This window comes from Pseudomonas sp. PL-6 (assembly GCF_054110165.1).
In genome coordinates, this window is record NZ_CM134189.1 from 689,305 (window position 1) to 913,119 (window position 223,815).

At 67.1% G+C, this 223,815-nt stretch carries 200 protein-coding genes, 3 tRNA genes, 2 pseudogenes and 1 riboswitch (2 of these 206 cut by a window edge); of the genes and pseudogenes, 105 read left to right on the forward strand and 100 right to left on the reverse strand.

Annotated elements, in window-relative coordinates; translation table 11 throughout:
• From ACW9UL_RS03020 to ACW9UL_RS03045, 6 genes are all read left to right on the forward strand, one after another.
• Window positions 1–110, forward strand: the final stretch of a protein-coding gene (locus ACW9UL_RS03020) for a hypothetical protein (RefSeq protein ID WP_457788805.1). It extends 928 nt beyond the left edge of the window; the window shows 110 of its 1,038 coding nt (coding positions 929–1,038); its start codon lies beyond the left edge, outside the window; the stop codon is at window positions 108–110.
• Window positions 111–201: 91 nt separating this feature from the next.
• On the forward strand, window positions 202–708 hold the full coding sequence (locus ACW9UL_RS03025; protein ID WP_457788806.1) for a hypothetical protein: 507 nt from the start codon (window positions 202–204) through the stop codon (window positions 706–708).
• A 50-nt stretch (window positions 709–758) separates the two neighbouring features.
• Entirely contained in the window at window positions 759–1,298 is a 540-nt protein-coding gene (locus ACW9UL_RS03030) for a L,D-transpeptidase family protein (protein ID WP_457788807.1), read from the forward strand.
• A 304-nt stretch (window positions 1,299–1,602) separates the two neighbouring features.
• Window positions 1,603–2,976, forward strand: coding sequence for a glutamine synthetase family protein (locus tag ACW9UL_RS03035; RefSeq protein WP_457788809.1), 1,374 nt, complete (start codon window positions 1,603–1,605; stop codon window positions 2,974–2,976).
• Window positions 2,977–3,072: 96 nt separating this feature from the next.
• Complete coding sequence (locus tag ACW9UL_RS03040) at window positions 3,073–4,461, forward strand: aldehyde dehydrogenase family protein (protein WP_457788810.1); 1,389 nt, start codon at window positions 3,073–3,075, stop codon at window positions 4,459–4,461.
• A gap of 8 nt (window positions 4,462–4,469) precedes the next feature.
• Window positions 4,470–5,639 carry an iron-containing alcohol dehydrogenase gene (locus ACW9UL_RS03045; RefSeq protein WP_457788812.1) on the forward strand — a complete coding sequence of 390 codons (1,170 nt, stop codon included), beginning with the start codon at window positions 4,470–4,472 and terminating at the stop codon, window positions 5,637–5,639.
• A 107-nt stretch (window positions 5,640–5,746) separates the two neighbouring features.
• On the opposite strand, the gene ACW9UL_RS03050 is transcribed toward ACW9UL_RS03045, so the two are convergent.
• From ACW9UL_RS03050 to ACW9UL_RS03065, 4 genes are all read right to left on the reverse strand, one after another.
• Window positions 5,747–6,280: a hypothetical protein gene (locus tag ACW9UL_RS03050; RefSeq protein WP_457788813.1), complete on the reverse strand. Its 534-nt coding sequence runs from the start codon at window positions 6,278–6,280 to the stop codon at window positions 5,747–5,749.
• Window positions 6,281–6,335: 55 nt separating this feature from the next.
• Window positions 6,336–6,818, reverse strand: a complete 483-nt coding sequence (locus ACW9UL_RS03055) for a hypothetical protein (protein ID WP_397486552.1) — start codon at window positions 6,816–6,818, stop codon at window positions 6,336–6,338.
• Window positions 6,819–7,205, reverse strand: coding sequence for a DUF6152 family protein (locus tag ACW9UL_RS03060; RefSeq protein WP_457788814.1), 387 nt, complete (start codon window positions 7,203–7,205; stop codon window positions 6,819–6,821).
• A gap of 192 nt (window positions 7,206–7,397) precedes the next feature.
• Window positions 7,398–8,663 (reverse strand): Hsp70 family protein, encoded by a 1,266-nt coding sequence (locus ACW9UL_RS03065; protein ID WP_457788815.1) that lies wholly within the window; start codon window positions 8,661–8,663, stop codon window positions 7,398–7,400.
• Between the two features lie 145 nt (window positions 8,664–8,808).
• On the opposite strand from ACW9UL_RS03065, the gene ACW9UL_RS03070 reads away from it, so the two are divergent.
• From ACW9UL_RS03070 to pcaC, 18 genes are all read left to right on the forward strand, one after another.
• The gene (locus tag ACW9UL_RS03070) at window positions 8,809–9,654 is read left to right on the forward strand and encodes an IclR family transcriptional regulator (RefSeq protein WP_397495926.1); all 846 of its coding nucleotides are present in this window, start codon (window positions 8,809–8,811) and stop codon (window positions 9,652–9,654) included.
• Between the two features lie 296 nt (window positions 9,655–9,950).
• Window positions 9,951–10,907: an AraC family transcriptional regulator gene (locus ACW9UL_RS03075; RefSeq protein WP_021441894.1), complete on the forward strand. Its 957-nt coding sequence runs from the start codon at window positions 9,951–9,953 to the stop codon at window positions 10,905–10,907.
• Between the two features lie 280 nt (window positions 10,908–11,187).
• Window positions 11,188–12,558: a benzoate 1,2-dioxygenase large subunit gene (gene benA / locus ACW9UL_RS03080; protein WP_457788816.1), complete on the forward strand. Its 1,371-nt coding sequence runs from the start codon at window positions 11,188–11,190 to the stop codon at window positions 12,556–12,558.
• Entirely contained in the window at window positions 12,559–13,047 is a 489-nt protein-coding gene (gene benB / locus ACW9UL_RS03085) for a benzoate 1,2-dioxygenase small subunit (RefSeq protein ID WP_457788817.1), read from the forward strand.
• Window positions 13,048–13,129: 82 nt separating this feature from the next.
• Window positions 13,130–14,140 (forward strand): benzoate 1,2-dioxygenase electron transfer component BenC, encoded by a 1,011-nt coding sequence (benC, locus tag ACW9UL_RS03090; RefSeq protein WP_457788818.1) that lies wholly within the window; start codon window positions 13,130–13,132, stop codon window positions 14,138–14,140.
• 88 nt (window positions 14,141–14,228) lie between these two features.
• Complete coding sequence (locus tag ACW9UL_RS03095; RefSeq protein ID WP_457788819.1) at window positions 14,229–14,993, forward strand: 1,6-dihydroxycyclohexa-2,4-diene-1-carboxylate dehydrogenase; 765 nt, start codon at window positions 14,229–14,231, stop codon at window positions 14,991–14,993.
• A gap of 119 nt (window positions 14,994–15,112) precedes the next feature.
• Window positions 15,113–16,453 (forward strand): MFS transporter, encoded by a 1,341-nt coding sequence (locus tag ACW9UL_RS03100; protein ID WP_457788820.1) that lies wholly within the window; start codon window positions 15,113–15,115, stop codon window positions 16,451–16,453.
• A gap of 57 nt (window positions 16,454–16,510) precedes the next feature.
• Complete coding sequence (locus tag ACW9UL_RS03105; RefSeq protein WP_457788821.1) at window positions 16,511–17,632, forward strand: muconate cycloisomerase family protein; 1,122 nt, start codon at window positions 16,511–16,513, stop codon at window positions 17,630–17,632.
• Between the two features lie 16 nt (window positions 17,633–17,648).
• Entirely contained in the window at window positions 17,649–17,939 is a 291-nt protein-coding gene (catC, locus tag ACW9UL_RS03110) for a muconolactone Delta-isomerase (RefSeq protein ID WP_021489556.1), read from the forward strand.
• A 30-nt stretch (window positions 17,940–17,969) separates the two neighbouring features.
• Window positions 17,970–18,911, forward strand: coding sequence for a catechol 1,2-dioxygenase (gene catA / locus ACW9UL_RS03115; RefSeq protein WP_457788822.1), 942 nt, complete (start codon window positions 17,970–17,972; stop codon window positions 18,909–18,911).
• A 120-nt stretch (window positions 18,912–19,031) separates the two neighbouring features.
• Window positions 19,032–20,240, forward strand: a complete 1,209-nt coding sequence (locus tag ACW9UL_RS03120) for a benzoate/H(+) symporter BenE family transporter (RefSeq protein ID WP_457788823.1) — start codon at window positions 19,032–19,034, stop codon at window positions 20,238–20,240.
• Window positions 20,241–20,325: 85 nt separating this feature from the next.
• Window positions 20,326–21,606: an OprD family porin gene (locus tag ACW9UL_RS03125; RefSeq protein WP_457788824.1), complete on the forward strand. Its 1,281-nt coding sequence runs from the start codon at window positions 20,326–20,328 to the stop codon at window positions 21,604–21,606.
• Window positions 21,607–21,750: 144 nt separating this feature from the next.
• Window positions 21,751–22,599 (forward strand): CoA transferase subunit A, encoded by an 849-nt coding sequence (locus tag ACW9UL_RS03130; protein WP_457788825.1) that lies wholly within the window; start codon window positions 21,751–21,753, stop codon window positions 22,597–22,599.
• The gene (locus tag ACW9UL_RS03135) at window positions 22,599–23,381 is read left to right on the forward strand and encodes a CoA-transferase subunit beta (protein WP_045736180.1); all 783 of its coding nucleotides are present in this window, start codon (window positions 22,599–22,601) and stop codon (window positions 23,379–23,381) included. The genes ACW9UL_RS03130 and ACW9UL_RS03135 overlap by 1 nt, the downstream gene beginning before the upstream one ends.
• Window positions 23,378–24,583, forward strand: coding sequence for a 3-oxoadipyl-CoA thiolase (pcaF, locus tag ACW9UL_RS03140; protein WP_457788826.1), 1,206 nt, complete (start codon window positions 23,378–23,380; stop codon window positions 24,581–24,583). The genes ACW9UL_RS03135 and pcaF overlap by 4 nt, the downstream gene beginning before the upstream one ends.
• Before the next feature lie 326 nt (window positions 24,584–24,909).
• Entirely contained in the window at window positions 24,910–26,262 is a 1,353-nt protein-coding gene (locus ACW9UL_RS03145) for a 3-carboxy-cis,cis-muconate cycloisomerase (RefSeq protein WP_457788827.1), read from the forward strand.
• Between the two features lie 9 nt (window positions 26,263–26,271).
• Window positions 26,272–27,060 carry a 3-oxoadipate enol-lactonase gene (gene pcaD, locus ACW9UL_RS03150; protein WP_457788828.1) on the forward strand — a complete coding sequence of 263 codons (789 nt, stop codon included), beginning with the start codon at window positions 26,272–26,274 and terminating at the stop codon, window positions 27,058–27,060.
• A gap of 49 nt (window positions 27,061–27,109) precedes the next feature.
• On the forward strand, window positions 27,110–27,505 hold the full coding sequence (gene pcaC / locus ACW9UL_RS03155) for a 4-carboxymuconolactone decarboxylase (protein ID WP_457788829.1): 396 nt from the start codon (window positions 27,110–27,112) through the stop codon (window positions 27,503–27,505).
• Between the two features lie 107 nt (window positions 27,506–27,612).
• Here pcaC and ACW9UL_RS03160 read toward each other — a convergent pair whose 3' ends face one another.
• From ACW9UL_RS03160 to ACW9UL_RS03180, 5 genes are all read right to left on the reverse strand, one after another.
• Window positions 27,613–29,334, reverse strand: a complete 1,722-nt coding sequence (locus ACW9UL_RS03160; protein ID WP_457788830.1) for an FAD-dependent oxidoreductase — start codon at window positions 29,332–29,334, stop codon at window positions 27,613–27,615.
• A gap of 316 nt (window positions 29,335–29,650) precedes the next feature.
• Window positions 29,651–30,910 (reverse strand): OprD family porin, encoded by a 1,260-nt coding sequence (locus tag ACW9UL_RS03165; protein ID WP_457788831.1) that lies wholly within the window; start codon window positions 30,908–30,910, stop codon window positions 29,651–29,653.
• 126 nt (window positions 30,911–31,036) lie between these two features.
• Window positions 31,037–32,038, reverse strand: coding sequence for a tripartite tricarboxylate transporter substrate binding protein (locus tag ACW9UL_RS03170; RefSeq protein ID WP_021444420.1), 1,002 nt, complete (start codon window positions 32,036–32,038; stop codon window positions 31,037–31,039).
• Window positions 32,039–32,105: 67 nt separating this feature from the next.
• Window positions 32,106–33,620, reverse strand: coding sequence for a tripartite tricarboxylate transporter permease (locus ACW9UL_RS03175; protein WP_457788832.1), 1,515 nt, complete (start codon window positions 33,618–33,620; stop codon window positions 32,106–32,108).
• A gap of 13 nt (window positions 33,621–33,633) precedes the next feature.
• Complete coding sequence (locus ACW9UL_RS03180; protein ID WP_457788833.1) at window positions 33,634–34,104, reverse strand: tripartite tricarboxylate transporter TctB family protein; 471 nt, start codon at window positions 34,102–34,104, stop codon at window positions 33,634–33,636.
• Between the two features lie 529 nt (window positions 34,105–34,633).
• Between ACW9UL_RS03180 and ACW9UL_RS03185 the strand changes: the two genes are divergently transcribed.
• From ACW9UL_RS03185 to ACW9UL_RS03200, 4 genes are all read left to right on the forward strand, one after another.
• Window positions 34,634–35,410, forward strand: a complete 777-nt coding sequence (locus ACW9UL_RS03185; protein WP_397495946.1) for an IclR family transcriptional regulator — start codon at window positions 34,634–34,636, stop codon at window positions 35,408–35,410.
• Window positions 35,411–35,799: 389 nt separating this feature from the next.
• Window positions 35,800–36,849, forward strand: a complete 1,050-nt coding sequence (locus ACW9UL_RS03190; protein WP_457788834.1) for a Gfo/Idh/MocA family protein — start codon at window positions 35,800–35,802, stop codon at window positions 36,847–36,849.
• Between the two features lie 13 nt (window positions 36,850–36,862).
• Window positions 36,863–37,678, forward strand: a complete 816-nt coding sequence (locus ACW9UL_RS03195; protein WP_457788835.1) for a sugar phosphate isomerase/epimerase family protein — start codon at window positions 36,863–36,865, stop codon at window positions 37,676–37,678.
• 2 nt (window positions 37,679–37,680) lie between these two features.
• Window positions 37,681–38,556 (forward strand): DMT family transporter, encoded by an 876-nt coding sequence (locus ACW9UL_RS03200; RefSeq protein ID WP_457788836.1) that lies wholly within the window; start codon window positions 37,681–37,683, stop codon window positions 38,554–38,556.
• 16 nt (window positions 38,557–38,572) lie between these two features.
• Here the strand turns inward: ACW9UL_RS03200 and ACW9UL_RS03205 are convergent, their stop codons facing one another.
• Window positions 38,573–39,910 (reverse strand): MFS transporter, encoded by a 1,338-nt coding sequence (locus ACW9UL_RS03205; protein ID WP_457788837.1) that lies wholly within the window; start codon window positions 39,908–39,910, stop codon window positions 38,573–38,575.
• 610 nt (window positions 39,911–40,520) lie between these two features.
• Between ACW9UL_RS03205 and quiC the strand changes: the two genes are divergently transcribed.
• Together quiC and ACW9UL_RS03215 are read left to right on the forward strand one after the other, a co-directional pair.
• Window positions 40,521–42,428, forward strand: coding sequence for a 3-dehydroshikimate dehydratase QuiC (quiC, locus tag ACW9UL_RS03210; RefSeq protein ID WP_457788838.1), 1,908 nt, complete (start codon window positions 40,521–40,523; stop codon window positions 42,426–42,428).
• A gap of 76 nt (window positions 42,429–42,504) precedes the next feature.
• Window positions 42,505–43,176, forward strand: coding sequence for a TetR/AcrR family transcriptional regulator (locus ACW9UL_RS03215; RefSeq protein ID WP_021445556.1), 672 nt, complete (start codon window positions 42,505–42,507; stop codon window positions 43,174–43,176).
• Between the two features lie 122 nt (window positions 43,177–43,298).
• On the opposite strand, the gene ACW9UL_RS03220 is transcribed toward ACW9UL_RS03215, so the two are convergent.
• From ACW9UL_RS03220 to ACW9UL_RS03230, 3 genes and pseudogenes are all read right to left on the reverse strand, one after another.
• Complete coding sequence (locus ACW9UL_RS03220) at window positions 43,299–44,150, reverse strand: shikimate dehydrogenase (RefSeq protein WP_457788839.1); 852 nt, start codon at window positions 44,148–44,150, stop codon at window positions 43,299–43,301.
• 4 nt (window positions 44,151–44,154) lie between these two features.
• Window positions 44,155–44,595, reverse strand: coding sequence for a type II 3-dehydroquinate dehydratase (gene aroQ / locus ACW9UL_RS03225; RefSeq protein ID WP_021444772.1), 441 nt, complete (start codon window positions 44,593–44,595; stop codon window positions 44,155–44,157).
• Between the two features lie 211 nt (window positions 44,596–44,806).
• Window positions 44,807–44,987, reverse strand: a pseudogene (locus tag ACW9UL_RS03230) (hypothetical protein).
• 461 nt (window positions 44,988–45,448) lie between these two features.
• Between ACW9UL_RS03230 and ACW9UL_RS03235 the strand changes: the two are divergent.
• From ACW9UL_RS03235 to ACW9UL_RS03260, 6 genes are all read left to right on the forward strand, one after another.
• Entirely contained in the window at window positions 45,449–46,471 is a 1,023-nt protein-coding gene (locus ACW9UL_RS03235) for a WD40/YVTN/BNR-like repeat-containing protein (protein WP_457788840.1), read from the forward strand.
• Window positions 46,472–46,482: 11 nt separating this feature from the next.
• A complete protein-coding gene (locus ACW9UL_RS03240) occupies window positions 46,483–48,951 on the forward strand; it encodes an efflux RND transporter permease subunit (protein ID WP_457788841.1) in 2,469 nt (822 codons plus the stop codon).
• A gap of 131 nt (window positions 48,952–49,082) precedes the next feature.
• A complete protein-coding gene (locus ACW9UL_RS03245; protein ID WP_397495954.1) occupies window positions 49,083–50,891 on the forward strand; it encodes a DUF1302 family protein in 1,809 nt (602 codons plus the stop codon).
• A gap of 19 nt (window positions 50,892–50,910) precedes the next feature.
• Window positions 50,911–52,239 carry a DUF1329 domain-containing protein gene (locus ACW9UL_RS03250; RefSeq protein WP_397495955.1) on the forward strand — a complete coding sequence of 443 codons (1,329 nt, stop codon included), beginning with the start codon at window positions 50,911–50,913 and terminating at the stop codon, window positions 52,237–52,239.
• 155 nt (window positions 52,240–52,394) lie between these two features.
• Window positions 52,395–53,711: a DUF1329 domain-containing protein gene (locus ACW9UL_RS03255; protein ID WP_457788842.1), complete on the forward strand. Its 1,317-nt coding sequence runs from the start codon at window positions 52,395–52,397 to the stop codon at window positions 53,709–53,711.
• Between the two features lie 70 nt (window positions 53,712–53,781).
• The gene (locus ACW9UL_RS03260) at window positions 53,782–55,326 is read left to right on the forward strand and encodes a methyl-accepting chemotaxis protein (protein WP_457788843.1); all 1,545 of its coding nucleotides are present in this window, start codon (window positions 53,782–53,784) and stop codon (window positions 55,324–55,326) included.
• 387 nt (window positions 55,327–55,713) lie between these two features.
• Here the strand turns inward: ACW9UL_RS03260 and ACW9UL_RS03265 are convergent, their stop codons facing one another.
• Window positions 55,714–57,405 (reverse strand): sigma 54-interacting transcriptional regulator, encoded by a 1,692-nt coding sequence (locus tag ACW9UL_RS03265; protein ID WP_457788844.1) that lies wholly within the window; start codon window positions 57,403–57,405, stop codon window positions 55,714–55,716.
• Window positions 57,406–57,822: 417 nt separating this feature from the next.
• Between ACW9UL_RS03265 and ACW9UL_RS03270 the strand changes: the two genes are divergently transcribed.
• The 15 genes from ACW9UL_RS03270 to thmT all read left to right on the forward strand — a co-directional run bounded on the left by ACW9UL_RS03270 (window position 57,823) and on the right by thmT (window position 69,934).
• On the forward strand, window positions 57,823–58,092 hold the full coding sequence (locus ACW9UL_RS03270) for a phenol hydroxylase subunit (RefSeq protein ID WP_169970791.1): 270 nt from the start codon (window positions 57,823–57,825) through the stop codon (window positions 58,090–58,092).
• A 48-nt stretch (window positions 58,093–58,140) separates the two neighbouring features.
• Window positions 58,141–59,142 carry an aromatic/alkene monooxygenase hydroxylase subunit beta gene (locus ACW9UL_RS03275; RefSeq protein WP_457788845.1) on the forward strand — a complete coding sequence of 334 codons (1,002 nt, stop codon included), beginning with the start codon at window positions 58,141–58,143 and terminating at the stop codon, window positions 59,140–59,142.
• Window positions 59,139–59,411, forward strand: coding sequence for an MmoB/DmpM family protein (locus tag ACW9UL_RS03280; protein WP_045736208.1), 273 nt, complete (start codon window positions 59,139–59,141; stop codon window positions 59,409–59,411). Before ACW9UL_RS03275 ends, ACW9UL_RS03280 begins: the two co-directional genes overlap by 4 nt.
• A 10-nt stretch (window positions 59,412–59,421) precedes the next feature.
• The gene (locus ACW9UL_RS03285; protein WP_045736209.1) at window positions 59,422–60,975 is read left to right on the forward strand and encodes an aromatic/alkene/methane monooxygenase hydroxylase/oxygenase subunit alpha; all 1,554 of its coding nucleotides are present in this window, start codon (window positions 59,422–59,424) and stop codon (window positions 60,973–60,975) included.
• Window positions 60,976–61,046: 71 nt separating this feature from the next.
• Window positions 61,047–61,406: a phenol hydroxylase subunit P4 gene (locus tag ACW9UL_RS03290; protein ID WP_045736210.1), complete on the forward strand. Its 360-nt coding sequence runs from the start codon at window positions 61,047–61,049 to the stop codon at window positions 61,404–61,406.
• Between the two features lie 10 nt (window positions 61,407–61,416).
• Entirely contained in the window at window positions 61,417–62,478 is a 1,062-nt protein-coding gene (gene dmpP / locus ACW9UL_RS03295; RefSeq protein ID WP_457788846.1) for a phenol 2-monooxygenase reductase component DmpP, read from the forward strand.
• A gap of 8 nt (window positions 62,479–62,486) precedes the next feature.
• Window positions 62,487–62,825, forward strand: a complete 339-nt coding sequence (locus tag ACW9UL_RS03300) for a 2Fe-2S iron-sulfur cluster binding domain-containing protein (RefSeq protein WP_397495963.1) — start codon at window positions 62,487–62,489, stop codon at window positions 62,823–62,825.
• A complete protein-coding gene (locus tag ACW9UL_RS03305; protein WP_090439188.1) occupies window positions 62,822–63,745 on the forward strand; it encodes a catechol 2,3-dioxygenase in 924 nt (307 codons plus the stop codon). Before ACW9UL_RS03300 ends, ACW9UL_RS03305 begins: the two co-directional genes overlap by 4 nt.
• A gap of 34 nt (window positions 63,746–63,779) precedes the next feature.
• Window positions 63,780–65,240, forward strand: coding sequence for a 2-hydroxymuconic semialdehyde dehydrogenase (locus tag ACW9UL_RS03310; RefSeq protein WP_280075339.1), 1,461 nt, complete (start codon window positions 63,780–63,782; stop codon window positions 65,238–65,240).
• Between the two features lie 7 nt (window positions 65,241–65,247).
• Window positions 65,248–66,096, forward strand: coding sequence for an alpha/beta fold hydrolase (locus tag ACW9UL_RS03315; protein ID WP_457788847.1), 849 nt, complete (start codon window positions 65,248–65,250; stop codon window positions 66,094–66,096).
• Window positions 66,097–66,107: 11 nt separating this feature from the next.
• Window positions 66,108–66,893, forward strand: coding sequence for a 2-oxopent-4-enoate hydratase (gene dmpE / locus ACW9UL_RS03320; RefSeq protein ID WP_280064664.1), 786 nt, complete (start codon window positions 66,108–66,110; stop codon window positions 66,891–66,893).
• A gap of 16 nt (window positions 66,894–66,909) precedes the next feature.
• Window positions 66,910–67,848, forward strand: coding sequence for an acetaldehyde dehydrogenase (acetylating) (locus tag ACW9UL_RS03325; RefSeq protein ID WP_457788848.1), 939 nt, complete (start codon window positions 66,910–66,912; stop codon window positions 67,846–67,848).
• Between the two features lie 11 nt (window positions 67,849–67,859).
• Window positions 67,860–68,894, forward strand: a complete 1,035-nt coding sequence (dmpG, locus tag ACW9UL_RS03330; protein ID WP_090337463.1) for a 4-hydroxy-2-oxovalerate aldolase — start codon at window positions 67,860–67,862, stop codon at window positions 68,892–68,894.
• Window positions 68,894–69,688 carry a 2-oxo-3-hexenedioate decarboxylase gene (dmpH, locus tag ACW9UL_RS03335; RefSeq protein ID WP_045736216.1) on the forward strand — a complete coding sequence of 265 codons (795 nt, stop codon included), beginning with the start codon at window positions 68,894–68,896 and terminating at the stop codon, window positions 69,686–69,688. The genes dmpG and dmpH overlap by 1 nt, the downstream gene beginning before the upstream one ends.
• 54 nt (window positions 69,689–69,742) lie before the next feature.
• Window positions 69,743–69,934 carry a 2-hydroxymuconate tautomerase gene (gene thmT, locus ACW9UL_RS03340; protein WP_045736217.1) on the forward strand — a complete coding sequence of 64 codons (192 nt, stop codon included), beginning with the start codon at window positions 69,743–69,745 and terminating at the stop codon, window positions 69,932–69,934.
• Window positions 69,935–70,358: 424 nt separating this feature from the next.
• Here the strand turns inward: thmT and ppa are convergent, their stop codons facing one another.
• The gene (ppa, locus tag ACW9UL_RS03345) at window positions 70,359–70,886 is read right to left on the reverse strand and encodes an inorganic diphosphatase (protein WP_013717208.1); all 528 of its coding nucleotides are present in this window, start codon (window positions 70,884–70,886) and stop codon (window positions 70,359–70,361) included.
• 78 nt (window positions 70,887–70,964) lie between these two features.
• Window positions 70,965–71,792, reverse strand: coding sequence for a M90 family metallopeptidase (locus ACW9UL_RS03350; RefSeq protein ID WP_457788849.1), 828 nt, complete (start codon window positions 71,790–71,792; stop codon window positions 70,965–70,967).
• 115 nt (window positions 71,793–71,907) lie between these two features.
• Here ACW9UL_RS03350 and ACW9UL_RS03355 point away from each other — a divergent pair, with 115 nt between their 5' ends.
• Window positions 71,908–73,500, forward strand: coding sequence for a protein kinase (locus ACW9UL_RS03355; RefSeq protein ID WP_457788852.1), 1,593 nt, complete (start codon window positions 71,908–71,910; stop codon window positions 73,498–73,500).
• 6 nt (window positions 73,501–73,506) lie between these two features.
• Here ACW9UL_RS03355 and ACW9UL_RS03360 read toward each other — a convergent pair whose 3' ends face one another.
• Window positions 73,507–73,962, reverse strand: coding sequence for a GNAT family N-acetyltransferase (locus ACW9UL_RS03360; RefSeq protein WP_021445133.1), 456 nt, complete (start codon window positions 73,960–73,962; stop codon window positions 73,507–73,509).
• Window positions 73,963–74,204: 242 nt separating this feature from the next.
• Here ACW9UL_RS03360 and mpl point away from each other — a divergent pair, with 242 nt between their 5' ends.
• The 3 genes from mpl to ACW9UL_RS03375 are packed head-to-tail and all read left to right on the forward strand — an operon-like array spanning window position 74,205 to window position 76,479.
• Window positions 74,205–75,560 carry a UDP-N-acetylmuramate:L-alanyl-gamma-D-glutamyl-meso-diaminopimelate ligase gene (mpl, locus tag ACW9UL_RS03365; RefSeq protein WP_457788854.1) on the forward strand — a complete coding sequence of 452 codons (1,356 nt, stop codon included), beginning with the start codon at window positions 74,205–74,207 and terminating at the stop codon, window positions 75,558–75,560.
• Window positions 75,561–76,190, forward strand: a complete 630-nt coding sequence (gene ubiX / locus ACW9UL_RS03370; RefSeq protein ID WP_397495969.1) for a flavin prenyltransferase UbiX — start codon at window positions 75,561–75,563, stop codon at window positions 76,188–76,190.
• Entirely contained in the window at window positions 76,183–76,479 is a 297-nt protein-coding gene (locus ACW9UL_RS03375; RefSeq protein WP_457788857.1) for a YceK/YidQ family lipoprotein, read from the forward strand. The genes ubiX and ACW9UL_RS03375 overlap by 8 nt, the downstream gene beginning before the upstream one ends.
• Before the next feature lie 127 nt (window positions 76,480–76,606).
• Here the strand turns inward: ACW9UL_RS03375 and ACW9UL_RS03380 are convergent, their stop codons facing one another.
• Window positions 76,607–80,833 carry a sensor domain-containing protein gene (locus tag ACW9UL_RS03380; RefSeq protein ID WP_522731731.1) on the reverse strand — a complete coding sequence of 1,409 codons (4,227 nt, stop codon included), beginning with the start codon at window positions 80,831–80,833 and terminating at the stop codon, window positions 76,607–76,609.
• Window positions 80,834–81,247: 414 nt separating this feature from the next.
• Between ACW9UL_RS03380 and ettA the strand changes: the two genes are divergently transcribed.
• Window positions 81,248–82,915 carry an energy-dependent translational throttle protein EttA gene (gene ettA, locus ACW9UL_RS03385; RefSeq protein ID WP_021445295.1) on the forward strand — a complete coding sequence of 556 codons (1,668 nt, stop codon included), beginning with the start codon at window positions 81,248–81,250 and terminating at the stop codon, window positions 82,913–82,915.
• Between the two features lie 94 nt (window positions 82,916–83,009).
• Here ettA and ACW9UL_RS03390 read toward each other — a convergent pair whose 3' ends face one another.
• Both ACW9UL_RS03390 and ACW9UL_RS03395 read right to left on the reverse strand, forming a co-directional pair.
• The gene (locus ACW9UL_RS03390; protein ID WP_021445294.1) at window positions 83,010–83,342 is read right to left on the reverse strand and encodes a PilZ domain-containing protein; all 333 of its coding nucleotides are present in this window, start codon (window positions 83,340–83,342) and stop codon (window positions 83,010–83,012) included.
• Between the two features lie 9 nt (window positions 83,343–83,351).
• Window positions 83,352–85,673: a DUF1631 domain-containing protein gene (locus ACW9UL_RS03395; RefSeq protein WP_457788859.1), complete on the reverse strand. Its 2,322-nt coding sequence runs from the start codon at window positions 85,671–85,673 to the stop codon at window positions 83,352–83,354.
• A gap of 207 nt (window positions 85,674–85,880) precedes the next feature.
• On the opposite strand from ACW9UL_RS03395, the gene ACW9UL_RS03400 reads away from it, so the two are divergent.
• From ACW9UL_RS03400 to ACW9UL_RS03410, 3 genes are all read left to right on the forward strand, one after another.
• A tRNA-Asn gene (locus ACW9UL_RS03400) sits at window positions 85,881–85,956 on the forward strand.
• 9 nt (window positions 85,957–85,965) lie between these two features.
• Window positions 85,966–86,042 (forward strand) — tRNA-Pro (locus ACW9UL_RS03405).
• A 5-nt stretch (window positions 86,043–86,047) separates the two neighbouring features.
• Window positions 86,048–86,123, forward strand: a tRNA-Lys gene (locus ACW9UL_RS03410).
• Between the two features lie 170 nt (window positions 86,124–86,293).
• Here the strand turns inward: ACW9UL_RS03410 and ACW9UL_RS03415 are convergent.
• The 4 genes from ACW9UL_RS03415 to ACW9UL_RS03430 form a co-directional block, all read right to left on the reverse strand.
• On the reverse strand, window positions 86,294–87,595 hold the full coding sequence (locus ACW9UL_RS03415; RefSeq protein WP_122108961.1) for an NAD(P)/FAD-dependent oxidoreductase: 1,302 nt from the start codon (window positions 87,593–87,595) through the stop codon (window positions 86,294–86,296).
• Window positions 87,596–87,658: 63 nt separating this feature from the next.
• On the reverse strand, window positions 87,659–87,832 hold the full coding sequence (locus ACW9UL_RS03420) for a DUF3094 domain-containing protein (RefSeq protein ID WP_021445286.1): 174 nt from the start codon (window positions 87,830–87,832) through the stop codon (window positions 87,659–87,661).
• A gap of 24 nt (window positions 87,833–87,856) precedes the next feature.
• Complete coding sequence (locus tag ACW9UL_RS03425) at window positions 87,857–88,387, reverse strand: MOSC domain-containing protein (RefSeq protein ID WP_457788862.1); 531 nt, start codon at window positions 88,385–88,387, stop codon at window positions 87,857–87,859.
• On the reverse strand, window positions 88,384–89,013 hold the full coding sequence (locus ACW9UL_RS03430; RefSeq protein WP_021443101.1) for a DUF1780 domain-containing protein: 630 nt from the start codon (window positions 89,011–89,013) through the stop codon (window positions 88,384–88,386). The genes ACW9UL_RS03425 and ACW9UL_RS03430 overlap by 4 nt, the downstream gene beginning before the upstream one ends.
• 128 nt (window positions 89,014–89,141) lie before the next feature.
• Here ACW9UL_RS03430 and ACW9UL_RS03435 point away from each other — a divergent pair, with 128 nt between their 5' ends.
• On the forward strand, window positions 89,142–89,831 hold the full coding sequence (locus tag ACW9UL_RS03435) for an energy-coupling factor ABC transporter permease (RefSeq protein ID WP_021443100.1): 690 nt from the start codon (window positions 89,142–89,144) through the stop codon (window positions 89,829–89,831).
• Between the two features lie 81 nt (window positions 89,832–89,912).
• A complete protein-coding gene (locus ACW9UL_RS03440; RefSeq protein WP_031302892.1) occupies window positions 89,913–90,128 on the forward strand; it encodes a hypothetical protein in 216 nt (71 codons plus the stop codon).
• Between the two features lie 26 nt (window positions 90,129–90,154).
• Here the strand turns inward: ACW9UL_RS03440 and yacG are convergent, their stop codons facing one another.
• The 6 genes and pseudogenes from yacG to miaB form a co-directional block, all read right to left on the reverse strand.
• A complete protein-coding gene (gene yacG, locus ACW9UL_RS03445; RefSeq protein WP_457788864.1) occupies window positions 90,155–90,349 on the reverse strand; it encodes a DNA gyrase inhibitor YacG in 195 nt (64 codons plus the stop codon).
• Entirely contained in the window at window positions 90,346–90,954 is a 609-nt protein-coding gene (gene coaE, locus ACW9UL_RS03450; protein WP_021443097.1) for a dephospho-CoA kinase, read from the reverse strand. Before coaE ends, yacG begins: the two co-directional genes overlap by 4 nt.
• A gap of 181 nt (window positions 90,955–91,135) precedes the next feature.
• Entirely contained in the window at window positions 91,136–91,975 is an 840-nt protein-coding gene (locus tag ACW9UL_RS03455; RefSeq protein ID WP_021443096.1) for a CorC family transporter, read from the reverse strand.
• 15 nt (window positions 91,976–91,990) lie between these two features.
• Window positions 91,991–92,462 (reverse strand): annotated as a pseudogene (gene ybeY / locus ACW9UL_RS03460) (rRNA maturation RNase YbeY); the annotation flags it as partial.
• Window positions 92,455–93,447, reverse strand: a complete 993-nt coding sequence (locus ACW9UL_RS03465; RefSeq protein ID WP_457788866.1) for a PhoH family protein — start codon at window positions 93,445–93,447, stop codon at window positions 92,455–92,457. The pseudogene ybeY and the gene ACW9UL_RS03465, both read right to left, overlap by 8 nt.
• 88 nt (window positions 93,448–93,535) lie before the next feature.
• Window positions 93,536–94,879: a tRNA (N6-isopentenyl adenosine(37)-C2)-methylthiotransferase MiaB gene (gene miaB, locus ACW9UL_RS03470; RefSeq protein ID WP_457788868.1), complete on the reverse strand. Its 1,344-nt coding sequence runs from the start codon at window positions 94,877–94,879 to the stop codon at window positions 93,536–93,538.
• Window positions 94,880–95,050: 171 nt separating this feature from the next.
• On the opposite strand from miaB, the gene ACW9UL_RS03475 reads away from it, so the two are divergent.
• A complete protein-coding gene (locus tag ACW9UL_RS03475) occupies window positions 95,051–95,374 on the forward strand; it encodes a DUF1820 family protein (RefSeq protein WP_021443092.1) in 324 nt (107 codons plus the stop codon).
• Window positions 95,375–95,407: 33 nt separating this feature from the next.
• Here the strand turns inward: ACW9UL_RS03475 and ACW9UL_RS03480 are convergent, their stop codons facing one another.
• The 5 genes from ACW9UL_RS03480 to ACW9UL_RS03500 form a co-directional block, all read right to left on the reverse strand.
• A complete protein-coding gene (locus tag ACW9UL_RS03480) occupies window positions 95,408–95,956 on the reverse strand; it encodes a tetratricopeptide repeat protein (RefSeq protein ID WP_021443091.1) in 549 nt (182 codons plus the stop codon).
• 106 nt (window positions 95,957–96,062) lie between these two features.
• The gene (locus ACW9UL_RS03485) at window positions 96,063–96,695 is read right to left on the reverse strand and encodes a DUF6962 family protein (RefSeq protein WP_457788870.1); all 633 of its coding nucleotides are present in this window, start codon (window positions 96,693–96,695) and stop codon (window positions 96,063–96,065) included.
• Window positions 96,695–97,984, reverse strand: coding sequence for a glutamate-1-semialdehyde 2,1-aminomutase (hemL, locus tag ACW9UL_RS03490; RefSeq protein ID WP_457788872.1), 1,290 nt, complete (start codon window positions 97,982–97,984; stop codon window positions 96,695–96,697). Before hemL ends, ACW9UL_RS03485 begins: the two co-directional genes overlap by 1 nt.
• Before the next feature lie 22 nt (window positions 97,985–98,006).
• Window positions 98,007–98,636, reverse strand: coding sequence for a thiamine phosphate synthase (gene thiE, locus ACW9UL_RS03495; RefSeq protein WP_457788874.1), 630 nt, complete (start codon window positions 98,634–98,636; stop codon window positions 98,007–98,009).
• On the reverse strand, window positions 98,633–99,430 hold the full coding sequence (locus ACW9UL_RS03500) for a bifunctional hydroxymethylpyrimidine kinase/phosphomethylpyrimidine kinase (RefSeq protein WP_457788876.1): 798 nt from the start codon (window positions 99,428–99,430) through the stop codon (window positions 98,633–98,635). The genes thiE and ACW9UL_RS03500 overlap by 4 nt, the downstream gene beginning before the upstream one ends.
• 221 nt (window positions 99,431–99,651) lie before the next feature.
• On the opposite strand from ACW9UL_RS03500, the gene ACW9UL_RS03505 reads away from it, so the two are divergent.
• The 3 genes from ACW9UL_RS03505 (at window position 99,652) to ACW9UL_RS03515 (ending at window position 104,463) form a co-directional block, all read left to right on the forward strand.
• Window positions 99,652–102,060, forward strand: a complete 2,409-nt coding sequence (locus tag ACW9UL_RS03505; protein WP_457788878.1) for a 7TM diverse intracellular signaling domain-containing protein — start codon at window positions 99,652–99,654, stop codon at window positions 102,058–102,060.
• 115 nt (window positions 102,061–102,175) lie between these two features.
• Window positions 102,176–102,817 (forward strand): TetR/AcrR family transcriptional regulator, encoded by a 642-nt coding sequence (locus tag ACW9UL_RS03510; protein WP_457788879.1) that lies wholly within the window; start codon window positions 102,176–102,178, stop codon window positions 102,815–102,817.
• On the forward strand, window positions 102,814–104,463 hold the full coding sequence (locus tag ACW9UL_RS03515) for an acyl-CoA dehydrogenase family protein (RefSeq protein WP_457788881.1): 1,650 nt from the start codon (window positions 102,814–102,816) through the stop codon (window positions 104,461–104,463). The genes ACW9UL_RS03510 and ACW9UL_RS03515 overlap by 4 nt, the downstream gene beginning before the upstream one ends.
• Before the next feature lie 55 nt (window positions 104,464–104,518).
• On the opposite strand, the gene ACW9UL_RS03520 is transcribed toward ACW9UL_RS03515, so the two are convergent.
• Window positions 104,519–105,262, reverse strand: a complete 744-nt coding sequence (locus ACW9UL_RS03520) for a carbonic anhydrase (protein ID WP_457788883.1) — start codon at window positions 105,260–105,262, stop codon at window positions 104,519–104,521.
• Window positions 105,263–105,585: 323 nt separating this feature from the next.
• Window positions 105,586–105,784: riboswitch (cobalamin riboswitch) on the forward strand.
• 55 nt (window positions 105,785–105,839) lie between these two features.
• On the opposite strand from ACW9UL_RS03520, the gene ACW9UL_RS03525 reads away from it, so the two are divergent.
• On the forward strand, window positions 105,840–106,520 hold the full coding sequence (locus ACW9UL_RS03525) for an energy-coupling factor ABC transporter permease (RefSeq protein ID WP_457788885.1): 681 nt from the start codon (window positions 105,840–105,842) through the stop codon (window positions 106,518–106,520).
• A gap of 9 nt (window positions 106,521–106,529) precedes the next feature.
• Here ACW9UL_RS03525 and ACW9UL_RS03530 read toward each other — a convergent pair whose 3' ends face one another.
• Window positions 106,530–107,252, reverse strand: coding sequence for a hypothetical protein (locus ACW9UL_RS03530; RefSeq protein ID WP_457788887.1), 723 nt, complete (start codon window positions 107,250–107,252; stop codon window positions 106,530–106,532).
• Between the two features lie 104 nt (window positions 107,253–107,356).
• Between ACW9UL_RS03530 and ACW9UL_RS03535 the strand changes: the two genes are divergently transcribed.
• Complete coding sequence (locus ACW9UL_RS03535; RefSeq protein WP_457788889.1) at window positions 107,357–107,686, forward strand: DUF3703 domain-containing protein; 330 nt, start codon at window positions 107,357–107,359, stop codon at window positions 107,684–107,686.
• A gap of 65 nt (window positions 107,687–107,751) precedes the next feature.
• Window positions 107,752–109,224 (forward strand): AMP nucleosidase, encoded by a 1,473-nt coding sequence (amn, locus tag ACW9UL_RS03540; RefSeq protein ID WP_457788891.1) that lies wholly within the window; start codon window positions 107,752–107,754, stop codon window positions 109,222–109,224.
• On the opposite strand, the gene ACW9UL_RS03545 is transcribed toward amn, so the two are convergent.
• Window positions 109,225–110,193 carry a threonine dehydratase gene (locus tag ACW9UL_RS03545; protein ID WP_457788893.1) on the reverse strand — a complete coding sequence of 323 codons (969 nt, stop codon included), beginning with the start codon at window positions 110,191–110,193 and terminating at the stop codon, window positions 109,225–109,227.
• A gap of 80 nt (window positions 110,194–110,273) precedes the next feature.
• Here ACW9UL_RS03545 and ACW9UL_RS03550 point away from each other — a divergent pair, with 80 nt between their 5' ends.
• Window positions 110,274–111,617: an aminotransferase-like domain-containing protein gene (locus ACW9UL_RS03550; protein ID WP_457788895.1), complete on the forward strand. Its 1,344-nt coding sequence runs from the start codon at window positions 110,274–110,276 to the stop codon at window positions 111,615–111,617.
• A 3-nt stretch (window positions 111,618–111,620) separates the two neighbouring features.
• On the opposite strand, the gene ahr is transcribed toward ACW9UL_RS03550, so the two are convergent.
• Window positions 111,621–112,652: an NADPH-dependent aldehyde reductase Ahr gene (gene ahr / locus ACW9UL_RS03555; RefSeq protein ID WP_457788897.1), complete on the reverse strand. Its 1,032-nt coding sequence runs from the start codon at window positions 112,650–112,652 to the stop codon at window positions 111,621–111,623.
• Window positions 112,653–112,827: 175 nt separating this feature from the next.
• Between ahr and ACW9UL_RS03560 the strand changes: the two genes are divergently transcribed.
• Window positions 112,828–113,397, forward strand: a complete 570-nt coding sequence (locus ACW9UL_RS03560; RefSeq protein WP_457790903.1) for a pseudouridine synthase — start codon at window positions 112,828–112,830, stop codon at window positions 113,395–113,397.
• 23 nt (window positions 113,398–113,420) lie between these two features.
• On the opposite strand, the gene ACW9UL_RS03565 is transcribed toward ACW9UL_RS03560, so the two are convergent.
• A complete protein-coding gene (locus tag ACW9UL_RS03565; protein WP_457788899.1) occupies window positions 113,421–114,218 on the reverse strand; it encodes a TatD family hydrolase in 798 nt (265 codons plus the stop codon).
• Window positions 114,219–114,487: 269 nt separating this feature from the next.
• Window positions 114,488–115,474: a catabolite repressor/activator gene (gene cra / locus ACW9UL_RS03570; protein ID WP_457788901.1), complete on the reverse strand. Its 987-nt coding sequence runs from the start codon at window positions 115,472–115,474 to the stop codon at window positions 114,488–114,490.
• 174 nt (window positions 115,475–115,648) lie between these two features.
• Here cra and ptsP point away from each other — a divergent pair, with 174 nt between their 5' ends.
• From ptsP to ACW9UL_RS03585, 3 genes are read left to right on the forward strand one after another with little or no spacing between them, the layout of a single operon-like run.
• Entirely contained in the window at window positions 115,649–118,513 is a 2,865-nt protein-coding gene (gene ptsP, locus ACW9UL_RS03575; RefSeq protein ID WP_457790905.1) for a phosphoenolpyruvate--protein phosphotransferase, read from the forward strand.
• Entirely contained in the window at window positions 118,513–119,433 is a 921-nt protein-coding gene (gene pfkB / locus ACW9UL_RS03580; RefSeq protein WP_457788903.1) for a 1-phosphofructokinase, read from the forward strand. The genes ptsP and pfkB overlap by 1 nt, the downstream gene beginning before the upstream one ends.
• A 13-nt stretch (window positions 119,434–119,446) precedes the next feature.
• Window positions 119,447–121,174, forward strand: coding sequence for a fructose-specific PTS transporter subunit EIIC (locus ACW9UL_RS03585; protein WP_457788905.1), 1,728 nt, complete (start codon window positions 119,447–119,449; stop codon window positions 121,172–121,174).
• 9 nt (window positions 121,175–121,183) lie between these two features.
• On the opposite strand, the gene ACW9UL_RS03590 is transcribed toward ACW9UL_RS03585, so the two are convergent.
• Entirely contained in the window at window positions 121,184–121,858 is a 675-nt protein-coding gene (locus tag ACW9UL_RS03590) for a response regulator (protein WP_457788907.1), read from the reverse strand.
• Window positions 121,833–125,228, reverse strand: coding sequence for an ATP-binding protein (locus ACW9UL_RS03595; RefSeq protein WP_457788908.1), 3,396 nt, complete (start codon window positions 125,226–125,228; stop codon window positions 121,833–121,835). The genes ACW9UL_RS03590 and ACW9UL_RS03595 overlap by 26 nt, the downstream gene beginning before the upstream one ends.
• 279 nt (window positions 125,229–125,507) lie before the next feature.
• On the opposite strand from ACW9UL_RS03595, the gene urtA (ACW9UL_RS03600) reads away from it, so the two are divergent.
• The 9 genes from urtA (ACW9UL_RS03600) (at window position 125,508) to ACW9UL_RS03640 (ending at window position 134,515) form a co-directional block, all read left to right on the forward strand.
• The gene (urtA, locus tag ACW9UL_RS03600) at window positions 125,508–126,740 is read left to right on the forward strand and encodes an urea ABC transporter substrate-binding protein (protein ID WP_457788910.1); all 1,233 of its coding nucleotides are present in this window, start codon (window positions 125,508–125,510) and stop codon (window positions 126,738–126,740) included.
• A gap of 71 nt (window positions 126,741–126,811) precedes the next feature.
• A complete protein-coding gene (gene urtB / locus ACW9UL_RS03605; RefSeq protein WP_457788912.1) occupies window positions 126,812–127,729 on the forward strand; it encodes an urea ABC transporter permease subunit UrtB in 918 nt (305 codons plus the stop codon).
• A 9-nt stretch (window positions 127,730–127,738) separates the two neighbouring features.
• Window positions 127,739–128,911 carry an urea ABC transporter permease subunit UrtC gene (gene urtC, locus ACW9UL_RS03610; RefSeq protein ID WP_457788914.1) on the forward strand — a complete coding sequence of 391 codons (1,173 nt, stop codon included), beginning with the start codon at window positions 127,739–127,741 and terminating at the stop codon, window positions 128,909–128,911.
• The gene (gene urtD / locus ACW9UL_RS03615) at window positions 128,908–129,672 is read left to right on the forward strand and encodes an urea ABC transporter ATP-binding protein UrtD (protein ID WP_457788916.1); all 765 of its coding nucleotides are present in this window, start codon (window positions 128,908–128,910) and stop codon (window positions 129,670–129,672) included. The genes urtC (ACW9UL_RS03610) and urtD (ACW9UL_RS03615) overlap by 4 nt, the downstream gene beginning before the upstream one ends.
• Before the next feature lie 22 nt (window positions 129,673–129,694).
• On the forward strand, window positions 129,695–130,384 hold the full coding sequence (gene urtE / locus ACW9UL_RS03620; protein ID WP_457788918.1) for an urea ABC transporter ATP-binding subunit UrtE: 690 nt from the start codon (window positions 129,695–129,697) through the stop codon (window positions 130,382–130,384).
• 285 nt (window positions 130,385–130,669) lie between these two features.
• A complete protein-coding gene (fmdA, locus tag ACW9UL_RS03625) occupies window positions 130,670–131,899 on the forward strand; it encodes a formamidase (RefSeq protein WP_457788920.1) in 1,230 nt (409 codons plus the stop codon).
• 61 nt (window positions 131,900–131,960) lie between these two features.
• Complete coding sequence (locus ACW9UL_RS03630; protein ID WP_457788922.1) at window positions 131,961–132,308, forward strand: FmdB family zinc ribbon protein; 348 nt, start codon at window positions 131,961–131,963, stop codon at window positions 132,306–132,308.
• 122 nt (window positions 132,309–132,430) lie between these two features.
• Window positions 132,431–133,474 (forward strand): aliphatic amidase, encoded by a 1,044-nt coding sequence (locus ACW9UL_RS03635; protein WP_457788924.1) that lies wholly within the window; start codon window positions 132,431–132,433, stop codon window positions 133,472–133,474.
• A gap of 3 nt (window positions 133,475–133,477) precedes the next feature.
• On the forward strand, window positions 133,478–134,515 hold the full coding sequence (locus ACW9UL_RS03640) for an AAA family ATPase (protein WP_457788926.1): 1,038 nt from the start codon (window positions 133,478–133,480) through the stop codon (window positions 134,513–134,515).
• A gap of 48 nt (window positions 134,516–134,563) precedes the next feature.
• Here the strand turns inward: ACW9UL_RS03640 and ACW9UL_RS03645 are convergent, their stop codons facing one another.
• Complete coding sequence (locus ACW9UL_RS03645; RefSeq protein WP_122108149.1) at window positions 134,564–136,147, reverse strand: peptide chain release factor 3; 1,584 nt, start codon at window positions 136,145–136,147, stop codon at window positions 134,564–134,566.
• A 570-nt stretch (window positions 136,148–136,717) separates the two neighbouring features.
• Between ACW9UL_RS03645 and ACW9UL_RS03650 the strand changes: the two genes are divergently transcribed.
• The 4 genes from ACW9UL_RS03650 to ACW9UL_RS03665 all read left to right on the forward strand — a co-directional run bounded on the left by ACW9UL_RS03650 (window position 136,718) and on the right by ACW9UL_RS03665 (window position 142,427).
• Window positions 136,718–137,881 carry a type III PLP-dependent enzyme gene (locus ACW9UL_RS03650; protein WP_457788928.1) on the forward strand — a complete coding sequence of 388 codons (1,164 nt, stop codon included), beginning with the start codon at window positions 136,718–136,720 and terminating at the stop codon, window positions 137,879–137,881.
• Between the two features lie 234 nt (window positions 137,882–138,115).
• Window positions 138,116–140,410, forward strand: coding sequence for a TonB-dependent receptor (locus tag ACW9UL_RS03655; protein WP_457788930.1), 2,295 nt, complete (start codon window positions 138,116–138,118; stop codon window positions 140,408–140,410).
• 147 nt (window positions 140,411–140,557) lie between these two features.
• Window positions 140,558–141,226 carry a Fe2+-dependent dioxygenase gene (locus ACW9UL_RS03660; RefSeq protein ID WP_457788932.1) on the forward strand — a complete coding sequence of 223 codons (669 nt, stop codon included), beginning with the start codon at window positions 140,558–140,560 and terminating at the stop codon, window positions 141,224–141,226.
• 94 nt (window positions 141,227–141,320) lie between these two features.
• Window positions 141,321–142,427 (forward strand): alpha-hydroxy acid oxidase, encoded by a 1,107-nt coding sequence (locus ACW9UL_RS03665; RefSeq protein WP_457788934.1) that lies wholly within the window; start codon window positions 141,321–141,323, stop codon window positions 142,425–142,427.
• 7 nt (window positions 142,428–142,434) lie between these two features.
• On the opposite strand, the gene ACW9UL_RS03670 is transcribed toward ACW9UL_RS03665, so the two are convergent.
• Both ACW9UL_RS03670 and ACW9UL_RS03675 read right to left on the reverse strand, forming a co-directional pair.
• Window positions 142,435–142,872, reverse strand: a complete 438-nt coding sequence (locus ACW9UL_RS03670; protein ID WP_457788936.1) for a YqaA family protein — start codon at window positions 142,870–142,872, stop codon at window positions 142,435–142,437.
• Between the two features lie 40 nt (window positions 142,873–142,912).
• On the reverse strand, window positions 142,913–143,641 hold the full coding sequence (locus ACW9UL_RS03675; protein ID WP_021442672.1) for a VC0807 family protein: 729 nt from the start codon (window positions 143,639–143,641) through the stop codon (window positions 142,913–142,915).
• 77 nt (window positions 143,642–143,718) lie between these two features.
• Between ACW9UL_RS03675 and ACW9UL_RS03680 the strand changes: the two genes are divergently transcribed.
• From ACW9UL_RS03680 to ACW9UL_RS03695, 4 genes are all read left to right on the forward strand, one after another.
• Window positions 143,719–143,859: a hypothetical protein gene (locus tag ACW9UL_RS03680; RefSeq protein ID WP_457788938.1), complete on the forward strand. Its 141-nt coding sequence runs from the start codon at window positions 143,719–143,721 to the stop codon at window positions 143,857–143,859.
• Between the two features lie 80 nt (window positions 143,860–143,939).
• The gene (locus tag ACW9UL_RS03685; protein ID WP_457788940.1) at window positions 143,940–144,713 is read left to right on the forward strand and encodes a substrate-binding periplasmic protein; all 774 of its coding nucleotides are present in this window, start codon (window positions 143,940–143,942) and stop codon (window positions 144,711–144,713) included.
• 155 nt (window positions 144,714–144,868) lie between these two features.
• The gene (locus ACW9UL_RS03690) at window positions 144,869–145,732 is read left to right on the forward strand and encodes an oxaloacetate decarboxylase (protein ID WP_397496615.1); all 864 of its coding nucleotides are present in this window, start codon (window positions 144,869–144,871) and stop codon (window positions 145,730–145,732) included.
• A 69-nt stretch (window positions 145,733–145,801) separates the two neighbouring features.
• Complete coding sequence (locus ACW9UL_RS03695; protein WP_457788942.1) at window positions 145,802–146,068, forward strand: DksA/TraR family C4-type zinc finger protein; 267 nt, start codon at window positions 145,802–145,804, stop codon at window positions 146,066–146,068.
• Here the strand turns inward: ACW9UL_RS03695 and ACW9UL_RS03700 are convergent, their stop codons facing one another.
• Entirely contained in the window at window positions 146,069–146,539 is a 471-nt protein-coding gene (locus ACW9UL_RS03700; protein ID WP_021442667.1) for a YMGG-like glycine zipper-containing protein, read from the reverse strand.
• A gap of 186 nt (window positions 146,540–146,725) precedes the next feature.
• Here ACW9UL_RS03700 and ACW9UL_RS03705 point away from each other — a divergent pair, with 186 nt between their 5' ends.
• A complete protein-coding gene (locus ACW9UL_RS03705; protein ID WP_457788944.1) occupies window positions 146,726–147,589 on the forward strand; it encodes a DMT family transporter in 864 nt (287 codons plus the stop codon).
• A 247-nt stretch (window positions 147,590–147,836) separates the two neighbouring features.
• Here ACW9UL_RS03705 and ACW9UL_RS03710 read toward each other — a convergent pair whose 3' ends face one another.
• From ACW9UL_RS03710 to ACW9UL_RS03835, 26 genes are all read right to left on the reverse strand, one after another.
• Window positions 147,837–148,340 (reverse strand): REP-associated tyrosine transposase, encoded by a 504-nt coding sequence (locus tag ACW9UL_RS03710; RefSeq protein WP_397496016.1) that lies wholly within the window; start codon window positions 148,338–148,340, stop codon window positions 147,837–147,839.
• Between the two features lie 255 nt (window positions 148,341–148,595).
• The gene (gene ureC / locus ACW9UL_RS03715; RefSeq protein WP_457788946.1) at window positions 148,596–150,296 is read right to left on the reverse strand and encodes an urease subunit alpha; all 1,701 of its coding nucleotides are present in this window, start codon (window positions 150,294–150,296) and stop codon (window positions 148,596–148,598) included.
• Between the two features lie 92 nt (window positions 150,297–150,388).
• Window positions 150,389–150,694, reverse strand: a complete 306-nt coding sequence (locus ACW9UL_RS03720; protein ID WP_021442664.1) for an urease subunit beta — start codon at window positions 150,692–150,694, stop codon at window positions 150,389–150,391.
• A 7-nt stretch (window positions 150,695–150,701) separates the two neighbouring features.
• Window positions 150,702–151,202, reverse strand: coding sequence for a GNAT family N-acetyltransferase (locus tag ACW9UL_RS03725; RefSeq protein WP_457788948.1), 501 nt, complete (start codon window positions 151,200–151,202; stop codon window positions 150,702–150,704).
• Between the two features lie 3 nt (window positions 151,203–151,205).
• Window positions 151,206–151,508, reverse strand: coding sequence for an urease subunit gamma (ureA, locus tag ACW9UL_RS03730; RefSeq protein WP_003246897.1), 303 nt, complete (start codon window positions 151,506–151,508; stop codon window positions 151,206–151,208).
• 182 nt (window positions 151,509–151,690) lie between these two features.
• Window positions 151,691–152,527, reverse strand: a complete 837-nt coding sequence (locus ACW9UL_RS03735) for an urease accessory protein UreD (protein ID WP_457788950.1) — start codon at window positions 152,525–152,527, stop codon at window positions 151,691–151,693.
• A 195-nt stretch (window positions 152,528–152,722) separates the two neighbouring features.
• Entirely contained in the window at window positions 152,723–153,421 is a 699-nt protein-coding gene (gene urtE, locus ACW9UL_RS03740) for an urea ABC transporter ATP-binding subunit UrtE (protein ID WP_457788952.1), read from the reverse strand.
• A gap of 132 nt (window positions 153,422–153,553) precedes the next feature.
• Window positions 153,554–154,396, reverse strand: coding sequence for an urea ABC transporter ATP-binding protein UrtD (urtD, locus tag ACW9UL_RS03745; protein ID WP_457788954.1), 843 nt, complete (start codon window positions 154,394–154,396; stop codon window positions 153,554–153,556).
• Window positions 154,393–155,484, reverse strand: a complete 1,092-nt coding sequence (gene urtC / locus ACW9UL_RS03750) for an urea ABC transporter permease subunit UrtC (RefSeq protein WP_457788956.1) — start codon at window positions 155,482–155,484, stop codon at window positions 154,393–154,395. The genes urtD (ACW9UL_RS03745) and urtC (ACW9UL_RS03750) overlap by 4 nt, the downstream gene beginning before the upstream one ends.
• Window positions 155,484–157,052, reverse strand: a complete 1,569-nt coding sequence (gene urtB, locus ACW9UL_RS03755) for an urea ABC transporter permease subunit UrtB (RefSeq protein WP_457788958.1) — start codon at window positions 157,050–157,052, stop codon at window positions 155,484–155,486. The genes urtC (ACW9UL_RS03750) and urtB (ACW9UL_RS03755) overlap by 1 nt, the downstream gene beginning before the upstream one ends.
• 189 nt (window positions 157,053–157,241) lie before the next feature.
• Window positions 157,242–158,507, reverse strand: a complete 1,266-nt coding sequence (gene urtA / locus ACW9UL_RS03760; RefSeq protein ID WP_457788960.1) for an urea ABC transporter substrate-binding protein — start codon at window positions 158,505–158,507, stop codon at window positions 157,242–157,244.
• Window positions 158,508–158,582: 75 nt separating this feature from the next.
• Window positions 158,583–159,287 carry a GntR family transcriptional regulator gene (locus ACW9UL_RS03765; RefSeq protein ID WP_457788962.1) on the reverse strand — a complete coding sequence of 235 codons (705 nt, stop codon included), beginning with the start codon at window positions 159,285–159,287 and terminating at the stop codon, window positions 158,583–158,585.
• Between the two features lie 8 nt (window positions 159,288–159,295).
• Window positions 159,296–161,095, reverse strand: coding sequence for an allophanate hydrolase (gene atzF, locus ACW9UL_RS03770; protein ID WP_457788965.1), 1,800 nt, complete (start codon window positions 161,093–161,095; stop codon window positions 159,296–159,298).
• A 270-nt stretch (window positions 161,096–161,365) separates the two neighbouring features.
• Window positions 161,366–161,962, reverse strand: a complete 597-nt coding sequence (tspR, locus tag ACW9UL_RS03775; RefSeq protein ID WP_457788967.1) for a type III secretion system genes modulator TspR — start codon at window positions 161,960–161,962, stop codon at window positions 161,366–161,368.
• A 39-nt stretch (window positions 161,963–162,001) separates the two neighbouring features.
• A complete protein-coding gene (locus tag ACW9UL_RS03780; RefSeq protein WP_457788970.1) occupies window positions 162,002–164,791 on the reverse strand; it encodes a hybrid sensor histidine kinase/response regulator in 2,790 nt (929 codons plus the stop codon).
• 272 nt (window positions 164,792–165,063) lie between these two features.
• Window positions 165,064–166,353 carry a phosphoribosylamine--glycine ligase gene (gene purD / locus ACW9UL_RS03785; protein ID WP_457788973.1) on the reverse strand — a complete coding sequence of 430 codons (1,290 nt, stop codon included), beginning with the start codon at window positions 166,351–166,353 and terminating at the stop codon, window positions 165,064–165,066.
• A 199-nt stretch (window positions 166,354–166,552) separates the two neighbouring features.
• Window positions 166,553–168,160 carry a bifunctional phosphoribosylaminoimidazolecarboxamide formyltransferase/IMP cyclohydrolase gene (gene purH, locus ACW9UL_RS03790; RefSeq protein WP_457788975.1) on the reverse strand — a complete coding sequence of 536 codons (1,608 nt, stop codon included), beginning with the start codon at window positions 168,158–168,160 and terminating at the stop codon, window positions 166,553–166,555.
• A 70-nt stretch (window positions 168,161–168,230) separates the two neighbouring features.
• The gene (gene fis / locus ACW9UL_RS03795) at window positions 168,231–168,551 is read right to left on the reverse strand and encodes a DNA-binding transcriptional regulator Fis (RefSeq protein ID WP_031302786.1); all 321 of its coding nucleotides are present in this window, start codon (window positions 168,549–168,551) and stop codon (window positions 168,231–168,233) included.
• Complete coding sequence (gene dusB, locus ACW9UL_RS03800) at window positions 168,548–169,546, reverse strand: tRNA dihydrouridine synthase DusB (RefSeq protein WP_457788977.1); 999 nt, start codon at window positions 169,544–169,546, stop codon at window positions 168,548–168,550. The genes fis and dusB overlap by 4 nt, the downstream gene beginning before the upstream one ends.
• A 230-nt stretch (window positions 169,547–169,776) precedes the next feature.
• Complete coding sequence (locus tag ACW9UL_RS03805) at window positions 169,777–171,030, reverse strand: DUF3426 domain-containing protein (RefSeq protein WP_457788979.1); 1,254 nt, start codon at window positions 171,028–171,030, stop codon at window positions 169,777–169,779.
• A gap of 50 nt (window positions 171,031–171,080) precedes the next feature.
• The gene (prmA, locus tag ACW9UL_RS03810; RefSeq protein WP_457788981.1) at window positions 171,081–171,959 is read right to left on the reverse strand and encodes a 50S ribosomal protein L11 methyltransferase; all 879 of its coding nucleotides are present in this window, start codon (window positions 171,957–171,959) and stop codon (window positions 171,081–171,083) included.
• A 139-nt stretch (window positions 171,960–172,098) separates the two neighbouring features.
• The gene (gene accC / locus ACW9UL_RS03815; RefSeq protein ID WP_011920892.1) at window positions 172,099–173,454 is read right to left on the reverse strand and encodes an acetyl-CoA carboxylase biotin carboxylase subunit; all 1,356 of its coding nucleotides are present in this window, start codon (window positions 173,452–173,454) and stop codon (window positions 172,099–172,101) included.
• A 17-nt stretch (window positions 173,455–173,471) separates the two neighbouring features.
• Window positions 173,472–173,939 (reverse strand): acetyl-CoA carboxylase biotin carboxyl carrier protein, encoded by a 468-nt coding sequence (gene accB, locus ACW9UL_RS03820; protein WP_457788983.1) that lies wholly within the window; start codon window positions 173,937–173,939, stop codon window positions 173,472–173,474.
• Window positions 173,940–173,961: 22 nt separating this feature from the next.
• Window positions 173,962–174,411: a type II 3-dehydroquinate dehydratase gene (gene aroQ / locus ACW9UL_RS03825; RefSeq protein ID WP_021445594.1), complete on the reverse strand. Its 450-nt coding sequence runs from the start codon at window positions 174,409–174,411 to the stop codon at window positions 173,962–173,964.
• Window positions 174,412–174,576: 165 nt separating this feature from the next.
• On the reverse strand, window positions 174,577–176,349 hold the full coding sequence (locus ACW9UL_RS03830) for a protein-disulfide reductase DsbD (protein WP_457788985.1): 1,773 nt from the start codon (window positions 176,347–176,349) through the stop codon (window positions 174,577–174,579).
• A 122-nt stretch (window positions 176,350–176,471) separates the two neighbouring features.
• Window positions 176,472–177,392 carry a histone deacetylase family protein gene (locus ACW9UL_RS03835; protein WP_457788987.1) on the reverse strand — a complete coding sequence of 307 codons (921 nt, stop codon included), beginning with the start codon at window positions 177,390–177,392 and terminating at the stop codon, window positions 176,472–176,474.
• A 69-nt stretch (window positions 177,393–177,461) separates the two neighbouring features.
• On the opposite strand from ACW9UL_RS03835, the gene ACW9UL_RS03840 reads away from it, so the two are divergent.
• Genes ACW9UL_RS03840 through ACW9UL_RS03855 form a run of 4 tightly spaced genes read left to right on the forward strand, consistent with a single transcriptional unit; the run spans window position 177,462 to window position 181,079 of the window.
• On the forward strand, window positions 177,462–178,022 hold the full coding sequence (locus ACW9UL_RS03840) for a GNAT family N-acetyltransferase (protein ID WP_457788989.1): 561 nt from the start codon (window positions 177,462–177,464) through the stop codon (window positions 178,020–178,022).
• Complete coding sequence (locus ACW9UL_RS03845) at window positions 178,019–179,623, forward strand: SagB/ThcOx family dehydrogenase (protein ID WP_457788991.1); 1,605 nt, start codon at window positions 178,019–178,021, stop codon at window positions 179,621–179,623. The genes ACW9UL_RS03840 and ACW9UL_RS03845 overlap by 4 nt, the downstream gene beginning before the upstream one ends.
• Complete coding sequence (tesB, locus tag ACW9UL_RS03850) at window positions 179,620–180,489, forward strand: acyl-CoA thioesterase II (RefSeq protein ID WP_457788993.1); 870 nt, start codon at window positions 179,620–179,622, stop codon at window positions 180,487–180,489. Before ACW9UL_RS03845 ends, tesB begins: the two co-directional genes overlap by 4 nt.
• Complete coding sequence (locus ACW9UL_RS03855; RefSeq protein ID WP_457788995.1) at window positions 180,486–181,079, forward strand: HAD family hydrolase; 594 nt, start codon at window positions 180,486–180,488, stop codon at window positions 181,077–181,079. The genes tesB and ACW9UL_RS03855 overlap by 4 nt, the downstream gene beginning before the upstream one ends.
• Before the next feature lie 84 nt (window positions 181,080–181,163).
• On the opposite strand, the gene ypfJ is transcribed toward ACW9UL_RS03855, so the two are convergent.
• Window positions 181,164–182,036 (reverse strand): KPN_02809 family neutral zinc metallopeptidase, encoded by an 873-nt coding sequence (ypfJ, locus tag ACW9UL_RS03860; protein WP_457788996.1) that lies wholly within the window; start codon window positions 182,034–182,036, stop codon window positions 181,164–181,166.
• A gap of 67 nt (window positions 182,037–182,103) precedes the next feature.
• The gene (locus tag ACW9UL_RS03865) at window positions 182,104–182,538 is read right to left on the reverse strand and encodes a DUF411 domain-containing protein (protein WP_457788998.1); all 435 of its coding nucleotides are present in this window, start codon (window positions 182,536–182,538) and stop codon (window positions 182,104–182,106) included.
• Between the two features lie 128 nt (window positions 182,539–182,666).
• Here ACW9UL_RS03865 and ACW9UL_RS03870 point away from each other — a divergent pair, with 128 nt between their 5' ends.
• The gene (locus ACW9UL_RS03870; protein WP_457789000.1) at window positions 182,667–183,059 is read left to right on the forward strand and encodes a DUF4345 domain-containing protein; all 393 of its coding nucleotides are present in this window, start codon (window positions 182,667–182,669) and stop codon (window positions 183,057–183,059) included.
• Between the two features lie 95 nt (window positions 183,060–183,154).
• Here ACW9UL_RS03870 and trmA read toward each other — a convergent pair whose 3' ends face one another.
• Both trmA and ACW9UL_RS03880 read right to left on the reverse strand, forming a co-directional pair.
• Window positions 183,155–184,243 (reverse strand): tRNA (uridine(54)-C5)-methyltransferase TrmA, encoded by a 1,089-nt coding sequence (gene trmA / locus ACW9UL_RS03875; protein ID WP_457789002.1) that lies wholly within the window; start codon window positions 184,241–184,243, stop codon window positions 183,155–183,157.
• 59 nt (window positions 184,244–184,302) lie between these two features.
• Window positions 184,303–185,595: an NCS2 family permease gene (locus ACW9UL_RS03880; protein WP_457789004.1), complete on the reverse strand. Its 1,293-nt coding sequence runs from the start codon at window positions 185,593–185,595 to the stop codon at window positions 184,303–184,305.
• A 193-nt stretch (window positions 185,596–185,788) separates the two neighbouring features.
• On the opposite strand from ACW9UL_RS03880, the gene ACW9UL_RS03885 reads away from it, so the two are divergent.
• Window positions 185,789–186,340: a DJ-1 family glyoxalase III gene (locus ACW9UL_RS03885; protein WP_021443695.1), complete on the forward strand. Its 552-nt coding sequence runs from the start codon at window positions 185,789–185,791 to the stop codon at window positions 186,338–186,340.
• Between the two features lie 48 nt (window positions 186,341–186,388).
• On the opposite strand, the gene ada is transcribed toward ACW9UL_RS03885, so the two are convergent.
• Window positions 186,389–187,411: a bifunctional DNA-binding transcriptional regulator/O6-methylguanine-DNA methyltransferase Ada gene (gene ada, locus ACW9UL_RS03890; RefSeq protein WP_457789006.1), complete on the reverse strand. Its 1,023-nt coding sequence runs from the start codon at window positions 187,409–187,411 to the stop codon at window positions 186,389–186,391.
• A gap of 120 nt (window positions 187,412–187,531) precedes the next feature.
• Between ada and ACW9UL_RS03895 the strand changes: the two genes are divergently transcribed.
• Together ACW9UL_RS03895 and ACW9UL_RS03900 are read left to right on the forward strand one after the other, a co-directional pair.
• Window positions 187,532–191,041: a response regulator gene (locus ACW9UL_RS03895; protein ID WP_457789008.1), complete on the forward strand. Its 3,510-nt coding sequence runs from the start codon at window positions 187,532–187,534 to the stop codon at window positions 191,039–191,041.
• 14 nt (window positions 191,042–191,055) lie between these two features.
• Entirely contained in the window at window positions 191,056–192,243 is a 1,188-nt protein-coding gene (locus ACW9UL_RS03900; RefSeq protein WP_457789010.1) for a response regulator, read from the forward strand.
• A 139-nt stretch (window positions 192,244–192,382) separates the two neighbouring features.
• On the opposite strand, the gene ACW9UL_RS03905 is transcribed toward ACW9UL_RS03900, so the two are convergent.
• The 11 genes from ACW9UL_RS03905 to ACW9UL_RS03955 all read right to left on the reverse strand — a co-directional run bounded on the left by ACW9UL_RS03905 (window position 192,383) and on the right by ACW9UL_RS03955 (window position 205,273).
• Window positions 192,383–193,354 carry a peptide ABC transporter ATP-binding protein gene (locus tag ACW9UL_RS03905; protein ID WP_457789012.1) on the reverse strand — a complete coding sequence of 324 codons (972 nt, stop codon included), beginning with the start codon at window positions 193,352–193,354 and terminating at the stop codon, window positions 192,383–192,385.
• Window positions 193,351–194,331 (reverse strand): ABC transporter ATP-binding protein, encoded by a 981-nt coding sequence (locus ACW9UL_RS03910; protein WP_457789014.1) that lies wholly within the window; start codon window positions 194,329–194,331, stop codon window positions 193,351–193,353. The genes ACW9UL_RS03905 and ACW9UL_RS03910 overlap by 4 nt, the downstream gene beginning before the upstream one ends.
• 141 nt (window positions 194,332–194,472) lie before the next feature.
• Window positions 194,473–195,375, reverse strand: coding sequence for an ABC transporter permease subunit (locus ACW9UL_RS03915; protein ID WP_457789016.1), 903 nt, complete (start codon window positions 195,373–195,375; stop codon window positions 194,473–194,475).
• Window positions 195,376–195,492: 117 nt separating this feature from the next.
• Window positions 195,493–196,503 carry an ABC transporter permease subunit gene (locus ACW9UL_RS03920; RefSeq protein WP_021442279.1) on the reverse strand — a complete coding sequence of 337 codons (1,011 nt, stop codon included), beginning with the start codon at window positions 196,501–196,503 and terminating at the stop codon, window positions 195,493–195,495.
• A gap of 136 nt (window positions 196,504–196,639) precedes the next feature.
• Window positions 196,640–198,238 carry an ABC transporter substrate-binding protein gene (locus ACW9UL_RS03925; RefSeq protein ID WP_457789023.1) on the reverse strand — a complete coding sequence of 533 codons (1,599 nt, stop codon included), beginning with the start codon at window positions 198,236–198,238 and terminating at the stop codon, window positions 196,640–196,642.
• 53 nt (window positions 198,239–198,291) lie between these two features.
• Window positions 198,292–199,890 carry an ABC transporter substrate-binding protein gene (locus ACW9UL_RS03930; RefSeq protein WP_457790906.1) on the reverse strand — a complete coding sequence of 533 codons (1,599 nt, stop codon included), beginning with the start codon at window positions 199,888–199,890 and terminating at the stop codon, window positions 198,292–198,294.
• Window positions 199,891–200,115: 225 nt separating this feature from the next.
• The gene (locus ACW9UL_RS03935) at window positions 200,116–200,826 is read right to left on the reverse strand and encodes an SIMPL domain-containing protein (protein WP_457789025.1); all 711 of its coding nucleotides are present in this window, start codon (window positions 200,824–200,826) and stop codon (window positions 200,116–200,118) included.
• 121 nt (window positions 200,827–200,947) lie between these two features.
• Window positions 200,948–201,502 carry a DUF922 domain-containing protein gene (locus tag ACW9UL_RS03940; protein ID WP_457789027.1) on the reverse strand — a complete coding sequence of 185 codons (555 nt, stop codon included), beginning with the start codon at window positions 201,500–201,502 and terminating at the stop codon, window positions 200,948–200,950.
• The gene (locus ACW9UL_RS03945; protein ID WP_122108192.1) at window positions 201,499–202,083 is read right to left on the reverse strand and encodes an IMPACT family protein; all 585 of its coding nucleotides are present in this window, start codon (window positions 202,081–202,083) and stop codon (window positions 201,499–201,501) included. The genes ACW9UL_RS03940 and ACW9UL_RS03945 overlap by 4 nt, the downstream gene beginning before the upstream one ends.
• Window positions 202,083–202,745: a TetR/AcrR family transcriptional regulator gene (locus tag ACW9UL_RS03950; protein WP_021446338.1), complete on the reverse strand. Its 663-nt coding sequence runs from the start codon at window positions 202,743–202,745 to the stop codon at window positions 202,083–202,085. Before ACW9UL_RS03950 ends, ACW9UL_RS03945 begins: the two co-directional genes overlap by 1 nt.
• A gap of 299 nt (window positions 202,746–203,044) precedes the next feature.
• Window positions 203,045–205,273, reverse strand: a complete 2,229-nt coding sequence (locus ACW9UL_RS03955) for a TonB-dependent receptor domain-containing protein (protein WP_457789029.1) — start codon at window positions 205,271–205,273, stop codon at window positions 203,045–203,047.
• Between the two features lie 220 nt (window positions 205,274–205,493).
• On the opposite strand from ACW9UL_RS03955, the gene ACW9UL_RS03960 reads away from it, so the two are divergent.
• Both ACW9UL_RS03960 and ACW9UL_RS03965 read left to right on the forward strand, forming a co-directional pair.
• Window positions 205,494–206,237 (forward strand): 5-oxoprolinase subunit PxpA, encoded by a 744-nt coding sequence (locus tag ACW9UL_RS03960; protein WP_457789031.1) that lies wholly within the window; start codon window positions 205,494–205,496, stop codon window positions 206,235–206,237.
• Window positions 206,238–206,382: 145 nt separating this feature from the next.
• Complete coding sequence (locus ACW9UL_RS03965; RefSeq protein WP_457789033.1) at window positions 206,383–207,270, forward strand: PA4780 family RIO1-like protein kinase; 888 nt, start codon at window positions 206,383–206,385, stop codon at window positions 207,268–207,270.
• 144 nt (window positions 207,271–207,414) lie between these two features.
• On the opposite strand, the gene cueR is transcribed toward ACW9UL_RS03965, so the two are convergent.
• The 10 genes from cueR to ACW9UL_RS04015 form a co-directional block, all read right to left on the reverse strand.
• Window positions 207,415–207,846, reverse strand: a complete 432-nt coding sequence (gene cueR / locus ACW9UL_RS03970; protein WP_457789035.1) for a Cu(I)-responsive transcriptional regulator — start codon at window positions 207,844–207,846, stop codon at window positions 207,415–207,417.
• Window positions 207,847–207,895: 49 nt separating this feature from the next.
• Window positions 207,896–208,849, reverse strand: coding sequence for a hypothetical protein (locus tag ACW9UL_RS03975; RefSeq protein WP_457789037.1), 954 nt, complete (start codon window positions 208,847–208,849; stop codon window positions 207,896–207,898).
• Window positions 208,850–208,852: 3 nt separating this feature from the next.
• Entirely contained in the window at window positions 208,853–209,212 is a 360-nt protein-coding gene (locus ACW9UL_RS03980) for a hypothetical protein (RefSeq protein WP_457789039.1), read from the reverse strand.
• Between the two features lie 54 nt (window positions 209,213–209,266).
• Complete coding sequence (locus ACW9UL_RS03985; protein WP_457789041.1) at window positions 209,267–211,063, reverse strand: hypothetical protein; 1,797 nt, start codon at window positions 211,061–211,063, stop codon at window positions 209,267–209,269.
• Window positions 211,056–211,544, reverse strand: coding sequence for a DUF3304 domain-containing protein (locus ACW9UL_RS03990; RefSeq protein WP_457789043.1), 489 nt, complete (start codon window positions 211,542–211,544; stop codon window positions 211,056–211,058). Before ACW9UL_RS03990 ends, ACW9UL_RS03985 begins: the two co-directional genes overlap by 8 nt.
• Window positions 211,541–212,032, reverse strand: coding sequence for a DUF3304 domain-containing protein (locus ACW9UL_RS03995; protein WP_457789045.1), 492 nt, complete (start codon window positions 212,030–212,032; stop codon window positions 211,541–211,543). The genes ACW9UL_RS03990 and ACW9UL_RS03995 overlap by 4 nt, the downstream gene beginning before the upstream one ends.
• Complete coding sequence (locus ACW9UL_RS04000) at window positions 212,029–212,868, reverse strand: DUF4123 domain-containing protein (RefSeq protein ID WP_457789047.1); 840 nt, start codon at window positions 212,866–212,868, stop codon at window positions 212,029–212,031. Before ACW9UL_RS04000 ends, ACW9UL_RS03995 begins: the two co-directional genes overlap by 4 nt.
• Window positions 212,865–214,922: a type VI secretion system Vgr family protein gene (locus ACW9UL_RS04005; protein ID WP_457789049.1), complete on the reverse strand. Its 2,058-nt coding sequence runs from the start codon at window positions 214,920–214,922 to the stop codon at window positions 212,865–212,867. The genes ACW9UL_RS04000 and ACW9UL_RS04005 overlap by 4 nt, the downstream gene beginning before the upstream one ends.
• Window positions 214,923–215,069: 147 nt before the next feature.
• Complete coding sequence (locus ACW9UL_RS04010) at window positions 215,070–217,454, reverse strand: heavy metal translocating P-type ATPase (RefSeq protein WP_457789051.1); 2,385 nt, start codon at window positions 217,452–217,454, stop codon at window positions 215,070–215,072.
• 63 nt (window positions 217,455–217,517) lie between these two features.
• A complete protein-coding gene (locus ACW9UL_RS04015) occupies window positions 217,518–217,910 on the reverse strand; it encodes a hypothetical protein (protein WP_397496056.1) in 393 nt (130 codons plus the stop codon).
• 138 nt (window positions 217,911–218,048) lie between these two features.
• Here ACW9UL_RS04015 and ACW9UL_RS04020 point away from each other — a divergent pair, with 138 nt between their 5' ends.
• Window positions 218,049–218,246 carry a heavy-metal-associated domain-containing protein gene (locus ACW9UL_RS04020; protein WP_397496057.1) on the forward strand — a complete coding sequence of 66 codons (198 nt, stop codon included), beginning with the start codon at window positions 218,049–218,051 and terminating at the stop codon, window positions 218,244–218,246.
• Between the two features lie 16 nt (window positions 218,247–218,262).
• Here ACW9UL_RS04020 and ACW9UL_RS04025 read toward each other — a convergent pair whose 3' ends face one another.
• The gene (locus tag ACW9UL_RS04025) at window positions 218,263–218,883 is read right to left on the reverse strand and encodes a TetR family transcriptional regulator (protein WP_021442527.1); all 621 of its coding nucleotides are present in this window, start codon (window positions 218,881–218,883) and stop codon (window positions 218,263–218,265) included.
• 137 nt (window positions 218,884–219,020) lie between these two features.
• On the opposite strand from ACW9UL_RS04025, the gene ACW9UL_RS04030 reads away from it, so the two are divergent.
• The 3 genes from ACW9UL_RS04030 to ACW9UL_RS04040 all read left to right on the forward strand — a co-directional run.
• A complete protein-coding gene (locus ACW9UL_RS04030; protein WP_457789054.1) occupies window positions 219,021–220,172 on the forward strand; it encodes an efflux RND transporter periplasmic adaptor subunit in 1,152 nt (383 codons plus the stop codon).
• Between the two features lie 4 nt (window positions 220,173–220,176).
• Window positions 220,177–223,320 carry an efflux RND transporter permease subunit gene (locus ACW9UL_RS04035; protein ID WP_457789056.1) on the forward strand — a complete coding sequence of 1,048 codons (3,144 nt, stop codon included), beginning with the start codon at window positions 220,177–220,179 and terminating at the stop codon, window positions 223,318–223,320.
• A 91-nt stretch (window positions 223,321–223,411) separates the two neighbouring features.
• Window positions 223,412–223,815, forward strand: the beginning of a protein-coding gene (locus tag ACW9UL_RS04040) for a multidrug effflux MFS transporter (RefSeq protein ID WP_397496061.1). Its footprint extends 766 nt past the window's final position; the window shows 404 of its 1,170 coding nt (coding positions 1–404); its start codon is at window positions 223,412–223,414; its stop codon lies off the right edge, out of view.

The window sequence follows — 223,815 nt, forward strand, 5'->3', positions numbered from 1 at the left end:
AGCGGACCATTGGCTATCCGCTGGATGAGGAGGGGGCGGTGCGTGGCGTTCGCGCCGGGGATACGCCCGAAGGAGTACCGGCCTCACTTCTCGAATACAAGCCCAAATAAAATGTTCGCCCATCGAACCTTATGGATTACCGCCGTCCTGTTGTTGGGCCTAGGCCTGACAGGGCTGCACCTGAACGCAGAGGATCGCGCCATGCCCGCGAAAGTGATGATGTATTACGGCCCTTCGGACAACGAAGACATGTTCGATGCCACACGCTGGTTTGCTGGCGGCCAGTACCGATCGCGACCGGGCTTCGAGGACTATCCGCTCACCATGTTGCGTACCCGGCCGGCCCCTTTCACTCTGGATCAGATCGAGGATTTCCCTGTCATTGCTGCGATGGCGCTGCATGAACATTATCCGGACGCCGATTATCACAAGCTGCTCGATTCCGAGCCGGATCTCAGCGGCCGCGTGCGTTACGCCTACAGCGCTTTTGCCGAACCGGATCAGCCGCTGGACTACTACTACCTCTATGTAGAGCTGGATAACACCCGCTATGTGGTGACCTTCGACCGCGACGGTCAGAGCGGCGCGTTGCGCAAAACCACCTATCGAGCCGAGGCCATCATCGGCGAGTACGCCTCACAGGCCGAGCACCGTAAGGTCTTCGAGGAGATCGAAGCGCAGGAGAGGCGCGTGGGGCAGCGTGGCTGAGAAGAGGCTCTTTTTCCGCTAGGGAGTCATTGCGAGAAAGGATGTATGCAATGAAGCGTTCCGTAATGCTGGGCCTAATCCTGGTAGCGCTACTGCTGGGCTACACCAAGGTGATGGCGGGTATTGGTTCGGGAACCGCTCCCGATCTCGCGCTGCCGGACCAGCAGGCCGACCTGATCACCGTCGACAAACGGCAACGACGCATGGCGCTTTGGCGCCAGGGTGAGTTGCTGGCCGAGTACCGCATCGCGCTGGGCGGTGCAGGTGACGAGGGGCACAAGCAGCGCGAAGGCGACCAGCGCACGCCCGAGGGGCGCTACCTGATCGACTGGCGCAACCCCAAGTCGATGGCCCATCTCAGTCTGCATATCTCCTATCCCAACCCGCAGGACGAAGCCCGTGCCCGCGCCGGTGACTATGCCCCCGGTGGCAATATCATGATTCACGGTCTGCCCAATGGCTGGGGCTGGCTCGGACCGCTGCACCACTTGTGGGACTGGACCGACGGCTGCATCGCGGTGACCGATGCCGAGATGCGGCAGGTCTGGGCATTGGTGCCCAATGGCACGCCTATCGAAATCCGCCGCTGAAGCGCGGGCGGCGGTGTCGGCGGCGGATTTCGATAGGCGGGGGGGGAACCGCTATACACCGCTGGCAACCGAAGAGTGGTGCGCGCGGGCCCCCCTCGAACCGCAACCTTTGCGCCGGGCCCACGGATTTTTCCGCCGCATACCTGCCAGCCCGGCAATCCTGTACCACACTCAATGGGCCTGAAACGGACGCTGTGATAGGCGTCGCGCTGTGCCCATGCGCCGTCGGCCCTGCCAGGCCGGTCATGGCTGCCCAGCCGTGCGCCCAGCCCGCCCGCCATAACAACAAGACACGGGGGTTAGCATGTTCAAACCACGGGATGTAAAGACCCTGGGCGATGCCCGGCGCATCGTCGAGGAGCGTGGCCTGAGCCACGTGAAAGTCGGCCTTTTCGACAACGATGGGGTGATGCGCGGCAAGTACATGAGCCGCAGCAAGTTCTTCTCTGCCCTGGAGCACGGCTTCGCCTTCTGCGACGTGGTGCTCGGCTGGGACGTCAAGGACCAGCTCTACGACAACGCCCAGTACACCGGCTGGCACACCGGCTACCCCGACGCGCCGGTGCGCATCCTGCCGCACACCTGCCGTGAGATTCCCTTCGAGAACGGCATGCTGCTGTTTCTCGCCGAATTCGACCAGCAGGCCGAGGCGGTGTGCCCGCGCGGCACCCTGCGGCGGGTGGTCGAGCGCTGCCAGGGCATGGGCTTCGAGCCCTATGCGGCGCTGGAGTACGAGTTCTTCATGTTCGACGAGACGCCGGAGTCGGCGCGGGCCAAGGGCTTTCGCGACCTCAAACCCTTCACCCCGGACTGGTTCGGCTACTCGATGATCCGTAACTCGGTGCATGCCGAGCTCTACCACCAGATCCTCGAGATGGGCGAGAGCATGGATTTTCCCATCGAGGGCCTGCACACCGAGACCGGGCCCGGCGTGCTGGAGGCGGCCATCGCCTATGACCGCGCCGAGGCGGCGGCGGACAAGGGCGCGCTGTTCAAGACCTTCATGAAGGTGCTGGCCCAGCGCAACGGCCTGATGGCCACCTTCATGGCCAAGTGGTCGGGCAAGTACCCGGGGCAGAGCGGGCATATCCACGTCTCGCTGCGCGACCGTGCGAGCGACAAGTCGGCCTTCTACGACCCCGATCAGGCGCACAACATGAGCAAGCTGCAGCGGCATTTCCTCGCCGGGCAGCAGCGCCTGATGCCGGAATTCCTGTGCATGGTGGCGCCGACGCTGAACAGCTACCGGCGTCTGATTCCCGGGTTCTGGGCGCCCACCGACGCCACCTGGGGCGTGGAGAACCGCACCGCGGCGCTGCGGGTGATCCCCGGCAGCGACAAGTCGCAGCGCCAGGAGTACCGCCTCGGCGCCGCCGACGGCAATCCCTTTCTGGCCTTGTCGGTGGCCATCGGCTCGGGGCTGTACGGGATCATGCAGGAGTGGGAACCGACCGCGCCGGTCAGCGGCAACGCCTACGCGGTCAAGCATCCCGAGGAGCTGGCGCTGCCGCGCACCCTGTGGGACGCCGCGCAGCGCCTGAAGGCCTCGCAGGCCGCGCGCGAGCTGTTCGGCGACGCCTTCGTCGAGCACTTCGCCGCCAGCCGCGAATGGGAGGAGCGCGAGTACCGCCGCCATGTCAGCGACTGGGAGCTGGATCGCTACTTCGAAATCATCTGATTCCCCATTCCCCCAGCCTGGATGCAATCCGGGGCGCTGTTGCCGAGTGTCCCCGGCATGCATCCAGGCCATGCGGGCAGGTTTCTGGAGCACCTTATGAGCAAGCTGCAATGCATTTCTCCCATCGACGGCTCGGTCTACGTCGAGCGTCGTCTGGCCTCCAACCCCGAGATACAGGCCGCGCTGGCCAGGGCCGAGCTGGCGCAGCAGACCTGGAAACGCACGCCGCTGAGTGAGCGCATCGCCATCGGCCGGCGCGCCATCGCCGCCTTCGCCGCACGCGAGAGCCAGCTGGCCGAGGAACTGTGCTGGATGATGGGGCGGCCGATCCGTTACGCCGCCGGCGAGATCCGCGGTTTCGTCGAGCGCGCCAGCCATATGGCCGATATCGCCGAGGGTTCGCTGGCCGACATTCGCCTGCCGGATAAGCCCGGCTTCACCCGCTTTATCCGCCGCGAGCCGCTGGGCGTGGCGCTGGTCATCGCACCCTGGAACTACCCCTACCTGACCGCGGTGAATGCGGTGCTGCCGGCGCTGCTGGCGGGCAACGCGGTGCTGCTCAAGCATTCGGCGCAGACCCCGCTGTGCGCCGAGCGCATGGTCGAGGCCTTCGCCGAGGCCGGACTGCCCGAGGGCGTGTTCCAGTACCTGCACCTGAGCCACGGCGACACCGAGGCGCTGATCCAGGCGCCGAGCATCGCCCACGTCGCCTTCACCGGCTCAGTGCCGGGCGGGGTCATGGTCGAGCGGGCGGCGGCCGGGCGCTTTATCAGCGTCGGCCTGGAGCTGGGCGGCAAGGATCCGGCCTATGTGCGCGCCGATGCCGACCTGCAGCACGCGGTGGAAACCGCCATCGACGGCGCCTTCTTCAACTCCGGCCAGTCGTGCTGCGGCATCGAGCGCATCTATGTGCACGAGTCGCTCTACGACGCCTTCGTCGAACGCGCCGTGGCGCTGGTGCGTCAGTACCACCTGGGCCGCTCGGACGACCCGCAGACCACCCTCGGTCCGCTGGTGCGCAGCGACGCCGCCGACTTCGTCCGCGGCCAGATCGCCGAGGCGGTCGCCCAGGGCGCCAAGGCGCATATCGACCCGGCCGAGTTCCCCCTGGATGCCCCGGGCACGCCCTATCTGGCGCCGCAGGTACTGACCGGGGTGCACCACGGCATGCGGGTGATGACCGAGGAATCCTTCGGCCCGGTGGTGGGCATCCAGAAGGTCGCCAGCGACGAGGAGGCGCTGGCGCTGATGAACGACAGCGAGTTCGGCCTGACCGCGGCGATCTTCAGCCGCGACGTCGACGCCGCCATGGCCCTGGCCGACCGGGTGGAGGCCGGCACGGTATTTCTCAACCGCTGCGACTACCTCGACCCCGGCCTGGCCTGGACCGGGGTGAAGCACTCCGGGCGCGGCTGCACCCTGTCGCGGGTCGGCTACGAGCAGCTGACCCGGCCGAAATCCTTCCACTTCAAGACTCAGCTGTGAGGCGCGCCATGGACCTGAATCGATACCGCATGAACTGGAACTACCCGACCTCGATGCGCGTCGGCGTCGGCCGCATCAGCGAGCTGGCCGAGTCCTGCCGCCAGCTCGGCATGCGCGCGCCGCTGCTGTGCACCGACCCCGGCCTAGCCGCACTGCCGATGATCGACGCGGCGCTGCGCCAGTGCCGCGATGCCGGGCTGAAGGCAGGGCTGTTCTCGGCGATCAAGGGCAACCCCACCGGCGCCAACGTGATGGACGGTGTGGCCGCGTTCAATGCCGGCGGGCACGACGGGGTGATCGCCTTCGGCGGCGGCTCGGCGCTGGATGCCGGCAAGGCCATCGCCCTGATGGTCGGCCAGGATCGGCCGCTGTGGGATTTCGAGGACGTCGGCGACAACGCCAGCCGGGTCAAGGTCGCCGGCATGGCGCCGGTGGTGGCGGTGCCGACCACCGCCGGCACCGGCTCGGAAGTCGGCCGCGCCTCGGTGATCACCGACGACGCGGCACAGATCAAACGCATCATCTTCCACGCGCGGATGCTGCCGGCGCTGGTGATTCTCGACCCCGAGCTGACGGTCGGACTGCCGGCCAAGATCACCGCCGCCACCGGCATGGACGCGCTGTCGCACAGCCTGGAGGCCTTCTGCTCACCGCTGTTCCATCCTATGGCCGAGGGCATCGCCCTGGAAGGCATGCGCCTGGTGCAGCAGTACCTGCCACGTGCGGTCAGTCAGGGCTCCGACGTCGAGGCGCGGCTGCAGATGTTGGTGGCCTCGAGCATGGGCGCCACCGCCTTCCAGCGTGGCCTCGGCGCCATGCACGCGCTGGCCCATCCACTGGGGGCGCTGTACGACGCCCACCATGGCTTGCTCAACGCAGTGCTGATGCCTTACGTGCTGGTGGCCAATCGCGGTGCCATCGAGCCACAGATGGAGAAGATGGCGCGCTACCTGGCGCTGCCGGGCAGCGGCTTCGAGGCGGTGCTGGACTGGGTGCTGGCGCTGCGCAGCGAGGTGGGCATTGCCCACAGCCTGGGCGAGATCGGCATCGACGATCGGCGCATCGAGCAGGTGGGACGGATGGCCGAGGTCGATCCCTCGGCCGGCACCAACCCCATCGCCTTCAGCGCCGCGCAGTACAGTGCGTTGTTCGAGAAAGCGCTGCGCGGAGCCTTGTAGCCCGGATGCAATCCGGGGTGGTTGGCCGGGTTGGCCGCGGATTGGAGCCGGGCTAGGGCTGCGATTAGGCCCCTCTCCCATTTATGGGAGAGGGCAAATCCTGTGGCTTACTCCCCCGCCTGCGCCGCCTTCAAGGCCTCCAGCGCCGGCGCGGCGTAGATGCCCACTTCCACCGCCAGCTCCATCACCCGCGGCAGGTCGCTGGCGTACACCAGCACTGCCTGCAGCTCGTCGTCCAGCGGTTCGCTGAAGTCCACCAGCACGTAGCCGCCGGTTTCCGGCGACAGCGCCGAGAGCTGCACCTGGATGCGATTGAGCGCGGTAAGCGGTTCGGTCTTGGCCAGTTGCTTGGCCTTGAGCACGAACGGCACCTGCGGGCCGAAGGACTCGGTGATCTGCTGGAATAGCTCCTGGTAGCTGTCGGCCTGGAACAGCACGGTATCCGGCAGGCTGCCGACCACCACCCATTCGCCCAGCGGAATGGGGAAGTCGTCGTCGTAGTTGACGTCGGGGTTGGCGGCGAGGAAGGCGACCGGGTCGGCATAGGCCTGCGCCGCTTCGTCGGCGATGCGGGCGATCTCGTCCGCGGGCAGGCAGCCGGAGCTTATCTTGGCGATCAGTTCTTCCAGCTGGGCTTTCATCGGGGCATTCCTGTTGGGGGGCGAAGGCGCGCAGGATAAGGCAAAGCGCGCCGGGCTAGAAATAGGCCAGCAGGCGGCCGAGGCTCATCACCAGTAGCCAGGCCAGCAGCGACAGCGCCGCCTGCAGCCGACCGAGCAACGGTGCGCGCCCGTCCCAGTCGCTCAGCCGGGCGCTCCACAGATGCCGAAACAACAGGGCGTTGCCGATACCCAGGGCGATCAGCAGCAGCTTGAACTGCAGCAGGCGGTTGCCGAGCAGTGGCCCGGCGTCGGCGGCGAACAGGCAGAATCCGCTGCCCAGCAACAACAGCAGGCCGGCCACCGCCAGCGGCGTCAGCGCGCGCGACACCGCCGCCAGCGGGAAACCGCGACCGGCACCGAGCAGGCGTGCATCGAGCAGCAGCATGCTGCCGAGCAACAGCACCAGGCCGAGCAGGTGCAGCAGGTTGAGCGCCGGGTAGAGCAGCGTCGAGCTGCGCATCTGCTCGCCCAGGGCCGAGGCCTCCAGCCAGGCGGCCCAGGCGGTCAGCACGTCCATCTAGCGCAGTTCGATGGTGCGGCCGTCGACGATGATGCGCTCGGCGCGGATCTCCGCGGTGCCGTCCTTGCGCGGGTAGCCGACGATGGTCACGGTCTTGCCCGCAGTCAGGTCGGCTTCCGGCAGGCCGCGGGCCTGCAGGCGGCTGAGCGGGGCGAGGATCACCAGCCAGCTGCGCCCGTCGTGCTCGATGCTCACGTCGGCGTGCGGGTTGCGGTAGTTGACCTGTTGCAGCGGCACTTCCAGGGTCAGGGTCCGATCGGCGTCGTAGGAGCTCCAGCCGTGGTGGGCCTGGGCGAGGGCGCCGGCCAGCAGCAGGCCGAGCGCGGTGGCGAGGAGCAGCAGTTTCTTCAGCATGGCGGTCACCCGGTGTGGCTGGTTGGACACCGGGTAAACCTAGACCCTGCAGCCCGCGCCGCGGCGGGTGGGCAGCATTTGGAAACAGAATCGGCCGGCCCTCGGTAGATTGTCGCTGCGCGCCGTGAAGCCCAACCGCGGGCCGGCGGACGCCCCCGTTGGGCTTCGTCGCGGGCTCCTCAGCCCAACCAAGGGTCCGGGCCCAAGGGGGCGCAAGGCGCCTCAGCCGTAGCGCTTCTTCGCCTCGATGGCCAGGCCGCTGCCGATGCTGCCGAAGGTGTTGCCTTCCACGCTGCGCGCATTCGGCAGCATGGCCGCCACGCTCTGGCGCAGCGCCGGCACGCCGCTGGAGCCGCCGGTGAAGAACAGCGTGTCGACCTGCTCGGCGGCGATGCCGGCATCGGCGAGCAGCTGGCCGAGGCTGGCGCGGATACGTTCCAGCAGTGGCTCGATGGCCTCTTCGAACAGCGGCCGGCTCAGTTCGGCGACCAGCCCCGGCTCCACGCGCGACAGGTCGATGGCGCGCGCGTCCTGCTCGCTGAGGGCGATCTTGCTGTCTTCCACCTGCATCGCCAGCCAGTGCCCGGCGCGCTGTTCGATCAGGCCGAACAGGCGGTCGATGCCGGTGGCGTCGACTATGTCGTAGCGCATGTTCTGCAGCGCCAGCTGGGTCTTCTGCGCGTACAGCGCGTTGATGGTGTGCCAGGTGGCCAGATTGAGGTGGTAGCTGGTGGGCATGAAGGCGTCGCTCTTCATCCGGCTGCCGTAGCCGAACAGCGGCATCACCCCGGCCAACGATAGCTGCTTGTCGAAATCGGTACCGCCGATATGCACGCCGCCGGTGGCGAGGATGTCGTCCTGGCGCTCGGCCAGCTGGTGGCGCTCGGGTGCCAGGCGCACCAGGGAGAAGTCCGAGGTGCCGCCGCCGATGTCGACGATCAGCACCAGCTCCTCGCGGTCCAGGTTCGACTCGTAGTCGAAGGCCGCGGCGATCGGCTCGTACTGGAACGACACCTCCTTGAAGCCGAGCTGGTGCGCCACGGCGACCAGGGTGTTCTGCGCCTCCTGGTCGGCTTGCGCGTCGTCGTCGACGAAGAACACCGGGCGGCCCAGCACCACCTCGTCGAAGCTGCGCTCGGCCAGGCGTTCGGCGCGGCTCTTCAGCTCGCCGATAAAGAAGCCGAGCAGCGCCTTGAACGGCAGCGCACTGCCCAGCACCGTGGTCTCGCTCTTCAGCAGCTTGGAGCCCAGCAGGCTCTTCAGCGAGCGCATCAGGCGGCCTTCGTAGCCCTCCAGGTACTCGTGCAGGGCCTGGCGGCCGTAGACCGGGCGGCGTTCCTCGGTGTTGAAGAAGATCACCGAGGGCAGGGTGATCTTGCCGTCTTCCAGCACCAGCAGGCTGTCCTGGCCGGGTCGCAGCCAGCCGACGGTGGAGTTGGAGGTGCCGAAGTCGATGCCACAGGCGCGGGCGGGGGTGGTGAAGGGCATGGTGCGGACAGCCTGAGAAAACGGCCGCGCATTCTAGGGCAGGTCGTGCGGGCGTGCAGCACCGGGTATCAGTTTTCCGGGGATTTGCGATTACCGCACCGGGGTTCGATAATCGCCAGGCACTGTCGACCGCCCCGGAGGTTCCATGAGCGATACCCGTCCGCCCCTGTCCAGCCTGGCGCCGCCGCCCTACGTGTCGCCGGCCAAGCGCATCGAGGAGTTCGCCGGCGATCCCAATTTCATGACTTCCCTGGCCCGCGGCCTGGCGGTGATCAACGCCTTTCAGGAGCGCAAGCGCCACCTGACCATCGCCCAGATCAGCCACCGCACCGAGATCCCCCGCGCCGCAGTGCGCCGCTGCCTCTACAGCCTGATGAAGCTGGGCTACGTCACCACCGACGGGCGCACCTATTCGCTGCTGCCCAAGGTGCTGACCCTGGGCCACGCCTACCTGTCGTCGACGCCGCTGGCGGTGTCCGCCCAGCCCTATCTCGACCGTTTGAGCGAGCAGCTGCACGAGGCCTGCAACCTGGCCACCCTGGAGGGCGAGCAGGTGCTCTATATCGCCCGCTCGGCGATTCCGCAGCGGCTGATCTCGGTGGATCTCAGCGTCGGCAGCCGCCTGCCGGCCTACTGCACCTCCATGGGCCGCATCCTGCTCGCCGCGCTGGACGACGACCAGTTGCAGGACTACCTGGCCCACGCCGAGCTGCAGCCCAAGACCAGTCGCACCCTGCACACCCCCGAGGCGCTGTGGGAGTGCCTGCAGCGCGTGCGCCACCAGGGCTGGTGCATCGTCGACCAGGAGCTGGAGCAGGGCCTGCGCTCGCTGGCGGTGCCGGTGTACGACTCCGCCGGCCACGTGCTGGCGGCGATGAACGTCAGCACCCACGCCGGTCGCGTGCCGATCAGCGAGCTGGAAAAGCGCTACCTGCCGCTGATGCTCAGCGCCAGCCGCGAGCTCAGCAGCCAGCTGTTTCGGCCTTCTTGAGCAGATCCTAGGGGGGATGGCGCTTTTTACATCCACCAGGACGGTGGATCGATAAAGCGCGATCCACCCTAGGAGATCCTGCCTGATCCAGACGAAAGCGGGCGGTAATCGCCCGCCGCGATATTCGCCCAAGGTCCGATTGCCTAAGCTCGCCAGGCCGCTAACCTGTGCCGGTCAACCGTTGATCGGCTCGTGATCAGCGGCAGGCCATTTGCCTGTATCTATGGTTCGAGCGAGGAGGGCAGCCTTGGCCCGTCAGCACTCGCCAGTTGATAACAATAAGAGCGCCCTGAGTTATGGACTGTCGTCTGCTCAACGAGAAGAGTCGGCTGTTCGCCAATGCCGACCCCTATGCGGTATCCGACTACGTCAACCAGCATGTCGGCTCGCATTGCATTCGCCTGCCCAACAGCGGCCGCCCGGCCGCCAGCCTCAGCCACCGCAGCTTCGCCAGCCTCGACCTGTGCCGCATCAGCTACGGCGGCAGCGTGCGCGTCACCTCGCCGGCGCTGGAAACCATCTATCACCTGCAGATGCTGCTGCAGGGCCACTGCCTGTGGCGCGGCCACGGCCAGGAACACTACTTCACCCCCGGCGAACTGCTGCTGATCAACCCGGACGATCCGGTTGACCTGACCTATTCCGACGACTGCGAGAAGTTCATCGTCAAGCTGCCGAGCCAGCTGATCGAGCGCGCCTGCAGCGACAACCACTGGCAGCGCCCGGCCGACGGCGTGCGCTTCGCCTCGCGCCACCAGCTGCAGCAGCTCGAAGGCTTCACCAACCTGCTCGGCCTGGTCTGCGACGAGGCCGAGAGCGAGCAGTCGCTGCCCTCGGTGCAGGAGCACTACACGCGGATCATCGCCAGCAAGCTGCTCGGCCTGCTCGGCAACAACGTCAGCCGCGCGGAGCTGGCCGAGAGCAACCCCTCGTTCGAGCGCCTGGTGCAATTTATCGACGACAACCTCAAGCAGGACATCAGCCTCGAGCAGCTGGCCCAGCTCGCCCACATCAGCCCGCGCTCGCTCTACGCGCTGTTCGACAAGCACCTGGGCACCACGCCCAAGCACTATATCCGCCAGCGCAAGCTGGAGCGGGTGCACGCCTGCCTCAGCGACCCCTCGGCCAAGGTGCGCAATATCACCGAGGTGGCGCTGGACTACGGCTTCCTCCACCTCGGCCGCTTCTCCGAGAGCTACAAGAGCGCCTTCGGCGAGCTGCCCTCCGATACCCTGCGTCGCCGCGAGTCCTGATCGCTCCGCGTGTTTTCGGTGCGCACGGCACACCCTACGAGCGGGTAGCTTGTCCTCCGATCAAACACGCGTCGTAGCTCTTCCGGTTGGCTACAGGTGGAAAACGCTCCGCGGTTTTCCACCTTCCGAGTTTCTGCCCAGGCCACGGCTGACGCGGCTTCTACGACCTTGGTCGCACCCTGCAGAAAACGGATAAAGGTCCTGCACTAACTGGATATTGTCGGACAATCAGGCGGCATAGCCTTGGAACCGTTGAAACAATAACAACGGAGCCATGGCCATGAACCTGGGACTCGACTACCTCAATAGCCTGCTTGAAGAAGACAAGGACAAGGGCATTTTCCGCTGCAAGCGCGAGATGTTCACCGACCCCCGGTTGTTCGACCTGGAGATGCAGCACATCTTCGAGGGCAACTGGCTGTACCTGGCCCATGAGAGCCAGATCCCCAAGGTCAACGACTACTACACCACCCACATGGGGCGCCAGCCGATCTTCATCGCGCGCAACAAGGAGGGTGAGCTCAACGCCTTCATCAACGCCTGCAGCCACCGCGGCGCCATGCTGTGCCGCTTCAAGAGCGGCAACAAGGCCAGCTACACCTGCCCCTTCCACGGCTGGACCTTCAACAACAGCGGCAAGCTGCTCAAGGTCAAGGACCCCAAGGAAGCCGGCTACCCCGACAGCTTCAACTGCGACGGCTCGCACGACCTGAAGAAGGTCGCCCGCTTCGAGTCCTACCGCGGCTTCCTGTTCGGCAGCCTGCGCGAGGACGTGGCGCCGCTCGAGGACTTCCTCGGCGAGTCGAAGAAGATCATCGACATGATCTGCGACCAGTCCAGCGAAGGCCTGGAAGTGCTGCGCGGCTCCAGCACCTATGTCTACGAGGGCAACTGGAAACTGCAGGCGGAAAACGGTGCCGACGGCTACCACGTCACCGCCGTGCACTGGAACTACGCCGCCACCCAGCAGCAGCGCAAGCTGAAAGAGGCCGGCGACGACATCCGCGCCATGAGCGCCGGTGGCTGGGGCAAGAAGGGCGGTGGTTTCTACTCCTTCGAGAACGGCCACCTGCTGCTCTGGACCCGTTGGGACAACCCCGAGGATCGCCCGCTGTTCGCCGACCGCGAGCGCCTGGCCGCCGAGTTCGGCGAAGCCCGCGCCGACTGGATGATCGGCCACTCGCGCAACCTCTGCCTGTACCCCAACCTGTACCTGATGGACCAGTTCGGCTCGCAGCTGCGCATCGCCCGGCCGCTGTCGGTGGACAAGACCGAGGTGACCATCTACTGCATCGCGCCCAAGGGCGAGAGTGCCGAGGCGCGCGCGCGGCGCATCCGCCAGTACGAGGACTTCTTCAACGTCTCTGGCATGGCCACCCCCGATGACCTGGAAGAGTTCCGCGCCTGCCAGCAGGGCTTCGCCGGCCGCGCCATGCAGTGGAACGACATGTCCCGCGGCGCCCAGCACTGGATCGACGGCGCCGATGATTCAGCTCGCGAGATCGACCTGCAGCCCTTGATGAGCGGCGCGCGCACCGAGGACGAGGGGCTGTTTGTGCTGCAGCACCACTACTGGCAGCAGCAGATGATCCAGGCGCTGCAAGAGCAGCAAGAGCAGCAAGAGCAACTGATCCACGTGGAGGGTGCGTAAATGAGCCTTTCCTATGACGCCGTGCGCGACTTCCTCTACCGCGAGGCGCGCTACCTGGACGACAAGCAGTGGGACCAGTGGCTGGAGCTGTATGCCCCGGATGCCGAGTTCTGGATGCCGGCCTGGGACGATGCCGACCAGCTGGTGGAAAACCCGCAGACCGAGATTTCGCTGATCTGGTACGGCAACCGCAGCGGCCTGGAGGACCGGGTGTTCCGCATCCGCACCGAGCGCTCCAGCGCCACCATTCCGGATACCCGCACCTCGCACAACATCAACAATATCGAGATCGTTGAGCAGGCAGAGGGTCTGTGCCGGGTTCGCTTTAACTGGCACACCCTGAGCTTTCGCTACAAGACCGTCGATCACTTCTACGGCACCAGCTTCTACACCCTGGATACCCGCGGCGAGAACCCGCTGATCAAGGCCAAGAAGGTGGTGCTGAAGAACGATTACGTGCGCCAGATCATCGACGTCTACCACATCTGATTCCGCTGCAGCGCTGCCGGCGGGAGCCCTCGGCTCCCGTCACGGGACCCTGCACGCCGCCAACCGCATAGCGAGGTGCGCCATGAGCCACAAGATCGCACTGAATTTCGAAGACGGGGTGACCCGCTTTATCGACGCCAACCTGGGTGAGACGGTGGCCGACGCCGCCTACCGCCAGGGCATCAATATCCCCCTGGACTGCCGCGATGGCGCCTGCGGCGCCTGCAAGTGCTTCGCCGAAGCCGGCCAGTACGACCTCGGCGAGGAATACATCGACGACGCCCTGAGCCAGGCCGAGGCCGAGCAGGGCTATGTGCTGACCTGCCAGATGCGCGCCGAGAGCGACTGCGTGATCCGCGTGCCGGCCTCCTCGCAGCTGTGCAAGACCCAGCAGGCCAGCTTCGAGGCGGCCATCAGCGCGGTGCGCAAGCTCTCCGACAGCACCATCGCCCTGTCGGTCAAGGGCGAGGCCCTGAGCCAGCTGGCCTTCCTGCCGGGGCAGTACGTCAACCTGCAGGTGCCGGGCAGCGAGCAGACCCGTGCCTACTCTTTCAGCAGCCTGCAGAAGGACGGCGAGGTCAGCTTCCTGATCCGCAACGTGCCGGGCGGGCTGATGAGCAGCTTCCTGAGCAACCTGGCCAAGGCCGGCGACAGCATCAGCCTGGCCGGCCCGCTGGGCAGCTTCTACCTGCGCGAGATCAAGCGCCCGCTGCTGCTGCTGGCCGGCGGCACGGGCCTGGCGCCCTTCACCGCGATGCTGGAGAAGATCGCCGCCGAGGGCTGCGCGCACCCGCTGCACCTGATCTACGGCGTGACCCACGACCATGACCTGGTCGAGCTGGACAAGCTGGAAGCCTTCGCCGCGCGCATCCCCGGCTTCAGCTTCAGCGCCTGCGTGGCCAGCCCCGAGAGCAGCTACCCGCACAAGGGCTACGTCACCCAGCACATCGAGCCCAAGCACCTCAACGACGGCGAGGTGGACATCTACCTGTGCGGCCCGCCGCCGATGGTCGAGGCGGTCAGCGCCTATATCCGCGAGCAGGGCATAGCACCGGCCAATTTCTACTACGAGAAGTTTGCCGCCAGCGCCTGATTGCTCCTTGGCTCCGCCGCCACGGCGGCGGGCCGGTTTTATTCGCGGCGCGGGCGCAAGCCCGCGGCCCCTCGACGAGGACGGGACTATGAGTATGCGTTTTCAACACAAGGTCGCCGTGGTCACCGGCGCCGCCCAGGGCATCGGCCGCCGCGTCGCCGAGCGGCTGCTGGAGGAGGGCGCGCAGCTGGTGGCGGTGGACCGCTCCGAGCTGGTGTTCGAGCTGGCCGAGCATGAGGGCGTGCTGTGCCTGACCGCCGACCTGGAGCAGGCCGGCGACTGCCAGGGCGTGATGCAGGCAGCCGTCGAGCGCTTCGGCCGCCTCGACATCCTGATCAACAACGTCGGCGGCACCATCTGGGCCAAGCCCTTCGAGCACTACGCAACGACGCAGATCGAGGCCGAGGTGCGCCGCTCGCTGTTCCCCACCCTGTGGTGCTGCCACGCCGCCCTGCCGCAGATGCTGGCGCAGGGCAGCGGCGCCATCGTCAACGTCTCCTCCATCGCCACCCGCGGGGTCAACCGCGTGCCCTACGGCGCGGCCAAGGGCGGCGTCAACGCACTCACCGCCTGCCTGGCGTTCGAGACCGCCGAGCGCGGCATCCGCGTCAACGCCACCGCCCCCGGCGGCACCGAGGCGCCGCCGCGGCGCATCCCGCGCAACGCCGCCGAACAGAGCGCCGAGGAGAAGGGCTGGTACCAGCAGATCGTCGACCAGACCGTGCAGAGCAGCCTGATGAAACGCTACGGCAGCATCGACGAGCAAGTCGGCGCGATCCTCTTTCTCGCCTCCGACGAGGCCTCCTATATCACCGGCGTGACCCTGCCGGTGGGCGGCGGCGATCTGGGCTGAGCACGACCCCGTAGGAGCTGCTTTAGCCGCGAATCGCGGCTAAAGCGGAACACCGGCCGACCGCTCCTACACAAGCAACCGAGCAGTTCACAACAAAAACAAAACCGAGAACCGATGCCATGCGACAGATAGACGTTCACCCCGTTATCGACAACGCGCGCTTTTCCCGCTTCCACTGGATGGTCATGGCGCTCTGCGCGCTGCTGCTGATCTTCGACGGCTACGACCTGTTCATCTTCGGCGTGGTGCTGCCGTCGATCATGCAGGAGTGGAACCTGACCCCGCTGGAGGCCGGCGCCCTGGGCAGCTATGCGCTGTTTGGCATGATGTTCGGCGCCCTCGGCTTCGGCACCCTGGCCGACCGGATCGGGCGCAAGAAGGGCATCGCCATCTGCTTCGTGCTGTTCTCCACGGCGACCATCCTCAATGGCTTCGCCAGCAACCCCACCGAGTTCGGCATCTTCCGCTTTATCGCCGGCTTGGGCTGTGGCGGGCTGATGCCCAACGCCGTGGCGCTGATGAACGAGTACGCGCCCAAGCGTCTGCGCAGCACCCTGGTGGCGGTGATGTTCAGCGGTTACTCGCTGGGCGGCATGCTCGCCGCCGGGGTGGGTATCTACATGCTGCCGCGCTTCGGCTGGGAGTCGATGTTCTTCGCCGCCGCCGTGCCGCTGCTGCTGTTGCCGCTGATCCTGTGGAAGCTGCCGGAGTCGGTGGGTTTCCTGGTGCGCCAGGGTCGCCATGAGCAGGCCCGCGCGGTGCTGGCCAAGGTCGAGCCGGGCCTGGCCCTCGATGCCGCCGACCAGTTGCTGATGAGCGATGGCAAGGGCCAGGGCGTCGGCGTCTTCGAGCTGTTCCGCGACGGCCGCGCGCTGCGCACCCTGTGCCTGTGGCTGGCGTTCTTCTGCTGCCTGCTGATGGTCTACGCGCTGAGTTCCTGGCTGCCCAAGCTGATGGCCAGCGCCGGCTACAGCCTGGGCTCGAGCCTGTCGTTTTTGCTGGCGCTGAATTTCGGCGGCATGGCCGGGGCCATTCTCGGCGGCTGGCTGGGCGACCGCTTCAACCTGGGCAAGGTGATGGTGGCCTTCTTCGTCGCCGCCGCCGCCTCGATCAGCCTGCTCGGCTTGAACAGCCCGACGCCGGTGCTTTACGGCCTGATCTTCATCGCCGGCGCCACCACCATCGGCACGCAGATCCTGCTGTACGCCGGCGCCGCGCAGTTCTACGGCCTGTCGATCCGCTCCACCGGCCTCGGCTGGGCCTCGGGCATCGGCCGCAACGGCGCCATAGTCGGGCCGCTGCTCGGCGGCGCGCTGATGGCGATCAACCTGCCGCTGCAACTGAACTTTATCGCCTTCGCCATCCCCGGGGCCATCGCCGCCCTGGCCATGGCGGTGTTCACCCTCAGCGGCCAGCGGCGCCAGGCGGCGTCCGCAGCGCTGGCGGCAGCCAAGGCCTGAGCCTTTAACCCTCGACCCCTCTCTCACAAGGAGAGGGCGACTGACTGGAAGAGTGAAATGAGCCACGTCCTGATCGAAAGCCTGACGGCGACCATAGTCGACCTGCCGACCATCCGCCCGCACAAGCTGGCCATGCACACCATGCAGAACCAGACGCTGGTGATCATCCGCCTGCGCTGCAGCGACGGCGTCGAAGGCATAGGCGAAGCCACCACCATCGGTGGCCTGGCCTACGGCAACGAGAGCCCGGAGAGCATCAAGCAGAACATCGACAGCCACCTGGCGCCGGCGCTGCGCGGTCAGGACGCGGCCAACATCAATGCCGCCATGCAACGCCTGGACAAGCTGGCCAAGGGCAACACCTTCGCCAAGTCGGGCATCGAAAGCGCGCTGCTCGACGCCCAGGGCAAGCGCCTGGGCCTGGCGGTCAGCGAGCTGCTCGGCGGCCGCGTGCGCGATAGCCTGGAGGTGGCCTGGACCCTGGCCTCGGGCGACACCGCCCGCGATATCGACGAGGCGCAGCAGATGCTCGCCATCCGCCGCCACCGCATCTTCAAGCTGAAGATCGGCGCCGGCGAACTGCAGCGCGACCTCAACCACGTCATCGCCATCAAGCAGGCCCTCGGCGACTGCGCCAGCGTGCGGGTCGACGTCAACCAGGGCTGGGACGAGTCCCAGGCCATCCGCGCCTGCCGGGTGCTGGGCGACAACGGCATCGACCTGATCGAGCAGCCCATCGCGCGCATCAATCGCGCCGGCCAGGTGCGCCTCAACCAGCGCAGCCCGGCGCCGATCATGGCCGACGAATCCATCGAGAGCGTCGAGGACGCCTTCAGCCTGGCCGCCGACGGCGCGGCCAGCGTGTTCGCCCTGAAGATCGCCAAGAACGGCGGCCCGCGCGCCGTGCTGCGCACTGCGGCCATCGCCGAAGCGGCCGGCATCGCCCTGTACGGCGGCACCATGCTCGAAGGCGCCATCGGCACCCTGGCCTCGGCCCACGCCTTCGTCACCCTCAAGCAACTGACCTGGGGCACCGAGCTGTTCGGCCCACTGCTGCTGACCGAGGAGATCGTCACTGAAGCGCCGCTCTACCGCGATTTCGCCCTGCAGGTGCCGCGTACCCCCGGCCTGGGCCTGACCCTGGACGAAGAGCGCCTGGCGTTCTTCGCCCGCAAGTGAAACGGAGGAAATCCTGATGCTGTTCCACGTGAAGATGACCGTAAGGCTGCCGGCCGACATGGACCCGGCAGTGGCCGCGCAGATCAAGGCCGAGGAGAAGGAACTGGCCCAGCGCCTGATGCGCGAGGGCACCTGGCGCCACCTGTGGCGCATCGCCGGGCACTACGCCAACTACAGCGTATTCGACGTGGCCAGCGTCGAGGCGCTGCACGACACCCTGCTGCAACTGCCGCTGTTCCCCTACATGGACATCGAGGTCACGCCGCTGTGCCGGCATCCCTCGTCGATCCATGCCGACGACCGCTGATCTCCCAGAACAACAACGAGGTACGCCACCATGACCGTGAAAATCTCCCACACCCAAGACGTGCAGAACCTGTTCCGCGAGGCCTGCGGCCTCAACAACGAGCAGGGCAGCCCGCGCCTCAAGCAGCTGATGCTGCGCATCGTCGGCGACGCGGCGAAGATCATCGAAGACCTGCAAGTGACCGACGACGAATTCTGGCAGGCGGTGGACTACCTCAACCGCCTCGGCGCGCGCAGCGAGTTCGGCCTGCTGGTGCCGGGCCTGGGCCTGGAACACTTCCTTGACCTGCTGCAGGACGCCAAGGACGCCGAGGCCGGCCTCAGCGGCGGCACCCCGCGCACCATCGAAGGCCCGCTGTACGTAGCCGGCGCGCCGCTGGCCGAGGGCCAGGTGCGGATGGACGACGGCAGCGAAGACGGCGTGGCCACGGTGATGTTCCTCGAAGGCGTGGTGCGCGACACCCAGGGCAAACCGCTGGCCGGCGCCGTGGTCGACCTGTGGCACGCCAACACCAAGGGCAACTACTCCTACTTCGACCAGAGCCAGAGCGACTACAACCTGCGCCGGCGCATCGTCACCGACGCCGAGGGCCGCTATCGCGCGCGCAGCATCGTGCCCAGCGGCTACGGCTGCGACCCGCAGGGCCCGACCCAGGAATGCCTCGATCTGCTCGGTCGCCACGGCCAGCGTCCGGCGCATATCCACTTCTTCATCTCCGCGCCGGGCCATCGCCACCTGACCACCCAGATCAACCTGGCCGGCGACCAGTACCTGTGGGACGACTTCGCCTACGCCACCCGCGAGGGCCTGGTCGGCGATATCCAGTTCGTCGAGGATGAGGCCGCCGCCCGCGACCGCGGTATCCAGGGCCCGCGCTTCGCCGAGCTGACGTTCGACTTCCAGCTGCAGCAGGCCCCGGCGCCCAAGGCCGAGCGCCGCAGCGCACGGCCGCGCGCACTGCAGGGCGTCTGAGCCCCGAGCCCTCGCCCGCTCGCGGGTGAGGGCGGCACCCAGGGCCGTGCCGGCACGGCCCGCGGGCGCAAACAACAAGAGCGTTTCCCAAGAAGCGCCAGCCTGACCTTGCGAGGGACCATGAAAGCCCTGCTCAAAGACTTCAGCTTGCCCGCCCTGGTGGCCGGGCTGCTCGCCACCACCATCTCCTACGCCGGGCCGCTGGTGCTGATCTTCCATGCCGCGGAAAGCGCCGGCCTGTCCCAGGCGCTGCTGTCGTCCTGGGTCTGGGCGATTTCCATCGGCAGCGGCGCGCTGGGCCTCTTGCTCAGCCTGCGCTACCGCACGCCGGTGGTGATTGCCTGGTCGATCCCCGGCAGCGCGCTGCTGGTCGGCGCCCTGCCCGAACTGGGCCTGAACCAGGCCATCGGCGCCTACCTGATGGCCAACCTGATCCTGCTGCTGATCGCCCTCAGCGGCAGCTTCGACCGGCTGATCGCCAAACTGCCCGGCTCCATCGCCGCCGGTTTGCAGGCCGGCATCCTGTTCGCCTTCGGCATCGAGGTGTTCAAGGCGCTGCCCGAACAGCCGCTGCTGATCGTCAGCATGTTCGTCACCTACCTGCTGCTGCGTCGAAGCGCGCCGCGCTACGCGGTGGCGGGTGTGCTGGCGGTGGGCGCGACGCTGACCCTGCTCGGCGGCCAGCTGCGCAGCGAGGCGCTGGTGCTGGAGCTGGCCACGCCGCAGTGGATCGCCCCCGAATTCAGCCTCACCGCTACCCTCAACCTGGCGCTGCCGCTGGTGCTGGTGGCGCTGACCGGGCAATTCATGCCGGGCATGGCGGTGCTGCGTGGCGCCGGTTACCAAACCCCGGCCAGCCCGCTGATCGGCGCCAGCGCCATCGGCGGCGCGCTGCTGGCGCCGTTCGGCTGCCACGGCCTGAACCTGGCGGCGGTCACCGCCAGCCTGTGCACTGGCCGCGAGGCCCATGAAGACCCCAGGCGACGCTACGTGGCTGCGGTGGTCGGCAGCCTGGCCTACCTGGGGCTTGGCATCGGCGGCGCCACCCTGGTGTCGCTGTTCGCCGCCTTTCCCGCCGCGCTGATCGCCTCCCTGGCCGGGCTGGCGCTGTACGGCGCGTTCAGCGAGGCGCTGGCGCGCAGCCTGAGCGAGCCCAAGGAGCGTGACGCCGGACTGTTCACCTTCCTGGTGACCGCCTCCGGGCTGAGTTTCCTCGGCCTGTCGGCGGCCTTCTGGGGCCTGCTGTTCGGTCTCGCCGCGCACCTGCTGCTGCGCCTGCGCAAGCCGGCCGCCATTGCCAGTCCCGCCGGCGAGCCGGCCAGGGAATAACCCCCAATCCATTCCCCCGAACCGGCAACCCCTGGGCTGCCGGGCGGGTTTCTGCAACCTCCATAACAACAAGAGCACGCTACCGATGAAACACAGCCCACGCCTTTGCCTGCTGTCCACCGCCATTGCCGCCTGCCTGCCGAGCCTGAGCCAGGCCGGCGAGGGCGGGTTTATCGACGACGCCAGCGCCACGCTGACGGCGCGCAACTACTACTTCAGCCGCGACTTTTCCGACATAGTCGGGCCGAACCGGCAGTCCAAGGCCGAGGAGTGGGCGCAGGGTTTCATCCTCAACCTCAAATCCGGCTACACCCCGGGGCCGGTGGGTTTCGGCGTGGATGCCATCGGCCTGCTCGGCCTCAAGCTCGACAGCAGCCCGGATCGAGTGAACACCGGCCTGTTGCCGACCCGCGAGAGCGGCAAGGCCGCCGACGACTACAGCCGCCTGGGCCTGGCGGCGAAGCTGCGCCTGTCCAAGACCGAGCTGAAGGTCGGCGAGCTGCAGCCCAACCTGCCGGTGCTGACCTACTCGGATATCCGCCTGCTGCCGCCCAGCTACCAGGGCGTCAGCCTGGTCTCCAACGAGCTGGCCGGGCTGACCCTGCAGGCCGGCCACCTCAATTCCACCAGCCTGCGCAATGAGGCTGGCGACGACAAAATACTGGCCATGCTCGGCCACCTGCCGCAGCGCGCAGCGAGCAGCGACGCCTTCAACTATGCCGGCGGGGACTATGCCTTCAACGCCGGGCGCACCTCGCTCGGCGCCTGGTATGGCCAGTTGGAGGACATCTACCAGCAGCGCTTCCTCGGCCTCAAGCACAGCCAGCCGCTGGGCGCCTGGACCCTGGGCGCCAACCTCGGTTTCTACGATTCGGCCGACGACGGCCAGAGCCTGCTCGGTGAGATCGACAACCAAGCGCTGTTTGCCCTTCTGTCGGCCAAGCACGGCGGCCACACCTTCTATATCGGCTACCAGGCGATGTTCGGCGATGACGCCTTCCCGCGAGTGTTCGCCAACATCAGCCCGCTGGGCAACGAGGTGCCCACATTCGAGTTCGCCTCGGCCGACGAGCGCTCCTGGCAGCTGCGCTACGACTACGACTTCGCCGCCATGGGCGTGCCGGGTCTGGTGGCCGGGGTGCGCTACATCCGCGGCGACAACGTCGACGCCCAGGCTACCAACCGCGGCGGTGCGCGCTACGAGGGCAAGGATTGGGAGCGCGACCTGGACATCGGCTACGTGGTGCAGAGCGGCGCGCTCAAGGGCCTCGGCGTGCGCGTGCGCAACGTCACCGCGCGTTCCAACTACCGCAGCGATATCGACGAGAACCGGCTGATCCTCAGTTACAGCTGGAACCTGCTGTAAGAGCCGATCACTGCATGTGCAGGAATGGTTCGATAATCGCACCATAAGGCGATTATCGGATTGTTCCGCTGCATGGCGCGCCCTAATCTGAACTCACCGCCACCCCTGCCCGGTGGCACCTGCAACCCAAGCGAGAACAACACGATGGCCGACATCATCACCCTGGGCGAAGCCATTTCGCGCCACGTCAACGACGGCGACTGCGTCGCCCTCGAGGGCTTCACCCACCTGATTCCCACTGCCGCCTCCCACGAGCTGATCCGCCAGGGCAAGAAAGACCTGCATCTGGTGCGCATGACCCCGGACCTGGTCTACGACCTGCTGATCGGCGCCGGTTGCGCGCGCAAGCTGACCTTCTCCTGGGGCGGCAACCCCGGCGTCGGCTCGCTGCACCGCCTGCGCGACGCGGTCGAGAAGAAGTGGCCGAACGCCCTGGAAATCGACGAGCACAGCCATGCCGACCTGGCCAACTCCTACGTCGCTGGCGCCTCCGGTCTGCCGTTCGCCCTGCTGCGCGCCTATGCCGGCTCCGACCTGCCGAAGGTCAACCCGAACATCAAGTTCATCGACTGCCCCTTCACCGGCGAGAAACTGGCCGCCACCCCGGCGGTGCGCCCGGACGTCACCGTGATCCACGCGCAGAAGGCCGACCGCAAGGGCAACGTGCTGCTGTGGGGCATCCTCGGCGTGCAGAAGGAAGCGGCCCTGGCGGCCAAGCGCTGCATCGTCACGGTCGAGGAGATCGTCGATGACCTCAAGGCGCCGATGAACGCCTGCGTGCTGCCGAGCTGGGCGCTGACCGCCGTCTGCCATGTGCCCGGTGGCGCCCACCCGTCCTACGCCCATGGCTACTACGAGCGTGACAACCGCTTCTACCAGGCCTGGGACCCGATTGCCCGCGACCGCGAATCCTTTACCGCCTGGATCGATACCTATATCCGCGGCACTACCGATTTCGCCGAATTCCAGAACAAGATTGCGGAGGCCAAGTGATGAGCGACTACAGCACCAACGAAATGATGACCGTCGCCGCCGCCCGCCGCCTGAAGAACGGCGCGGTCTGCTTCGTCGGCATCGGCCTGCCGTCCAAGGCCGCCAACCTGGCGCGCCTGACCTCCTCACCGGACGTCGTGCTGATCTACGAATCCGGCCCGATCGGCGCCAAGCCCAGCGTGCTGCCGCTGTCGATCGGTGACGGCGAGCTGGCCGAAACCGCCGACACCGTGGTGCCCACCGGCGAGATCTTCCGCTACTGGCTGCAGGGCGGGCGCATCGACGTCGGCTTCCTCGGTGCGGCCCAGGTCGACAAGTTCGGCAATATCAACACCACGGTGATCGGCGACTACCACAACCCCAAAGTGCGCCTGCCCGGCGCCGGCGGCGCGCCGGAGATCGCGGGTTCCGCCAAGGAAGTGCTGATCATCCTCAAGCAGTCACACCGCACCTTCGTCGACAAGCTGGCCTTTATCACCTCGGTCGGTTTCGGCGAGGGCGGCGACCATCGCCAGCAGCTCGGCCTGCCGGGCAAGGGCCCGGTCGGCATCATCACCGACCTGTGCATCATGGAGCCGGAAGCCGGCAGCAACGAATTCGTGGTCACCTCGCTGCACCCGGGCGTGACCCGCGAGCAAGTGATCGAGAACACCGGCTGGGCCATCCGCTTTGCCGACAATCTGGCCGTGACCGAGGCGCCGAACGACACCGAGTTGGAAGCGCTGCGCGCCCTGGAAGCGCGTACCGCCGCCGCCCACGGCCAGGCCGGGGGTGAGGAATGAGCCGCGACGTATTCATCTGCGACGCCATTCGCACGCCCATCGGCCGCTTCGGCGGCGGTCTGGCGCCGGTGCGTGCCGACGACCTGGCGGCCATTCCGCTCAAAGCCTTGATCGAGCGCAACCCGCGGCTGGACCTGGCCGCCATCGACGAAGTCTTTCTGGGCTGCGCCAACCAGGCCGGCGAGGACAACCGCAACGTCGCGCGCATGGCGCTGCTGCTGGCCGGCATCCCCGAGACCGTGCCGGGGGTGACCCTCAACCGCCTGTGCGCCTCCGGCCTGGATGCGGTGGGCAGCGCCTTCCGCGCCATCGCCGCAGGTGAGATGGAGCTGGCCATCGCCGGCGGCGTGGAATCCATGTCGCGCGCGCCCTATGTGATGGGCAAGGCGGCCACTGCCTTCGGTCGTGAACAGAAGATCGAGGACACCACCATCGGCTGGCGCTTTATCAACCCGTTGATGAAGGCGCAGTACGGCGTCGACGCCATGCCGCAGACCGCCGACAACGTCGCCGACGACTATCAGGTGTCGCGTGCCGACCAGGATCTGTTCGCCCTGCGCAGCCAGCAGCGCGCCGCGCGCGCCCAGGCCGAAGGCTTCTTCGCCGAGGAAATCGTGCCGGTGCTGATCAAGGGCAAGAAGGGCGACACCATAGTGGATACCGACGAGCACCCGCGCGCCGACACCAGCCTGGAGGCGCTGACCAAGCTCAAGGCGGTCAACGGCGAGGGCAAGACGGTCACCGCCGGCAACGCCTCGGGCGTCAACGACGGCGCCGTGGCATTGATCCTGGCCTCTGCCGAAGCGGTGAAAAAACACGGCCTGACCCCGCGTGCCAAAGTGCTCGGCATGGCCAGCGCCGGCGTGGCGCCGCGGGTGATGGGCATCGGCCCGGTACCGGCGGTGCGCAAGCTGCTGGAGCGGCTGAACCTGGGCATCGACCAGTTCGACGTGATCGAGCTCAACGAAGCCTTCGCCGCCCAGGGCCTGGCGGTGATGCGCGAGCTGGGCCTGGCTGACGACAGCGCCAAGGTCAACCCCAACGGCGGCGCCATCGCCCTCGGCCACCCGCTGGGCGCCAGCGGCGCGCGCCTGGTGCAGACCGCGCTGCATCAGCTGGAGAAATCCGGCGGCAAGCTGGGTTTGGCGACCATGTGCGTGGGCGTCGGCCAGGGTCTGGCGCTGGCGATCGAGCGGGTGTGAATGACATCTGTAGGGTGGGCTTTAGCCCACCATGTCCATAGTGCGTGAAGGGATGGTGATTCGCTTCAGTCCACCATGACGCCTCCGGTGGGCTGAAGCCCACCCTACGCACTGTACGCTGTCATCATGGTGGGCTAAAGCGGATCGCCGCCCGGCCCACCCTACGGCCCGGTCATCGAGCGGGTGTGAACCTTGTGGGAGGCGCTTCAGCGGCGACGCCTTTAAGCCGTCGCGGCTAAAGCCCCTCCCACAGACGCCCCTCCGTGCGCGGCGCCGCCGGTTGATGCCACACTTAGCCGTATATTTCTTCCAGGAGCGTTTCGCTCGTGAGCAACCAACTCTTCGATGCCTACTTCACCGCGCCGGCCATGCGCGCGATCTTCTGCGACGCCGGCCGGGTGCAGGGCATGCTCGACTTCGAGGCCGCGCTGGCGCGGGCCGAGGCACATGCGGGGCTGATCCCCGCCGAGGCCGTGGCGCCCATCGAGGCTGCCTGTAAAGCTGAACTCTACGATTACCCGGCGCTGGCCCAGGCCATTGCCACCGCCGGCAACTCGGCGATTCCGCTGGTCAAGGCCCTCGGCAAGCGTATCGCTGCGACAAGCCCCGAGGCCGAACGCTATGTACACCTCGGCGCCACCAGCCAGGACGCCATGGATAGCGGCCTGGTGCTGCAGCTGCGCGCCGCCATCGAGCTGATCGAAGGCGACCTCGCCACCCTGGCCGATGCCCTGGCGGCGCAGGCCGAGCGCCATGCCGACACGCCGCTGGCCGGACGCACCTGGCTGCAGCAGGCCACCCCGGTGACCCTGGGCATGAAGCTGGCCGGCGTGCTCGGCGCCGTCACCCGTCATCGCCAGCGTCTCGCCGAACTCAAGCCGCGCCTGCTGTGCCTGCAGTTCGGCGGCGCCTCCGGCAGCCTGGCGGCGCTCGGCGAGCAGGCCTGGCCGGTGACCGAGGCGCTGGCCGCCGAGCTGCAACTGCACCTGCCCGAGCAGCCCTGGCACACCCAGCGCGACCGCCTGGTGGAGTTCGCCAGCCTGCTCGGGCTGATCGCCGGCAGCCTGGGCAAGCTGGGCCGCGACCTCAGCCTGCTGATGCAGACCGAGGCCGGCGAAGTCTTTGAGCCGGCGGCGCCGGGCAAGGGCGGCTCGTCGACCATGCCGCACAAGCGCAACCCGGTGGGGGCCGCGGTGCTGATCGGCGCCGCTACCCGCGCGCCGGGTCTGGTGGCGACGATGCTGGCCGCCATGCCGCAGGAGCACGAGCGCAGCCTCGGCCTGTGGCACGCCGAGTGGGAAACCCTGCCGGAGCTGTGCTGCCTGGTTTCCGGCGCGCTGCAGCAGGCGCTGCTGGCGGTGCCGGGGCTGGAGGTGGACGCCGCGCGCATGCGCAGCAACCTCGAACTGACCCAGGGCCTGGTGCTGGCCGAGGCGGTGAGCATCGCCCTGGCCCAGTGCATCGGCCGTGACGCCGCCCATCATCTGGTCGAGCAGTGCTGCCGCCAGGCGGTGCAGCAGGGTGTGCACCTGCGCGCGGTGCTCGGCGCCAATGCCGAGGTCGGCGCAGAGCTGTCCGCCGCCGAGCTGGAGCGCCTGCTCGATCCGGCCCATTACCTGGGACAGGCCCGCCGCTGGGTGCAGCGGGCCGTCGCCGAACACATGCAATTTTCGCGTTAGGAGTTATCCATGCCTGCCGTACGTCTCGCCGATGGCGATCTCAATTACCTGCTCGAAGGCCCGGCCGGCGCGCCGGTGCTGGTGCTGTCCAACTCCCTGGGCACCGACCTGCACATGTGGGACGTGCAGATGCCAGCGCTCACCCGTCATTTCCAGGTGCTGCGCTACGACACCCGCGGCCATGGCCAGTCGCTGGTGACTGAGGGGCCCTACAGCATCGAGCAACTGGGCCGCGACGTGCTGGCTCTGCTCGATGCGCTGGATATCGCCAAGGCGCATTTCTGTGGGCTGTCCATGGGCGGGCTGATCGGCCAGTGGCTGGCGCTCAACGCGCCCGAGCGCATCGCACGCCTGGTGCTGTGCAATACCGCCGCCAAGATCGGCGCGCCAGAGGTGTGGAACCCGCGTATTGAAGCCGTGCTGGCCGGCGGCGCGCAGGCCATGCGTGACCTGCGCGATGCCTCGATCTCACGCTGGTTCACCGCCGGTTTCGCCGCCGCGCAGCCGCAGCAGGTCGAGCCCATAGTCGGCATGCTGGCGCAGACTTCGCCCGAAGGTTACGCCGCCAACTGTGCAGCGGTGCGCGATGCCGATTTTCGCGAGCAGCTCGGTGCGATCCGTGCGCCGACCCTGATCCTCTGCGGTAGCCTCGATCCAGTGACCACCGTCGAGCACGGCCGCTTCATGCAGCAGCGGATCGAGGGCGCGAAGCTGGTGGAGTTCCACGCCGCGCACCTGTCCAACGTCGAGGCCGGCGTGGCCTTTACCCAGGCGCTGCTGGATTTCCTCAAGGCTTGAGACCGTTATGGAGCGTACGGCGCACCCTACATCTCTTTCGGAGTTTGAAATGGACGAAAAACAACGCTACGAAGCCGGCATGCAGGTCCGCCGCGCGGTGCTGGGCGACGCCCATGTCGATCGCAGCCTGGACAAGCTCACGCCGTTCAACGAAGAGTTCCAGGAGATGATCACCCGCCATGCCTGGGGCGATATCTGGACCCGCCCCGGCCTGTCGCGGCACACCCGCAGCCTGATCACCATCGCCATGCTGATCGGCATGAACCGCGAGGGCGAGCTGCGCCTGCACCTGCGCGCGGCGAAGAACAACGGCGTGACCCGCGACGAGATCAAGGAGGTGCTGATGCACAGCGCGATCTACTGCGGCATCCCGGCGGCCAACGCCACCTTCCACCTGGCCGAGGAAGTCTGGGACGAGCTGGGCGTCGAATCCCAGCAGGACTGACCCGCGTTTCCCCTCGACCGCCGCCGGTCCACGCGCCGCGCGGCGGTTTTTTATTGCGTGCTCCGCTGCGCCCTGCAAGCCAACCTACCTCTGGCCCCCCGTTGCACTCAGTCCAGCGTCGTTTCGTACTCTTCGACACCCACCGCATGCCGTGCGGCGATATAGCCGAAGGTCATGGCCGGGCCGAGGTTGATGCCGCCGGACGGGTAGTGGCCGCCCATCACGCTGGCCATGTCGCTGCCGGCGGCGTACAGCCCGGGGATGGGCTGGTCCTGCGCGTCCAGCACCTGGGCCTGGCCGTTGGTCTTCAGGCCGGCGAAGGTGGCGAAGCTGCCCGGCTCGACCTTCACCGCATAGAAGGGCTCGCGCTCGATGGGCGCCACGCAGGGGTTCGGCCCCTCATGGCTGGCGTCGCCGCTGCGCCGGTTGAAGGGCGTACTGCCGCGACCGAAGGCCGGGTCTGCGCCCTGCGCGGCATGGCGGTTGTACTCGGCCAGGGTCTGCGCCAGGCCCTGCGGGTCGATGCCGCAGGCCTGGGCCAATTGTTCGACGCTGTGGCCGCGCTTGAGGTAGCCGCTGCGCAGCACCGACCACAGCGGCACCGGCGCCGGACGGGCGATGCCCAGGCCGTAGCGGCGGATAAAGCGGTGGTCGCAGATCAGCCAGGAGCAGACCTCCTCGCCCTGCGGCACCGCCTCGAGCATGGCGGCGACATAGTCGTAGTAGCCCTCGGCCTCGTTGACGAAGCGCCGGCCGCTGCGCAGCACGGCGATCACTCCCGGTTTGCCGCGATCGATGATATGCGGGAAGTGGCCGATGCGGCCGCCTGCGTAGGGCACCCGCGACACCGGCGCCCAGGCCACCGGCGACTTGAGATCGGTGTTGAGCGCGGCGCCCGCCGCCTCGCCCAGGCGCAGGCCGTCGCCGTTGCAGGCGCTCGGCGGCAGGGCCAGGTGCTCCAGGCCGGTGGGCGTGCGCGGGAACAGCTGGCGGCGGCGCTCGATATCGTGGGCGAAACCGCCGGCGGCCAGCAGCACGCCGCGGCGCGCGCGTATGCGCTGTTCGGCCCCGTCGCGTTGCACCACGGCGCCACAGACCCGGCCGTTGTCGCGCAGCAGGCCGGTGGCCGGCGCCGACTCGAGCAACTGCACGCCGAGGTCCTCGGCGGACTTGGCCAGTCGTGCCACCAGCGCCACGCCGTTGACCAGGTACATGGCGCGGCCATGCCCGGCCAGGTGCCAGAGGTGGGCGCTGAAGCGTTTGCTCACGTGCAGCGCGGCCCTGGCCGAGCGGGTCATGCTGAGAAAGGCGGCCAGATCGGCGCCGGCCATGATCGGCATGCCGAGGAAGGAGGTCTCGGGCATGGTCTTGCGCAGGCGCGGCAGCAGGGCACCGACCTCGCGGGCGTCATAGGGCGCGGCGATCACCTGATGGCCGCCGGTGGCGGCGCCCGGCGCCTCGCCGCGCATGTCGGGGATGGCGTTGCCGTCGGCGAACTGCAGGCGGCTGTGCTGCTCGAAGAAGCCGACCATCTGCGGACAGGCTTGGAGAAAGGCGTCCACCAGCTCGGCATTGAAATGCTCGCCGAGGCAGTGGCGCAGGTAGCGGCGCGGCTGCTCGATGTCCTCGACTATGCCGGCGCGGCGCGCCAGCGGATTGCGCGGCACCCACATCCAGCCGCCGGACCAGGCCGTGGCGCCGCCGAACACCGCATCCTTCTCCACCAGGATGACCTTTTGCCCATGCCAGGCGGCGGTCACCGCCGCGGCCAGGCCGGCGGCGCCGGAGCCGACGATCAGCAGGTCGCAGTCGAGTTCGGCGTGGGCCATGGCGGGTGTCTCCTGGGGCAAAATGGGTTTAATGGAACCTGGTTCCGGATTCTATGATTGCCTTGAGCGAGGGCCAAGGGCGAATGGAACAATTACCCGGCTAGCGCGGCCGATACTGTGCGTTTAGCGCACGGTTGCCGGAGCGGCGCAAGATCGGCGCGGGTTTCGCCCCTGCCACAAGCCTCAAGCGCTGATCGACCACCGCGGATCGGTCGGGCCTGGCTTTTTTTCTCGGCGAAAAAAAGCCCGTCGCGGAGACGGGCCGAGGGTGCCGTAACACACTTGGAGTCAATCGGTTGGACGCAAGCGCCCGGTACTACAGCAGCGACAGCGGGTAGTTGATGATCAGGCGGTTCTCGTGGATGTCCTGGCCGACGTCGCGACGCACGTCGGAGTTGCGCCAGCGCACGCTGAGGTTCTTCAGGCTGCCTTCCTGGATGGTGTAGGCCAGCTCGGACTCGCGCCCCCACTCCTCGGCATCGGTGCGGCCGCCGGTGTGGATGTTGGAGCCGCTGACGTAGCGGTTCATCAGGGTCAGGCCGGGGATGCCGAGGCCGGCGAAGTTGTAGTCGTGGCGGATCTGCCAGGAGCGCTCTTCGGGGGCGTCGTAGCTGTTGGTGAAGCCGTCGTTGACCAGGGTGCCGCCGCTGGTGCCGTCGATGCGCAGAAACTTGCTGTCGCCGTCCAGGTGCTGGTAGGCGAGCATGAAGCTGTTGTTGCCGGTCTTGGCGGTCAACGCGCCTTGGTAGACCTTGTTGTCCAGCTTGCCGGCCTTGGCCGCGCCTTCGTCCTTGCCGTCGAAGTAGCCGAGGTTGGCGCCCAGCACCCAGTCGCCCACCGGCTGGCTGTGGGTCAGCTGCACGTAGCTCTGCTGGTAGACGTCTTCCAGGCGCGCGTGCCAGACGCCGAGCAGGGTGTTGTTGGCGTTGAAGCGGTATTCGCCGCCGGCAAAGTTGAAGTCGTCGCCCTCGATACCGCCGAAGCTCATCTCTTCGCGGCTGGCGTCGTGGCGCTGGCTGTTCTTCCAGAACTGGCCGCCGTAGAGGGTCAGGCCGTCGAGCTCGTTGGAGGTCAGCTGGGCGCCCTGGAAGGTCTGCGGCAGCGAGCGGCCGTCGTCGGCGCGGAGGATCGGCAGCACGGCGAACCACTCGCCGACCTTCAGCTCGGTCTTGGACAGCTTCGCCTTGGCCGCCACCGCGGTGCGGCCGAAGTCGTCGGCGGCCTGGCCGTCGTCGTGGATCGGCAGCAACTGGCTGTTGGCCGCGCCGCGGTTGCCGTCCAGCTTGACGCTGTACAGGCCGAGCAGGTCGAGGCCGAAGCCGACGGTGCCCTCGGTGAAGCCGGAGCGGGCGTCGAGGATGAAGCTCTGGGTCCAGCCTTCGGCCTGGCCCTGTCGCTCGCCCCGGATCAGCGGGTCGGTGCCGTTGAGGTAGTTGCGGTTGAAGTAGTAGTTGCGCAGGTTCAGCGAGACCTTGGCGTCCTCGACGAAGCCGGCGGCCTGGGCGCCGGTCGGCAGGGCGGCGATCACGGCCAGGGCCAGGGCGCTGGGGAGCAGAGGGGTGACGGCGTTTTTCATTGTTATGGTTCCTCGTGGTGACTGATTTTCGGGGCGCACGAATCCCTCCACCGCAGCGGATGCGGAAAAAGCAGAGGGGAGGGGAATGACCGCCGGCGTTCGCCGGCGGCTCGTTTCAGCGCCGTCTCAGGGCTTGGCGATACCGACCGAGTCCGGGGCGATCTCGATGGCCTTGGCCTTGTACATCGACCAGGTGGTGACCGACTGCCAGCGCTTGAGGAAGTCCTCGGCCTCGGCGCCGTTGAGGTTCAGGCTCTGCGCGCCGAAGTTCTTCAAAAAGCCCTGGAACTCCTCGTTGGCCACGGCCTTGGCGTAGGCCTCGACCAGCTTCTGCTTGACCTCGTCCGGGGTGTCCTTGTGCACGAAGGCGCCCCAGAACGGACCCCAGGGCAGGTACTCGGCGATCGCCGGCAGGGACTTGGTGATCGGCTCGACGCCCGGCAGTTCCGGGGTTTCCTCGGTGGCGAACACGGCCAGCGCCTTGAGCTTGCCGCTGCGTACCAGTTCGCGGGCGGCGGCCAGGCTCAGCGGCATGAAGTCGATGTGCTTGCCCATCAGTGCGGTGATGCCGGGGCCGTCGCCGCCGAAGGTCACTTCACGCACTTTCAGCTCGTCCACCGCGTTGATCATCGCGCTGACCGTGCTTGGCAGGCCGCCGGCACCGGTGGAGCCCATGCGCAGGCTGTCCGGATTGGCCTTGGCGGCGGCCAGCAGCTCGCCCATGGTGTTGAACGGCGCCTCGGCGTTGGCGGCAATCACCACCACGTTCTGGCCGATGATGTTGACCGGGTAGAAGTCGCTGTAGTCGAAGTCGGCCAGGCCCAGCACCGGGTACAGCTGCGGGTTCTCGGCGCCGAGCAGGATGGTGTAGCCGTTCGGGCGCTGCTGCTTGACGAAGGTGCTGCCGATCACCGCAGTGCCGCCGGGGCGGTTGTTGAGGATCAGCTTGCCGCCCAGCTCCTTCTCCACGTAGGGGGTCAGGCTGCGCATCACGTTGTCGGTGGCGCCGCCGGCACCCCAGGGGATCACCGCCTGGATGCTGCGCTCGGGGTATTCGGCGTGGGCCGGCAGGGCCAGGGTCAGGGCGCTGAGGCCGAGGGCGGCGCCGGTCAGTAGAGCTTTGAACATGTGGAGATTCTCCATCGGATTGTTGTTGTAAGCCCCTGTCGGCCGGGGCGCACCTTGCCTTGCCAGGTCAGCCGCGGGCGACCGCGGTCTTGAACTTGGATTTGAGTTTCTTCAGCAGCGAGGTGTTGCCCAGCAGGATCAGCACCACGGCGCTGCTGAGGATCAGCGACAGCGGGCTGGTGACCAGGCCCTGCAGCAGCTCCAGCGGGTTGTCGCCGGCCGAGGACATGGCCTGGCGGTAGGAGGTGTCCATCAGCGGGCCGAGGATGGCGCCGAGGATGATCGGGCCCATCTGGAAGCCGAAGATCTTCAGCAGGTAGCCGAGCAGGCCGAAGCCGAGCATCCAGTACACCTCGGTCATGCTGCTGTTGATCGAGTAGGTGCCGACCACGCAGAGCACCAGGATCAGCGGGATCAACACGGCCTTGGGCATCTCGACGAACTTGGCGAACAGCTTGATGCCCATCAGGCCGAAGATCATCAGGAAGACGTTGGCCAGCAGCAGGTTGCCGACGGTGAAGTAGAAGATGTGCGGGTTCTCCACCATCAGCATAGGACCGGGGTTGAGGCCGTGGATCACCAGCGCGCCGATGATCACCGCGGTCACCGCATCGCCCGGCATGCCGAGGGTCAGCATCGGCACGTAGGCACCGCCGACCGCCGCGCTGTTGGCGGTTTCCGGCGCCACCAGGCCCTCGTAGGCGCCCTTGCCGAAGGGTCTGCTGGGATTCTTCACGGTGCGCTTGGCATGGTCGTAGGCCATCAGCGCGGCGATGTCGCCGCCGACCCCGGGCAGCACGCCGACCACCACGCCGATGATCGAGGTGCGGATCGACAGCGGCAGGAACTTCAGCACCATGGCGAAGGACGGCAGGATCTTGTCGACCTTCTGCCGCACCACCGGGCTGTCCAGGTTGTGCAGCTGGTAGAAGGCCTCGGCCACGCCGAACAGGCCGATCATCAGCACCACGTAGTGGATGCCGCCCATCAGCTCGACCTGGCCCAGGGTGAAGCGCCCCTGGGCAGTCACCGGGTCCATGCCGACCAGGCCGATCACCGCGCCCAGGGCGGCGGCGAAGATGCCCTTGGCCAGCGAACCCTCGGCCAGGCTGCCGACCAGCAGCAGGCCGATGGCGGCCACCAGGAAGTAGTCGCGCGGGGCGAATTTCAGCGCCAGATCGCCGATCAGCGGCGCCGCGCTGGCCAGCATCAGGGTGCCGACCAGGCCGCCGATCACCGACATCACCGTGCTCAGGCCGATGGCGCGACCAGCCTCGCCCTGCTGCGCCAGCGGGTAGCCGTCGAAGGCGGTGGCCACCGACGACGGCGCGCCGGGGATGTTCAGCAGGATGGCGCTGCGCGAGCCGCCGTAGACGCCGCCGATAAAGATGCCGACGATCAGGGCGAGGGCGTCGTTGACCTCCCAGGAGAAGGTGAAGGACACCAGGATCGACACCGCCATGGTCACCGACAGACCCGGGATGGCGCCGATGTAGATGCCGGCGAAGGTTCCCAGGGCGGTCAGCAGCAGCAGCTGCGGGTCGCTCCAGGCCATCAGCAGATAGGAAAAGGTATCGCTCATCTCGGGTGCCTCGTTATGGCAGGTAAACGCTGAAGGCCAGGGTGAACAGCAGGTAGATCAACAGCAGCAACAGGGCGGCGATCAGTACCGCCGCGACCACCCGGCCGCGGCGCAGGTAGACGATCGACAGCACCAGGAACAGGAAGGTGCTGAGGTAGAAGCTGATCCACTGGATGGCGGCCAGGTAGGCCACCGCCAGCACGGCGAAGATCAGCGTGCGGCGGGGAAAATGCGCGCGGCGGAACTGGCCGAAGGCATCCAGCCAGCCGCCGCAATCGGGCCTGGCCTTGGCCAGCGTCTCGGCACCGATCTTCAGCGCCGCCAGCAGCATCACCAGGCCGACGCCGAGGGGGAAGGCGCCTGGCGAGTTGGCCGAGCTGAAGCCGGCGATCTGGTAGGCCAGATAGAGGATGGCCAGGCTGAAGACCAGCAGCAGCACGCAGAAGCTGCGTTCGCCGACCAGCATTTTTTCTGTCTTGTTCATGCGCTTGCTCCGACAGGCTGGGGAACCGCGACGCGGTCCGGATACGGATGGTCGTCAGGCCGCGTGGGCCAGTCGCGCTCGCAGCGCAGCGCGCGGCGGCAGCTGGCAGCCAAGGCAGGCGAGAACGGCAAGGGCAGCGGGCGACGGGGAGGCGCGGCCGTCGAGCGCGAGGCTGGAGGAGTGGGCAACGGCCGGCGCGGTTGCGGGGGTTGCCGGGGCACGCAGGTGCAGGGGCTGTGACATGGCAATCGACCTTTTTATATTTATTGGCTACTGAGTTTTCGAAGTCGGATGGCAGCAGGCAGAAAACGACTTCGCTTCAGGGCGTGCTCGGAATAGTGGGCCGACCCCCTGGCCATTTCAATTCGCCAAACCGGGTTTTGTTCGATAACCGAACAAGAACGAACCGGTTAGTACATTCGTCGTGGCGCGGGCAGTATCGCCCGTCTGCCGATTCTCATCCAGCCTGGGGCTCGCCTCCGGTGGTCGCTGTCTCCTAGAATCGCGGCAAATTCAGCAGGGATCTCCCATGGCCGGCAGTCAGATCGAACGCGCGCTCAGCCTCCTCGAAAGTCTCACCCGCGACGCCCGCGGCCTGCCCATGCAGAGCCTGGCCGACGAGCTGGACATCCCCAAGAGCGCCACCCACCGCATGCTCGCCGAGCTGATCCGCCTCGGCTACGTGCGCCAGGACGCGCAGACCAGCCGCTATCGGCTGTCGACCAAGCTGGTGGCGCTGGGCTTTCGCTACCTGGCCAGCAGCGGCGCCGACGTGGTGCAGCCGATCCTCGACCGCCTGGCCGAGGACAGCGGTGAGCTGGTGCGCCTGGGGGTGATCGACGGCGAGCGGCAGACCTGGATCGCCAAGAGCCAGGGCGCCCGCTCCGGCCTGCGCTACGACCCGGACATGGGCCGCGACGCGCCGCTGTTCTACACCGCCTCCGGGCATGCCTGGCTGGCCAGCATGAGCGATGAGCAGGCGCTGGCGCTGGTGGCGCGCCAGGGCATCGCCGATCCGGCCGAGTTCGGCCCCAACGCGCCGCGCAGCGAGCAGGAGCTGCTCGAACGCCTGGCCCTGGCCCGCGAGAAGGGGTATGCCTGGGTGGTGGAGAGCGCTTCGCTGGGCACCTCGGCGCTGGCCGCGGTGGTGCGCCATCCGCTGGACGGCCGGGTGATCGGCGTGCTCAGCATCGCCGGGCCCAGCGCGCGCCTGCCGCTGGCGCGCCTGCACGCACTGGCGCCGCAGCTGCTGGCCGCCGCCGCAGAACTGTCCGCCGCCAGCCCGGCTTCCGAACTGTTCGCCTGAGCCCCCTCGCGGCGGGGATACCCGCCCTGCGCCTCGTCTGGACCTAGGGTGGATCGCGCTTTACCGATCCACCGTTTTGGCGGATGTGAACAGCGACATCCGCCCTACGAACTGGCATCGGGCAGGCTGTGGGAGGGGCTTCAGCCGCGACGGACGCCTGTTGTTGTCGCCGCTGAAGCGCCTCCCACACGAGCGGCCGCCGATCGGTAGCCCGGATGCAATCCGGGAATGAATATCCCCAGGCCCCTGCATCCTCCCCGCCGACTACCGACCAAAGGCAATCCTCCGCCGTCATTTTCGTCTTGCGAATTTTTTGGAACTGAGTTCTAAATTAAAAAAGAGGTCAGCCCCTGGCCTTCCGCTTCGACGACGACAAGAGGATCGCCCGCGTGACTTCTCCCCTGCGTATCGCCCTGATCGGCGCCGGCGTCATGGGCCGCCAGCACTTGCAGCACCTGCGCCAGCTGCCCGAGGCGCAGCTCTGCGCCATCGCCGATCCCGGCCCGCAGGCCGCCGAGTTCGCCGCGCAGTGCGGCGTGGCGCATTTCGCCGAGCACCGGCAGATGCTCGCCGCGGCGCGCCCCGAGGCGGCGATCATCGCCAACCCCAATGCCCTGCACGTCGCCACCGCGCTGGACTGTCTCGCCGCCGGGGTGCCGGTGCTGCTGGAGAAACCGGTGGGCGTGCACCTGGACGAGGTGCGCGAGCTGGTCGCCGCCAGCCGCGCCAGCGGCGTGCCGGTGCTGGTCGGCCATCACCGTCGGCACAACCCGCTGATCGTGCGCGCCCGCGAGCTGATCGAGGCGGGCGCGCTCGGCCGCCTGACCACCGTCACCGCGCTGTGGCAGCTGCGCAAGCCCGACAGCTACTACGCCATCCCCTGGCGCCGCGAGGCCGGCGCCGGGCTGCTGCTGACCAACCTGATCCACGACCTCGACCTGCTGCGCCACCTGTGCGGCGAGGTGCGCCAGGTGCAGGCCTTCACCAGCAACGGCGTGCGCGGCTTCGCCAACGAGGACAGCGCCGCCATCCTGCTGCAGTTCGCCAGCGGTGCCCTGGGCAGCCTGACCGGCTCCGACGCGGTGGCCGCGCCCTGGAGCTGGGAGCTGGATTCCGGCGAGAACCCGGTCTACCCGCGCCAGGCCGAGCAGCCCTGCTATCTGCTGGCCGGCACCGCAGGCGCGCTGAGCATCCCCCAGCTCAAGCGCTGGCACTACGCCGAGGCCGGCGCTGGCTGGCACGAGCCGCTGCTGCAGGTGCAGGAGTCGTTCGCCGCCGGCGAGGCGCTGCGCCGTCAGCTGCAGCATTTCCTCGAGGTCGCCCGCGGCCAGGCTGCGCCGCTGGTCAGCGCCGAGGACGCCGGGCGCACCCTGGCGCTGGTCGAAGCCATCCGCCAGGCCGCCGAATCCGGCCGCGCCTCCGCTCCGCAGATCGTCTGAAAGAGTAGAGTCCATGAGCCAACGCATTTTCTCCCTGGCCGCCCTCACCGTGCTCGAGCTGTCGCCGCCGCAGATGGTCGAGGTGGCCGCCCGCGCCGGTTACAGCCATATCGGCCTGCGCCTGGTGCCGGCCACGCCGGAGGAGCGGCACTTCCCCCTGGTGGCCGACGCCGGGCTGCGCGCGCAGACCCGCCAGCGCCTGCGCGACACCGGCATCCGCGTGCTCGACGTGGAAATCCTGCGCCTGAAGCCCGAGACCCGCGTCGCCGAGTTCGAGGCCATCCTCGCCGCCGGCGCCGAGCTGGGCGCCAGCGAGCTGCTGGTGGCCGGCAACGATGCGGACGAGGCGCGCCTGACCGCCAACTTTGCCGCCCTGTGCGACCTTTCCGCGCAATACGGCCTGCATCCGCACCTGGAATTCATGCCCTGGACCGACGCCCGCGACCTGCGCCAGGCGGCGCGCATCGTCGCCGCGGCGGATCGGGCCAACGGCGGTGTGCTGGTCGATGCCTTCCACTTCGACCGCAGCGCCTCGCGCCTGGCGGATCTCGCCGCGCTGCCGGCCGCGCGCCTGCGCTACGCCCAGTTGTGCGACGTGGCCGGGCCACGGCCGGCCGACATGGCCGAGATCCTGCGCCAGGCGCGCAACGAGCGGCGCTTTCCCGGCGACGGCGACTGCGACCTGCTCGGTCTGCTGCGCAGCCTGCCGGCGAACATCCCGCTGAGCCTGGAGATTCCCACCCGCCAGCTGCTGGAGCAGGGCGTCGGCGCGCTGGAGCGGGCGCAGCTGGCGCTGGACAAGAGCCGCACGCTGCTGGCGCGGTTGTAGCCGTGGCCGCCAGCCTGGACGGCGCGCCGGCGCGGCCGCTGGCCGGTATCGCCCTGGTGCTGCTGGCGACCTTGCTGTTCGCCAGCCACGACGCGCTGTCCAAGTACCTGTCCGGCTTCTACCCGGTGGTCATGGTGGTGTGGGCGCGCTACCTGGTGCACAGCCTGCTGATGGCGGTCATCTTCCTGCCCCAATCGGGGCTGCGCGTACTGCGTAGCCGGCGTCCCGGCCTGCAGCTGCTGCGCGCGCTGTGCCTGGGCGCCACCAGCCTGCTGTTCACCAGCGGCCTGCTGTTCCTGCCGCTGGCCGAGGCCACCGCGGTGAATTTCCTCGCGCCGCTGCTGGTCACCGCGCTGTCCGTGCCGCTGCTCGGCGAGGCGGTCAGCCGCGGCCAATGGCTCGCCGTGCTGGCCGGTTTCGCCGGGGTGCTGATCATCGTCCACCCCGGCGGCGCGCTGTTCACCCCGGCGGTGCTGCTGCCACTGGCCTCGGCGCTGTGCTTCAGCCTCTACCAGCTGCTGACGCGCAAGCTCAGCGAGAGCGACAGCGCCACCACCAGCAACTTCTTCGCCGGGCTGTGCAACACGCTGCTGATGAGCGCCCTGGTGCCGTTCTTCTGGCAGCTGCCGAGCCTGGCGCACGCCCTATGGATGCTGGCGCTGGGCGGCTGCGGCATGGCCGCGCACCTGTTCCTCACCCAGGCCTTTCGCCACGCGCCGCCGGCGCTGCTGGCGCCCTTCGGCTACGGCCAGATCGTCTTCGCCGGCCTGCTCGGCGCGCTGCTGTTCGGCCATGTCCCGGACCTGGCCGGGCTGGTAGGCATCGCCCTGATCTGCCTGAGCGGGCTGGCGGCGGCCTGGCGGCAGCGCCGAGGCTGAACCGGCAACGTCGCGTTTAACCGGCGGACTCGCTGCTGAGCCGACGCGGCGCCATCAGGTACAGCCACAGCAGGGCGAGGAAGTAGGTCGCCGGGATCGCGCTGAACAGCAGGGCGTAGTTGTTGTGCGTCACCGTCAGCACGTAGCCGACGATCTGCGTCATGAACATGCCGCCGATGGCTGCGCACATGCCGCCGAAGCCGAACACGGTGCTCATCATGTGCTTGGGCGTGTAGTCCATCACCAGGCTCCAGATGTTCGCGGTCCAGGCCTGGTGCGCGCCCACGGCGAGGGCGATGGCCAGCACCGCGACCCACAGGCCGCTGGCGTTGGCGGCGAACACCACGCTGACGATGGTGCAGGCGAACAGCAGCATGGACAGCAGGCGTGCGGTGGTGGCGCGCATGCCGCGGCCGATCAGCCAGGACGAGAGGATGCCGCCGCCGATGCTGCCGAAGTCGGCGGTGAGCCAGATCAGGATCAGCGGGATGCCCATCTGGGTGACGCTGATGCCCAGGTCGTACTGCTCGTTGAGGAAGGGCGGCAGCCAGTAGAGGTAGAACCAGAACACCGGGGCGGTGATCGCGTAGGCCAGGGCGAAAGCCCAGGTGCCGCGCATGCGCAGGATACGCGCCAGGGCGACCTTGCTCGGCTCGGGTTCGACCTCCTGCTGGATGTACGCCAGCTCGCTGCGCTTGAGGCTGGGGTGATCTTCCGGGTTGAAGTACTTCAGGGCCCAGAACACCAGCCAGACCAGGCCGAGCAGGCCCATGCTGACGAACGCCGCCTGCCAGCCCCAGAGATGCAGGATCAGCGGCAGCAGTGCCGGGGTGACCATGGCGCCGACGTTGGTGCCGGCGTTGAAGATGCCGGTGGCGATGGCGCGCTCGCCGGCCGGGAACCAGATGCGCGTGGTCTTGACGCAGGCCGGGTAGTTGGCCGCCTCGGTCAGGCCGAGGATGAAGCGGCAGATCATGAAGCCGACCGCCGAGGTGGCCAGGCCGTGGGCACCGGTGGCCAGGCTCCAGAGCAGCACCGCGAGGAAGAACGCGCGCTTCACCCCGACCTTGTCGATGAAGCGGCCCTGCAGCAGGAAACCCACCGCATAGCCGACCTGGAACCAGAAGTTGATGTTGGCGTAGTCCATCGCCGTCCAGCTCATCTCCTCGGCCAGTACCGGCTGCATGATGCCGAGGGCGGCGCGGTCGATGTAGTTCAGGGTGGTGGCGAAGAACACCAGGGCGAGCATGCCCCAGCGCGTCTTGCCGACGGCCATGGCGCCGCGGATCTTGTCGCCGATTCCGCCGTGGCCAAGGCCGGCGGCGGGCAGGGTGGTGCTGGGGGAGTGGGTCATCGGCATGGCCATCCATTCGGTGACTGGACGTGCGCCAGTCGGACTAGGAGTCGGGCATGTGGGCGGGCGGACGGGGTGCCGCGGGCGCCACGCTGCGGGTATCGGCGCCACCGGGGCGCGCGGGATTGCCGGTCTGGCAGGGGCGAGCGGTCAGCCGTGGGCCGCTGGGCGTCGCAGGCGTGGCTGCGGGGCGCTGTCGGCGCGCGCGGGGGCAGGCAGGGAAGGGCAGGCGAATACGGCAGTGACTATGAACATCGTAGGAACCCGAATCTTGAAATTGTTATGGCACAACGCTGTCGGCGCGCGCCCGTGGGCGGCGCGCCTGTCGTCAGGCGCAGGGGTGACTGGCACCGGCCGGCTGGCGATTCGCTGAAGATGGTGCGCAGCCGGCATGCCCAGGGTCAATTCGCCAAGCCGGCTTCTGTTCGATAAACGCACGGAAAACTAACCAGTTCGTACATTTAGGTTTGCCGCGTCGTGCGACTGCGCCAATAATCCTTTCACCCTGACTGGCACCTGGTCGGCGGGTGCATGGGTCGTGCGGCCAGCGCCGCAACCCCCGGCACCGCGCCGCCGCTGAGCGCCGGCGTCCCCAACCAGGAGTTGCAGCATGCAGCGTTCGATTGCCACCGTCTCCCTGAGCGGTACCCTGCCGGAAAAACTCGAAGCCATCGCCGCCGCCGGCTTCGACGGCGTGGAGATCTTCGAGAACGACCTGCTCTACTACGACGGCAGCCCCAGCGAGATTCGCAAGCGCTGCGCCGACCTCGGCCTGGCCATCACCCTGTTCCAGCCGTTTCGCGACTTCGAGGGCTGCCGGCGCGACCGCCTGGCGCGCAACCTCGACCGCGCCGAGCGCAAGTTCGACCTGATGCAGGAACTCGGCACCGACCTGGTGCTGGTGTGCAGCAATGTCGCCGCCGACTCCCTGGGCGACGAGGGGATCCTCGTCGACGACCTGCGCCTGCTCGCCGAGCGCGCCGGCGCGCGTGGCCTGCGCATCGGCTACGAGGCCCTGGCCTGGGGCCGCCACGTCAACACCTACCAGCAGGTGTGGAAGCTGGTGCGCCAGGCCGACCACCCGGCGCTGGGGGTGATCCTCGACAGCTTCCACACCCTGTCGCTCAAGGGCGACCCGGCGGCCATCGCCGAGATTCCCGGCGACAAGATCTTCTTCGTGCAGATGGCCGACGCGCCGCTGCTGGCCATGGACGTGCTGGAGTGGAGCCGGCATTTCCGCTGCTTCCCGGGGCAGGGCGAGTTCGACCTGGCCGGTTTTCTCGCGCCTATCCTGCGCACCGGCTACCGCGGCCCGCTGTCGCTGGAGATCTTCAACGACGGCTTCCGCGCCGCGCCGCCGCGGCAGAACGCCGCCGACGGCCTGCGTTCGCTGCTCTATCTGGAAGAGAAGACCGCCAAGCGCCTGGACAAGGAAGGCGTGGCGATCGAGCCCGGCGTGCTGTTCACCCCGCCGGCGGCCAGCCGTTACGACGGCGTGGAGTTTCTCGAATTCGCCGTCGACGAGGCGGTCGGCGCGCGCCTGGCCGGCTGGCTGGAGCGCCTGGGCTTCGCCCGCGCCGGCCAGCACCGCTCCAAGGACGTCAGCCTGCTGCGTCAGGGCGATATCAATATCGTGCTCAACGCCGAGCCCTATTCCTTCGCCCACAACTTCTTCGAGGCCCATGGCCCGTCGCTGTGCGCCACCGCGCTGCGGGTGAAGCACGAGGCCGCCGCCCTGCAGCGCGCCTGCGACTACCGCGGCCAGCCCTATCGCGGCCTGGTCGGCCCCAACGAGCGGGAAATCCCCGCGGTGCGCGCCCCCGACGGCAGCCTGATCTACCTGGTGGAGCAGGCCGGCGCCGGCCAGACCATCTACGACACCGACTTCAAGCTGGACCCGAACGCCGTGGCCGCCGGCGGCCTGCAGCGCATCGACCACATGGCCCTGGCGCTGCCGGCCGAGTCGCTGGACAGCTGGGTGCTGTTCTACAAGAGCCTGCTGGACTTCGAGGCCGACGACGAGGTGGTGCTGCCCGACCCCTACGGCCTGGTCAAGAGCCGCGCGCTGCGCAGCCGCTGCAGCTCGGTGCGCCTGCCGCTGAACATCTCGGAGAACCGCAACACCGCCATCGCCCACGCGCTGTCCAGCTACCGCGGCTCCGGCGTGCACCATATCGCCTTCTCCTGCGAGGACATCTTCGCCGAGGTGGCGCGGGCCAAGGAGGCCGGCGTGCCGCTGCTGGAAATCCCGCTGAACTACTACGACGACCTGGCCGCGCGCTTCGACTTCGACGACGAGTTCTTGAGCGAGCTGGCCTACTACAACGTGCTCTACGACCGCGACGCCCAGGGCGGCGAGCTGTTCCACGTGTACACCGAGCCGTTCGAGGAGCGCTTCTTCTTCGAGGTCATCCAGCGCAAGAACGGCTATGTCGGTTATGGTGCGGCCAACGTCGCGGTGCGCCTGGCGGCCATGGCCAAGGCGCGCAGCGGCGCGGCCAAGCGTCCGCGGCTGTGAGCGCAGGGGGGCGGCTTCCCAGCGCCCCGGCCGCCACGGATAATCCGCCCATTCCAATAAGAAGCCGTGAGTCCGTATGAGCGATACCGCAGAGAGCCTCGCCACCCCCGCCACCGAGGCGGCGCGCAAGGGGCGCAAGAACAACCCGGAGAAGACCCGCGAGAGCATCCTTCTGGCGGCGGTCGACGAGTTCGTCCGCCACGGCCTGTCCGGCGCGCGGGTCGACGCCATCGCCGAGCGCACCCACACCTCCAAGCGGATGATCTACTACTACTTCGCCAGCAAGGAGCAGCTCTACCTGGCGGTGCTGGAGAAGCTCTACGGCGATATCCGCAACACCGAGGCGCGGCTGCACCTGGGCGAGCTGACGCCGCCGGAAGCGATCCGCCGGCTGATCGAGTTCACCTTCGACCACCACGACCGCAACGTCGACTTCGTGCGTATCGTCAGCATCGAGAACATCCATCACGGCGAACACATCACCCGCTCCGAGGTGATCCCGACGCTGAACAACTCGGTGCTCGAGGCCATCGCCGACATTCTCCGCCGCGGCGAGGCCGAGGGGCTGTTTCGCAGTGGCCTGAACCCGCTGGACATCCATATGCTGATCAGCTCGTTCTGCTTCTACCGGGTGTCCAACCGCCACACCTTCGGCACCATCTTCCAGATCGACCTGTCCGCCGAGGACAACAAGCAGCGCCACAAGCAAGTGATCTGCGAATCGGTGCTGCGCTATATGCAGGCCTGAGACGAGGGCGCCGTGCGCGCCAAATTCGCCACTGCCAGGGTGCGCACATGGCACACCCCGTGCGGTTTGGCATCGTTCAATAAAAAAGGGCCCGCAGGCCCTTTCTATTGTTCGGCGCTCGCCTAGAAACTGGCGAAATGCGCCAGCATGCGCTGGGCATCGGCCTGCCGGCCGCTGAACAGCTCGAACGCCTTGACCGCCTGGAACACCGCCATATTGCCGCCGTCCAGGGTCTGGCAGCCGAGGGCGCGGGCGTCGCGCAGCAGCTCGGTCTCCAGCGGGAAGTAGACGATCTCCGCCACCCACAGCGCCGGGCGCAGCAGCGCCTTGGGCACCGGCGTGCCGGGCAGCTTGGCCATGCCCATCGGGGTGGTGTTGACCAGGCCGTCTGCCACCGCCATGGCGGCCGCCAGGTCGCTGCCGGCCAGGGCGCGGCCGGCGCCGAAGTGCTGGTTGAGGTTGTCGGCCAGGGCCTGCGCGCGCGCCGGCTCGACGTCGAAGAGGCTCAGTTGCTCGACCCCTTCGCTGAGCAGCGCATGGGCCACCGCGGCACCGGCGCCGCCGGCGCCCATCTGCACCACGCGCTGGCGCGCCACGCCCGGCAGGCCGCGGCGCAGGCCCTCGGCGAAGCCCAGGCAATCGGTGTTGTGGCCGACGCGCTTGCCGTCCTTGAGCACCACGGTATTGACCGCGCCGATGCCGCGCGCCTCGTCCGACAGCTCGTCGAGCAGCGGGATGATCGCCTGCTTGCAGGGGAAGGTGATGTTCAGCCCGGTGAAGCCCATGCGCTCGGCGGCGCCGAGCAGCTCGGGTAGGGCGCCGTTGTCGAGGCCGAGCTGGTCCAGGTCGATCAGCCGGTAGAGGTAGCGCAGGCCCTGGGCGTCGCCCTCGCGTTCGTGCATGGCCGGCGTGCGCGAGCCCTGGATGCCGGCCCCGATCAGGCCGGCGAGGATGCTGGATGTGGCGGAGGACATGGCGTTATCCCTTGAGCAACTGGCTGAAGTATTGCAGCCCCAGGCGATAGCCCTGGCTGCCGAGGCCGCAGATCACCCCGACGGCGATCGGCGAAACGAAGGAGTGATGGCGGAAGGCCTCGCGCTTGTGCACGTTGGACAGGTGCACCTCGAGCACAGGCAGCTCGCTGGCCACCAGGGCGTCGCGAATCGCCACTGAGGTGTGGGTCCAGGCCGCCGGGTTGATCAGGATGCCGGCGCAGCGCCCGCGCGCCTTGTGAATCCAGTCGAGCAGCTCGCCTTCGTGGTTGGTCTGGCGAAACTCGATGGCCAGGCCGCACTCGGCCGCGGTGTCGGCGCACAGCCGGGAGATGTCGGCGAGGGTCTCATGGCCGTAGGTGGCCGGTTCGCGGGTGCCGAGCAGATTCAGGTTGGGGCCGTTGAGCACCAGGATGCAGGGGGACATAGGGGGGCGATCTCTTGTTGTTGTGGCAACGGGCGACAAGTCGTTTCGGGAAAATGTACTAACTAGTTAATACGGTCAATCGAGCAGATCGCTTGCGCTGGCCAACGGCAGCCGGGGAAAGCTCGGTGGAAACGCTGCAGGCCAGCAATGGCGGGGCTTGCAGCCAGATGGCGGGGCGTCAGGGCGGGCGGCGAAACTGGGCGATTACCGGCTAGGCGCTGGGGCGAGGGGCTAGGACCTGATAGTCGAGCGACTCGCCCAGCGCACAGCCACCCACGCCGCCGGCCAGGTCGCCGAAAATGGCGCCTGCTTTAGACAGGGCCGGCGACGCCAGCCTGACCACCTGCCAGGGCCGCGCTGACGCCACGGCCGATGGCCGCACCGACTTTCATGGAGTGATGGAAGGAAGCGACTTTGGGGGAGTGACCGCGAGCGCACGGCAATGACAGGGGGCGAACCTGCTTGGTGGTGATGTCAGTGCGGTTATGTAGGGCTGAGGTTTTTTGAATCGAATGGCTGTTCAGGATCTCAGCCGTGTCCGTCGGGAGCAGCGCTGGCCATTGAGCGCATGCCATGGCTGACCCGGCGCCCTTCAAAATCCATTCGCTGGCGGATCCTTGCGTCTGTACTTCACCAAATGGACAACCCTTTCGTTGGTTTGATTATTTGCTCAACTCTACCGTCTAAGAGCTGGGGTGCGAGCCCTTCTGTGGAGTATGGGTAAGGCAATAAAAATCAATGTATATCAATGATTTATATCGTTATTAAAACCAGAGGTTAACTGCTGGCACAGGCGTTGCTCTAGCGTCATCAACCGCTTCAAGACAACAACAATCACAAGTGGTGAGACGTGATGAAAACGCGAAACTCCCTCGATGGCCGCTGGCCGTTGAGTGCCTACCGCCGTGCACCCTGTTTGCTTAGCGCAATACTCCTCCCTGCTTTCTTGGTTGGCTGCGAAGCGCAGCTAAATCTCTCCGGTGTAGAGGCCGACAGCTCCAAGGCCGTTCAGCGCACCGATTTTTACCAAGCCATAGCTAGTACACCAGGCGCCACTCTGCTGGCCGGTAACAATGGCGTGCTGTTGACCAGTCTCGATCAGGGCAAGAACTGGTCGCGTCAGATCATCGCAAATGGTCGCAGTCTGATTGATCTGGATGCCTGCGCCGATGGCAGCTTCATCGCGCTCAGTTTCGACAACCATCTTTGGCATAGCCACGATCAGGGCAAGAGCTGGCGAGAGATCCAGTTGCCGACCCAAGAGCAGATGCTAACGGCGTCCTGTTCGCCAAGCGGAGCCTGGTGGGTCGGCGGCGGCCTAAGCACGTTGCTCGGCAGCACTGACTTGGGGGCCAGCTGGCAGGAAACCAGCCTCGACGAAGACGCCATGCTGACCAACCTGCAGTTCATCGACCGCGACCATGCGGTGGCCGTGGCTGAGTTCGGCATGCTCTTCGCCAGCCAGGACGGTGGCACCAACTGGCAGCTGGCCGGCACCCTGCCGGACGAGTTCTACCCGCACGCCAGCTACTTCCGCAGCCCCGAGGAGGGCTGGGTCGGTGGCCTCAACGGTTTCATCTACCACACCACGGATGCCGGGCAGAGCTGGCAACGCCAGAGCACGCCGAGCAGCGCACCGATCTTCGGCTTTCTAGCGAGCGACAACGGCCTGTTCGCCGTCGGCGACCACAGCAGCGTGCTGCAACTGGCCGGTGAACAGTGGCAAACGCTGCCGACGCCCGATGCGCCGGTCTACTTGCGCGCCATCACCGCGGATACCGCACAACGCCTGATCGTTGCCGGCGGCCGCGGCCTGCTGCTGACCCTCGACACTGCGCCCAGCGCTACGCCCGCCGTTGCGACCACGACCGACTGAGACCCGTCACCATGCCGATACTTCATCCGTTTAGCCATAAGCTGGCTCAGGCCAAGGTCTGGTTGTTCGACCACCCGCGCACCGTGCTGGCGATCATCGCGGTGCTGACCCTGTTCTTCGCCCTGCGCATTCCCGGGCTGAAGGTCTACACCGACTTCTCCGACCTGCTGCCGCAGGAACACCCCTACATCCAGCTGCACAACAGCATCAAGGACAGCTTCGGCGGCGCCAACGTGCTGGTCATCGGCGTGGCCTTCGACAAAGGCGACCTGTTCAGCAACGAGCGCCTGGCCTTGATCGATCGGGTCACCCAGGCGGTGGACAGCCTGCCCGGAGTCAACCACAACCTGGTCAGCAGCCTGACCCACCGCAACTCGCGCAAGGTCTGGCTGACCGAGGTCGGCAGCATCAACTCCGAGCCTTACTACCAACCCGAATTCGGCCAGCTCTCCGCCGAGCAGTTGGCGGCGATGAAAGCCGACGTGGTGGCTAACCCGCGGGTCTATGGCCCGTTGGTGTCGCCGGACCTGCAAGTGGCGTTGGTCAAGGCGCAACTGATCGAAGGCCAGCTCGACTACGCCAAGACCTTCGCGCAGATCCAGGCGCTGCGCGACGCCGAGAAGATCGACGGGGTGACCCTCTACGCCACCGGCCAGCCGGTGCTGGTGGGCTGGGCCTACACCTACATGAGCCAGATTTTGCAGATATTCATCTGCACCGTGCTGATCATGCTGGCGCTGCTGGTGATGCATTTCCGCAAGGCTTATGGCGTGCTGATCCCACTTGGCGGGGTGCTGATCTCGACCATCTGGGGCCTCGGCATCATCAGCCTGCTGGGCTACAACCTCGACCCGCTGGGCCTGGTGATTCCCTTCCTGATCGCCGCCCGCGCCATGAGTCACGGCGTGCAGCTGGTCGAGCGTTATTACGCCGAGGTCAAACTGCTCGGCGACGGCCCGCTGGCCGCGCGCGCCACCTTCGACAGCCTGTTCCGCCCCGGCACCCTGGGCATTGTCTCGGACGCCATCGGCCTGCTGCTGATCGCCATCGGCTCAATCGCCCTGAACACCAAGCTGGGCATCTATGCCTCGCTGTGGGCGACCACGGTGATCTTCAGCGTGCTGATCGGCGTGCCGCTGCTGCTGTCGATCCTGCCCAAACCGAAGAACCCGGAAATGCGCGAGACCGCGCTGCGCCACATCGGCGCGATCTGTGCGCGGACGGTGGCCAACCCGGCCTCCGCGCGCAAGGCGCTGGGCCTGGCCGCGCTGGCCATCCTCGCCAGCCTGTGGGCCTCCTCCCAGGTGCGCATCGGCGACTCCGAGCCCGGTTCGCCGATCCTCTACCCGGAACACGATTACAACGTCTCGTCCAAGGAGATCAACCAGCGCTTCCCCGGCTCGGAAGAGCTGTACATCGTCGCCGAGCATGCCGAGAAAGGCGGAATCAAGAAGCCCGAGGTGCTGCGCGCCCTGCAATCGCTGCAAAACCACATGCTCAGCGACCCCGCGGTCGGCGGCAGCAAGGGCTTGCCGGACCTGATCACCCAGGTCAACCGGCTGATGCACAACGACGATCCGCGCTGGCTGCAGATTCCCCACGACGCCAATTACGTCGGCGGGCTGATGTTCACCTACATGGCCTCCAGCCCAATCCCCGGCGCGCTCAACGAGTTCACCGACACCGACGACCGCATCGCCAACCTGGTGTTCTATTACAAGGATCGTCAGGGCGAGACCATCCGCCGCGCCATCCACATGGCCAAGCAGTGGATCGAGCAGCACGGCGATGCAGTGCCGGGGCTGAGCATCCGCCTGGCTGGCGGTACCCTCGGCGTGGCCGCGGCGATGAACGAGTCGGCATTCGAGACCAACCTGGTGGTGCTGCCGCTGGTGTTCCTGCTGATCTTCGCCTTCGTCATGCTGTTCTACACCTCCTGGCATGCCGGCTTGATGATGCTCCTGGCGATGGCCTTCGCCACCGCGCTGACCTACGCCTATATGGGCCTGGCCGGCATGGGTATCGACATCAACACGGTGCCGGTGATCGCGGTCGGCATTGGCGTGGGCATCGACTACTCGATCTACATGATGGATCGCATCCGCGAGGAAATGGCCAAGTTTGGCCGTCTCACCGACGCGGTGCGCCAGGCCATCGCCACCACCGGCATCGCCATCAGCTTCACCGCACTGACCCTGATGGCCGGGATCGTCATGTGGGTGATCCTCTCGGACCTGCGTTTCCAGTCCGATGCCGCCCTGCTGCTGTGCGTGATGATCGTCATCAACGCCATCGCCGCCATGTTGCTGGTACCCGCCTGGGTGCTGGTGTTCAAACCGAAGTTCATCACCGGGGCCTATGCCGACGCAGACGGCATTCTGCACGCCGACGCTGCCGTGCCCGCCTCAGCCGAACCCCTGTCGGTCGCGCCCAGCGTGGCGACCGGCGGGCTGCCGCAAGGGGAACGCCATCCGGCCTGAACCGGATGCCTTCCCACACTTAACCCGCACGAGGACCTGTCATGCCGACAACAACAAAAATGGGCCTGCGACACTGGAGTCTGGCCCTGCTGGGCGGCTCAAGCCTTGCTCTGACGCCACTGACTTCGGTCATGGCCGAGGAAGAAATGCAGTTCACCGGTTTCTACGAGAATGCCACCTTCGTTCGCGATAGCGCCGGATTGTCGAAATTCCGCAACACCGTGCAGGTCAACGCAGACAAGAAGTTCGGCACCCTGGGCCAGCTGAACTTCAACAACGTGGCCTTCCACGGCACATTCCGCGGCACCTACGACGGGGTCTATGACCTCAACAGCAGCGAGTACGGCAGTGGCGCCGGCGGCGCGGTCAACCTGGAGAACAACATCGCCGGCGCGGGCTCGACCGTGCCGCACGGCGGTGGCATCCGTCCGCCAGGCACCTTCTTCGGCTTCAACGACGCGCGCAACCCCAACGAGGGGATGATCGTGCTCGGCGAAAACCTGCACAAAACCCGTGGCGGCGTGGCCTTCGGCGTGCCGGTACGGCCCTGCGACAAGGACAGCCGCGGCTGCATCGACGACTACCTGGACTACAGCAGCAACGACCTGCGTTTCCCCGAGTTCAACGAACGCCTGGACTTCATCCGCGAGCTCTACGTCGACTTCGACAACGATCTGCCCAACGGCGACATCCTGAGCTGGCGCCTGGGCAAGCAGCAGGTGATCTGGGGCCGCACCGACCTGTTCCGCGTGCTCGACGTGATCAACCCGGTCGACTTCTCGCGCAACAACATCTACGACGAGCTGGAAGACATCCGCATTCCCATGTGGATCGCCAAGGCCGACTGGCGCATGGGCGCTGGCGAAGTGTTCGACGACCTCAACCTGTCGTTCGTGTGGAACTTCGACAAGTTCCGTCCGCACAACCTCGGGCAGTGCGGCCAGCCCAACTCGATCCTCGACGCTGGCTGCTTCTTCCGCGGCATGAACAACCTGTGGGAAAACGGCGGCACCGTGGCCAACTTCGCCGGCGGCAACATCGCCACCGACTTCGGCCCCGGCCAGATCGGTATCCGCAAGGCGCACATGCCGTCCTGGAGCCTGTCCAACAGCCAGTTCGGCATCAAGCTGGAAGGCGTCTATGGCGATTTCGGCTTCTCGCTGAACGCCCTGACCTACCGCTCGCAACTGCCCTCGCTGCGTGGCGGCATCCCGGCGCAGAACGCCTTCACCGGTGAAACCGCGGTATGGCCGGGCCTGATCGCCTTCGATATCCATTTCCCGCGGGTCAACCTGATCGGCGGTTCGATGGACTACTACTCGCAAGCGATCGACACGGTGTTCCGCTTCGAAGTCGCGCACACCGAGGGCGAGGAGTTTGCCAACACCCTGCAATCACGGCTGTTCTCCGAGTCCGACGTCACCCGTTACGTGATCGGTGCGGACAAGAACATCTTCATCCCCTTCCTCAACCCGGGCCGCGCCTTCCTCTTCTCCGGCCAGCTGTTCGGCCAGCACATCCACGAGCACCAGCTTGAGGATCGCCCACTGGGCAAGGCCGGCATGCCGGACTGGGAGCAGAACTGGATCGGGACCTTGCTGGTGAAAGGCTGGTGGATGAACGACCGCCTCAGCCCGCAAATAATCGTCGCGCATGACTTCAAGGCCCAGGCCACGGCCATCGCGCCGAGCGTGGAATACCTGTTCAGCGACAACTTGAAGATCGTCGCCGGCGCCAACTTCAAGGTCGGTCGCGGCGCTCGCGAGTTCGACGACTGCCGCAGCTGCAACCCCTGGGATCCCTTCACCAGCTATGGCCTGCCGGAGGGCGCCACCGCCGGTCTGAGCGGCTACGAGCCGCTGGGCCGCTTCCGCGCCGGCCCCATCGGCATGGCGCAGAAGGAAGACGAACTGCAACTGACCCTGCGTTACAGCTTCTGATCAATCACGAGGAATAGCCATGAACAACAAGAAATCCCGGCAGAGCCGCGCCCTGGCGCTGGCCCTGTTGACGCTGGGCGCGACCAGCGGCGTGCACGCCGCCGACGAGGCGGTGATCCAGCAGTCCTTCTACCCCTACCAGAACGACAAGCCGAGCTTCGCCGGTCTGAGCGCCGGCATGACCATCAACAAGGGCAACGTCGCCCAGTTCAAGGAGATTCTCGACCCGGCCTTCTACGGCTTTATCGAGAAAGGTTGGGCGGAGCTGAAGGTCGGCGACACCACCTCCTTCGACCTGCACCCCAACTATGTCGAGGCTACCCGCCAGCACATGGACACGGTCAAACTCGGCGCGAAGCCCGGCGAGATCAGCGGCGCCGTGGCCGGCCGGCCGTTCCCCCAGGAGCCGGACGCGAACGACCCGCGCGCCGGCGAGAAGCTCGCCTGGAACTACAAGTACGGCTACAACTGGGGCGACAGCGCCGCCATCTCGCCGTTCTACTGGAAGTTCCGCGACATGAACACGGGCAAGTTGGAACGCACCATCAAGTTCGACTTCCACTTCCTCAACTTCACCCGCCGGGTCAACCAGGAGCCCACGCCGGCGATCACCCCAAACCCGTCGCAGCTGTTCCGCGGTATCTACGTCAAGGTGCTGGAGCCGTATGACGTACGCAACACCCAGCTGTTGATCCACCGCGCCGAAGACGACCTCAAGCGTGACAACTCCTGGCTGTACCTGGGCTTCCAGCGTCGCGTGCGGCGCCTTGCCACCGGCCAGGTGACCGATGCCTTCCTCGGCTCCGACTTGATGATCGAGGACTTCGAGGGCTACAACGGGCGTATTTCCGACATGCAGTGGAGCTACAAGGGCACCCGCTTCATGCTGATGCCGTTCTACAACCACAACGACCTGACGCTGGACAGCGAAACGCACAAGGACAGCGACGGTTACCAGGTGGTGGCGTTCGGCGGTCAGGGCGGCTGTTTCCCCAACATCACCTGGCAGCTGCGCAAGGTCTACGAGGTGGAATCGGTGCCGGTGGACGGCAGCCACCCACTGTCCAAGCGCGTGCACTACATGGATGCGCAGACCTTCACCGTGCCGCGCACCGTGTCGTATGACCGCAAGGGCAGCATGTGGAAGACCTTCACCATCGGCCAGGCCCACCCGGACCACCACCTGCCGAAGAACAAGGGTTCCGGCGTGTCGATCGACGACAGCTTCACGATGATCGACATCCAGGCCATGCACTGCACCACGGGGCAGTTCAAGGGCCAGGTCGATCCGGAGATGAGCAAGCCGGAGATGTTCAGCGTGCAGCACATGCGCGCCACCGGTAACTAAGCAGCGCCACTCGGTCCGGCCGGTTAGACGCGGCCGGGCCTTTCTCCCAACCAGCAGCCCAGCCAACAGCGCCGTCCGCATGGGCGGCGCTGTGAGAAGCCGTGCCCGCAGGCCAGGAACCTGTCGAGCGGGATCCCTCCAGCAAAGGTTCAGCCATGAATAATAACAACAGACTGTTTTGTGCCTTGCTCTACCTCAGCCTGCACCCGCTGTCCGCCCTGGCCGATGACGAGCTCATCGACAAGGCCTTCTACCCTTACCGCGCGGCAATACCCGAGGCCGACGGTCTGAACACCGGCATGCTCATCGAATCCGACAACGTCGAGCGCTTCAAGGAGCTGCTCGACCCCGCCATGCTCGGCTTTATCCGCCAGGGCTGGACTCGCATCGAGGTCGCGCCGACCACCTCGTTCGACCTGCACCCCCACTACGTCGAGGCCACCCGCAAACACCTGAACAGCGCCAAACTAGGCGCCAACCCCGGTGAGATCAGCGGCACCATTGCCGGCCGGCCCTTTCCCGCGGAGCCGGATGCCGCCGATCCGCGCGCCGGGGAGAAACTCGCCTGGAACGTCAAGTACGGCTACAACTGGGGCGACAGCGCGATCATCTCCCCGTTCATCTGGAAGTACCGCAACATGGACACGGCCGAGGTGGAGCGCACCATCGGCATGACCATGAACTTCCTCAACTTCACCAATCGGGTCAACCAGCCGCCGCTACCGGCCATTACCCCCAACCCGTCGAACAAGTTCCGGGCGATCTACCTCAACATCGACTCGCCGCAGGATCTGCGCAACACCCAACTGCTGATTCATCGTTTCAACAACGATCTGAAGCGCGACAACTCCTGGCTCTATCTGGGCTTTCAACGCCGCGTCAGGCGCCTGGCCACCGGGCAGATGACCGACGCTTTCCTGGGCTCCGATCTGATGATCGAGGATTTCGAGGGCTACAACGGGCGCATCGCCGACATGCGCTGGAGCTATCAGGGTACCCGCGTCATGTTGATGCCCTTCTACAACCACAACGACCTGGCCCTCGACGAGGGCAGCACCGACAGCGAGGGCTACCGCATGGTGGCCTTCGACGGCAAAGGCAACTGCTTCCCGCGCATCACCTGGCAACTGCGCAAGGTCTATCAGTTGCAGGCAACGCCGCTCAATACGTTCGCCCGCCACCCGCTGTCCAAGCGCGTCCATTATGTGGATGCACAGACCTTCGCCGTGTCGCGCACCGTCTCCTACGACCGCCAGGGCGAGCCGTGGAAGACCTTCACCATCGGCAAGGCGCACCCGGACCATCACCTGCCGATCAACAAGGGCAGCGGAGTCGCGCTGGACGACAGCTTCTCGATGATCGACATCCAGGCCATGCACTGCACCACGGGGCAGTTCAAGGGCCAGGTCGATCCGGAGATGAGCAAGCCAGAGATTTTCAGCGTGCAGTACCTGCGTGCAACCGGGAATTGACCCCTCGTACAGAGGCGCTGTTATCCCTCCTCATCTCAGGATCGCCAGTGCATTAAAAAGGACGTGCAATATGACACTCACTCATGCTCACCCCGCCGAACAGTTGCTCTTGCTGTGCGACGCCAGCGGCCTCATCACCTACGTCAGCCCTGCTTTCGCCAGCCTTGCCGGCTACCGCCCTGCGCAATTGCTCGGTCAGCCGGTCAATTGTCTGCGCCACCCAGAGATGCACGCCGGCCCGTTCAAGGATCTGTGGGGCACAGTGAACAAAGGGCAGTCGTGGATGGGCATGCTGCAGAACCGCCGCGCCGATGGTCAGGGATTTTGGGTCGACGTCTACATCAGCCCGATCCTCGAAAACGGTGAGGTACTCGAGTATCAGGCGATCTACCAGTTGCCGACCCCGCAGATGATTGCCCGCGCAAGTGAAACCTATCGTGTGCGGGCTCAAGGTCGACAGCCGGCCTGCCTGCGCTGGCCGAACCCGAGTCAGGCGTCTCGCCAGAGCCTGTGGGCTTGCCTGTCAATCGCCCCTCTGGCGGCGCTAAGCATCAGTCTAGAGCCCATGCTCGGCGGGCTCGCCACGCTAGGTTCGGCAATACTCTGCTGGTTGCTGCTGCAGCGACAAGCCCGGCCATTCGCTGCGCTCGTGCGCAATAGCCGCAGTCTGGTGCAGCATCCAATCAAACAGTTGATCTACACAGGCCGGGTGGATCAGATCGGACAGATAGAGCTGGCCATGCGCCTGCTGGAATTCAGGCTGGCCGCCTTGCTCGCACGCATTCACGACAGCAGCCGCCAGGTTGCCGAGGGCGCCGGTCAGGCTACTAGTCTGGTCGGCGCTAGCAGTGCTGCCTCGCACGACCAGCAACAGGAGCTGGCCGGAATCGCTGCGGCCGTCGAGGAGTTCGCTGCGACCACTCAGCAAGTCGCCAAAAGCACCTTCGACGCAACCAGCCTGGCCCAGCAAGCCGAAGCATTGACCAATGACGGTCGTCAACGCATGGAGCAGGCCAGATGGAGCATCAACCGGCTTTCCGACACGCTGGAGAGCTCAGGGAGCGCGGTAGCCGCCCTCGCTCAACACAGCCAGGATATCGGGCGCATTTCCGAGGTGATTCGCAGTATTGCCGAACAAACCAACTTGCTTGCGCTCAACGCCGCCATCGAAGCCGCGCGGGCGGGCGACAACGGTCGTGGCTTCGCAGTGGTCGCCGACGAGGTGCGCTCGTTGGCCCGCCGTACGCAGAGTTCTACCGACGAGATACAGGGCATGATCGAGGTACTGCGTCAAGGCACTAGCCAAGTGGTGCAGACGATGGAGCAAGGCCGCAGTCATCTACTGTCAAGCGTTAGCGAGGTTGATGGCGCCGCCACAGTGCTACTGGGTATCCTCGACAGCACCGCCAGCATTCACCAGTTGAGCACGCAAATTTCCAGCGCCAGCGACCAACAAAGCCTGGCAGCGGAGGAGATTAACGCCAAGCTGCATGCCATTCATCAGCTGGCGTTGCACAGTGGCGAACAACTACGCAACACCCTGAAGTTTGCCGAACAGGTAAAGGCTCAAGCTCAACGCCAACAGGCCTTGGTTGGCCATTTGCTGAACGGCTAGGGCGTTGTCTGAAAGCACGCTAGCGCTCGCACGGGCTGTTTGCCGGGGCGCTACGCAGCGGCACACGGACAGCGGCGAGTCTGCTCCAGCCGCCTCAATGGGCGCCTGCCTGAGTCGCATCAGGTGACTTGGGCAGACGCCTACGAGGCATACGCATTACTAAGAAAGTGCTGCAAAGGCCATTTACCGTCACTCCCGCGAAGGCGGGAGCCCAGGGACTACGCAGGTTCTGGATTATTCCCCTGCGGGCCGGCGCCAGCGCTGTGCAGCGATAAAGCTGCTGTCGCGCCTGCGCCCGACTATTTCAGCGTTTCCCTAAGCGAGGCGCCGAGGTTTCGTCATTGTACGAATGCAACCTCAGCAGTATTGGCGCTGGTAAATGGCGACTCAGTCCTCGATGCCGATCTTCTTCAGCCGGTAGGCCAGAGCCGGGCGGCTCAGCCCCAGGAGGCGGGCAGCACCGGAGACGTTCTGCTTGGCTTGCTGCATGGCCTCGCGCATTAGGCTTTCCTCGATCTCGTCGAGGCTCAGGCCGCTGCCCAATAACTGGCTGATCCAGCTGCCCTGGCCATTGTCCGGCTGGATCAGCACGCCGTCCGATGACACCCGCTCGCTGTCGGTCTGCGGCTCTTCCGGCGGCCGTGGAAACAGCGCCGGCACGCTGATGCTTTCGTTCGCGTCGGTGAGGATGATGCCGCGCTCGATGACGTTTTCCAGCTCGCGGATATTGCCCGGCCAGCTGTAATGCAGGCAGGCCTCCAGGGCTTTGTCCGAAAGGCCGAGGGTTCTCTTGCCGTACTCCTCGTGGAAGCGCTGCAGGAAGTGCTCAGCCAGCAGCGGAATGTCCTCGCGGCGTTCGCGCAACGCCGGGATCGCCACCGGGAAGACGTTCAGCCGGTAGTACAGGTCGGCGCGAAAACGCCCGGCCTTGACCGCTTCGGCCAGGTCCTCGTGGGTGGCGGCGATCACCCTTACGTCGATCTTGCGCGTGCGGTTGTCGCCCACTCGCTCCAGCTCGCCTTCTTGCAGCACGCGCAGCAGACTGGACTGAGCGCGCGGGCTGAGTTCGATCACCTCGTCAAGGAAGATGGTGCCCTTGTCGGCACGCTCGAAGCGGCCCATGCGTGACTGGGTGGCGCCGGTGAAGGCGCCTTTTTCCACGCCGAACAATTCGGACTCGATCAGGTCCGGCGGGATCGCTGCACAGTTCACTGCGACAAAGGGCTCGGCGGCGCGTTTGCTGCGCAGGTGCACGCTACGCGCGATGACCTCCTTGCCGACCCCGGTCTCGCCGAGCAGCAGCACCGAGACTTTGCTCTGTGCGGCCTTGTCCATCATCTTGCGCACGCTCTGGTAGGCCGGGGTCTGACCGATGCCGTAGTACTGGCCTTCCTGTTTGTCGAGGTTGGTACGCAGCGACACCAGTTGCGATTGCAACTCGTAGAGTTCCTCGATGATGGGGTCGCTCTTGAAATACTGTTTGAAGCTGGCAACGTCGTCCCACTCTTCGGCCGGCTTGCCGATGATCCGGCACTTGTCGCCGCCGCAGCCGCGGCAGCTGACTTCCTTGAAGATGATTTCCCGGCCCATGAACGCCGAGGAATAGGCGCAGGCGTAGCCGAGCAGAGTCCAGCACACCGGGTCTTGCATCTGCCCCAGCTCGGTCTGGCAGATTTCCACCTCGAAGGAGTCGATCCACTCCACCTCGACATAGAAGCGCCCGCTTTCCTTGTCGATATCGACCTCGGTGGGGCGGGCCTTGACCAGGCCCTTGAGCGAATGCAGCTGCGGGCCGGCGAGGAACATGTCGTACTCGCTGGCATTCGGGCGCAGCTTCCAGGCCAGTTCGGCGTCCTTCAGTCCGGACTGGTAACCCATGCGCAGGAAGAATCCCTTGGCCCGCTCGATGCCCAGGGTGTTGACCATCTCGCGGCGGAAATTGGCCATCGCGGAAACCTGCAACAGCAGCATGCGCTGCTCGCCCAGCCAGATCTTGCCTTCCGTGCTCTGGAAGTGGATGAGGCTGGTGAGGTCCTTGAAGTCTGCGTATTGCATCTCGGGTTTATAGCGGATCGGCATGAACTCAAATCCCCTGATTTATTGTTGTAGGGGGCGCTGAAACACCTGGAAAGCACACGGTAGTCGATGTATTCAGCGAACACTCCAGGCGGCCTTTCCGGCCGTGTTGGCGCAACGCCAACTCACCATATTCGCCTTTTTCGGCAGATGAAAGTCAACCAAATGATGAAAGGCGCGAGTCTCTGGGGTGTGCCATCGGTTGCCCTGCGCAGGGGCTGTGAGCATTTGCTCAAGTGCGGCGAGGCAATTGAGCAAATGCTCAAAAAGCCCGTGTTGCGCCTGCCTTCACGGCGCCTCGCAGGTGCCGATCAATAAATTAAAAATCATTTAAATACAGATACTTATCTTATTTTTTGACGCCTTGGCACAGGCGTTGCGTTAGCGCCTTGGCCAGCAACCAGCCAGGAACCGGCCGAGATGAAAGACCCAGAGATTCCCTTCGATCAGCTGACCCGGTTTGTCCGGGTGCGCAGCGAGCCGGATGCCAGGTTCGTCGAATTCGATTTCGCCATTGGTCATCCGGAGCTGTTCGTCGAGCTGGTACTGCCACAGGCAGCCTTCGCCACCTTCTGCCAGCGCCAGCGTGTGGTGCAGATGGACGCGGCGATGTGCCAAGCGGTGGATGAAGACGCGGCCAAGTGGCGCTACGGCGATGTCGGACGACGCGAGGCGAACGACCGAGAGTAAGCACGAGCGACAGCCGAACACACACAACAACAAGACGGTACGGTTGAAATGAGCGTAGAGATCAAGACCAATACGGTGGAAACCCTCCGCCACACCTACGGCAACCTGCAACGCCGTTTCGGCGACAAGCCGGCGAGCCGCTATCAGGAAGCCAGCTACGATATCGAAGCGACGACCAACTTCCACTACCGGCCGTTGTGGGATCCGCAGCGGCAGCTCAACGACCCCGGCCGTACGGCGATCCGCATGGCCGACTGGCACGCGGTCACCGACCCGCGCCAGTACTTCTACGGTGCCTACGTGCAGGCCCGGGCGCGTATGCAGGAAGCCACCGAGCATGCCTACGGCTTCTGCGAAAAACGTGGCCTGTTGAGCCGCCTGCCCGAGGCGCTGCAGCACAAGATCCTGCGTTGCCTGGTGCCGCTGCGCCACGCCGAGATGGGCGCCAATATGAACAACAGCGGCATTGCCGGCGACTGCATCGCCGGCACCATGACCCAACTGCACATCTATCAGGCCATGGATCGTCTGGGCATTGGCCAGTACCTGTCACGCATCGGCCTGCTGCTCGGCGAGGGCAGCGGCAGTGCGCTGGATCAGGCCAAGGCTTACTGGATGGACGACCCGATCTGGCAAGGCCTGCGGCGCTACGTAGAAGACAGCCTGGTGATCAAGGACTGGTTCGAGCTGACCCTGGCGCAGAACCTGCTGCTCGACGGCATGAGCTACCCGCTGATGTACCAGCGCTTCGACCAGCAACTGGGCGAAGAGGGCGCCGCCGACCTGTCGATGCTCACCGAATTCATGCGCGACTGGTACGCCGAAAGCACCCGCTGGGTCGACGCCATGCTCAAGGTGGTGCTGGCCGAAAGCGCGGACAACCACGCGCAGATCCAGACCTGGGTGGATGCCTGGGAACCGCGCGCCTATGCCGCACTGCAACCGTTGGCCGAAGCGGCCACCGGCCTGGCCGCCCTCGACGACGTGCGTGCCGCGCTGGCCGCCCGCCTGCACAAACTTGGGCTGCGCAGCCCCGGAGTACCAGCATGAAACAACTGGCTTTCATCGTATTCCAGGACAACGACAACGCCCGTTACCTGGTGGACGCCATCACCCAGGACAACCCCCACGCCGAGGTCCAGTACCAGCCCGCGATGATCCGCATCCAGGCCGAGCAACGCCTGGAAATCCGCCGCACGACAGTGGAGGAAATGATCGGTCGCGAGTGGGACGTCCAGGAAATGCTCATCGACGTAATCAGCATCGGCGGCAACGTGGCCGAGGACGACGACAGCTTCGTCCTCGAGTGGAAGAACTAGGAGGCAGACCATGACAACTCAGAAGAAAAAACTCAGCCTGAAAGACAAGTACCAGTACCTGACCCGTGACATGGCCTGGGAGCCGAGCTACCAGAAGAAGGCCGACATCTTCCCCAACGAGGATTTCGAGGGCATCAAGATCACCGACTGGGACAAGTGGGAAGACCCGTTCCGCCTGACCATGGATGCCTACTGGAAATACCAGGCCGAGAAAGAGAAGAAGCTCTACGCGATTTTCGACGCCTTCGCGCAGAACAACGGCCACCAGAACATCTCCGATGCACGTTACGTGAATGCCCTGAAGCTGTTCCTCACCGGCGTTTCTCCGCTGGAATACGGCGCCTTCCAGGGCTACTCGCGGGCGGGCCGGCAGTTCAGCGGCGCCGGCGCGCGGGTCGCTTGCCAGATGCAGGCGATCGACGAGCTGCGCCACGTGCAGACGCAGATCCATGCGATGAGCCACTACAACAAGCACTTCAACGGCCTGCATGATTTCGCCCACATGCACGACCGGGTGTGGTTCCTCTCGGTGCCCAAGTCGTTCTTCGACGACGCGCGCTCGGCCGGCCCGTTCGAGTTCCTCACCGCCATCTCGTTCTCCTTCGAGTACGTGCTGACCAACCTGCTGTTCGTGCCGTTCATGTCCGGCGCCGCCTACAACGGCGACATGGCCACGGTCACCTTCGGCTTCTCCGCGCAGTCGGACGAAGCGCGGCACATGACCCTCGGTCTGGAAGTGATCAAGTTCATGCTCGAACAGCACGAAGACAACGTGCCGATCATCCAACGCTGGATCGACAAGTGGTTCTGGCGCGGTTATCGCCTGCTCAGTCTGGTCGGCATGATGATGGACTACATGCTGCCGAACAAAGTGATGTCCTGGGCCGAAGCCTGGGAGGTGTATTACGAGCAGAACGGCGGCGCGCTGTTCAAGGACCTCGAGCGCTACGGCATCCGCCCGCCGAAGTACCAGGACCAGGCCACCATCGGCAAGCAGCACATCACCCACCAGATCTGGGCGACCTTCTACCAGTACAGCCTGGCCACCAACTTCCACACCTGGATTCCCAGCCAGGAAGAGCAGCAGTGGCTCGCGGAAAAGTACCCGGACAGCTTCGACAAGTACTACCGCCCGCGTTTCGACCACTGGCAGGAGCAGCATGCCCAAGGCCAGCGCTTCTACAACTACACCCTGCCGCAGCTGTGTCAGGTGTGCCAAGTGCCGGCGCTGTTCACCGAGCCGGACGACCCGACCACCCTCAGCCACCGGCAGATCGAGCACGAGGGCGAGCGCTATCACTTCTGCTCGGATGGCTGCTGCGAGATCTTCCAGCACGAGCCGGAGAAGTACATCCAGGCCTGGCTGCCGGTGCACCAGATCTACCAGGGCAACTGCGAGGGCGGCGATGTGCAGACCGTGGTGGAGAAGTACTACCACCTGAAAATCGGGGTGGACAACCTCGAGTACGTCGGCTCGCCCGAGTACCTGCGCTGGCTGGCCTGGAAAAAACTCGGCACCCCGGCAGTGCCCGCCGGTACGGACAACACGCGCGACGCCGCCTGATGCGTCACCCCGGGTCGGGGTGGCGCTGCCGCCCCTGACCACCCCGATTCCAAGAACAAGAGGGTCAGCTCATGACTGTTAATGCGATCAGCGAATACCGCGCCACGCCGCGCGACCTGCAAGCCAATTTCCATGGCATGCAGATGCTCTACGTCTACTGGGAAAAACACCTGATGTTCTGCTCGCCCTTCGCCTTTCTGGTCGCCCCGGCGATGACCTTCGGCGCGTTCCTCGAGCAGGTGTTCATGGAGGCGATCAAGGCCCATCCAGACAGCGCGCGCATCGATTTCAGCGCGGCTGTGTGGCAGCTCAATGGCCAGCCGTTCACTGCCGATCCCGGTGCCAGCCTGGAAGCCAACGGCATCGACCACAAGAGCCTGCTGCGCCTGAGCACGCCAGGCTTGAACGGCGTTCAGGGTTCGTGCAGCTGAGAGGTGTGCCATGAGTTACAACGTCACCATTGAACCAACCGGCGAAGTGATCGAAGTGGAGGACGGCCAGACCATCCTCCAGGCCGCCCTGCGCCAGGGCGTCTGGCTGCCGTTCGCCTGCGGCCACGGCACCTGCGCCACCTGCAAGGTGCAGGTGGTCGAGGGCGAAGTGGATATCGGCGAAGCCTCGCCGTTCGCCCTGATGGACATCGAGCGCGACGAGCGCAAGGTGCTGGCCTGCTGCGCCATTCCGCTCTCCGATCTGGTGATCGAAGCCGACGTCGATGCCGACCCGGACTTCCTCGGCCATCCGGTGGAGGATTACCGGGGGGTGGTCAGCGCCCAGGTTGATCTGTCGCCGACCATCAAGGGCCTGCACATCAAGCTCGATCGGCCCATGCCGTTCCAGGCCGGGCAGTACGTCAACCTGGCGTTGCCGGGCATCGACGGCACCCGCGCCTTCTCGCTGGCCAACCCGCCGAGCCGGAACGACGAAGTCGAGTTGCACGTGCGCCTGGTCGAGGGCGGTGCGGCCACCGGCTTTATCCACAAGCAACTGAAAGTCGGCGACGCGGTGGAGCTGTCCGGGCCTTATGGGCAGTTCTTCGTGCGCGATTCGCAGGCCGGCGACCTGATCTTCATCGCCGGCGGCTCGGGCTTATCGAGCCCGCAGTCGATGATCCTCGATCTGCTCGAGCGCGGCGATACGCGGCAGATCACCCTGTTCCAGGGCGCGCGCAATGTCGCCGAGCTGTACAACCGCGAGCTGTTCGAGGCGCTGGCCGCGCAGCACCCGCAGTTCAGCTATGTGCCGGCGCTCAACCAGGCCAACGACGACCCGACGTGGCAAGGCTTCAAGGGCTTCGTCCACGACGCCGCCAAGGCGCATTTCGACGGCCGCTTCGGCGGGCAGAAAGCCTACCTATGCGGCCCGCCGCCGATGATCGACGCGGCCATCACCACCCTGATGCAAGGCCGGCTGTTCGAGCGCGACATCTTTATGGAGCGCTTCTACACCGCCGCCGATGGTGCCGGCGAGAGCACCCGTTCGGCCCTGTTCAAGCGCATCTGAGGTGAATCATGAACCGTGCCGGTTATGAGATTCGCGAAACGGTCAGCGGCCAGACGTTCCGTTGCCTGCCCGACCAGTCGGTGCTCAGTGCGATGGAGCAACAGGGCAAGCGCTGCGTGCCGGTAGGTTGCCGCGGCGGCGGCTGCGGCCTGTGCAAGGTGCGCGTGCTGAGCGGCAGCTACCAGTGCCACAAGATGAGTTGCAACCATGTGCCGCCGGAGGCGGCCAAGCAGGGCCTGGCCCTGGCCTGCCAACTGTTTCCCCAGACTGACCTGAGCATCGAATGCCTGCGCCGCCAAGGCCCGGGCGACCACAACAACAAGAACCAGCAAGAGGTGTCGTCATGAAAAAAGGCGTAATGCGCCCCGGTCACGTCCAGCTTCGCGTACTGAACCTGGAGAGCGCCCTGGCCCACTACCGCGACCTGCTCGGTCTGATCGAAATGGACCGCGACGAGCAAGGGCGCGTCTACCTGAAGGCCTGGACCGAGGTCGACAAATTTTCCGTGGTGCTGCGCGAGGCCGATCAGCCGGGCATGGATTTCATGGGCTTCAAGGTGATCGACGAGGACTGCCTGAACCGCCTGACCCAGGATCTGCTCAATTATGGCTGCCTGATCGAAACCATCCCCGCCGGCGAACTCAAGGGGTGTGGCCGACGGGTGCGCTTCCAGGCGCCGTCCGGACACTTTTTCGAGCTCTACGCCGACAAGGAGTACACCGGCAAATGGGGGCTGGAGGAGATCAATCCGGAAGCCTGGCCGCGCAATCTCAAGGGCATGCGCGCGGTGCGTTTCGACCACTGCCTGCTGTATGGCGACGAGCTGCAGGCGACCTATGCGCTGTTCACCGAGGTGCTCGGTTTCTACCTGGCCGAACAGGTGGTCGACGACAACGGCACGCGCATCGCGCAGTTCCTCAGCCTGTCGACCAAGGCCCACGACGTGGCCTTCATCCAGCACACGGAGAAGGGCCGCTTCCACCACGCCTCGTTCTTTCTGGAAACCTGGGAAGACGTGCTGCGCGCAGCCGACCTGATTTCCATGACCGACACCTCGATCGACATCGGCCCTACCCGCCACGGCCTGACCCATGGCAAGACCATCTATTTCTTCGACCCCTCGGGTAACCGCAACGAGGTGTTCTGCGGTGGCGATTACAACTACCAGGACCACAAGCCCGTGACCTGGCTGGCCAAGGACTTGGGCAAGGCCATTTTTTACCACGACCGGGTGCTCAACGAACGTTTCCTGACCGTGCTCACCTGAAAGCCCGGCTCGCCTTTTTGCAGAGATTGCGCAGATGAAAGAGATCAAGCACTTCATTAACGGTGCCTTCGTCGGTTCGGCCAGCGGTCGCACCTTCGACGACATCAACCCGGCCAATGGCCAGGTGATCGGCCGCGTGCACGAGGCCGGCCGCGCCGAGGTCGATGCCGCGGTGCAGGCCGCACGTGCCGCGCTGAGCGGCCCGTGGGGCGCGATGAGCGTGGCCGAGCGGGCGGACATTCTGCACCGCGTGGCCGATGGCATCACCGCGCGCTTCGACGAGTTCCTCGAGGCCGAATGCCTGGACACCGGCAAGCCGAAATCCCTGGCTTCGCATATCGACATTCCGCGCGGCGCGGCCAACTTCAAGGTGTTCGCCGACCTGCTGAAGAACGTGCCCAGCGAAGCCTTCGAGATGGCCACGCCGGACGGCAGCGGCGCGATCAACTACGCGGTGCGCCGCCCCAAGGGGGTGATCGGGGTGATCAGCCCGTGGAATCTGCCGCTGTTGCTGATGACCTGGAAGGTCGGCCCGGCCCTGGCCTGCGGCAACACCGTGGTGGTCAAGCCCTCCGAGGAAACCCCGCTGACCACCACCCTACTCGGCGAGGTGATGCAGGCCGCCGGCGTGCCGGCCGGGGTGTACAACGTGGTGCATGGTTTCGGTGGCGATTCCGCCGGGGCCTTCCTCACCGAACACGCGGATGTCGATGCCTTCACCTTCACGGGCGAAACCGGCACTGGCGAGTTGATCATGCGCGCCGCCGCCAAAGGCGTGCGCCAGGTCTCGCTGGAGCTGGGCGGCAAGAACGCCGGCATCGTCTTCGCCGACTGCGACATGGATAAGGCCATCGAAGGCACGCTGCGCTCGGCCTTCGCCAACTGCGGCCAGGTGTGCCTGGGCACCGAGCGGCTGTATGTCGAGCGCTCGATTTTCGAGGAGTTTGTCGCCCGCCTGAAGGCCGGTGCCGAGAGCCTGGTGATCGGCCCGCCGGACGACCCGACCAGCAACTTCGGCCCGCTGGTCAGCCTCAAGCACCGCGAGAAGGTGCTGTCCTACTACCAGCAAGCCGTCGCCGACGGCGCCACCGTGGTCACCGGCGGCGGCGTGCCGCAGATGCCGGAGGCATTGGCGGGCGGCGCCTGGATACAACCGACCATCTGGACCGGCCTGGCCGACGACTCGGCGGTGGTCACCGAGGAAATCTTCGGTCCGTGCTGCCATATCCGTCCGTTCGACAGCGAAGCCGAAGCTGTCGCCTTGGCCAACAGCCTGCCCTATGGCCTGTCCGCCACCCTCTGGAGCGACAACGTCAGCCGCGCGCACCGCGTCGCCGGGCAGTTGGAGGCCGGCATCGTCTGGGTCAACAGTTGGTTCCTGCGCGATCTGCGCACCGCCTTCGGCGGCAGCAAGCAATCCGGGATCGGTCGGGAAGGGGGTGTGCACTCGCTGGAGTTCTACACCGAACTGAAAAACATCTGTGTGAAGTTGTGAGGCCGTGATGAGCGCACCCCAGAACAGCCCGGAAATCGGCCGCGAAATCCTCGCCGCCGGCTATCGCACCAACCTGCACGACAGCGGCGAAGGCTTCCCGCTGATGATGATCCACGGCTCCGGCCCCGGCGTCACCGCCTGGGCCAACTGGCGCCTGGTGATGCCCGAGCTGGCCAAGCGCCGCCGGGTGATCGCCCCGGACATGCTGGGCTTCGGCTACAGCGAACGCCCGGTCGATGGTCAGTACCACCAACAGCGCTGGGTTGAACACGCGCTTGGCGTGCTGGATGCCCTGGGCATCGAACAGGCCGACCTGGTCGGTAACTCCTTCGGTGGCGGCCTGGCCCTGGCCCTGGCCATCCGCCACCCCGAGCGAGTGCGCCGGCTGGTGCTGATGGGCAGCGCCGGGGTTAGCTTTCCGATCACCCCGGGCCTGGATGATGTGTGGGGCTATGAGCCGTCCTTCGCCACCATGCGCCGGCTGATGGACACCTTCGCCTACGACCGCAGCCTGGTCACCGACGAGCTGGCCGAGCTGCGTTACCAGGCCAGCATCCGCCCCGGTTTTCAGGAGTCGTTCGCGCAGATGTTCCCCGCACCGCGCCAGCGCTGGGTCGATGGCCTGGCCAGCAGCGAGGCGCAGATCCGCGCCTTGCCCCACGAAACCCTGGTGATCCATGGCCGCGAGGATCAGGTGATCCCCCTGGCCGCTTCGCTGACGCTGGCCGAGTGGATCGTCCGCGCGCAATTGCACGTGTTCGGCCAGTGCGGCCACTGGACGCAGATCGAACACGCCGCCCGTTTCGCCCGCCTGGTCGAGGATTTCCTCGCCGAAGCCGACGCCCGCCATTCCTGAGAGAGACCGACATGGACCAGATAATGATCAACGCGCTCGGCGACGAGCTGTACCAGGCCATGCTCAACCGCGAGGCGATCAGCCCGCTGACCGAGCGTGGCTTCGACATCAGCGTCGACGACTCCTACCACATCTCGCTGCGCATGCTCGAACGACGCCTGGCGGCCGGCGAGAAGATCATCGGCAAGAAGATCGGCGTGACCAGCAAGGCGGTGCAAAACATGCTGGGCGTGCACCAGCCGGACTTCGGTTACCTGACCGACGCCATGGTGTTCAACAGCGGCGAAGCGGTGCCGATCAGCCAGCGACTGATGCAGCCCAAGGCCGAGGGCGAGATCGCCTTCATCCTCAAGAAGGACCTGATCGGCCCCGGCGTGACTAACGCCGACGTACTGGCCGCCACCGAGTGCGTGATGCCCTGTTTCGAGATCGTCGATTCGCGCATCCGCGACTGGAAAATCAAGATCCAGGACACCGTGGCGGACAACGCCTCCTGCGGCCTGTTTGTGCTCGGCGACCAGGCGGTATCGCCGCGCCAGGTCGACCTGGTCACCTGCGGCATGGTGGTGGAAAAGAACGGCCACATCATCAGCACCGGGGCCGGCGCTGCGGCGCTCGGTTCGCCGGTCAACTGCGTGGCCTGGCTGGCCAACACCCTGGGCCGTTTCGGCATCGCGCTGAAAGCCGGCGAGGTGATCCTGTCCGGCTCGCTGGTGCCGTTGGAGCCGGTCAAGGCCGGCGACGTGATGCGCGTCGACATCGGCGGTATCGGCAGCGCCTCCGTGCGCTTCACCTAAATTTGGAGGCTTGCAGATGAACCAGAAACTCAAAGTCGCGATCATCGGTCCGGGTAATATCGGTACCGACCTGATGATCAAGGTGCTGCGCAACGCCAAGTACCTGGAAATGGGCGCCATGGTCGGCATCGACGCCGCCTCCGACGGCCTGGCCCGCGCCCAGCGCATGGGCGTGGCGACCACCCATGCCGGCGTCGAAGGGCTGATCAAGCTGCCCGAATTCGCCGACATCGATTTCGTCTTCGACGCCACCTCGGCCAGTGCCCACGTGCAGAACGAGGCGCTGCTGCGCCAGGCCAAACCGGGCATCCGTCTGATCGACCTGACCCCGGCGGCCATCGGCCCGTACTGCGTGCCGGTGGTCAACCTGGAGGAGCACCTCGGCAAGCTCAACGTCAACATGGTCACCTGCGGCGGCCAGGCGACCATCCCGATGGTCGCCGCGGTCTCCCGCGTGGCCAAGGTCCATTACGCCGAGATCGTCGCCTCGATCAGCAGCAAGTCGGCCGGTCCCGGCACCCGCGCCAACATCGACGAGTTCACCGAGACCACCAGCAAAGCCATCGAAGTGATCGGCGGTGCGGCCAAGGGCAAGGCGATCATCATCATGAACCCGGCTGAGCCGCCGCTGATCATGCGCGACACCGTGTATGTGCTGTCCGCCGCCGCCGATCAGGTCGCCGTCGCGGCTTCGGTGGAGGAAATGGTTCAGGCGGTGCAGGCCTACGTGCCCGGCTATCGCCTGAAGCAGCAGGTGCAGTTCGACGTGATCCCCGAGTCCGCGCCGCTGAACATCCCCGGCCTCGGCCGGTTCAGCGGGTTGAAGACCTCGGTGTTCCTCGAAGTCGAAGGCGCCGCCCATTACCTGCCGGCCTACGCCGGCAACCTCGACATCATGACCTCCGCCGCGCTGGCCACTGCCGAGCGCATGGCCCAGTCGATGCTCAAGGCCTGAGGAGAATCGCCATGACATTCAACCCCGGCAAGAAACTCTATATCTCCGACGTCACCCTGCGCGACGGCAGCCACGCGATCCGCCACCAGTACTCGCTGCAGAACGTGCAGGACATCGCCCGCGCGCTGGACCAGGCCAAGGTCGACTCCATCGAAGTGGCCCACGGCGACGGCCTGCAAGGCTCCAGCTTCAACTACGGCTTCGGTGCGCACACCGACCTGGAGTGGATCGAGGCGGTCAACGACGTGATCAGCCACGCCAAAATCGCCACCCTGCTGCTGCCCGGTATCGGCACGGTGCACGACCTCAAGGCGGCCTACAACGCCGGCGCGCGGGTGGTCCGCGTGGCCACCCACTGCACCGAGGCGGACGTCTCTAAGCAACACATCGAATACGCCCGCGAGCTGGGCATGGACACCGTCGGCTTTTTGATGATGAGCCATATGATCGCCCCCGAGCATCTGGCCAAGCAGGCCAAGCTGATGGAGAACTACGGCGCGACCTGCATCTACGTGGTCGATTCCGGCGGGGCGCTGAGCATGCAGGACGTGCGCGAGCGCTTCCGCGCGGTCAAGGCCGTGCTCAAGCCGGAAACCCAGACCGGCATGCACGCCCACCACAACCTGTCGCTTGGCGTGGCCAACTCCATCGTCGCGGTGGAGGAGGGCTGCGACCGCATCGACGCCAGTCTCGCCGGCATGGGCGCCGGTGCCGGCAACGCACCGCTGGAGGTGTTCATCGCCGCCGCCGAACGCCTCGGCTGGGAGCACGGCACCGACCTCTACACCCTGATGGACGCCGCCGACGACATCGTCCGACCGTTGCAGGATCGCCCGGTGCGGGTCGACCGCGAAACCCTGGCCCTCGGTTACGCCGGGGTCTACTCCAGCTTCCTCCGTCATTCCGAAGTGGCCGCGCAGAAATACGGCCTCAAGGCCGTGGACATCCTCGTCGAACTGGGCAAACGGCGCATGGTCGGTGGCCAGGAAGACATGATCGTCGACGTCGCCCTCGACCTATTGGCCGCCCGTAAGGAGCGCAACTGATGAACCGTACCCTGACCCGCGAACAGGTGCTGGCCCTGGCCGAGCACATCGAAAACGCCGAGCTGCATGCGCATGACATCAGCAAGGTGACCAACGATTACCCGGACATGACCTTCGCCGATGCCTACGACGTGCAGTGGGAAATCCGCCGGCGCAAGGAGGCCCGCGGCAACAAGATCGTCGGCCTGAAGATGGGCCTGACCTCCTGGGCGAAGATGGCGCAGATGGGCGTGGAAACGCCGATCTACGGCTTCCTCGCCGACTACTTCAGCGTCGCCGACGGCGGCGTGGTGGATTGCGCCAAACTGATCCACCCGAAGATCGAGGCAGAGATCAGCTTCGTCACCAAGGCTCCGCTGCACGGCCCGGGCTGCCATATCGGCCAGGTGCTGGCGGCCACCGACTTCGTCGTGCCGACGGTGGAAGTGATCGACTCGCGCTACGAGAACTTCAAGTTTGACCTGATCAGCGTGGTCGCCGACAACGCCTCCTCGACCCGTTTCATTACCGGCGGGCAGATGGCCAATGTGGCCGACGTGGACCTGCGCACCCTCGGCGTGGTGATGGAGAAGAACGGCGAAGTGGTGGAGCTCGGTGCCGGTGCCGCGGTGCTTGGCCATCCTGCTTCCAGCGTGGCGATGCTGGCCAACCTGCTGGCCGAACGCGGCGAGCATATCCCGGCGGGCAGTTTCATCATGACCGGCGGCATCACCGCGGCGGTGCCGGTGGCGCCGGGCGACAACATCACCGTGCGTTACCAGGGCCTCGGCTCGGTGTCCGCGCGCTTCGTTTAAACCCCATGCGGCCGGCTTGCGTGCCGGCCGCCACTATTTTTGAAGGACGAGGCCATGCCTATAGCCCAGCTGTATATCCTCGAAGGCCGCACCGACGAACAAAAGGAAACCCTGATCCGCGAAGTCAGCGAGGCCATGTCGCGCTCGCTGGACGCGCCCATCGAGCGGGTGCGCGTGATCATCACCGAAATGCCGAAAAACCACTTCGGCATCGGTGGTGAATCGGCGAGCAAGCTCAGGCGCTAGTCCGTCTGTATCGTAAAAATTGCGTCTCGGATGGGTCTCAGCGCAGGATCCAGAGGGTCACACAGTTCTTGCTGGCGTTTTTGCCGGTTTTGCGGTTTTACCGGGGTACGCGGCCAAGCAGCTTTTTATGCTTAGGCTTGGCAAACCCGGCTAATACAAGCGCTGATGAACACGGCAGGCTGTCGATCCGGCCCCGCGCTCGTTCGGCTGCCGTTCGCCGCTAGGCTCAAAGCTCTGGGACGGTTCGACCGCCATCCTGAGGAGCACCCACACCTTGGCGGCGGATTCTGGGGATTGCTCATGGACGCCTTGGGATGGGTGGTAAGCCTAATGCCCTGTATTTCTAGGGCTCGTGGATCTTGGTGGATTTCTTCGGGCAATAAAAAAGCCGGCTTGTGGCCGGCTTTTCGGAGGTGGTCAGGACTTATTTTTGGTAAGCCGCGACTGCCTTGTTGATCAGGCCGCGGGCTTCTTCAGCGCCGCCCCAGCCTTCTACCTTGACCCACTTGCCCTTCTCCAGATCCTTGTAGTTCTCGAAGAAGTGCTTGATCTGCTCGATCAGTAGCGCGGGCAGGTCGGTGTATTCCTGAACGTCCTTGTACAGAACGGTCAGCTTGTCGTGCGGAACGGCAACCAGCTTGGCGTCGCCGCCGGCTTCGTCGCTCATGTGCAGTACGCCGACCGGACGGGCGCGGATCACCGAACCCGGCGCGACCGGATAAGGGGTCACGACCAGCACGTCGAGGGGGTCGCCGTCGTCAGCCAGGGTGTGCGGGATGAAGCCGTAGTTGGCCGGATAGAACATCGGGGTGGCCATGAAACGATCGACCATCAGGCAATCGGTGTCGTGGTCGATTTCGTATTTGATCGGCGCGTGGTTGGCCGGGATTTCGATGGCAACGTAGATGTCGTTCGGCAGGTCTTTACCAGCCGGGATCTTGCTGTAGCTCATGGGGGAAACTCCCAGGGAGGGCCAAAAAAGTGGGGCGCATTATAGGCGTATTCGCAATGCGTTACTACGGCAGCCTACTCAGCCATTGGTCGCGTTTTCGACCGCCTTGTAGTCGGGGTGTTCCGCCTGCAAACGTCGCAATCGCGCCAGGCTGTCCTGGCGGTAGAACAGGGCCAGTTGCCGGTAGACGTCCGGGAAGGCGTTCGCCAGCAGATCCGGTGCAGTGAAGAAGTATTCGCTGGTCACCGCGAAGAATTCCGCCGGGTCTTCCGCGGCGTAGGGATCGATGGCGGTTTCGGCGTCGGGATCGGCGTCCAGTTCGGCGTTGAGCGCGTCGAAGGCACTCTGCATGGCCTGCGCCCAGTCCTGCACGCGCATGTCGCGGTGCAGCGGCGGCAGGCCATTGGCGCCGCCTTCGAGCATGTCCAGCTTGTGCGCCAGTTCGTGGATCACCAGGTTGTAGCCTTCCCAGCCTCCGCTGGTTTCCACGCCCGGCCAGGCGAGGATCACCGGGCCTTGCTGCCAGGCCTCGCCGCTGCGGGCGTCGTCCCATTCGTGCTCGACCCCGGCGGCGTCGCGGTGGCGCTGCGGGCTGAGGAAGTCGTCGGGGTACAGCACGATCTCGTGAAAGCCGCGGTACCAGTCCTGCTCGCCCAGGTGCAGCAGCGGCAGCTGTGCCTGCGCGGCCAGCAGCAGACGCTCGACCGCGCCCAGCTCGACGCCGGGCAGGGCGGTCAGGCGCTTGCTGGCGAGAAACAGCGCGGCGCGCTCGCGCAGGCGCTGCAATTCCGCCTCGTCCAGACCGTCGAGGATCGGCAGGCGACGGCGCACCTCGGCCCAGTGGGCCGGATCGATCGGGTTGCGTTCGAGGGTGCGTTGGCGGCGCCAGGCCTTGAAGGACCACATGCTGAAAGGCTCACAGGGAAGATGCGGCCACCTTAAGCGGCGCGGGCGCCTGCCACAAGTCGGCATAAAGCCTGCAACGACCGGGCAGGATGCTGCTTGCGCAGGAGGGCCGGCCATGACGCTGCAACTGCTCGAACACCCCACGCTCAGCCTGGCCCTCGGCGCCGGGCTGGACTTGCCGCAGCAGGCGGCGCGGGCCCGGGCCATGTGGCTGGCCGGACGCCAGGGGCGGCCGCCGCTGCTGCTGGTGGCGCTGCTTTGGGCGCGCCATTGCCCCGATGTGGTGCAAAGCCTGGAGCAGCATCTCGATGCTCTGTTCGCCGACTACCGCTGCACGCCGGAGGGCTGGAGCGAGACCCAGGCCGCGCGCCAGGTGCTGGCGGCGCTCAATCTGCAGCTGTTTCGCCGGCGCCAGGCCGGGCAGGGCATCGCCGAGCTGTATGCCGGACTGCTGCTGGTGCAGGGCGACGCGTTGCAGTTCCTTCAGGCCGGCAGCATCGGCCTGGCGCGAGTGCACGGCGCCGGCGTGCAGACGCTGGTCGGCCGCGACGGCATGGCCCTGGGCGCTCAGGCCGAGCTGGCGCTGGTGCAGCACGGCCTGACGTTGCGCACGGACGAGCTGTTGCTGCTGGCGCCGCAGCCGCTGCTCGCGGTCGGCGACCTGCAGCCGCTGTGCCAGGGCGTCGGGACGCTCGACGGCGCGGGCCTGGGTCAGGCACTGCGACCGCTGCTGCAGGCGCCGGGGGCGGCGGTGCTGCTCTGTCCGGGGGCCGGCGAGGGCTTGCCGCCGACGCTGCCGACGCCGCAGCGTACGGCGCTGGTCGATGTCGCACCCGGCCTGCAGGTCGACGGTTGGACGCTACTGCGCGGCTGCCCCTACGGCCCGCCGGGCCGGTTGTTCCTGGCTCGCGACGAGGCCGGGCGCGAGGCGCTGCTGTGGTTCGCCGAGCGAGACGCCGACGAGGCTTTCTGGCAGCGCGAATGGGCCCTGCGCCGCAGCCCGCAGCGCGCCCTGGCGCAGGTGCTGTCGCCGCTGCGCGCGCGCAGCCATGCCTACCTGGCGCTGGCCGCGCCGCCGCCCGGCATGCGCAGCCTGGTGGATTGGGCGGCGGCTCATGGCGCGCCGGATGCGCAGACCCTGTTGACCCTGCTGACGCAACTGATCGGCGCCGTGCGCGCGCTGCAGCGCCGCGGCATGCAGGGGCTGTGGCTGAACCCCAGGCAGATCCTGCTCGGCGACGACGGGCGGTTGCTGTTGCTGGCGGAACACGCCGCCATCCTGCCGGGCGTGGCGCGCCAGCCGCTGCCGGCACAAGCGGTGCCGCTGGCGCCGGAACTGCGCGCTGGGCGGGCGGTGGATGGCCGCGCCGATCAACTGGCGCTGGCGGCGCTGGCCTACTGGCTGCTGTGCGGGCAATGGCCGGAGGTGGCGCGCAGCGAGGTCGGCCCCGGCCATTGCTACGTGCCGCTGGCGCATTTCTCCGTGCGCATTCCGCCGGGCTGGGATGGTGTGCTGGCGCGCGCCCTGGCGCCGCAGCCGCAGGCGCGTTTCGAGGCGCTGTCGGAGTTGCAGCAGGCGTTGCAGCAGCCGCTCGAGCGCCACCGCAGCGCGCGGCGTTCGCGTCCGCCGCTGCGCCCGGCGCGCCTGGCGTTGCTGGGGCTGTTTGCCCTGCCGCTGCTGCTGGGTCTGCTGCTCAGCCTGGGCTGAGGTGGCTCAGTCGGCGTTGATCGGCAGCACGTAGTTCTTGAACTGCTCGTCCTCGACGAAGCCGATGGACTCGTAGACCTTCTGCGCCACCTCGTTGTCGCGGCTGGTGGCTACGCGCATGCGCACGGCGTTGGTGTCCTTGGCCATCTTCTTCGCGGTCTGCAGCAGGCGGTCGGCCACCAGTTGGCGGCGGGCGTCCTCGGCGACATAGATGTCGTTGAGAATCCACACGCGCTTGAGCGACAGCGAGGAGTAGCTGGGGTAGAGCTGGCAGAAGCCGAGCAGCTTGTCCTCGTCGTCGGCCAGCGCCAGGTAGATCACCGATTCCTTGCGGCGCAGGCGCTTTTCGAGGAACTTGCGCGACGACTCGGGGAAGGGCAGTTCGTTGTAGAACTCGCGGTATTTGACGAACAGCGGGGTCAGCAGGTCCAGGTGCTCCAGGGTGGCTTGGACGATGCGCATGGCGGGCCTCGACTTCTGTGGTTGGACTGGAGTGACGATGCAGCTGTTGTGCCAGCAGGCCAGGTGATGCTGCCTCAAAGCCAGTTGAAAGCGCAATCCAAGCAAGCGTTTGATTTTTCGCTGCGGAGCAACTTGGTCTTCGCGCCTCGGTCTGAACAGGGCGCAGCAGTCGCCCGGCGGGCGCTGTGCTAACCTGCCGCCATCGCGTCCAGGCCCGGTGTGGCCATCTCCAGAGGGCATTCATGCATATCCATATTCTCGGCATCTGCGGCACCTTTATGGGCTCGCTGGCCGTTCTGGCCAAGGAACTCGGCCACCGCGTCACCGGCTCCGACGCCAACGTCTACCCGCCCATGAGCACCCAACTCGAAGCCCAGGGCATCGAATTGATGCAGGGGTACGATCCGGCGCACCTGCAGCCGGCGCCCGATCTGGTAGTGGTGGGCAATGCCATGAGCCGCGGCAATCCGGCGGTGGAATATGTGCTGAACCAGGGCCTGCCCTACGTCTCCGGCCCGCAGTGGCTGGCCGATCACGTGCTGCAGGGGCGCTGGGTGCTGGCGGTGGCCGGCACCCACGGCAAGACCAGCAGTTCGAGCATGCTGGCCTGGGTGCTGGAGCATGCCGGCATGAGCCCGGGCTTTTTGATCGGCGGCGTGCCGCAGAACTTCGGCATCTCCGCGCGCCTGGGCGGCACGCCGTTCTTCGTGGTCGAGGCCGACGAATACGACAGCGCCTTCTTCGACAAGCGCAGCAAGTTCGTCCATTACCGCCCGCGTACCGCCATCCTCAATAACCTGGAATACGATCACGCGGATATCTTCCCGGATCTGGCAGCCATCGAACGGCAGTTCCATCATCTGGTGCGGACCATTCCCGGCGAGGGGCTGGTGATCTATCCGGCCGGTGAAAGCGCGCTGGCGCGGGTGATCGAGATGGGCTGCTGGACGCCGGTGCAGACCACGGGCGAAGGCGGCCAGTGGCAGGCGCGCCTGCTCGCCGCCGACGGTTCGCGCTTCGAGGTGAGCTTCGATGGCAAGGCCGAGGGCGTGGTGGATTGGCAACTGACCGGCCAGCACAACGTCGCCAATGCCCTGGCTGTATTGGCCGCGGCACGTCACGTCGGCGTGGTGCCGGCGCTGGGTATCGAGGCGCTGGGCCGGTTCGTCAACGCCAAGCGGCGCATGGAGAAAGTCGCCGAAGTGGGTGGCGTGACCGTCTTCGACGACTTCGCCCACCACCCGACCGCCATCGCCACCACCCTCGACGGCCTGCGCAAGCGCGTGGGGGACGAGACCCAGGTGATCGCGGTGATCGAGCCGCGCTCCAACTCGATGAAGCTCGGTGCCCATCGCGACGGCCTGGCCGAGTCCGCCGAGCAGGCCGACGCGGTGTTCTGGTACGCGCCGCCGAACCTGGGCTGGGATCTGGCCGCCAGCGTGGCGCAGGCGCGTAACCCGACCCGCGTATGCGACTCGCTGGAGTCGATCATCGACGGGGTCAAAGCATTGGTGCGCCCCGGCACCCAGGTGGTGATCATGAGCAACGGCGGCTTCGGCGGCCTGCACGGCAAACTGGCCAAGGCCCTGGAGGGATAGATGTCAGGCCCCGAACGCATCACCCTGGCGATGACCGGCGCCTCCGGCGCGCAATACGGCCTGCGCCTGCTCGACTGCCTGGTGCAGGAGGAGCGCGAGGTGCACTTTCTGATCTCCAAGGCCGCGCAGCTGGTGATGGCCACCGAGACCGATGTGGCGCTGCCGGCCAAGCCGCAGGCCATGGCCCAGTTCCTCACCGAGTACACCGGCGCCGCGCCGGGGCAGATCCGCGTCTACGGCAAGGAAGACTGGCTGGCGCCGGCGGCCTCCGGCTCCGGTGCGCCGACCGCCATGGTGGTGGTGCCGTGCAGCACCGGCACCCTGTCGGCCATCGCCAGCGGCGCCTGCAATAACCTGATCGAACGCGCCGCCGACGTGGCGCTGAAGGAGCGTCGCCAGCTGATCCTGGTACCGCGCGAGGCGCCGTATTCGAGCATCCACCTGGAGAACATGCTCAAGCTGTCGAACCTGGGCGTGACCATATTGCCGGCCTCGCCCGGTTTCTATCACCAGCCGCAGACCCTCGACGATCTGGTGGACTTCGTCGTCGCGCGCATCCTCAACTGTCTGGGCATACCCCAGGACATGCTGCCGCGCTGGGGCGAGCATCACCTGGTGTCGGATGACTAGCGCCCTGCGCCTGAGCGCCTTCGCTCTGGCGTTGCTGAGCCTGACCGGCTGCGCCACGGTGCGCACCCTGGATGCGGCCAAGGTCGATGCGCCGGTGGTCTATGCCGGCACGCGGCTGGACTGGTATGCCATCAATGGGGGGTGCTGCCCGCTGGACCGCTTCGGCGCCGAGGCGCCGCGTTACCCGGGGCTGGACCTGCCGGCCAGCGCGCTGCTCGATACCCTGCTGCTGCCGTTCTCCCTGGCCACCGCGCTGGGGATCAGCCTGGGCGTCAGCGGCGGGCTGTAGGTTGGGTTAGCGGCGGGTGCATTTGTCCTGATACGACAGAGCTGCCAGGCGCCGCGATGGGGCGCCACGCAGAACATGCGCTCCTGGCCCATACCTCCTTGGCGGCTAACCCATCCCAGGGTTGCGTTTAGCTCAGGATAAACAGCGCCGTATTGCCGAACTGGGCGCTGAACTGCTGCGCCCGCATCGGTCGGCCGAGCAGGTAGCCCTGTACTTCGTCGCACTCGTGCATGCGCAGGAAGTCGAGCTGCGCCTGGGTTTCCACACCCTCGGCGATCACCGCCAGGTTCAGGCTGTGGGCCATGGCGATGATGGCGCGGGCGATCTGCGCGTCCTGCTCGCCCTCGGGCAGGCCGTCGACGAAGCTGCGGTCGATCTTCAGTACGTCGATGGGGAACTGCTTGAGGTAGTTGAGCGAGCTGTAGCCGGTACCGAAGTCGTCCACCGCGATGCACAGGCCGAGGCGCTTGAGGTCGGCCAGGGTCTGCATGGCGCTGGCCACGTCGCGCATCAGGATGCTCTCGGTCAGCTCCAGCTCCAGGCAGGCCGGCGGGATGCCGCTGCCGGCGAGGATGGCGGCGATGCGGGTGTGCAGGTCGCCCTCGGCGAACTGGCGCGCCGACAGGTTGACCGAGATCTTCGGGATGCGGATCTTCTCCTCGTGCCAGGCCTTGAGCTGGCGGCAGGCCTCGTCCAGCACCCAGTCGCCGACCTGCACCACCAGGCCGAGTTCTTCCAGCACCGGAATGAATTCGTCCGGCGGCACCAGGCCGCGGCGCGGATGGTTCCAGCGCAGCAGCGCCTCGACCCCGGTCAGGCGCCGGCCGTCGCCGGAGAACTGCGGCTGGTAGTGCAGGACGAACTGGCCCTGTTCCTGGGCGTGGCGCAGGTCGCTCTCCAGTTCCAGACGCTCCAGGGCGCTGGCGTTCATGTCCGCCTGGTAGAACTGGAAGTTGTTCTTGCCGCGCTCCTTGGCGTGGTACATGGCGGTGTCAGCGTTCTTCATCAGCTGACTGAGTTCCTCGCCGTCCTGCGGCGCCAGGGCGATGCCGATGCTGGCGGTGACGAAGAACTCGCGGCCCTCGAGGACGAAGGGCCGCGCCAGGCTGGAGAGGATCTGCTCGGCGACGTGGATCGCCCGGTTCAGTGCGCCCTCGCGGGTGGCGCGCGGCTGCAGCAGCAGGGTGAATTCGTCGCCGCCCATGCGCGCCACGGTGTCGTCGCCATCGACGCAGGCCGACAGGCGGATGGCCACGTCCTTGAGCATGCGGTCGCCGGCGGCGTGGCCGAGCGAGTCGTTGATCGGCTTGAAGCGGTCGAGGTCGAGGAACATCAGCACCACCCACTCGTCGTGCCGCTCGGCATGCTGCAGGGCGCTGTGCAGGCGGTCCTGGAACAGGGTGCGGTTGGGCAGGTGGGTGAGGGCGTCGTAGTAGGCCAGGCGATGGATGCGCTGCTCGCTGGCCTTGCGTTCGCTGATGTCGCTGAAGAAGCACACGTAGCTGACCAGGTCGCCTTCCTCGTCGTGCACCGCGGTGATGCCGACCCAGGCCGGGAAGTTCTCGCCGCCCTTGCGCTTGAGCCACACTTCGCCCTCCCAGCTGCCGCGCTGGTTGAGCTGGCCGAGGATGTACTGCAGGTGCGTCGCCTGCTGGCGGTCGGCGGTGAGCATGCCGGGCAGCTGGTCGAGCACCTGGCCGGCGGAGTAGCCGCTGACCCGGCTGAAGGCCTTGTTGACCTGGACGATGTAGCCGGCCGGGTCGGTGACCAGAATGGCCGCGGTGGAGTGCTCGAACACCGTGGCGGCCATGCGCAGGTCCTTCTCCGCGCGGCGCTGTTGGCTGATGTCGCGGCCGACGCCGAGGATGCCCTCGAAGCGGCCGTTCTCGTCCCACATCAGCACCAGGCGCAGTTCCACCGGGATCTTGTGGCCGTCGGCGCGCAGGCAGTCGAAGACGAACAGCTGGTCCGGCAGCTCCTCGCGCAGGCGGTCGAGGCGGGGGCGGTCGCCGAGGGCGTCGCGGATGCGTTCGAGCAGCAGGTTGAGGCCGTTCAATTGCTGGGGGTTGGCCGCCAGGCTGGAGAAGCTGTTGGCCATCACCCAGTCGACCGAGTAGCCCAGCACAGGCTCCACCGAGGGGCTGACGTAGTTCAGCGCCAGGCTGTCGTCGGTGGAGAAGATCACGTCACTGATGCTTTCCGCCAGCAGGCGGTAGCGCTGCTCGCTGTCGCGCAGCGACTGGTTGCGCTCGATCTGTTCGGTGATGTCCTTGGCCACGCCGATCAGGCGGCTGACCCGGCCGCGCGGATCGCGCGCCAGGGCCTGTTCGCGGATGCTGAACCAGCGCCACTGGCCGTCGCGGTGGCGCCAGCGCAGCACCGATTCGAGCAGCAGGCCGTCGCCGATAACCTTCTGCAGATTGCGGATGCGCCAGTAGTAATCGCTGTCGTCCGGGTGCAGCACCTGCTCCCAGAATTCCCCGGCCATCGCCTTGAGTTCGCCGACGCTGTAGCCCAGCTGCAGGCCGAGGCTGTGGTTGCTGAACAGCACCTGCTTGTTCTGCATGTCGTGCACGTAGAGCAGGTCGGGCACCGAGCGGACCACCTCGGACCAGAAGCGCTCGCGTTCGATCAGCGACAGCTCGATGCGTTTGCGGCTGGTGATGTCGCCGATGCTCAGGGTCACCGCCTGGTAGTCCTGGATCATCTCCGGCAGACGCAGCACCAGCCAGACATGGCGTTGCAGGCCCTGGGCGGTGACCAGCTGGGTCTCCAGCTCGACCAGGTTGGGGCCCTCCAGTACGGCCACCGCCAGCTTGTAGCGCAGGTCGTCCGGCTGCAGCGGGCCGCAGTCGATCAGCTGCTGCCAGGCCTGCTCGGTGGACCTGACCCCGAGCAGGTTGAGCGCCACCTGATTGGCCTCGGTGATGCGCAGCTGTTGCAGCAGCTGCCGCTGGTGCCCGGCGTCGGCCTGCAGCCAGCGGTCCAGGCTCGCGCTGTCGCGCAGCTTGTGTTGCAGGAGGAAGCTGCGCAGGCCGGCCAGGTCGAGCACGCACAGGGCCACGCCGGTGCCTTCGAAGATGTCCTGGTAGCGTCGCCGGGTTTCCTGCAGCACGCGCATCGCCTGCTGCTCGTCGGTGACGTCACGCAGCACCCAGACGTAACCGGCCTGGCGGCCGCCCTCGCTGATGTCGCTGCGGGTCACGGCGAACAGGCGCGCGCGGCCCTGCTGCACCACCCGTACCAGCTCCGGGCCCAGGTCGCTGGTCTGTTGCGGGCTGTTGAGCAGCAGCGGATCGAGGTCGGGCAGCAGCTCCAGCAGGTGGCGATCCCACACCGCCTGGCTGCTCTGGCCGAACAGCGCCTCGGCCTGCGGGTTGAGGTAGCGCAGCTTGCCGTCGGCCTGGGTCACCAGGATGCGTTCCTCCACCGCGCCGAGGGCGCTGGCGGCCTGGCGCAGCGAGCGCCGCGATTCGGCGTTGAGCCGCTGCAGGCTGCGCTGTTCGCGCTGCAGGCCGTACAGGGCGAGCAGGGTGAGCAGGCTGCACAGGGTGAACAGCAGAAACTTGCCGGCCAGGGCCGGCATCAGCTGGCTGCCGGCGCGATCGGCGTCGAACAGCGCGCGCAGCTGCCAGTCGCTGCCGTCTAAGGGGATCAGCTGCAGGCTCTGCGCCTGCTCCTCGGCGGTGACCGGGGCGACCAGGCTGCCCTGTTGCAGGGCGTCGGCACGGGCGATCACCCGCCGGCTCTGCAGGTCTTCGAGCAGCCAGGCGTGTTCGCTCTGGTGCTGCTCGCGCAGCCAGCCGCGCAGCGCGCGCACGCTCATGCGCAGCACTCGCGCGCTGCCGTCGGGCTGGCGCAGCAGCAGGTACAGCGCGCCGCCGTCGTGGGCGCTGAAGGCGAAGTGGTAGGGCGCGCCGCCGCTGCGTTGCTGCAGGCTGCGGATGAAGCTCAGGTCGGCGGTCTCGCCGGCGCTGTCGGCCAGCAGTTGGCCATGGCCGTCGAGCCACGCCAGGCTGGCCAGGGTCGGGAAGATGCCGCGCAGCGGCTTGAGCTGCGCGGCCAGCCCGTCCGCGCTGACGCTACGGGGTTCGCTGCTCTGCAGCATGGCCTGGCCGGCCTGGGCCTTGAGGCGCATGTTCAGGCCCAGGTGCTTGGCCAGTTGTTCGCTGTAGCTGCGGCTCAACTGCCGCTGGTTGTCCAGCAGCTGGCGGTATTCCTGCAGCAGCTGCCAGGCCAGCAGCCCGAGCATGGCCAGCACCAGCACCACCAGGACGCGCTTGAGCGATTCGCGGCGGCGCGGTGCGTGCGACTCTCCCTGAGGCGACGAGGGTGGTGATGAAGGCGTCGACACGTCTTAGAACCTGTTCAAAAGTCTCGCGAGCTAGAGCAATGCAAGGCAAAAACAGGCGAGGAAGCGGAGTTTACGAGCTGTAAATGAGCATTCCGAGCCTGTTTTTAACGCAGCAGTGCCGACGCGCAGCAGACTTTGAACAGGTTCTGAACCTGCAGCTACTGCGGAGTGTCGGGCGCGCGAGCAGGCCTGCGCTCGCGCGAGCCGGCTAGCATGCCTGCAAATGTGGCCAAGTGCCAGCTGAGCCGACGAGCGTAGGTTTGCCCTGCCTCGCGCATTCCGGTAGCTTTGCGCCGCGCGCGCATGGCCAGCCATCCGTTCGGCACTTGGCGTGCGTCCCGGCAGGGGCTAAGGTCTCTGCACTGCGCGCCGCGACGCGCCGTTTTCACCCCATTCTCACCAGTCAGGTTCTCCATGGCTCAGTACGTCTACAGCATGCATCGGGTCAGCAAGGTCGTCCCGCCGAAGCGTGAAATCCTCAAGGACATCTCCCTGTCGTTCTTCCCCGGCGCCAAGATCGGCGTGCTCGGCCTCAACGGCGCCGGTAAGTCGACCCTGTTGCGCATCATGGCCGGCGTCGACACCGAGATCGACGGCGAAGCCCGCCCGATGCCGGGGATCAAGGTCGGCTACCTGCCGCAGGAGCCGCAGCTCGACCCGAACAAGAGCGTGCGCGACATAGTCGAAGAGGCCGTGGGCGAGATCAAGCAGGCCCAGGCCCGCCTCGACGAGGTGTACGCCGCCTACGCCGAGCCGGACGCCGACTTCGACGCCCTGGCCGCCGAGCAGGCCAAGCTGGAGGCGATTCTGCAGGCCTCCGACGGCCACAACCTGGAGCGCCAGCTGGAAGTCGCTGCCGACGCCCTGCGCCTGCCGCCATGGGAGGCCAAGATCGAACACCTGTCCGGCGGCGAGAAGCGCCGCGTTGCGCTGTGCCGCCTGCTGCTGTCGGCGCCCGACATGCTGCTGCTGGACGAACCGACCAACCACCTGGACGCCGACTCGGTAGCCTGGCTGGAGCGCTTCCTGCACGACTTCCCCGGCACCGTGGTAGCGATTACCCACGACCGTTACTTCCTCGACAACGTCGCCGGCTGGATCCTCGAACTCGACCGCGGCCACGGCATCCCCTACGAGGGCAACTACTCCGGCTGGCTGGAATCCAAGGCCAACCGCCTGGCCCAGGAAGCCAAGGCCGAGGCGTCGCACGCCAAGGCGATGAAGGCCGAACTGGAATGGGTGCGCCAGGGCGCCAAGGCGCGTCAGGCCAAGTCCAAGGCGCGCCTGCAGCGTTTCGAGGAAATGCAGTCGCAGGAATTCCAGAAGCGCAGCGAGACCAACGAGATCTACATCCCGGCCGGCCCGCGCCTGGGCGACAAGGTCATCGATTTCCATAACGTGTCGAAATCCTTCGGCGATCGCGTATTGATCGACGACCTGTCCTTCAGCATCCCCAAAGGCGCCATCGTCGGCGTGATCGGCGGCAACGGCGCGGGCAAGTCGACCCTGCTGCGCATGATCACCGGCAAGGAACAGCCCGATTCCGGCAGCATCGAGATCGGCGAAACCGTGCAGATCGCCAGCGTCGAGCAGAGCCGCGACCTGCTCGACGGCAGCAAGACCGTGTGGGAGCAGATTTCCGACGGCTTCGACATGATCAAGGTGGGCAACTACGAGGTGCCGTCGCGCGGCTACGTCGGCCGCTTCAACTTCAAGGGCGCCGACCAGCAGAAGTTCGTCAAGGACCTCTCCGGCGGTGAGCGCGGTCGTCTGCACATGGCTCTGACCCTGAAGCAGGGCGGCAACGTGCTGCTGCTCGACGAACCGTCCAACGACCTCGACGTGGAAACCCTGCGCGCCCTGGAAGAGGCGCTGCTGGACTTCCCCGGCGCCGCGGTGGTGATCTCCCACGATCGCTGGTTCCTCGACCGTATCGCCACCCACATCCTCTCCTACGAGGACGACGGCAAGGTCAACTTCTTCGAGGGCAACTACAGCGAGTTCGAAGCCGACCGCAAGAAACGCCTGGGCGACGCCGCCGCGCAGCCGCACCGGGTGCGCTACAAGAAGCTGGCGCAATAACTTTTCGCCAGATGAAAAAAACGGAGCCTGCGGGCTCCGTTTTTCGTTGGCGACCCAGGCTGCCGTGCGCACCGGTTGCCCTGGGAGATGGGGGTCAGAGCCTGGCCAGCAGGATTTCCAGCGCTCTGGCCTGATCTTCGGCCAGGTCGATGATATGAAAGCCCGCCCAGCAGTGCTGGCCGTCGGCGCCGGGGCGGCTCCACAGGCAGTCGGCGCCCAGGCGCACCTCCGGCAGAACCTGCGTGCCGGCGCTGCACACCAGGCGACATTGCAGCACCGCGTCCGCGGTGTGCGGGGTGTCGCTGAACAGCATGAAGCCGTCGGCGGACAGGTCGACGATGCGGCCCAGGCGCTGGCCGCTGTTCAGGTCGAAGACCTCCAGCTGCAACTCGGTGCCATGGCGGCTGTGTTGGCGACGCTCTTCCATGGAAATTCCTCAGCGGGGTTCGGCCGTGCGCCCGGTAAAGCGCTGCAGCACACGGTAGATGGCAGTCAGGGCGCGATCCATCAGCGGTGCCGCGCGTTCGGGGGCGACGATGCGGGCCAGGCCCTGTTCCATCTCGCTGGCCAGCAGGGTCAGGGGTTTGATCGCCACGCGCTGGCCGCTGTTGTCGACGAACATGTAGTTGTGGGTGGTGGGGCTGAACCAGGACAGCTTGAGCACGCGGCTCTGCTCGCCGTTGACGAACTCGAACCAGGTGCCGAACTCGATGCTGGCCAGTTCCTTGGCCAGCGCTTGGGCGCGCGCCGACAGCTTGGTGCGCGGCGGCGCCTGACGGGCGAGGTCGGCGTCCTCGCCGAGCATAGCGCCGAGCGGGCTCTCCGGCAGGCTCGGCTTGAGTTGGGCGGCCAGCTGCGGCTGCTTGGCCTGCACCGCGTGCTGGCAGGCCACCAGATCCTGCAGCAGACGACGGATGCCGTCCTCGTGATAGCCGCCGAGCAGTTCCAGGCCCTTGCGCAGGTCGCTGAGCAGCGGCACGCGCAGCTCCTGCAGGCGGTGCAGGTCGGCCTCGCCCAGCGGCACGCCGCTCCAGGCCAGCTGCTCGGCGACCTCGCAGTGGCGCCGCCATTCCGCGCTGGCGTCGCCGTGGCGCAGCAGGACGAAGACCAGCACGTCGGCCCAGGTCAACTCGAGGAAGTTGCGGATGATCGCCGGCAGGTCGCGCTTGGCGACGCTGCGCTGGATCACTTCCAGCGCCTGTTCGCGGGCGCCGAGCAGGCGGTCGCGACCCTTGGCCGCCTCGACCGCGCGGCGCTCGCGCAGCTCCACCTTGTGGCGCAGGGTCTCGACGTACTCGTTGAACTCGTCGATCAGGCTGTCGAACAGCGCCAGGTCGCCGCTGAAGCCGTGGATCACCCGTTCGACCACCCACTGCATCTTCGCCAGCAGGCCACGTTCGTCGCCCTCGTTGCCGTAGAGCACGCCGGCCTGGGCCATGGCGTTGAGCAGGCGGCGCGCCGGGTGGTGGTGCTGGGTGAACAGCGCCTTGTCCTGCAGGGCGATCTTCAGGTAGGGCGTGTGCAGGTGCGACAGCGCGGTCTTGCAGCTGTCCGGCAGGTTCTCGTCATCGAGGATGAAGTCGAACAGCATGCCCACCAGGTCGATCACGTCGGCTTCCTGGTCGGACACCTTGCTGTCGCCGGGCAGACTGCTGTGCGCCTCCAGTTGCTGCTGCAGGTCGGCCTTGAGCCCTTCCACCTGCTGCGGCCGCTGCAGGCGCTGGGCCAGGTCGTGGGCCGACTGCTGCTGCATGCGGTTGAGCGCGGCGAGCAGCTCGTTGGCGCTGTAGGTGCGGCTGGCACCGCGCGGCGAGAAGCTGACGATACTGCGTGTGCCGCCCAGCAGCGGTTCGTCCGGATGGCTCTGGCGGTGTTCGCCGAGCAGGCTGGACAGGCCGCTGAACAGCGCCGTGGGGTCGCTCGGTGGTGGCGCGCTGAGGTCCAGGTCGAGCAGCGCCGGTTCGGCCGCCGGGGCGCCAGGCGGGCCCTGGGCGGGCGCCTGGTGCTCGGGGGTCGTTTCGGCCTTGTTCGGCTCCGGGCGGCTGACGCTGGGGTTGAGCTGGGCGCTGTACTTGAGGTTGGGCAGCACGCCGGCGTCGATCAGGCGCTGGTTGAGCGCGTTGTACAGGGCATCCAGGCTCTGCATCACGTGGCGATCGAAGAGCATGTAGAGGATGGTCTTGATCTGCAGCGGGAAGGGGCAGGGCGCCAGGGCTTCGCGGAAGGCCTGGGCGATGGCCTGTGGGCCGAAGGGGTTGCTGTCCTCGCCGAGCTTCTGGCCGTTGTTGAGCAGCGCCAGGCGCTGCTCCAGGGCGAATAGTTGCTGGGTGCAGCGCGCCTTGACCCGGCTGACCATGTTGGTCACCTGCAGGCTTTCCTCGTAGTCCTCGTTCTGCACCAGGGCCAGTTGCTCGGGGTCGAGCTCGACCGGCGCCTGGTTCTGCAGCTTGCCTTCGAGGAAATCGGAGAAGTTGTGCGCGATCTTCTGGTGGTAGCTGCGTTCGATCTGCGGCCGCTGGCGGCGAATCTCGCGCATGCTGTCGAAGAACAGGGTCTGCACCTTGTTGTTCTCGGCTTTTTCCGCGCACTCGAACAGGGTGTCGTCGACCTGGCCGAACACGCCGCTCAGGTGCTCCGCCAGGCGATTCATCACCAGCTTGCGGCAGCTCTGCACCAGCTCGCCGAAGCGCGGCTGGATGCCGCGGCTGGCGAGCGTCGCCACGCTGGGCTTGATCGGGGGCGTGTCCTGGTTGCTCATGGACTGTCCTGGCTGGAGTCGTCGGCTGGCGCGTCCTGCGTCGGGCCGCAGTTCGATGAAACATATAGTAGTCCATCGCCGCGCTGCAAAGCATTGTCGTAAAAGCAGTTTGCGGGGGTTGACAGGGAAGTTTTGCGACGTAAAATGGCGCGCCTCTGAAGCGGGAAAGCAAATAGCCGAAACGCCGAAGAGATGGAATACCGAAGTTCCGCGATAGCTCAGTCGGTAGAGCAAATGACTGTTAATCATTGGGTCCCTGGTTCGAGTCCAGGTCGCGGAGCCAAATTCCAGACGGGGTATAGCGCAGTCCGGTAGCGCGCTTGCTTTGGGAGCAAGATGTCGGGAGTTCGAATCCCCCTACCCCGACCATATTTGGGTCGTTAGCTCAGTTGGTAGAGCAGTTGGCTTTTAACCAATTGGTCGTAGGTTCGAATCCTACACGACCCACCATATAGAACGACGAAGCCCGCCTTGTGCGGGCTTCGTCGTTTCTGCGTGTCGGCTTTTGCAGCGGGGCATTCTCGCCGCTGAATACCTGCCCCGGATTTCATCCGGGCTGCGTGCTGGTCGCCCCTCTCCCGGCGGGAGAGGGGCATCGGAAGGCCGCATGGCGGCCGTTTTCAGTGCAGCTTCAGGCGCGGCTCGGTGCTGCGGCCGATGCGGTCGCTGAGCATCAGCAGTAGGGTGCGCAGCGGGCCGTACAGGGCCATCTGGTGCATGCGGTAGAGCGACACGTAGAACACCCGCGCCAGCCAGCCTTCCAGCATCACGCTGCCGGTCAGGTTGCCCATCAGGTTGCCCACCGCGGAGAAGCTCGACAGCGAGATCAGTGAGCCGTAGTCGCGGTAGCGGTACTCCGGCAGCGGCTGGCCGCTGATCTTCAGGCGCAGCGACTTGGCCAGCAGCGAGGCCTGCTGGTGCGCGGCCTGGGCGCGCGGCGGCACGTTGCGGCCGTCGCTGCCCGGCTGCGGGCAGGCGGCGCAGTCGCCGAAGGCGAACACGTCGTCGTCCAGGGTGGTCTGCAGGGTCGGGCGCACCTGCAGCTGGTTGATGCGGTTGCTCTCCAGGCCGTCGAGCTCCTTGAGGAAGCCCGGGGCGCGGATGCCGGCGGCCCAGACCTTGAGGCTGGCCGGGATGAAATTGCCGTCGGCGGTCTGCAGCCCCTCGGCGCGCACCTCGCTGACGGCGGCGCCGGTGAGCACGGTGACGCCGAGCTTTTCCAGGGTCTGGTGCACCGGCCGGGCGATGCGCTCGGGCAGTGCCGGCAGCACCCGCGGGCCGGCCTCGATCAGGGTGATGCGCATGTTTTCCGGGCGGATGCGGTTGAGCCCATAGGCCGCCAGCTGCTGCGCCGCATGGTGCAGCTCGGCCGCCAGTTCGACGCCGGTGGCGCCGGCGCCGACTATGGCGATGTTGATCTGCGCACCGTCCTCGCCCTCGTTGGCGTGGGCGCGCAGGTAGTGGCTGAGCATGCGCCGGTGGAAGCGCTCGGCCTGCTCGCGGGTGTCGAGGAACAGGCAGTGCTCGGCCGCGCCGGGGGTGCCGAAGTCGTTGGTGGTGCTGCCGACGGCGAGCACCAGGCTGTCGTAGGCGATCTGCCGCTCGGGCATCAGCACCTGGCCGTCGTCGTCCAGGGTCGGTGCCAGGGTGATGGTCTTGGCAGCCCGATTCAGGCCGCTCATGCGGCCGAGCTGGAACTCGAAACTGTTCCACTTGGCCTGGGCCACGTAGTTCAGCTCGTCTTCCGAGGAATTCAGCGAGCCGGCGGCCACTTCGTGCAGCAGGGGCTTCCAGATATGGGTGAGATTGGCGTCGACCAGAACGATGCGGGCCGCGCCGCTCTTGCCGAGTTTTCTACCCAGACGGGTGGCCAGCTCCAAACCGCCGGCGCCGCCGCCGACAATCACGATGCGATGGGACATGGATGATGCTCACAAGGCTTTGAAAAAGACGGTGCGAGTCCGATCGGGCGAGCGCGAGGCAGCTCATAGCACCAACCGACTCAGGAAGCGGCTCAGCAGGCCGAGGCCGACGACCACGCAGAGGATGATGGCCAGCAGGCGCCAGACCCGGAAGGGCTGGCGCTCGACCTGGTGTTGCGGCGCACTTAGGTAGTGATCGACCTTTTGCTGGTCGTCGGGGCTCAGGCGGCTGGTCATCGGGAGGCCTCTGCTCGAATGCGACTATTCTAGGCTTGCCCGCCAGGCTTGGCGAGCCTCGTTGTCCGGCTGGTCAAGCACCTGCACGCTATCGTCCAGGCGGATGATGCCGCCTTCCAGCACCCGCGCGGTAATGCCGCCGTGGCCGCGCATGGCCTGGAAGGTGCCGCGGCCGAGGCGCTGCTCCAGCCTGGCGCAGGGTTGGCACCAGCCGGTGGTTTCCAGCAGCGCTTGGCCGATGCGAAAGCGCCGACCCTTGAGGCTGAACAGGTTGATGCCGGCGACGGCGATATTGCGCCGCAGCTCGCTGGGCGGCAGCGGCGCCTGGTGGCCGAGCAGGGCGGCGATCACCGCCAGGTGTTCCCACTGGATCAGCGTCACCTGGCGCGCGTTGCGCGGCCCCGGGCGGCTGTGATCTCCGGTCAGCCCGGCTTCGCGGCGGGCCTGCACGGCCTCGACCTCGAGCATGGCGGCGCGCGCGGCAGGGCGCACGCCTATCCAGCGTACCCGGCCGACCTGCGGCACCTCGGCGAGCAGCTCCTGCAGCGACCTCACAGGCTGATTCCGATGTCGAACAGCAGGCTGCGGCCGAGGTTCTGGCGCAGGAAATCCGGGGCGTCCGGGTGGGCGAACAGCACGCGGGCGAAACGCGGGCCGACCAGCGACAGCGAGCGCCAGCCCTGGCGCAGGTATTCGGTGGGTGGCGGGAAGTGGCTGTTGCAGTCCAGCGCGGCGCGCTTGAGGCTGACGAAGGCGATCAGGTCCAGTTCCCCCAGGTCGATGCCGCGCTCGCGGTAGTTGTGCGCCTTCTTGCGCAGGGTGGGCGCCAGGCGCGCCTGCAGCTCGCTGGCGGGGATGCGCTTGGGGCGGGCTTCGCGGCGCACCAGCTGGCTGAGGGAGAAGGCGCTGCGCCGGCGTTCCAGCTCGGCGCGCCATTCGTCGTTGAGGCGGCGGCCCTCGTCGAGGACGAAGAACACCTCGAAGTTGGCGTCGCGAAACAGCACGTCCGGCGGCTCCTGCCCGCTGGGGCTGAAATCCTCGTTGCGCTGGGCGACGTTCAGCGCCTGCAGCAGGCGCTGGCAGACCCAGCGCTCGCGCTCCCACTTCTTGGCGTTGGAGAGAAAGGCGTTGGCTTGTTCGGCTTGGTGCGTGAGTAGACGCAGGTAATCGGAGTCGTCCATGAACCTAGCTTAGCCCCGCGCCGGGGGGGCTTGCCAGCGCGAGTCGTCCGCCGCCAGCGGCCGGTGTAGACTGCCCGGCAGCGAGCGGAGGATGGCATGCGCGGAGACGACGAAAGCGGGGCGGCGGCATGATCGCGGCGGAGTTGCTGGCGGGCACCACCCTGGCGGCCGGCTGGCTGATCTACCTGCCGGCGCTGCTCTGGGCCGTCTGGCGGGCCCCCTGGCTGGAGCTGTGCAGCGACCTGCGCCGCCAGCATCTGCTGTTCGGCACCATGCTCGGGCTGTTCCTGCTGTGGCTGGTGCGCCGCGATTTCGACTCGGGGTTGTCCTACCACTTCATCGGCATGACCGCGGTGACCCTGCTGCTGGACTGGCCACTGGCGGTGCTGGCCGGCCTGGCGGCACAACTCGGCCTGCTCGCCATCGGCCGCCAGGACCTGGCCGCGCTTGGCGTCAACGGCGTGCTGCTGGTGCTGATCCCGGTGCTGGTCACCGAACTGTGCGCGCTGCGGGTGGAGCGCGCGCAGCCGCGCAATCTGTTCGTCTACATCTTCTTCTGCGGTTTCTTCCCGGCGGCGCTGGCCACCCTGCTGACCCTGCTCGGCGGTCTCGGCCTGCTGTGGCTGGACGGCCTGTTCCCCATGCCGCCCTGGCTGGACGACTTCGCCGGCTACCTGTGGCTGGTGATGTTTCCCGAGGCCTTTATCAACGGCACCGTGGTCACCGCGCTGGTGGTGTTCTACCCGGACTGGCTGGAGACCTTCAATCGCAGTCGCTACCTGCAGGCACCGTGGAAGGAGGACGAGCGCGACGAGTGAATCCGTCTGCGCCGCTTGATCCGGATCAATGCCGCGCCGTGGTTTCGCGCCATGCTGGAGCAAACCATCGAGGAGTCGCGCATGAGCATTCACAGTTGGGCCCGAATCGCCCTGGAGGCGGATCTGCAGGGCGCCGAGGCGCAGGGCTTCGACCGCTTGCTGGCGTTGCGCGCGCTGCTGGCGGAGGTCGTCGAGCAGAACAGGGGGCTGCGCGATGCGCAGGAGCTGGCGCACGAGCTGCAGTTTCTCGCCGACAACCTCGACGACGAGCGCGATTACGCCTTTATGCGGCCCTGAAGAGCGCTGGGCGCAGGGCCTGCTGCTTAGTGCGGGCGGGTCGGCAGCTCGCCGCTAAACAGTTCGTCTTCCAGGTGGTCGCCGGGAATGGCGTGCTCCTCGGCGGCCCAGGCGCCGAGGTCGATCAGCTTGCAGCGTTCGCTGCAGAACGGGCGGCAGGTATTTTCGGTTTTCCACTCGACGGGCGCACCGCAGGTGGGGCATTGCACTGTGGTGGTCATGGCTGGCCTCCGCGCAGGGTCAGGTAGAAGGTGTGCAGGCGTTCGACCTCGGCATCCAGCCAGGCCAGGTCGCGGTCGTTGAGCAGCACGTCGTCAGCGTGGCGCAGGCGTTCCTCGCGGCTGGCCTGGGCCTGGAGAATCGCGCGCACCTGCTCCTCGCTGCTCTGGTCGCGGGCGATGGTGCGCTGCACCTGAAGCTCCACCGGGGTATCGACCACCAGCACGCGCTGGGTCAGGCGCTGCTGGCCGGATTCGACCAGCAGCGGCGACACTAGGATGGCGTAGGGCGACTCGGCGCGCGCCAGCACCTGGACGATCTCCTGGCCGATCAGCGGATGCAGCAGCGCTTCCAGCCAGCGGCGCTGTTCGGGGTCGGCGAACACCAGTCGGCGCAGGGCGGCGCGGTCCAGTTGGCCGTCGGCCTGCAGCACGCCGGCGCCGAAATGCTCGACTATCTTGCTCAGCGCCGGGCGACCGGGTTCGACCACCCAGCGTGCGGCATGGTCGGCGTCCACCAGGTGCACGCCGCGCTCGATAAAGCCTTGCGCCACCGCGCTCTTGCCGCTGCCGATGCCGCCGGTCAGGCCGAGAATCCAGGGTTTCATAGCGAGGTTGCGGTCCCGTTGCTGCTCAAGGCCGCGATTGTAGGGTGGATTCGGCAGCGAAGCGAACAATCCGCCAGTGCGCGGCCGCTATGGCGATCGAGGCGCGGCGTGGCCCGGATGCATCCGGGGGCAATCCCCCGGATTACGCCGGCGGCCAATCCGGGCCACGGGCTGCGCCGGCTCAGCGATTGACCGGGGTCAGGCGCAGCAGGTGGATGCGGCGGCTGTCGGCGTTGAGCACGCGGAAGCGGAATTCGCCGATCTCGGTGACCTCGTTGCGCTTGGGCAGGTGGCCGAAGGCGTTCATCACCAGGCCGCCGACGGTGTCGTACTCGTCGTCGGAGAACTCGCTGTCGAAGGTCTCGTTGAAGCTGTCGATCGGCGTCAGCGCCTTGATCAGGAAGTCGCCGGACGGCAGCGGCTTGATATAGCCGTCTTCCTCGACGTCGTGCTCGTCCTCGATGTCGCCGACTATCTGCTCGAGCACGTCCTCGATGGTCACCAGGCCGGCGACGCCGCCGTACTCGTCGATCACCACGGCCATGTGGTTGTGGTTGGCGCGGAACTCGCGCAGCAGCACGTTGAGGCGCTTGGACTCGGGCACGAAGGTGGCCGGGCGCAGCAGGTCCTTGATATTGAAGCTGGGCTGCTCGCCCGAGAGGATCAGCGGCAGCAGGTCCTTGGCCAGGAGGATGCCGATGACGTCGTCGAGGCTCTCGCCGATCACCGGGTAGCGCGAGTGGGCGGCGTCGATGATGGCGGGGAGGAATTCGCGCGGCGTCTGGCTGGCTTTGATGCTGATCATCTGCGAGCGCGGCACCATGATGTCGCGTACCTGCAGGTCGGCGACCTGGATGGCGCCCTCGACAATGGCCAGGGCCTCGCTGTCGAGCAGCTTGTTCTGGTGGGCTTCGCGCAGGACTTCCAGCAGTTCCTGGCGGTTTTTCGGCTCATGAGCAAAAGCCTGGGTCAGTTTGTTCAACCAGGACTTCTGCTCGTTGCTCGATCGGTCTTCGCTCATGGCGTTTACTCGGGGTTCCTTGTCAGGAGGGTTATTCGTCGCCGGCATAAGGGTCGGGATGACCCAGTTCGGCGAGCAATTGTCGTTCCAGTTGTTCCATTTCGAGGGCTTCGTCTTCCTCGAGATGGTCGTAGCCCAGCAGGTGCAGGCAGCCGTGGATCACCAGGTGGGCCCAGTGCGCTTCCAGCGTCTTGCCTTGCTCGGCGGCCTCGCGCTCGAGCACCGGCACGCAGATCACCAGGTCGCCCAGCAGCGGGATATCGAGAATCCCGTCAGGAATCTCGGCGGGGAAGGACAGCACGTTGGTGGCGTAGTCCTTGTGCCGCCAGGTGCGGTTCAGCTCGCGGCCTTCGGCTTCGTCGACCAGGCGGATGGTCAGTTCGGAGTCGGCGGTGCGCTGGCGCAGGGCCAGTTCGCACCAGTGACGCAGCTGGGCTTCGTCGGGGTGCTGGCCGTCACTGGCCAGTTGCAGGTCCAGTTCAAGCATCGCCGTCCTCGACCTTGCCGTGCAGGCGGTTGTCGTGGCGCTCGTAGGCCTCGACTATGCGTTGCACCAGGGGGTGGCGCACCACGTCCTTGGGCTTGAAGTGGGTGAAGCTGATGCCCGGCACGTCGCGCAGCACGTCGATCACGTGGGTCAGGCCGCTCTTGGTGCCGCGCGGCAGGTCGACCTGGGTGATATCGCCGGTGATCACTGCGGTGGAACCGAAACCGATGCGGGTGAGGAACATCTTCATCTGCTCGACCGTGGTGTTCTGGCTCTCGTCGAGGATGATGAAGCTGTTGTTCAGGGTGCGGCCGCGCATATAGGCCAGCGGCGCGACCTCGATCACCTGCTTCTCGATCAGCTTGGCCACCTGTTCGAAGCCGAGCATCTCGTACAGCGCGTCGTACAGCGGGCGCAGGTAGGGGTCGATCTTCTGCGCCAGGTCGCCGGGCAGGAAGCCGAGCTTCTCGCCGGCTTCCACCGCCGGGCGCACCAGCAGGATGCGTCGCACCTGCTCGCGCTCGAGGGCGTCCACCGCGCAGGCCACGGCCAAATAGGTCTTGCCGGTGCCGGCCGGGCCGATGCCGAAGTTGATGTCGTGGTCGAGGATGGCCTTGACGTAGCGCTGCTGGTTGGCGCCGCGCGGCTTGATCGCCCCCTTGCGCGTGCGCAGGCTGACCTGCGGCGCGCTGCTGGGGTTGACCAGCTCCTCGACGCCGGATTCCTGCAGGTACAGGTGCACCAGGTCGGGCGACAGTTCGTTGGCCTTGGTCTCGCGGTACAGGCGGCGCAGCAGTTGCTCGGCGGCCTGGGCCTTGTCGGCGCTGCCGAGCAGCTCGAACTGGTTGCCGCGGTTGCGGATTTCCAGGCCGAGGCGTTCTTCGATCAGGCGCAGGTGTTCGTCGAACTGGCCGCAGAGGTTGGCGAAACGGCGTGCCTCGAAGGGTTCGAGGACGAAACGATGGGGTTCTAGGGGAGCGTTCAAGGTCGTGTGATGGCCGCCAGTCGGCTGGGGTAGTGAATCGAAGCATAACGCCGCCCGCCCAAGACGCAAAGCGCGGGCGGCTACTGCTTTAGTGGCGGCTCTGCCCGTCGAGCAGGGTGCCGCGCAGGGAGTGGGGCAGGGCGTCGTCGATATGCACCTCGACGAACTGGCCGATCAGCCGCGGATTGTCGCAACGGAAGTTGACGATGCGGTTCTGCTCGGTGCGGCCCTGGAGCATGCCCGGGTCCTTCTTCGAGTAGTCGCTGACCAGGATGCGCTGCACGCTGCCGACCATTCGTCGGCTGTTCTCGAAGCCGTACTGGTTGATGCGGTGCTGGAGGATGGCCAGGCGCTGCTTCTTCACCTCGTCCGCAGTGTCGTCGATCAGGTCGGCCGCCGGCGTGCCGGGGCGCGCGCTGTAGATGAAGGAGAAGGAGAAGTCGAAGCCGACGTCGTCGATCAGCTTCATGGTCTGCTCGAAGTCCTTCTCGGTCTCGCCGGGGAAGCCGACGATAAAGTCCGAGCTGATCAGGATGTCCGGCACCGCCGCGCGCAGCTTGCGGATGCGCGACTTGTATTCCAGCGCCGTGTGGTTGCGCTTCATCGCCGCGAGGATGCGGTCGGAGCCGGACTGCACCGGCAGGTGCAGGTATTTGACCAGCTGCGGGATCTCGGCGTGAGCCTGGATGATGGCGTCGGAGAATTCCAGCGGGTGGCTGGTGGTGTAGCGGATGCGCTCGATGCCGTCGAGCGCCGCCACCGCGTGCAGCAGCTCGGCGAAGTCGACGATGCGCCCGTCCGGCGCGGCGCCGCGGTAGCCGTTGACGTTCTGGCCGAGCAGGGTGACTTCCTTGACGCCCTTGTCGGCGAGCTGGGTGATCTCCAGCAGCACGTCGGCCAGCGGCCGGCTGACCTCCTCGCCGCGGGTGTAGGGCACCACGCAGAAGGTGCAGTACTTGCTGCAGCCTTCCATCACCGAGACGAAGGCGCTGGGGCCGTCGACGCGCGGTTCGGGCAGGCGGTCGAACTTCTCGATCTCGGGGAAGCTGATGTCGACCTGGGCGGTCTTGGTGCTGCGTGCGGCGTCGATCATTTCCGGCAGGCGATGCAGGGTCTGCGGGCCGAACACCACGTCGACGTAGGGCGCGCGGTCGCGGATCGCCGCACCTTCCTGGCTGGCCACGCAGCCGCCGACGCCGATCACCAGATCCGGGTTGGCCAACTTCAGCTCGCGCCAGCGACCGAGCTGGGAGAACACCTTGTCCTGGGCTTTTTCGCGGATCGAGCAGGTATTGAGCAGGATGACGTCGGCTTCTTCGGGTTTTTCCGTGACCTCCAGGGCCTGATGCTCGCCCAGCAGGTCGACCATGCGCGAGCTGTCGTACTCGTTCATCTGGCAACCGTGGGTTTCGATATAGAGCTTCTTGGTCATGGCACTGTCTGGGCTGGTTAAAAAATGACCGCGCATTATAGGGGAGCGGCGGGCATCAGGCTACAAGAGCTGCCGCAAGCCTCAAGCATTGCATGGCCCAGATTTCATCCAGGCTAGCCTTGTGCGCTGTGCTATTCTGCTTGCCCCTGTTTTTCCTGACTTCGAGTCTTCATGAGCAAGCGCGACCCCATCTACAAGGTGATCTTCCTCAACCAGGGCCAGGTGTACGAGATGTACGCCAAGCAGATCTTCCAGAGCGATCTGTGGGGCTTCCTGGAGGTGGAGGAGTTCGTCTTCGGCGAGCGTACCCAGGTGGTGGTCGACCCCAGCGAGGAGAAGCTCAAGGCCCAGTTCGACGGCGTGGTACGCAGCTTCGTGCCGATGCACGCGATCATCCGCATCGACGAGGTGGAGCGCCTGGGCACGCCGAAGATCAGCGAAGCCAAGGGCGGCGGCAACGTCATGCCGTTTCCCATGCCGATGCCGGACAAGTAAGCGGCTGCGCAGAATAGTCGGAAGTAGGGTGGGTCAGGGCAAGGGCGCGAAGGGCGAGCGGCCTTCGGCGGCTTGCAGCTCCAGCAGGTAGTTGCGGAAGATCTGTCCCAGCACCTGGCTGGCGATCTCCAGCTCGTCGCGGCGCATCTGCGCCGACACCAGGTCGGCGGTGTCCATGGCCTCGTCCGAACCGTTGACCGAGGCCATCTTCAGCACGATATAGGCTTGCACGTTGTTCGCCGGCACCCCTTCGCCGCGAAAGAACATGGTGCCCAGGCGCAGCTGCGCCTCGGCATGCCCCTGCAGCGAGGCACGTTCGAACCAGGTCAGCGCCTGCTTGAGGTCGCGCGGGGCGCGTTTGCCGTCGTAGTGGTATTCGCCGAGTTCGAAGGCCGCCTGGACGTTGCCACCGCGGGCCATTTCCTGGCAGCTGGCCAGCGCTTCGGGCAGGTCTTCGGGGGCGCCGTTGAGGGCGCAGCTGCCGGTTGCGGGGATCAACAGGGAGTTGCCGCCGGCGTGTGCGAACAGCGGGAGGAAAAGCAACAGGCAGCCCAGGGTCAGGGTGCGGCCGGTGCGGTTCATCTGGATAACGGGACCTCGGCGGTTCGGGGTGGGTGACATGCCCGGCCGGCGTAAAGCGTGCCGGCCGTCGCATTATGAAATAAACCGCGCGCTTCTTACAAAACCTTTACCCGGTCGATTGCCGTGCGCTGCCCGGCAGGCTCAGCAGCAGCCAGGCCAGCAGCGGATAGGCCGGGGTGAGCAGGCCGTGGAACAGGTCGACGCGGCGCAGCGGGCCGATGAAACCCTCGGTGCCCACCGCCAGGCCGGCCAGCAGAAACAGTCCGACCACTGCCGCGGCGGCGGCCGGCGGCGCGCGCCGCGGCCACTGCAGGGCGCCGGCGTAGAGAATCAGCGCCAGGGTGGCCAGGTTCAGCGCCAGGCGGTAGTCCTCCAGGTAGCCGAGCTGGCGGAACAGCTCGAAGAAGGCGCACAGCCCCAGTACGATGCGTCCCCAGTTCGGCCGGCTCCAGGCCCAGCCGCGGCCCAGCGCCAGGGCGGCGGCGCCGAGCAGGGGCAGGGCGAGAAAGCTGCTGGCCTGGGAGAGCCACAGGTGCGCGCCCTGCCAGCCGGGGTCGAAGCCGTAGCGCAGCATGCCGACGCCTGCCGCCGCGGCCGGCAGCAGGAAACCCAGCAGGGCGCAGAACAGTGCCGGCTGATCGGCCTCGCCATAGTGCTTGCGGGCCTTGCCGATGACCAGCGCGCAGGCCAGGCAGGCCAGCGCGAGCACGCCGTCGGAGAGCGCGGTGCTGAACTGCATCAGGCTTTTTTCAGTTCGGCGAAGGCGCGCTCGGCGGCGTCCAGGGTCAGTTGCAGTTCGGCCTCGCCGTGGGCGATGGAGGTGAAACCGGCTTCATAGGCGCTGGGCGCCAGGTACACGCCGCCGTCCAGCATCAGGTGGAAGAAGCGCTTGAAGCGTTCGACGTCGCTGGCCATCACGTCGGCGAAGGTGACGATGTCGTCGGCGCCGCTGAAGTACAGGCCGAACATGGCGCCGGCCTGGGTGGTGACGAAGGGGATGCCGGCGGCATCGGCCCGCTGCTGCAGGCCGTCGAGCATGCGCGTGGTGTAGTCGGAGAGTTCGGTGTGGAAGCCCGGGCGGCTGATCAGCTTGAGGGTGGTCAGGCCGGCGGCCATGGCCAGCGGGTTACCCGACAGGGTGCCGGCCTGGTAGACCGGGCCGAGCGGGGCGACGCACTCCATGATCGCACGCTTGCCGCCGAAGCAGCCGACCGGCATGCCGCCGCCGATGATCTTGCCGAAGGTGGTCAGGTCCGGGGTGACGCCGTAGTGCGCCTGGGCACCGCCGAGGGCGACGCGGAAACCGGTCATCACCTCGTCGAAGATCAGCACCACGCCGTGCTGGTCGCACAGCGTGCGCAGGCCTTCGAGAAAGCCCGGCGCCGGCGGCACGCAGTTCATGTTGCCGGCCACCGGCTCGACGATGATGCACGCGACTTCCTTGCCGACCTGCGCCAGGCACTCGGCCACGGCGTCGATGTCGTTGAACGGCAGGGTCAGGGTGTGCTTGGCGAAGGCCGCCGGCACGCCGGCGGAGTTCGGTACGCCCTGGGTCAGGGCGCCGGAACCGGCCTTGACCAGCAGGCTGTCGGAGTGGCCGTGGTAGCAGCCTTCGAACTTGATGATGCTGTCGCGGCCGGTATAGCCGCGGGCCAGGCGGATGGCGCTCATGGTCGCCTCGGTGCCGGAGCTGACCATGCGCACCATGTCCATCGACGGCACCAGCGAGCAGACCAGCTCGGCCATCTCGGTTTCCAGCGCGGTCGGCGCACCGTAGGACAGGCCGTGCTGCAGCTGGCGGCGCACCGAGTCGAGCACCTCGGGGTGGCTGTGGCCGAGGATCATCGGGCCCCAGGAGCCGACGTAGTCGACGTAGCGCTTGTCGTCTTCGTCCACCACATAGGCGCCTTCGGCGTGCTTGAAGAACAGCGGGGTGCCGCCGACGCTCTTGAAGGCGCGCACCGGCGAGTTGACGCCGCCGGGGATGTGCTTCTGCGCGTTGGTGAACAAAATTTCGGAACGGGACATGGCAGGTCTCTCTACAAACGAATCAGTCGAACAGCGCGGCGAAGGCGCGGGCGCGGTCTTCCACCTCGGTGGCGCAGTCCGCGGCGAACAGGGCGTGAATCACCGCGACCAGGCTGGCGCCGCGGGCGATCAGGCCGGGGGCGTTGTCCAGGGTCACGCCGCCGATGGCGACGATGGGCTGGGCAAAGCGCGCGCGCGCCTCGTCCAGCAGCTCCAGGGTGGCGGCCGGGGCGCCGGGCTTGGTGTTGGAGTTGAAGAAGCGGCCGAAGGCGATGTAGCTGGCGCCTTCGGCGACTGCGCGCTCGGCCAGCTCCAGCTGGGCATGGCAGGTGTCGCCGATCACGCATTCAGTGCCGAGGCGAGCGCGAGCGGCGGCCAGCGAGCCATCGCTCTGGCCCAGATGCAGGCCGACGTTCAGCCGTGCGGCCAGCTCCAGGTCGTCGTTGATGATCAGCGTGGCGCCGTGGCGGGCGCAGAGTTCGGCCAGGGCCTGGGCTTCGTCGAAACGGCGCACGGCATCGGTGGATTTGTCGCGGTACTGCAGCAGGCGCGCGCCGCCGCGCAGCGCGGCCTCGGCGTAGGGCAGCAGCTTGCCGCCGGCCAGCAGCGGGGTGTCGGTGATGGCGTAGAGGCCGCGCAGCGCCGCAGTCATTGGGCGAAGTCCAGCGGCAGGCGGCGCGGGATGTACTGACCGCGACCGGGCTGTTCGGCGTCGCGCAGGGTGCGCCAGGTGTAGTCGAGGGCGCTCTTCACCGCGCTGACCAGCTCCTCGCCCAGCGCCAGGCGGCCGGCCAGGGTGCTGGCCAGGGTGCAGCCGGAACCGTGGTAGCTGCCGGGCAGGCGCGGGCAGGTGAAGTCGTGGCGACTGCCGTCGCGGCAATACAGGCGGTTGTGTACCTCGCGCTCGTCGCCGTGGCCGCCGGTGATCAGCAGGTATTCGATATGGGGCAGCAGCTTCTCGGCGCATTCATCGGCCGTGCCGTCCGGCAGTTCGGCAAGGATGCGCGCTTCCGGCAGGTTCGGCGTGGCGATGGTCGATACGGCGAACAGCCGCTCGCGCATTGCGTAGCCGACTTCGTCCTTGCCCAGGGCGCCGCCGCCGCCGGCGCGCAGCACCGGGTCGCAGACCAGCGGCACGCCGGGCAGCTGGCTCATCAGCTCGAGCACGGTGTCGACCATCTCCGTCGAGCCGAGCATGCCCAGCTTGACGGCGGCCACCGGCAGGTCGGCGATCACCGCGCGGGCCTGGGCCAGCACCCACTCGCGGTCGAGCACACGGAAATCGGCGACGTCGACCGTGTCCTGCACGGTCAGCGCGGTTACCGTCGGGGCGGCGTGGCAGCCCTGGGCCAGCAGGGCTTCGATATCGGCTTGCAGGCCGGCACCACCACTGGGGTCGTGGCCGGACAGGCAGAGCACTACGGGGCGGGAATGAGTCATGTTCATGGCCGCCGAGCTTACCACCAAATCGCTCGGGCGAGACCGCCCGGTCGCCTGCGGCGCGGTGCCGCGCGATGGAAAAACTGTCGGCTGGATCAGGCTTCTGCGCCTTCCGAGCGGCGGTGCCTGTGCTAGAGTGCCGCGCTATCGACAACTCTGCCCAGGGCGGCGTGCGAGCGGTGAGCGGGCGGCTCCCGGTGCGCCGTAGCGGGTTCTGGCCGGGCCGCATGCGCAACCTTCTGTTCTGTCTCTTTATATGGATGCCTGGCCTGGCCAGCGCCCTGGTGTTCGACGAACACAGCCGCAGCCTGTCGCTGGGGCAGGCCATGCACGTGTTCGAGGACGTGCGCGGCGATGCCAGCATCGACGACATCGCCTCGCCGGCGCTGCAGGACAGCTTCCGCCGGCACGACAAGCCGGTGCTCAACGCCGGCTATTCGCGCTCGGTGTTCTGGCTGCGCCTGGACCTGGAGTACCGCCCGCAGCAGGCAACCGGCGCGCGCAACTGGCTGCTGGAACTGGCCTACCCGCCGCTGGATCACCTGGAGCTCTACCTGCCCGATGCCGACGGCGGCTTCGTCCTGGCGCAGCGCACCGGCGACGCCTTGCCCTTCGTCAGCCGGCAGATCAAGCAGAACAACTACCTGTTCGAGCTCAACCTGGCGCCGGGCCAGCCGCAGCGCCTCTACCTGCGCCTGGAGAGCCAGGGTTCGATCCAGGCGCCGCTGACCCTGTGGGCGCCCAACGCCTACCTGGAAGAGCAGCCCGGGCGCATCTACGTGCTCGGCATCATCTACGGCGTGCTGCTGGTGATGCTGGTGTACAACCTGTTCATCTTCCTCAGCGTGCGCGACACCAGCTACCTCTACTACATCCTCTATATCGCCTCGTTCGGCCTCTACCAGGTGTCGGTCAACGGCGCCGGCATCGAGTACTTCTGGCCCGACAACCCCTGGTGGGCCAACGCCGCCACGCCCTTTTTGATCGGCTCGGCGGCGCTGTTCGGCTGCCAGTTCGCCCGCAGCTTCCTGCACACCGGCGAACATAGCCCCTGGATCGACCGCCTGCTGCTGCTGATGATGGCCTGCGGCGCCGCGGTGATGATCCTGGCGCTGAGCGTCAGTTACGCCACCGCGCTGCGCCTGGCCACCTACCTGGCGCTGCTGTTCACCGTGGCGATCTTCAGTGCCGGGGTGCTGGCCTGGCTGCGCGGCATGCGCGTGGCGCGCTACTTCATCATCGCCTGGAGCGCGTTCCTGATCGGCGGGGCGATCAACACCCTGATGGTGCTCGGCTACCTGCCCAACGTGTTTCTCACCATGTACGCCAGCCAGATCGGCTCGGCGCTGGAAGTGGGCCTGCTGTCGCTGGCGCTGGCCGACCGCATCAACGCGATGAAGGAGGAGCGCACGCGCATCCTCCAGGAGGCCGGGCGCAAGCTGGAGGCGCTGAACCAGGAGCTGGCCAACAGCAACCGCTTCAAGGACGAGTTCCTCGCCACAGTCACCCACGAGCTGCGCACGCCGATGAACGGGGTGATCGGCTCGCTGGAACTGATGCAGACGGTCAGCCTGGACGTCGAACTGGCCCAGTACCAGCGCACCGCCGCCAGCTCGGCGCGCGACATGATGCGCATGGTCAACGACATCCTCGCCCTCACCGAACTGCAGGCCGGCAAGCTCTACCCGCGGCGCGAGCCGTTCAGCCTGCGCGGCCTGTTCGACGGCCTGCGCGCGCAGTACGCGCCGCGGGCGCAGGACAAGGGGCTGCGCTTCGACCTGGAACTGGACGACAGCCTGCCCGATATCCTCGAAGGCGATGCTGCCAAGCTGGCCCAGGCCTTGGGCTATCTGCTGGACAATGCCATCAAGTTCACCAGCCAGGGGGGCGTGACCCTGCAGGTCGGCCGCGCCGGCAACGGCGGCGACTGCCTGCCGCTGAGCGTGCTGGTGAGCGACACCGGCATCGGTTTCGAGCCGGACGACGGCCTGCTCTACCGGCGTTTCCAGCAGCTCGACGGCTCGATGACCCGCAAGTACGGCGGCCTCGGCATCGGCCTGGCGATCTGCCGGCAACTGGTCGACTTGCTCGGCGGTAGCCTCGGCCACGAGTCGCAGCCGGGGCAGGGCAGCCGCTTTCGCCTCGACGTGCCGCTGACCCTGCCGCTGCAGCCGCCGGTGGCGGCCGCGCGTCCCGGTCGAGCGCCGGGCGGCGCGCTGCAGCGCCTGGCGCAGCAGTGCAGCGTGCTGATCGTCGAGGACAACGCGATCAACCAGCTGGTCACCCGCGGCATGCTGCTCAAGCTCGGCTACCGCGTGCGCACCGCCGACAACGGCGCCGAAGCCCTGGAACTGCTACGCAGCGAGACGGTGGACGCGGTACTGCTCGACTGCCAGATGCCGGTGATGGACGGCTTTGCCACCTGCCGTGCGCTGCGTGCCCTACCGGGCTGCGCCGAGCTGCCGGTGCTGGCGATCACCGCGCACAGCCACAGCGGCGACCGCGAACGCTGCCTGGCCGCGGGCATGAGCGACTACCTGGCCAAGCCGGTGAAGTTCGACGAGCTGCGCGTGCTGCTGCACGACTGGGTGCTGTGCCGCCCGGCGAGCCCTTCGCTGACCACCAGCTCGTCCTGAACCTGCTGGCGCCTTGCATTCTGACGCCCGTTCGGCCGCAGTTTTGGCCGGAACGTCGCTTTAGCCATGGTCTGAATCCTGATTCACTGATGCCATGTGAATCGGGATTCAGACCATGGCCTACCGTCCCAGCGAAGCGCGGATCGACCGCGATCAGGCGTTGCGTCAACGCATCCTCGTCTGTGCCCTGCAGCGGGTGGTCGATGGCGGCTTCGCTGCGTTGACCATGCAGGCGCTGGCCGAGGACGTCGGCATCGCCACCGGCAGCCTGTACCGGCATTTTCGCAGCAAGGGCGAACTGGCCGCCGAGGTGTTCGCCGACGCCAGCCAGCGCGAGGTCGATGCCCTGGCCGCCACCCTGCGCGCGCCGGGCAGCGCGCCGCAGCGCCTGCGCGCCGGCCTCGAACAGTTCGCCGCGCGCGCCTGGCACAGCCGCCGCCTGGCCTTCGCCCTGATCGCCGAGCCGGTCGACCCCGAGGTGGACGAGCAGCGCCTGCTGTACCGCGAGGCCTACGCCGAACTCTTTACCGACCTGCTCGAGGAGGGCGTGCGCCGCGGCGAATTTCGCCTCGAGCAGGTCGGCCTGGTCGCCGCCTGCCTGGTCGGCGCCATCGCCGAGGCCCTGGTCGGTCCGCTCTCTCCCCCGGCCCGCGCCGCCCGTGCGGCGGGCCACCCCGCCCTGGAGCTGGCCGACGTCAGCGCCAGCCTGGTCACCTTCTGCCTGCGCGCCGTCGGCGCCGAGGAACTGCCGCGATGAAACCCAGCCTGCATGCCGAAACCCACGAGGTGTTCAACCAGGTGCCGAGCCTGGACGGCGCCAACCTCTATCGCCTCGACCTGCCGCTGCAGGAGTGGACCCGGCGCTTCGCTGGCGGCTGGGCCGAGGACAAGCTGCACGCCTACGGCGCGCTGGCTGGCGGGGCGCTGATGCAGGCCGGTTTCCTCGCCAACGAGAACAAGCCGGTGTTCAAGAGCCATGACCGCTACGGCAACCGCATCGACCTGGTGGAATTTCATCCGGCCTACCACGAGCTGATGCGCATCGCGGTCGAGCACGGCCTGCCCTCGCTGCCCTGGACGGACCCGCGCGCCGGCGCCCATGTCGCCCGCGCCGGGCTGACCTACCTGCACAGCCAGGCCGAGGCCGCCAGCGGCTGCCCGCTGACCATGACCTTCGCCGCCGTGCCGGCCATCCGCCTGCAGCCGAACGTGGCCGAGCAGTGGTTGCCGAAGATCCTCTCCAGCCAGTACGACCCGCGCAACCTGCCGATGGAGCAGAAGAGCGGCGTCACCATCGGCATGGCCATGACCGAGAAACAGGGCGGCACCGACGTGCGCGCCAACACCACCCGCGCCTACCCGGTCGGTATCGGCGGGCCGGGGCAGGCCTACGAGCTGGTCGGGCACAAGTGGTTCTGCTCGGCGCCGATGTGCGATGCCTTCCTCACCCTGGCGCAGACCGACAAGGGCCTCTCCTGCTTCCTGTTGCCGCGCCACCGCCCGGACGGCACGCGCAACCAGTTCTACATCCAGCGCCTGAAGAACAAGCTGGGCAACTGGGCCAACGCCTCCAGCGAGGTGGAATACCGCGGCGCCTTCGCCTGGATGCTCGGCGAGGAGGGGCGCGGCGTGCCGACCATCATCGAGATGGTGGCCATGACCCGCTTCGACTGCATGGTCGGCTCCAGCAGCCTGATGCGCCAGGCGCTGACCCAGGCCGCGCACCACTGTGCGCACCGCCAGGTCGGCGGCAAGCTGCTCGCCGACCAGCCGCTGATGCAGAACGTGCTGGCCGACCTGGCGCTGGAGAGCGAGGCGGCGCTGGCGTTGTCCATGCGCATGGGCCGCGCGCTGGATCACCTGCATGACGAGCAGGAAGACAAGTTCGCCCGCCTGGTCACCGCCGTGGGCAAGTACTGGATCTGCAAACGCGCGCCGGAGATGATCTACGAGGCCAGCGAGTGCATGGGCGGCGCCGGTTACGTCGAGGAAACCATCCTGCCGCGCCTGTATCGCGAAGCGCCGGTCAACTCGATCTGGGAGGGCTCGGGCAACGTGCAGTGCCTGGACGTGCTGCGTGCCCTGTCGAAGGAGCCGGGCGTGCTCGACGCGCTGTTCGCCGAGTTGGGCGACGGTCACGGCGATGCCCGTCTGAAGGCGCATATCCAGCGCTTGAAGGCCGACTTTGCGGATACCGCCGATATCCAGTACCGCGCCCGCCAGCTCACCGAGGACGTGGCCGTCGGCCTGCAGGCCAAGTTGCTGCTGGAGGCCGGCAACGCCACGGTGTCCGACGCCTTTATCGCCAGCCGCCTGGAAGGCCGCGGCCGGGTCTACGGCACCCTGTCGCGCGGCATCGATGTCGAGGCACTGCTGGCGCGCGGCATGCCGCAGCTGGGCTGAGGGAAGGGGGGATGCGCCGGCCATCCAGCCGGCGCATTATTAGAGGCAGAGGGCTTTAGTCGTCGCTCTCCAGCACTTCTCGGCCATTGAGTGGCTGGATCGGCCGCGCGTTCATCGCGTACAGGTGGCGGAACTGTGCCAGTTGCGCCTGGGACAGCTCGACCGGCTGCTTCAGTACGCGCCATTGCACGTTCTCGCTGCACGGCGGGGTGGTCAGCGAGCCGGCGAAGGCATAGTAGCCCTGCTGCTGCGGCAGTAGGGTTTGCGGGGCGAAGCTGCCGGCCAGCTCGACGTTCTCGCCCGCCCTGGTCGGCATGGCATCGAACACCTGCCCCAGAGCCTGATTCTGCTCGCCTTCCCTGAACAGCACTGCCACCACCGCCAGGCGGCCATCGGCGGCTTGGTGGACGAAGTGCGCGACCATCGGGAATGCCCGCCCGGCGATGTGCTCCTCGCTTGGCGTGTGGAAATGGAACTGCACCAGGCGGTAGGGCTCGCCGTCGATCTCGACGCCGCCGGCATTGGCCAGGTTCACCTGGACGGTGTGGCCGTTGTTCACTACCTCCGCTGGGCTGGCCTGGTAGTCGAACATGATGCGCGGCAGGGAGGCTCGCGTGGCATCGCGGATGTCGATCGGCGATTGGGCATGGCCAATCGCGCAGGTTTCGTAGCCTGGGGCCAGCTGGGACCAGTGTGCGGGGCCCTCCTTGCCCTGGTAGTTCCAGTGCGGTTGCTGCTCGGCAGCCATGGCGCCGGTTGCGAACAGGGCTGTCAACGCGACGATCAGGGGTTTCTTCATATACGCTCTCGTTACCGGATGATGGATCTGCGGGCTCGCGTGATCTGCAGTCGGCGCGGGTGCAGAAATACTACGATTGCCTTGTAATAAATGGTTACACATGCCCGCGCGCAACGTGACGGTTGCCGCACTGGCGGGGAAGCGAGCGCCTCCAGTCAGCATCTGCTCAGCCAGCGAGGCGCTCCTGCCGCGGATGCCCCTCAGCCGTCGCGCCGCGAGCGACAGATCAGTGACAGACCCGGCTCTGGCGGGTTCCGAATCTCGCCGAGGAGCCTGGTGCGGGCGCGGTTGAGAGCGGGCGCTGTCTTTTGTCCGTGCGGCCGGGTAAGGTGGCCGCCGATGGTTTCGGCCCCAGGGTCGGATGAAAAGGGAACAGGGTGCGGCGCCGCGTCGCCAATGCCCTGGCTGCCCCCGCAACTGTAAGCGGCGAACGACGCCCATATGCCACTGGCCCACAGGCCGGGAAGGCGGGCGAAGTGTCGAGCCGCGAGCCAGGAGACCTGCCATCGCCGTCGGGCGCTTGCGCCCATCCCCTCCATCCGGATCGTCGCGCGGTGGGCGCGACCAAGGAACCCTTATGCATATCGAACCCGGCGTCGTCGAAGGCGCCAAGATCCTGCTCAGCTACGCCACTGCCGTCACCGGCCTCGGCCTGACCGCCAAACTGGCCCGCGATGCCATCCGCGACAACGGCGGGGTGGTCGCCCTGGCGCTGCGCAGCCTGTTGACCACCGCCCTGGTGTTCTGCTTCTTCGAGGTCTTGCCGCGTCATCCGGTGGGCGTCTCGGAGGTCCACCTGATCCTCGGCTCGACCCTGCTGCTGCTGTTCGGCGCCGGCGCCGCGGCCATCGGTCTGGCCGTCGGCCTGCTGTTGCAAGGGCTGCTGTTCGCCCAGTTCGACCTGCCGCAGTACGGCATGAACGTCACCACCCTGCTGCTGCCGCTGTGGGGCATCCAGCTGCTGGCCAAGCGCATCGTCGCGCCGGGCACCGCCTACGTGGATCTCTCCTACAAGCAGGCGCTGGCGCTGTCGACCGCCTACCAGGGCGGCATCGTCGCCTGGGTGGCGTTCTGGGCCTTCTACGGTCAGGGCTTCGCCGGCGACAACCTGGCGGCGGTGGGCAGCTTCGGCCTGGCCTACATGAGCGTGATCCTGATCGAGCCGCTGATCGATCTGGGCGTGCTGGCCGCGGCCAAGGCGCTGGCGCGTTTCAGCCAGGGCCCGCTGTTCAACGTGCGCCTGCATCAGGCCGCCTGACCCGCAACGCTACTTGCGGCGCTGCCAGATCATCTTGCCGGTATTGCTCTCGGTGACCAGGTACGGGTCGCTGAAGCGATAGTAAGCGGCGGGCTGGTAGTCGGCGGCGCCGTCCAGGCGCACCTGCAGCACGCCGTTGTCGCTGCGCCAGCGGCCGCGGTACTGCAGTTCGCCCGGGCTGTTGAAACTCCAGTCGCTGCCGCCGCCGGCCGCCAGGCTCCATTGTGCGACGCTGCCGTCGGCGCCCAGCTGCAGGGTCAGCAGGGTGGTGAAGGCGGCGAAGCTGGCGCCGCCGCTGTTGATCTGCTTCTCGTGAATCCAGGTGCCGATCAGCGCCGGGTCCAGGCGTTTCGCCGCGACTGGCGCGTCGGCCGGCGCGCCACGCTGGAACAGCGCCTGGCGCTCCAGCACCTGGCCGTTGCGCGGGTCGCGCGCGGCGATGCTGACGTTGAGCATGGCGTTGGCGTAGGTGGCGTTCATATTGGCGATCACCAGCCCGGACTGCGGGTCGCTGATCTCGGCGCGCAGCAACTGGCCGTCGTAATGACCCTTGAGGTTCAGGCGCAGACGCTGGTTTTCCACATACTGCCCTTCCACCGTCTGGCCCTGGCTGTTCAGGATCAGTTCGGCCGGCAGGCCGTCGAGGTTGGCGTGGTAGTGGCCGTCCAGCTCGCCGGCGAGCAGGACGGGAGCGAGCAGGGGCAGCAGGAGCAGGCTGAGCAGGCGTGGCATGGGGCGACCCTCGGGCAGGCGCTATGCGGCTAAGCCTAGTCGCTTGACCGCGGGGCCGCCCCAGGCTTGCAGACTGTCCCGGTCGCCTACTCTGGAGCACCGCCATGAACCGTCGCCAAGCCTTCCACCACGAACTGCAACTGGCCCGCCGTCTGCGCTGCCTGGGCGATGCCGCGGGCGAACTGCGCCATCTGGAGCGTGCCCATATCCTCGGCCAGCCGAGTTTTCTCCAGCACGGCCTGAGCCACTGGCTGATGCTGCTGTGGGCCTGGCGCCGGCGCGACTGGGCCGAGCTGGTCGCGCAGCTGCTGCGTCTGCCGGGCAGTCTGGGGTCGCTGCTGGGCCTCTACCCGCTGGGCAATCCCGGCACGCGCCGGGTCGGGCCGCTGACGCCGCAGCCCGTGCCGGAGGATCTTGCTCGCCTGCTGCGCTGAGAGCTATGCCTGGCGCCGCCGGAACAGGCAAGATAGGGGCGTTCGATCAACCAGGAAGGTGCGCCGTGAAACCCTGTGCCGATGATTTCATCATTGCCTACACCCCCGAAGAGGCCGTCGACCGCCTCGCCGCCCTGCATCAGGAAGCCACCGGTGCGTTGAGCCAGGCGCTCAAACGCTATCTCAAGGAGCGCATCCGCCCGGATGCCAGCGAGCACTGCCTGTTCCGTTACCCCGAGCTGCGCCTGACCTACCTGTGCCAGGGCGAGGTGCCGACCACCGTGCGCGCCTACGCCAAGGTGCAGGTGCCGGGTACCTACAGCGTCACCGTGACCCAGCCGGCGGCCTTTCGCAAATACCTGCTGGAGCAGCTGCGGCCGCTGATGCACGACTTCACCCTGCGCGTGGAAGTCGGCATGAGCCAGCAGAACATTCCCTATCCCTACGTGGTGGAGCAGGGCGACGAGCTGGCCGGCAGCGGGGTGACCGCCGCCGAGCTGGCGCGGGTGTTCCCCAGCACCGACCTGTCCGCCGCCACCGACGGCACCGCCGACGGCCTGTACGACTGGGAGAACACCGACCCGCTGCCGCTGGCGCTGTTCGACGCAGCCCGGGTGGATTTCTCCCTGCGCCGCCTGGTGCACTACACCGGCAGCGACTGGCGCCACGTGCAGCCGTGGATTCTGCTGACCAACTACCACCGCTATGTCGACCAGTTCATCCGCCATGGTCTGGACATGCTGGTAGGCGACTCGCGCTTCACCCGCCTAGTGCTGCCGGGCAACGTGGTGGTCGAGCGCGGCATGGCCGAAGGCGAGATGCAGGCGATCATCGAGAACGTCATCTGGCACCGCTACCAGATGCCGGCCTATCACCTGCAGGCCGATGACGGCCACGGCATCACCCTGGTCAATATCGGCGTCGGCCCGTCCAACGCCAAGAACATCACCGACCACCTGGCCGTGCTGCGTCCGCACTGCTGGCTGATGATCGGCCACTGCGGCGGCCTGCGTCAGTCGCAGACCATCGGCGACTACGTGCTGGCCCACGCCTATATGCGCCGGGATGGAATTCTGGATCGCGTGCTGCCGCCGCATATCCCGCTGCCGGCGCTGGCCGAGGTGCAGCAGGCGCTGCAGGAGGCGGCCAAGCTGGTCACCGGCGAGCAGGGCGACGAGCTGAAGAAACGCCTGCGCACCGGCACCGTGCTGACCTACGACGACCGCAACTGGGAGCTGCGCTGGGCCCAGGAGCGGCCGCTGATCAACCTGTCCAGAGCCGTCGCCGTGGATATGGAAAGCGGCACCATCGCGGCGCAGGGTTACCGCCTGCGGGTGCCCTACGGCACGCTGCTGTGCGTGTCGGACAAGCCGCTGCACAGCGAGATCAAGCTGCCCGGCGCGGCCGGCGCCTTCTACGAGCGCGCCGTGACCCAGCACCTGCGTATCGGCATCGCCGCGCTGGAGCTGATGCGCAGCCAGCTCGACTCGCTGCACTCGCGCAAGCTGCGCAGCTTCGACGAGCCGCCGTTTCGCTGATCAGGCGGCTGCGACCTCGTCGCGCGGCAGCTCGGCCAGTGCCAGGCGGTCGATATTGGCACCGCTGAGCACCACCGCCACGCGCTGGCCGGCGTTGCATTCGCGCTCCTGCATCAAGGCGGCCAGGGCGGCGGCACCGGCACCTTCGGCGAGGTTGTGGGTGTCTTCGTGGTAGACGCGGATCGCGGCGCGGATGGCCTCGTCGTCGACCCGCACGATGCGCGCGGCGCCGGCGCGGATCATGTCCAGCGCCAGCTGCTGCGGCTGGCGGCAGGCCATGCCGTCGGCCAGGGTGTCGGCGCGCTCGGTCTGCACCAGGCGGCCCTGCTCGAAACTCTGCGCGTAGGCGTCGGCGCCGCTGGCGACCACGCCGATTATCTCGGTGTCGAGGCCGAGCAGGTCGCGGGTGCGGATCATGCCGCAGATGCCCGAGCCGAGGCCGATGGGCACATAGACCCGGCGCAGGTTCGGCAGCGCTTCCAGCAGCTCCAGCGCGTAGGTGGCCACGCCGCGCACCAGGTCCTCGTGCAGTGACGGTACCCAGTGCAGGCCGTCGCGTTCGGCCAGGCGCGCGGCTTCGGCGCGCGCCTCGTCGAAGTCGCGGCCATGTTCGATCACCTCGGCGCCGAGGGCGCGCATCGCCGCGTTCTTCTCGCGCGCATTGCCGTGCGGCACCAGAATGCGGATCGCCAGGCCGGCCTGGCGCGCAGCCAGTGCCAGGCTCTGGCCGTGGTTGCCGCGGGTGGCGGTGACCAGCCCGCGTACCTGCGGCTCGCGGCGCAGCAGGGCGTCGATATAGACCAGCCCGCCACGCACCTTGAAGGCCGCGGTGGGCGCGTGGTTCTCGTGCTTGACCCACAACTCGCAGCCCAGGCGCTGGGCCAGCAGCGGCCAGGCCAGTTGCGGTGTCGGCGCCATATGACGGTGAACCAGTTGCGCGCTCTGGCGCAGTTGGGCGAGGTCGAACATGACGGGCACTCCGGGTGGCGTTGACCCGGATGCTAGTGCGGCGCATTGTATGGGTAAATCTTTATATTGCATGGCAAGCAATGTGGCTTCCTGACCTCAGCGACAGCCCCTTACCCACCTACCTGGCCCTGGTCGAGGCCATCGCCACGGCCATCGGCCGCGGCGAGCTCAAGCCTGGCGAGCGCCTGCCGCCGCAGCGCCGCCTGGCCTGGACGCTGGGCATCAACCCGAGCACGGTGATGCTCGCCTACCGCGAGGCGGCGCGCCGGCACCTGGTCTCCGGGGAGGTTGGCCGCGGCACCTACGTGCTGGCCGGCAGTCGCGAGGCCAGTCTGTTCCGGCTCAAGCAGCCGGCCGCGCAGGGCGTGCTGATCGACCTGTCGACCAACGTGCCGGTGCACGATCCGGACAACCGCGACCTGTCCGCCAGCCTCGCCGCGCTGGCTGCACGTGGCGAGCTGGACGCGCTGCAGGCCTACCCCTCGGCGGCGTTGGTCGAGCGTGCGCACCTGGCCGGCGCCACCTGGTTGCGCCGCCGTGGCCTGGAACTGGCGCCGAACGGCCTGCTGCTCTGCGCGGGTGCCCAGCAGGGCGTCTCAGCCGCCTTGTTGGCGCTGTGCGAGGCGGGTGAAGCGATCCTGGTGGAGCGCTACACCGCGCCGGGGATCAAGGCCTCCGCGCGCCAGTTACGCCTGCCGCTGCACGGGGTGGCGATGGACGAGCGCGGCATCCTGCCCGACGAGCTCGACCGCCAGGCCCGCGCCACCGGCGCTCGCGTGGCGGTACTCACCCCCTGCCTGCAGAACCCTACCGGCGCCAGCCTGGACGCCGAGCGCCGCGCCGCCATCGCCGAGGTGGCGCGGCGTCGTGGGCTGTGGATCATCGAGGACGACGTCTACGGCGTGCTCGGTAGTGAGGCGCCGCTGGCGGTGCAGCTTGCCGAGCGCTGCCTGCTGATCAGCAGCCTGTCCAAGAGCGTCGCGCCGGGCTTGCGCCTGGGCTTTATCGCGGGGGCGCCGGAGCTGCTCGAGCGCATCGACCGCGAGGCCCAGGCCACGCGCTGGGCGGTGGCGCCGCTGAGCCTGGCGCTGGCCTGCGAGTGGGTCGAAAGCGGCGTCGCCGAACGGCGCCTGGCCTGGCAGGTCGAGGAGCTGCTGCAGCGCTGGCGCCTGGCCGCGCGCGTGCTCGGGCCGCGCATGCCGCAGGGCAGGGCGGTGGCGCCGCACCTGTGGCTGGACGCTGCGCCGCCGGCGGGACTGGCCGAGGCCTGTCGGCAGCATGGCGTGGAGGTGGTGCCGGCCGAGGTGTTCGCGGTCGAGGCCAACCCGGGACACGCGGTGCGCGTCAGCCTCGCCGCCGCGGCCAGCCGCGCCGAGCTCAAGCGCGCCCTGGAGGGCATCGTGGCGGCCTGGCCGCTCGCCTGAGCCTCAGCGGCTGGCGTCCAGCACCACGCGGTAGCGTGCCTTGCCGCTGCGCAGGTGGTCGATGGCCGCGTTCACCTGGCTCATGGGGAAGTGCTCGACCTGCGGCAGGATCTGGTGGCGGGCGCAGAATTCGAGCATGGTCGCCATGCTCGCTGGCGAGCCCACCGGCGAGCCGGACAGGCTCTTCTGCTGCGGGATCAGGTTGAACACGTGCACCGGGATGGCGCTGGGCACTATGCCGACGAAGTGCAGGCGGCCCTTGCCGCGCAGGGTGCCGAGCAGGGCGCTCCAGTCGAGGTCGGCGCTGGCAGTGACCAGGAGGAAATCCAGGCTGCCGGCAATCGCCTTCATCGCCGCGCTGTCGGTGGAGGCCACCACCCTGTGCGCGCCCAGGCGCTTGGCTTCGTCCTGCTTGCCGAGCGAGGAGGTGAAGGCGGTCACCTCGCAACCCCAGGCATTGAGAAAACGCAGCGCCAGGTGGCCGAGGCCGCCGATGCCGACCACGCCGACGCGGTCGGTGGGTTTGACGTCGAACTCCAGCAGCGGGCTGAACACCGTGGAGCCGGCGCAGAACAGTGGGCCGACCAGCGCCGGATCGAGGCCTTCGGGCAGCGGCACGGCCCAGGCCCAGTGCGAACGCAGGCGGTCGGCGAAACCGCCGTGGCTGCCGACTATGGTCGGTTTCACCGAGCGGCACAGCTGGTGCGAGCCTTCCATGCACGAGCCGCAATGCATGCAGCTGCCCTTGTACCAGCCGATGCCGACGCGCTGGCCCAGCGCGAGGCCGCGCGCCTGTTCGCCGAGGCGGACGATGGTGCCGACCACTTCATGGCCGGGGATAAAGGGGTAGCGCGCATTGCCCCATTCGTTGTCGATCATCGACTGGTCGGAGTGGCAGATGCCGCAGTATTCCACCGCCACTTCCACCTCCTCGGCGCCGAGCGGGCCGGGGTCGTAGCTGTGGCGCTCTAGCGGGGCGCCCGGGGCGGTGGCGGCCCAGCCGCTGAAGGTGGCGAGTTCGGCGCTGCTGCTCATGACTGACTCCTGTTGCGAGGGGACGGAATCAGCAGCTTAGTCGCCGCGCTACGGCGGGGAAGCACCATCAGCGCCGCTTATCGTGAGTTACACTGCGCGACCCAGTTCCACCGAAGCCCGCCGCATGTCCCGCCCTCGTCCTCCCGCCAGTCGCCGTCCCGCCGCCCCGCGCCGGGTGGCCAAGGCGCCGCCCGCGCAGCCACGGCTGATCCTGCTGAACAAGCCGTTCGATGTGCTGACCCAGTTCAACGACGAGCAGGGCCGCGCCACGCTCAGGGACTTCGTTGAGGTGCCCGGCGTCTACCCGGCCGGGCGCCTGGACCGCGACAGCGAGGGCCTGCTGCTGCTGACCAACGACGGCCGCCTGCAGGCGCGCATTGCCGATCCGAAACACAAGCTGGCGAAGACCTACTGGGTGCAGGTGGAGGGCGAGCCGAGCGAGGCGCAGCTGCAGCAGTTGCGCGACGGTGTGACGCTCAATGACGGCCCGACCTTGCCGGCCCAGGCGCGCCTGTTGGACGAGCCGCAGCTGTGGGACAGAAATCCGCCGGTGCGCTTTCGCAAGAGCGTGCCGACCGCCTGGCTGGAACTGGTGATCCGCGAGGGCCGCAACCGCCAGGTACGGCGCATGACCGCCGCGGTCGGCCTGCCCACCCTGCGCCTGGTGCGCGTGGCCATCGGCCCCTGGCGCCTGGATGGCCTGCAGCCGGGGCAATGGCGCGAGGTGCCGGCACGGCTCGATTAAGCGGGTGGCGCTGTGCGCGCCGCCTACCTCGGAGTGCCGGCGTTCTCCCAGCCGAACAATTCGCAGGCATTGCGGCTGCTGGCTGCGGCCAGTTCCTCGGCCGTGATGCCGCGCAGCGCCGCCAGCTCGGCGCAGATGTCCGCCAGGTACGCGGGGCTGTTGCGCTGGTTCGGGTGCATGGCCGGGGCCATGTCCGGCGCGTCGGTCTCCAGCACCATGGCCTCCAGCGGCAGTTGCGTGAGCACCTTGCGCAGGCGGTTGGCCTGCGGCCAGGTGGCAGCGCCGCCGAGGCCGAGGCGAAAACCCAGCTTGAGGTATTCGCGCGCCTCCTCGTAGCTGCCGGCGAAGGCGTGGACGATGCCGCCGCGTTTGAGGTGGTAGCGCTTGAGGGTGGCGATGGTCGCCGCATGGGCGCGGCGCACGTGGAGCAGGGCGGGCAGTTCGAACTCGGCGGCCAGCGCCAGCTGCGCCTCGAACAGCACCTGCTGGCGCTGGCGGTCGAGGCTGTCCAGGTAGTAGTCCAGGCCGAATTCGCCCAGCGCGCAGAGCCGCGGATGGCCGGCCAGGCGCGTCAGCCAGGCGCGCAGCTCGCCCAGGTGTTCGGGCAGGTGCTGCTCCAGATACACCGGGTGCAGGCCGAAGGCGGCGTACAGGCCCTCCTGCGCCTGCACCAGATCCCACAGCCGTTGCCAGTTGGCCTGGTACACGCCGAGCACCACCAGGCGCTCGACGCCCAGGGCGCGGCTGCGCGCCAGCACCTCGGCGCGGTCGGCGTCGAAGTCGGGGAAATCCAGGTGGGTGTGGGTGTCGATCAGGCGCATGGCGCAAGCATCGGCGATTTGTCCGGCAGATGCCAGGCGCGTAGAAATTTGCCAGCCGATTCAATCGTTTAACCCACAGTAACGGTGCAGCAAGCTGTGCATAAGTTGTGCGCCGATGGCGACGGCGCAGAGCCGGCGCGGCATTGGCTCGGCTGGTCGTTTATTGAGCGGCCTGGTTTGATCGTGGGCGCTGCGGGGACGCCTGGTCTGGCCGGTGATCTGTGCTCGATCGCCCGCCAGCGGGCTTCTACCGGCGCCTTCTCCGGGCTCTACAGTCGCGCCTTGAAGCTGCGGTCGATGGCCTCGATGCCGGGGCGGTAGTCGTCCTGCTCCACCGCCTGCAGCGCCCAGGCCAGCACCCGTTCGGCGATGCGCTCGTGCTGCTGGCTCATGGCGTTGACCCGCAGCGGCAGAAAATCCAGCAACTGGGTGTCGCCGAAGGTGGCCAGGCGCAGCGCCGGCCAGGCTTGCGGCGCCCGCTCGCGCAGGGCGTCGAGCACCCCCTCGAGCAGCACGTAGGCGGTGGTGAGCAGGGCGTCGGGGGCGCCGGCCTCGGCCAGCAGCGCCTGCATCTGGCGCTGGCCGCTGGCGCGGCTGAACTGCTCGCCGTGCAGCACGCTGATGCGCCCGGCGAACCCTTGCAGCGCCTGGCGAAAGCCGCGTTCACGGGCCTGGCTGATCACCAGCTCGGGGCGCGCGCCGAGCAGGGCGATATGCCGCGGCGGCGGCGTGAGCAGGCTGGCGGTGAGCTGGGCGCCGGCCTGCTCGTCGTCGCTGACCACCGAGCGGATATGCGCCGGGTCCAGCGCGCGGTCCACCGCGATCACCGGCAGGCCGCCGGCCACCAGGCGACGGTACAGCGGATCGTCCGGCGGCAGGCAGCTGGCGACGATCAGCGCGTCGCAGCGGCGCGAGCGGAACAGTTCGAGCAACTGCCGCTCGCTGTGCGGGTCGTCGTCGGAGCTGGCGATCAGCAATTGGTAGCCGGCAGCGCGGGCCTTCTGCTCCAGCAGCTTGGCCAGGCGCGCGTAGCTGGGGTTTTCCAGGTCGGGGAGGATGAAACCAAGGCAGCGGCTCTGCCCGCGGCGCAGGCCGGCGGCCTGCTGGTCGGGGCGATAGCCGTGCTGCTCGACCACCGCCAGCACCCGCTCCACCGTGGCCGGGCTGATGCGCCGGCGCTCGGCCTGGCCGTTGATCACGTAGCTGGCGGTGGTCACCGAGACCTGCGCCAGGCGGGCGATATCGCTGAGTTTCACGTGGCTTCCAGGCTGTCGACGACGATCGGGCTTCAAGGATCGCCGATTCTGGGATAAGGTGCCAGCGTTAGATGAAACGTTTCAGCAAGCGCTTTCATCGACTAGGCTAAGAACAAGATCGCGAATCCGGGTGGCCGCATGACTCGGATACCTCGCCTGCCGGAGGACATTTCCATGCTCGAACTCGACGCCAGCCAGATCCAGATGGGCCGTCAGGCCGCGGACAAACAGGTGGCGCTGGCCATGCTCGGCGAGGCCCTGGCCGCCGCCGGCCTGGCCACCGCGGATTACCTGGCCGGCCTGCAGGCGCGCGAGGCGCAGGGCTCGACCTTTCTCGGCCAGGGCATCGCCATCCCCCACGGCACGCCACAGACCCGCGACCAGGTGCTGCGCACCGGCGTCTGCCTGATCCAGTTCCCCGACGGCGTGGACTGGGGCAACGGCCAGCAGGTGTACCTGGCCATCGCCATCGCCGCGCAGTCCGACGAGCATCTGCACCTGCTGCAGTTGCTGACCCGCGCGCTCGGCGAGGGCGACTTGAGCCAGGCGCTGCGCACGGCGCGCACGCCCGAGCAGATCGTCGAGTTGCTGCAGGGCGCGCCGCAGGCGCTGGCCCTGGACGGCCAACTGGTGGGCCTGGGCCTGCCGGTCGAGGATTTCGACGAGCTGCTCTGGCAGGGCGCGCGACTGCTCAAGCAGGCCGGCTGTGCGGCCTCCGGCTTCGCCCTCAGCCTGGCCCGCGGCGAGCCGCTGCCCTTGGGCGAGGGCCTGTGGTGGCTGCACAGCGAACGGGGCGTGGAGCGGCCGGGACTGGCCTTCGTCACCCCGGCGGCGCCCTTGAGTTTTCGCGGCGAGCCGCTCAAGGGCCTGTTCTGCCTGGCCAGCCAGGGCGAGGCGCATCGTCAGGCGCTGGAACGGCTGTGCGACGTGCTGATCGGCGGGCGCGCCGCCGAGTTGTGCGAGGCGCATAACAGCCGCAGCGTGATCGAGGCCCTCGGCGGCGAGGTGGCGCCGGACTGGCCCAGCGTGCAGCTGCCGCTGGCCAACGCCCACGGCCTGCATGCGCGGCCGGCCAAGATTCTGAGCGAACTGGCGCAGGGCTTCGCCGGCGAGATCCGCGTGCGCCTGGCCGGCGACGACGGCGCCGGCGTCTCGGCCAAGAGCCTCAGCCGCCTGCTCGCCCTCGGCGCGCGGCGTGGGCAGGTCCTCGAATTCAGCGCCGAACCGGGCATCGCCGACGACGCCCTGCCGGCGCTGCGCGCGGCGCTGGAGAGCGGCCTGGGCGAGGCGGTCGAGCCGTTGCCGCTGGCGCCGCAGGAGCCGGCAGCCGACGAAACCGCGCAGGTGCCGCTGCAGGCGCCGCCGGCCGGCAGCCGCCTGCAGGCGGTGGCCGCCTCGCCGGGCATCGCCATGGGCCCGGCGCTGGTGCGGGTGCTGCCGCGCTTCGACTACGCCGAGCAGGGCCAGGGCGCCGCTAGCGAGCGGCGCCGGCTGGACACGGCGCTGGCGGCCATCGGCGGCGAGATCCAGCGGATGGTCGATGGCGCCGGGGTGGCCAGCATCCGCGAGATCTTCAGCGCCCACCTGGCCATGCTCGACGATCCGGCGCTGCGCGAGGACGTCGACGCGCGTCTGGCCCGCGGCGCCAGCGCCGAGGCCGCCTGGCAGGCCGAGATCGAGGCCGCCGCGCAGCGTCAGGAGGCGCTGCACGACGCGCTGCTGGCCGAGCGCGCCGCCGACCTGCGCGACATCGGTCGCCGCGTGCTGGCGCGCCTGTGCGGCGTCGAGCTGCCGGGCGAGCCGGACGAACCCTACGTGCTGGTGATGGCCGAGGTGGCGCCGTCCGATGTCGCCGGCCTGGACCGCCAGCGCGTCGCCGGCATCCTCACCGCGCGCGGCGGCGCCACCGCGCATAGCGCCATCATAGCCCGCGCCCTGGGCATTCCCTCCGTGGTTGGCGCCGGCGAGGCGGTGCTGGCGCTGGCCCAGGGCACGCCGCTGCTGCTCGACGGCGACAGCGGCCTGCTGCGCGTGGCGCCGGATCAGGCGACCCGCCAGCAGGCCCTGCGCGAGCGCGAAACCGCGCAGCGCCGCCGCGAGCAGGCGCATGCCGAGCGCCTGCAGGCGGCCGTGACCAGCGACGGCGTGCGCGTCGAGGTGGCGGCCAATATCGGCGCCGCTGGCGAGACCGCCGAGGCGGTGGCCCTGGGCGCCGAGGCGGTGGGCCTGCTGCGCACCGAACTGGTGTTTATGGAACACGCCCAGGCGCCGAGCCAGGCGGCCCAGGAAGTCGAGTACCGCCGCGTGCTCGACGCCTTGGGCGGTCGCCCGCTGGTGGTGCGCACCCTGGATGTCGGCGGCGACAAGCCGCTGCCCTACTGGCCGATGCCGGCCGAAGAAAACCCCTTCCTCGGCGTGCGCGGCATTCGCCTCAGCCTGCAGCGTCCGGACATCCTCGAGACCCAGCTGCGCGCGCTGCTGGCTTCGGCCGAGGGGCGTCCGTTGCGGATCATGTTCCCCATGGTCGGCGCGGTGGAGGAGTGGCGGGTGGCGCGCGACATGGCCCTGCGTCTGCGCGAGGAAATCCCCCTGGCCGACCTGCAGCTTGGCATCATGGTCGAGGTGCCCTCGGCGGCCCTGCTGGCGCCGGTGCTGGCGCGCGAGGTGGACTTCTTCAGTATCGGCACCAACGACCTGACCCAGTACTGCCTGGCCATCGACCGCGGCCACCCGACTCTCTCGGCCCAGGCCGACGGCCTGCACCCGGCGGTGCTGCGCCTGATCGGCATGACGGTGGCGGCGGCGCATGCCGAGGGCAAGTGGGTCGGCGTCTGCGGCGAGCTGGCCAGCGACTGCCTGGCGGTGCCGCTGCTGGTCGGCCTGGGCGTCGACGAGCTGAGCGTGTCGCCGCGCGCCATCGCCCTGGTCAAGGCGCGCGTGCGCGAGCTGGACAGCCGCCATGCGCGCGCGCTGGCCGAGCAGGCGCTGGCGCTGGACAGCGCCGCCGCGGTGCGCGCGCTGGTCGCGGAGGTGCACTGATGGCGCGCATCCTGACCCTGACCCTGAACCCGGCGTTGGACCTGACCCTGCGCCTCGACCAACTGCAGCCCGGCGTGGTCAACCGCTGCCACGGCTTCGCCAGCCACGCCGCCGGCAAGGGCCTGAACGTCGCCCAGGTGCTCGCCGACCTCGGCCACAGCCTGAGCGTGGCCGGCTTTCTCGGTCGCGCCAACGCAGCGCCGTTCGAGGCCCTGATGCACCGGCGCGGCTTCCACGACCTGTTCGTCCGCGTGCCCGGCGAGACGCGCAGCAATATCAAGCTGGCCGAGGCCGACGGGCGCATCACCGACCTCAACGGCCCCGGTCCGCAGGTCGAGGCCGAGCATCTGGAGCAGTTGCTCGAGGAGCTGGACCCGCTGCTGGCCGGCCACGACGCCATAGTGGTCGCCGGCAGCCTGCCGCGCGGGGTTGCGCCTGAGTGGTTCGCCGGCCTGCTGCGCCGGCTCAGGGCCAGCGGCGTGCCGCTGGCGGTCGACAGCAGCGGCGCCGCACTGAGCGCTGCGCTGGCGGTGACGCCCTGGCTGATCAAGCCCAACGAGGAGGAGCTGGCCGAGGCCTGCGGCAGCAACCTCGACGCGGCGGTGCGCGGCCTACGCGCCCAGGGCATCGAGCACGTGCTGCTGTCGCGCGGCGCCGCCGGCGTCGACTGGCACGGCCCAGGCATCGCCCTGCGCGCCATCCCGCCGCGGGTCGCGGTGGCCAGCACGGTCGGCGCCGGCGACTCCTTGCTGGCCGCCAGCCTGCACGGCCTGCTGTCCGCCTGGCCGGCCGAGCGCACCCTGCGCCTGGCCACCGCGGTGGCCGCCCAGGCGGTGACCCAGGTCGGCTTCGGCATCCACGATCGCGAACAGCTGGCGCGCCTGGAAGCGGCGGTGCAGCTGCAGTCCCTAGAAGAATAAGAGGCCTTTCACCATGAACCTGCTGATCGTCACCGCCTGCCCCAACGGCCAGGTCACCAGCGTGCTCTGTTCGCGTCTGCTGCAGGCCGCCGCCGAGCGCCTGGGCTGGAGCACCCGCGTCGAGGTGCACGACGCCCGCGCCATCGGCGCGCCGCTGAGCGAGGCGGATATCGCCGCCGCCGACCTGGTGCTGGTGGTCAAGACCGGCGAGTTGCCGCTGAGCCGCTTCGTCGGCAAGCGCCTGCTGCAATCCACCCCGGCCGAGGCGCTGGCCGATCCGCAGCGCTTCCTGCGCGAGGCGGCCGAGCGCGCCCAGCCCTACGCCGAGCAGGCCGCGGCCGTGGCCGCTGGCCGACCCCGCCTGGTGGCGGTGACCGCCTGCCCGACCGGGGTGGCGCACACCTTTATGGCCGCCGAGGCGCTGCAGCAGGCGGCCGCGCGCATGGGCCTCGAGCTGCAGGTGGAGACCCGCGGCTCGGTGGGCGCGCGCAACCTGCTGGACGAGGCCGCCATCGCTGCCGCCGACGCGGTGCTGCTGGCCGCCGATATCGAGGTGGATACCGCCCGCTTCGCCGGCAAGAAGGTCTATCGCTGCGGCACCGGGGTGGCGCTGAAGCAGCCGCAGCAGACCCTGGAACGGACCTTGAGCGAGGCCCAGCCGCTGGCCGAGGCCGCGAACCAAGCTGCTAGCCAGGCCAAGCCCGGTGCCAAGGCCGGGCCCTACAAGCACCTGCTCACCGGCGTGTCCTATATGCTGCCGATGGTGGTGGCCGGCGGTCTGCTGATCGCCCTCTCGTTCGTCTTCGGCATCGAGGCGTTCAAGGAGGAGGGCAGCCTGGCCGCGGCGCTGATGAAGATCGGCGGCGAGACGGCGTTCCAGCTGATGGTACCGCTGCTGGCCGGCTATATCGCCTACTCCATCGCCGACCGCCCGGGGCTGGCGCCGGGGATGATCGGCGGCCTGCTGGCCAGCTCGCTCGGCGCCGGTTTTATCGGCGGCATCATCGCCGGCTTTCTCGCCGGTTACTCGGCCCTGGCCATCGCCCGCTGGCTGCGCCTGCCGGACAGCATCGAGGCGCTGAAACCCATCCTGATCATCCCGCTGGTCGCCAGCCTGTTCACCGGCCTGGTGATGATCTACCTGGTGGGCAGCCCGGTGGCCGGCATGCTCGCCGGGCTCACCGCCTTCCTCGACGGCATGGGCAGCACCAATGCGATTCTGCTCGGCCTGCTGCTCGGCGGGATGATGTGCGTCGACCTCGGCGGGCCGATCAACAAGGCCGCCTACGCCTTCTCCGTGGGCCTGCTGGCCTCGCAGAGCTACGCGCCGATGGCGGCGACCATGGCCGCCGGCATGGTGCCGCCGATCGGCATGGCCATCGCCACCCTGCTGGCGCGGCGCAAGTTCGCCCAGAGCGAACGCCAGGCCGGCAAGGCGGCTGGCGTACTGGGGTTGTGCTTTATCTCCGAGGGGGCGATTCCCTTCGCCGCCAAGGACCCGCTGCGGGTGATCCCGGCCAGCATTGCCGGCGGCGCCCTGACCGGTGCGCTGTCGATGTACTTCGGCTGCAAGCTGATGGCGCCGCACGGCGGGCTGTTCGTGCTGCTGATCCCCAATGCGATCAACCAGGCGCTGCCGTATCTGCTGGCCATCGTCGCCGGCAGCCTGCTCACCGGGGTGGTCTACGCCGTGATCAAGCGCGCCGATGCCCCGCCGCTGGCGGTGGGGGCGGCGGCGTAGCAGGAGCCCTCAGCCCCGTTCGCTCATCGCCGCCAGCGCCACCGAGGTGGCGGCGGTGCGGGTTTCCACGCCGAGTTTCACGTAGACGTGCTCCAGGTGTTTGTTCACCGTGCGCGGGCTGAGGCCGAGGATGTCGCCGATGTCGCGGTTGGTCTTGCCGCAGGCGACCCAGCGCAGCACCTCCATCTCGCGCTCGGTGAGCTGAAAGCGTGCCGAGAGCGTGGCCCGGGCCGGAGCACCGTTCAGCGTCGGCGCCGCTGCCGTGGTCTGTCGGGCAGCCTGGATCAGGCGCGCGGTGCGCAGGTGGGCGGCGACCCGCGCCAGCACCTCGTCGGTATGGATCGGCTTGGTCACGTAGTCGCTGCCGCCGGCGGCGAAGCCTTCCACCACATGTTCGCTGTCGGTCAGCGCGGTCATGAACAGCACCGGGATGTCGGCGCTGTCCGGCTCGGCCTTGATCCTGCGGCAGGTCTCGAAACCGTCCAGGCCGGGCATCATCGCGTCGAGCAGGATCAGGTCGGGGCGCCGGCGCTGGATGCGGTTCAGCGCGCTCTGGCCGTCCAGCGCCACCAGCACCATGTAGCCGTGAGCGTCGAGGGCGTCGGAGAGCAGGGCGAGATTGTCCGGCGTGTCGTCGACGATCAGCACCGTGCCGCGTTCAGCAATCTGCATGGCTGCATTCATGTTCGGCCTCCTTGAGTTGGCGGTTGAGTTCATCCAGGCGAAAGCCCTTGGTCAGGGCCCGCAGGCGTTGGGTGAAGGAGGCGCAGGCGGGGCTGTTCCGCTCGATGGCGTCCAGCTTGTCCTGGATGCCGCGCATGTAGCCGAGCGCCGCCAGTTCGCGCAGCTCGGCCAGCTCGGCGATGCTGGGCAGCGCCTCGGCCTGTGCCTGCGCCTCGGGCTCGGCGGTGCGGTGCAGCCACTGCAAGTCGAGCTGCTGCTGGATACGCTCGAGCAGCGCCGGGATATGCACCGGCTTGGCCAGGTAGTCGTTGCAGTAGGCGGCGATGCTGCGCTCGCGGTCGTCGGCGAAGGCGTTGGCCGAGATGACGATGATCGGCGCCTGGCACTGGGCGTTGCGGCGGATCAGGCGACTGGCCTCGAAGCCGTCCATCTGCGGCATCGACAGGTCCATGAGGATCAGATCGGGGCCCAGCAGCGCGGCCTGGCGGATCGCCTCCTGGCCGCTGGCCGCCTGCTCGACGCGAAAGCCCAGTGGCTCGAGCATGCCGGCCAGCACCCGGCGGTGCTCCAGGTGGTCGTCCACCACCAGCACCAGGCGGCGCGGCCCCCAGTAGCCGATGATGTCGTGCGCCACGTGCACCACCGCTCGCGGCGCGCGTACCTCGGAGAGAAACAGGCGCACCTGGAAGCGCGTGCCCTTGCCCGGCTCGCTGTGCACCGACAGCTCGCCGCCCATCAGCGCGGTGAGCATGCGGGTGATGGTCAGGCCGAGGCCGACGCCGTTGTCCTGGCGCATCAGGTCGCCGCGCTCGAAGGGCTGGAAGATGCGCTCGATCTGCTGCGGGTCGATGCCGATGCCGGTGTCGACGATCTCGAAGCAGGCGGTCTCGCGCAGGTAGCTGACGCGCAGGCGCACCTCGCCCCGCTCGGTGAAGCGCACGGCGTTGCCCAGCAGGTTGATCAGGATCTGCCGCACGCGCTTCTCGTCGCCGCGCACCACCGCGGGAATCCGCCCGGCCGTCTCCAGGTGGAAGGTCAGGCCCTTCTCGGCGGCCTGCGGGGCGAACATGCGCTCGAGCTGGCCGACGAATTCGGGCAGGGCGATTTCCGAGAGTTCCAGGTGCAGCTTGCCGGCCTCGATCTTGGCCACGTCGAGCAGGCCGTCGATCAGCGACAGCAGGTGCGAGCCGCTGCGGTGGATGGTGGCCAAGGCGTCGTGGTGGCGCTCGGGCATGGCCGCGTCGCGCTGCAGGATCTGGGTGTAGCCGAGGATGCTGTTGAGCGGCGTGCGCAGCTCGTGGGACAGGCCGGTGACGTAGCGGCTCTTCGCCGCGTTGGCGTTCTCGGCTTGTACCTTGGCCTTCTGCAGCGCCTCGTCGGTCTTGCCGTGGGCCTCGATCTCCTGCATCAGCAGCAGGGTCTGGCGGTCCGACTCCTGCTGCGCCACCTGGCGGCTCTCGCGGGTCAGGACGATCCACCAGGCGAGCATGCCGGCGAACAGCGAGAGGGTGAGGAAGGCCTTGAAGAAGGCCTGGTACAGCGTCTGCTGCACCTCCGGCGAGTGTGGCACCAGGCCGTGGGAGACCTGGCTGTAGATCAGCGCCAGGGCACCGAACAGCATCAGCACCAGCAGGGCGAGGACGCCCAGGTACTGCGCCAGGCGGCTGTGCAGGCGCGGGATGCTGGCCCAGGGCAGCAGCCAGTGCAGCAGCGCGTCGACTTGCTGGCTCAGGCGCCCGTGCGGCTTGCAGGCGTCGCCGCAGCGCGCGTCCAGCGAGCAGCACAGCGAGCAGATCGGCGTGCTGTAGGCCGGGCAGAAGGCCATGTCCTCGCTCTCGAAGGCGTTGTTGCACAGCCCGCAGCGGCAGGCGTCGGTCGCGCTCGGCGGGTGGATCAGCGCCGCCGTGCTGGTGCGCGCGATGTAGAAGCGGCCGCCGGTGGCCCAGGCCAGCAGCGGTGCGCAGACAAAGGCGGAAAACAGCGCCACCAGCGGCGAGGCGGCCTCGGCCAGGGCGCCGAACAGGCCGAAGTGGGCCAGCACCGAGAGCAGCGAGGCGATCAGCATGGCGCCGACGCCGACCGGGTTGATGTCGTACAGGTGCGCGCGCTTGAACTCGATGTGGCGCGGCGACAGGCCCAGCGGCTTGTTGATCACCAGGTCGGCCACCAGCGCGCCGATCCAGGCGATGGCGATGTTGGCGTAGAGGCCGAGCACCTCCTCGATCGCCTCGAACACGCCCAGTTCCATCAGCATCAGGGCGATGGCCACGTTGAACACCAGCCACACCACGCGCCCCGGATGGCTGTGGGTGACCCGGGCGAAGAAGTTGGACCAGGCCAGCGAGCCGGCGTAGGCGTTGGTCAGGTTGATTTTCACCTGGCTGACGATGACGAACAGCACCATGGCGCCGAGCGCCCACTGCGGCGAGGCGAACACGTAGCCGAAGGCCACCAGGTACATCTGCGTCGGCTCGGCGGCGCGCTCGACGGGGATCTCGTGCTGCAGGGCGAGGAAGGCGAGGAAGGCGCCGGCGAGCATCTTCAGCGCGCCGGGGATGATCCAGCCGGGCCCGGCCATCAGCAGCGCGGCCCACCAGCGCTTGCGGTTCTGCGCGGTCTTCTCCGGCAGGAAGCGCAGGTAGTCGACCTGCTCGCCGATCTGCGTGACCAGCGCCAGGGCCACGGTGCAGGCGGCGCCGAAGTGCAGCAGGTTGAAGCTGCCGGCCTCGCCCTCGCGACCGGCGAAGCTGGTCCAGTCGCCGAGCGCCTCGGGGTTCCTGGCGACGACGAAGGCGTAGGGCAGTAGCAGCAGCACCAGCCACAGCGGCTGGGTCCAGGTCTGCAGGAGGTTGATCAGGGTGATGCCGTAGGCCACCAGGGGAATGATGATCACCGAACAGATCACATAGGCCAGCGCCAGCGGGATGTCGAAGTACAGCTCCAGGGCCAGGGCCATGATCGCCGCCTCGAGGGCGAAGAACAGGAAGGTGAAGCTGGCGTAGATCAGCGAGGTGATGGTCGAGCCGATGTAGCCGAAGCCGGCGCCGCGGGTCAGCAGGTCCATGTCCACGCCGTAGCGCGCCGCGTAGTAGCTGATCGGCAGGCCGGTGAGGCAGATCACCAGGCTCACCGCGAGGATCGCCCACAGGGTGGTGGTGAAGCCGTAGGACAGCGCCAGGGCGCCGCCGATGGCTTCCAGGGCGAGGAACGACACCGCACCGAGGGCCGTGTTGGCGATGCGCAGCTCCGACCATTTGCGAAACGCCCGCGGGGTGAAGCGCAGGGCGTAGTCCTCCATGGTCTCGTCGGCGACCCAGCTGTTGTAGTCGCGACGGATCTTGACGATGCGCTGGGTTCCGGTCGGTTGCACGCCCGTGCTCCTGGTGGTGCCGTTTCTGCGGTGAATTTGCAACATCCATGCCCCCAACTGCGTGTCGCGTGCGCGTGCGCCCGGACTTCTGTCTGGCTTCCTGCTCGGCTCCGAGAGTGCACCAGGCTGGTGCTGCGGCGCTGTACGTCAGATGACGTATGCGCTTACGTCATGCTGCGTATACCCGGGCGGGGAGGGCGCCCGCATTCTTGCGGCGAACCCGGAGCAGACCTGCGCAGACAGGCCGGCGACGACCCCCACCGCACGAGGAGCACGACGATGGATGCACAACCGACCCGACTTCTACCCCGCCGCCTGACGCTGGGCGCTGCCGCGCTCTCACTGCTGGCCGCCAGCCTGTTCAGCCATGTGGCCCATGCCGAGGTGAACACCACCGGTCTGGCCGTGACCGACACCGAAGTGACCGTCGGCCAGCTGCACTCGGCCACCGGCACCATGGCCATCTCGGAAACCGGCTCGATCCAGGCCGAGCGCCTGGCCATCGAGCAGATCAATGCCGCAGGCGGGGTGCTCGGCCGGCAGATCAAGGTGATCCAGGAAGACGGCGCCTCTGACTGGCCGACCTTCGCCGAGAAGGCCAAGAAGCTGCTGGTCGGCGACAAGGTCGCCGCGGTGTTCGGCTGCTGGACCTCGGCCTCGCGCAAGGCGGTGCTGCCGGTGTTCGAGAAGGAAAACGGCCTGCTCTACTACCCGACCTTCTACGAGGGCCTGGAGCAGTCGAAGAACGTCATTTACACCGGCCAGGAGGCGACCCAGCAGATCCTCGCCGGCCTCGACTGGATCGCCAAGGAGAAGGACGCCAAGACCTTCTACCTGATCGGCTCCGACTACATCTGGCCACGCACCTCGATGAAGATCGCGCGCAAGCACATCGAGAACGTGCTCGGCGGCAAGGTGGTCGGCGAGGAGTACTACCCGCTGGGCAACACCCAGTTCGGCTCGCTGATCAACAAGGTCAAGCTGAAGAAGCCCGACGTGGTGTTCACCGCCGTGGTCGGTGGATCCAACGTCGCCTTCTACAAGCAGATGAAGGCCGCCGGCGTCACCGCCGCCAAGCAGAACCTGCTGACCCTGTCGGTCACCGAGGACGAGCTGCTCGGCATCGGCGGCGAGAACATGGAAGGCTTCTACGCCTCGATGAAGTACTTCCAGAGCCTGGACAACCCGAACAACGCCGCCTTCGTCGAGGCCTTCAAGGCCAAGTACGGCAAGGACGCGGTCGTCGGTGACGTGACCCAGGCCGCCTACCTCGGCCCGTGGCTGTGGAAGGCCGCGGTCGAGAAGGCCGGCAGCTTCGACGTCGACAAGGTCGCCGCCGCCTCGCCCGGCATCGAGCTCAACAGCGCGCCGGAAAGCTACGTGAAGGTCCACGACAACCATCACCTGTGGAGCAAGACCCGCATCGGCCAGGTGCAGAAGGACGGCCAGTTCAAGGTGGTCTACGAGTCTGGCCTGATCGAGCCGAACCCCTTCCCGAAAGGCTACCAGTAAGTCCAACCGCATCCCTCTCCCGCCAAGCGGGGGAGGGGCTCTCGCATTCTTTCCGCCAGGAGACCATCAACATGGAATGGCTATCGGAATTTGGTGCCATCGCGGCCATGCAGGGCTTCAACGGCTTGTCCGTGTTCTGCGTCCTGCTGCTGATGGCTCTGGGGCTGGCGATCATCTTCGGCCAGATGGGCGTGATCAACATGGCCCACGGCGAGTTCCTCACCATCGGCGCCTACACCACCTTCGTGGTTTCCTCGCTGACCGAACAGTACGCCCCGGCCTTCGGGCCCTATTACTTCTTCTTCGCCATCGTCCTGTCCTTCCTCATCGCCGGCGCCATCGGCTGGCTGGTGGAATGGGCGATGATCAGCAAGCTGTACCAGCGTCCGCTGGATACCCTGCTGGCCACCTGGGGCCTGTCCCTGGTGATGCAGCAGGCGTTCCGCTCGATCTTCGGTGCGCGCGAGGTCAGCGCCACCCTGCCGGAGTGGCTGATGGGCTCGTGGAACCCCACCGAGGCTATCGACATTCCGCGCAACGGCCTGTTCGTCATGGGCCTGACCATTCTCCTCACCGCCACCCTGTTCCTCATGCTGTACCGCTCGCGCTGGGGCCTGCAGGTGCGCGCCACCATGCAGAACCGGGTGATGAGCCGCGCGGTGGGGATCAATACCAAGCGCGTCGACCGCATGACCTTCGCCCTCGGCTGCGGCGTGGCCGGTGTGGCCGGCGCGGCCTTCACCACCATCGGCTCCACCGGCCCGACCGCAGGCTCGCTGTACATAGTCGACACCTTCCTGGTGGTGGTCTTCGGTGGCGCGGCCAGCCTGGTCGGCACCATCGCCTCGGCGTTCTCCATCGCCCAGGCCCAGTCGCTCATGGAGTTCTTCATGAGCGGCTCGATGGCCAAGGTGCTGACCCTGTCGGCGGTGATCCTGATTCTGATGATGCGCCCGCAGGGGCTGTTCTCGATCAAAGTGCGCAAGTAGGAGCCGCCCATGAACCCGACTCTCGACAAACTCCTGGGCGGCAAGCAGGGCGCCATCGGCCTGGCGGTGCTCGCCGCGCTGATCCTGGTGGTGTTTCCGCTGGCGCTGGACGCCTTCCGCCTGAACATGGTCGGCAAGTACCTGACCTACGCCTTCGTCGCCGTCGGCCTGGTGCTGTGCTGGGGCTACGGCGGCATCCTCAGCCTCGGCCAGGGCATCTTCTTCGGCCTCGGCGGCTACTGCATGGCGATGTTCCTCAAGCTGGAAGCGTCCGACCCGGAGAGCACCAAGATCCAGTCCACCCCCGGCATCCCGGACTTCATGGACTGGAACCAGATCACCGAGCTGCCGATGCTCTGGCAGCCGTTCCACAGCTTCGGTTTCACCCTGCTGGCGGTGATCGCGGTGCCGGTGCTGCTGGCCCTGGTGATCGGCCTGACCATGTTCAAGCGCCGCGTCGGCGACGTGTACTTCTCCATAGTCACCCAGGCCATCGCGCTGATCCTCACCGTGCTGATCATCGGCCAGCAGGGCTACACCGGCGGGGTCAACGGCATCACCGACCTGCGCACCCTGATGGGCTGGGACATCCGCAGCGACGAGGCCAAGCTGATCTTGTACTTCGTCAGCGCCTTCCTGCTGTTCGGCTGCATCCTGCTGGCGCGTTTCATCATCGCCTCCAAGCTCGGCCGCCTGCTGCTGGCCATGCGCGACAAGGAAGAGCGCGTGCGCTTCTCCGGCTACGACGTGGCCAGCTTCAAGATCTTCGTGTTCTGCGTCGGCGCCGCCTTCGCCGCCATCGGCGGAGCGATGTTCACCCTGCAGGTCGGTTTCATGTCGCCGAGCTTCGTCGGCATCGTGCCGTCGATCGAGATGGTCATCTTCGCCGCCGTCGGTGGGCGCCTGTCGCTGCTTGGCGCGGTGTACGGCGCGCTGCTGGTCAACTTCGGCAAGACCTACTTCTCCGAGAGCTTCCCCGAGCTGTGGCTGTACCTGATGGGCGGCCTGTTCATCGTCGTGGTCATGTACTTCCCCAACGGCCTCGCCGGCCTGTGGGACAGCCACGGCAAGCGCTGGCTGGCACGCCTCAAACCGGCGGCCAAGGCGCCGGTCAAGGCTCAGCCGGTGGCCAAACCCGTCGCCAAGGCCGTTCCCACTCGCGAACTGGAGACTACCCCATGAGCCCGAATCCCAGCGGCTTCCAGATGCCCAAACCGGTGCTGGCCATCGAGGGCCTGAGCGTGTCCTTCGACGGCTTCAAGGCGGTCGACGACCTCAACCTGTACATCGACCGCAACGAGGTGCGCGTGGTCATCGGCCCCAACGGCGCCGGCAAGACCACGGTGCTCGATCTGATCTGCGGCAAGACCCGCGCCACTGCCGGCAGCATCCAGTTCGAGAACCGCGAGCTGACCAGGATGCGCGAGTTCGACATCGTCCGCGCCGGGGTCGGGCGCAAGTTCCAGAACCCGTCGATCTACGAGAACCTGACGGTGTTCGAGAACCTGGAAATGTCCTATCCCAAGGGCCGCAAGGTGCTCGGCGCGCTGTTCTTCAAGCGCTCGCAGGCGGTGATCGAGCGGGTCGAGCAGGTGGCCACCGAGATCATGCTCGGTGAGCACCTGCACCTGCAGGCCGACCTGCTCTCGCACGGCCAGAAGCAGTGGCTGGAGATCGGCATGCTGCTGATGCAGGACCCGCAGCTGCTGATGCTCGACGAGCCGGTGGCCGGCATGAGCGTGTCCGAGCGGGTGGCCACCGCCGAGCTGCTCAAGCGCATCAGCCAGGGCCGCTCGGTGCTGGTCATCGAGCACGACATGGAGTTCGTCAAGAGCATCGCGCACAAGGTCACCGTGCTGCATCAGGGCAAGGTGCTGGCCGAGGGCAGCATGGACGCGGTGCAGAACAATCCCAAGGTCATCGAGGTGTACCTGGGGCACTGAGCCCCGGGTCAAGGAGTCCAGCATGTTCCAGATCAACAACCTCGTCTCCGGCTACGGCCAGAGCCGGATCCTCCACGAACTCGACCTGACGGTGGCGAAGAAGGAAATCGTCGCGGTGATGGGCCGCAACGGCATGGGCAAGACCACCCTGTTCAAGAGCCTGATGGGCGTGCTGCCGCAGTGGGGCGGACAGATCAGCGTCGACGGCCGCGACATCTCCAAACTGGAGACCCATCAGCGCGTCGAGGCCGGCATCGCCTATGTGCCGCAGGGGCGGATGATCTTCCCCAGCATGACCGTGCTGGAGAACATCCAGACCGGCCTGCCGGCGGAAGCACGCGGCAAGGTGCCGGACGACCTTTATGCGCTGTTCCCGGTGCTGCAGGAGATGCGCCACCGCAAGGGCGGCAACCTCTCCGGCGGCCAGCAGCAACAGCTGGCCATCGCCCGCGCGCTGGCGACCAACCCCAAGGTGCTGCTGCTCGACGAGCCGACCGAGGGCATCCAGCCGTCGATCATCAAGGACATCGCCCGTACCCTGAAGGAGATCCGCAACCTGCGCGACCTGACCATCATCGTCTCGGAGCAGGTGCTGTCCTTCACCATGGAGATCGCCGACCGCTTCCTGGTCATCGAGAAGGGCAAGTTCGTCATCGAGGAGGCGCGCGACAAGGTCGACGAGGCGACCATCAGCCGCTACCTCTCGGTGTGACGATCCGCTTTCGTAGCCCGGATGAAATCCGGGGAGAGGATTGAGGCCGTTCCCGGATTTCATCCGGGCTACGGGACTGGTTCTCCCGCTTTACGGCCGGCGTGTTCTCCATGCGCCGGCCGCTTTTTCGCGTCTGCGCAAAAGCCGCTGCAAGCCGCGCCACTACTGCTGCCGCGCATACGTCATCCAACGTATTTTCGCCCTCGCTGCACTCCCCGAGACTGGCCCTCGTACCCCGGCGCATCAATGCGCCAGGCACCCATCACAGGTCCCAGGAGCACTGCCATGACCGACACCCTGATCAAGGTCGACCTCAACCAGGCCGCCACCGAGAACGAACAAGTCCACAACCGCTGGCACCCGGACATTCCGATGGCCTGCTGGGTCAAGCCGGGCGACGATTTCATCCTGGAGACCTACGACTGGACCGGTGGCGCGATCAAGAACGACGACGACGCCAGCGACGTGCGCGACGTCGACCTGTCCACCGTGCACTACCTGTCCGGCCCGGTGGGCGTACATGGCGCGGAGCCGGGCGATCTGCTGATCGTCGAGCTGCTCGATATCGGTGCCAAGCAGGACATGCTCTGGGGCTTCAACGGCTTCTTCTCGAAGAACAACGGCGGTGGTTTCCTCACCGATTACTTTCCCTCGGCGCAGAAGTCGATCTGGGACTTCGAAGGCATGTTCACCAAGAGCCGGCACATCCCCGGCGTGCGCTTCGCCGGCCTGATCCACCCCGGCCTGATCGGCTGCCTGCCGGACCACAAGATGCTCGCCGAGTGGAATCGCCGCGAGCAGGAGCTGATCGACAGCAACCCGACCCGCGTGCCGCCGCTGGCCAACCCGCCGTTCGCCAGCACCGCGCACATGGGCAAGATGACCGGCGCCTCCCGCGACCTGGCCGCCGCCACCGGCGCGCGCACCGTGCCGCCGCGCGAGCATGGCGGCAACTGCGACATCAAGGACCTGTCGCGCGGCTCGAAGATCTTCTTCCCGGTCTATGTCGACGGCGCCGGCCTGTCGGTGGGCGACCTGCACTTCAGCCAGGGTGACGGCGAGATCACCTTCTGCGGCGCCATCGAGATGGCCGGCTGGGTGCACATGAAGGTCGAGCTGATCAAGGGCGGCATGGCCAAGTACGGGATCAAGAACCCGATCTTCAAACCCAGCCCGATCGTGCCGACCTACAACAACTTCCTGATCTTCGAGGGCATCTCGGTCGACGACGCCGGCAAGCAGCACTACCTGGACGTCAACCTGGCCTACCAGCAGGCCTGCCTCAACGCCATCAATTACCTGACCAAGTTCGGCTACTCGCCGGCCCAGGGCTACTCGCTGCTCGGCTCGGCGCCGGTGCAGGGGCATATCAGCGGCGTGGTCGACATCCCCAACGCCTGCGCCACGCTGTGGCTGCCGACCGACATCTTCGAGTTCGACATCAACCCCAGCGCCAGCGGCCCGACCAAGTTCCTCGACGGCAGCATCGACCTGCCCATCGCCTACGACAAGTGATACCAGCGCACACGGCCACCCCAGGGGGCGCCGTGCGCACCGACTCTATCGAGGTATTGCCATGCCCATCTATGAATACGACTGCCCGAGTTGCGGCGACTTCACTGTGCTGCGGCCGATGGCCGAGCGCGACGCCGCCTGCGCCTGCCCGCATTGCGACACGCCGAGCGAGCGGGTGATTCTCAGCGCCCCGGGCCTGACCAGCATGGCCGGCAGCCAGCGCCGCGCCCATGAAACCAACGAGCGCAGCGCCCATGCGCCGCAAAGCCTCGAGGAATACAAGGCCAGCCGCAAGCACCCGGCCGGCTGCAGCTGCTGCGGCCCGAGCAAGCCGGTCGAGCGCACCAAGGCCAACCCCCATGGCCTCAAGGCCAGCCCCTCGGCGCGGCCGTGGATGATCAGCCACTGAGGCTGTTTGTTGGGTCCCTGCCTGCGCGGGGATGACGTGGGTTTTTCACCCTCATTCCCGCGCAGGCGGGAATCCAGCCCACAGGGCGCTCCTACGACATACATCTCAAGCGGAGGTTTTCCATGCGCCACGGCGATATTTCCAGCAGCCCCGATACCGTCGGCGTCGCCGTCGTCAATTACAGAATGCCGCGCCTGCATACCAAGGCCGAGGTGCTCGACAACGCGCGCCAGATCGCCGAGATGATCAAGGGCATGAAGCTCGGCCTGCCGGGCATGGACCTGGTGGTGTTCCCCGAGTACAGCACCATGGGCATCATGTACGACAAGGACGAGATGATGGCCACCGCCGCCACCATCCCCGGCGAGGAGACCGCGATCTTCTCCGCCGCCTGCCGCGAGGCCAGAACCTGGGGCATCTTCTCGCTCACCGGCGAGCGCCATGAGGAACACCCGCACAAGGCGCCGTACAACACCCTCATCCTGATCAACGATCAGGGCGAGATCGTGCAGAAGTACCGCAAGTGCATTCCCTGGTGCCCCATCGAGGGCTGGTACCCGGGCGACCGTACCTACGTCTCCGCAGGCCCCAAGGGCCTGAAGATCAGCCTGATCATCTGCGACGACGGCAACTACCCGGAGATCTGGCGCGACTGCGCGATGAAGGGCGCCGAGCTGATCGTGCGCTGCCAGGGCTACATGTACCCGGCCAAGGACCAGCAGGTGCTGATGGCCAAGACCATGGCCTGGGCCAACAACTGCTACGTGGCGGTGGCCAACGCCACCGGCTTCGACGGCGTGTACAGCTACTTCGGCCACTCCGCGCTGATCGGCTTCGACGGCCGCACCCTCGGCGAGTGCGGCGAGGAAGAGATGGGCATCCAGTACGCCCAGCTGTCGGTCTCGCAGATCCGCGACGCACGGGCCAACGACCAGTCGCAGAACCACCTGTTCAAGCTGCTCCATCGTGGCTACACCGGCGTGTACAACTCCGGCGATGGCGACAAGGGCGTGGCCGATTGCCCGTTCGAGTTCTACCGCACCTGGGTGCTGGACGCGCAGAAGGCCCGGGAGGACGTGGAGAAGCTGACCCGCTCGACCATCGGCGTGGCCGACTGCCCGGTGGGCGAGCTGCCCCACCCCGGCAAGGAAAAGGTCGCAGGCTGAACCATGCCCTTCGCCAACGACCTGCTCGAACACAACCGCCAGCGCCTGGCCGAGGCGGCGCCGGCCACCCTGCAGTCGCGCTTCCTTTTCGAGCCGGGCAAGGTCATGGCCCTGCTGCGCGAGCGCATCGTCGGCCAGGACGCGGTGCTGGAGCAGGTCGAGGCGCTGCTCAAGGTGGTCAAGGTCGATATCGGCGAGCGCGAGCGGCCACTGGCGGTCAGCCTGTTCATGGGGCCGACCGGTGTAGGCAAGACCGAGATCGTGCGCCTGCTGGCGCAGGCCATTCATGGTCGCGCCGACGCCCTGTGCCGCATCGACATGCACACCCTGGCCCAGGAGCACTACGCCGCTGCCCTGACCGGTGCGCCACCCGGTTACGTTGGCAGCAAGGAAGGCACCACGCTGTTCGATGCAGAATCTATCGCCGGCAGTTTCGGTCGACCCGGCATCGTGCTGTTCGACGAGCTGGAGAAGGCCAGCCCCGAAGTACTGCGCAGCCTGCTCGGCATTCTCGAGCATGGTCGACTGACCCTGACCGCCGGCAGCCGTACCCTGGATTTTCGTAACAGCCTGATCTTCATGACCAGCAACCTCGGCGCGCAGCAGGCGCAGCGCTACCGCGAGCGTTTCGCCCGTGGCTGGCGACGTTGGTTGGGGCTGGCGCCGAGAGGCGAGGGCGCATTATTGGAGCAGGTGCTGCACGAGCGTTTCGAGCCGGAATGGCTCAATCGTATCGACCGAATTCTGGTGTTCGAGCGCATCGACGAGCAGTGGCTCGATGCCTTGCTGAACATCGAGCTGGACAAACTCAACCAGCGTCTGGGGCGTCAGGGCCGCTCGCTACAGGTGGAGCAGAGTGCCCGCGCCTGGCTATGCCGCGAGCATGACATCCGCTTCGGTGCCCGCGCCCTGGCGCGCCGTATACGCATCGAGCTGGAGCCGGCAATTGCCGAGTGGCTATTGGCGGAGCCCGGTATTAGCCGCCTTTCATGTGTGCTTGCACAGGGCCGGCTGCAGGTGCGTGAGCAACAGCAGTCCTGACGAACGGGCGACAATAAAAAACGGCCCGTTGGGAGGGCCGTTCTTTACTCAGTGATGCTCACGCGTGGCGCGGAACTTGATCTCCGGCCAGCGCTCTTCCATCAGGCTGAGGTTGACCCGGGTCGGCGCCAGGTAGGTGAGGTGGCCGCCGCCGTCGACGGCGAGGTTCTCGTAGGCCTTGTCCTTGAACTCCTTGAGCTTCTTCTCGTCGCTGCAGTCGATCCAGCGCGCCGACCAGACGTTGATCGCCTCGTAGGCGCATTCCACCTTGTATTCCTCCTTCAGGCGGCTGGCGACCACGTCGAACTGCAGCACACCGACCGCACCGAGGATGATGTCGTTGTTGCGCTCGGGGAAGAACACCTGGGTCGCGCCTTCCTCGGCCAGCTCCTGCAGGCCCTGGCGCAGCTGCTTGGATTTCAGCGGGTCCTTCAGGCGCACGCGGCGGAACAGTTCCGGGGCGAAGTGGGGGATGCCGGTGAAACCCAGGCTCTCGCCTTCGGTAAAGGTGTCGCCGATCTGGATGGTGCCGTGGTTGTGCAGGCCGATGATGTCGCCGGCGAAGGCTTCGTCCAGGTGCTCGCGCTCGCTGGAGAAGAAGGTCAGCGCGTCGGCGACCTTGAGGTCCTTCTTGATCCGCACGTGGCGCATCTTCATGCCCTTCTCGTACTTGCCCGAGCAGATACGCATAAAGGCGATGCGGTCCCTATGTTTCGGGTCCATGTTCGCCTGGATCTTGAACACGAAGCCGCTGAACTTCTCCTCGATCGGTTCCACCACCCGTTCGTGGGCGGCGCGCGGCAGCGGGCGCGGGGCCCAGTCGACCACGGCGTCGAGCACCTGGTCGACGCCGAAGTTGCCCAGCGCTGTGCCGAAGAACACCGGGGTCATCTCGCCCTTGAGGAAGGCTTCGGCATCGAATTCGTGGCAGGCGCCCTGGACCAGCTCCAGCTGGTCGACGAAGTTGTCGTAGAGGTCACCCAGGTGCGCGCGGGCCGCGTCCGAGTCGAGGTGCTCGATGATCTTCACCTCGGTACGCTCGTGGCCGTGGCCCGGGGTGTAGACGATGATCTTGTCTTCGGACAGGTGGTACACGCCCTTGAAGTCGCGGTAGCAGCCGATCGGCCAGGTGATGGGCGCGGCCTTGATGTTCAGCACCGCCTCGATCTCGTCGAGCAGTTCGATGGGGTCGCGGATATCGCGGTCGAGCTTGTTGATAAAGCTCACAATCGGAGTATCCCGCAGGCGGCACACGTCCATCAGGGCGATGGTGCGCGGCTCCACGCCCTTGCCGCCGTCGAGCACCATCAGCGCGCTGTCCACCGCGGTCAGGGTGCGGTAGGTGTCTTCGGAGAAGTCTTCGTGGCCGGGGGTGTCGAGCAGGTTGATCATGTGCTCGCGGTAGGGGAACTGCATCACCGAGGTGGTGATGGAGATGCCGCGCTGCTTCTCCATCTCCATCCAGTCGCTGGTGGCGTGGCGGTCGGATTTGCGCGACTTCACCGTGCCGGCGACCTCGATGGCCTTGCCCATCAGCAGCAGCTTCTCGGTGATGGTGGTCTTGCCGGCGTCCGGGTGGGAAATGATGGCGAAGGTACGGCGCTTGGCGACTTCGGCGGCCTGGGTGGTCATGGGCTGAACCTGGATGAAGATGGGGCGAAAAATTGGTCGCGAAGTATACAGCAAGCGCCGTGCAGGTGCCTGCACCTCGGTGCCGAGCCGCCGGCAGCTTGTCGCGCCGCTGCAGAGTGTCGGATGGGTTTTTTGCGAAGCCAGTCTCCGGCCTGGTCATGGCGCTGACTCAAGGCTGTTCTAGACTGCTTTGCAGCAGGGAGTTCGCCTGCCGGGCAAGCGGCTGCAGGCCGCGCCCGTTCAGCATTTCCGGGCATTTCGTGCGATATCCGGAACGATGAAATTTCCGGTTGATCTGAGGGGCGCATGGTCTTAAAGTCCGCGCCCGAACGTCCATGCTGGAAACGATCCATCCGGCTCAAGTACTGACGACGAGAGGTTGCCGGCCGGCCAGGTCGGTACCGGTGATGCTCGGCGACATGCCTTGGGAAGTAGGCGAACCAAAGTGGGGAAACTGTCAGACGTTCAGGCCAGCGCGTTGCGTGGCCAGCCCCGACACGTGGCGGAACCTGTAAGCGGTTCTGCTGCCCGAATCAATGTGTTCCCGGTTTTGCCATTGGAGTCACCAGCATGTCGATCAAGGTCGAAGACTATTACGCACCCGCCACTTTCCAGCGCATGAAGGCGTTCGCCGATCAGCACGAAACCCCCTTCGTGGTGATCGACCGGCAGATCATCAGCGATGCCTACGATCAGCTGGGCAACTGCTTCCCGTTCGCCAAGATCTACTACGCGGTCAAGGCCAATCCCGCCACCGAGATCATCGAGCTGCTGCGCGACAAGGGCTCGAGCTTCGACATCGCCTCGATCTACGAGCTGGACAAGGTCATGGCCACCGGCGTCGGCCCGGAGCGCATCAGCTACGGCAACACCATCAAGAAGTCGCGCGATATCCGCTACTTCTTCGACAAGGGCGTGCGCCTGTTCGCCACCGACTCCGAAGCCGACCTGCGCAACATCGCCAAGGCCGCGCCGGGGTCGAAGATCTACGTGCGCATCCTCACCGAAGGTTCCACCAGCGCCGACTGGCCGCTGTCGCGCAAGTTCGGTTGCCAGCCGGACATGGCCCTGGACCTGCTGATCCTGGCCAAGCAGCTGGGCCTGGTGCCCTATGGCATTTCCTTCCACGTCGGCTCGCAGCAGCGCGACATCGACGTGTGGGACGCGGCCATCGCCAAGGTCAAGGTGATCTTCGAGCGTCTCAAGGAAGAGGACGGCATCACCCTGCAGATGATCAACATGGGCGGCGGCTTCCCGGCCAACTACATCCAGCGCACCAACGATCTGGAAACCTACGCCGAGGAAATCACCCGTTTCCTCAAGGAAGACTTCGGCGACGATCTGCCGGAGATCATCCTCGAGCCGGGCCGCTCGCTGATCGCCAACGCCGGCGTGCTGGTCTCGGAAGTCGTGCTGGTGGCGCGCAAGTCGCGCACCGCGGTGGAGCGCTGGGTCTACGCCGACGTCGGCAAGTTCAGCGGCCTGATCGAAACCATGGACGAGTCGATCAAGTTCCCCATCTGGACCGAGAAGAAGGGCGAGATGGAGGAAGTGGTGATCGCCGGTCCCACCTGCGACAGCGCCGACATCATGTACGAGCACTACAAGTACGGCCTGCCGCTCAACCTGGCCAGCGGCGACCGCCTGTACTGGCTGTCCACCGGTGCCTACACCACCAGCTACAGCGCGGTGGAGTTCAACGGCTTCCCGCCGCTGAAGTCCTACTACCTGTAAGCGACCTGCCTGGTCAGCAACGCCCACCTTGTGTGGGCGTTGTCATTTCTGCCGCCGGGCTTCTGCGCTTTCCCCCGGTTCGGCTGTAAACCCCTTTCCAGAGCGCTCTGTTGGCTAGACGCGATTGTCAGTGACATATTTGTTACAAATTCTCCTTTGTAAATCGTTCGTAAAGATTGATTGCAACTGAATCTCATCTACTATCGCGCGCAGTTTTTATCTGGAGTGATTCTCGTGAGCGATAAGCATAACAAGCGTGCACCTCTTCCCCAGCGTCGCCTGCTGGCCTCGGCCGTCGGCCTGGCCCTGGCGTCCGGCTTCGCCGTGGCTCAGGACAGTGCAGTGGAGCTGGACAACGTCACCGTGCAGGGGCAGCAGGACCAGGGCTACAAGGTCGACAAGGCGTCCTCGCCGAAGCAGACCGCGGCGCTGCTGGATACCCCACAGACGATCAACATCATTCCCGAAGCGCTGTTTCGCGAGCAGAACGCGCGCACCCTCACCGAGGTGCTGAAGAACACCCCGGGGATCAGTTTCAACGCCGGTGAGAACGGCTTCGCCAGCGGCACCAACAACTTCAGCCTGCGCGGTTTCGACACCAGCGGCAGCATCTTCATCGACGGCGCCCGCGACAACGGCAGCTACACCCGCGACGTGTTCAACGTCGAGCAGGTGGAAGTGGCCAAGGGCCCGGCCGCCGACAACGGCCGCGGTGGCGCCGGCGGCTACGTCAATCTGGTGAGCAAGACGCCGACCCTGGAAAGCTTCATTGCCGGTGGCGCCAGCTTCGGCTTCGATCAGTACGATTCCGAGGCGCGCCGCCGCGCCACCCTGGATACCAACCAGATCATCCACGACAGCGCCGCCTTCCGCCTCAACCTGCTGGTGGAAGACAGCGGCGTGGCCGGTCGCGAGCACGCCGAGAAGAACAGCTGGGGCCTGGCGCCGTCGCTGGCCTTCGGCCTGGGCACCGACACCCGCGCGATCTTCGCCTACGAGCACGTGCAGATGAACGACCGCCCGGACTGGGGCGTTTCCGGCGCATCGGTCAAGGGCATGAAGGGCGACACGCCCTACAACCCGGCGCTTTCCGGGGTCGACCGCGACGAGTTCTACGGCCTCAAGTCGGACTTCGACGACACCACCAGCGATGCGCTGCTGGTGCGTCTGGAACACGACCTGTCCACCGGCATGACCCTGAGCAACCAGACCCGCTGGGCGCGCGTCGACCGCCAGGCGCGCTACACCCTGCCCTTCCAGTACCTGGGCGGCGACCAGCTGCGTACCGACACCCAGTTCTACGACCGGGTCAACACCAGCCTGAGCAACCTGACCAACCTGTCGGCGCAGTTCGCCACCGGTTCGATCAAGCACAACCTGGCCGCCGGCCTGGAGCTGACCCGCGAGGAGTCCGAGGCCGGCACCTATGCCGAGGTCAACCCGGGCAACGTCAACATCTTCGACCCGGACTGGGAGCGTAGCGGGCCGGCTTCCAAGCACAGCCGCCTGCGCGAGCGCAGCGACGTGACCGTCGACACCGTGGCGCTGTACGTCTACGACACCCTGGAGTTCACCCCGCAGTGGCAACTGACCGGCGGCCTGCGCCTGGAGCAGTACGATGTCGATATCCGCAGCCGTAACGTCCAGACCGGCGCCGCGGTGGGCGCCGACGGCTTCGACGACCGCGAGTTCAGCATCGGCGGCAAACTCGGCCTGGTCTACAAGCCGGCAGAGAACGGCAGCCTGTATGCCGCCTACGGCGTGTCGACCCAGCCGCCCGGCTCCTACCTGTCCAACCCGGACATCTCGCGGGTCAACGGCCAGGCCTTCCCCGGCTTCGTCCCGGGCGCCGATCCGGTGCGCGCGCACAACTACGAAGTCGGCACCAAGTGGGACTTCTTCGACAAGCGCCTGTCCACCACCGCAGCGCTGTTCTACACGGTGAAGAAGGACGTGGCCATCACCGGCCGCGACGCCGGCGAGACCAGCGACAGCCTCAAGGGCTACGGCGAGCAGGTGGTCAAGGGCCTGGAGCTGGGCGCCTCGGGGCAGATCACCGAGGCCTGGAACGTCTACGGCGGCATCGTCTTCATGGACAGCGAGCGCAAGCACAGCGCCTATCTGGACGAGGTGCGTCGACGCGCCAACGCCGGCGACTACGGTACTGCGCTGCGCACCGACGGCGACGAGCTGGCCTTCACCCCCAAGGTGTCGGGCAACCTGTGGACCACCTATCGCCTGCCGGTCGGCCTGACCCTGGGCCTGGGCGCGCAGCACGTCGGTTCGTCCTACCTGGGCCGCCCGGACGATGCCAGCCGCATCGTCGCCAACGGCCTGTACGGCAAGCTGCCGAGCTACACCACCTTCGCCGCCATGGCCAGCTACGAGGTCAACCAGAACCTCGATGTGCGCCTGAACGTCGACAACCTGACCGACGAGGAATACGCCGTCTCCAGCAACTGGAACGGTCGCCGCGTGCTGCTGGGCGACCCGCGTACCTTCACCCTGAGCACCAACTTCCGCTTCTAAGCGCAAGTGCCTGTGGCAACGCCCCGACCGCGCCAGCGGCCGGGGCGTTTGCCTGTAGCAGGAGCGAGCGCCAGGCATGGCTGTCATAGTGGCCTCGCTCTCTTTAGTATTCTGCGCCAACGGCGAGCCGCCCTGGAGACCTCACCCATGCTGCTGCATATCCCCGATCTGCTGAGCGCCGAGCAGCTGCGCCAGTGTCGCGCCGCGCTGCTGGCCGCCAACTGGCAGGACGGCCGGCACAGCGCCGGGCACCAGGCGGTCGGCGTCAAGGCCAACCAGCAACTGGCCCAGGACGATCCGCTGGCCCAGCAACTGGCCGAGTTCGTCCTCGCCCAGCTCGGCCAGAGCCCGCGTTTCATGGCCGCCGCACTGCCGCTCAAGGTGCTGCCGCCGCGCTTCAACCGCTACGCCGAGGGCGGCAGCTACGGCGCGCATATCGACAGCGCCGTGTTCAGCGTGCCGGGCACGCCGCACCGCATCCGCGCCGACCTGTCGGCCACCCTGTTCCTCAGCGAGCCGGACGAGTACGACGGCGGCGAACTGGTGCTGAAGGACAAGCGCGTCAAGCTGCCCGCCGGCCATCTGCTGCTCTATTCCAGCGGCAGCCTGCACCGGGTCGAGCCGGTGACCCGCGGCGCGCGCCTGGCTGCCTTCTTCTGGGTGCAGAGCCTGGTGCGCGAGGAGTCGCAGCGTAACCTGCTGCTGGAGCTGGACGACAGCATCCAGGCGTTGCGCCAGCAACTGCCGGACAGCCCCGAGCTGCTGCGCCTGACCGGCGTCTACCACAACCTGCTGCGCCAGTGGTCGCAGACCTGAGCGCCCGACCCATAGCCCGGATGCAATCCGGGGATAGCTGGTGCGCATTTCCCGGATGGCATCCGGGCGACCAACAACTCGCGGAGAGGCTCCCATGCCCTTGCCCAAACTGCAGCAGATACCCGCAGAAATCGCCGCGCTGGCCGACTACGAGCGCTTCGCCCGCGAGCGCCTGAGCGAGCAGGCCTGGGCCTACCTGGCCGGCGGCGCCGCCGACGAGCTGACCCTGGCCGACAACCGCGCCGCCTTCGACCGCCTGCGCTTGCGCAGCCGCGTACTGCGGGACCTGAGCGGCGGCAACACGCGCCTGCGCCTGTTCGGCCAGGACTTCGACCACCCGATCTTCCTCGCCCCGGTGGCCTATCAGCAGCTGGCCCACCCTGACGGCGAGCTGGCCAGCGTGCTGGCGGCCGGCGCGGTGCGCGCCGGCATGCTGGTCAGCACCCAGGCCAGCGTCGAACTGGAAACTATCGCCGCCGCCGCGCAGACGCCACTGTGGTTCCAGCTGTATATCCAGCCCGATCGCGACTTCACCGCGGCGCTGGTGCGCCGCGCCGAGGCGGCCGGCTACCAGGCGCTGGTGCTGACCGTGGATGCGCCGGTCAGCGGCGTGCGCAACCGCGAGCAGCGCGCCGGCTTCGCCCTGCCGGCGGGCATCGAGGCGGTCAACCTGCGCGGCATGCGCCCGCTGCAGGCATCAATCGAGCCGGCTGCCGGCAGCCTGCTGCTCGGCGGCCCGCTATTGGCGGCGGCGCCGACCTGGGCCGACCTGGCCTGGCTGCGTGGGCTGACCCGCCTGCCGATCCTGCTCAAGGGCATCATGAGCGGCGCCGATGCCGAGCAAGCGCTGTCGGCGGGGATGGATGGGCTGATCGTCTCCAACCACGGCGGGCGCAGCCTGGACGGCCTGCCGGCGACCATCGAGGCGCTGCCGGAAGTGGCCGCCGCGGTGCAGAAGCAAGTGCCGCTGCTGCTCGACGGCGGCATCCGCCGCGGCAGCGACGTGCTCAAGGCGCTGGCCCTGGGCGCCGATGCGGTGCTGGTGGGAAGGCCCTATGTGTTCGGCCTGGCGGCGGCCGGCGCGGTGGGCGTGGCCCATGTGCTGCAGATGCTGCGCGGCGAACTGGAAGTGGCCATGGCCCTGACCGGCTGCCGCGACCTGGCGGCCATTGGTGCCGAGACGATCTGGCGGCCGGCTTAGCGCGCGTTCAGCTCAGCTGCAGGGTCAGCGCGGCCAGCACGGCGTAGCGCGAGGCCTTGGCCAGACTGACGAGGGCGAGGAACACCCACAGGCGTTCGCGCATCACCCCGGCGACCAGGGTCAGCGGGTCGCCGATCACCGGCAGCCAGCTCAGCAGCAGCGACCAGCGCCCATGGCGGGCGTACCAGGCCTGCGCCTGCTGCAGGCGCGCCGGGCTGACCGGGAACCAGCGGCGTTCGCGGTAGCGCTCGAGGGAGCGGCCGAGCAGCCAGTTGACCCAGGAACCCAGCACGTTGCCGCAGGTGGCCACCAGCAGCAGGGCCCAGAGGGCGTGTTCGCCGTGCAGCAGCAGGCCCACCAGCACGGCCTCCGACTGCAGCGGCAGCAGGGTGGCGGCGCCGAAGGCAGAGAGGAACAGGGCCGGGTAGGCGGACAGGCTCAGCATCGTGGCGTTGCGCCGACCGGGCGGCCGGCGCGGACGGGAATCAGGACTGCGACTCCTGGCCCTGGTGGGCCATGATCTCTTCCAGGCTCAGGCCGGTGAGGCCGTGGATGGTCTTCCACAGGTAGTAGAAGATCGCCATCAGCATGATCATCGAGGGGATGGCAATCATCGGGTAGCTGAGCAGGGTCATGCGCCCCAGCTCGTCGTTGAACGCCTCGGTGCCGGCCGGGCTGACGACTATCCACTTGGCCAGCACGTAGTTCATCAGCGAGGAAAAGAAGAAGGTGCCGCTGAGCCAGTAGGTGGCGCGCATCAGCCGCGTCTCGAAGTGCTCGAGGTGGCCGCCCTGTTCCAGGCGCTGGTGGATCTTGTCGACGTTGAGCACCGACTTGTTGAACAGCAGGGTGCGGATCAGCGGGTAGCGGGTGCGGGTCGAGACCAGCACGGCGATGCCGATCAGCCCGGGGATCGCCGCCTCCTTGACTGCCAGCCACTGAGTGTCGAGGTGCAGCAGGCCGATGCCGCCGGTCAGCGCCACGCTGATCAGGCCGAGCAGGGCGATGAAGTTGAACTTGCGGTACTTGATCAGCTCGAACGCGCCCCAGCCCAGCGGGAACGCCAGCGCCAGCAGCAGCGCGCCGTCGGCGCCGAGGCGCTCGTCGCCGCTGAGCTTCATCAGGATGAACGAGGGGATCAGGATGCTGATGGCCAGGTCGATCAACGGGCGGGGCTTGTGCGTCGGGATGCGGCTGTCGGTGGTAGCGGTCATAACGTCTGGAGTCTGCGTAGGAGGCCCGATGATCGCCTGCCCGGCGCGCCAGGGCTAGCCCGACCGTCGGTTGGAATGTGAAAAAGTATGAGCCGACAGCTGGGCGACAGGCACTGCAGGGCGAACCGGTGGCGTCGCGCCTGCAGCTGCTGCCCGAACCGCGCGTGCTGACTGCGGCGGAGCTGGTCAACGCCGCCGCCGCCGAGCAGCCTTGGTGATGCGCCGGGCAGGCGTTTATCATCGTGCGCCTGGTCGCTCCGAATCCTGCAGTGGGGCGCGCCTCAGTCGGTGGCCGCTGATGACCCTGAAATGCAAAGCCTGTGTCCTGCTGTTGCTCTGCAGCCTGGCCACCTCCCTGGTCGCCGCCGAGCTGCGCCTGTACACCGAGGACTATCGGCCGTTCAGCTACCTCGAGGACGGCCAGCCGAGCGGCATGGCGGTGGCGGTGGTCGAGGAACTGATCCGCCGCACCGGCGAGTCGGCGCGCATCGAAGTGGTGCCCTGGACGCGCGGTTACCACCAGGTTCGCCGGCTACCCGATACGGCGCTGTTCTCCACCGTGCGCACGGCGCAGCGCGAGGCGCTGTTCCACTGGGTCGGCCCCATCGCCCGCGGCCATACGCGCTTCTACAGCCGCAAGGCGGACGGCCTGCACGTCGCCGACCTGGACGGCGTGCGCCGTCTCGGTCCCCTGGCCGTGCCCAAGCAGTGGTACTCCTACGAGCTGCTGACCGAGCTGGGCCTGGACAACCTTTACGGCGTGCCGACGCCGCAGGACATGCTGCGCATGTTCCGCCACGGCCGGGTCAAGCTGCTGCTCGCCAACAGCCTGACCCTCGACGGCATGCTGGCCGAACAGGGCATGCAGGCCGAGCAGCTGCAGGCGCAGTTCGACCTGATGCCCAACGATTCCTACATCGCCTTCTCCCGCCAGACCGATGCGCGGCGCGTGGAGCGCTGGCAGCAGGCGCTGCTGGAGATGCGCCGCGACGGCAGCCTGGAACGCATCTACCGGCACTGGTTGCCCTGGGTCGATGCCGAGACCTTGGCCGAGCTGCTGCGCGACGACTGAGCGCGCGGCACGCCTCCTGCCGCAGCGCGCCGAGTGACGCCGCTCGGCCAGCGGTGGCGCATGTCGGTGTCCTGCGCCCCGGTTCGTCGCGTCTATCCGGGTAACCCTACAGCCGATCCGCGATTCACCTGACTGGAATACGCACCATGCCCATCCTGCAACGCGCCTCCCACCACCAACTGCGCAGCGCCTTTCGCGCGCTGCTGGCCTCCGACCGCTGCTACCACACCGCCTCGGTGTTCGACCCGATGTCCGCGCGGATCGCCGCCGACCTGGATTTCGAGGTCGGCATCCTCGGCGGCTCGGTGGCCTCGCTGCAGGTGCTGGGGGCGCCGGACTTCGCCCTGATCAGCCTGAGCGAATTCGTCGAGCAGGCCACGCGCATCGGCCGGGTCGCGCGCCTGCCGGTGATCGCCGACGCCGACCATGGCTACGGCAACGCGCTCAACGTGATGCGCACGGTGGTCGAACTGGAGCGTGCCGGGGTGGCCGCGCTGACCATCGAGGACACCCTGCTGCCGGCGCAGTTCGGCCGCAAGTCCACCGACCTCATCTCGGTCGAGGAGGGCGTCGGCAAGATCCGTGCGGCGCTGGAGGCGCGCATCGATCCGGAGCTGGCGATCATCGCCCGCAGCCACGCCGGGGTGCTCGAGGTCGACGAGGTGATCCGCCGCACCCGCGCCTACCAGGCTGCCGGCGCCGACGCCATCTGCCTGGTCGGGGTCAAGGATTTCGCCCATCTGGAGCAGATCGCCGGCGGCCTTGGCGTGCCGCTGATGCTGGTCACCTACGGCAACCCGCAGCTGCGCGACAACGCCCGCCTGGCGCGGCTCGGCGTGCGCATCCTGGTCAACGGCCACGGCGCCTACTTCGCCGCGATCAAGGCCACCTACGACTGCCTGCGCGAGCAGCGCGGCATCGAGCCGGGCGATCTCAACGCCACCGAGCTGACCCACAAGTACAGCCTGCCCGAGGACTATATCGTCTGGGCCCGTGAGTTTATGGAAGTCAAGGAGTGACGACGGGCTGCTCTTGAACTTCGCCCGCCGTGGGCGCATATCTGTCTGGCGGGGGCGAGGAGACAGACGATGGCAGGCGGTTGGGCGAGCGACACGGCGGTACAGGAGCAGATCGACAGCAGCATCGAGGACGCCGTGGCGCGCGCTCGCAGCCAGCTGCCGAAAGGCGAGAGCCTGCGCCACTGCGAGGAATGCGGCTCGGCGATTCCCGAGGCGCGCCGCCAGGCCATTCCCGGCGTACGCCTGTGCGTGGCCTGCCAGGCCGAGCACGACCGCGAGCAGGCCGCTTTCAGCGGCTACAACAGGCGCGGCAGCAAGGACAGTCAGCTGCGCTGATCAGGGCGTGACGGAGTAGCCGCGCCCGCTCATGCAATTGATATAGGCCTGCTGCGCGTTGTCGCCGGCGCTGTCGTTGCGACGGTTTTCGCGCCGCTCCTGGCGCTGCCTGGAGCCTCCCACGGCCATACCGACGGCCGCCGCGTCGCGCGCCTGATTCTGCCGGTACTCCTGCTTGATATCGTCGTCCACCCGGTCGTAGACCTCGTCGTGGCGATTGCCGCGAATCTGCGCCGCCGTGGCACCCACCGCGGCACCCTTGGCCGCGCCGCGCAGGCGCTCGCCACCGACGCCGTCGTTGTCGCTCTGCGTTTGGCTGCCGCCGGCCTGGGCCTGGCAGCTGGCGATATCGGCTTGAATCTGCTCCGGGCTTTGCCCCTGCAGGGGCGTCAGTGTTTCCGCCTGGGCGAGGGGCAGGCTGAGCAGCAACAGGCCGCCGAGTAGGCGGCAAGACGGCGAGGGCGGGCGCATGAGGTCGATCTCCCATCGGAGGGATGGATTTTCACTATAGTCCCGCCATGGACGGCCGCCGGCGCCCGCTCGGGTTTGCCGACGGGCGTTCGATGGACGGTCTGGGCTGAGGCGTGGTGCCCCTGGGCAAAGCGGCAAATGCTCGCTAGAGTTGATAGCCTGCTAACTATTCGTTTGGTTTGTTTCGTGCCGACTTCCCATCGCCCGGGCCTGGGCATCCTGCTGATCCTCGCCGCCGGCCTGTTGCTGGCCAGCCACGACGCCCTGTCGAAATCCCTGACCCAGCTCTACCCGGTGCTGCTGGTGGTGTGGGCGCGCTACCTGGCGCAGACCCTGTTGATGGCGGTGCTGTTCGCCCCGCGCCTGGGCTGGGACCTGGTGCGCACCCGGCGACCCTGGCTGCAACTGACGCGCGGCCTGAGCCTGGTGGCGATCAGCCTGCTGTTCTTCAGCGCACTGCGCTACATCCCGCTGGGCGAGGCGACGGCGGTGATCTTCCTGGCGCCGTTGGTGGTGATCCTGCTATCGGCATTCGTGCTCAAGGAGCAGATCGGCGCCGGGATATGGCTGGCAGTGGGCTGCGGTCTGCTCGGCGTGCTGATCATCGTGCGCCCTGGCGGCGCGCTGTTCACCCCGGCGATCCTGCTGCCGTTCGCGGCGGCGCTGTGCTTTGGCCTCTACCAGCTGCTCACCCGGCGCCTGAGCGCCACCGACCATCCGGCCACCAGCAACTTTCTCACCAGCCTGCTCGGCGCGCTGCTGATGAGCCTGGCGCTGCCCTGGGTCTGGCAACTGCCGGAGTTCTCCCACGGCCTGCTGATGGCGGCGCTCGGCGCCCTGGCGATGACCGGGCACATGCTGCTGACCCACGCCTACCGTTTCGCCAGCGCGGCCAGCCTGGCGCCCTTCACCTACGGCCAGATCGTCATCGCCACCCTGCTGGGCATGCTCTTCTTCGCCCACACCCCGGACGCCGGCGGCATCGTCGGCATGGCCATCATCATCCTCAGCGGCCTGTGCCTGGCCTGGAGCCAGCGGCGGACGGGCTAGATGCGCTTGTGGCGCATTCGGCGGGTCGAGGCGCTTGCACCCAAGCCCAACGGGGGCAGGACTGTCGGTCGCTTCAGTATCCGGTAGGTTGGGTTGAGGAGCTTGCGACGAAGCCCAACGGGGGTTGAGACCGTCGGGCGGAGCACTGGGTGCTCCCTGTTGGGCTTCGCTGCGCTCAGCGCCAACCTACGCACCAACCAACCTCGGCGCCAATCTGTGTCCGGCGGCATGCGGCGCTTTTTGCAGTTCAGGTGCCGCCTCCGGCCCAGTCGACGGGTAACAGGCCTTGGGCGATATGCCGGTGAATGGAGGAGAACGGCCATTCTGCGGGGCATCGGGCGTGACCGTGCTTGACCGGATTGAAGTGGATGTAATCGATATGCCGTTGCAGGTCGTCTGCATCGCGGATGCAGTGTTCCCAGTAACGTCGCTGCCAGATGCCGCGTTCGCGTTTGAGGTGACGCGACAGGGAAACAGGCTCGCAGTCGTCGAGGGCACGGGAGAAGCCGGATTTGATCAGGGCCCACCGGGTCGGGTAAGCGCAGTCCCCCTGCGGCAGTTGCCAGATGCAGTGCAGGTGCTCCGGAAGTACCACGATGGCCGGGATGCGAAAGGGATGGCGCTGATGCACCGCGCGGAATGCCGCACGCAGGGCGTCGATATGACGGGTTAGCAGGTCTTGCGAGCGATCGGCCAGCGTGACCGTGAAGAAGTAGGTGCCGCCCGCCACCCGGGCGCGTCGATAACGCATGTTCACCGTCCTTGGTGTGGTTGTCGTTCGCGTCAGTGTAGTTGCGTTGTCGAGGTTGGGGGGTATCCGGTAGGTTGGGTTGAGGAGCTTGCGACGAAACCCAACGGGGGGGTGAGACCGTCGGGCGGAGCACTGCGTGCTCCCTGTTGGGCTTCGCTGCGCTCAGCGCCAACCTACCTCAGCGCCAACCTACGTTCAGCACCAGCCACCTCAGTGCCAACCTACATGCCTGCCGAGTCCAGCCTGGCTCCCGCTTTAGAACAGGAAATAGCGCTGCGCCATCGGCAGCACCTCGGCCGGCTCGCACCAGAGCAGTTGGCCGTCGGCCTTGACCTGGTAGTTCTGCGGGTCGACCTCGATGTTCGGCAGGTAGCCGTTGTGGATCAGGTCGGTCTTCTGCACCTCGCGGCAGCCCTTGACCACGCCGATCTTCTTCTGCAGGCCGAGCTGCTGCGGCACGCCGGCGTCGAACGCGGCCTGGCTGATGAAGGTGATGCTGGTGGCATGCCGGCTACCGGCGTAGCTGGCGAACATCGGCCGGTAGTGCACCGGTTGCGGCGTGGGGATCGAGGCGTTGGCGTCGCCCATCAGGCTGGCGGCGATGGCGCCGCCCTTGAGGATCAGCGTCGGTTTCACCCCGAAGAAGGCCGGGCGCCAGAGCACCAGATCCGCCCACTTGCCCACTTCGATGGAGCCCACTTCATGGCTGATTCCGTGGGTGATCGCCGGGTTGATGGTGTATTTGGCGATATAGCGCTTGGCGCGGAAGTTGTCGTTGCCCGGCACGTCCTCCGGCAGCGGGCCGCGCTGCTGCTTCATCTTGTCGGCGGTCTGCCAGGTGCGGGTGATCACCTCGCCGACGCGGCCCATGGCCTGGCTGTCGGAGCTGATCATGGAAAAGGCGCCGAGGTCATGCAGGATATCCTCCGCCGCAATGGTTTCCCGGCGTATGCGGCTTTCGGCAAAGGCCACGTCCTCGGCGATGCTCGGGTCGAGGTGGTGGCAGACCATCAGCATGTCCAGGTGTTCGTCGATGGTGTTCTTGGTGAACGGCCGGGTCGGGTTGGTCGAGCTGGGCAGCACATTCGGGAACCCGCACGCCTTGATGATATCCGGTGCGTGGCCGCCGCCTGCACCCTCGGTGTGGTAGGTGTGGATGGTGCGGCCCTTGAACGCGCCGAGGGTGGTCTCGACGAAGCCGGACTCATTCAGCGTGTCGGTGTGGATCGCCACCTGCACGTCGTACTGATCGGCCACCGACAGGCAGTTGTCGATGGCGGCCGGGGTGGTGCCCCAGTCCTCGTGCAGCTTCAGACCAATGGCGCCGGCCTTGACCTGCTCGATCAGCGGCTCCGGCAGCGAGGCGTTGCCCTTGCCGGTGAAGCCCAGATTCATCGGGAAGGCGTCGGCGGCCTGCAGCATGCGCGCCATGTGCCAGGGGCCTGAGGTGCAGGTGGTGGCGTTGGTGCCGGTGGCAGGTCCCGTGCCGCCACCGATCATGGTGGTGACGCCGCTCATCAGCGCCTCTTCGATCTGCTGCGGGCAGATGAAGTGGATGTGGGTATCGATGCCGCCGGCGGTGAGGATCATGCCCTCGCCGGCGATCACCTCGGTGCCGGCGCCGATGGCGATGGTCACATCGGGCTGGATGTCCGGGTTGCCGGCCTTGCCGATGGCGGCGATGCGTCCGTCCTTGAGGCCGACGTCGGCTTTGACGATGCCCCAGTGGTCGATGATCAGCGCATTGGTGATCAGGGTGTCGACTACATCTTTGGCGCACAGCTGGCCCTGGCCCATGCCGTCGCGGATCACCTTGCCGCCGCCGAATTTCACTTCCTCGCCGTAGCTGGTGAAGTCCTTCTCCACTTCGATCCACAGGTCGGTGTCGGCCAGGCGCACCTTGTCGCCGACCGTGGGGCCGAACATATCGGCGTAGGCTTGTCTGCTGATCTTCATTGGTTCGTCCCGTTGGGTGCGCCGTGCGCACCATCGCTATCCGCGTTGTTTGTGGCGCGCATGGCCCAGGCGGCCCCGCGACACCCTACTCGTCAAAGGTCGCCCATTACCCGGCCGGCGAAGCCGAATACCCGGCGCGCGCCGGCCAGATCGACCAGCTCCACCTCGCGGCTCTGCCCCGGCTCGAAACGCACCGCGGTGCCCGCCGGGATATTCAGGCGCATGCCACGGGTGCTGGCGCGGTCGAACAGCAGCGCATCGTTGGTCTCGAAGAAGTGGTAGTGCGAGCCGACCTGGATGGGGCGGTCGCCGCTGTTGGCCACGGACAGGGTCAGGGTGCGGCGGCCGGCATTGAGCTCGATCTCGCCGTCGGCAATCTGGTATTGGCCGGGAATCATGGGCGGTTCACTCCAGAATCAGTTGCATAAAGGTCAGGTCCAGCCAGCGGCCGAACTTGCGGCCGACCTGGGGCATCTGCCCGGTGGTGACGAAACCCAGGCGCTGGTGCAGGCGGATCGAGGCGGCGTTTTGCGACTCGATGGCGGCGACCATGACGTGCAGGGCGGCGGCGCGGGCGCGTTCGATCAGCGCCTGCATCAGCACAGGTCCCAGGCCCTGGCCGCGCTGGTCGCTGCGCACATACACCGAGTGTTCGACGGTCTGGCGAAAGCCCTCGATGCTGCGCCAGGTGCCGTAGCTGGCATAGCCGAGCACCCCGCCGGCGGCATCGCGTGCCACCAGCACGGGAAAGCCCGCCGCCGTGCGCTCGGCCAGCCAGGCGCGGCGGTTGGCCAGGTCCACCAGGGTCTCGTTCCAGATCGCCGTGGTGTGCTGCACCGCGTCGTTGTAGATGGCCAGGATGCCGGGCAGGTCGGCCTCGCCGGCGTCATGTATCGAATAGCTCATGGCTCAGGCAATCGGCTGGTGGACGGTCACCAGCTTGGTGCCGTCGGGGAAGGTGGCCTCGATCTGGATCTCCGGGATCATCTCCGGCACGCCCTCCATCACCTGCTCGCGGCTCAGCAAGGTGGTGCCGAAGTGCATCAGCTCGGCTACGGTCTGGCCATCGCGGGCGCCTTCGAGCAGGGCGGCGGAGATATAGGCCATGGCCTCCGGGTAGTTCAGCTTGACCCCGCGGGCCAGGCGGCGCTCGGCCACCAGGCCGGCGGTGAAGATCAGCAGCTTGTCTTTTTCTCTTGGCGATAAATCCATGACGGCTCCAGTTATGGAGCGGGCAAGGCTTCGCCTTGTCCGCAGTGGTGTTTCGGTCGCTTGGTGGAAGGCGTGCGCTGTTCCACTCTTGCGTAGCTGTACCCCATTCCGTAGGAGCCGACCTGCCGGCGATGCGACGCCAATCGATCGCCGGCAAGCCGGCTCCTACATGTTCGTCGTGCTCAGGTGCTCCAGATACGCGGCGCCAGCGCCTCGCGGCCCAGCAGCGCCGGGCGCAGCAGGCGCCACAGGGCGATCAGCCAGGCGCGGGCCTTGAGTGCTTCGCTGGCCAGACAACGGGCGACCAGCAAACCGGGCAACTGGCTAAGATCGCCGCGCACGCCGTCGATCTCCAGGTCGCGGCAGTGTTCCAGCAATTCGCCGTCCACTTCGCCGCTGGCCAGCAGGGTGGCGAACACCGGCCGGCCATCCAGGCCCACGGGCGAGTCGAGCAGGCCGTCGCCGCCGCATACGCGCTGGCGCTCGTGCCACAGCAGCTGGCCGTCGCGGCGGATATCCAGGGCGGCCTGGAAATGACCGCTGGTGAAGCGCTCGGCGGCGGCGGGGCGGCCGAGGGCGACGATGTCCCAGTACAGCAGGCGGGCGTCGCCGTGCAGCTCGATCTGCGTATGCAGCTCGGCCTGGGCGCCGGCGTAGACGATGGTTTCCTGTGGCAGCCATTCCAGGGTGGCGCCGGCTTCGACGACGAGATGCAGATCCTGGCGGGCGACGCCGGCGGCGCGATACCACTTGGCGGCGCCGGGGCTGGTGAGCTGCACCCAGCTGCGCTCACCGGCATGGGCCGAGATGTCCAGGCGGTCGCCGCCGGCGATGCCGCCGGGCGGGTGGACGATGATGTGCTGGCACACCTCTGGGCCTTCGGCATACAGGTGCTTCTGCACCCTAAGTGGGCCGAGATGGCGCCTGCGCACCGGCGCGGTGCGTTCGCCGTGGCGTGCATAGGCCAGCTCCAGTTCGGCGGGCCAGCTCGGCGTGAACGGGACGGCAGGCAGGTTCATGGCAGGGTAGAGTTCCGCGCAATAGTTGACCGAGTGGGCAAGCAAGAGGCGTGCCTCGAACCAATTCGGTGCGCCTGGAACACCCTGCTGTCGGGCGCCCAAGATCTAGGGTGCGCCGCGCGCACCAGGGCTGCGGAGCATGCGAGGAGCCGCTTTAGCGAAAGCCGTCGCCGCTAAAGCGCCTCCCACGGTTGCTCAGATCGCCACCAGGCCGCGTACGCCCTCGGCCTCCATGTTCTCGCCGCGGCCCTGCTGGACGATCTCGCCACGGCTCATCACCAGGTACTGGTCGGCCAGTTCGGCGGCGAAGTCGTAGAACTGCTCCACCAGCAGGATGGCCATATCGCCACGGGCGGCGAGCTTCTTGATCACCGCGCCGATCTCCTTGATCACCGAGGGCTGGATGCCTTCGGTGGGCTCGTCGAGGATCAGCAGGCGCGGCTGGCTGGCCAGGGCGCGGCCGATGGCCAGCTGTTGCTGCTGGCCGCCGGACAGATCGCCGCCGCGACGGTGTTTCATCTCGCGCAGCACGGGAAACAGCTCGTAGATAAATTCCGGCACGGTCTTGGCCTGGCCGGCGGGGAAACGCGACAGGCCCATCAGCAGGTTCTCCTCCACCGTCAGGCGGCCGAAGATCTCGCGCCCCTGCGGCACGTAGGCGATGCCGGCGTGCACCCGCTGGTGCGGCTTGTGCGCGGTGATGACCTGGCCCTCCCACTGCACGCTGCCGTCCTTGGCCGGAATCAGGCCCATCAGGCATTTGAGCAGGGTGGTCTTGCCCACGCCGTTGCGGCCGAGCAGGCAAGTGACCTCGCCGACCTTCACGTCGAACGACAGGCCGCGGAGGATATGGCTGCCGCCGTAGTACTGATGCAATTTATCGACTTGGAGCATGACGGTGTCCTTAATTCGTTGTGTGGGAGGGGCCGGGCGGCGAACCGATTAGCCGCGACGGCTGTGCTCTTCAAAAGCTCGCGGCTAAAGCCCCTCCCACAGGCTGTGTCAGCCTGCAGGGGGAGATCGGGGCTAGCGCCCCAGATAAACCTCGATCACCCGCTCGTCGTTCTGCACCTGTTCCAGCGAGCCTTCGGCCAGCACGCTGCCCTGGTGCAGCACGGTGACGTGGTCGGCGATGGAGCCGACGAAACCCATATCGTGCTCGACCACCATCAGCGAGTGCTTGCGCGCCAGGGACTTGAACAGCTCGGCGGTGAACTCGGTCTCGGCGTCGGTCATGCCCGCCACCGGTTCGTCGAGCAGCAGAAGGTGCGGCTCCTGCATCAGCAGCATGCCGATCTCGAGGAACTGCTTCTGCCCGTGGGAGAGCAGGCCGGCCGGGCGGTGGCGCGAGCCGTCCAGGCGGATGGTGGCGAGCACCTCGTCGATGCGGTCCTTCTGCTCGCCGGACAGGCGCGCGCGCAGGCTGGCCCACACCGACTTGTTGGTCTTCTGCGCCAGCTCCAGGTTCTCGAACACGCTCAGCGCCTCGAACACCGTCGGCTTCTGGAACTTGCGACCGATGCCGGCCTGGGCGATCTGCACCTCGCTCATGGCGGTCAGGTCGTACTGCTCGCCGAAGTAGGCGACGCCGTTGTCCGGGCGGGTCTTGCCGGTGATCACGTCCATCATGGTGGTCTTGCCGGCGCCGTTGGGGCCGATGATGCAGCGCAGCTCGCCGACGCCGATGTACAGGCTCAGGTCGGTCAAGGCCTTGAAGCCGTCGAAGCTGACGTTGATCGCTTCCAGGGTGAGGATGGTGCCGTGGCGCACGTTGACGCCCTTGCCGACGTTCTTGCCGGTATCCAGCGCCAGGCCGGTGGGGTCGAAGGCCGCTTCGAGCATGGCCTCGGGGACGGGGGCGGCTCTCATTGTTCTTTCTCCTTGCGCAGCAAACCGACTACGCCCTTGGGCAGGAACAGGGTGACGACGATAAACAGCGCGCCCAGGGCGAACAGCCAGTACTCGGGGAAGGCCACGGTGAACCAGCTCTTCATGCCGTTGACCAGGCCGGCGCCGAGCAGCGGGCCGATCAGGGTGCCGCGCCCGCCCAGGGCGACCCAGACGGCGGCTTCGATGGACTGGGTCGGCGCCATCTCGCTGGGGTTGATGATGCCCACCTGTGGCACGTACAGCGCCCCGGCCAGCCCGCAGAGCACGGCGGAAAGCACCCAGATAAACAGCTTGTAGCCGCGCGGATCGTAGCCGCAGAACATCAGGCGGTTCTCGGCGTCGCGCAGGGCGGTGAGCACCCGACCGAACTTGCTGCGCGCCAGGCGAAAGCCCAGGTACAGGCTGGCCACCAGCAGCAAAACTGTGGCGAAGAACAGCGCCGCCCGCGTGCCGGCGGCGGTGATATCGAAGCCGAGGATGCGGGTGAAACCGGTAAAGCCGTTGTTGCCGCCGAAGCCGGTCTCGTTACGGAAGAACAACAGCATGCCGGCGAAGGTCAGCGCCTGGGTCATGATCGAGAAGTACACGCCCTTGATCCGCGAGCGGAAGGCGAAGAAGCCGAACACCAGGGCCAGCAGGCCCGGCGCCAGCACCACCAGGCACAGCGCCCAGAGAAAACTCGAGGTGCCGTACCAGTACCAGGGCAGCTCCGTCCAGGCCAGAAAGCTCATAAAGGCCGGCAGGCCATCGCCCGCCGCTTCGCGCATCAGGTACATGCCCATGGCGTAGCCGCCGAGGGCGAAGAACAGGCCGTGGCCCAGTGACAGCATGCCGGCGTAGCCCCAGACCAGGTCCAGGGCCAATGCGACTATGGCGTAGCAGAGAATCTTGCCCACCAGGGTCAGGCTGTAGGCCGAGACGTGCAGGGCGTGGTCGGCCGGCAGCAGGTGCAGCAGCGGCATGGCCACGAGGATCGCCAGCACCAGCAAGCCGATGGCCAGCGACACCTGCGGGCCGAGCCTGGCCGTGGCGCGGGCGAGAAGGGTTTGATTGAGTGCTTGAGTCATCAGTCGATCACCCTTCCCTTGAGAGCGAAGAGCCCCTGCGGGCGTTTCTGGATAAACAGGATGATCAGCGCGAGGATGAGGATCTTGCCCAGCACGGCGCCGATCTGCGGTTCGAGGAACTTGTTCAGCACGCCCAGGCCGAAGGCGGCGGTGACGCTACCGGCCAACTGGCCGACACCGCCGAGCACCACCACCAGGAAGGAGTCGATGATGTAGCTCTGGCCGAGGTCGGGCCCGACGTTGCCGATCTGGCTCAGGGCTACGCCGCCGAGGCCGGCGATGCCCGAGCCGAGGCCGAAGGCGAGCATGTCGACGCGGCCGGTCGGCACGCCGCAGCAGGCGGCCATATTGCGGTTCTGGGTGACGGCACGGACGTTGAGGCCGAGGCGGGTCTTGTTCAGCAACAGCCAGGTCAGCAGTACGACGAACAGGGCGAAGCCGATGATCACGATGCGGTTGTACGGCAGCACCAGGTTGGGCAGCACCTGCACGCCGCCGGACAGCCAGTAGGGGTTGGCCACCTCGACGTTCTGCGCGCCGAAGGTGACGCGCACCAGCTGGATCAGGATCAGGCTGATGCCCCAGGTGGCCAGCAGGGTTTCCAGCGGGCGGCCGTAGAGATGGCGGATAACCGTGCGCTCCAGGGCCATGCCGATGGCCGCGGTGACCAGGAAGGCGATGGGCAGGGCGAGCAGTGGATAGAGGGCGAGGTAACCGGGAGCGAGCTTCTGGAAGGCCAGCTGCACCACATAGGTGGTGTAGGCGCCGAGCATCAGCATCTCGCCGTGGGCCATATTGATCACCCCGAGCAGGCCGAAGGTGATCGCCAGGCCGAGGGCGGCCAACAGCAGGATCGAACCCAGCGACAGGCCGCTGAAGGCCTGGCCGAGCAGTTCGCCGATCAGCAGCTTGTTCTTCACCTGGGCCAGGCTGGTTTCGGCGGCGGCGCGCACCTGGGGGTCGCTTTCTGCGCCGTCCAGCAGGGCTTCAAGGCGGGTGCGCGCCAGCGGGTCGCCGGTCTGGCCGAGGCGTTCCACGGCGGCCAGGCGTACGGCCGGATCCTCGGCTGCCAGTTGCAGGTTGGCCAGGGCCAGGGTCAGGGCGTCGCGCACGGCCTCGTCGGCCTCGATGCTCAGGCGGCTTTCCAGCAGCGGCAGCAGGGCCGGTGGGGTATTGCGTTGCAGCTGTTGGGCGGCCTCGAGGCGGACGGCGGCATCCTTGTCGAGCAACCGATGGCTGGCCAGGGCGCTGGCGATCAGCCCGCGCAGGCGGTTGTTGAGGCGCAGTTTGCGCGGCGTGCCGTTGGGCTGCGCTTGGCCGTCTGCGGCCTGCCAGCTGTCGGCCAGCTGGATAAAGGCGCGCTTGTCGGCGTCGCCGGCGACGCGGCCCTGTTGCAGTGCCTGCAGCAGCGGCTGGCGTTCAGGCATGGGCGCGGCGGTCCAGGCCTGTAGCAGCTTGGCCTGCTTGGCCGGGTTGGCGGCGACGAAGGCGTCGGCCTCGTTGGCGCTGGCAACCAGGGGCAGCAGCAACATTAGGCCGAGCAGAATTCGGGTAAGGGCAGAGGGCATAAGGGGATCCTTGGCGTGGCCCGGATGCAATCCGGGGCGAGCTTCCCGGATTGCATCCGGGCTACGGCGACCCTCTCCCTGCGCGGGCCGCCCCTGCCCCTCTCCCGCAAGCGGGAGAGGGGAGGCAAGCGGCAGCGCAAGCGTTCAACGGCTTCGGCTGCCGGGGCGCCGGGGAGAGGGGCTTTTGCCTTAGTTCGACTTCACCGCGTAATCCGGCTTCTTGTCGTTACCCTCGATATAGGGGCTCCACGGCTGGGCGCGGATCGGGCTGTCGGTTTCCCAGACCACCGAGAACTGCCCGTCCTCCTGGATCTCGCCGATCATCACCGGCTTGTGCAGGTGATGGTTGCTCTTGTCCATGGTCAGGGTGTAGCCGGAGGGCGCCTCGAAGGTCTGGCCGTAAAGGGCCTCGCGCACCTTGTCCACCTCGGTGGTGCCGGCTTTCTCCACGGCCTGGGCCCACATATGGATGCCGACATAGGTGGCTTCCATCGGGTCGTTGGTCACCGCCTTGTCGGCGCCCGGCAGGTTCTTGGCCTTGGCATAGGCCTTCCACTTGGCGACGAAGGCGTCGTTGACCGGATTTTCCACCGACTGGAAGTAGTTCCAGGCGGCCAGGTGGCCGACCAGCGGCTTGGTGTCGATGCCGCGCAGTTCTTCCTCGCCCACCGAGAAGGCCACCACCGGCACGTCGGTGGCTTCCAGGCCCTGGTTGGCCAGTTCCTTGTAGAAGGGCACGTTGGAGTCGCCGTTGACGGTGGAGATCACCGCGGTCTTGCCGCCGGCGGAGAACTTCTTGATGTTGGCGACGATGGTTTGATAGTCGCTGTGGCCGAAGGGGGTGTAGACCTCTTCGATATCCTTCTCGTCGACGCGCTTGCTGATCAGGAAGGCGCGCAGGATCTTGTTGGTGGTGCGCGGGTAGACGTAGTCGGTGCCGAGCAGGAAGAAGCGCTTGGCGGCGCCGCCGTCCTCGCTCATCAGGTACTCGACCGCCGGGATGGCCTGCTGGTTTGGCGCCGCGCCGGTGTAGAACACGTTGGGCGACAGCTCTTCGCCTTCGTACTGCACCGGGTAGAACAGCAGGCCGTTGAGTTCTTCATAGACCGGCAGCACGGATTTTCGCGACACGCTGGTCCAGCAGCCGAAGGTCACCGCGACCTTGTCCTGGGTCAGCAGCTGGCGGCCACGCTCGGCGAACAGCGGCCAGTTCGACGCCGGGTCGACCACCACCGGCTCGAGCTGCTTGCCGAGCACGCCGCCCTTGGCGTTGATCTCGTCGATGGTCATCAGCGCCATGTCTTTCAGCGAGGTTTCGGAGATCGCCATGGTGCCGGACAACGAATGCAGGATGCCGACCTTGATGGTCTCGGCGGCCTGCACGGTCCAGGTCATGCCCATGGCGGCGATGGAAGCGGAAAGGGTGAAGGCCTTGATCAGGCTGCGACGTTGCATGGTGCGATCTCCATTCACGGATGTGAGTAAGTGGACGGCGTTGTTATTGGTCATGCAGTGAAGGTCATGGCCCGGTTATTCCGGCAGTGGCTGCACGCCTTGGCGAGCGCCGTACAGCCTGTGCAAGGTGATGCTGTGCACCTCCGCCTGGCTGACCTCTATATGGCTCTTGAGCAAATGCTGTGCCTCTTCTGAGCGACGAGTCAGGATCGCTTGGAGAATTTCCCCGTGTTCGGCGTAGGTCAGCTCGATGCGCTGCGCCTGGGTGAAATCCAGGCGCCTTAGAATGCGGATCTTCTCGCTGACGTCGCGGTGCACACGGGCCATCTCGCGATTGCCGGCGGCCTCCAGCAATTGGCAATGGAAGGCCTCGTCGAGGCGTGAAACGGCGGCGCCGTCCTGCAATTGCGCCTCTTTACGCACCAACCAGGTGCACTCGAGCGCCTTCAGTGCAGCAGGCTGTTCGTCGCTGGGTCGCTGGCACAGCCGGCGTACGGCTTCGAGTTCGAGGACGACGCGCAGCTCGTAGAGTTCGTCGAAGTGGGCGAAGTCCAGTGGGCGTACCTGCCAGCCGCTGCGAAAGTGCACCTCGAGAAAACCCTCGCGTTGCAGGCGATGCAGGGCCTGGCGCACCGGCGTACGGCTGGCGGCGACGCGCTCGGCCACCTCGCCCTCGGAGAAGCGCTCGCCGGGCATCAGGCGGAACTCGAAGATGTCGTCCTTGAGCTGGGCGTAGATGCGTTCGGCCAGACTCTGTGGGCGTGAAACGGCGCGCGGCATGCGTGTGCTCAGGCCCGGGTGCTGGCGATAAAGGCGCGCCAGCCAGCGAAGCTGGTGATATCGCGCGCGCCATCCAGCGCGTAGGGCTCGCAGATGAAGCCCTTGACCCAGCGGCCGTCGGCCAGCTGCAGGTTGCCGATGCCCAGCGGTGGCGGGATTTCGGCGACGAATTCGCCGAAGCGCGCCTGCGGCACGTCCCACAGCTCGACGATGATCTCGGCGCCGTCCTCGGCGACCCGTGCCAGGCCCGGTTTGGGCGGCACGCTGCCGGGCAGGGCATACAGGCGGTAATGCGCGGCACTGGTGGTCTGCTCCACCAGCACGGCATCGCGGCTGGTGAGCTGGAAGTTCAGCGGCATGCCGGTCAGGTGCGCGCCGACCACGGCGACGCGGATGCTGCCAGGTGCGGGTTTGTCGCTCGACGCTTGCACCGGCAGCGGCTTGCCGGTAGCGCCCAGCGGCAGTTTGAGTGCCTGCTGCCAGCGCCGGCCGAGGGCCGCCAGGGCCTGGTCACGCCAGGCCGGGGCGAGCAGGGTGATGCCGGCCGGCAGACCGTCCTCGCGAAAACCGGCGGGTACGGCCAGGGCAGACAGGTCGGCGAGATTGGTGAAGTTGGTGTAGGTGCCGAACTGGCTGTTGAACAGCACGGGTTCTGCTTCCATCTCGGCCAGCGTGCGAATGGTCGGCGAGGTGGGCACTACCAGAGCATCGAAGCCGCCCAGGGCATCGTTGATGCGGCGGCTCAGCTCGGCGCGGACATATTCGGCCTTGTAGGCGTCGCAGGCGCTGTACTTGTGACCATTGGCGACGATGCCGCGCACCACCGGATTGATATGTTCGGGGTTCACGCCTTCCACCGCGACGGTGCGCTCGGCGACCCAGGAGCCCTGGTAGAGCTGCTCGGCCAGCTGGCGGAAGGGGGCGAAATCGATCTCCACCAGCTCGGCGCCCAGTTCGCGCAGCTTGCCCAGCGCAGTTTCGTAGACGGCCTGGTTCTGCACGTCGCCGAAGAATTCCGGGTTGGCCGGCACCGCCAGGCGCGGCTGGGTCGGCATGCCGACCTTGGCGCTGTGTGGGTTGTTGCGGCTGTAGGGATCGGCGGCGTCGTAGCCACCGGCGATAGTGGCCACGGCCAGGGCGTCGGCCACGGTCAGGGCGAACACCGAGATGCAGTCCAGGGTCTTGCAGGCCGGCACCAGACCGGTATTCGGCAGCCAGCCCTTGGTCGGCTTGAGTCCGACGATATTGTTGAAGCCGGCCGGCACGCGGCCGGAGCCGGCAGTGTCGGTGCCCAGCGCGAAGGGCACCAGGCCACGGGCGACCACGCTGGCCGAGCCGGAGCTGGAACCGCCGCTGACGTAAGCCGGGTTGAAGCTGTTGGGCACCGCGCCATGGGGCGAGCGGGTGCCGACCAGGCCGGTGGCGAACTGATCGAGGTTGGTCTTGCCGATGACGATGGCGCCAGCGGCGCGCAGGCGGGCGACCACTGTGGCATCGGCCTCGGCGCGGTAGGCGAACTCGGGGCAGGCGGCGGTGGTGGGCCAGCCGGCGGCGTCGATATTGTCCTTGATGGCGAAGGGCACACCGTACAACGGCAGCTTCCCGATATCGCCGTCGGCGGCTTGCAGTGCGGCTGCCAGGGCCACTAGTTGATCGTCGAGCTGAGCTTCGCTGGCCAGGGCGATCCAGGCGCTGTCATCGGTGCGCAGTTCCAGGCGCAGGGCGTGCAGCAGTTCGGCAGGGGATTGGCCGTCGCGGTAGGTCTGTTGCCAGTCGGTGAGGGTGAAGGCGAGCGGAGCGTTGGACATGCGCTGAGATCCCATCTTGTATCCAAGTTGGAGTCAGCAGAGCAATGAGGGTGCCAGTTCTTATAAAGTCTTTTATTTCATATGGTTAGGTTATTTTTCGCGCTGCGAACGGGGCGCTGTCGAGGAGAGGTGCACCTTGGTGGGGCCGCGCTGCAAGCGGATGGTGCAGGGAACGGCTGGTGCGCACAGCGCACCTACAGGGTCGTAGGGCCTGCAGGCTTTCGGTAGGTAGGGGGCGCCGTGCGCACCGAGGGTTCGAAGCTCGCCGTCTCAGGGCACCAGGTAATTCTTCACCCCGGTAAAGATGATCTGCGCGGCCAGGGCACAGACGAACAGGCCCATCAGACGGCTGACGATCTGCAGGCCCTGGTCGCCGAGCAGGCGCTCGAACTGGTTGGACAGATAGAGCACCACGCCGACGGTGAGGCTGGCGAGGAAGATCGCCGCCACCGCCACCAGCTTGTCGTCCCAGTGCGGCTGGCTGGCGCCCATCAGCAGCAGGGCGCCGATGGTGCCGGGGCCGACGGTGATGGGAATGGTCAGCGGCACTATGGTGACGTCCTGCTGCACGTTGTCGCTCTGCACCGCCGGCTTGCCCTGGGCCATGCCCAGCGCGGAGATGAACAGCACGCTGCCCGCACCGATGCGGAAGGCGTCGATGGTGATGCCGAACAGGGTGAAGATGTGCTTGCCGAACAGGTACAGCAGCACGCTGGCGATCAGCGTGGCCAGCGCCACCTTCCAGGCCAGGCGCTTGCGCTCCTTGAGGGTGTAGCCGCGGCTCAGGCCGATAAAGCACGACAGCACGAAGAAGGGGCTGTAGAGCACCAGCATCTTCAGGTACAGGCTGAACAACTCGGAGGCCATGGCGGCAGGCTCGCAGAAAACTGGGGGTAAAGGAGACGATCAGTGTGGCAGCGCGTCACGCTGGCGGCGCAGTTCGCGCTCGGCGATCCAGTGCTCGATCAGCTCGCGCAATTGCGACAGTTCCACAGGCTTGGACATGTGGCCGTCCATGCCCACGGCGCGCGCGCGTTCCTTGTGTTCGCTCAGGATATGCGCGGTGAGCGCCACCACCGGCGTGCGTGGACGATGTTCGGCGGCCTCCCAGGCGCGCAGCTGTTCGGTGGCGGAGAAACCGTCGAGCACCGGCATCTCGCAGTCCATCAGCACCAGGTCGTAGTGCTGCGCCTTCATCGCGCTGAGGGCTTCCTCGCCGTTGCTGGCGGTGTCCGGCTGCAGGTTGAGCTTGCCGAGCATGCCGCGGATCACCTTGGTGGAAATGCTGTTGTCCTCGGCCACCAGGATGCGGAAGTCGCCGGGCACCTCCAGCGGCGCGCTCACCGGGGTCGGTGCGGCCTGCACCTGGTTGTCGTTGGGGCGCTGGACCAGCTCGTCGGCCAGGGTGGTCTTCAGCGTGTAGCCGGCCACCGGCTTGGCCAGGATGCGCTTGATCCCGGCGTTGCGCGCGATCACCTTGCTCGGCGCGTTGCTGATGCCGGTGAGCATGATGATCAGGATGTCGTGGTTGAGGCTGGGGTCTTCCTTGATCTTGGCCGCCAGCTGCATGCCGGTCATGCCGGGCATGTCCTGGTCGAGCAGCACCGCGTCGAAGTATTCGCGCATATGCGCCTTGGTGCGCAGCAGAGCCAGGGCTTCCTTACCCGAGGGCACGGCGCTGACCTGCAGGCCCCAGGCGTTGCACTGCTGCACCAGGACCTTGCGGCAGGTGTCGTTGTCGTCCACCACCAGCAGGCGCGCACCCTGCAGCGGGCTGTCCAGATCGGCTTCGGGCTGTTGCAGGCGGGCGGCGTCCAGCGGCAGGGTCAGCCACAGGGTCGAGCCCTGGTTGCCGCTGCCCTGGATGCCGAACTCGCCGCCCATCAGGCGCACCAGCTGACGGGCGATGATCAGGCCCAGGCGCCCGCCGAGGCGGGTGGCGGCGAGGAAGTCCTTGCTGTGCAGCTCGGCGTTGAGCAGGGCGTCGCGCTCCTCGGCCAGCAGCGGGCGGCCGCTGTCCTGCACGGCGATGCGCAGGCGGTGCTGGTCATCGCTGCTGTCCAGCGCCGCCACCAGCAGGATCTCGCCTTCGTCGGTCTGCTTGAAGGCATTGTCGAGCAGGCTGAGCAGGGCCTGGCGCAGACGCGTGGGGTCGCCGCTGATCACCCGCGGCACCTGCGGCTGGATGAAACTGATCAGCTCCACCCGCTGCTGCTCGGCCTTGGCACGGAAGATATCCAGGCAGTCCTCGATCAGCGCGCCGAGGTCGAACTGCACGTCGTCCAGCTCGATCTGCCCGGATTCCAGCTTGGAAATGTCGAGAATCTCGTTGATCAGGGTGAGCAGCTCGTTGCCCGAGCTGTGGATGGTCTGCACATAGTCACGCTGCTTGGCCGACAGCGGCGTGCCCAGCAACAACTCGGTCATGCCCAGCACGCCGTTCATTGGCGTGCGGATCTCGTGGCTGATCTTGGCCAGGAACTCGGCCTTGGCCCGCAGTTCGGCGCTGCTGGCGGCCAGCGCGGTGCGCTCCTGCAGGGTGTCGAGTTGGATCTGCCGCTGACGTTCGGTCAGTGACACGCTGAGGATCAGCCCGGCCAGGGTGGCGACGCTGAACACGCCGAGCACCAGCCAGCCGGGGTTGAGCTGGTCGTAACCCAGCAGTACCGGAATGAAGAAACCGAAGCCCAGGTTGAACACCAGCATGCCCAAGGCGATCAGCCGCGCCGGCTGGTAACCGGCGCGCCAGTGCAGGCTGCCGACCAGCAGCAGGTTGAGGGTGCTCAGCGCCACCAGCAGGTAGACCAGCGAGCTGTACCAGAACAGCCCGGTGATGCTGACGCACAGGGCGTAGGCCAGCAGCAGCAAGGCGTTGCCCTGCAGCAGGCGGTTGAGCAGGCTGGCCTGTACCGGCGTGCCGCGGACGAAACTGAGGGCGAAGGCCAGGCCGCTGAAGGCGGCGAACAGCGCCGAGAGGTCGGCGATCAGCGACTGGTTGTGGCTCAGGCTCGGCAGCCACTGGGCGAAGACGCCGAGGTTGGCCGAGGAGCATACCGCCAGGCCGATGTTCACCCCGGCCAGCCACAGGCTGCTGGCGCTGCGGCTGTAGAGGAAGCGGATGAGGTTGTACAGGGTCAGCAGCAGCAGCGCGCCGAACAGCGCGCCGAACAGGTAGGCGGGCTTTTCCAGGCTGACCAGCTCGGCCTGGTCCATCACCTTGAACCAGGTCATCAGCGGGTGGTTGGAGGTCAGCCGTACGTAGGCGACGCGAGGCTGGCCGTCGTTGGGCAGCGGCATCAGGTAGAAGCGCGAGGGCAGCGGGCGTGAGTCCAGCGGCATGGCCTCGCCGGTGTGCAGATTCTGCTCCAGCTGGCCGTCTTTCAGCAGGTAGTAATCGAGGAACTGCACCCGTGGCGAGAATACCCAGAGCCAGGTGGGCTGGTTCTGTGGCGGCAACTCGGCGCGCAGCCAGACGGCATGCTGGCTGGGCGGGAAGGTGAAGGATTGTTTACTGAGCGGCTTGAACTGCTGGCGCTGGGCGCGCACTTCTTCCAGGCCCAGGCGGGCGCTGGCGTCGATCAGGTAGGACCAGCTCTGAGGGCTTGTGGTCGGAACGGTGCCGGCGCTGGCTGTCAGGTTGAGGCCGAGCAGCAGCAAGCAGGCGAGTAATCCGATGGCAATCCTGAGCCGGTGCACGGGCAAATCCCTTCTAAATGAGTGGCCGGATTATAGCCAAGCATTTGTCCGGGAGAATATGGCGTAGGTGGGCATTTTTGTGCTCAGCACATCCATGTGCTTCACCCCTTCGGGGCTTGCGCGCAAAAACGCTCCCGGCGTTTTTGTGGCCTGCCATCCCTGGCAGCCACCCTGCGGGCCGTCGCCAGCGACGTCAAAAAACGCTCCAGACGTTTTTTTGTGACCTGCCGTCCCTGGCAGCCGCGGGCCTGCGGCATATGCCCTGGCGGCGATCAGCCTTCGCCGCGCTCGCGGGCGATGGCGCGGTAGCCGATGTCGTGGCGGTGGAACATGCCGTTCCAGCGGATCTTCTCGGCCAGGCGGTAGGCCTGCTGCTGGGCATCGGCGACGCTGGCGCCGATGGCGGTGGCGCACAGTACGCGACCGCCGGCGGTGACGATCTGGCCATCCTTCAGCGCGGTACCGGCGTGGAACACCTTGCCGTCGAGCTTGGCGGCCTCGTCCAGACCCTCGATCACCTCGCCCTTGGCGTAGTCGCCGGGGTAGCCGCCGGCGGCCAGCACCACACCCACGGTGGGGCGCGGATCCCAGGTCGCCTCGACCTTGTCCAGCGCCTTGGCCAGTGCGGCCTCGACCAGCAGCACCAGGGAGCTTTCCAGGCGGCACATGATCGGCTGGGTTTCCGGGTCGCCGAAGCGGCAGTTGAACTCGATGACCTTCGGCGCGCCGGCCTTGTCGATCATCAGCCCGGCGTAGAGGAAGCCGGTGTAAACGTTGCCTTCGCTGGCCATGCCGCGCACGGTGGGGTAGATCACCTCGTCCATCACCCGCTGGTGCACCTCAGCGGTGACCACCGGCGCCGGCGAGTAGGCGCCCATGCCGCCGGTGTTGGGACCGCTGTCGCCGTCGCCGACGCGCTTGTGGTCCTGGCTGGTGGCCATCGGCAGCACGTGCTCGCCGTCGACCATGACGATAAAGGAAGCTTCTTCGCCGTCGAGGAACTCTTCGATCACCACCCGCGAACCGGCGTCGCCGAAGGCATTGCCGGCGAGCATGTCGCGCACGGCGGCCTCGGCCTCTTCGAGGGTCATGGCGACTATCACGCCCTTGCCCGCGGCCAGGCCGTCGGCCTTGATCACGATCGGTGCACCCTTCTCGCGCAGGTAGGCCAGGGCCGGCTCGATCTCGGTGAAGTTCTGGTAATCGGCGGTGGGGATCTGATGGCGCGCCAGGAAGTCCTTGGTGAAGGCCTTGGAGCCTTCCAGTTGGGCGGCGGCTGCGGTGGGGCCGAAGATGTCCAGGCCGCGCGAGCGGAACAGATCGACCACGCCCTTCACCAGCGGCGCCTCGGGGCCGACTATGGTCAGCTGCACGTTCTGCTCGGCGAAGTCGGCCAGCTGCTCGATGGCCAGCACGTCGATAGCGACGTTCTCGCATTTGGCTTCCACCGCAGTGCCGGCGTTGCCCGGGGCGACGAAGACTTTCTCGACGCGCGGATCCTGCGCCACTTTCCAGGCCAGGGCGTGTTCACGACCGCCGCTGCCAATGATCAGTACGTTCATGTCTGTCTCCTTGTGGAGGCGGGCCGGTGGCCCGGTTGGTGGATAAGAAAAGCGTTATCCACCCTACGAATTTCGAGGTCGCGATGAAGCCGGTAGATGCTAGGCGCCACGGGTTTCGACAAGCGGAGTTGCCTATTGGCAATGAGCATTGGCGGAACCCGGGGCAACAACGCAGATGCCGGTTTCAGTGCGGCCGATTTCAGTGCCTGAAGTGGCGCATGCCGGTGAATACCATGGCAATGCCGGCTTCGTCGGCCGCGGCGATCACTTCGTTGTCGCGCATCGAGCCACCCGGCTGGATCACCGCGGTGATACCGGCCTTGGCGGCGTTGTCGATGCCGTCGCGGAACGGGAAGAAGGCGTCGGAGGCCATCACTGCGCCCTGCACCTGCAGGCCGGCGTGCTCGGCCTTGATCGCGGCGATACGCGCGGAGTTGACGCGGCTCATCTGGCCGGCGCCGACGCCGACGGTCTGGCGGTTCTTGGCGTAGACGATGGCGTTGGATTTGACGAACTTGGCCACTTTCCAGGCGAAGATCAGGTCGTGGATTTCCTGCTCGCTCGGTGCGCGCTGGGTGACGATCTTCAGGTCGCTTGCTGCGATCATGCCGATATCGCGGCTCTGCACCAGCAGGCCGCCGTTGACCCGCTTGAAGTCCCAGCCAGCGGCGCGTTCGGCCGGCCACTGGCCGCACTCGAGCAGGCGTACGTTGGCCTTGGCGGCCACCACTTCACGGGCCTCTGCAGAAATCTGGGGGGCGATAATCACTTCGACGAACTGGCGCTCGACGATTGCCTTGGCGGTTTCGCCATCCAGCTCGCGGTTGAAGGCGATGATGCCGCCGAACGCGGATTCGGTATCGGTGGCGTAGGCCAGGTCGTAGGCCTTGCGGATGCCGCCCTCGTCTTCCGGGACCACGGCCACGCCGCAGGGGTTGGCGTGCTTGACGATGACGCAGGCCGGCTTGACGAAGCTCTTCACGCACTCCAGCGCGGCGTCGGTGTCGGCGACGTTGTTGAACGACAGCTCCTTGCCCTGTAGCTGGACAGCGGTGGAGACGCTGGCCTCGCCCTTCTTCGCCTCGACGTAGAACGCCGCGCTCTGGTGCGGGTTTTCGCCGTAGCGCATTTCCTGGGCCTTGACGAACTGGCTGTTGAAGGTGCGCGGGAAGGCGCCACGGCCTTCGGTGGACAGGGTGTCGCGGGCCTGGTCGATGGTGCCCAGGTAGTTGGCGATCATGCCGTCGTAGGCGGCGGTGTGCTCGAAGGCCTTGAGCGCCAGGTCGAAACGCTGGGCGTAGCTCAGGCCGCCGGCCTTCAGGCTTTCCACGATGCCGGCGTAGTCGCCGGTGTTGACCACGATAGCCACGTCTTTGTGGTTCTTCGCGGCGCTGCGGACCATGGTCGGGCCGCCGATGTCGATGTTTTCGATGGCGTCGGCCAGGTCGCAATCGGGCTTGGCCACGGTGGCTTCGAAGGGGTAGAGGTTGACCGCCACCAGGTCGATCGGCTTGATGCCGTGCTCGTCCATCACCGCGCCGTCGAGGGCGCGCCGGCCGAGGATGCCGCCATGGATCTTCGGGTGCAGGGTCTTCACCCGGCCGTCCATCATTTCCGGGAAGCCGGTGTAATCGGCGACCTCGACCGCGGCCACGCCGTTGTCCTTGAGCAGCTTGTAGGTGCCGCCGGTGGAGAGGATCTCGACACCGAGGGCGGCCAGTTCGCGGGCGAACTCGAGGATGCCGGTCTTGTCGGAGACGCTGATCAGGGCGCGGCGAACGGGGAGGCGGGTGGTCTGGTCGGTCATGGCAAAGTCCATCGGAACAGGAGAACAGTGAAAAAAGGCGGCACTCGGCCGCCCTTTCCCGGGGATTCGCTTACAGCAGGTCGTACTGCTTGAGCTTCTTGCGCAGGGTGCCGCGGTTCAGCCCGAGCAGCTCGGAGGCCTTGGTCTGGTTACCCTTCACGTAATTCATGACGGTTTCCAGCAGCGGCGCTTCCACTTCGGTGAGCACCAGGTTGTACACGTCGGTGACGTCCGCGCCCTCGAGATGGGCGAAATAGTTGTGCAGCGCCTTCTCCACCGCGCCACGTAGGGTCTGGCCCTCGTCGCTTGGCGTGCTCAGGTGCTGTTTAAGGCTGGTGTTGTCACTCACGGGTGCGGTTCCACTCACTAAGGTCTCTGTCATCAACGTCATGCGGCCACCTCGTTTCCATCGTTGTGCCGTTCGCGGAAAAACGCGCGAACCTGGGCGCACTGTGCGTCCGTACTGTCCAGACGGTTGAATTGGGCGCGAAACTCCCTGGCGCCCGGCAGGGTTGCGAGATACCAGCCGACATGCTTGCGGGCGATGCGCACGCCCATCAGGTCGCCATAGAAGGCGTGCAGTGCGGCCAGGTGTTCCAGCAGGATGCGTTCCACTTCGAGCAGGCTCGGCGCCGGGAGGATTTCGCCGGTGCGCAGGTAATGCTCGATCTCGCGGAATATCCACGGCCGGCCCTGAGCGGCGCGACCGATCAGCAAGGCATCGGCGCCGGTGGCGTCGAGCACGGCGCGGGCTTTTTGCGGCGAGTCGATGTCGCCGTTGGCGAACACCGGGATCGATACCGCCTGCTTGATGGCGGCGATGGTGTCGTACTCGGCTTCGCCGGTATAGAGGTCGGCGCGGGTGCGGCCATGCACGGCGAGGGCGGTGATGCCGGCATCCTCGGCGATCTTCGCTACGGTGATGCCGTTCTTGTTCTGCCGGTCCCAGCCGGTGCGGATCTTCAGGGTCACCGGCACGTCCACCGCGCCGACCACCGCCTCGAGGATCTCGCGCACCAGCGGCTCGTCGCGCAGCAGGGCCGAGCCGGCGGCCTTGTTGCAGACCTTCTTGGCCGGGCAGCCCATGTTGATGTCGATGATCTGCGCACCCAGCTCGACGTTCCTGCGCGCGGCTTCGGCGAGCATCTGCGGGTCGCCGCCGGCGATCTGCACCGAACGCGGCTCGGGGTCGCCGGCATGCAGCAGGCGCAGGCTGGACTTGCGGCTGTTCCACAGGCGCACATCGCTGGTGACCATCTCCGACACCACCAGGCCGGCGCCGAGGCGGCGGCACAGCTGGCGGAACGGGCGATCGGTGACGCCGGCCATGGGGGCCAGGATCAACCGATTGGGCAATGTGTAGGGGCCGATACGTGGGGCCGACATGGGGCGTCCCTGCTTGTTGGTTCGCAGTTGAGACAATGGGGCGATCAACAGCTGTCCTCCACGGTTTCCGCAGGGGAAACAATGGTGGGCCTGTGCTCGCAAAAGGGTGGGCATGATACCCGCTCTGGATGACCGGATAAAGGCTGTTTTGAACAAATTCTGAACAGCTATGGGCTTATCGCCAAGAGTTCGATAGGCGGCCTGCGGCCAGTTGTCGCGCCACCTGCAGGCTATTCCGGGGAGTGGAAACTGAGGCTGTAGTTCACCGCACGGGTGCCCGGGTCGAGGATGTCCAGGGAGATATGGATCGGCGTCTGCGGCGGCATTTCGCTCTGCCCGGCCAGCTCGCCGGCGAGGTATTCGCTGGGCTTGAAGCGGCGACTGGCCACCAGTTGTCCGCCGAGGTCGGCGAAGCGCATTTCCAGCAGTGGGAAGGGTTGGGCGAAGGGCGCACGGTTGTAGAGGATTGCATCGACGATCAGCGCACCGGAGAACTCCGGGTGGCTGCGCACCACCAGGTTGCTGCTGCGGATCTGGCTGATATCGACCTTCGACGGCAACTCGCAACCGACGTTCGGGCAGAGCTGCTCGAACCAGGGGCGGTAGCGATCCTGGCGCGCCAGCTCGTCGAAGTTGTAGGCAGCGTATTGCGCCAGCAGACCGCCGGCCGCCAGCAGGTTGAGCAGGCCCCAGCCGAGCAGGCGCCCCCAGGCGATGCCCTGTGGCTGGCGCCAGTCGAGTTGCAAGGGTTCGTCATCCAGTTCGAACAGGCGTTCTTCGCGCAGACCAGGCTCATTGCGCGTTGCCTTGGGCTCTTCACGCTCGCTGCAACGATCTTCGCCCTGTTGCTCTCGCTCGTCAGGTTGGTCGTCGAGATTACCCAGGCGCGGCTCGTTGGTTTCGTCGAAGTCGTCGGCGATGGGCTGCTTGCGGGCAGTGACGGGCGGGGCGAACTCGACGGCAGCTTTGGGCTCAGGTGCGGCGGCGGGCTCAGGCTGCTCTTCGCTCGGCTGCAGCTCGAAGCTGTCGCGCTCGCGCTTTACCGGCTCGTCGCGCAGCAGGGCTTCGGTCCAGGCCTCGTCGTGCGGCTCGTCGCTCGGACGCTGGTCGCTGTCGAAGCCTTCGTTGTAGCGCGGGGCGCGCTCCAGGGCGAGGAACCGTTGCGACAGTTGCTGTTCCTGCTCCTCCAGCTTGGCCAGCTCCTCGTCCAGGTCGAGGCTGTCCAGGTCGAGGTCGTCGTGAATCCACAGGGTGTCGTCGGCGGCCTTGGCCGGTTCGCCGGGCGCCGTCTGTGCATTGTTGGACGCTGCCGGCGGGACGGTCTTGGGTGCTGCGCCGGGCGTGCCGAACAGCTGCTGCGCGGCGTTGAACACGTGCAGGCAGGCCCCGCAGCGCACCGCGCCATGGGCGGCAGCCAGCTGCGCCTGGCTGACGCGGAAGCTGGTGCGGCAATGGGGGCACTGGGTGACGTGGCTTTCGCTCATGCGCGGGTCCGGTCGATCGAGGCGGCTAGTCTAACGCAATGGCTGCGGGTTCAGCGCTTGACGCCGCTGATACGCACCCAGCCGTCCTTCTCTGCGGTCGGATCGAGGTCGAAGGCGCCTGCATAGGCGGCGCGCACTTCCTCGGCCTGTTCGGCGAGGATGCCGGACAGCGCCAGGCGTCCGCCGGGCCTGACCAGCGCGCTGATCTGCGGCGCCAGGGATACCAGCGGGCCGGCGAGGATATTGGCCACCACCACCTCGGCCGGCTGCTGCGGCAGGTCGGCCGGCAGGTAGACGGGAAAGCGCGCCGGGTCGATGCCGTTGCGATTGGCATTGTCGCGCGAGGCCTCCAGCGCCTGCGGGTCGATATCGGTACCCACCGCCTGCGGCGCGCCGAGCAGCAGGGCGGCGATGGCGAGGATGCCCGAGCCACAGCCGAAGTCCAGCACGCTGCAGTCGGCCAGCTCCTGGCCGTCCAGCCACTCCAGGCACAGGGCCGTGGTCGGGTGGGTGCCGGTGCCGAAGGCCAGGCCCGGATCGAGCAGCAGGTTGACCGCGTCCGGCTCCGGTGCGGCGTGCCAGCTCGGCACTATCCACAGGCGCCGACCGAAGCGCATCGGCTGAAAATTGTCCATCCAGCTGCGTTCCCAATCCTGATCCTCGATGCGCTCGAGCTGGTGCTCGGGCAGTGCGCCGCCGCACAGCAATTGCAGGTGGGCGAGCAACGCGGTCTCGTCGGTGTCGGCCTCGAACAGGGCGAGCAGGTGAGTGTGCGACCACAACGGCGTGGTGCCCAGGTCCGGCTCGAAGATCGGCTGGTCCTCGGCGTCCATAAAGGTCACCGACACGGCGCCGACCTCGAGCAGGGCGTCCTCAAGGGTCTCCGCCTGCTCCGGGGTGATGGCGAGACGGACTTGTAACCAGGGCATGGGCAACCTCATGAGCGATGCGGCGGGGCGTTTGGTCGCGCAGCTTACTTGAACGGATGGCCGGGCTGCCAGTTCGGCCGCCGGCCGGAAACGACAAGGGCCGCCTAACGGCAGCCCTTGTCATGCGGCGAGTCAGGACTCAGTGCTTGTCCATACCCAGTTTCTTTTCCAGGTAGTGGATGTTCACGCCGCCCTTGACGAAACCCTTGTCGCGGGTCAGGTCGCGGTGCAGCGGCACGTTGGTCTTGATGCCGTCGACCACGATCTCGTCCAGGGCGTTGCGCATGCGCGCCATGGCCTCGTCGCGGTCCTTGCCGAAGGTGATCAGCTTGCCGATCAGCGAGTCGTAGTGCGGCGGCACGCTGTAGCCGCTGTACAGGTGCGAGTCGACGCGCACGCCGTTGCCGCCCGGAGCATGGAAATGCTTGACCTTGCCGGGGCTGGGCATGAAGTTGTCCGGGTCTTCGGCGTTGATCCGGCACTCGATGGAGTGACCGAGGATCTTCACGTCTTCCTGCTTGATCGATAGCTTGTTGCCGGCGGCGATGCTGAGCATCTCCTTGACGATGTCGATGCCGGTGACCATCTCGGTGACCGGGTGCTCGACCTGCACACGGGTGTTCATCTCGATGAAGTAGAAGCGGCCGTCTTCGTAGAGGAACTCGAAGGTGCCGGCGCCGCGGTAGCCGATCTCGACGCAGGCATCGACGCAGCGCTTGAGCACTTCGGCGCGGGCCTTCTCGTCGATCAGCGGGGCCGGGGCCTCTTCGATCACCTTCTGGTGGCGACGCTGCAGCGAGCAGTCGCGGTCGTACAGGTGAATGGCGTTGCCCTGGCCGTCGGACAGTACCTGGACTTCGACGTGACGCGGGTTGCCGAGGAATTTTTCCAGGTAGACCATCGGGTTGCCGAACGCCGCGCCGGCTTCGGTGCGGGTCAGCTTGGCCGACTTGATCAGGTCTTCTTCCTTGTGCACCACGCGCATGCCGCGACCGCCGCCGCCGCCGGCGGCCTTGATGATCACCGGGTAGCCCACTTCACGGGCGATGCGCAGGGCTTCTTCCTCGTCTTCCGGCAGCGGGCCGTCGGAGCCGGGCACCACCGGCACGCCGGACTTGATCATGGCGTCCTTGGCCGACACCTTGTCGCCCATCAGGCGGATCACGTCGGCTTTCGGGCCGATGAAGGCGAAGCCGGAGTTCTCCACCTGCTCGGCGAAGTCGGCGTTCTCGGCGAGGAAGCCGTAGCCCGGGTGGATCGCAGTGGCGCCGGTGACTTCGGCGGCGCTGATGATGGCCGGGATGTTCAGGTAGGACTTTGCGCCAGGGGCTGGACCAATGCAGACGGACTCGTCGGCCAGGCCCAGGTGCATCAGTTCACGGTCGGCGGTGGAATGCACGGCCACCGTCTTGATGCCCAGCTCCTTGCAGGCGCGCAGGATGCGCAGGGCGATTTCGCCTCGGTTGGCGATCAGGACTTTTTCCAGCTTCTGCATTGCAGGCTCCCCGTGCATCAAACGATGGTGAACAGGGGCTGGTCGTACTCAACCGGCTGGCCGTTTTCCACCAGGATGGATTCGATCACGCCGCTGGCTTCGGCCTCGATGTGGTTCATCATCTTCATGGCTTCGACGATGCACAGGATGTCGCCCTTCTTCACGCTCTGGCCGACTTCGACGAAGTTGGCCGAGGTCGGCGAGGCGGCGCGGTAGAAGGTGCCGACCATCGGCGAGCGGGCCACGCTGCCGTTCAGCTTGGGCGCGGCGGCGGGAGCGGCTTCGGCGGCCGGGGCAGCAGGCGCAGCGGCAGGGGCGGCAGCCGGAGCCGGGGCCTGGGCGTACACCGGTTGAGCGGCGTAGGTCGGCTGCTTGTTGCTGTGGCGGCTGATGCGTACGGACTCCTCGCCCTCTTTGATCTCCAGCTCGTCGATACCGGATTCTTCCAGCAGCTCGATCAGTTTCTTGACTTTACGAATATCCATAGCGATTCAACTCCCGGTGAGGTCAGGGTCGTTTAGTTTCAAGTTGTTCTAGCGCGGCCTCCAGGGCCAGCCGATAACCGCTGGCGCCAAGGCCGCAGATCACCCCCACCGCAACGTCGGAGAAGTAGGAGTGATGGCGGAATGGTTCACGTTTGTGCACGTTGGACAGGTGCACTTCGATGAATGGGATGCTCACCGCCAGCAACGCGTCACGTAATGCGACGCTGGTATGGGTAAAAGCGGCGGGATTGATCAGGATAAAGTCGACACCTTCGCCTTTCGCCGCGTGAATCCGCTCGATCAGCTCGTACTCGGCGTTGCTCTGCAGGTACAGCAGGTGGTGGCCGGCGTCGCGGGCGCGGCGCTCCAGATCCTGGTTGATCTCGGCCAGGGTGGTGGCGCCGTATTTGTCGGGCTCGCGGGTGCCCAGCAGGTTGAGGTTGGGGCCGTGCAGCACCAGTAAGGTGGCCATGGTCGCGTTCCTTGTTGTTCGAGCTGCGCAGGACTATGCCGCAGCTGGCCCGATGTCAGCAATAGCCGACACGATGCCCGGCGTTTGCGGCAGAAATATGACTATAGCGGTGGTTTCGGTCGTTGCCAGGTTAAGTAGAACCGCCTGGTCGTTGCAGCGGCCTGGCTAGCGGGCGCTGGCCTGATCCAGGCGCGCGGCGAAGTTGGCGGCATCGACCTCCCCTACGACACGCAGATCGAGCCATTCGTCACCGTTGCCGGCGAACAATTGAATCGCCGGCGGGCCGAACAGCTGATAGCGATCCAGCAGGGCGCGTTGCGCCGCATTGCTCTCGGTGATGTCGAAGCGGATCAGGCGCCAGTCGCCGAGCTTGCTGCCCACTTCGACCGAGCCGAACACCTCGCGTTCGATCACCTTGCAGCTGATGCACCAGTCGGCGTACCAGTCCAGCAGCAGCGGCTGGCCGGCGGCCTTGGCCTCGGCCAGGGCGGCATCCAGTTCGGCCGGGCTGCTCAGGGTCAGCCAGGCGCCGCTCTTGGCGCTCGCCACACCGGTGCCGGCCTGCAGTTGGCCGAGCGGCTTGAGCGGATCGCTGGCGCCCTGCAGGGCGCCGACCCAGCTGGCCAGGGCGTAGACCAGCAGGGCCAGGCCGGCGATCTGGCCGAGTTTCTGCCGGTGGGTCTTGGGGCCGAACTCCAGGGCGCCGAGAAACACCGCCACGCCGCCGGCCAGCAGGCCCCACAGCGCCAGGCTGAGGCTGCCCGGCAGCACCCGTTCGAGCAACCACACCGAGACCGCCAGCAGCAGCACGCCGAAGGCGTTGCGCACCGTGACCATCCAGGTGCCGCTCTTCGGTAGCAGGGCGCCGCCGCCGACGGCGAACAGTACCAGCGGCGTACCCATGCCCAGCCCTAAGGCGAGCAGCTTGAGACCGCCGCCGAGGGCGTCGCCGCTGGCGCTGATATAGAGCAGGGCACCGGCCAGCGGTGCCGACACGCAGGGGCTGACCAGCAGGCTGGAGAGCACGCCGAGCAGGGCGGCGTTGAGGTGCGAGCCGCCGTGGGTCTTGCCCGCCAGGCGATCCAGCGGTTCGCTGATCACGCGCGGCAGACGCAGTTCGAACAGGCCGAACATGGCCAGGGCGAACAGCGTGAAGAAGGCGGCGAAGGGCACCAGCACCCAGGCCGATTGCAGGCGCGCCTGCAGGTTGAGGCCGGCGCCGAACAGGCCCATCAGGGTGCCGAGCAGGGCGAAGCAGGCGGCCATCGGCACCACGTAGGCCAGCGACAGGGTCAGGCTGCGCAGGCCGCCGAGCTGGCCGCGCAGCACCACGCCGGAGAGGATCGGCAGCATCGGCAGCACGCAGGGGGTGAAGGTCAGCGCCAGGCCGCCGAGGAAAAACAGCGCCAGTTCCTGCCAGTTCCAACCTGCCGCCTGCGTGCTGGCGGGGCTGTCGGTCGCGCTAGGGGCGGGCATCTCGCCGATCTCGATAAATTCGCTTTCCGGCGGATAGCACAGGCCCTTGTCGGCGCAGCCCTGGTAGCCCACCTGCAGGCGCAGCGGGCGCTGCTCCGGGTTGATCAGCGGCAGGCGGATATCCAGCACGCCGTAATACACCTCGACATCGCCGAAGTATTCGTCGTGCTTGGCCTGACCCGGTGGCAGTTCGGCCTGGCCGAGGTCGAGCTCGGCGGGCTCGACGCTGAAGTTGAAGCGGTGGCGATAGAGGTAGTAGCCCTCGGCGGCGACGAAACGCAGCGTCACGGACTCGGCGTCGCTGTCGACCAGGCTCAGCTTGAAGGCTTCGCGCACCGGCAGGAAGTCGCCGCTGTTGTTCAGCGTGGCGCCGATGGGGGCGGCGGCGGGGCGTTGATCGAACAGGCCGGCGGCGGCCGGGAAGACGAGCAGCAACAGAAGTAGGGGCAACAGACGGCGCATGGTGGACTCGCACGACGGACTCGCCGGCATCATACCCAAGTTGGCGCCCAGGCCCCAGGCGACGTGGAGGCGCAGGGTGTCAGCGGATATTGCCGGGGGACCAGTGGCGCTGGGGCTGGCGGCTAGCCCAGCCCCAGCGCGTTCCAAACCTTGTGCGCGCTGTGATGCAGGATGCCGTGGCGGCGGGCCAGGACGGCGCGGTCCTTGGCGTAGCCGCCGCCGATTACGCCGAGCACCGGGATGTCACGGCCCAGGCAGTGCTGCAGAACCGCCTCGTCGCGCGCGGCGATACCGGCATCGCTCAGCTGCAGGTGACCCAGGGCGTCGTCGCGGTGCACGTCGACGCCGGCGTCGTAGAGCACCAGGTCCGGCTGGTACAGCGGCAGCAGGTAGTTCAGGGTGTCGTCCACCACCCGCAGGTAGTCGGCGTCGCCCATGCCGCGCGGCAGGGGGATGTCCCAGTCGCTCTGCGCCTTGCGCGCCGGGAAGTTCTGCGCGCAGTGTAGCGACACGGTCACCGCCTGGTCACAGTCGGCCAGCAGCCGCGCGGTGCCGTCGCCCTGGTGCACGTCGCAGTCGAAGATCAGCACCCGCTGCACCCGCCCGGCTTCCAGCAGGTAGCGGGCGATCACCGCCAGGTCGTTGAAGATGCAGAAACCGGAGGGGAAGTCGTAGTGGGCATGATGAGTGCCGCCGGCCAGGTGGCAGGCCAGGCCGTGCTGCAGCGCCAGTTCTGCGGTCAGCAGCGAGCCGCCCACCGCGCGCACCGTGCGCCGCGCCAGCGCCTCGCTCCAGGGCAGGCCGAGGTGGCGCTGCTCCTCGTGCGCCAGTTCGCCGGCCATATAGCGGGCGATATAGTCCGGGCAGTGGGCCAGGGCGAGGATCTCCGCCGGGCAAAGCGCGGGGCGCTGCAGCTGGGCGTCACTGGTCAGGCCGCTGGCGATCAGGTGATCGCGCAGCAGGCGGAATTTTTCCATGGGGAAACGGTGCCCGGCGGGGAAGGGAGGGCTGTAGTCCTCGTGGTAGACCAGCGGTAGCGGCATAGAATAGGCGTCAGCGAATCGAGCGGCCGAGTATGGCCGCAGCCTTCTCCCCTACTCAAGCGAGCCGCCATGCCGCCTATCGAGACCCACAGCCCGCGCCTGATGCTGCGCACCTGGCGTGATGCCGACCTGCCGGCTTTCGCCGCGCTGAACGCCGATACCGAGGTGATGCGCCACTTTCCCGCGCCGCTGGATACCGCGCAGAGCGCGCAGCTGCTGGCGCGCATCCGCGAGCATTTCGACGCGCATGGCTACGGCTTCTGGGCGCTCGAGCGGCGCGACAGCGGCGAGCTGATCGGCGTCGCCGGTCTGGCCCAGGTCGGCTTCGCCGCCCCCTTCGTGCCCGCGGTGGAGATCGGCTGGCGCCTGGCTCGCGCCCACTGGCGCCAGGGCTATGCCAGCGAGGCGGCGCGGGCGGCGCTGGCGCTGGCCTTCGAGCGGCTGGGCCTGGAGCAGGTGGTGAGCTTTACCGTACCGGCCAATCTGCCGTCGCAGGCGGTGATGCGGGCCATCGGCATGCAGCGCGACGAGGCGGGCGATTTCCTCCATCCGCAGCTGCCGGACGGCCATCCGCTGCAGCCCCATGTGCTTTACCGCATCCGCCGCGATGAGTGGGAGGGCGGGCGATGAACGACGTACTGGCCTATCACCAACTCAGCAAGCATGCGCCCGAGCGTTTCGCCCCGGGGCCGGGACAGCTGGACTGGGCGACCCAGCCGGCGCCGTTTCGCCGCTATGATGGTGCCCGGCTGATCGAGCTGTACCAGCGTCCGCTGGAGGAGGGGCCGGCCTACGACGCGGCATTCGCCGGGGCGCAGACGCCGCCCGCGCTGCTGGATCGCGCCAGCGTCGCGCAACTGCTCTACGACAGCCTGGCCATTTCCGCCTGGAAGGAGGCCGGCGGCAGCCGCTGGGCGCTGCGGGTCAATCCCTCGTCCGGCAATCTGCATCCGACCGAGGCCTATCTGCTGCTGCCGCCCGGCGTCCTCGGCGAGGCCGGGGTTCTGGCCCATTACGCGCCGGACGTCCACGCCCTGGAACTGCGTGGCGAGTTGCCGGCGGCGTTAGGGCAGCAGTTGCAGGCCAGCCTGCCGGCCAGTGGATTTCTTCTCGGCCTCGCCAGCATCCCCTGGCGCGAGGCCTGGAAATACGGCGAGCGTGCCTACCGCTACTGCCAGCACGACCTCGGCCACGCCCTGGCGGCCCTGGCCATCGCCGCCGGCGTGCTGGGCTGGCAAGTGCGCCTGCTGCGCGGTATAGCGGAAGAGCGTCTGGATGGCCTGCTGGGGCTGGATCGCAACGGCTTTCACGAGGCGGAATACGGCGACTGTCTGCTATGGATAGGCCCGGCGCAGGAAACCGAATTCCATTTGCCCGAGACCCTGCTCGATGACCTGGCGCAGCTGCAGCTGCAGGGCGCGCCCAATCGCCTGTCGCGTCAGTATCGCCACTGGCCGGAGTTGCAGCGGGTACATGCCTTGTGCCGGGCGCCGGCGTTGCCGCCCGTGGCCTGGAATGCCGAGCCGGCCGCCGTGCGTGCGGACAATCCCGGCCTGCCGCTACGGCCGATCCTGCACCGGCGGCGCAGCGCGCAGGCTATGGACGGGCGCAGCGGCATCCAGGCCGAATTGCTGCTGGCCTGGCTGCGCCGCCTGCTGCCGGCGCAGTCGCCGCTGCCCTTCGCCGCGACCGGCGAGCCGAGCGAGATTGACCTGCTGCTGTTCGTCCACCGCGTGCAGGGCCTGGCACCGGGGCTGTACTGGCTGGATCGCAGCGGTAGCGGCGTGCAGGCGCTGCGCGAGGACTATCTGTGGCAGCGGGTGGATGACGAGCTGCCGCTGTATCGCCAGCTCGAAGGCGATGCCCGCGGCCTGGCGGGCTTTCTCAGCTGCGGCCAGGACATCGCCGCCGACGGCTGCCTGGCCCTGGCCATGCTGGCGCGGCTGGAGGATGCCCTGACAGATGGCGCCTGGCGCTATCCCAGGCTCTACTGGGAGTGCGGGCAGATCGGCCAACTGCTCTATCTGGAGGCCGAGGCGGCCGGGCTATCGGCCACCGGCATCGGCTGCTATTTCGACGATGCTGTGCACGAATTGCTCGGCGCTGCCGACAGCGGCTGGCAAAGCCTTTACCATTTCACCCTCGGCCGCGCCGTATGGGACGAACGCCTGACCTCCCTGCCGGCCTATGCCCAACCGCGATTACCCCCTGCACGAGGAGAAACTCCATGACCCAGGTGCTCGACGATCTGGTCGCCCTGCTCAGCCTGGAGCAGATCGAGGAAAACCTGTTCCGTGGCCGCAGCCAGGACCTGGGCTTTCGCCAGCTGTTCGGCGGCCAGGTGCTCGGCCAGTGCATCTCGGCGGCCAGCCAGACGGTCGACGCCGACCGCCATGTGCATTCCATGCACGGCTACTTCCTGCGCCCCGGCGATGCCACGCTGCCGGTGGTCTATCAGGTCGAGCGCACCCGCGACGGCGGCAGCTTCAGCACCCGCCGCGTGGTGGCGGTGCAGAAGGGCCAGCCGATCTTCTTCTGCAGCGCCTCGTTCCAGTACGACGAGGAGGGCTTCCACCACCAGAGTGCGATGCCCGAGGTGCCCGGTCCCGAAGGGCTGAAGTCGGAAACCGAGCTGGCGCGGATGGTCGCCTCGATGATTCCCGAACGTCTGCGCGAGCGAATGATCAGCGACAAGCCGATCGAGATCCGCCCGGTGACCCTGATCAATCCCTTCGCCCCGCAGCCCTGCGAGCCGGTCAAGTACGTGTGGTTCCGCGCCGCCGGCGAGCTGCCGGACGACCCGCAGCTGCACAAGTACCTGCTGGCCTACGCCAGCGACTTCAACCTGCTGACCACCTCGATGCAGCCGCATGGCGTGTCGGTGTTCCAGAAGTTCATGCAGGTGGCCAGCCTCGACCATTCGCTGTGGTTCCATCGCAACCTGCGGATGGACGACTGGCTGCTGTACGCCATGGACAGCCCCTGGGCCGGCAACGCGCGCGGCTTCTCCCGCGCCAGCATCTACAACCGCCAGGGCGAGCTGGTGGCCTCGGCCGCCCAGGAAGGCCTGACCCGCGTGCGGGAAGACTGGAAATGAGGCAGCTGGCGACGGCGCGCCACTGGGTGTTCGACATGGACGGCACCCTGACCCTGGCGGTGCACGACTTCCCGGCGATCAAGCGCGCGCTGGGTATTCCCCAGGACGACGACATCCTCCATCATCTGGCGGCGTTGCCGGCAGACGAAGCCGCGCAGAAGCACGCCTGGTTGCTCGAGCACGAGCGCGAACTGGCGGTGGCCTCGCGACCGGCGCCGGGGGCCATCGATCTGGTGCGCGCGCTGTGCGAGCGCGGCTGCCGGCTCGGCATCCTCACCCGCAACGCCCATGAGCTGGCGCTGTTGACCTTGCAGGCCATCGGCCTGGACGACTGTTTCGCCGACGCAGACATCCTCGGCCGCGACGAGGCGCCGCCCAAGCCGCATCCCGGCGGGTTGCTGCACCTGGCCGAGCGCTGGGCGGTGGCGCCGCGTGAGCTGGTGATGGTCGGCGACTACCGCTTCGACCTGGAATGCGCCCAGGCCGCCGGTGCGCGCGCGGTGCTGGTCAACCTGCCGGACAACCCCTGGCCCGAGCTGACCGAGCTGCATGCGCGTGATTGCGCCGAGCTGCTGGCGCATCTTGGCTGATTGGTTGCACGGTCGGGAGCGGCATGTTCTGTGGGAGGGGCTTTAGCCGCGATCCGGTGACGCCGGTCGCCTCCCACGAGATCTCTACAACCGCGCCACCTTGAAGGTATCGCAGCGCCCCGGCTGGCCGCTGTCGAAGCCCATGCGGAACCAGCGCACCCGCTGCGCCGAGGTGCCGTGGGTGAAGGCGTCCGGTACCACCTGGCCGCGCGCCTGCTTCTGCAGGCGGTCGTCGCCGATGGCGCTGGCGGCGTTCAGCGCTTCTTCCAGGTCGCCTTCCTCCAGCCAGTCGTGGCGACGCTGCGCATGGTGCGCCCAGACCCCGGCCAGGCAGTCGGCCTGCAGCTCCTGGCGCACCAGCAGGCCGCCGTCGCCCTCGACCCGCTCGCCGCGCTGGCGCGCCGCGTTGACCTTGGCCGAGACGCCGAGCAGGGTCTGCACATGGTGGCCGACTTCGTGGGCGATCACGTAGGCCTGGGCGAAGTCGCCGGCGGCGGCGAAGCGCTGCTCCAGCTCGCGGAAGAACGTCAGGTCGAGATAGACCCGCTGGTCGCCCGGGCAGTAAAAGGGGCCGACCGCGGAGTTGGCGAAGCCGCAGGCCGAGTTGACGCCGCCGGAGAACAGCACCAGCTTGGGATCGCGGTACTGCTGGCCGGCGCTCTGGAACAGCTCGCGCCAGGTGTCCTCGGTGTCGCCGAGAATGGCGCGGACGAACTCGCTGTGCTCGTCGTTGGCCGCCGGCGGCGTGCCCTGGGGCAGGCCGACCTGGCTGGTCTGGGTGGCCTGGCCGGCGATCTGGCCGAGGATCTGCAACGGGTCCTGGCCCATCAGCAGGCCGACGATGACGATCACCGCCACCCCGCCCAGGCTCAGCCCCTTGCCGCCCATGCGCATGCCGCCGGAGCGGCCGCGCGCGTCCACCACGTTGTCACTGCGTCTTGCCTTGCGCCAGCGCATCTTCGCTCTCCCTGTGGCTCGGACTGTTCAGTGTCGTCGGCGCCGCTGCTGCGCGCCAGGCCGGCCGTCAGTTGCCGGGGTAGTCGGCCAGCACCTGGTCGCGGCGCTCGCGGTCCAGGCCGATCACCTGGTAGGCGTCGACGCGGTCGCCGTACTCCATGCCGGGCGAGCCGAGCGGCATGCCGGGCACGGCGGCGCCGAGCAGGTCCGGGCGCTGGCGCAGCTTGAGGATGTCGGCGGCCGGCACGTGGCCTTCGACGAACTGGCCGTCGATCACCCCGGTGTGGCACGAGGCCAGGCGCGGCGGTACGCCGAGGCGCTGCTTGACCGCGGCCATGTCGGTTTCGACATGGTCGTTGACGGTGAAACCGTTGTCCTGCAGGTGGCTGATCCAGGCCTTGCAGCAGCCGCAGTTGGCGTCGCGGTGTACGTCGATGGTCAGCGGTTCGGCGGCCTGGGCCAGGCCGGCAAAGAGGGCGAGGGCGAGCAGCGAGCGGCGCATGGGGAAACTCCAGGGAAGCGGGCGCCCAGCATAACGCCGTGGTGAACATGGCCCAAGGGGTTGCGACTAGGCGTCGCGACCGGCCGGGCCTATGCTGCTGCAGCCGATGTCGACAAGGAGGCTGTTCGATGCTGCTGGCCCGGATCGTACTGCTGATCCAGGTTGCCGCCCTGACCGGGCTGGGCCTGGTGTATTTCGTCAAACCCCATGAAATGGCCAGTCTCAGTGGCGCGCTGCTGATGGGCAACGCCGCGGTGACCGAGGTGCGCGCCTACTACGGCGGCCTGCAATTGGGCCTGGCCGCCTACCTGGTGCTGGCGCTGCTGCGCGTCGAGCTGCTGCGTCCGGCCCTGACGCTGCTGGTGCTGCTCTACAGCGTGCTGGCCCTGGCGCGCATCGCCGGGCTGTGGCTGGACGGCGGCGCGCAGCAGACCTTCAACCTGGCCACATTGCTGCTGGAGCTGGTCTCGGCCGGGCTGGCCTGGTGGGCGTTGCGCGGGCTACGCGGCACACCTAGTTAGGTAGGGTGGACAACGCGAAGCTTGTCCACCTGTCGCTTGTGGTGGAAAACGCTGCGCGGTTTTCCACCCTACTCCGAGACGGCTCAGAGCATGGCTTAGCGCCGCTCCAGCAGCACCCCGGCTTCCATGTGGTGGGTGTAGGGGAACTGGTCGAACAGCGCGCTGCGCGTCACCCGATGGGTATCGTTGAGCTGGGCGATATTGGCCGCCAGGGTCTCGGGGTTGCAGGAGATGTAGAGAATGCGCTGAAAGCGCCGGGTCAGCTCGCAGGTATCCGGGTCCATCCCCGCGCGTGGCGGGTCGACGAAGACGCTGCCGAAGTCGTAGCTTTTCAGGTCGATGCCGGCCAGGCGGCGGAACGGCCGCACCTCGTTCAGCGCCTGGGTCAGTTCCTCGGCGGACAGGCGCACCAGCTCGACGTTGTCCACGCCGTTATCCGCCAGGTTGGCCAGCGCGGCGTTCACCGAGGTCTTGCTGATCTCGGTGGCCAGCACGCGGCGCACGCGAGTGGCCAGCGGCAGGGTGAAGTTGCCGTTGCCGCAGTACAGCTCCAGCAGGTCGTCGTCGCGCTGGCCGAGGGCGTCATGGGCCCAGTTCAGCATCTTCTCGCACACCGCGCCGTTGGGCTGGGTGAAGGCGCCTTCCGGTTGGCGGTAGCGGAAGGTGCGTCCGGCCACCCTCAGTTCTTCCTCGACGTAGTCGCGGCCGACCACCAGGCGCTGGCCGCGCGAGCGGCCGACCAGGCTGACGTTCAGCTGCGCCGCCAGGCGTTCGGCCTCGGCCTGCCAGGCGGCGTCCAGTGGGCGGTGGTAGGCCAGGGTGATCAGCGCATCGCCGGCCAGGGTGGTGAGAAATTCCACCTGGAACAGTTTGAACGACAGCGCCTCGCTGGCCTGCCAGGCGGCGCGCAGGCGCGGCATCAGCTCGTTGATGCGCAGGCTGGCGATGGGGAAGTCGTCGAGCAGGATCGGCGTGTGCTTGTCGCCCGGCGCGAACATGGCGTAGTGACGCTGACCGTCCTCGCGCCACAGGCGAAACTCGGTGCGCAGGCGGTAGTGCTCGCGCGGCGAGTCGAACACTTCGGGCGCGGGGGCGGCGAAGGGGGCCAGCAGTTCGATCAGGCGCTGCTCTTTCTCGGCGAGCTGGGTGGCGTAGGTGGCGGGGTCGAATACGGGGGCGCTCATGGCAACACTCTAAAGCGGCCGGCGACCGGCGTTGCAGCCGGTCGTCGGCGAAAGGGGGATCAGGCGAACAGGCCCAGCTTGACGACGAACAGCGCGGAGAGAATCCACATCGCCGGGTTCAGCTCGCGCCAGCGCCCGGACAGCACCTTGACCGCGGTCCAGGCGATAAAGCCGAAGGCGATGCCGTTGGCGATGGAGAAGGTCAGCGGCATGGCCAGGGCGGCGGCCACCACCGGGGCGGCGACGGTGAGGTCGTCCCAGTCGATCTGCGCCAGGCTGCTCATCATCAGCACGGCGACGAACAGCAGCGCCGGCGCGGTGGCGTAGGCCGGTACCGAACCGGCCAGCGGGGCGAAGAACAGGCTGAGCAGAAACAGCAAGGCGACCACGCAGGCGGTCAGGCCGGTGCGCCCGCCGGCGCTGATGCCGGCGGCGGACTCGATATAGCTGGTGGTGGTGCTGGTGCCCAGCGCGGCGCCGGCCATGGTGGCGGTGCTGTCGGCCATCAGCGCGCGGCCCAGGCGCGGCATCTTGCCGTCCTTGTCCAGCAGGTCGGCCTTCTGCGCCACGCCGACCAGGGTGCCGGAGGTGTCGAATAGGTCGACGAAGAGGAAGGCGAAGATCACGCTGATCAGGCCGATGTCCAGGGCGCCGGCGATATCCAGCTGCAGCAGGGTCGGCATCAGCGACGGCGGCATCGACACCACGCCCGGCAGCTCCGAAAGGCCCAGGGCGATGGACAGGCCGGTGACCAGCAGGATGCCGATCATCACCGCGCCGGTGACCTTGCGATAGGCCAGCGCGGCGATGACGAAGAAGCCCAGGCAGGCGAGCAGGGCGCCGCCCTGGCTGAGGTCGCCGAGACCGACCAGGGTGGCCGGGTGATCGACCACGATGCCGGCGTTCTTCAGCGCGATGATCGCCAGGAACAGGCCGATGCCGGCGGCGATGCCGGCGCGCAGGGCCAGCGGGATGCTGTTGATGATCCACTCGCGGATCTTGAAGATCGACAGCAGGAAGAAGATCGCACCGGAGAGGAACACCGCGCCCAGGGCGGTCTGCCAGCTGTAGCCCATGGTCATCACCACGGTGTAGGTGAAGAAGGCGTTGAGGCCCATGCCCGGTGCCAGGGCGATCGGGTAGTTGGCCAGAAGTCCCATGATCAGCGAGCCGATGGCGGCCGCCAGGCAGGTGGCGACGAACACCGCGCCGTGATCCATGCCGGTCTCGGCCAGCATGTTGGGGTTGACGAAGAGGATGTAGGCCATGGTCAGGAAGGTGGTGAGACCGGCGATGACCTCGGTGCGCACGTTGGTGTGGTGCGCTTTGAGTTGGAACAGTTTTTCCAGCATGGTGGGCTCCCCCGAGGCGCGAACGCGCCGAAAGTGATGTGCAGCAAGCTAAGCATATCCGTGCCGGAAAATTGCCCGTTTGCGCAAAAGCCGCGCATCATAGCAGCAAGGTTTTCCCCGGTGAATTTATGGCCTGTCGTCTCATTTTATGACCGGGCGGACAGTTTCGTTTCCTGCCTGAAGGAGTTGAGATATGAGCAAGCGTGCGCTGATCGCCGTCGCCGACGGCGTCGAAGACCTCGAATGCGTGACCCTGATCGACGTGCTGCGTCGCGCCGACATCGAGGTGCTGGTGGCCAGCATCGAGGAACGCCGCATGATCACCTGCGCCCGCGGCACGCGGCTGACCGCCGACGCCATGCTGGTGGACGTGCTGGCCCAGGATTTCGACCTGATCGTGCTGCCCGGCGGCATGCCCGGCGCCCAGCACCTGGCCGATTTCGAACCGCTGGCCGAGCGGGTGCGCCAGCAGGCCAAGGCCGGCGAGCTGTTTGCCGCGATCTGCGCCGCGCCGGCGCTGGCCCTGCAGCAGTACGGCGTGCTCAAGCAGCGGCGGATGACCTGCTACCCGGCGTTCAGCGAGCGTCTTTCCGGCTGCACCTTCGTCGACGAGGCAGTGGTGGTCGATGGCAATTGCATCACCAGCCAGGGGCCGGGTACGGCGTTGGCCTTTGCCCTGTGCCTGGTGGAACAACTGGTGGGCCGCAGCACGCGCAACGAGGTGGCCAAGGCGATGTTGGTGTAGCTCCCGGGGAGGATTGGTGCGCCGCGCGCACCGAGAACCCACGATGCCCTACGACTGCTCCTGCTCCAACAAGCGCCGCTTGCGCGCCAGCCCCCAGCGGTAGCCGCCCGGGCTGCCGTCGCTGGCCACCACGCGGTGGCAGGGCAGCAGCAGGCCGATGGCGTTGCTGGCGCAGGCGCGGGCCACCGCGCGCGGGTGGCTGTGCAGCTGGCCAGCCAGTTCGCCGTAGCTGCGCGTCGCGCCGCTGGGGATGGCCTGCAGCGCCTGCCAGACGCGCTGTTGAAAGGCCGTGCCGCGAATATCCAGGGGCAACTGGGCGGCCCGCTCGGGCTCGTCTAGTTGCTGCAGCACCTGCTGTAGCCAATCCCTCAACCCTAGGTCGTCCTCTTCGAGATGGGCCAGGGCGAAGCGCTGTCGCAACTCCTCGCGCAGCGCCTGCTCGTCGTCGCCGAACAGCAGGGCGCAGACGCCCTTGGCGCTGGCCGCGATCAGCACCTGGCCCAGTGGGCAGGGGGCGCTGGCGTAGCGCAGGCGTTCGCCGGCGCCACGCCGGCGGCGCTGCGCCGGGCTCATGGCCTGGGGGTTTTCATACAGGGCGCGGGTACCGGAATAGCCGGCGGCCAGGGCGGCGTCGAGCACCGTATCTGCTTCGGCCAGTTGCGCCTCCAGGCGCTGGCGGCGCTGGGCGGCGGCCCAGGCGTGCGGGGTCAGCCCGGTGCGGGCCTTGAAGGCGCGGGCCAGGTGCGAGGGCGACAGGCCAATACGCGCCGCCAACTGGGTCAGGGGCAGGCGCTGCTCGCCGCGCAATAGGTCGCAGGCGGCGGCGACCAGGGCGTCGAGCTGCTGCGCCGGGCTCTGCCCCCGCGGCGAGCAGCGCTTGCACGGGCGAAAGCCGGCGGCCTCGGCGCTGGCCGCATCGACGTGGAAGCTGACGTTGTCGCGCCGTGGCCGCCGTGCCGGGCAACTGGGCCGGCAGTAGATGCCGGTGCTGCGTACGGCGAAGACGAAGCATCCGTCCTGGCCCGCATCGCGGGCGCAGACGGCTTGCCAGCAGTGGTCGGTGTCGAGCATGGGGCCTTCCTCCTGATGCTTTCGATTGTCGGCCCGCCGCCTTGTGCTGCCAATCCGTAATGCGCTTTCAAAGCCGGGCTAGGCTTACAGCCCATCGACGGCCGGCAAGGGGATGCAGGCATGGCGCGTTATGCTCTTTGGGCGCTGGCGTTGCTGCTGTGGGGCGCGCTGGCGCCGGCACTGGCGGCGTTGCCGCTGAGCAAGGCGGAGCAGCACTGGCTAGCGCAGCACCCGCAGCTGCTGGTGGGGGTGGAGCGTACCGGCTGGCCGCCGTTCGACATGGTCGAGGACGGCCGCTATCAGGGCATCAGCGCCGATTACCTGCGCCTGCTCGGCGAGCGCCTGGGAGTGGAGGTCGACGCGGTCTATTTCGACGACTGGGAGCAGGCCCTGGCCGCGCTGCGCGAGGGTCGCATCGAGATCCTGCCGTCGGTGGCGCGCACCCCCGAGCGCGAGGGCTGGATGCGCTTCAGCGACCCCTATCTGGTCAGCAGCAGCCTGATCTTCAGCCGCCCCGAGGTGCCCGTGCAGCAGATCGCCGACCTGGCCGGCAAGCGCGTGGCCATCGAGCGCGGCTATGTGCTGCAGCAATTGCTGCGCGACGAGGTGGCCGGCATCGCGTTCGTCGAGACCCTGAACACCGAGGAGGCCCTGCGCGCGGTGTCGTCCGGGCGCGCCGAGGCCTATGTCGGCGACATGATAGTGGCCAGCTACCTGATCCGCCGGCACAACCTGACCAACCTGGAGCTGCGCGGCGAGTCGGGGCTGAGCAGCAGCGAGATACGCTTCGGCGTGCGCCGTGACCTGCCGCAACTGGTCGACCTGCTCGACCGCGCCCTGGCCAGCCTCGGCCGCGAGGAGCGCGAGGCGATCCGCGACCGCTGGCTGCCGCCGCTGACCGAGTTCAACTGGCGCAAGGCGCTGCAGGTGGGCTGGCCCTACGCCCTCGGCCTGCTGGCGCTGATCGTCTTCGTGCTGGTGTGGAACCGCCGCCTGGCGGTGCAGATCGCCGAGCGCCAGCGCGCCGAGGCCGAGGCCAGGCGCCAGCGCAGCACCCTGCTGGCGCTGATCAACGCGATTCCCGACCCGATCTGGTTCAAGGATGTCGAGGGGGTCTACCGCGGCTGCAACCCGGCCTTCGCCGCGATCTTCGCGCGCAGCCCGGAGAGCCTGGTCGGCTGCCGCGACGAGCAGCTGTTCGACGCCGCGCTCAGCCGCGAGCGCGCCGGCCTCGACCGCCGCGCCCTGGCCAGCCGCGCGCCGCTGGAAACCGAGACCTGGCTGGACCACGCCGACGGCCGGCGGGTGCTCTACGACACCCTGCGGGTGGCCTTCTACGACGACCGCGGGCAGTTGCTCGGGCTGGTCGGCACCGGCCGCGACATCACCGTGCGCAAGGAGGTCGAGGAGGCCATGGCGCGGGCCAAGGCGCTGGCCGAGCAAGCGGCGCGGGCCAAGGCGGACTTTCTCGCCAACATGAGCCACGAGATCCGCACGCCGATGAACGCGATCATCGGCATGTCGCACCTGGCGCTGAAGACCGACCTCGACCCGCGCCAGCGCGACTACCTGAACAAGATCCAGCAGGCCGGCCAGCACCTGCTCGGGGTGATCAACGACATCCTCGATTTCTCCAAGATCGAGGCCGGCAAGGTCAGCGTCGAGTGCATCGAGTTCGACCTCGAGCAGGTGCTCGACAACCTGGCCAACCTGATCGGCGACAAGGCCGCGGCCAAGGGCCTGGAGCTGCTGTTCCGCCTCGATCCGCAGGTGCCCTGCAGCCTGCTCGGCGACCCGCTGCGGCTGGGGCAGATCCTGATCAACTACGCCAACAATGCGGTGAAGTTCACCGCCGAGGGCGAGGTGGAGGTGCGCATCGAACTGGAGCGGCGCGACGGCAAGCAGGTCTGGTTGCTGTTTTCGGTGCGCGACACCGGCATCGGCCTGGACGCCGAGCAGCAGGCGCGGCTGTTTGAATCCTTCCAGCAGGCGGACAGCTCCACCACCCGCAAGTACGGCGGCACCGGCCTCGGCCTGGCCATCTGCAAGCGCCTGGCCGAAGCCATGGGCGGCGAGGTCGGGGTGGACAGCCAGGTTGGCGTCGGCAGCCGCTTCTGGTGCCACCTGCCGTTCACCCTGGCCAGTCGCCAGCGCCCGGCGCTGCAGCCGCAGGCCGATCTGCGCGGGCGGCGGGTGCTGGTGGTGGACGACAACGACAATGCCCGCCAGGTGCTTGCCGAGCTGCTGAGCAGCATGACCTTTCGCGTCGCCGAGGCCGCAGACGGCGTGCAGGCGCTGGCCCTGGTACGCCAGGCGCAGGCCGCCGGCGAGGGCTTCGAGCTGCTCTTCATCGACTGGCAGATGCCCGGCATGGACGGTCTGGAGCTGGCCCGGCGGGTGCGCGCGCTGGCGCTGACGCCGCCGCCCAAGCTGCTGATGGTCAGCGCCCACGGCCGCGAGGAGCTGCTGCAGGGCGCGCAGCGGGTCGGCGTCGAGGACGTCCTGCTCAAGCCGCTCAACCCCTCGCTGCTGTTCGATGCGGCGATGCGCTGCCTGGGCGGCAACGGCGGGCTGAGCAGCTATGCGCGCAGCGGCGTGGGTGAGGCGGTACCGGATTTCGCCGGCCGCCGCGTGCTGCTGGTGGAGGACAACGAGCTGAACCAGGAAGTGGCCAGCGGCCTGCTGCAGGAGGCCGGGCTGCAGGTTGAGGTGGCCGGCGACGGCGCGCAGGCCATCGAGCGCCTGCAGGCGGCGGCGGACGAGCATTACCAGCTGGTGCTGATGGACATGCAGATGCCGGTGCTCGACGGTCTGGCGGCCACCCGCGTGCTGCGCGCCCAGCCGCGCTTCGCCGCGCTGCCGATCCTGGCCATGACCGCCAACGCCCTGGACGCCGACCGCCAGGCCTGTCTGGACGCGGGGATGAACGATCACCTGAGCAAGCCCATCGAGCCGGCCACGCTCTGGGCCACCTTGCAGCGCTGGCTGCCGGCGGCCGCGACGGTCGTCAACGCACCGACAGAGCCGACCGATCTCGGTTTCGCGCTGCCGGGCGTGGACGTGGCCAGCGGCCTGCGCCGGGTGCTGGGCAAGCGCGTGCTGTACCTGGAGCTGCTCGGCAAGTTCGCCGCCGGGCAGGGCGAGTTCCCCGCGCAGCTGCGCGCCGCCTTGGCCGATGCCGACGGCGCGCGCGCCGAGCGTTTGGCCCACACCTTCAAGGGCCTGGCCGGCAACATCGGCGCCGGCGCCTTGCAGGCGCAGGCCGCGGCGCTGGAGCAGGCCCTGCGGCAGGGCGCCGACGCGGCGCGGATCGAGGCGCTGCTCGGCGAGCTGGAGCCCTCGCTGCAGGCGCTGCTCGCCGCCATCGCCGCGCAACTGCCGGCGCTGCCGGCGCCGCGCGCGGTCACTGTCGAGCCCGGCGAATTGCAGCGGGTCTGCCAGCAACTGGCGCGGCTGCTCGACGAGGACGACCCGCGCAGCGGAAAACTGCTGGAGGAACAGCGCGAAATGCTGCAGAGCGCCTTTAATGAGGGGTATGCCGCCATCGCCCGCGCGGTGCACGGCTACGATTTCGAACAGGGGCTGCTGGCCTTGCGCGAGGCTGCGGCCGAGCAGGGCATAGAGTGCTGAAACAGGGGGATGCGATGGTCGAGATGCTCGACAGGCCCGAGCAGGAGATGATCCTGGTGGTGGACGACACCCCGGACAACCTGCAGCTGATCAGCGAACTGCTGATCGACCGTTACCGGGTCAAGGTCGCCAACAGCGGCGCCAAGGCCCTGCGTATCGCCCAGGGCAGCCCGGCGCCGGACCTGATCCTGCTCGACATCATGATGCCGGAGATGGACGGCTACGAAGTCTGCCGGCGGCTCAAGGCCGACCCGCAGACCCGCGACATCCCGCTGATCTTCCTCACCGCCAAGAGCGAGGTGGCCGACGAACAGCTGGGCTTCGACCTCGGCGCCGCCGACTACATCACCAAGCCGATCAGTCCGCCCATCGTCCTCGCCCGGGTCAAGGCGCAGCTGCAGCTCAAGGCCGCCACCGACTACCTGCGCGACAAGAGCGAGTACCTGGAGCTGGAGGTCAAGCGCCGCACCCGCGACATCCAGAAACTGCAGGACGTGACCATCGAGGCCATGGCCAGCCTGGCGGTGATGCGCGACAACCCCTGCGGCCGGCACCTGGCGCGGATCGAGCGCTATATGAGTTGCCTCGCCACGGCCCTGGCGCGCCAGCAACCGGCGCTGTCGCGGCAGCTGGACGGGGAACGCATCGCCCAGCTCGGCAAGTCGGCCATGCTCCACGTGATCGGCCGCCTGACCCTGCCCGACCGCGTGCTGCTCAGCCACGGCGAGCCGGACGAACGCGATCTGCGCCTGCTCAAGGACGGCGTGATCGCCGGGCGCGACGCGCTGGAACGGGCCGAACGCAAGCTGGGCAGCAGCACCAACTTCCTCTCCGACGCCAAGGACATCGTCTACGGCCAGCACGAACGCTGGGACGGCAAGGGTTACCCACAGGGCCTGCACGGCGAGCAGATCCCGCTGTCGGCGCGGCTGATGGCGCTGATCGGTCATTTCGAGGAGCTGACCTGCCAGCATCCCTACCTGCCGCGCATCAGCCCGGCGCAGGCGGTGACGCAGATCGGCGCGGCCAGCGGCACGCGCTTCGACCCCATGGTGGTGCTGGCCTTCGTCGAGGCGACGCCGGAGTTCATCCGCATCGCCGAGTCCCTGGCCGACGACGCCGCTGCGGTGGGCGTCGAGTTGCAGCGGCTGGAGGATTCGCTGGCGGAAAGCATCGAACTGACCCTGCCGCCGGCGCCTTGAGATGGCGAGGAGGTTTTCCCCCTCGGCACGTAGGTTGGGTTGAGGAGCCGGCGACGAGGCCCAACGCCCCCCATGAGCGCTGCTCTTGGGCTGCTCGTTGGGCTTCGCTGCGCTCAGCGCCAACCTGCGGTTGAGCCTGCTAGCCGTTGATCCGCTCGACATGGTGGCAGGCCACCTGCCGTGCATCGATCAGGCGCAGCTCGGGGCATTCGCCGCGGCAACGCGCGTCGGCATGCGGGCAGCGCTGGTGGAAGGCGCAGCCGGACGGCGGGTCGAGCGGGTTGGGCAGCTCGCCGACTATCCTGATCCTGGGTTTGTGCGGATCGGGATGAATCGCCGGGGTGGCCGACAGCAGCGCCTGGGTGTAGGGGTGCAGCGGGCGGCTGTAGATGGCCTCGCTGGCGCCCATTTCCACAGGCCGGCCGAGGTACATCACCAGCACCTCGTCGGCGACGTGGCGCACCACCGCGAGGTTGTGCGAGATAAACACGTAGCCGGTCTCGTACTGTTCCTGTAAATCCATAAACAGGTTGAGCACCTGCGCCTGGATCGACACGTCCAGCGCCGAGGTCGGCTCGTCCGCCACCAGCACCTTGGGCTGCAGCATCATGGCGCGGGCCAGGGCGATGCGCTGGCGCTGGCCGCCGGAGAACATGTGCGGGTAGCGCGCATAGTGCTCGGGGCGCAGGCCCACCTGCTGCATCATCGCCTGCACCTTTTCGCGTCGTTCGGCGCGCGACAGAGCGGTGTTGATCAACAGCGGCTCGGCCAGCTGGTCGCCGACCTTCTGCCGCGGGTTGAGCGAGGCATAGGGGTTCTGGAACACCATCTGCACGTCGCGGCGCAACTGCTTGCGCTCGGCCCTGCTGGCGTCGGCCACTTCGCGGCCGGCGATCTGCAGGCTGCCCGAACTGGGCTCCTCGATCAGGGTCAGGGCGCGGGCCAGGGTGGACTTGCCGCAGCCGGACTCGCCGACCACCGCCAGGGTCTTGCCGGCCTCGAGGCTGAAGGACACGCCGTTGAGCGCCTGCACCGTTGCCGCCGGCTTGAACAGGCCGCGCGAGACGCTGTAGTGACGGGTCAGTTCTTGGGCTTGGAGTACGCTGCTCATCGGGCCACCTCCAGGGGAAAGAAGCAGCGCGCGGCGCCACGCTCGTGTTGGTCCAGCGCCGGGCGCTCCTCAAAGCAGCGCTGCTGCACGTAGGGGCAGCGTGGCGACAGCAGGCAGCCGTGCGGACGGTCGTAGCGTCCGGGCACGATGCCGGGCAGGGTGGCCAGGCGGCGGGCGCCGGCGCCGTGTTCGGCCAGGCTCCTCTCAGGAAGCGCCTTGAGCAGCGCCTCGGTATAGGGGTGTATCGGTGCATCGAACAGGGTCGGCACCCGGCCCAGCTCCACCGCTTGCCCTGCGTACATCACGCAGACGCGCTGGGCGGTCTCGGCGACCACCGCCAGGTCGTGGGTGATCAGCACCAGGGCCATGCTCTGGTCGCGCTGCAGGTTCAGCAGCAGTTCCATGATCTGCGCCTGGATGGTCACGTCCAGCGCCGTGGTCGGCTCGTCGGCGATCAGCAGCTTGGGTTCGGCGGCGATGGCCATGGCGATCGCCACGCGCTGGCTCATGCCGCCGGAGAGCTGGTGCGGGTAGGCATCCAGGCGGCTGGCGGCGGCGGGAATCTCGACCCGTTCGAGCAGCTCGAGGGCACGGGCGCGCGCGGCCTTGCCTTTCAGCCCGAGGTGCTGACGCAGCACTTCCTCGATCTGGAAACCCACGCTGTAGCTGGGATTGAGGGCGGTCATCGGATCCTGGAAGACCATGGCCAGGTCCTTGCCGACGATGTGCCGGCGCTGGCGGCCCTTGAGGCGCAGCATGTCGGTGCCGTCGAACTGCAGGCAATCGGCGCGGACGATGCCGGGGGCGTCGATCAGGCCCATCAGCGCCATCATGGTCACCGACTTGCCGGAGCCGGACTCGCCGACGATGGCCAGCACCTCGCCCTTTTCCACGCTGAGGTCGAGGCCATCGACCACCGGCACGGCATCGGCATCGCCGAAGCGCACGTAGAGATTGCGGATATCCAGCAGGCTCATCGGCTTGCCTCCGTACCTAGGGTGGACGACGCTTCACCCGTCCACCGTGGTGCGTTCATGGTGGATGAAAAGAGCGTCATCCACCCTACGGAGCTGGGGGGCGCCATGCGCACCGTGATCGTCTTGTGCATATGGGCCTCCTCAGATGGCGTTCTTCAGTTTCGGGTCGAGGGCGTCGCGCAAGCCGTCGCCCATCAGGTTGATCGCCAGCACGCTGAGCAGGATGGCCAGGCCGGGCAGGGTCACCACCCACCAGGCGCGCTCGATATAGTCGCGCGCCGAGGCCAGCATGGTGCCCCACTCGGGCGTCGGCGGTTGCACGCCGAGGCCGAGAAAGCCCAGCGCGGCGGCGTCGAGAATCGCCGAGGAAAAGCTCAGCGTCGCCTGCACGATCAGCGGTGCCATGCAGTTGGGCAGCACGGTGACGAACATCAGCCTCAGCCGGCCCGCGCCGGCCAGCTGCGCGGCGGTGACGTAGTCGCGGCTGAGCTCGCCCATCACCGCGGCGCGGGTCAGGCGCACGTAGCTGGGCAGGGAGACGATGGCGATGGCGAAGATGGTGTTGATCAGCCCCGGGCCGAGGATGGCGACGATGGCCACCGCCAGCAGCAGCGAGGGCAGCGCCAGCATGATGTCCATCAGGCGCATGATGCCGGGGCCGAGCAGGCGCGGGAAGAAACCGGCGGCCAGGCCCAGCAGGATGCCGGGGATCAGCGACAGCAGCACCGAGGCCAGGCCGATCAGCAGCGACAGGCGCGCGCCATGGATCAGCCGCGAGAGCAGGTCGCGGCCCAGCTCGTCGGTGCCGAGCAGGAAACGCCACTGGCCACCGTCCAGCCATACCGGCGGGGTGAGCAGGAAGTCGCGGTACTGCTCGCTGGGATCATGCGGCGCGATCCAGGGCGCGAGCAGCGCGCAGAACAGCATCAGCAGCATGAACGCCAGGCCGGCGAGGGCGCCCTTGTTATGGCTGAAGGCCTGCCAGAATTCCTTCAGCGGCGAGGGGTAGAGCAGGCTCTGGTCGAGGCTGGTGGCGGCGGTCATGGGCGCACCTCGCGTAGGGTGGACGACGTTTCACCCGTCCACCGATGCCTTTTCACGGTGGATGAAAAGAGCGTCATCCACCCTAGGTGATCGATGTGGTTATGCATGGCGCCGTCCTTATTTCTGATGGCGAATACGGGGATTGGCCAGGCCGTAGAGGATGTCCACGGTGAAGTTGACCAGGATCACCAGGCAGGCGATCAGCAGGATGCCGTTCTGCACCACCGGGTAGTCGCGGGCGCCGATGGCCTCGATCAGCCATTTGCCGATGCCCGGCCAGGAGAAGATGGTCTCGGTCAGCACCGCGCCGGCCAGCAGGCTGCCGACCTGCAGGCCGAACACCGTCAGTACCGGGATCAGCGCGTTGCGCAGGCCGTGCACGAACACCACCCGCGCCGGCGACAGGCCCTTGGCCCGCGCGGTGCGGATGTAGTCCTCGCGCAGCACTTCGAGCATGGCCGAGCGGGTCATCCGGGCGATCACCGCCAGCGGGATGGTGCCGAGCACGATGGCCGGCAGGATCAGGTGGCGCAGGGCGTCGACGAAGGCGCCTTGCTCGTCGCTGAGCAGGGTGTCGATCAGCATGAAGCCGGTGACCGGCGGGATGTCGTAGAGCAGATCGATACGCCCGGACACCGGCGTCCAGCCCAGGCCGACCGAGAAGAACATGATCAGCAGCAGGCCCCACCAGAAGATCGGCATCGAGTAGCCGGTCAGCGAGATGCCCATCACCCCGTGGTCGAACAGCGAGCCGCGCTTGAGCGCGGCGATCACCCCGGCGATCAGACCCAGGGTGCCGGCGAACAGCAAGGCTGCCAGGGCCAGTTCGACGGTGGCGGGGAACAGGCTGAGGAACTCGCGCCACACGCTTTCGCGCGAACGCAGCGACTCGCCCAGATTGCCGCTGGCGAGCTGGCCGATGTAGTCGAAGTACTGCTCATGCAGCGGCTTGTTCAGCCCCAGGCGCTCCATGGCCTGGGCGTGCATCTCCGGGTCGACGCGGCGTTCGCCCATCATCACTTCCACCGGGTCGCCGGGGATCAGGCGGATCAGGGCGAAGGTCAGCAGGGTGACGCCGAAGAAGGTGGGGATCAAAAGCCCCAGGCGTCTGGCGATAAAGGACAGCATCAGGCGGTTCTACTCCGTGGCGGGATGCGGGTGCCGGACTGCATGGTCCGGCGTTGTTGTGGTCGTGTCGTAGCCCGGATGCAATCCGGGGATAGGGCGCGAGAGTAGTCCCGGATCGCATCCGGGCTAGGGTTGTTCATGGCAGCTTCACCCTGGCGAAATTGTTCGACCCCAGCGGGCTGAGCACGAAGCCCTCGACACCCTTGCGCAGCGCGGCGAACTGCTTGGGGTGGGCCAGGGCGATCCAGGGCGCCTGCTTATGGAAGATCGCCAGGGCCTGGCGATACAGCGCGGCGCGTTTTTCCTGCTCGGGCTCGCGGCGCGCCTGGGTGATCAGCGCGTCGAAGGCCTTGTCGCACCAACCCGCCTGATTCTCGCCGCTCTCGGCGGCGGCGCAGGACAGGTTGGGGGTGAGGAAGTTGTCCGGGTCGCCGTTGTCGCCGGCCCAGCCCATGAACACCAGGTCGTGCTCGCCGTTCTTGGCGCGCTTGATCAGCTCGCCCCACTCGAACACGCGGATGTCGCTGCGGATGCCGATGGCGGCGAGATCGGCCTGCAGCATCTGCGCGCCGATGCCCGGGTTGGGGTTGGTCGGCCCGCCACCGGGGCGGGTCCAGATCGACAGGGCGAAGCCATCGCCATGACCGGCCTCGGCCAGCAGGGCCTTGGCCCGTTCAACGTCATGCGGCCAGTCCGCGAGCTCGGGGTCATGGCCCCAGAGCGTCGCCGGGTAGGGCGCCACGGCCGGCGTGGCGTTGCCTTCGCCGTACTGCGCGCGGATATAGGCAGCCTTGTCGAACGCCAGATTCAGCGCCTGGCGCACGCGCACGTCGTCCAGCGGCGGGTGACGGGTGTTGATGCCGATATAGGCGGTCAGCAGCGAGTCCAGCTCCAGCACCTGCAGTCTGGCGTCGGCCTTGAGCGCCGGGATGTCCACTGGGCGCGGGTAGAGGGCGATCTGGCAGTCGCCGGCCTTGAGCCGCTGCTGGCGCACGTTGGGTTCGGGGGTGATGGCCAGCACCAGGCGCTCGATCGCTGGCGCGCCATCCCAGTACTCCGGGTTGCCGCGAAAGCGCACCTGGGCGTCCTTGGCATAGCGCTCGAAGACGAAGGGGCCGGTGCCAACCGGCTGACTGTTGAGCCGCTCGGGTTTGTTCGCGGCGAGCAGATGCTCGGCATACTCGGCCGAATAGATCGAGGCGAAGCCCATGGCCAGGTTGGCCAGGAAGGGCGCCTCGGGATGCCTGAGGACGAAGCGCACCCGATGTTCGTCGAGCTTGTCGATGCGCTCGATCAGCTTTGCCAGGCCCATGGCCTCGGCATAGGGGAAACCGCGCAGCGACAGCTTGTGCCAGGGGTGATTCGGATCGAGCTGGCGCTGGAAGCTCCACAGCACGTCGTCGGCATTGAACGCGCGCGTGGGCGTGAAGTCGTTGTTGGCGTGAAATTTCACCCCCTGGCGCAGGGTGAAGCTGTAGCTCAGGCCGTCGGCGGAGATTTCCCAGCTTTCTGCCAGCGCCGGCACCAGCTCGGTGCTGCCGGGGGCGAAGGCCACCAGGCGTTCGAACAGGGTCTCGGCCGTGGCATCGGCGGTGGTCGCGGCGGTGTACTGGACGATATCGAAACCTTCCGGGCTGGCTTCGCTGCACACCACCAGATTATTCGCCGCCTGGACCTGTGCGCACAGCAAAGCGGCCAGCAGCAGGCCGCCGCGCTTAAAGGGCATGGAAGACATGTGAACTCCTGATCCGGGTAGAAACGGCGCACCCGCAGGCGCGCCGCCTGCCATCACTGGGCGATACCTACACCATAGAAGGAGTTGAGCGCGAAGGGGCTGATGCGGAAGTCCTGCACCTCCTTGCGCATCGGCTGGTACACGGTGGAGTGCGCCAGCGGGGTGATCGGCACCTCGCGCTTGAGGATCACCTGCGCCTGCCGGTACAGCTCGGTACGCTCGGCCTGGTCGGTGGTGCGCTTGGCAGCCTTGACCAGCTTGTCGTAGTCCTCGAAGCACCACTTGGAGAAGTTGTTGCCGTCGACCGCGTCGCAGCCGTAGAGGGTGCCGAGCCAGTTGTCCGGGTCACCGTTGTCGCCGCTCCAGCCGATCAGCATGGCGTCGTGCTCGCCGGCCTTGGCACGCTTGAGGTATTCGCCCCATTCGTAGGTGACGATGCGTGCCTTGATGCCGATCTTGGCCCAGTCGGCCTGCAGCATCTCGGCGATCTGCTTGGCGTTGGGGTTGTACGGGCGCTGCACCGGCATGGCCCACAGGGTGATCTCGGTACCCTCCTCGACACCGGCGGCCTTGAGCAGCGCCTTGGCCTTCTCCGGGTCGAAGGCCGGGTCCTTGATGGTCTCGTTATAGGACCACTGGGTCGGCGGCATGCCGTTGACTGCCAGCTGGCCGGCGTTCTGGTACACCGCGTCGAGGATCGCCTGCTTGTTCACCGCCATGTCCAGGGCCTGGCGCACCTCCAGCTTGTCGAACGGCGGGTGGGTGACGTTGTAGGCGATATAGCCGACGTTGAAGCCGGCCTGTTCGGGCATCTGCAGCTTGGCGTCCTGCTGCAGCGAGGCGATGTCGGCCGGGCGCGGGAACAGGGTGACGTGGCATTCGCCGGCCTTGAGCTTCTGCATGCGCACCGAGGCGTCGGTATTGATGGCGAAGATCAGGTTGTCGATCTTCACGTCCTCGGGCTTCCAGTAGTCCTGGTTGCCCTTGTAGCGGATCACCGCGTCCTTCTGGTAGCGGCTGAACACGAAGGGGCCGGTGCCGATCGGCTTCTGGTTGATGTCGGCGGCCTTGCCGGCCTTGAGCAACTGGTCGGCGTACTCGGCGGACTGGATCGAGGCGAAGCTCATCGCCAGGTTCTGCACGAAGGCGGCGTCCACTTCGTTGAGGGTGAAGCGCACCGTCTGATCGTCCAGCTTTTCCAGCTTGGCGATATTGGCGTCCATGCCCATGTCGGTGAAGTAGGGGAACTCGGTGGGGTAGGCCTTGCGGAAGGGATGATCCTTGTCGAGCATGCGGCCGAAGGTGAAGAGCACGTCGTCGGCGTTGAATGCGCGGCTGGGCTTGAAGTACTCGGTGCTGTGGAACTTCACCCCGGGGCGCAGCTTGAAGGTGTAGACCAGACCGTCCTCGGACACCTCCCAGCTTTCGGCCAGGCCGGGCTCGACCTGGGTGCCGCCGCGCTCGAACTGGGTCAGGCGGTTGAAGATGGTTTCCGCCGCGGCGTCGAAATCGGTGCCGGTGGTGTACAGGCCCGGGTCGAAACCGGCGGGGCTGCCTTCGGAGCAGAACACCAGGTTGGCGGCGCTGGCGAGGGGGGCGCTGGCGATCAGCCCGGCGGTAAGCAAAGCCTGGATAACGGCGTTCTTGCGCATCATGACCTCATCGTTGTTGTGGTTGTGATCCTTGAGGAGCCTCTTGTGGAGGCCACCGCCGAAACTATGCAGCCCTTGTGCCCGAGGCAAGCGCGATGTCGCACAGCAAATGGTTAGCGCTACAGCGCTGTAACTTGCTGTCGCATTTATGAAAATTCTGCAGGGAAAAGATGGCGAAACGCCGTTATCTGACGATAACGGCGTGGCCTTGTTGCGGGGCGTGGTTCAGGGCATCTGCACTTCGATGACGCCGTCGGCGCTGACCGTGACCTGGCTGGTGCCTGCCTCGATTTCCGGGGTGGGCGCCGCTTCCATCATCGCCATGCCCTTGGCCGCGTAGTGGCGCGGCATCGGCGGCTGGAAACCGCCGGTGTTGAGGTTGAGGCTGACCAGCTTGTAGCCCTTGCCGCCGAGCGCCTCGGTGGCCAGCTGGGCGCGGGCCTTGAAGGCATTCACCGCGTCCTTGAGCATGGCGTCCTCGCGGGTCTTGCGGGTGTCGGTGGCGATGCTGAAGTCCATGCCGGCCATCTTCATCTGTTGCAGCAACTCGCCGGTCAGTGCCGACAGGCGGGCGAAGTCGGCGCTTTCCAGGCGCACTTCGGCGCGCTCGCGCCAGGCGGTGATCTTCTGGCCCTTGTCGTCATACACCGGGTAGCTGTGACGGCTGCCGAGCTTGACCGAGACGCCGCGCACCTGGCGCACCTGCTCCAGCGTCTGGTTGAGGGTGTTGGTGATCTCGGCGGCCAGCTTGGCCGGGTCGGCGTGCTGCGCTTCGGTATAGAGGGTGACGTGCATCAGGTCGTGGGCGACCTCCTGATTCACCTCGGCGCGCAGGGCGATCTGGTTGTAGCGCGCCTCCTCGGCCAGCAGGGCGGTGCTGGCCAGGCTGGCGGCGGCCAGGGCGAGGGCGGTGGCGATACGGGTCATGGTGCGCATGGGCGGTTCCTTGTCGATGGCCGATGGGCCGTTACGCGAGGGTAGACGAAGCAGAGTGACTGTTCGGGTTAATGGCGGTTCAACTTTTTTCTGTGCCGCGTCGGCACCGGGTCGTGCCGGCTCAATCGTCCAGCCAGGCGCCCTGGGTTTCACCGTGGCCGGTGTCGCGGTCGTAGCGGTGTTCGCGCTCGATATGGCGTTGCAAGGTGGCGTGGGCGCGAGCATTGGCCTGCTGTTCCAGGGTCTTGCAGTCGGCTTGCTCCGGCAGCGCCAGCAGCGCCGCGTCGATGGCCTGCGCCGCCGCCTGGCCGATGCGGTAGTGGCCCAGTTCGTGTTCCTCGAGCGCCGCCAGGTAGCGGGCGAAGCGCTGTTGCTGCTGGGCGTCGCCGCCGTGCAGGCGCGGCAGGGTGATGCTGGCCTGCAGCTGGGTGCTGCTGCGTTCGATACGGCAGCGACCATCGCGCGCCTCCCGCCACCAGAAGCGCCATTCCACCTGCCAGCGGGTGAAGCCGTGGTAGGTCTGGCCGCCCAGGCGGATCGGCGAGGCGCTGTTCAGCGCCTGGCGCAGGCTGGCGTGCGTTTCGAGGTGGGCGTCGTAGTGGCGGTAGTCGAGCTGCTCGCGCACCTCGGCGTGCAGCGGCGCGGCCAGCAGCAGCGGCAGCAGGGCGCGCTTCATGACCGGCGCAGCCGTTCGCGGCCGCGGCTGAGGTCGGCCAGCAGTCGATCCAGCGCGTCCAGCTGGGCGGCGGGCACGGCTAGCTCGAGGCGGGCGCCGCTGGCGTCGAAGGCCTCGTTTTCCAGCAGGGCGTCGAACTCGCCCAGGCGCGCCTTGAACGGCGCCAGTTCGGCGAACTGCAGGTGGCAGTGGCAGGCCTGGCGCGGCACCAGCTCGCGGCGCTCGCCGCCCTGCAGGCACTTGGCCGCGCTGCCGCCGTAGGCACGTGCCAGGCCGCCGGTGCCGAGCTGGATGCCGCCGTACCAGCGGATCACCAGCACCGCCACCTGGTCGCACGCCTGGCCTTCGATGGCGGCGAGAATCGGCCGGCCGGCGGTGCCGCCGGGTTCGCCGTCGTCGCTGAAGCGGTACTGCGCGCCGACCTTCCAGGCCCAGCAGTTGTGCGAGGCACCGGGGTCGCTGTGGGCAGCGATAAAGGCCTGCGCCTCGGCCGCGCTGGCGACCGGTGCGGCGAGGGCGTGAAAGCGGCTCTTGCGGATCTCCTCGCGGTACTCGCAGGGCGCGCTGAGGGTGAAGGCCATCAGGGCTTGGCGGGCGGCGTCAGGCCGCAGCCCTTGAGGATGATCTGGATCAAGTTGCCTGTGGCGGCTTCGAAGTCCTGCTTGGTCAGACGCGAGCGGCCGCTGACGCGGCAGATCTGCGAGGCGAAGTCGGCGTAGTGCTGGGTGCTGCTCCACAGCAGGAAGATCAGGTGCACCGGGTCGACCGGATCCATCTTGCCGGCGGCGATCCAGGCCTCGAACACCGCGGCGCGGCCGCGGAACCAGTCCAGGTAGTTCTGGTTGAAGTACTGCGACAGGCAGTCGCCGCCGCTGATCACTTCCATGGCGAAGATCCGCGAGGCCTTCGGCTGGCGGCGGGAGAATTCCATCTTGGCGCGGATGTAGCGCGCCAGCGCCTCGGCCGGGTCGTCGTCGACGGTCAGGGTGTTGAAGGTGCTGTCCCACAGTTCGAGGATGTTGCTCAGCACCGCCAGGTACAGGCCCAGTTTGTTGTTGAAGTAGTAGTGCAGGTTGGCCTTGGGCAGGCCGACGTTCTGCGCGATGGTGTTCATGCTGGTGCCCTTGAAGCCGTGGCGGGCGAACTCCTCTTCGGCGGCTTGGATGATGGCTTCTTCGTTCTTCTGGCGGATGCGCCCGGCGGGCTTGCCGCTGGCGCTATGGGCGGGGACTTCGAAGGTCATGGGCGATTCCGAACTGATCTGGGAGCACAGCGAGTGCACAGATACCCCAGCGTCGCCCGGGTGACAAGCGCAAGTCGCGGAAAAGTGGCGGGAAATGCCGCGAATCCGGGGTGTGCACCAAGGCTGTGCGGCGCTTGCCCGAGCACGCCCCATGGCCGCCCTCGGTACAAATCCCGCCGATAACGCCCGGCCTCGCGCAGGGCCTGCACCTGCTCGCGGCCGAGCCGATCCAGTGCCGTTGGCGCAGGGTGCCGATTCGATAACCCCGGCCGTGCGGCCGGGGTTGGGACGGTGCCGGGTCAGAACTCGAGCACGGCCGACAGCCACAGGCGACGGCCCTCTTCGAGGGTGCCGGTGGTGGATTGGGCGATCTGCGTGTAGTAGGAGGCCCAGCCGCTGGCGCCGGTATTGGTGGTGTAGCTCTCGCCGTCGAGGAAGTCCTTGTCGAACAGGTTGTAGAGGGTGGCGTTGAGGGTGAGGTTCTGCGACGCCTTGAACGAGCCGCCGAGGTGGAACAGCTCGTAGGCCTTGAGGTCGCCGACCTGATCCTGCAGCGCCTGGTTGGCGGCCGTCAGGTTGGCGTAGCGCTGGTTGAAGCGTGCCCGCTCGCCGCGGTACTCGCCCTTGAACCACAGGCTCAGGCGCTCGGTTGCATGCCAGTTGAGGCTGGCGTTGAGCATGTGCTGCGGCGTGTTGGTCAGCGGCGCGCCCTTGTCGGCGCCGCTGCTCTGCTCGCTGTCGGTGTAGGTGTAGTTGCCGGCCAGGGTCCAGCCCGCGGCGAACTGCCAGCGGCTGGCCAGTTCCACGCCCCGGGTCTTGGCTTCGCCGATGTTGACGCTCTGCGCGAAGCTTTCCTGCAGGAAGCTGCTGCCCAGGCTGATGCAGCCCGGCTGGTTCGGGGCGCCGGGGAAGTTGCAGTTGGCGATCGTCGCGCCGTCGTCGATCTTGTCCTTGAACTTGGTGTGGAACAGCGTGGCATTGGCGCTGAAGCCGGCGAGGTTGTCGTAGTAGGCGCCGAACTCGGTGTTGGTGGTGGTTTCCGGGTCGAGGTCCGGGCTGCCGATGGTGATGGTGCGGCCCTGGGCGGTGACGCCGTTGATGCCGTCGTGCAGCTGGTTGAGGCTCGGCGTCTTGTAGCCCTTGCTCACGCCGCCCTTGAGCGTCCAGTTGTCGCTGGTGTTCCACACCAGGTAGGCGCGCGGGCTGAAGTGGCCGCCGAAGGCTTCGTGATCCTCGTAACGGCCGCCCAGGGTCAGGGCCAGGTCGTGGCGCAGGCGCCACTCGTCCTCGACGAACAGCGCCCAGGAGGTCTGCTGGAAGTCTTCGTCGGCGATGCCGTCCTCGACCTTGGCGTCCCAGTACTGGCCGCCGAGGGTGACGATGTGCGACTCGCCCACTGGCGCCACCAGTTTGCTGTCGAACACCAGATCGGTGGACTTCAGCAGGCGGTCGTCGCCGCCGACGATGGCCGGGTAGCCCGTGTAGGGCACGCCGACGGTGCCGGGAATGCTGCGCCCCAGGGTCTCGGTGGTGTTGTGGGTCAGGCTGCTGTCGAGGGTGCCGATATCGAAACGGCCGGTGTGCGACAGGGCGAACTGGTCGCGCTGGAAACGCAGTTCGTCCCGGTAGCCGTTGGCGAGGGTCGGTTGGTCGACGCTGCAGCCGCCGATGGCGTTGCCGCCGCTCTTGCCGTCCAGGGTGCCGAGCTGGCAGTCGTCGTTGTCGTAGACCTGGCGGCCGCGCTCGAAGTCCAGGGCGAAATCGTGGTTGTCCTGTGGGGTGAAGGTCAGGCGGCCGCCGAGGTTGTAGTTGCGGCCCTCCACCGGCGCTGCGCCGCGCTTGCTGACGGTGCTGTCGTCGTCGAACTCGAGGTCGGACTCGCCGCGGTCGTACAGGCTGCCGCGTACCTGCAGGCCGAGCAGGTTGTCGATCAATGGGCCGCTGGCATAGAAGCTGGTGTTGCTGGTGTCGCCGAAGTCGCGGTTTTCCTGGAAGGTGTGATCCAGGGTCAGGCTGCCGCCCCAGGCCTTGCCCACCTTGCGGGTGATGATGTTGATCACCCCGCCCATGGCGTCGGAACCATACAGGGTCGACATCGGCCCGCGGATCACCTCGATGCGCTCGATGGCCGACAGCGGCGGCATGAAGCTGGTGGCGGTCTCGTTGAAGCCGTTGGGGGTGACGTTGCCGGCGGCGTTCTGCCGACGGCCGTCGATCAGGATCAGGCTGTAGTCGCTCGGCAGGCCGCGGATGCTGATGTTCAGCCCGCCGGTCTTGCCGGTGCCCTGGCCGATGTCGACGCCTTCGACGTCCTCCAGGGCCTCGGCCAGGTTGCTGTAGCGCTTTTGCTGCAGCTCCTCGCGGCCGATCACGCTGATGCTGGCCGGCGCGTCGGTGATCTTCTGCTCGAAGCCGGCGGCGGTGACCACCACGTCGCCGAGGGCGACCGGCTCGCTGGCCTGGGCGCCGAGGCTGGTGACGAGGGCAATGGCGCTGGCCAAGGCGCTGCGGGAACTGAGGGCGGACATCGATCTACTCCTGGCGGTGTAAGGATTGGAGGCGAGACGGTCGCGATGATAGTGATTTGCATATAAGGTTCAATCGCGAATGAGTTTCAACGGCGTAAGCAACTTCTGCAGGGCGCGTGGCGACTGGGCTGGGAGTGGGTTGTAAATTTTGTAAATGCGACTGTTTCTCGGCTGAGCCGCCGGCCTTTGCGAATCGCCCGGCGCGCCTTAAGCTGCCGGCATGAACCGCATCCTTCTCAACTGCGACATGGGCGAGGGCTTCGGCGCCTGGCGCATGGGCGACGACGCGCTGGCCATGCCGCTGATCGACCAGGCCAACCTGGCCTGCGGCTTTCACGCCGGCGACCCGCTGATCATGGCGCGCAGCGTGGCGCTGGCGGTTGAGCACGGCGTGCGCATCGGCGCTCATCCGTCCTACCCCGACCTGCAGGGCTTCGGCCGCCGCCATCTGCAGTGCTCGCCGGAGGAAGTCCACGCCCTGGTGCTGTACCAGATCGGCGCGCTGGACGCCTTCTGCCGCGCCGCCGGCGGCCAGCTGGCCTACGTCAAGCCGCACGGTGCGCTGTACAACGACCTGGTGCGCGACGATGCCCTGCTCGCCGCGGTGTTCGATGCCTGCGCCAGCTACCGCAAGGGCCTGCCGCTGATGGTGCTGGCCCTGGCCGACAACCAGCGTGAGTTGTGTCTGGCCGACGAGGCCGACGTACCGCTGATGTTCGAGGCCTTCGCCGACCGCGCCTACCTGGCCGACGGCCAGCTGGCGCCGCGCCGGCTCAGCGGCGCGGTGCACCAGGACCCCGAACGCATCCTCGCCCAGGCCCTGGCCATCGCCCGCGGCCAGGCCTTCCCCGACCTCGACGGCAAACCGCTGCGCCTGCGCGCCGACAGCCTCTGCGTGCACGGCGACAACCCCGAGTCGCTGGCCGTGCTGCGACGCCTGCGGGCGCAGCTGGACGCACTCTGAGGGCGCGGTCCCGGCATTTGCCGCGCTGCCCGGTCGGGCAACTGGTCAGCGCATGCGCGGCGGGAGTCGGCATCTGCCTCGCGCTGTGAGAGGATGGCTCCTGCAAGCCCCGCCCCAGGCCAAAAAGGACCCGTGATCCACGCCGATGAAGACGCCCAAACGTATTGAACCCCTGGTCGAAGACGGCCTGGTGGACGAAGTGCTGCGCCCGCTGATGAGCGGCAAGGAAGCAGCGGTCTATGTGGTGCGCTGTGGCGACGAGCTGCGCTGCGCCAAGGTCTACAAGGAAGCCAACAAACGCAGTTTTCGCCAGGCCGCCGAGTATCAGGAGGGCCGCAAGGTGCGCGGTAGCCGCCAGGCGCGGGCCATGGCCAAGGGCAGCAAGTACGGGCGCAAGGAGCAGGAGCAGGCCTGGCAGAACGCCGAGGTGGCGGCCCTGTTCCACCTGGCCAGCGCCGGCGTGCGGGTGCCCAAGCCCTACGACTTTCTCGACGGCGTGCTGCTGATGGAGCTGGTCAGCGACGGCCAGGGCGACGTGGCGCCGCGGCTCAACGACGTCGAGCTGCACCCGGACGACGCCCGCGAGTTCCACGCCTTCATGATCCAGGAAATCGTCAAGATGCTCTGCGCCGGCCTGGTGCATGGCGACCTGTCGGAATTCAACGTGCTGCTTGGTCCGGACGGCCCGGTGATCATCGACCTGCCGCAGGCAGTGGACGCCGCCGCCAACAACCATGCCTTCAGCATGCTCGAACGCGACGTGCGCAACATGGCCGAGTACTTCGGCCAATTTGCCCCCGAGCTGAAATACACCAAGTACGCCAAGGAAATGTGGGCGCTCTACGAGGCGGGCAAACTGCAGCCGAACAGCCAGCTGACCGGCGAATTCGCCGAAGCCGAAGACGCCGCCGATATCGACGCGGTGATGCGCGCGATCAAGGCCGCCCTGGCCGAAGAGGCACGGCGCCAGGCCTTGCTCAATGCCGAAGACGCGCCCAAGGACGCCGAACCGACGCCACCCTGGATGCGCTGAGCCGGAGGGCGCATCCGTAGGATGCGCCGCGCGCACCATCTTCACGCTGCGCCCGGTGCCATGGGAGGGGCTTTAGAACTGGCGGCGCCACTGACGTAGGGCGGGTGCAACCCGCCGTTGTCGACCTGGCGGGTTTCACCCGCCCTACGGCTGACGGTGCGACGAACATCCCGGCGCGCCGCAACTCACTCCTTCCTCCAGCCCCTGCAGAATCGGACAATCCGGCCGGCTATCGCCCTGGCAGCTGTTCGCCAGCTCCACCAGCGTATCGCGCAGCGCGCTCATCTCGGCGATCTTACGCGAAAGCGTGGCGATATGCCCCTCGGCCAGCGCCTTCACATCGGCACTGGCGCGACTCTTGTCCTGCCACAGCGCCAGCAGCCGGCCCACTTCCTCCAGGGAAAACCCCAGATCCCGCGCCCGCTTGATAAAGACCAGGCGGTGCAGGTCGTTGGCGCTGTACTGCCGATAGCCGCTCTCCGTACGCCCGGCCCGCGGCAGCAGGTCGATGGACTCGTAGTAGCGGATCATCTTGGCGCTGAGGCCGGTGTGCTTGGCGGCTTGGCCGATGTTCATGCTTGGAGCCTCGTCGTGAGTACATTGCGCCAGGATAGCGCTACAGCGATCAAGTCAGGCCCTGTTCTCGCTCCAGATCCACCAGCCGACTAGTCGGGCCGTCGGCACGCAGGCGCTCACGAATCATCTGCGGCCATTGGCTGCGCGAGCGGCGCTTGGCGATGGCGTAGGTGAAGTTTTGCAGGGCGTTGAGCGGAGCGAGGACGATGCCGCCGAGCAACAATATGAAGTCGGAAGCGCTGAGGAAGTTGCGACCGCCGTTAGCCTTGTACTGTTCCTTGATGTCACGCCATTGCAGGCGCGTCCAATGTCCTCGGCGTTTGCGTACTGCCAGCAGGCTCTGAATGGACTCAGGCGAGTCGCTGGAATTGCCGTGCTCGTCGAACCAGGGGCCGTTGTCCATATAGGCGCGCAGGTATTCCCAGAAGCCCAATTGCATTTCCAGACTCTTGCCAATGGGCGAGCCGAGGTTGAGCAGCACCTGTTCCTCGGGGTGGCCGAAGCGATGCAGGAGAACTTCGAGCGCCGCATGGCGCATGCCGGCGGTATAGGGGCCAACGGTGCCGTAGGCGTAGGCGGCTGCCGCGACGTCATCCCAGGGTGTGTGGTAAAGCTCGTCGTCCTGCTCGAAATACAGCTCGCGGGTGCGTCGGTTGAGCAGGATGGGGAGATGCATGGGGCGAAGGACTTCCCAGATAAAAGGAACTACAAAAAAGGCCAATGCAAGTAGGAGGGTGTTTAGCGCTTGCTCAGGACGATGATCCAGGAAGAGAGCAAGAGCGAAAATAGCCCAAAAAGTACCAGCCACTCCCCCTAGCGCCCCAGTCCACATTCCTCTATCCGCACTATCGCCATGCTCGATGGCTAGGTAGTGCTCGCTCTGCTCCTCGACTTCGGGCATGCATATCAGCGGTGCGCCGATGGGCTGATTGGCCTGAAGCAGATGGCTGTCCGGCACCTGAGTCAGGCGTTGGGCGAAGGGGTGATTGGTGGTGGCGGTCATGGCTTAGCTCAGGTCGATATCGATGGGTGGCAGGTAGAGCCCTTCGATGGGTTGATAGGTCAGGCTGCCGCGGATGGCCGTAAGATCCTCGACGTCCTCGTGATAGGCGCGGCGCAGGCGGACGCTGCCATCAGCTTCCGGCGCCACGCGAGTGCCAATATCCAGGTCGAAGGGAATGGGGTCGTCTTCGCCCCAGACCAGCGGCACACAGCGCTTAGCGGAACCGAGCAAGCCGGTCGAGCGCTGCCATTCCTCGTGCCCGTCGAAGCTGACCATGCCCTGGCGGTACTCGTGCTGGCCGGGCAGGCGCAGTTCGTTGACCCACTGGCTTGAACGCGGATCGATATAGTGCGCGCATTGCACTGAACAAACGCCCAGATACCCGAGCTAGAGGCCTACCGCTTTCCCACTCCTTCGTCAGCAAGCCTTGCCAGGCATTACCTGGCCCAGTGGGTCGGGAGCCAAACCTTGGGTTTTGGTGGGATCGGGTACATCGAAATTGCGTACCAGAAAGTACTTGGGATATGTGATTTCAGGTGGTAACTGGCTGATCATCTGCCGGTCAGTTAGGAAGTACTCCAGCAGATCTTCGATATCGAAACTCAGACTGGGTGTATCCGCCCTGAACCACTCATCGAGCAAGGCTTGTTCCTCGGCGGTATTGAAGCCTGCTTTCAGCCGTTCGGCCTCGCGCTGAACATCCTCGAGCCAGCCATGGGTCTTGCGCAGTTGCGCTTGGTTGGCACGGACGCGGCGCAGTGCGGTATCCCGCCGTTCTGCCTGAGCCATGCTCTCGCTACCCTCGCCCAACAGCCTGCCCAGTGTGCTCTCACGGCCCAGCAGGGGACGCTCCAGGCGTGCTTCTTCCTGAGCAAAGGCCTGGGACTGTTCGCGATAAAGCTGCCAGAGCAGACGCAGGCGACGAATATAGAGACGGCGGTGGACCAGAAAACCTTCCGCAGTGGCTGCGCTTGCGCCTGCGCGAGCCCGATAGCGCGTGCTAGCGGCGAGGGCGCTGGTGCCGTTGATATGGTCGTTAGATGTATAAAAGCTCGCAACGAACCTATCTTGCTGTTGCAGTACTTCTAATTGGGGAAAGGGCACTCCCGCTCGATAAGCCGCCCGATGCATCTCGTGCAGGCAAGCCAGGTGCAGCTCACGGCTGTGTGGCGCATCTTCCCGGCGCAACCCGCCTCCCACATCATCGCTCACACCTGGCACCAGGCGTTCCTCCCAGCGCGGCGTGAGTGCGCCGGTGCCGATCAGCCGAGCACGCCGGGTGCCACGCACCTCATGGGCAGCGACCAGGTGCAAGGCAGCCTTAACCGGCCCTGGCAGGCATTCGCCATCCTCGACCCGGTTGACCAGCGGCAGCAGGTACTCCAGCACGATAGAGCTTTGCATGCTGCGATCCACGGCATCGAACAGCCCGGCGAACACCACCTCCAGCTCTAAGCCCTGATAGCGGGTGCTGCCCGGCTCGCAGGCCTCGAACAATTTGTGGCAGAAGGCGCGCGCCAAGGTGGCGCCGAAGTCGAAGCCATAGACCGATATGGCGAGTCGTTTGAGCTGCACATCCCCAGCAGTCCGTGCTTTGCCGATTGCATCATTGAACGCTTGGAATGCCGATTCCAGCCGCGTATCCACGCCCGTCTTGAACAGCTCGGCGCTCAACGGATTATCTCGAATCGTTTCGGAGAACTCGGCGCCTGCCGTCACCACTGCCGCTACCACCGCCTTGGCCAGGTTGCCGTGGCTCAGGTTGCGCTGCAGGCGCTCCCACCAGTTCTTGCCCGTCAGCATATCCTTGCCGGCTTCTACCGCCGTATCGGTTGCCGTGCCTTGCGGCAACTCGGCCAGGTTGCCCTCGGCCTTGCTCGCCATGCCCTTGAGCCCCGCACCGAGCACCGCAGCTCCGCCGCCAAGGCTGGCATCGAAAGTGGCGCCCAGGCCGGAGATATAGAAACGCCTGTGACGTTCAAAGGGATTAGCGGACGTTGCTAGATCGTCATCGGGATGGGCCATGAACAAACGCCCGACATTGCTCAGGCGGTCGTTGCGCAGATCCTCTTCCAGATTGCGACCAAAGCCGTCGAAGAAGAAGCCGATATGCAGGGTGGCGCCACAGGGGAGTACCGCTGTCTTGCCATTACCCACGCCTTGGCTGGCGCGAGTGCTGATGGCTTGGGCGCGATCCAGGTTGGCGTTACTCATTATCAACTTCCTTGTTCTGCGCCTTATCAGGGCGGGGTGAAAACGGGCTGAATAGATCCGGACTCCAGCCTAGGCGAACCTGGTTGCCCGGATCGAACCGTACATGCAGGTAGCGGTCGTTACGGCTCCGTGGGGGCATGGGTAGTTCAATCTCGTGTCGCTCTATTTGCATTCCCTGGTCTTCCTGAGTCTTGGACATGCTAAGAATCCACACTACCTTTGCAGTCGGGCCGTCCAGGCGCCTGCAGCACATGATGCCTCCTGCGCCCATTACGGCCAGGTTACCGCCCCAAAAGTCGTTGACCCAGAAACTTCCTATCGGTCTATCCATATAGTTTTCCGAGGTCAACATTGCCCCCGGCGTGCGTAACTGCCCATAGAGATATAGCCCCAGCAGGGGCAGCAGTACGATCAGTAGGGAAAGGACCAGCCCGCGCCGACGCCACTTGCGTTTATTGGGTGAGTTCAAGATCAGGCTCATGGTTGGCTGCCTTGTTCGTTGGGTTGGGAGCGATCAGTGCATGGTGAAAACGGGCTGAACAGATCCGAGCTCCAGCCCAGGCGAACCTGGTTGCCCGGATCGAACCGTACATGCAGATAGCGGTCACCACGGCCTCGTGGTGGCATGGGCAGTTCGATTTCGTGGCGTTCCTCTTTTGCTCCATCTAGTTGCTGCTGACGGGTCATATCTAGAATCCAAACCACCTTTGCAGTCGGGCCGTCCAGGCGCCTGCAGCACATGATGCCTCCTGCGCCCATTACGGCCAGGTTACCGCCCCAGAAGTTGTTGACCCAAAAGCTGAATATTGGCCTATCCGTATAGTTCTCCGAGGTCAGCATTGCCCCTGGCCTCCGTAACTGCCCATAGAGATAAAGCCCCAGCAGGGGCAGCAGTACGATCAACAGAGAAAGAATCAGCCCGCGCCGACGCCATGTGCTTTGCAGCAGAGACGGCCTGATGAGCTTCATGTATCCAGAGTCCTCAGCGCTTGCGCGAGCGGCACGCGCTGTTCCTTAACCTGTTGCAGGGCGCTTGGCCAGTTCGGCCAGTGCGCTGGGAACTGGCGGTCGAGCAGATGCAGGGTGGCAAACAGGCTGATGTCTTCCGCTTGCTCCAGCCCTTGCTCGCGAGCGGCATCGAGCGCTCGTTGCACTTGGTCTAGACGGTCGCCATGACAGGCACTGGTGAACACCTCGGCTGGCTCTTTCTCCAGTTCGGCAGTCAGGCTGTAGGCCAGGGGGTCAAGCTGCAGTTGCTGCCAAATCGCCTGATCCAGAACGATGGGCTGGTAGGCTGCCGGGCTGCTCAACCCTTTACCTTGCAAGGCTTGCCAGCCTTCATCGGTTGTTGGCCGCCACCACTCGAGCATCGGGCCGAACAGCCAGTCATGCCATTCTGTCTCACTGCGGGCATGCAGCAGTGGCAGCACCCCAGGGGCATAGCTGCGCAGCAAGTAAATGCCGTCGTGTTCATCGGTTGCCAGCAGTGCATCGCCCAGGTGCCCGGCCATGCTGCCAAGGTCGCAGGCGGTATTGATCCAGCCCATCCAGGCAGAGGTGTCGTCGAGTGTCAGAAGCGTCTGGCAGTCGCTGAATGGCAGAGCCGTTAGATCCAACAACCAAGGGCCGTGATCCTTGAGTTCGGCGAACTCTGCCTGATGCATCAGCGCCTGCTTGGGGTGGTTGGTTTGCAGAAGGCGCAGGCGAGAGGCGTCGGGCAGTAATCCCATTTCGACGATGGCCAGGCAGCGGTGCTGGTTTTTCCTGGCCTGGTTCCAGGCCGCTTCCATCAAGTCGAGACTCATGCCTGGCCACCTGCTTGCAGCAGTTGCCCTTCACGCAGTGCCTTTTTCCAACACTCCAGGCAAATGCCTTGCGGTGCCCTTAACTTTGGCTGGCCAAGCGCCGTTTCGAGCAGGTTTCCGGCTTTGTCGCTATCGGCCATGCCAGGAATCACCGGCAGCAAAATCTTCAACCCCGACCCACTCCCCGGCGCCCCACCGGTGTTCATCTTGATCGTCGCCCCACTCAGGGTCACGCCGCTGGGGTCGAGCTTGAGGAAGCTGCCGCCGCCGGCGGCGGTGAGTTCCATGCCGGCGTCGATCACCACCTTGCTGCCGGCGTTGTAGTGAATCTCGTTGCCGGCTTCGATGAATAGGCCGGTGCCGATCTTGTTGTGTTGGGTGGCGGCGACGGTGAGGTGGTCGTTGGCGCGCACTTCCACCTTGCGGTCGAGGTCGGTGGTGCGGTGTTCCTCGGCGCGCATCTCGCTGTAGCTGTTGGCCTCCACCGTGTCGTGGCGTTCATTGCCGACGCGGATCTTCTGGTCGTGCTCGATGTTCTCGTCCCAGTCGCGCTGGGCATGGATGTAGATCTGCTCGGCGCCCTTGCGGTCTTCGATGCGGAACTCGTTGTAGCCGCCACCGCCCGGGCTGCTCAGGGTCTTGAACACGCTGCGGGTCTTGTTCGCCGGCAGGTCGTAGGGCACCAGGTGCTCGGCGTGGTACAGGCAGCCGCTGATCAGCGGCTGGTCGGGGTCGCCTTCGAGGAAGGTGACCAGCACCTCCATGCCCACCCGCGGGATGGCCACGCCGCCGTAGGCCTTGCCGGCCCAGTTGGAAGCCACGCGCAGCCAGCAGCTGGTGGTGTCGTCACCCTGGCCTTCGCGGTCCCAGTGGAACTGCACCTTGACCCGGCCGTACTGGTCGCAGTGGATTTCCTCGCCATCCGGGCCGGTGACCACGGCGGTCTGGCTACCCAGTACCTTGGGTTTGCGATGTTCGAGCGCGGGGCGGTAGGGGATGTCCCAGGGCGTGGCGGTAAAGCGGTTGCGATAGCCCTGCTGGAAGCCATCACCGGTTTGGGTGTTGCTGGTGACTGATTCTTCCAGCACCTGCGGTTGCTTGCCTTCGTGAATCACTTCATTGAGTAGCCACAGATCGTTCCACGGTTCGCGTGGATGATCCGCCAGGGCGAGGAAGTGGCCGCTGCACAGGTAGGCGTCACTCTCGCCTTCGGCCAGCTCGTAGTCGCTGCGCAGGCGCTCCAGGCTGCGCTTGGCCAGGTGCTTGCCGCGGGTGCGGTCGGTAAAGCGGCCGGGGTAGTCGTAGACCTCCAGCGCCGGGGCGAATTCGCTGTGGTAGTCCGCTTCCATCTGCAGCTTGGGCTGCTCGAAGTCGTAGTCGCGCCAACTGGCCTGGGTGCTGCGGGTTTCCAGGCGCACGCCGAAGGCGCGCACCACCTCGTGGTCGGCGGCCAGGCCGCTGTCCTGCTGGTAACTCAGCGGCGCGAGCTTGGGGAATACGCTGGCGTCGTCGCCGAAGACCAGGCGGTGGCCGGTTTCGCCGTGCTGGAAGTGGAAGCTGATGCCTTCCTCCTCGCACAGGCGCTGGATGAAGTGCAGGTCGGATTCGTCGTACTGCACGCAGTAGTCGCGTTCGGGGTAGAGGTAGCCGAGCTGGAACTGGTAGGCATCGCTGTGGATGCCGTGCTCTTCGAGGATCTGGCCGACGATCTGCGGCACCGTGAGGTGCTGGAAGATGCGCTGGTTGTGGCGGTGCGCCAGGTAGGCCAGTTGCGGGCGCAGGCCGATGCGGTAGCGGGTCAGGCGCTTGCCCGAGTCGCCCTGTTCGATGCTGTAGATCACCCCGTGCACGCCCTTGCCGGAGGGGCCGAAGGCCAGGTAGGCGGTCTGGTTGATCAGCGCATCGAGGTCGAGGTCGGCGCGTTGGCTGACCAGCTCGATGTCGAAACGGTAGGGCTTGTTGAGCGCCTCGCGGCCCTCGAAGCTCAGCACCTGCAGGTCGTTGTCGACGGCGGGAATGGTGAGGGTGATATGCGCCTGGTTGGCATCCAGCATGCCGTGGCCTCCATCCTTGAGTTGGGCGAGGGCTGAAGGGTGCCGGACGCCGGGCAGCGGTTCAATGATGGCATTCCCATACTATGCGCCGGGTCATGAAAAAACCGCCGCGGCGCCTGGGCTGGCGCCGCGCGGGTAAGCCTTCTCCTACAAGTCTTGCGGCTTCCAGCGGGTCAGCAGCAGCGCATTGCTGACCACGCTGACGCTGGACAGGGCCATGGCGGCGCCGGCGAACATCGGGTTGAGCAGGCCGGCGGCGGCCAGGGGAATGCCGATCAGGTTGTAGACGAAGGCCCAGAACAGGTTCTGGCGGATCTTCGCGTAGGTGCGTCGGCTGATCTCCAGCGCCGCCGGCACCAGGCGCGGGTCGCCGCGCATCAGGGTGATGCCGGCGGCGTGCATGGCCGCATCGGTGCCGCCGCCCATGGCGATACCGACGTCGGCGGCGGCCAGCGCCGGGGCGTCGTTGATGCCGTCGCCGACCATGGCCACCGTGCCCTTCTGGCGCAGCTCGCCGATCAGCCGCGCCTTGTCCGCCGGCAGCACCTCGGCGTGGGCCTGGTCGATGCCCAGTACGCCGGCCACCGCGGCGACGCTGCCGCGGTTGTCGCCGCTGATCAGATGGCTGGCGATGCCCTGCGCACGCAACTGCTCGACCGCCTCGGCCGCGCCCGGCTTGAGCGCGTCGCCGAAGGCCAGCAGGCCGAGCAGGCGCGGCGATTCGCCGGTTTCGAGCAGCCAGGACAGGGTACGGCCCTCGGCTTCCCAGGCGCGGGCGGATTCGCCCAGCGCGTCCATCTGCAGTTGCTGTTCGTCGAGCAGGCGGCTGCTGCCCAGTTGCAGGGCACGGCCCTCGACCGTGCCGGCGATGCCGCGGCCGGCCAGCGCGCGGCTGTCGCGCACCGCGGGCAGGGCAATCTCCAGCTCGGCGCAGCGTTGCAGCACGGCCTTGGCCAGCGGGTGTTCGCTGCCCTGCTGCAGGGCGCCGGCCAGGCGCAGCAGTTCGGTTTCGTCGGCCGCGGCGAGGCCGAGGTGGACGATACGCGGACGCCCTTCGGTGAGGGTGCCGGTCTTGTCGAAGGCGAGGGTGTCGACCGCATGCGCCACTTCCAGCGCCTGGGCGTCCTTGATCAGGATGCCGTGGCGCGCGGCCACGCCGGTGCCGGCCATGATCGCGGTCGGCGTGGCCAGGCCGAGGGCGCAGGGGCAGGCGATCACCAGCACCGCCACGGCGTTGAGCAGGGCGCTTTCCAGCGGTGCGCCGAATGCCAGCCAGCCGAGCAGGGTGGCCAGGGCGACCAGCAGCACGGCCGGCACGAACACCTGGCTGACCCGATCCACCAGCTTCTGGATCGGCGCCTTGGCCGCCTGGGCGTCCTCCACCAGGCGGATGATCCGTGCCAGCACGGTCTCCGCGCCCAGCGCGGTGGTTGCCACCAGCAGGCGGCCTTCGCCGTTGATCGCGCCGGCGGTGACCTTGTCGCCCGGCTGCTTGGCCACCGGCAGGCTCTCGCCGCTGATCAGCGCTTCGTCGGCGTGGCTGTGGCCTTCGACGACCCGGCCGTCCACCGGGAAGCGCTCGCCCGGCTTGACCACGACCCGGTCGCCGAGTGTCAGGGCATCGATGGCCACGCTCTGCTCGCGGCCGTCGACCAGGCGCACGGCGCGATCAGGGCGCAGCGCCTGCAGGGCACGGATGGCGCCGGCGGTCTGGCGCTTGGCGCGGCTTTCCAGGTACTTGCCGAGCAGGATCAGACTGATGATCACCGCCGAGGCCTCGAAATACAGGTGCGGCATGCCGCCGGCCGGGGTCACCGCCCACTGGTACAGGCTCAGGCCGTAGCCGGCGCTGGTGCCGATGGCCACCAGCTGATCCATATTGCCGGCGCGGGCCCTGAGCGCTTGCCAGGCGGCGCGGTAGAAGCGCGCGCCGAACACGAACTGCACCGGCGTGGCCAGTAGGAACTGCATCCAGGCCGGCAGCATCCAGTGCAGGCCGAAGGGCTCGACCAGCATCGGCAGCACCAGGGGCAGGGTCAGGGCGATGGCCGCCAGCAGCACCAGGCGTTCGCGGCGCAGGCGCTTTTGCGCCATGTGCGTCTCGGACGGGCCTTGCTCGAGCAGGCGGCCATGGTAGCCGGCGGCGGCGACGGCGCGCAGGGCGAGCTGCACGTCGAAGCCGGCGAGCACCTGCAGATGGGCCTTCTCGTCGGCCAGGTTGACCGCGACGCGGGTCACCCCGGGCAGCTGGTGCAGGGCGCGTTCGATGCGGCCGACGCAACTGGCGCAGGTCATGCCGTCGATGGCCAGTTCCAGCGGCTGGCTCGGCACCCGGTAGCCGGCGCGCTCGACCGCGGCGATCAGCCCGCCGAGGCTGTCGCCCGGCGCCTCGATGCGTGCCTGTTCGCTGGCCAGGTTGACGCTGGCGCTGGTCACGTCGGGCAGCTGGCGCAAGGCGCGTTCGACGCGGCCGGCGCAGCTGGCGCAGGTCATGCCTTGGATCGGCAGGTCGTAGGTAGTGAGGTTGGACATGCTGGGTCTCCCTGTAGCGAGGGCTACAGGATCAACCTTGACGCCATGGCAAGGTCAAGCACTTCAATGCACGGGCGGTGCGGCATGCAGGCGCAGGCCGGCGGCGTCCATGGCGATGCGGTAGCGGCGCACCTCGCCGGCCTGCAGTTGCAGCGCCTGGCCGCTGAGCTGGGCGATACCCAGGCCGCAGGCGCCCGGGCCCTGCAGGCCGAGACGCAGCGCAACGCTGCCCGGCGGCAGGTTGAAGGCCACCGACTGGCCCTGATACAGACGCGCCGCCAACTGGTCCTGCAGGTACAGCGCCACCTCGCAGGGGCTGGCCACCTCCAGGCGCTCGCGCGAGACGATCAGCACCGCATAGCCCTCGCCCTGGGCGGTGTCGGGCAGCGGCGCCAGGGGCTGGGCGGCGAGCGGCTGGTTCAGCAGGGCGGTGAGCAGGAGCAGGGCGAGGCGCATGGCGGCGATCCTTTCGAAGACCTATTGAGCTTGGCTCATCGAGCCGGATCGGCAAGCGGTCTGCACCGGGGGCTTGACCTTGCCACGGTGGCAAGCTCGAGACTGAACGCCGTCAAGCAAACCAACGAGGAGTGACAGATGCAGATTTTCAAGGTGAGCGGCATGTCCTGCGGTCATTGCGTGCGGGCCATCGGCGAGGCGATCAGGGCGCTGGACGCTGCGGCCGAGGTGCAGGTCGACCTGGCGGGCGGCGAGGTGCGGGTGGCCAGCCGACTGAGCCAGGAGCAGTTGCTGGCGGCCATTCGTCAGGAGGGCTACCAGGCGCAGCCCGCGTAGGGTGACGCGGGGCCGCCTACTGCCAACTGCGCAGCAGGCCGCGGAAGCAGCTGTCGACCATGGCCGGGGTGTCGAGTTGTGGGTCGAACAGGTTGGGGTCGCGCAGCCAGTCGCTGAACAGGCCGACGATCAGCGCGTGCAGGGTGCGCGCCGCCAGGCGCGGGCTGATGCCCGGCTGCAGCAGCGGCTGCACTGCCGCCTGGGCGAACTGCTGTTCGCACAGGGCGATGAACTGGTTGATAAAGGCCTCGTGGCGCTCCTCGGCTTCGCGCAGCTCCTCGGTGAATTCGCAGCGGCGCAGCAGGATGGTGAAGATGCGCCGGCGCTGCGCGTCCTGCGCCAGGTGAGCCATGGCCTCGACGCACAAGTCGCGCAGCATCTGCAGCGAGGTCAGGCCGTCGGCGGCCTCCAGTTGTTCGGCCAGCGGCTCCAGGGGCAGGCGCACCTGGTTGAGCATTTCGTGGAACAGATGGGCCTTGTTCTGAAAGTGCCAGTAGATCGCCCCGCGCGTCACCCCGGCACGGCGCGCCACCTGCTCCAGGCTGGTATGGGCCACGCCCTGTTCGAGGAACAGCAGCTCGGCGGCGGCGAGGATGGCGCAGCGGGTTTTCTCCGCGTCTTCTTTGGTTCGGCGCATGGCGATTCAGTCAATTCTGGCTAGGCTCTGGTTGAACCGAGTTTACCGATTTTGCCGTGCCAGCAGGTGGCGCCGCGCGACTGGCGAGTCCGTCGTGCGCCCTTCGCCATGCGCGTCGCCAAGGAGAGGAGTGCCTCATGTCGTTCGTTCGCCTGTTCCGTCCGCTGTTGTCCCTGAGTCTAGCCTTGCTGCCGCTGGCCACCCTGGGTGCCGACGCGCCACCCCCGGCGGTGACCGTGGAGCAGGTCAAGGCCGGCGCCTTGCCGGTGGTGCTGGAGTACTCGGCGCGCACCGCCGGCTATCGCGAGGTACAGGTGCGGGCCCAGGTCAGCGGCATCCTCCAGGAGCGCACCTACCAGGAAGGCAGCGGCGTGCAGAAGGATCAGCTGCTGTTTCGCATCGACCCGCGTCCCTACCAGGCCGCGCTGGCCCGCGCCAAGGGCGCGCTGGCCCAGGAGCAGGCGCGCTTTCGGCAGACCGAGCGCGACCTCAAGCGCATTCGCGAGCTGCAGAAGAAGGGCTTCGCCAGCGAGAGCGAGCTGGACAATGCGGTGTCCAACTTCGAGCAGAGCAAGGCCAATATCGAGGCCGCCCAGGCCGAGGTGCAATCGCGCCAGATCGACCTCGACTACACCACGGTGAAGGCGCCGATCACCGGCATCACCAGCAAGGAAAGCGTCTCCGAGGGCAGCCTGATCGTCGCCGGCGATCCCAGCGCCAGCCTGCTCACCCAGATCACCCAGCTCGACCCGATCTTCGTCAACTTCGCCTACCCGGACGCCGAGGCCGAACGCCTGCGCCGCGAGTTGTCCGAGGGCAGCCTGGTGCCGCCGGCCAGCGGCAAACTCAACGTCGAGGTGCAGTTCGGCGACGGTTCGGCCTATCCGGTGGAGGGCGAGGTGGATTTCACCGACAGCCTGATCGACCGTGGCACCGGCACCGTCAGCGCCCGCGGCGTGGTGCCCAACCCCGAGCAGAAGCTGTTGCCGGGACAGTTCGTGCGGGTGCTGGTCAAGGGCCTGACCCGGCCCGACGCCATCACTGTGCCGGAGCGGGCGGTGGCCCAGGGGCCGCGCGGTACCTTCGTCTACGTGGTGGACGAGCAGGGCATCGCGCGTATGCGCCAGGTCGGCACCGGCGATACGGCCGGCGGCCGCTGGCTGATCACCTCCGGCGTCAGCGAGGGCGACCGGGTGGTGGTCGACGGCCTGGCCAAGGTGCGCCCGGACAGTCCGGTACAGGTCGAGGAGGCCAAGGCAGCCCCGGCGCAAGCCACGGCGCAGGAGTGATGCCATGATCTCGCGCTTCTTCATCGACCGCCCGGTGTTCGCCACCGTCATTTCCATCGTCATCGTGCTCGCCGGCCTGGCCGCCATGCGCGCCCTGCCGATTGCCCAGTACCCGGAGATCCTGCCGCCGCAGGTCTCGGTTTCGGCTGCCTATCCCGGCGCCAGCGCCCAGGTCATCGCCGAGACCGTGGCGGCGCCGCTGGAGCAGGAGATCAACGGCGTCGAGGGCATGATCTACCAGCTGTCCAACTCCTCCAGCAGCGGCGCCATGAGCCTGACCGTGTACTTCGAGGTGGGCACCGACCCCGACCAGGCCACCATCGACGTCAACAACCGGGTGCAGGCCGCCCAGGCCAAGCTGCCCGAGGAGGTGCGCCGGCAGGGGGTCAACGTGGAGAAGAAGTCCTCGGACATCCTCCAGGTGATCACCCTCTATTCGCCGGACGATTCGCGCGACCCGATCTTCATCAGCAACTACGCGCTGATCAACGTGATCGACGAGCTCAAGCGCCTGCCTGGGGTGGGCGACGCCAGCCAGTTCGGTTCCAAGGACTACTCCATGCGCATCTGGCTGCGCCCGGACAAGCTGGCGCAGTACGACCTGACGCCCACCGACGTGGTGAATGCCATCCGTGAGCAGAACTCGCAGTTCGCCGCCGGCAGCTTCGGCCAGCAGCCGCTCAAGGAGGCGCAGGACTTCACCTACACGGTGACCACCCAGGGCCGCTTCACCGACCCCAGGGAGTTCGAGAGCGTGATCCTGCGCAGCGACGCCACCGGCGCCAGCCTGCTGCTCAAGGATGTGGCGCGGGTCGAGCTGGGCGCCCAGGACTACTCCCTGGTGACTACCTTGAACGGCCAGCAGAACGCCGCCTTCGGCATCTACCTGCAGCCCGGCGCCAACGCCCTGGACACCGCCGAGGCGGTGGAGCGCACCATGCAGCGCTTGGCGCAGCGCTTTCCCGAGGGCATCGCCTACAAGATTCCCTACGACACCACCAAGTTCGTCCGGGTGTCCATCGAGGAGGTGATCCACACCTTCTTCGAGGCCCTGGTGCTGGTGGTGCTGGTGGTCTTCGTGTTCCTGCAGAACTGGCGCGCCACGCTGATCCCGGTGCTGGCCATCCCTGTGTCGCTGGTGGGCACCTTCGCCGGCATGTACCTGTTGGGCTTTTCCATCAACCTGCTGACCCTGTTCGGCATGGTGCTGGCCATCGGCATCGTGGTGGACGACGCCATCGTGGTGATCGAGAACGTCGAGCGGGTGATGCGCACCAAGCACCTCAATGCGCGCGAGGCGGCCATCGAGGCGATGGAGGAGGTCACCGGGCCGATCATCGCCATCGTCCTGGTGCTCTGTGCGGTGTTCATTCCGGTGGGCTTCCTCGGCGGCCTGGCCGGGCAGATGTACAAACAGTTCGCCATCACCATCGCGGTGTCGGTGGTGATCTCCGGCATAGTCGCCCTGACCCTGAGTCCGGCGCTCTGCGCGCTGCTGCTCAAGCCCGGCCATCACGAGCCGGCGGCGCCGTTTCGTGCCTTCAACCGCTTCTTCGACAAGGCCACCGAGGGCTACGGCGCCGGCGTGCGTTTCTTCCTCAAGCGCTCGGCCGTGGGCCTGCTGCTGTTCGGCGGGATGATCGGCCTGATCGTGTTGCTGTTCGCGCGGGTGCCCGGCTCGCTGGTGCCGGACGAGGACCAGGGCTATGTGATCAACGCCTACTACCTGCCGCCGGCGGCCTCCCTCAACCGCACCGACGCGCTCAGCGGCGCGGTGACCCAGCAACTGATGGAGCATCCGGCGGTGCAGGACGTGGTCACCTTCGCCGGTTTCGACGTGCTCACCTTCGGTGTGCGCAGCAACGCCGGGGTGTCCTTCGTGCCGCTCAAGGACTGGAGCGAGCGCACCACGCCCGAACTGGATGCGCGCAACCTGACCCGCGAATTCATGGGCATGGGCGCGGCGCAGAAGGACGGCCTGGTGCTGTCGTTCAACCCGCCGCCGATCACCGGCATGAGCACCACCGGCGGCTTCGAGGCCTATATCCAGGACCGCTCCGGCGGCAGCGTTGAGGCGCTCGGCACCAAGGTCCAGGCCTTCGTCCAGGCCGCCAGCCAGCGCCCGGAACTGGCCGGGGTGCAGAGCACCTTCAGCGCCAACGTGCCGCAGTACTACATCGACCTCGACCGCACCAAGACCCGTGCCCTGGGGGTGAGCGTCAGCGACGTGTTCACCGCCATGCAGGCCACCTTCGGCAGCTACTACGTCAACGACTTCACCCTCTACGGGCGCACCTGGCAGGTCAGCCTGCAGTCGGAGGCGGAGTTTCGCCGCAAGCCGGAGGACCTCGGCCAGGTCTACGTGCGCTCCAGCGCCGGCGAGCTGATTCCGCTGTCCAGCCTGCTGCGGGTGCGGCGCATCCTCGGTCCGGACTCCTACGACCGCTTCAACGTCTACCCCTCGGCCAAGGTGCTCGGCGGCCCGGCGCCCGGCTACAGCTCGGGGCAGGCGCTGGCGGCGATGCAGGAGGTAGCCGACCAGGTGCTCGGCGAGGACTACAGCCTGGGCTGGATCGGCTCGGCCTTCCAGGAGCTGGCCACTCAGGGGTCGGGCACCCAGGCCTTCGTCTTCGGCCTGATCCTGGTGTTCCTCATCCTCGCCGCCCAGTACGAACGCTGGACCCTGCCGCTGGCGGTGGTCACCGCGGTGCCCTTCGCGGTGTTCGGCGCGATCCTCGCGGTGTGGCTGCGCGGCATCCAGAACGACGTTTACTTCCAGGTCGGCCTGGTCACCCTGATCGGCCTGGCGGCGAAGAACGCCATCCTCATCGTCGAGTTCGCCGTGCTGCTGCGCGCCGAGGGCAAGGGCATCTTCGACTCGGCGCTGGAGGCGGCCAAGCTGCGGTTTCGCCCCATCGTGATGACCTCGCTGGCCTTCATTCTCGGCTGCGTGCCGCTGGCGATCAGCTCGGGCGCCGGTTCGGCCAGCCGCCACTCGATCGGCACCGGGGTGATCGGCGGCATGCTCGCCGCCACATTGCTGGCGACCTTCCTGATCCCCATGTTCTACCTGCTGGTGGAGTCCGCCGCGCAGCGCCTGAGCCGACGCGGCAAGGCCGACCAGGGCGAAGAGGCCGACCAGCGCTAAGCCCTGCCCTGGCCGCGAGCCGCGGCCCGGGCCTTTCTTGGGCGGTGTCCCGATGAGATGATTAGCCGGCTAATAAATGTCCGGACTGTCCATGAACCTTCGCCTCCTGCTGATTCTCGGCGCGCTGTGCGCCTTCGGCCCGCTGGCCATCGATTTCTACCTGCCGAGTTTCCCGACCCTGGCCCAGCAGTTCGCCACCGATGTCGAGCAGGTGCAGCTGTCGCTGGCCGCCTACTTCGTCGGCATCGCCCTCGGTCAGCTGTTCTACGGACCGCTGGCCGACCGCTACGGTCGGCGCGGCCCGCTGCTGCTGGGGGTGGCGCTGTTCACCGCGGCGTCGCTGGCCTGCGCCCTGGCGCCGAGCCTGGAATGGCTGATCGGCGCGCGCTTCGTCCAGGCCCTGGGCGGCTGCGCCGGCATGGTGGTGACCCGCGCGGTGGTGCGTGATCTGTGCGACCCGCTGACCTCGGCCAAGGTGTTCTCGCAACTGATGCT

What these genes read in the sequence shown, in the direction of transcription:
- ACW9UL_RS03885 (WP_021443695.1), top strand. Translation starts at nt 185,789, where the DNA reads ATGAGCAAGCGTGCGCTGATCGCCGTCGCCGACGGCGTCGAAGACCTC.
- ACW9UL_RS03535 (WP_457788889.1), top strand. Translation starts at nt 107,357, where the DNA reads ATGAACCGTCGCCAAGCCTTCCACCACGAACTGCAACTGGCCCGCCGT.
- ACW9UL_RS03720 (WP_021442664.1), bottom strand. Translation starts at nt 150,694, where the DNA reads ATGATTCCCGGCCAATACCAGATTGCCGACGGCGAGATCGAGCTCAAT.
- ACW9UL_RS03915 (WP_457789016.1), bottom strand. Translation starts at nt 195,375, where the DNA reads ATGACCGCCGCCACCAGCCTCGACCAGAGCCTGCTCTACCCCTCGCCG.
- tesB (WP_457788993.1), top strand. Translation starts at nt 179,620, where the DNA reads ATGACCCAGGTGCTCGACGATCTGGTCGCCCTGCTCAGCCTGGAGCAG.
- ACW9UL_RS03900 (WP_457789010.1), top strand. Translation starts at nt 191,056, where the DNA reads ATGGTCGAGATGCTCGACAGGCCCGAGCAGGAGATGATCCTGGTGGTG.
- fmdA (WP_457788920.1), top strand. Translation starts at nt 130,670, where the DNA reads ATGACCGACACCCTGATCAAGGTCGACCTCAACCAGGCCGCCACCGAG.
- urtE (WP_457788918.1), top strand. Translation starts at nt 129,695, where the DNA reads ATGTTCCAGATCAACAACCTCGTCTCCGGCTACGGCCAGAGCCGGATC.
- ACW9UL_RS03395 (WP_457788859.1), bottom strand. Translation starts at nt 85,673, where the DNA reads ATGAGCAACCAGGACACGCCCCCGATCAAGCCCAGCGTGGCGACGCTC.
- ACW9UL_RS03270 (WP_169970791.1), top strand. Translation starts at nt 57,823, where the DNA reads ATGAAAGACCCAGAGATTCCCTTCGATCAGCTGACCCGGTTTGTCCGG.
- ACW9UL_RS04020 (WP_397496057.1), top strand. Translation starts at nt 218,049, where the DNA reads ATGCAGATTTTCAAGGTGAGCGGCATGTCCTGCGGTCATTGCGTGCGG.
- urtB (WP_457788958.1), bottom strand. Translation starts at nt 157,052, where the DNA reads ATGCCCTCTGCCCTTACCCGAATTCTGCTCGGCCTAATGTTGCTGCTG.
- ACW9UL_RS03485 (WP_457788870.1), bottom strand. Translation starts at nt 96,695, where the DNA reads ATGCAGTTCAGCACCGCGCTCTCCGACGGCGTGCTCGCGCTGGCCTGC.
- accC (WP_011920892.1), bottom strand. Translation starts at nt 173,454, where the DNA reads ATGCAGAAGCTGGAAAAAGTCCTGATCGCCAACCGAGGCGAAATCGCC.
- ureC (WP_457788946.1), bottom strand. Translation starts at nt 150,296, where the DNA reads ATGAAGATCAGCAGACAAGCCTACGCCGATATGTTCGGCCCCACGGTC.
- ACW9UL_RS03350 (WP_457788849.1), bottom strand. Translation starts at nt 71,792, where the DNA reads ATGTGGTCCTTCAAGGCCTGGCGCCGCCAACGCACCCTCGAACGCAAC.
- pcaD (WP_457788828.1), top strand. Translation starts at nt 26,272, where the DNA reads ATGCCTGCCGTACGTCTCGCCGATGGCGATCTCAATTACCTGCTCGAA.
- ACW9UL_RS03185 (WP_397495946.1), top strand. Translation starts at nt 34,634, where the DNA reads ATGGCCGGCAGTCAGATCGAACGCGCGCTCAGCCTCCTCGAAAGTCTC.
- ureA (WP_003246897.1), bottom strand. Translation starts at nt 151,508, where the DNA reads ATGGATTTATCGCCAAGAGAAAAAGACAAGCTGCTGATCTTCACCGCC.
- ACW9UL_RS03530 (WP_457788887.1), bottom strand. Translation starts at nt 107,252, where the DNA reads ATGCCACGCCTGCTCAGCCTGCTCCTGCTGCCCCTGCTCGCTCCCGTC.
- ACW9UL_RS03840 (WP_457788989.1), top strand. Translation starts at nt 177,462, where the DNA reads ATGCCGCCTATCGAGACCCACAGCCCGCGCCTGATGCTGCGCACCTGG.
- ACW9UL_RS03025 (WP_457788806.1), top strand. Translation starts at nt 202, where the DNA reads ATGCCCGCGAAAGTGATGATGTATTACGGCCCTTCGGACAACGAAGAC.
- ACW9UL_RS03675 (WP_021442672.1), bottom strand. Translation starts at nt 143,641, where the DNA reads ATGACCGCTACCACCGACAGCCGCATCCCGACGCACAAGCCCCGCCCG.
- ACW9UL_RS04010 (WP_457789051.1), bottom strand. Translation starts at nt 217,454, where the DNA reads ATGTCCAACCTCACTACCTACGACCTGCCGATCCAAGGCATGACCTGC.
- ACW9UL_RS03280 (WP_045736208.1), top strand. Translation starts at nt 59,139, where the DNA reads ATGAAACAACTGGCTTTCATCGTATTCCAGGACAACGACAACGCCCGT.
- prmA (WP_457788981.1), bottom strand. Translation starts at nt 171,959, where the DNA reads ATGCCCTGGTTACAAGTCCGTCTCGCCATCACCCCGGAGCAGGCGGAG.
- ACW9UL_RS03765 (WP_457788962.1), bottom strand. Translation starts at nt 159,287, where the DNA reads ATGCCGCGCGCCGTTTCACGCCCACAGAGTCTGGCCGAACGCATCTAC.
- ACW9UL_RS03035 (WP_457788809.1), top strand. Translation starts at nt 1,603, where the DNA reads ATGTTCAAACCACGGGATGTAAAGACCCTGGGCGATGCCCGGCGCATC.
- miaB (WP_457788868.1), bottom strand. Translation starts at nt 94,879, where the DNA reads ATGACCAAGAAGCTCTATATCGAAACCCACGGTTGCCAGATGAACGAG.
- pcaF (WP_457788826.1), top strand. Translation starts at nt 23,378, where the DNA reads ATGAGCCGCGACGTATTCATCTGCGACGCCATTCGCACGCCCATCGGC.
- urtA (WP_457788960.1), bottom strand. Translation starts at nt 158,507, where the DNA reads ATGCAACGTCGCAGCCTGATCAAGGCCTTCACCCTTTCCGCTTCCATC.
- ACW9UL_RS03990 (WP_457789043.1), bottom strand. Translation starts at nt 211,544, where the DNA reads ATGAGCCTGATCTTGAACTCACCCAATAAACGCAAGTGGCGTCGGCGC.
- ada (WP_457789006.1), bottom strand. Translation starts at nt 187,411, where the DNA reads ATGCTCGACACCGACCACTGCTGGCAAGCCGTCTGCGCCCGCGATGCG.
- ACW9UL_RS03315 (WP_457788847.1), top strand. Translation starts at nt 65,248, where the DNA reads ATGAGCGCACCCCAGAACAGCCCGGAAATCGGCCGCGAAATCCTCGCC.
- ACW9UL_RS03520 (WP_457788883.1), bottom strand. Translation starts at nt 105,262, where the DNA reads ATGAAGAAACCCCTGATCGTCGCGTTGACAGCCCTGTTCGCAACCGGC.
- urtC (WP_457788914.1), top strand. Translation starts at nt 127,739, where the DNA reads ATGAACCCGACTCTCGACAAACTCCTGGGCGGCAAGCAGGGCGCCATC.
- ACW9UL_RS03645 (WP_122108149.1), bottom strand. Translation starts at nt 136,147, where the DNA reads ATGACCACCCAGGCCGCCGAAGTCGCCAAGCGCCGTACCTTCGCCATC.
- ACW9UL_RS03910 (WP_457789014.1), bottom strand. Translation starts at nt 194,331, where the DNA reads ATGAGCCTGCTGGATATCCGCAATCTCTACGTGCGCTTCGGCGATGCC.
- ACW9UL_RS03855 (WP_457788995.1), top strand. Translation starts at nt 180,486, where the DNA reads ATGAGGCAGCTGGCGACGGCGCGCCACTGGGTGTTCGACATGGACGGC.
- ACW9UL_RS03685 (WP_457788940.1), top strand. Translation starts at nt 143,940, where the DNA reads ATGACCCTGAAATGCAAAGCCTGTGTCCTGCTGTTGCTCTGCAGCCTG.
- ACW9UL_RS03925 (WP_457789023.1), bottom strand. Translation starts at nt 198,238, where the DNA reads ATGTCTTCCATGCCCTTTAAGCGCGGCGGCCTGCTGCTGGCCGCTTTG.
- ACW9UL_RS03135 (WP_045736180.1), top strand. Translation starts at nt 22,599, where the DNA reads ATGAGCGACTACAGCACCAACGAAATGATGACCGTCGCCGCCGCCCGC.
- ACW9UL_RS03935 (WP_457789025.1), bottom strand. Translation starts at nt 200,826, where the DNA reads ATGCGCACCATGACCCGTATCGCCACCGCCCTCGCCCTGGCCGCCGCC.
- ACW9UL_RS03075 (WP_021441894.1), top strand. Translation starts at nt 9,951, where the DNA reads ATGGACTGTCGTCTGCTCAACGAGAAGAGTCGGCTGTTCGCCAATGCC.
- ACW9UL_RS03290 (WP_045736210.1), top strand. Translation starts at nt 61,047, where the DNA reads ATGACTGTTAATGCGATCAGCGAATACCGCGCCACGCCGCGCGACCTG.
- ACW9UL_RS03175 (WP_457788832.1), bottom strand. Translation starts at nt 33,620, where the DNA reads ATGAGCGATACCTTTTCCTATCTGCTGATGGCCTGGAGCGACCCGCAG.
- purH (WP_457788975.1), bottom strand. Translation starts at nt 168,160, where the DNA reads ATGACCGACCAGACCACCCGCCTCCCCGTTCGCCGCGCCCTGATCAGC.
- ACW9UL_RS03960 (WP_457789031.1), top strand. Translation starts at nt 205,494, where the DNA reads ATGAACCGCATCCTTCTCAACTGCGACATGGGCGAGGGCTTCGGCGCC.
- accB (WP_457788983.1), bottom strand. Translation starts at nt 173,939, where the DNA reads ATGGATATTCGTAAAGTCAAGAAACTGATCGAGCTGCTGGAAGAATCC.
- benA (WP_457788816.1), top strand. Translation starts at nt 11,188, where the DNA reads ATGAACCTGGGACTCGACTACCTCAATAGCCTGCTTGAAGAAGACAAG.
- ACW9UL_RS03805 (WP_457788979.1), bottom strand. Translation starts at nt 171,030, where the DNA reads ATGAGCGAAAGCCACGTCACCCAGTGCCCCCATTGCCGCACCAGCTTC.
- ACW9UL_RS03505 (WP_457788878.1), top strand. Translation starts at nt 99,652, where the DNA reads ATGCGCAACCTTCTGTTCTGTCTCTTTATATGGATGCCTGGCCTGGCC.
- ACW9UL_RS03950 (WP_021446338.1), bottom strand. Translation starts at nt 202,745, where the DNA reads ATGACCTTCGAAGTCCCCGCCCATAGCGCCAGCGGCAAGCCCGCCGGG.
- ACW9UL_RS03835 (WP_457788987.1), bottom strand. Translation starts at nt 177,392, where the DNA reads ATGCCGCTACCGCTGGTCTACCACGAGGACTACAGCCCTCCCTTCCCC.
- dmpG (WP_090337463.1), top strand. Translation starts at nt 67,860, where the DNA reads ATGACATTCAACCCCGGCAAGAAACTCTATATCTCCGACGTCACCCTG.
- ACW9UL_RS03030 (WP_457788807.1), top strand. Translation starts at nt 759, where the DNA reads ATGAAGCGTTCCGTAATGCTGGGCCTAATCCTGGTAGCGCTACTGCTG.
- aroQ (WP_021444772.1), bottom strand. Translation starts at nt 44,595, where the DNA reads ATGTCCCCCTGCATCCTGGTGCTCAACGGCCCCAACCTGAATCTGCTC.
- ACW9UL_RS03650 (WP_457788928.1), top strand. Translation starts at nt 136,718, where the DNA reads ATGTCGATCAAGGTCGAAGACTATTACGCACCCGCCACTTTCCAGCGC.
- fis (WP_031302786.1), bottom strand. Translation starts at nt 168,551, where the DNA reads ATGACGTTGATGACAGAGACCTTAGTGAGTGGAACCGCACCCGTGAGT.
- ACW9UL_RS03065 (WP_457788815.1), bottom strand. Translation starts at nt 8,663, where the DNA reads ATGCCCTTCACCACCCCCGCCCGCGCCTGTGGCATCGACTTCGGCACC.
- ACW9UL_RS03510 (WP_457788879.1), top strand. Translation starts at nt 102,176, where the DNA reads ATGGCCTACCGTCCCAGCGAAGCGCGGATCGACCGCGATCAGGCGTTG.
- ACW9UL_RS03735 (WP_457788950.1), bottom strand. Translation starts at nt 152,527, where the DNA reads ATGAACCTGCCTGCCGTCCCGTTCACGCCGAGCTGGCCCGCCGAACTG.
- ACW9UL_RS03415 (WP_122108961.1), bottom strand. Translation starts at nt 87,595, where the DNA reads ATGTCCCATCGCATCGTGATTGTCGGCGGCGGCGCCGGCGGTTTGGAG.
- ACW9UL_RS03375 (WP_457788857.1), top strand. Translation starts at nt 76,183, where the DNA reads ATGACTAGCGCCCTGCGCCTGAGCGCCTTCGCTCTGGCGTTGCTGAGC.
- ACW9UL_RS03640 (WP_457788926.1), top strand. Translation starts at nt 133,478, where the DNA reads ATGCCCTTCGCCAACGACCTGCTCGAACACAACCGCCAGCGCCTGGCC.
- ACW9UL_RS03695 (WP_457788942.1), top strand. Translation starts at nt 145,802, where the DNA reads ATGGCAGGCGGTTGGGCGAGCGACACGGCGGTACAGGAGCAGATCGAC.
- ACW9UL_RS03480 (WP_021443091.1), bottom strand. Translation starts at nt 95,956, where the DNA reads ATGAACCGCACCGGCCGCACCCTGACCCTGGGCTGCCTGTTGCTTTTC.
- purD (WP_457788973.1), bottom strand. Translation starts at nt 166,353, where the DNA reads ATGAACGTACTGATCATTGGCAGCGGCGGTCGTGAACACGCCCTGGCC.
- ACW9UL_RS03700 (WP_021442667.1), bottom strand. Translation starts at nt 146,539, where the DNA reads ATGCGCCCGCCCTCGCCGTCTTGCCGCCTACTCGGCGGCCTGTTGCTG.
- ACW9UL_RS03845 (WP_457788991.1), top strand. Translation starts at nt 178,019, where the DNA reads ATGAACGACGTACTGGCCTATCACCAACTCAGCAAGCATGCGCCCGAG.
- ACW9UL_RS03940 (WP_457789027.1), bottom strand. Translation starts at nt 201,502, where the DNA reads ATGAAGCGCGCCCTGCTGCCGCTGCTGCTGGCCGCGCCGCTGCACGCC.
- ACW9UL_RS03285 (WP_045736209.1), top strand. Translation starts at nt 59,422, where the DNA reads ATGACAACTCAGAAGAAAAAACTCAGCCTGAAAGACAAGTACCAGTAC.
- benC (WP_457788818.1), top strand. Translation starts at nt 13,130, where the DNA reads ATGAGCCACAAGATCGCACTGAATTTCGAAGACGGGGTGACCCGCTTT.
- ACW9UL_RS03255 (WP_457788842.1), top strand. Translation starts at nt 52,395, where the DNA reads ATGAATAATAACAACAGACTGTTTTGTGCCTTGCTCTACCTCAGCCTG.
- urtB (WP_457788912.1), top strand. Translation starts at nt 126,812, where the DNA reads ATGGAATGGCTATCGGAATTTGGTGCCATCGCGGCCATGCAGGGCTTC.
- ACW9UL_RS03905 (WP_457789012.1), bottom strand. Translation starts at nt 193,354, where the DNA reads ATGAGCAGCGTACTCCAAGCCCAAGAACTGACCCGTCACTACAGCGTC.
- atzF (WP_457788965.1), bottom strand. Translation starts at nt 161,095, where the DNA reads ATGTCCAACGCTCCGCTCGCCTTCACCCTCACCGACTGGCAACAGACC.
- ACW9UL_RS03500 (WP_457788876.1), bottom strand. Translation starts at nt 99,430, where the DNA reads ATGAACATGACTCATTCCCGCCCCGTAGTGCTCTGCCTGTCCGGCCAC.
- ACW9UL_RS03725 (WP_457788948.1), bottom strand. Translation starts at nt 151,202, where the DNA reads ATGAGCTATTCGATACATGACGCCGGCGAGGCCGACCTGCCCGGCATC.
- catA (WP_457788822.1), top strand. Translation starts at nt 17,970, where the DNA reads ATGACCGTGAAAATCTCCCACACCCAAGACGTGCAGAACCTGTTCCGC.
- ACW9UL_RS03920 (WP_021442279.1), bottom strand. Translation starts at nt 196,503, where the DNA reads ATGCTGTCCTTTATCGCCAGACGCCTGGGGCTTTTGATCCCCACCTTC.
- ACW9UL_RS03945 (WP_122108192.1), bottom strand. Translation starts at nt 202,083, where the DNA reads ATGGCCTTCACCCTCAGCGCGCCCTGCGAGTACCGCGAGGAGATCCGC.
- urtD (WP_457788916.1), top strand. Translation starts at nt 128,908, where the DNA reads ATGAGCCCGAATCCCAGCGGCTTCCAGATGCCCAAACCGGTGCTGGCC.
- ACW9UL_RS03930 (WP_457790906.1), bottom strand. Translation starts at nt 199,890, where the DNA reads ATGCGCAAGAACGCCGTTATCCAGGCTTTGCTTACCGCCGGGCTGATC.
- ACW9UL_RS03070 (WP_397495926.1), top strand. Translation starts at nt 8,809, where the DNA reads ATGAGCGATACCCGTCCGCCCCTGTCCAGCCTGGCGCCGCCGCCCTAC.
- thiE (WP_457788874.1), bottom strand. Translation starts at nt 98,636, where the DNA reads ATGACTGCGGCGCTGCGCGGCCTCTACGCCATCACCGACACCCCGCTG.
- ptsP (WP_457790905.1), top strand. Translation starts at nt 115,649, where the DNA reads ATGCTCGAACTCGACGCCAGCCAGATCCAGATGGGCCGTCAGGCCGCG.
- ACW9UL_RS03985 (WP_457789041.1), bottom strand. Translation starts at nt 211,063, where the DNA reads ATGAGTAACGCCAACCTGGATCGCGCCCAAGCCATCAGCACTCGCGCC.
- ACW9UL_RS03305 (WP_090439188.1), top strand. Translation starts at nt 62,822, where the DNA reads ATGAAAAAAGGCGTAATGCGCCCCGGTCACGTCCAGCTTCGCGTACTG.
- urtD (WP_457788954.1), bottom strand. Translation starts at nt 154,396, where the DNA reads ATGAGAGCCGCCCCCGTCCCCGAGGCCATGCTCGAAGCGGCCTTCGAC.
- ACW9UL_RS03275 (WP_457788845.1), top strand. Translation starts at nt 58,141, where the DNA reads ATGAGCGTAGAGATCAAGACCAATACGGTGGAAACCCTCCGCCACACC.
- dmpH (WP_045736216.1), top strand. Translation starts at nt 68,894, where the DNA reads ATGAACCGTACCCTGACCCGCGAACAGGTGCTGGCCCTGGCCGAGCAC.
- ahr (WP_457788897.1), bottom strand. Translation starts at nt 112,652, where the DNA reads ATGAGCAGCAGCGCCGAACTCGCCACCTTCAGCGGCTGGGCCGCCACC.
- ACW9UL_RS04030 (WP_457789054.1), top strand. Translation starts at nt 219,021, where the DNA reads ATGTCGTTCGTTCGCCTGTTCCGTCCGCTGTTGTCCCTGAGTCTAGCC.
- ACW9UL_RS03250 (WP_397495955.1), top strand. Translation starts at nt 50,911, where the DNA reads ATGAACAACAAGAAATCCCGGCAGAGCCGCGCCCTGGCGCTGGCCCTG.
- ppa (WP_013717208.1), bottom strand. Translation starts at nt 70,886, where the DNA reads ATGAGCTACAGCAAGATCCCGGCTGGTAAAGACCTGCCGAACGACATC.
- ACW9UL_RS03095 (WP_457788819.1), top strand. Translation starts at nt 14,229, where the DNA reads ATGAGTATGCGTTTTCAACACAAGGTCGCCGTGGTCACCGGCGCCGCC.
- benB (WP_457788817.1), top strand. Translation starts at nt 12,559, where the DNA reads ATGAGCCTTTCCTATGACGCCGTGCGCGACTTCCTCTACCGCGAGGCG.
- ACW9UL_RS03515 (WP_457788881.1), top strand. Translation starts at nt 102,814, where the DNA reads ATGAAACCCAGCCTGCATGCCGAAACCCACGAGGTGTTCAACCAGGTG.
- thmT (WP_045736217.1), top strand. Translation starts at nt 69,743, where the DNA reads ATGCCTATAGCCCAGCTGTATATCCTCGAAGGCCGCACCGACGAACAA.
- ACW9UL_RS04000 (WP_457789047.1), bottom strand. Translation starts at nt 212,868, where the DNA reads ATGAGTCTCGACTTGATGGAAGCGGCCTGGAACCAGGCCAGGAAAAAC.
- hemL (WP_457788872.1), bottom strand. Translation starts at nt 97,984, where the DNA reads ATGTCCCGTTCCGAAATTTTGTTCACCAACGCGCAGAAGCACATCCCC.
- ACW9UL_RS03245 (WP_397495954.1), top strand. Translation starts at nt 49,083, where the DNA reads ATGGCCGAGGAAGAAATGCAGTTCACCGGTTTCTACGAGAATGCCACC.
- ACW9UL_RS03455 (WP_021443096.1), bottom strand. Translation starts at nt 91,975, where the DNA reads ATGAGCGAAGACCGATCGAGCAACGAGCAGAAGTCCTGGTTGAACAAA.
- ACW9UL_RS03965 (WP_457789033.1), top strand. Translation starts at nt 206,383, where the DNA reads ATGAAGACGCCCAAACGTATTGAACCCCTGGTCGAAGACGGCCTGGTG.
- ACW9UL_RS03665 (WP_457788934.1), top strand. Translation starts at nt 141,321, where the DNA reads ATGCCCTTGCCCAAACTGCAGCAGATACCCGCAGAAATCGCCGCGCTG.
- ACW9UL_RS04035 (WP_457789056.1), top strand. Translation starts at nt 220,177, where the DNA reads ATGATCTCGCGCTTCTTCATCGACCGCCCGGTGTTCGCCACCGTCATT.
- ACW9UL_RS03895 (WP_457789008.1), top strand. Translation starts at nt 187,532, where the DNA reads ATGGCGCGTTATGCTCTTTGGGCGCTGGCGTTGCTGCTGTGGGGCGCG.
- ACW9UL_RS03265 (WP_457788844.1), bottom strand. Translation starts at nt 57,405, where the DNA reads ATGCCGATCCGCTATAAACCCGAGATGCAATACGCAGACTTCAAGGAC.
- yacG (WP_457788864.1), bottom strand. Translation starts at nt 90,349, where the DNA reads ATGACCACCACAGTGCAATGCCCCACCTGCGGTGCGCCCGTCGAGTGG.
- ACW9UL_RS03235 (WP_457788840.1), top strand. Translation starts at nt 45,449, where the DNA reads ATGAAAACGCGAAACTCCCTCGATGGCCGCTGGCCGTTGAGTGCCTAC.
- ACW9UL_RS03590 (WP_457788907.1), bottom strand. Translation starts at nt 121,858, where the DNA reads ATGAATGCAGCCATGCAGATTGCTGAACGCGGCACGGTGCTGATCGTC.
- ACW9UL_RS03180 (WP_457788833.1), bottom strand. Translation starts at nt 34,104, where the DNA reads ATGAACAAGACAGAAAAAATGCTGGTCGGCGAACGCAGCTTCTGCGTG.
- ACW9UL_RS03045 (WP_457788812.1), top strand. Translation starts at nt 4,470, where the DNA reads ATGGACCTGAATCGATACCGCATGAACTGGAACTACCCGACCTCGATG.
- tspR (WP_457788967.1), bottom strand. Translation starts at nt 161,962, where the DNA reads ATGGCCTCCGAGTTGTTCAGCCTGTACCTGAAGATGCTGGTGCTCTAC.
- urtA (WP_457788910.1), top strand. Translation starts at nt 125,508, where the DNA reads ATGGATGCACAACCGACCCGACTTCTACCCCGCCGCCTGACGCTGGGC.
- ACW9UL_RS03880 (WP_457789004.1), bottom strand. Translation starts at nt 185,595, where the DNA reads ATGCTGGAAAAACTGTTCCAACTCAAAGCGCACCACACCAACGTGCGC.
- ACW9UL_RS03050 (WP_457788813.1), bottom strand. Translation starts at nt 6,280, where the DNA reads ATGAAAGCCCAGCTGGAAGAACTGATCGCCAAGATAAGCTCCGGCTGC.
- ACW9UL_RS03995 (WP_457789045.1), bottom strand. Translation starts at nt 212,032, where the DNA reads ATGAAGCTCATCAGGCCGTCTCTGCTGCAAAGCACATGGCGTCGGCGC.
- ACW9UL_RS03475 (WP_021443092.1), top strand. Translation starts at nt 95,051, where the DNA reads ATGAGCAAGCGCGACCCCATCTACAAGGTGATCTTCCTCAACCAGGGC.
- ACW9UL_RS03040 (WP_457788810.1), top strand. Translation starts at nt 3,073, where the DNA reads ATGAGCAAGCTGCAATGCATTTCTCCCATCGACGGCTCGGTCTACGTC.
- ACW9UL_RS03100 (WP_457788820.1), top strand. Translation starts at nt 15,113, where the DNA reads ATGCGACAGATAGACGTTCACCCCGTTATCGACAACGCGCGCTTTTCC.
- ACW9UL_RS04005 (WP_457789049.1), bottom strand. Translation starts at nt 214,922, where the DNA reads ATGCTGGATGCCAACCAGGCGCATATCACCCTCACCATTCCCGCCGTC.
- ACW9UL_RS03355 (WP_457788852.1), top strand. Translation starts at nt 71,908, where the DNA reads ATGACGCTGCAACTGCTCGAACACCCCACGCTCAGCCTGGCCCTCGGC.
- ubiX (WP_397495969.1), top strand. Translation starts at nt 75,561, where the DNA reads ATGTCAGGCCCCGAACGCATCACCCTGGCGATGACCGGCGCCTCCGGC.
- cueR (WP_457789035.1), bottom strand. Translation starts at nt 207,846, where the DNA reads ATGAACATCGGCCAAGCCGCCAAGCACACCGGCCTCAGCGCCAAGATG.
- ettA (WP_021445295.1), top strand. Translation starts at nt 81,248, where the DNA reads ATGGCTCAGTACGTCTACAGCATGCATCGGGTCAGCAAGGTCGTCCCG.
- dmpE (WP_280064664.1), top strand. Translation starts at nt 66,108, where the DNA reads ATGGACCAGATAATGATCAACGCGCTCGGCGACGAGCTGTACCAGGCC.
- ACW9UL_RS03430 (WP_021443101.1), bottom strand. Translation starts at nt 89,013, where the DNA reads ATGGACGACTCCGATTACCTGCGTCTACTCACGCACCAAGCCGAACAA.
- ACW9UL_RS03585 (WP_457788905.1), top strand. Translation starts at nt 119,447, where the DNA reads ATGAACCTGCTGATCGTCACCGCCTGCCCCAACGGCCAGGTCACCAGC.
- ACW9UL_RS03220 (WP_457788839.1), bottom strand. Translation starts at nt 44,150, where the DNA reads ATGTCCTCCGCCACATCCAGCATCCTCGCCGGCCTGATCGGGGCCGGC.
- catC (WP_021489556.1), top strand. Translation starts at nt 17,649, where the DNA reads ATGCTGTTCCACGTGAAGATGACCGTAAGGCTGCCGGCCGACATGGAC.
- aroQ (WP_021445594.1), bottom strand. Translation starts at nt 174,411, where the DNA reads ATGGCCACCTTACTGGTGCTGCACGGCCCCAACCTCAACCTGCTGGGC.
- ACW9UL_RS03870 (WP_457789000.1), top strand. Translation starts at nt 182,667, where the DNA reads ATGCTGCTGGCCCGGATCGTACTGCTGATCCAGGTTGCCGCCCTGACC.
- ACW9UL_RS03435 (WP_021443100.1), top strand. Translation starts at nt 89,142, where the DNA reads ATGATCGCGGCGGAGTTGCTGGCGGGCACCACCCTGGCGGCCGGCTGG.
- ACW9UL_RS03550 (WP_457788895.1), top strand. Translation starts at nt 110,274, where the DNA reads ATGTGGCTTCCTGACCTCAGCGACAGCCCCTTACCCACCTACCTGGCC.
- urtE (WP_457788952.1), bottom strand. Translation starts at nt 153,421, where the DNA reads ATGCTCCAAGTCGATAAATTGCATCAGTACTACGGCGGCAGCCATATC.
- ACW9UL_RS03125 (WP_457788824.1), top strand. Translation starts at nt 20,326, where the DNA reads ATGAAACACAGCCCACGCCTTTGCCTGCTGTCCACCGCCATTGCCGCC.
- ACW9UL_RS03635 (WP_457788924.1), top strand. Translation starts at nt 132,431, where the DNA reads ATGCGCCACGGCGATATTTCCAGCAGCCCCGATACCGTCGGCGTCGCC.
- ACW9UL_RS03865 (WP_457788998.1), bottom strand. Translation starts at nt 182,538, where the DNA reads ATGCGCCGCTCGCTGCTCGCCCTCGCCCTCTTTGCCGGCCTGGCCCAG.
- ACW9UL_RS03955 (WP_457789029.1), bottom strand. Translation starts at nt 205,273, where the DNA reads ATGTCCGCCCTCAGTTCCCGCAGCGCCTTGGCCAGCGCCATTGCCCTC.
- ACW9UL_RS03170 (WP_021444420.1), bottom strand. Translation starts at nt 32,038, where the DNA reads ATGTTCAAAGCTCTACTGACCGGCGCCGCCCTCGGCCTCAGCGCCCTG.
- ACW9UL_RS03130 (WP_457788825.1), top strand. Translation starts at nt 21,751, where the DNA reads ATGGCCGACATCATCACCCTGGGCGAAGCCATTTCGCGCCACGTCAAC.
- coaE (WP_021443097.1), bottom strand. Translation starts at nt 90,954, where the DNA reads ATGAAACCCTGGATTCTCGGCCTGACCGGCGGCATCGGCAGCGGCAAG.
- dmpP (WP_457788846.1), top strand. Translation starts at nt 61,417, where the DNA reads ATGAGTTACAACGTCACCATTGAACCAACCGGCGAAGTGATCGAAGTG.
- mpl (WP_457788854.1), top strand. Translation starts at nt 74,205, where the DNA reads ATGCATATCCATATTCTCGGCATCTGCGGCACCTTTATGGGCTCGCTG.
- ACW9UL_RS03565 (WP_457788899.1), bottom strand. Translation starts at nt 114,218, where the DNA reads ATGCGCCTGATCGACACCCACACCCACCTGGATTTCCCCGACTTCGAC.
- ACW9UL_RS03390 (WP_021445294.1), bottom strand. Translation starts at nt 83,342, where the DNA reads ATGGAAGAGCGTCGCCAACACAGCCGCCATGGCACCGAGTTGCAGCTG.
- ACW9UL_RS03120 (WP_457788823.1), top strand. Translation starts at nt 19,032, where the DNA reads ATGAAAGCCCTGCTCAAAGACTTCAGCTTGCCCGCCCTGGTGGCCGGG.
- ACW9UL_RS03360 (WP_021445133.1), bottom strand. Translation starts at nt 73,962, where the DNA reads ATGCGCATCGTCCAAGCCACCCTGGAGCACCTGGACCTGCTGACCCCG.
- pfkB (WP_457788903.1), top strand. Translation starts at nt 118,513, where the DNA reads ATGGCGCGCATCCTGACCCTGACCCTGAACCCGGCGTTGGACCTGACC.
- ACW9UL_RS03710 (WP_397496016.1), bottom strand. Translation starts at nt 148,340, where the DNA reads ATGCGTTATCGACGCGCCCGGGTGGCGGGCGGCACCTACTTCTTCACG.
- urtC (WP_457788956.1), bottom strand. Translation starts at nt 155,484, where the DNA reads ATGACTCAAGCACTCAATCAAACCCTTCTCGCCCGCGCCACGGCCAGG.
- ACW9UL_RS03975 (WP_457789037.1), bottom strand. Translation starts at nt 208,849, where the DNA reads ATGACCGCCACCACCAATCACCCCTTCGCCCAACGCCTGACTCAGGTG.
- dusB (WP_457788977.1), bottom strand. Translation starts at nt 169,546, where the DNA reads ATGTCGGCCCCACGTATCGGCCCCTACACATTGCCCAATCGGTTGATC.
- ACW9UL_RS03240 (WP_457788841.1), top strand. Translation starts at nt 46,483, where the DNA reads ATGCCGATACTTCATCCGTTTAGCCATAAGCTGGCTCAGGCCAAGGTC.
- ACW9UL_RS03420 (WP_021445286.1), bottom strand. Translation starts at nt 87,832, where the DNA reads ATGACCAGCCGCCTGAGCCCCGACGACCAGCAAAAGGTCGATCACTAC.
- ACW9UL_RS03525 (WP_457788885.1), top strand. Translation starts at nt 105,840, where the DNA reads ATGCATATCGAACCCGGCGTCGTCGAAGGCGCCAAGATCCTGCTCAGC.
- ACW9UL_RS03440 (WP_031302892.1), top strand. Translation starts at nt 89,913, where the DNA reads ATGAGCATTCACAGTTGGGCCCGAATCGCCCTGGAGGCGGATCTGCAG.
- ACW9UL_RS03105 (WP_457788821.1), top strand. Translation starts at nt 16,511, where the DNA reads ATGAGCCACGTCCTGATCGAAAGCCTGACGGCGACCATAGTCGACCTG.
- quiC (WP_457788838.1), top strand. Translation starts at nt 40,521, where the DNA reads ATGCAGCGTTCGATTGCCACCGTCTCCCTGAGCGGTACCCTGCCGGAA.
- ACW9UL_RS03325 (WP_457788848.1), top strand. Translation starts at nt 66,910, where the DNA reads ATGAACCAGAAACTCAAAGTCGCGATCATCGGTCCGGGTAATATCGGT.
- ACW9UL_RS04025 (WP_021442527.1), bottom strand. Translation starts at nt 218,883, where the DNA reads ATGCGCCGAACCAAAGAAGACGCGGAGAAAACCCGCTGCGCCATCCTC.
- ACW9UL_RS03165 (WP_457788831.1), bottom strand. Translation starts at nt 30,910, where the DNA reads ATGAAAAACGCCGTCACCCCTCTGCTCCCCAGCGCCCTGGCCCTGGCC.
- ACW9UL_RS03260 (WP_457788843.1), top strand. Translation starts at nt 53,782, where the DNA reads ATGACACTCACTCATGCTCACCCCGCCGAACAGTTGCTCTTGCTGTGC.
- ACW9UL_RS04015 (WP_397496056.1), bottom strand. Translation starts at nt 217,910, where the DNA reads ATGCGCCTCGCCCTGCTCCTGCTCACCGCCCTGCTGAACCAGCCGCTC.
- ACW9UL_RS03670 (WP_457788936.1), bottom strand. Translation starts at nt 142,872, where the DNA reads ATGCTGAGCCTGTCCGCCTACCCGGCCCTGTTCCTCTCTGCCTTCGGC.
- trmA (WP_457789002.1), bottom strand. Translation starts at nt 184,243, where the DNA reads ATGAGCGCCCCCGTATTCGACCCCGCCACCTACGCCACCCAGCTCGCC.
- ACW9UL_RS03205 (WP_457788837.1), bottom strand. Translation starts at nt 39,910, where the DNA reads ATGACCCACTCCCCCAGCACCACCCTGCCCGCCGCCGGCCTTGGCCAC.
- ACW9UL_RS03310 (WP_280075339.1), top strand. Translation starts at nt 63,780, where the DNA reads ATGAAAGAGATCAAGCACTTCATTAACGGTGCCTTCGTCGGTTCGGCC.
- ACW9UL_RS03055 (WP_397486552.1), bottom strand. Translation starts at nt 6,818, where the DNA reads ATGGACGTGCTGACCGCCTGGGCCGCCTGGCTGGAGGCCTCGGCCCTG.
- ACW9UL_RS03545 (WP_457788893.1), bottom strand. Translation starts at nt 110,193, where the DNA reads ATGTTCGACCTCGCCCAACTGCGCCAGAGCGCGCAACTGGTTCACCGT.
- ACW9UL_RS03830 (WP_457788985.1), bottom strand. Translation starts at nt 176,349, where the DNA reads ATGCGCCGTCTGTTGCCCCTACTTCTGTTGCTGCTCGTCTTCCCGGCC.
- ACW9UL_RS03660 (WP_457788932.1), top strand. Translation starts at nt 140,558, where the DNA reads ATGCTGCTGCATATCCCCGATCTGCTGAGCGCCGAGCAGCTGCGCCAG.
- pcaC (WP_457788829.1), top strand. Translation starts at nt 27,110, where the DNA reads ATGGACGAAAAACAACGCTACGAAGCCGGCATGCAGGTCCGCCGCGCG.
- ACW9UL_RS03300 (WP_397495963.1), top strand. Translation starts at nt 62,487, where the DNA reads ATGAACCGTGCCGGTTATGAGATTCGCGAAACGGTCAGCGGCCAGACG.
- ACW9UL_RS03160 (WP_457788830.1), bottom strand. Translation starts at nt 29,334, where the DNA reads ATGGCCCACGCCGAACTCGACTGCGACCTGCTGATCGTCGGCTCCGGC.
- ypfJ (WP_457788996.1), bottom strand. Translation starts at nt 182,036, where the DNA reads ATGCGCTGGCGCAAGGCAAGACGCAGTGACAACGTGGTGGACGCGCGC.
- ACW9UL_RS03630 (WP_457788922.1), top strand. Translation starts at nt 131,961, where the DNA reads ATGCCCATCTATGAATACGACTGCCCGAGTTGCGGCGACTTCACTGTG.
- ACW9UL_RS03195 (WP_457788835.1), top strand. Translation starts at nt 36,863, where the DNA reads ATGAGCCAACGCATTTTCTCCCTGGCCGCCCTCACCGTGCTCGAGCTG.
- ACW9UL_RS03215 (WP_021445556.1), top strand. Translation starts at nt 42,505, where the DNA reads ATGAGCGATACCGCAGAGAGCCTCGCCACCCCCGCCACCGAGGCGGCG.